Consider the following 163,971-nt stretch of genomic DNA (forward strand, 5'->3'; position numbering starts at 1 on the left):
ACCCCGACACCCTCCACCAGACCCCCATCGGCGTCTTCCGGAGCGTGGAACGACCCGTCTACGACACCCTCATGGCCGACCAGCTCGACACAGCCGTCGACCAGCGCGGCAAGGGCGACCTGGCGACCCTGCTCGCCGGCTCCGACACCTGGACCGTGATCGGCTGAGGCACCCGGCCGACGACCGCGAGCCCGGACCCCGCTAGGGGGTCCGGGCTTCGTCGTACGCCGCCCGGGCCCGCTGCACCTCGCCGGTGCGGCGTTCCGTCCAGCGGGCCAGGCCCCACACCTGCTCGGCGGCCTCCCGGCCCAGCTCCGTCAGGGAGTAGTCCACGTGCGGCGGGATCACCGGGTGCGCGTGGCGCCGTACGAAGCCGTCGCGCTCCAGCGTCCGGAGGGTCTGGGCGAGCATCTTCTCGCTGACCCCGCCCACCTCCCGGCGCAGCTCGCTGAACCGGTACGAGCGCTCCACCAGGGCGGCGAGGACCAGTACGCCCCAGCGGCTGGTGACGTGCTCCAGGATCCCGCGCGACGGGCACATCGGGGCCTTCACACTTACGTCCATGCCAGTACCTTACTTTGAAGTGGGTACTTACGAATAGTTAGCGCTCTCCATACGCTGGTGTCATCACCCCGCAGGACCCCGAAAACCCACGCACCAGGAGCGCATCATGAGCATCGTCGTCACCGGAGCCACCGGATCCCTCGGCCGCCTCGTCGTCGAGGAACTGCTGCACCGGGTCCCGGCCGCCGAGCTGGCCGTGGTCGTACGCAGCGCGGAGAAAGCGGCCGACCTGGCCGCGCGCGGCATCGACGTACGGATCGCCGACTACGGCGACCCGGCCGCCCTGGCCCGCGCCTTCCGGGCCGGCGACCGGGTCCTGCTGATCTCCGGCAGCGAGGTCGGGCGGCGGATCCCGCAGCACACCGCCGTGATCGAGGCCGCCGCGGCGGCCGGGGTCGCCCAGCTGGCCTACACCGGCATCCTCGGCGGGCCCGAGGCCGACTTCGAGCTGGCCGCCGAGCACAAGGCCACCGAGCGGGCCATCCTCGACTCGGGGCTGCCCCACACCTTCCTGCGCAACGGCTGGTACCACGAGAACTACACCGCCCAGCTCCCCGTCGTCCTGGAGCACGGTGCGGTCGTCGGCAGCGCGGGCGAGGGCCGGATCGCCTCGGCGGCGCGGGCCGACTACGCGGCGGCCGCCGCGGCGGTGCTGACCGGCGAGGGCCACCTGGGCCGGGTCTACGAGCTGTCCGGGGACACCGCCTGGAGCCTGGCAGAGTACGCCGACGAGGTGGCGCGGCAGTCCGGCCGGGAGGTCTCGTACGCCGCCGTCCCGGCCGACGCGCACCTGACGGTGCTGACCGGCGCCGGGGTGCCCGAACCCTTCGCGGCGATCCTCGTCGACGTGGACGCGGCGATCTCGCGCGGCCGGCTGGCGGGGACCAGCGGTGACCTGTCGCGCCTGATCGGGCGCCCGACGACGCCGGTGGCGGAGGCCATCGCCACCGCCCTGGCCTGATCCCGACCCTCCCGCCCCCGCGGTGTCATGAGTATCTCCCCGGAACGGGCATGACAGCAGCGCCGTACGGCGATACCGTCGTGAGGTTGTGAGATTGGCCGGAAGTCGCACTGGAGGGCCCGTGAAGGCGGAGAACGAGCAGCGCACGGGTTTGCTCTACGGATTCGGCGCATACGGGATGTGGGGGCTCGTCCCCCTCTTCTGGCCCCTGCTCAAGCCCTCCGGGGCGATCGAGATCCTCGCCCACCGCATGGTCTGGTCACTGGCCGTGGTCGGCATCGCGCTCCTCGCGCTGCGCCGCTGGGGCTGGATCGCCGAGATCGCCCGGCAGCCGCGCAAGCTCGGGCTGACGGCCCTTGCGGCGGCCGTGATCAGCGTGAACTGGGGCCTCTACATCTGGGCGGTCAACAACGGCCAGGTCGTCGAGGCCAGCCTCGGGTACTTCATCAACCCGCTGGTCACCATCGCCATCGGCGTCCTGGTGCTGGGCGAACGGCTGCGCCGGGCCCAGTGGGCGGCGGTGGGGATCGGCTTCGCCGCCGTGGCGGTGCTGTCCATCGGCTACGGGCGGCTGCCGTGGATCTCGCTCACGCTGGCCTTCTCCTTCGCCGCCTACGGGCTGATCAAGAAGAAGCTCGACATGGGCGGACTGGAGTCGCTGGCCGCCGAGACGGCACTGCAGTTCCTGCCCGCCCTGGGCTACCTGGTCTGGCTGGGCGTACAGGGGCGGTCCACCTTCGCCGCAGAAGGGCTCGGGCACTCGGCGCTGCTGGCCGCGACCGGACTGGTCACCGCGATCCCGCTGGTCTGCTTCGGGGCGGCCGCGATCCGGGTGCCGCTGTCCACGCTGGGGCTGCTCCAGTACCTGGCGCCGGTGTTCCAGTTCGCGCTCGGGGTCGTCTACTTCCACGAGGCGATGCCGCCGGAGCGATGGGCCGGCTTCTCGCTGGTCTGGACCGCGCTGGTGCTGCTGACCTGGGACGCGCTGCGGACCGCCCGGCGCTCGCGGGCCCTGCTCGCCGAGGCGTCCGCCACGGCGGCGGCCGGGGCCGTGCCCGCGTCCGCATCCGGGGCCGGCCCCGGAGGGGCTCCGGCCGCGTCCGGCACGGATCCGGCTCCGAGCCGCGAACCCGCGTAACCGCACAGCGATACACCACACGATCCCCGGTACGGAACATCCGTACCGGGGATCGTCCGTTTTCCGAACTACCCTGACCGGATTGTGGTCTTGACGGATAGTCATACTCTCGCTGAACATCAGGCTCGCACTGACGCACCAACGCTCACCTGCACGATTCCCGCACGTTCCGTCTCATCCCCAACGGATCATCCCAACGGAATCCCGGAGCCCCCACATGAGCCTGTCCGTCTCCCGGCGTCTTGCCGCCGCGTCCGCCCTCGCGGTCGCGGGGCTGCTGGCCGCCACCTCTCCCGCCGCGCTCGCGGCACCCACGGCCGTCACCGCGGCGCCGACCCCGCCGGACATCCCGCTGGCCAACGTCAAGGCGCACCTGACGCAGCTCCAGACCATCGCCACCAACAACGGCGGCAACCGCGCCCACGGCCGGGCCGGCTACAAGGCCTCGATCGACTACGTGAAGGCCAAGCTGGACGCGGCGGGCTTCACCACCAGCCTGCAGACCTTCACCTCCAGCGGCGCGACCGGCTACAACCTGATAGCCGACTGGCCGGGCGGCGACCCGAACTCGGTCCTGATGTCCGGCTCCCACCTGGACTCGGTGACCTCGGGCCCCGGCATCAACGACAACGGCTCCGGCTCGGCGGCCGTCCTGGAGGCGGCGCTCGCGGTGTCCCGCGCGAACCTCCAGCCGACGAAGCACCTGCGCTTCGGCTGGTGGGGCGCGGAGGAGCTGGGCCTGGTCGGCTCGAAGTACTACGTCAACAGCCTGCCGGCGGCGGAGAAGGCGAAGATCTCCGGCTACCTGAACTTCGACATGATCGGCTCGCCGAACCCGGGCTACTTCGTCTACGACGACGACCCGACGATCGAGCAGACCTTCAAGAACTACTACGCGGGCCTCGGCATCCCCACCGAGATCGAGACCGAGGGCGACGGCCGCTCCGACCACGCGCCGTTCAAGAACGCCGGGATCCCGGTCGGCGGCCTGTTCTCCGGCGCCGACTACACCAAGACGGCCGCCCAGGCCCAGAAGTGGGGCGGCACCTCCGGCCAGGCCTTCGACCGCTGCTACCACTCGTCCTGCGACACCACGGCGAACATCAACGACACCGCCCTGGACCGCAACGCCGACGCCATCGCCTACGCGATCTGGAACCTCGGGGCGGCCACCCCGGTCCCGCCGGGCCCGTCCTTCGAGAACACGGCGGACGTGAACATCCCGGACTCCCCCGCCGCCGCGGTGACCTCGCCGATCACGGTCTCGGGCGTCACGGGCAACGCTCCGGCCACCACCAAGGTCGACGTGAACATCGTCCACACCTACCGCGGCGACCTGGTGATCGACCTGATCGCCCCGGACGGGACGGCGTACCGGCTGAAGAACTCCAGCTCGGACTCCGCCGACAACCTGGTCACCAGCTACACGGTGAACGCCTCCAGCGAGGTCGCCAACGGCGTCTGGAAGCTCCAGGTCAAGGACGTGGCCGCGCAGGACGTGGGCTACATCAACAGCTGGAAGATCACCTTCTGACCGAGAACCGGCAGACTGGTCTAGACCTCTAGGGCTCCGGCGTGATCTGATCGGATCATGCCGGAGCTGATCGCCGCCCTGTTCACACTGCTCGCGCAGGCCGCCGCCGCCGTCAACCCCGCACTCCTGGTGCGCAGACGGCGGCGGCTCCGCCGGCTCGCGGACCACGCCCGGGGCCTCGCCGTCCGCGTCCCCTGCGACCTGCGGGACGGCGCACTCACCGACGGCCGGTGGCGCGAGGGGCACCTGGAGCTGCCGCCGGGCGGCGCGGCCGGCCCCGTCCACTGGTACGCCGAGGGCGCCCCGGCCGCCCTGCCGGCCGGCTTCCCGCCCCTGGAGCCGGTCTCCGCGGACGAGCTCGGCGTCGCCTTCCGCTCGGAGGACGGCGCCACGGAACTGCGGCTGCACCCCGACGAGGCCCCGATGGTGCTACGCGTCCTCCGCGCCGGGGCGTAGCGAGGCGGACAGCGGCTCCTGGATGCGGGCGCGCAGCTCCTGGGCGACCGCGGCCACGTCCGCGCGGCCCAGCTTCGCGGCCTCCACGAGGTCGCCGAGCTCCTCGGGCGAGGGCAGCTGCTTCGCGCCGGCCACCCGCAGGTACGAGCGGGTCGCGGCGGCTGCGTAGAACTCGTTCATCGGGGATTCCAGCGCGGGGCAGACGGCGAGCGTGTGCAGGAAGGCCGCGGCCCGCCAGGCGGTGTCGGGGGCGGGCTGCTCCGGGACCATGACCAGGTCGTTCTGGTGCCGGGCGACGGCTGCGGCCACCCCGGAGGGGTCCCAGACGGCGGGATCCGACGGCAGATGGTGGGCCAGCGCGGTCCAGGCCCACTCCATGGTGATCTTCAATTGCCGAACCGCTCCTGGAAGTAGCCCCAGTGGTCGGCGAACTCCTCGATGCCGGTGAGGAACGTCTCGCGGTCCTCGTCGAGTTCGCGTTCCGTGACCTCGGTGATGAGCGCGGTGACCGTCGTCCCCAACGCCGCCGCGCGCGCCTTGAGGCGTTCGTGGAACTCTTCGTCCAGGCGGATGGTGACGTGTCTCGACATGTCCATCACCGTACAGCGGGACCGCTGTACGCAGGAGGGGAACGGCAGAAGGGTGGCCCGGGACACAGGTCCCGGGCCACCCCCGTGCCGTGGCGGCTACTTGGCGGAGTCGGCCGTCTTCACCAGCTGGTCCTTGGTGACCGCGCCGACGTAGACCTTGCCGTCGTCCGTGATCAGCGCGTTGACCAGGCGGGTCGAGAAGACCCGGCCCTCGCCGAACTTCCCGGTGACCTTGTCGCCGAGGGAGTTCAGGAACTGCTTGGCCTCCTTGGGCGCGTTCTTGTCGTTCTCGAGTTCCTTGAGGGACTTGCCGGACTTCCCGGCCTGGCCCGCGCCCGAGTCGATGCGCGCGACCGTGGACCAGCCCTCGCCGAGGACCTTCACGTCACCCTTTCCGTTCGCCCCGCCCGTCAGGTCACCGAGGCCGGGGAAGGACTCCAGCGCCTTGAACGGCTTGTCCTCCTTCTGCCCCTTGCCGTGCTCGGTGCCCTCGGTCACCTTGGCGCCCTTCGGCGGGGTGAACGTGAAGGCGTCGGCGGCCGGCTTGGCGAAGTCCACCTGGGTGAAGCCCGCGTCGACGATCGGCTTGCCGCCCTGGCTGGACAGCAGCTGGATGCGCAGCGGCACGCCGTTCTTGGCGTCGACCGCGATCTGCACCGAGCCGACGGTGGAACCGCTCTGCTTCGGCTTGAGGACCAGCTGGTAGGCGTCGCGCCCGGCGACCTGCGCGGTGTCGCCCACGCTGATGTCGGTGGTGGGGCCGGCGGCCTTGAGGACCTCCTGCGCCAGCTCCTGCGGCGAGGCCGGGAGGCGCTCGGCGGTCTTCTTGTGGTCCTGGCCGGCGCCCCGGGCGTCCTTGTCGTGGAAGACCTCGTTGGACTTGGAGTCGTAGCCCCAGACGTCCTGGCCGTTGTGGACGAGGGTGTACTCGTCCTTGCCGTCGAGGAAGGTCAGCTTCTGGCGGTCGGGGCCGTCGGCCGCGACGCGGAAGGTGTGCGTCCCGTTCGCCAGCTGCGCGATCTTGTCCTCGGGGTTGGCCGAGCCGCCCGCGACCCCGCCGCCGCCCAGCAGCCCGGAGGCGAGCTTCGGCAGTCCGAGGTCGGTGGTGATCTTGGCGGTGCCGGAGAGCTGCTGCACCTCGGAGGCCGCGACCTTCTCGATCAGCTGCTGCGCCGTCACCTTGGGCAGGTCCGGGCCTCCGGCGTTGGCGAAGGCCGGGACCATCGCGACGGTTGCCGCCGCGACACCCGCCACGGCTACCGGTACGGCGTACCGGGCGGCCTTGCGCGAGGTCTTCGTGTTCGCTGCCATTGAATGCCCTGCCCTCTGTGTCTTCGGCGGCGGCCCCCGTGGCGCCGCACTCACCCGATCCGGTGGGGTTCGATGACTCCATCTGACCAAATCGGGGCGCCGGGGGCGTCAGTCCCCGGAATCAACTCCGCGTACGACCGTGGGATGACACGGGAAGGGCCCCTCCACCCGGACCCGTAGGGGTCGCGAGGCGGAGGGGCCCGTTCCGCAACAAATGGCGGCAGGGTCAGCCCGCGCGGTGGACCACCGCGTCGCACAGCTCTTCCAGCGCCGACTTCGCGAAGCACTCCGGCAGCGGGGCGAGCGTGGCGCGCGCGTCCTCCGCGTACTGGACGGTGTCGCGGCGGGCCCGCTCCAGCGCGGGGTGCACCCGCAGCCGGGCCAGGACCTCGGCGTGCCGGGCGTCGTCCGTCAGGTCGCCGTCCAGCAGGGCGACGAGCTCCAGGTCCTCCGGGCGCCGGTCCCGCTCGGCCATCTCGCGCAGCCGCAGCACGGGCAGGGTCGGGATGCCCTCGCGCAGGTCGGTGCCCGGGGTCTTGCCGGACTCGTGCGAGTCGGAGGCGATGTCGAGGACGTCGTCCGCGAGCTGGAAGGCGGTGCCGAGGCGCTCGCCGTACTGGGTCAGGATGTCGACGACGGACTCGTCGGCACCGGACATCAGCGCGCCGAAGCGGCCGGAGACGGCGATCAGCGAGCCGGTCTTGCCGGCGATGACGTCCAGGTAGTGCGCGACCGGGTCGCGGCCGTCGCGCGGACCGGCCGTCTCCAGGATCTGGCCCGTCACGAGCCGCTCGAAGGCCTCCGCCTGGATGCGCACGGCCTCCGGCCCGAGGTCCGCGAGGATGTGCGACGCACGGGCGAACAGGAAGTCACCCGTCAGGACGGCCACGGAGTTGCCCCAGCGGGCGTTCGCGCTCTCCACCCCCCGGCGCACGTCCGCCTCGTCCATGACGTCGTCGTGGTAGAGCGTCGCCAGGTGGGTGAGCTCCACGACCACCGCGGACGGGACGATCCCGGGCGCGTAGGGGTCGCCGAAGCGGGAGGCCAGCATCACCAGCAGCGGCCTGAACCGCTTGCCTCCGGCGCGCACCAGATGCTGCGCGGCCTCGGTGATGAAGGGGACTTCGCTCTTGGTGGCCTCCAGCAGACCCGCCTCGACGGCGGCCAGTCCGGCCTGGACATCGGTCTCAAGAGCCTGGTCCCGCACGCTCAGTCCGAACGGCCCGACGACGGTCACGAGGGGTACTCCTGTCTGCTGACGATCACGCTGACGATCACATGGATTGTCGATGTGTCGCTGCCATCACTCAAGCCAGCGTATCCGGTCTGTTTTCGATCACCGAGAGCGCCTGTCCGGTTGCCGCACACGCGCAGTCCGATCCACCCCGGTATGTTCGGTGAAAGCCGAAACAACCGGAGAATGCGTTTTGTCCAGAACTGCCACCGAAACAGACGAGCCCGGAGACCCCGGGGCGGACCAGCCGCCGCCCTCGGACGACCACGCCTTCCTCGGGCACCCCAGGGGCCTGGCCACGCTCTCCGGGCTGGAGGTCTGGGAGCGGTTCTCCTTCCTGGGCATGCAGGCCATCCTCGTCCTCTACTTCGCGGACACGGTGGCACACGGCGGCCTCGGCATGGACCCGGCCACCGCCGCCTCCGTCTCGGCGGCCTACGGCACCATGGTCTACCTCGTGTCCGTGGCCGGCGGCTGGCTCGCCGACCGGATCCTCGGCTCCTACCGCGCCGTCCTGGCCGGCGGCATCCTGATCGCCTGCGGCCACTACGCCATGGCCGTGCCCACGGCCGCCATGACCTGGACCGGCCTCGGCCTGATCAGCGCCGGTACCGGCCTGCTCAAGCCCAACGTGGCCAGCATGGTCGGCAGGCTCTACCGCACGGACGACGAGCGGCGCGACGCCGGGTTCGCCCTCTACTACACGGGCATCAACATCGGCGCCTTCGCCGGACCGCTGGTCACCGGCTGGCTCGGCGAACACCAGGGCTGGCACTGGGGCTTCTCCGCCGCCGCCGTCGGCATGACCGCGGGCCTCGTCCAGTACGTCCTCGGCCGCCGCCACCTCGCCGGGCGCAAGCACTCCGCCGAGTACGCGCTCGCCCCCGACGCGATGCGGACCGCCGTCCGGCGGATCGCCGGCGGGTGCGTCGCCTTCGCCGCACTCGCCACCCTCCTGGCGGGTATCGGCTGGTTGACGATGGGCCGTTTCGTCGACCTGCTGACCCTCGTCTCGGTGATCGCCCCGGTCGTCTACTTCGCGCTCATGTTCCGCAGCCCACGGGTGACGCCCGAGGAGCGCGGACGCCTGCGCCCGTACGTGGTGCTCTTCCTCGCCTCCGTCGCCTTCAACTTCATCCTCTTCCAGGCCTACTCGACGATGATGCTGCTGGCCTCGACGAACGCCCGGACCGAGATCCTCGGCTTCCACTTCCCCGCCGGCTGGTACGCCTCCGCGCTCGGCGCCTTCGAGGTGGCCCTCGCCCCGCTGGTGGCGGCGCTGTGGGTGCGGATGGGCCGCCGCCAGCCGCACGCCTCCAACAAGATCGCCATCGGCGTCGTCCTGGGCGGCCTGTCCTTCCTGCTGATGGTCTGGCCGACCTCCGGCCACGACGGCGGCGCCTACCGGATGGCCGCCTGGTGGATCGTCGGCTCCTACCTGCTGCTCGCGCTCGGAGACGTCCTCCTGGAGACCTCCGGGATGTCCGCCACCACGAAGCTCGCCCCCAGCGCGTACGCGAGCCAGACGATGGCCCTGTGGTTCCTGTCGCTGGCGCTCGCCAACGGCATCCAGGCCCAGGTGGTCAAGGTGTACGGCCAGGTCTCCAACCCCGTGTACTTCGGCGTCAACGGCGCCGTCGCGGTCGCCGCGGGCCTGGCCGTGGTGGCCGCGGCGCCCTGGCTGCGCCGCACGATGCATCCCGTCCACTGAGGGGCCGGTGAAGGAACCCGATGATCATCCGTACCGACTTCCCGTACGCCACCGTCCACGAGGATGTCCGGATCCCGATGGCGGAGGGCATCGAGCTGTACGCCCGGATCTGGCGCCCGGTCACGGACGAGCCCGTCCCGGCCCTGCTGGAGTACCTCCCGTACCGGCTGACCGACTGGACCGCGCCCCGCGACCGCCAGCGCCACCCCTGGTACGCCGGGCACGGCTACGCCTCCGTACGGGTCGACGTGCGCGGCCACGGGTGCAGCGGGGGCCGGCCCGGCGACGAGTACGACGCACGGGAACTGGCCGACGGGGTCGCGGTGGTGGAGTGGCTGGCGGCGCAGCCCTGGTGCACGGGGGCGGTGGGGATGTTCGGGATCTCCTGGGGCGGCTTCAACAGCCTCCAGATCGCCGCGCTCGCGCCCGAGGCGCTGAAGGCCGTCGTCACCGTCTGCTCCTCGGACGACCGCTACGACAACGACGTGCACTACATGGGCGGATCGGTACTGGCCGTGGACATGCACGCCTGGGCCGCCACCATGCTGGCCTTCTCCTCCCGCCCGCCGGACCCGCGCTACGCGGGCGACGGCTGGCGCCGGATGTGGCTGGACCGGCTGGAGGGCGTGGAGCCGCTGATCCACACCTGGCTCTCGCACCAGACCCGCGACGCGTACTGGCGCCACGGCAGCGTCTGCGAGGACTACGGGGCGATCGGCGCGGCCGTGCTCGCGGTCGGCGGCTGGCACGACCCGTACCGGGACACGGTGCTGCGGCTGGTCTCCCGCCTGCCCGCCTCCCGGGTGCGCGGCCTGATCGGCCCCTGGTCGCACCAGTACCCGGACCGGGGGCTGCCGCCGGGGCCGGCGATCGGCTTCCTCCAGGAAACCCTGCGCTGGTGGGACCACTGGCTGAAGGGCGCCGACAACGGGGTGATGGACGAGCCCCTGCTGCGCGCGTGGATCAGCGGCCCGCACCGCCCCGCCACCGTGTACGACCGGCTGCCGGGCCGCTGGGTCGGGGAGAAGGCGTGGCCGTCGCCCTCGGTCGTACCCGTCTCGTACGGGCTCCAGGGCGCGCCGGTGGCCGTGGCCTCGCCGCAGCACACCGGGCTGGACGCCGGGCGCTTCTTCCCCTTCGGCAACGACGCCGACCTGCCGCCGGACCAGCGGGAGGAGGACGCGAAGTCGGCGTGCTTCGAGTTCCCGGTGGCCGACGGCGAGCCCGTGGAGATCCTGGGCCGGCCCTCGGTCACCCTGCGGCTGCGGATGGACGTCCCGTACGGGCAGGTCGTGGCCCGGCTCTGCGACGTCGCCCCCGACGGGGCGTCCACGCTGGTCACGCGCGGGGCGCTGAACCTGTCGGCGCGGCAGGGCCGGGACCGGGCGGTGCCGTGGCGGGCGGGCTCGTACGAGGACGTCACCTTCGAGCTGAACGGCATCGGGCACTCCTTCCCGCCGGGGCACCGGATCCGGCTGGCGGTGTCCTCCGCGTACTGGCCGTGGATCTGGCCGCGGGCCGGCTCGGAGGCCGGCTGGACCCTGGACCCCGCGGGCAGCACCCTGGAACTCCCCATCCGCGGCTCGGCCTCCCCCCTCGACGCGGGGATCGCCTTCGAGCCGCCGGAACAGGCGGAGCCGCTGGGGGTGGTGCACCCCGAGACGCTGGACGCGCCGCGTCCGGAGCGGGTCGTCGTACGGGACGTCGCGCGCGGGGTGTGGCGGCTGGAGGTGGACCCCCGGTACGGGGGGACGCGGGTGTACCCGGACGGGCTGGAGTACGAGGAGGACGCGGCCGAGGTGTACGAGATCCAGCAGTCGGACCCCCTCTCCGCCCGCACCCGCTCCGAGTGGCGGATCCGGCTGCACCGGCCGGAGGAGGGCTGGGACGCGCGGGTGGAGACCCGGTCGGAGATCTCCTGCGACGAGGGCGGCTTCCTGACGGAGAACGAGGTCGTCTGCCGCGAGGGCGACGAGGTCGTCTTCCACCGCACCTGGCAACGCCGCATCCCGCGCGCCGCGGGCTGAGCCGCCCCCTTCGTGACGCGCCGCCGCCTTCTCCACGCGCCGCTCGCGCGGCCCGGCCCCGGGGCGGGTGGCCGGTGCCGGTGGGCGGGTGCGGGTGGTGGGCCGCTGCGCGGGGCGGGGTCCCCTACCCGCCCTTCGCCCGTTCCCCGGGCTGCGCCCGGACCCCTCCTTGGGGGCTCCGCCCCCAGGCCCCCGCACGCCTCAGCACCGACGGACGGAGTCCGGCGCAGCGGCGCGAAGCCGGTGAGGCCGCCCGCGGCCGAGCCGCGGGCGGTGCGTGAAGAACGGGGTGCGGCGCGTCAGGAATAGAGGCGTTCCAGGACGACCGCGATGCCGTCCGCCTCGTTCGACAGGGTGACCTCGTCGGCGACGGCGACCAGCTCGCGGTGCGCGTCGGCCATCGCCACCCCGTGGGCGGCCCAGGCGAACATCGGGATGTCGTTCGGCATGTCGCCGAAGGCGATCGTCGACTCCGCCGCGACCTCCAGGACGGACGCCGCCCGCGCGAGCCCGGTGGCCTTGTCGACGCCCGGCGGCTGGAGTTCCACCGTGTGCTCCCCCGCCATGGTGACGTTCACCAGGTCGCCGACCACCGACCGTGCCACCCGCGTCAGTTCGTCGTCGTCCAGCCGCGGATGCTGGAGCAGCACCTTGTTGATCGGCGACGACCACAGCTCGCCGCGCCCGCGGACCCGCACCATCGGCAGGTGCGGGTGCGGCATCCGGTAGCCGGGGCCCACCAGCATCTCCGCGTCCAGCCCCTCCTGGTTGACGGCCACGTACACCTCGCCGATCTCCGCCTCGATCTTCCCGAGCGCCACCTCGGCCAGGCCCCGGTCCATCGCGACGGAGTGCAGCAGGATCCCGCGCGCCGCGTCGTACACCTGCGCGCCCTGCCCGCACACCGCGAGCCCCGAGTAACCAAGGTCATCCAGGACGTGCCGGATCTGTGGGACCGGGCGGCCGGTGACGACGATGTGCCGGGCGCCGGCCGCGCGCGCCGTCGCGAGCGCCGCGCACGAGCGGGCGGAGACGGTGTCACCGGCGCGCAGCAGAGTCCCGTCCAGGTCGGTGGCGATCAAGGCATAGGGGAGGGCGGAAGTCACCCGGCCAAGGATACGGACCCCCTCGGACAAGTCCTATGAATAGTGCCCTAATCCGGCCTCCCACAGACCCCAACAGCCACGTAACGTGTCAGCCAGCCCCCGGGACACCCCCGGCCCCCCTCGAAAGCGAGGCAGCACCCCATGCCCCAGCAGAGCCCCCTCGATGTCCCCGAGGGCGACCCGTTCGGGCCGCACAACCTCCCCTACGGCGTCTTCTCCACCCCGGCGGAGCCGGAGCGCCGCCGGGTCGGCGTGCGCATCGGCGGGTACGTGCTCGACGCGGGGGCCGTGGCCGTCGCGCTCGGGTCCCCGTACGCCGGGCTGCTCGCCCAGGGTTCGCTGAACCCGCTGCTGGCCGCCGGCCGCACCGCCTGGCGGGACGTGCGCCGCGCGCTGACCGCCTGGGTCACCGACCCCGGTCACCGCGGGACGGTCGAGCCGCACCTGCTGCCGCTCGACGAAGTGGAGCTGCACCTGCCGTACGAGGTCGCCGACTACGTCGACTTCTACGCGAGCGAGCACCACGCCACCAACGTCGGACGGATCTTCCGCCCGGACGGCGACGCGCTCACCCCCAACTGGAAGCACCTGCCCATCGGTTACCACGGCCGGTCGGGGACCATCGTGGTCTCCGGCACCGACGTGGTGCGGCCCTCCGGGCAGCGCAAGGCACCCACCGACCCCGCGCCGGTGTTCGGGCCGTCCGTGAAGCTCGACATCGAGGCCGAGGTCGGCTTCGTCGTCGGCACCCCCTCCCAGATGGGCCGTCCGGTCGGGCTCGGCGACTTCGAGGACCACGTCTTCGGGCTGTTCCTCCTCAACGACTGGTCCGCGCGCGACATCCAGGCCTGGGAGTACGTGCCGCTCGGCCCCTTCCTCGGCAAGTCGTTCGCCACCTCCGTCTCCGCCTGGGTCACCCCCCTGGAGGCCCTGGACGCGGCCCGCGTCGCCCCGCCCGCCCGGGACTTCCCGCTGCTGCCCTACCTGGACGACTCCGACGTCGACCGCCCCGGCGGCTTCGACCTGCGCATCACGGTCTCCATCAACGGGCAGGAGGTGGCCCGGCCGCCGTTCGCCTCGATGTACTGGACCGCCGCCCAGCAGCTGGCCCACATGACCGTCAACGGCGCCTCGCTGCGCACCGGCGACGTGTACGGCTCCGGCACGGTCAGCGGCCCGGAGGTCGACGAGCGCGGCTCCCTGCTGGAGCTCACCTGGAACGGCCGTGACGCCGTCGAGCTCGCCGACGGCAAGCGCACGTTCCTGGAGGACGGGGACACCGTCACCCTCACCGCGTGGGCCCCCGGCGCCGACGGCACCCGCGTCGGCCTCGGCGAGGTCACCGGCCGCATCACCGCCGCCTGACAGGACGGAAGGGGGGAGGGGCGGCGGGGGTACGCCGCCCTTCTCCGCCCCTCCGCCGCCCCCTTACTCCGCCCGCGCCGCCCGGGTGGCGGGGGTCCCGGGCCGAGGTGAACCTGCTCGCATGGCCCCTCGTACCGCAAAGCTCGCCCCCCTGGCCCTCGCGGCCGCCGCCTCCCTCACGCTCGGCGCGGCCCCCGCCACCCCGACGGCCACGCCCACCGCGCAACTGGCCGCGACCTTCATGGCGACCGCCAAGTACCGCGACCACCGGCTGGCCGTCGCCGCCGGATACGTCCCCGACCAGTACTGCGTGGTCAACCCGGGTGAAGGCGGCGGGGCCCTCGGCTACCCGCACTTCAACCACGCCTACGACGGCTCCACCGACCCCAAGAAGCCCACGGCCCTGCTCTACGAGGGCGACGGCGCGGGGCACTGGAAGCTGGCCGGCCTCGAATGGATGGTCGTCGACCGCGACGGCCGCACCGACACCGACGACGACCGGCCCTCCCTGTTCGGGCAGCCGTTCCGCGGCCCGCTGCCCGCCCGGTACGCGGGCCAGAAGGTGCACTACTCCCTGCACCTGTGGCTGTGGAAGCGGAACCCCTCCGGGCGGTTCGAGCCCTTCAACCCGAAGGTCGTCTGCCTCCCCGGCACCACCCGGCCGCGCCCCGCCGTCCCGGCCGTACCCCCCGCACCCGCCGATCCCCCGGCCGCCGCGCCTTCCTGACCCCCCGTTTGGCATCCCGCCGCGTGCAGGGCCGCGGCCCCGCCGCGAAGGTGGACGAACGAAAGCCCCTCCGGGACAGGCCCCGAACCACCAGGAGCTCCCATGTCCGTACTCCGCAGCCCGAAGGCCCTGCTCGCCTGTGCCGTCGCCGGCGCGTCCCTGCTCCTGACCGCCCTGCCCCCGGCGCAGGCCGTCGACGGGCCGGCGCCCGACCCCCGCAACGCGCAGGCGATGCGCGACATGGCCACGGCGATGGCGGTGACCGCCAAGTACGTGGACGAGCGCGAGGCCCTGAAGGACGGGTACGTCCCGCACGGCGAGGAGTGCATGACCAACCCGTTCGGGGTCGGCACCATGGGCTACCACTACGTCAAGGAGTCCAACTGGGGTTCGAAGGACCCCGCCAGGCCGACCGCGCTCCTCTACAGCACCCACAAGGACGCCAAGGGCCGGCGCAAGCTCCAGACGGTGGAGTGGATGTCCGCCGACCGGGACCAGGACCTGAAGACCACGGACGACCGGCCCACCATGTTCGGGCTGCCGTTCGACGGACCGATGCCCGGCCACTGGGCGGGCATGCCCAAGCACTACGACCTCCACATGTGGGCGTACGCCGACAACCCGGCCGGCCGCTTCCACAACTGGAACCCGGCCCTGACCTGCCCCCCGAAGAAGACCCCGGCCGCGGGGACCGCCACCCCGGCGCACGCGCACGGCCACTAGCCGCCCCCGCCCGCACGGCGAAGGGCCCGGCCCCCCGAGGGGGCCGGGCCCTTCCGTCCGTACGGACCGGATCAGCGGACGAACGTGCTCGCCTGTCCCGCCAGGTCCAGGAAGTACTGCGGGGCCAGACCCAGGACCAGGGTGACCGCGACTCCGACCGCGATGGTGGTCATCGTCAGCGGCGAGGGGACGGCCACCGTCGGGCCGTCGGCCTTCGGCTCGCTGAAGAACATCAGCACGATCACCCGGATGTAGAAGAACGCGGCGATCGCCGACGAGATCACACCGACGACGACCAGTGCCCCGGCGCCGCCCTCCGCCGCCGCCTTGAACACCGCGAACTTGCCCGCGAAGCCGGAGGTCAGCGGGATGCCGGCGAAGGCCAGCAGGAACACCGCGAAGACGGCCGCGGTCAGCGGCGAGCGCCGCCCCAGGCCGGCCCACTTCGACAGGTGCGTCGCCTCGCCGCCCGCGTCGCGCACCAGCGTGACCACCGCGAAGGCGCCGATCGTCACGAAGGAGTAGGCGCCCAGGTAGAACAGGACGGACTTCACGCCCTCCTCGGACGTGGCGATCACGCCGGCCAGGATGAACCCGGCGTGGGCGATCGAGGAGTACGCCAGCAGCCGCTTCACGTCGGTCTGGGTGACCGCGATCACCGCGCCCGCGAGCATCGTGACGATCGCGACGCCCCACATCACCGGCCGCCAGTCCCACCGCAGGCCCGGCAGCACCACGTACAGCAGCCGTAGCAGCGCGCCGAACGCGGCCACCTTGGTCGCCGCGGCCATGAAGCCGGTGACGGGGGTCGGGGCGCCCTGGTAGACGTCCGGGGTCCACATGTGGAAGGGGACCGCGCCGACCTTGAACAGCAGGCCCATCAGGATCAGCGCGCCGCCGATGAGCAGCAGCGCGTCGTTGCCCATGGTGGAGGCGAGGGCCGGGTCGATCCGGGCGACGGTGCCGTCGACCACGTCGGCGATCACCGCGTAGGAGACCGAGCCGGCGTAGCCGTAGAGCAGCGCGATGCCGAAGAGGAGGAAGGCCGAGGAGAAGGCGCCGAGCAGGAAGTACTTGACCGCGGCCTCCTGCGACATCAGCCGCTGGCGGCGGGCGAGGGCGCAGAGCAGGTACAGCGGGAGGGAGAAGACCTCCAGCGCGATGAACAGCGTCAGCAGGTCGTCGGCGGCCGGGAAGATCAGCATGCCGGAGACCGCGAACAGGGCCAGCGGGAACACCTCGGTGGTGGTGAAGCCGGCCTTGACGGCGGCCTTCTCGCTGTCGCTGCCCGGTACGGACGCGGCCTGTGCGGCGAAGGAGTCCACCCGGTTGCCGTGCGCCTTCGGGTCGAGGCGGCGCTCGGCGAAGGTGAACACCGCGACGATGGAGGCCAGCAGGATCGTGCCCTGGAGGAAGAGCGCCGGGCCGTCGACGGCGATGGCGCCCATGGCCGCGATGTGCGCCTTGGTGCTGCCGTACCCGCCGGCGGCGAGGCCGACGACCGCCGCGAAGGCGGCGGCCAGCGCGGCGACCGCGAGGGACACCTGCACGGCGTAGCGGGACTTGCGGGGGACGAAGGCCTCGACGAGGACTCCGAGGACGGCCGCGCCCACCACGATCAGCGTGGGTGCCAGCTGTGCGTACTCGATGTGCGGGGCCGGGATCCGGTCGGCCGGTCCGTCGGCCGCCAGGGTCAGCAGGCTCTGGGCAGCGATCACTTGGCCGCCTCCACGTTCTGGACGGAGACCTCGGGCTTCGGGTCCGTCTGCTTCACGTCCGACATGGTGTGCTCCACCGCCGGGTTGACGATGTCCGTCAGCACCTTGGGGTAGACGCCCAGTCCGATCAGCAGCGCGATCAGCGGGGCGACCACCAGCAGTTCCCGCGCGCGCAGGTCCGGCATGGTGCGGACCTCCTCCTTCACGGGGCCGGTCATGGTGCGCTGGTAGAGCACCAGCGTGTACAGCGCGGCGAGCACGATGCCCACGGTGGCGATGATCCCGACGACCGGGTAGCGGGCGAAGGTGCCGACGAGGACGAGGAACTCGCTGACGAAGGGCGCGAGGCCGGGCAGGGACAGGGTGGCGAGGCCGCCGATCAGGAAGGTCCCGGCGAGTACCGGGGCCACCTTCTGCACGCCGCCGTAGTCGGCGATGAGCCGGGAGCCGCGCCGGGAGATCAGGAAGCCGGCGACGAGCATCAGCGCCGCAGTGGAGATCCCGTGGTTGACCATGTAGAGCGTGGCTCCGGACTGGCCCTGGGAGGTCATCGCGAAGATGCCCAGGATGATGAAGCCGAAGTGCGAGATCGAGGCGTAGGCGATCAGCCTCTTGATGTCGCGCTGTCCGACGGCGAGCAGCGCGCCGTAGACGATGCTGATGAGGGCCAGGACGAGGATCACCGGGGTGGCCCACTTGCTGGCCTCGGGGAAGAGCCCGAGGCAGAAGCGGAGCATCGCGAAGGTGCCGACCTTGTCGACGATCGCGGTGATGAGCACGGCGACCGGGGCGGTGGACTCGCCCATCGCGTTGGGCAGCCAGGTGTGCAGCGGCCACAGCGGTGCCTTCACGGCGAAGGCGAAGAAGAAGCCGAGGAAGAGCAGTCGCTCGGTGTTGGTCGCCATGTCGAGGGTGCCCGCGGCGCGGGCCTCGGCGATCTCCTGGAGGGAGAAGTTCCCGGCCACGACGTACAGCCCGATGACGGCGGCCAGCATGATCAGGCCGCCGGCGAGGTTGTAGAGGAGGAACTTGACCGCCGCGTACGAGCGCTGCGCGGCGGCGTTCTCGTCGGTGCCGGAGTGTGCCCGGTCTCCGAAGCCGCCGATGAGGAAGTACATCGGGATGAGCATGGCTTCGAAGAAGATGTAGAAGAGGAAGACGTCGGTGGCCTCGAAGGAGATCACCACCATCGCCTCGACCAGCAGGATCAGGGCGAAGAAGCCCTGGGTGGGACGCCAGCGGGAAGAGTGTGTCTCCAGCGGGTCGGCGTCGTGCCAGCCGGCGACGATCACGAAGGGGATCAGCAGGGCGGTGAGCGCGATGAGCGCCACGCCGATGCCGTCGACGCCCAGTTCGTAGCGGACGCCGAAGTCGGCGATCCAGGCGTGGGACTCGGTGAGCTGGTAGCGGTCGCCACCGGGCTCGAAGCGGACCGCGACCAGTACGGCCAGGGCCAGCGTCGCGAGCGAGAACAGCAGCGCGAGCCACTTGGCGACGGTCCGGCGGGCGGCCGGGACGGCCGCCGTGAGGATCGCGCCGACCGCGGGCACGGCCGCCGTGACGGTCAGAAGCGGGAAATTCATCTCACACCGCCCTCATCAGCAGGGTCGCGGCGATGAGGATCGCCGTGCCCCCGAACATCGACACCGCGTAGCTGCGGGCGTAGCCGTTCTGCAGCTTGCGCAGCCGGCCGGAGAGCCCGCCGACCGAGGCGGCCGTGCCGTTGACCACTCCGTCGACGACGCTGTGGTCGAGGTAGACGAGGGAGCGGGTCAGGTGCTCGCCGCCGCGGACGAGGACCACGTGGTTGAAGTCGTCCTGGAACAGGTCCCGTCGGGCCGCCCGGGTGAGGAACGAGCCGCGCGGGGCGACGACCGGGACGGGCCGGCGGCCGTACATCGACCAGGCGATGGCGACGCCGGCGATCAGGACGACCATGGTGGAGGCGGTCACCGCCATGGCGCTGACCGGCGGGTGGCCGTGCTCGTAGCCGGTGACGGGCTCCAGCCAGTTCAGGAAGCGCTCGCCGATCTCGAAGAAGCCGCCGGCGAAGACCGAGCCGAACGCCAGGATGATCATCGGGATGGTCATGGACTTCGGGGACTCGTGCGGGTGCGGCTCGTGGCCGGTCGCGTCCGGCTGCCAGCGCTTCTCGCCGAAGAAGGTGAGGAGCATGACCCGGGTCATGTAGAAGGCGGTGATGCCGGCGCCCAGCAGGGCGACCCCGCCGAGGATCCAGCCCTGGGTGCCGCCCTTGGCGAAGGCCGCCTCGATGATCATGTCCTTGGAGAAGAAGCCGGACAGGCCGGGGAAGCCGATGATCGCGAGGTAGCCGAGGCCGAAGGTGACGAAGGTGACCGGCATGTACTTCCGCAGGGCGCCGTACTTGCGCATGTCGACCTCGTCGTTCATGCCGTGCATGACCGAGCCGGCGCCGAGGAAGAGGCCGGCCTTGAAGAAGCCGTGCGTCACGAGGTGCATGATGGCGAAGACGTAGCCGATCGGGCCGAGGCCCGCGGCCAGGATCATGTAGCCGATCTGCGACATCGTCGACCCGGCGAGGGCCTTCTTGATGTCGTCCTTCGCGCAACCGACGATCGCACCGAAGAGGAGCGTGACCGCGCCGACGACCGTGGTGACCAGCTGGGCGTCGGGCGCCCCGTTGAAGATCGCCCCGGAGCGGACGATCAGGTAGACGCCGGCGGTGACCATGGTGGCCGCGTGGATGAGGGCCGAGACCGGGGTCGGGCCCTCCATCGCGTCTCCGAGCCAGGACTGCAGCGGCACCTGCGCCGACTTGCCGCAGGCGGCGAGCAGCAGCATCAGGCCGATCGCCGTCAGCGTGCCCTCGCTCGTCTCGCCGACGGACGCCAGCACCGGGCCGAAGGCGAAGGTCCCGAACGTCGTGAACATCAGCATGATCGCGATGGACAGGCCGATGTCGCCGACCCGGTTGACCAGGAAGGCCTTCTTCGCGGCGGTGGCCGCGCTGGGCTTGTGCTGCCAGAAGCCGATCAGGAGGTACGAGGCGAGGCCGACGCCCTCCCAGCCGAAGTACAGCAGCAGGTAGTTGTCGGCGAGGACGAGCAGCAGCATCGCCGCGACGAACAGGTTGAGGTAGCCGAAGAAGCGGCGGCGGCGCTCGTCGTGCTCCATGTACCCGATCGAGTACACGTGGATGAGCGTGCCCACCCCGGAGATCAGCAGGACGAAGGTCATCGACAGCTGGTCCAGCTGGAAGGCGACGTCCGCCTGGAAGCCCTCCACCGGCACCCAGCTGAACAGCCGCTGGTGCAGGGCCCGGTCCTCGGCCCCGCGCCCCAGCATGCCGGCGAAGAGGACGACGCCGATGCCGAAGGAGACGGCCGCGAGCAGGGTGCCGATCCAGTGGCCGGCCTTGTCGAGGCGACGGCCGCCGCACAGCAGCACCGCCGCTCCGAGCAGGGGCGCCGCCACCAGCAGCGCAATCAGATTCTCCACTGTGAACGCCCCTTACAGCTTCATCAGGCTGGCGTCGTCGACCGAGGCCGAGTGGCGGGTACGGAACAGCGACACGATGATCGCGAGGCCCACCACGACCTCCGCGGCGGCGACGACCATCGTGAAGAACGCGATGATCTGGCCGTCGAGGTTGCCGTGCATCCGGGAGAAGGTCACGAAGGCGAGGTTGCAGGCGTTGAGCATCAGCTCGACGCACATGAACAGCACGATCGCGTTCTTCCGGATGAGTACGCCGGCCGCGCCGATGGTGAACAGCAGGGCGGCCAGGTACAGGTAGTTGACCGGATTCACTTCGAGGCCTCCTCTCGGCCGAGGCGCTCCGCGGAGCGCTGCTCCAGCGCCTTGAGGTCCTCCATGGCCTGGCCGGACACGTCGCGGATCTGGCCGCGGGCGCGCAGCGTCTTGTTGACGGTCAGCTCGGACGGGGTGCCGTCCGGCAGCAGGCCGGCGATGTCCACGGCGTTGTGCCGGGCGTAGACGCCGGGGGCCGGCAGCGGCGGGAGCTGCACGCCCTCGCGTACGCGCTTCTCGGCGAGCTCGCGCTGCGTGGCGGCCCGCTCGGTGCGCTCGCGGTGGGTGAGCACCATCGCGCCGACGGCCGCCGTGATCAGCAGGGCGCCGGTGATCTCGAAGGCGAAGATGTAGCGGGTGAAGATCAGTTCGGCGAGGCCCTCGACGTGCCCGGCGGAGTTGACCTTGCCGAGCCCGTTGAAGTGGGTGAGGCCCGCGTTGCCGATGCCGGCGATCAGCAGGATGCCGAAGCCGAGCCCGCACAGGGCGGCCAGCCAGCGCTGCCCCTTGATGGTCTCCTTCAGCGAGTCCGCCGCCGTGACGCCGACGAGCATGACCACGAAGAGGAACAGCATCATAATGGCGCCGGTGTAGACGACGACCTGGACCACGCCCAGGAAGTACGCCCCGTTGGCGAGGTAGAAGACCGCCAGGATGATCATCGTCCCGGCGAGGCACAGGGCGCTGTGCACGGCCTTCTTCATCAGGATCGTGCACAGCGCGCCGATGACGGCGACCGTGCCGAGCACCCAGAACTGCACGGCCTCGCCGGTGGAGGTCGCGGTGGCGGCCGCGGCGATGGCGCTCATGCCCCGACCTCCTCGGCCTTGCCGGCCCCGGCCGTCCCGTCCTCGGCCGTCTCGCCCTTGGAGACCGCGACCTGCCGGACCGTGCCCGGAGCCGCGCCCGTCACCAGCCCGCGGTAGTAGTCCTGCTCGTCGGTGCCGGGGAAGACGGAGTGCGGGGCCTCGACCATGCCCTCGGTCAGCCCGGCGAGGAGCTGCTCCTTGGTGTAGATCAGGGACTCGCGGCTGGCGTCGGCCAGTTCGAACTCGTTCGTCATCGTCAGCGCGCGCGTCGGGCACGCCTCAATGCACAGCCCGCACAGGATGCAGCGGGCGTAGTTGATCTGGTAGACCCGCCCGTACCGCTCGCCCGGGGAGTAGCGCTCCTCCTCGGTGTTGTCCGCGCCCTCCACGTAGATCGCGTCGGCGGGACAGGCCCAGGCGCACAGTTCGCACCCGATGCACTTCTCCAGGCCGTCGGGGTGGCGGTTGAGCTGGTGCCGCCCGTGGAAGCGCGGAGCGGTGGTCTTCTGCTGCTCCGGGTACTGCTCGGTGAGCCGCTTCTTGAACATGGCCTTGAAGGTCACGCCGAAGCCGGCCACCGGGTTCTGCCACTTCTCGCTCTGGTCCGCGTCAGACATTGTCAGCACCCTCCTCTCGGTCACTGTCAGTATTCGCCCCGCCACTGACAATCAGCTCCCGCTCGCCGCGGGGACGTCGGCGCGGTACGGGTGCCAGGTGCTGGCCGGGCTTGGGCGGTACGGGGAAGCCGCCCGCCATCGGGTCGAAGGGCTCGGCCGCGGCGGCCTTCCCGGCCGCGGCCGCGGCCGTCTTCTCCCGCCGGTCCCTGAAGTGGTCCGCGACGGAGGAGACCAGCAGGATCGCGATGACCGCGCCCCCGACGTACAGGACGATCTCGCTGAAGTCGTAGCGCTCGTTGCGCAGCGCCCGCACGGTGGCGACCAGCATCAGCCAGACCACGGAGACCGGGATCAGGACCTTCCAGCCGAGCTTCATCAGCTGGTCGTAGCGCACGCGCGGGAGCGTGCCGCGCAGCCAGATGAAGAAGAACAGCAGCAGCTGCACCTTGATGACGAACCAGAGCATCGGCCACCAGCCGTGGTTCGCGCCCTCCCAGTACGTGGAGATCGGCGCCGGGGCCCGCCAGCCGCCCAGGAACAGGGTGACCGAGACCGCCGAGACCGTGACCATGTTGACGTACTCGGCCAGCATGAACAGCGCGAACTTGATGGAGGAGTACTCGGTGTTGAAGCCGCCGACGAGGTCGCCCTCGGACTCCGGCATGTCGAAGGGGGCGCGGTTCGTCTCGCCGACCATCGTGACGACGTAGATGATGAACGACACCGGCAGCAGCACGATGTACCAGCGGTCCGCCTGCGCCTCCACGATCGCCGAGGTCGACATCGACCCGGAGTAGAGGAACACCGAGGCGAAGGCGGCGCCCATCGCGATCTCGTACGAGATCATCTGCGCGCAGGAGCGCAGGCCGCCGAGCAGCGGGTACGTGGAGCCCGAGGACCAGCCGGCGAGGACGATGCCGTAGATCCCGACCGAGGCGACCGCGAGGACGTACAGCATCGCGATCGGCAGGTCGGTCAGCTGCATCGTGGTGCGCTGGCCGAAGATGGACACCTCGTTGCCCGAGGGGCCGAAGGGGATCACCGCGATGGCCATGAACGCCGGGATCGCCGCGATGATCGGCGCCAGCACGTAGACGACCTTGTCGGCGCGCTTGACGATGACGTCTTCCTTCAGCATCAGCTTCACGCCGTCGGCGAGCGACTGGAGCATGCCCCAGGGGCCGTGCCGGTTGGGGCCGATGCGCAGCTGCATCCAGGCGACGACCTTGCGCTCCCACACGATGGAGAAGAGCACCGTCACCATCAGGAAGGCGAAGCAGAACACCGCCTTGACGAGGACGAGCCACCAGACGTCCCTGCCGAACAGGGACAGGTCCTCGGCGGCCAGGAGGTGCTGCGGCTGCGCCGCGAGCTGGGCGAGGTGGGTCACGGTCGTACCTCCGCTTCGGCCGCGGGGCCGCTGCCGGCCGGGCCGATCCGTACGAGGGTTCCGGGGCGGGCGCCGGTGTCGGCGAGGACCCCGGAGCCGGTGGAGTTCAGCGGGAGCCACACCACCCGGTAGGGCATCTCGGTGATCCGCAGCGGGAGTTCCACCACGCCGGCCGGGCCGGTGACGGCGAGCAGGTCGCCGTCCTTGACGCCGGTCTCGGCGGCGGTGTCGGCCGAGAGCCGGGCGCAGGCCTCGTGCCGGGTCCCGGCGAGGGCGTCGTCGCCCTCCTGGAGCCGGCCGAGGTCCAGCAGCAGCCGGTGGCCGGCGAGGACCGCCTCGCCCGTGCCGGGGCGGGGCAGCGGCTCGGGGCCGGTGGACCGCTCGGGCGCGAGCTCCCCCTCCCAGGGGCCGAGCCGCTCCAGCTCCCGCCGTACGGCGTGTACGTCGGGCAGCGCGAGGGGCCGGTCGGCGGCGTCGGCGAGCATGTGCAGCACGCGGGCGTCGGCGGGGGCGAGGCGGCGGGTCATCTGGTCGGGCTTGAGGGCCGCCTCGAACGGGCGGACCCGGCCCTCCCAGTTGATGAACGCGCCGGCCTTCTCCGCGACGGCGGCGACCGGCAGCACCACGTCCGCACGGTCGGTGACCTCGCCGGGCCGCAGCTCCAGGGAGACCACGAAGGCCTCCTCCAGCGCGGTGCGGGCGCGGTCGGGGTCGGGCAGGTCGGTGACCTCGACGCCCGCGACCAGCAGGGCCGACAGCTCGCGGGTGGCGGCTGCCTCGACGATCTGCCCGGTGTCGCGGCCGTAGCGGTGCGGGAGTTCCTCCAGCCCCCAGGCGGCGGCGACCTCCTGGCGGGCCCGCGGGTCGCCGGCCGGACGGCCGCCCGGCAGCAGGGACGGCAGCGCACCGGCCTCCACGGCGGCCCGCTCCCCGGCCCGGCGCGGGATCCACACCAGCCGGGCCCCGGTGGCGGTGGCGGTGCGCACGGCGGCGGTCAGCGCGCCGGGTACGCCCGCGAGGCGCTCCCCGACGACGATGACCGCGCCGGGCTGCCGGACCGCCTCGGCGGCCTCGGAGCCGCCCGCCTCCAGGCCGGTGCGGGTGGCGAGCGCGTCCAGCCACTCGGGCTCGGTGCCGGGGGCGGCCGCCAGCAGGGTGCCGCCGGCCTTGGCGAGGCCGCGGGTGGCGAAGGGGGCGAGGGCGAAGGTCCGCTGCTTGTGCTTGCGGTGGGCCTTGCGCAGCCGCAGGAAGACCCCGGGGGCCTCCTCCTCGGCCTCGATGCCGACGAGGAGCACGGCGGGGGCCGCCTCCAGGGAGGCGTACGTGACGCCGGTGCCGTCGAGGTCCTTGCCGGTGCCGGCCACGGCGGCGGCCAGGAACTCGGTCTCCTCCGCGCTGTGCACCCGGGCCCGGAAGTCGATGTCGTTGGTGTCGAGCACGACCCGGGCGAACTTGGCGTAGGCGTAGGCGTCCTCGACGGTCAGCCGGCCGCCCGTCAGCACCCCGGCGCGGCCGCGCGCGGCGGTGAGCCCCCGCGCGGCGGCCTCCAGTGCCTCGGGCCAGCTCGCCGGGGCGAGCACCCCGTCGGCGCCGCGCACCAGCGGGGTGGTCAGCCGGTCGGGGCGCTGCGCGTACCGGAACGCGAAGCGGCCCTTGTCGCAGATCCACTCCTCGTTGACCTCGGGGTCCTCGGCGGCGAGGCGGCGCAGCACCTTGCCGCGCCGGTGGTCGGTCCGGGTCGCGCAGCCGCCCGCGCAGTGCTCGCACACGCTCGGGGAGGAGACGAGGTCGAAGGGGCGGGAGCGGAACCGGTAGGCGGCCGAGGTGAGGGCGCCGACGGGGCAGATCTGGATGGTGTTGCCGGAGAAGTACGACTGGAACGGGTCGCCCTCGCCGGTGCCGACCTGCTGGAGCGCGCCGCGCTCGACCAGTTCGATCATCGGGTCGCCTGCGACCTGGTTGGAGAAGCGGGTGCAGCGCGCGCACAGCACGCACCGCTCGCGGTCCAGCAGCACCTGCGTGGAGATCGGGACCGGCTTCTCGTAGGTCCGCTTGCGGCCCTCGAACCGGGATTCGGCGTTGCCGTGCGACATCGCCTGGTTCTGGAGGGGGCATTCGCCGCCCTTGTCGCAGACGGGGCAGTCCAGCGGGTGGTTGATGAGCAGCAGCTCCATCACCCCGCGCTGGGCCTTGTCGGCGGCCTGCGAGGTCAGCTGGGTCTTGACGACCATGCCGTCGGTGCAGGTGATGGTGCAGGAGGCCATCGGCTTGCGCTGGCCCTCGACCTCGACGATGCACTGCCGGCAGGCGCCGGCCGGGTCGAGGAGGGGGTGGTCGCAGAACCGGGGGATCTCGATGCCGAGCTGTTCGGCGGCCCGGATGACCAGCGTCCCCTTGGGGACGGACAGTTCGATGCCGTCGATGGTCAGCGACACCAGGTCCTGGGGCGGCTTCGCCGCCTCGCCGCCGCCCGCCGGGGCGTTCGTGACGACGGTCATGCGTGTACCTCCGTGTCGGCCCAGAGGGTCGACTTCTTGGGGTCGAAGGGGCAGCCCTTGCCGGTGATGTGCTGCTCGTACTCCTCGCGGAAGTACTTCAGCGAGGAGAAGATCGGGCTGGCCGCGCCGTCGCCGAGCGCGCAGAAGGACTTGCCGTTGATGTTGTCGGCGATGTCGTTCAGCTTGTCGAGGTCGGACATGACGCCCTTGCCCGCCTCGATGTCGCGCAGCAGCTGGACGAGCCAGTACGTGCCCTCGCGGCAGGGGGTGCACTTGCCGCAGGACTCGTGGGCGTAGAACTCGGTCCAGCGGGTGACGGCGCGCACGACGCAGGTGGTCTCGTCGAAGCACTGGAGCGCCTTGGTGCCGAGCATGGAGCCGGCGGCGCCGACGCCCTCGTAGTCGAGCGGGACGTCGAGGTGCTCGTCGGTGAACATGGGGGTGGAGGAGCCGCCGGGGGTCCAGAACTTCAGCCGGTGCCCGGGGCGCATCCCGCCGCTCATGTCGAGGAGCTGGCGCAGGGTGATGCCGAGGGGGGCCTCGTACTGGCCGGGGCCGGCGACGTGCCCGGAGAGCGAGTACAGGGTGAAGCCGGGGGACTTCTCCGTGCCCATCGCCTTGAACCAGTCCTTGCCCTTGTTCAGGATCGCGGGAACCGAGGCGATGGACTCGACGTTGTTGACGACAGTGGGGCAGGCGTAGAGCCCCTCGACGGCGGGGAAGGGGGGACGCAGCCGGGGCTGCCCTCGCCGGCCTTCGAGGGAGTCGAGCAGTGCCGTCTCCTCGCCGCAGATGTACGCGCCCGCGCCCGCGTGCACGGTGATGTCGAGGTTGCGGCCGGTGCCGTCGATGTCCTTGCCGAGGTACCCGGCGGCGTAGGCCTCGCGCACGGCCTCGTGCAGCCGCCGCAGCACGGGGACCGTCTCGCCGCGCAGGTAGATGAAGGCGTGCTCCGACCGGATCGCGTAGCAGGCGATGATCATTCCCTCGACGAGGGAGTGCGGATTGGCGAAGAGGAGGGGGATGTCCTTGCAGGTTCCCGGCTCCGACTCGTCCGCGTTCACGACGAGGTAGTGCGGCTTTCCGTCGCCCTGCGGGATGAACTGCCACTTCATTCCGGTGGGGAAGCCCGCGCCGCCGCGTCCGCGCAGACCGGAGTCCTTGACGTACGCGATCACCTCGTCCGGGGTCATCGCGAGGGCCTTGCGCAGTCCCTCGTAGCCCTCGTGGCGCCGGTAGGTCTCCAGCGTCCAGGACGCCGGGGCGTCCCAGAAGGCGGAGAGGACCGGCGAGAGCAGCTTCTCCGGGCTGGTCCCGTTCTTGCTCAGTTCGGTGGACACCGACATCACTCCCCTCCCTCGCTGCCGGGCTCGCCGCGGACCTCGCCGCGCGGATGCACGATCGGGGTGTGCGGGGACTCGCCTCGCGCGATGCGCAGGCCGATCAGGGAGGCGGGGCCGGCCCCGCCGCTCGCCTCGACCGCGCCTTCGCGCTCGTCGGGGAAGCCCGCCAGGATCCGGGCGGTCTCCTTGTACGTGCACAGCGGCGCGCCCCGGGTCGGCTGTACCGGGCGGCCCGCGAGCAGGTCGTCGACGAGCGTCTTGGCGGACGCGGGGGTCTGGTTGTCGAAGAACTCCCAGTTGACCATCACCACGGGCGCGTAGTCGCAGGCCGCGTTGCACTCGATGTGCTCCAGCGTCACCTTGCCGTCGGCGGTGGTCTCGTTGTTGCCGACGCCCAGGTGCTGCTTGAGCTCGTCGAAGATGGCGTCGCCGCCCATCACCGCGCACAGGGTGTTGGTGCAGACGCCGACCTGGTAGTCCCCGGAGGGCTTCCTGCGGTACATCGTGTAGAAGGTGGCGACCGCGGTGACCTCGGCCGTGGTCAGGCCCAGCGTCTCGGCGCAGAAGCGGATGCCGGTGCGCGAGACGTAGCCGTCCTCGGACTGCGTCAGGTGCAGCAGGGGCAGCAGCGCGGAGCGGCTGTCGGGGTAGCGGGCGATGACGTCGGCGGCGTCGGCCGCCAGCCGCTCGCGCACCTCCGCCGGATAGTCGGGGGCGGGCAGCTGGGGCATGCCCAGCGAGAGGGGGGTCTGGGGGGTGTCCCCTCCAGAAGACACGGTCGTCATCGGTCGACGCCTCCCATCACGGGGTCGATGGAGGCGACGGCCACGATGACGTCGGCGACCTGGCCGCCCTCGCACATCGCGGCCATGGCCTGAAGGTTGGTGAAGGACGGGTCGCGGAAGTGGACCCGGTAGGGGCGGGTGCCGCCGTCGGAGACGACGTGCACGCCGAGTTCGCCCTTGGGGGACTCGACGGCCGCGTACGCCTGTCCGGCCGGGACCCGGAAGCCCTCGGTCACCAGCTTGAAGTGGTGGATGAGGGCCTCCATGGAGGTGCCCATGATGTTCTTGATGTGGTCGAGGGAGTTGCCGAGGCCGTCGGGGCCCATGGCGAGCTGCGCCGGCCAGGCGATCTTCTTGTCGGCGACCATCACCGGGCCGGGCTCCAGCCGGTCCAGGCACTGCTCGACGATCCGCAGCGACTGGCGCATCTCCTCCAGGCGGATCAGGAAGCGCCCGTAGGAGTCGCAGCTCTCGGTGGTGGGGACGTCGAACTCGTAGTCCTCGTAGCCGCAGTACGGGTCGGACTTGCGCAGGTCGTGCGGCAGGCCGGCGGAGCGCAGGATCGGGCCGGTGGCGCCGAGGGCCATGCAGCCGGTGAGGTCGAGGTAGCCGACGTCCTGCATGCGGGCCTTGAAGATCGGGTTGCCGGTGGCGAGCTTGTCGTACTCCGGCAGGTTCTTCTTCATCGTCTTCACGAACTCGCGCAGCTGGTCGACCGCGCCGGGGGGCAGGTCCTGGGCGAGGCCGCCGGGACGGACGAAGGCGTGGTTCATGCGCAGGCCGGTGATCAGCTCGAAGACGTCGAGGATCAGCTCGCGGTCCCGGAACCCGTAGATCATGATCGTGGTCGCGCCGAGCTCCATGCCGCCGGTGGCGATGCACACCAGGTGCGAGGAGAGCCGGTTGAGCTCCATCAGCAGGACGCGGATGACGGTGGCGCGGTCCGGGACCTGGTCGGTGATGCCGAGGAGCTTCTCGACGCCGAGGCAGTACGCCGTCTCGTTGAAGAACGGCGTCAGGTAGTCCATGCGCGTCACGAAGGTGGTGCCCTGCGTCCAGTTCCGGAATTCGAGGTTCTTCTCGATGCCGGTGTGCAGGTAGCCGATGCCGCAGCGGGCCTCGGTGACCGTCTCGCCGTCGATCTCCAGGATCAGGCGGAGCACTCCGTGGGTGGAGGGGTGCTGCGGGCCCATGTTGACGACGATGCGCTCGTCGTCCGCCTTGGCCGCCGACCGGACGATCTCGTCCCAGTCGCCGCCGGTGACGGTGTAGACGGTGCCTTCGGTCGTCTCGCGGGAGGACGCGTGGCTTTCCGCGTGGTTCGGGGTGGGGGACATCAGCTGTACGACCTCCGCTGGTCGGGAGCCGGGATCTGGGCGCCCTTGTACTCGACGGCGATGCCGCCGAGCGGGTAGTCCTTGCGCTGGGGGAAGCCCTGCCAGTCGTCCGGCATCATGATCCGGGTGAGGGCCGGGTGGCCGTCGAAGACCAGGCCGAAGAAGTCGTAGGCCTCGCGCTCGTGCCAGTCGTTCGTCGGGTAGACGGCGACGAGCGAGGGCAGGTGCGGGTCCTCGTCCGGGACGGACACCTCCAGCCGCAGGATCCGGCCGTGGGTGAGCGAGCGCAGGTGGTAGACGGCGTGCAGCTCGCGGCCCTTGTCGCCGGGGAAGTGCACCCCCGACACCCCGGTGCACAGCTCGAAGCGCAGTGCCGGGTCGTCGCGCAGGGTGGAGGCGACGCGCACCAGGTGCTCGCGGGCGATGTGGAGGGTCAGCTCCCCGCGGTCGACGACGGTCTTCTCGATCGCGTTCTGCGGGAGCAGGTCCTGCTCCTCCAGGGCGCCCTCCAGCTCGTCGACGACCTCGTCGAAGTACGAACCGTAGGGGCGGCTGCTCGCGCCGGGCAGGGCCACGGTGCGCACGAGGCCGCCGTACCCGCTGGTGTCGCCGCCGTTCCTGGTGCCGAACATGCCCTTGCGGACGCCGATCACCTCGGGCCCGGAGGCCGAGGCGGCCCTGGGAGCAGGGACGTTGTTGCCGTTCTCGACGGCCGGGTCGTCGCTCACCGGAGGAGCCCCTTCATCTCGATGGTGGGGAGGGCCTTGAGGGCTGCCTCCTCCGCCTCGCGCGCCGCCTCTTCCCGGTTCACGCCGAGCTTCGAGCCCTGGATCTTCTGGTGGAGCTTGAGGATCGCGTCCATCAGCATCTCGGGGCGGGGCGGGCAGCCGGGCAGGTAGATGTCCACCGGGACGATGTGGTCGACGCCCTGGACGATCGCGTAGTTGTTGAACATCCCGCCCGAAGAGGCGCACACGCCCATGGAGATGACCCACTTGGGGGCGGGCATCTGGTCGTAGACCTGGCGCAGTACCGGCGCCATCTTCTGGCTGACGCGTCCCGCCACGATCATCAGGTCGGCCTGGCGCGGTGAGCCGCGGAAGACCTCCATGCCGAAGCGGGCCAGGTCGTAGCGGCCGGCGCCGGTGGTCATCATCTCGATGGCGCAGCAGGCGAGGCCGAAGGTGGCCGGGAAGACGGATGACTTGCGCACCCAGCCCGCGGCCTGTTCGACGGTGGTGAGCAGAAAGCCGCTCGGCAGCTTCTCTTCCAGTCCCATGGGAAATTCAGCCCCTCAGTCCCATTCCAGGCCGCCGCGGCGCCACACGTATGCGTAGGCGACGAAGACGGTGAGCACGAAGAGCAGCATCTCGACGAGCCCGAAGATCCCCAGGGAGTCGAAGGTGACCGCCCAGGGGTAGAGGAAGACGATCTCGATGTCGAAGACGATGAAGAGCATCGCCGTCAGGTAGTACTTGATGGGGAAGCGACCGCCGCCGGCGGGCATCGGGGTGGGCTCGATGCCGCACTCGTAGGCTTCGAGCTTCGCCCGGTTGTACCGTTTTGGGCCGATCAGCGTGGCCATGACCACGGAGAAGATCGCAAACCCTGCGCCGATGGCGCCGAGCACGAGGATGGGTGCGTACGCATTCACGCTCCTCGCTCCTTCCAGTCGTCCTTGACCGTTGGACCGCTGCGCCGGCGCCGAGTGCCCCGCCCCCTCGAAGGGCGCCCCTTCGAACAGGGACCGATCGCATGTGAGGCAGTTCACAAGCCGGACTGGTGCGCATCTTATGCCTGCCGGTCTGTGATCTGCGACACGGGTAACAACACCGAGTTTGTGATCTCCACCACCTGACGAACGATCATGAAGGCCGATGAGTGGTGATCTTCGTACTCAAGGCATCCACATGATCACCAAAGGTGACATCCGGGCCCGTTGGTGCAGGTGGAAGGCCTGTCGCCCTATCAAACGATGGGCAGTGCAGGCAAATTGGCGGCTCCGCCGCCCAAGTGATAAGGGAACGCGGGTCCCTCGCCCGGGGGACTCCACGAGTACGGGAGTGGACACGGTGGCCGGAAGTCGCCTCCGGCGGGATCCGGGGAGAGATCCTGTGCATCCGTTCACGAACCGCACGATGAGTTCACGGTCGGATCACGGACCGGCCACAGCCCCCTCACGGCGGCAGGTAACTGTGACCTGCGTCACGTGGGGCGGAGCCCGCGAAAAGGGGGCTTGGCCAACTGTGCGGGTCGATGGTAGGCCGTGGATCAATTCGGACTTATTACTGAAACCCCATGATCACAGGCTTGTGAAAGCGTGTCCGTTACGTCCGTTACGGCGTCAATAAGAGGCGCGACGCGCCCGGTTAGCGGCCTCCGCGCGCAACTGTGGCGCAGACCACGTTTCTTGAAGGGGACCCGGCACCCCTGATAGCGGTTGTCCCATGTCCCACACCGCTCACATACCCAGCCACCGGAAGCCCCGCCGCAGCGCCTCGAAGCTCGCGGTCCGCGCCGGAGTTGCCGGTGGCGTCCTCAGCACCCTGGCCATGGCCGGAACCGCGAGCGCGTCCCCGTCCGAGCCCGTGGCCGAGACGACGCTCGAGATGCCGGTCCTCGACCTGGACCTCGGCACCCAGGTCTCCAACGCCGTCAACACGGCCGCGGAGAACACCCGCGTCGCCGCCGTCGAAGCCGCCGTCACCGGCGAGCTGAACGCCCAGGAGGAGAGCGCCCGCACCGGCGCCGCCGCCGAGGCGAAGCAGGCGAAGGAAGACGCCACCAAGGCCGCCGAGCTCAAGGCGAAGCAGGAGGCCGACCGCAAGGCCGAGGCCGAGCGCGCGGGCCGCGACAGCAGCCGCACCGACCTCACCAACGCCTCCGCCGCCGACAACGGCGGTTCCTCCGCCGTCACCGGCTCCGGCAGCGGCTCCACCGCCTCGAAGCCGGCCACCGGCTCGGCGGCCGCCATCATCGCCTTCGCCCGCGCCCAGATCGGCAAGCCGTACGTCCTCGGCTCCACCGGCCCCACCGCGTACGACTGCTCGGGCCTCGTCCAGGCCGCCTACCGCCAGGCCGGCATCAAGCTGGACCGCGTCTCCCAGGACCAGTCCATGGCCGGCCGCTCGGTCTCGCTGAGCAACCTCCAGCCCGGCGACATCGTGTACTGGGGTGCCAAGGGCAGCGCGTACCACGTCGCCATCTACTCGGGCAACGGCAAGTTCATCGGTGCGCAGAACCCCAGCACCGGCATCGTCGAGCGCAGCCTGAGCTACGACATGCCGACGGGTGCCGTCCGCGTCCTCTGACCGCACGGTCGCACGATCGTCCGCAAGGTCCGGTACTCCCCCGCTCGGGGGCGGAGTACCGGACCTTCGGCATGCTGAGAAGATGGCCGGGGCGTATCGCCCGGCCGTTCGAGCAGACCCTGGAGGTGGTGGTCCCGTGAGCAGACCGTCCTACGAGGACCACGGCTACGAGGACCCCCGCGCCGGTGACCCCGCCGCCGTCCCGGCCGCCCTCGGGCTGGGCCTCCTGTCGGTCGGCGGCTGGCTGCTGACCACCACCCGCCCGTGGCACAGACCGGGCAGCCCCCTGACCCTGGGCCTCGGCTGGACCGTCTCCGGCGCGCTGCTGCTGTCCGGGCTCGTCCTGCTGGCCCGCTGCGTCCGCACCGTCCACGGCGCCCCCGGGGCCGCCGAGGGGGTCGACGCGGCCCTGCGGGGGCCCGGGAACGGCTGAGCCGCCCCCGGACACCGGGAGCGGCTCACAGGGCCCGCCAGGCCCTCGCTCAGGCCTTCGCTCAGGCCTTCGGGGCCACCTTCGAGAGGCCGTTGATGATGCGGTCCATCGCGTCGCCGCCCGTCGGGTCGGTCAGGTTCGCCAGCATCTTCAGCGTGAAGCGCATCAGCACCGGGTGCGTCAGCCCGCGCTGCGTGGCGATCTTCATGACCTTCGGGTTGCCGATCAGCTTCACGAAGGCGCGGCCCAGCGAGTAGTAGCCGCCGTAGGTCTCCTTGAGCACCTTCGGGTAGCTGTGCAGGGTCAGTTCGCGCAGGGCCGGGGTGGCGCGGGAGTGCGCCTGCACGATGACGTCCGCCGCGATCTGGCCCGACTCCATCGCGTAGGCGATGCCCTCGCCGTTGAACGGGTTGACGAGGCCGCCCGCGTCACCGACCAGCAGCAGCCCCTTGGTGTAGTGCGGCTGCCGGTTGAAGGCCATCGGCAGCGCCGCGCCGCGGATCGGCTGCGTCATGTTCTCCGGGGTGTAGCCCCAGTCCTCCGGCATGGACGCGCACCAGGCCTTCAGGACCTCGCGCCAGTCCAGCTCCTTGAACGCGGAGGAGGAGTTGAGGATGCCCAGGCCCACGTTGGACGTGCCGTCGCCCATGCCGAAGATCCAGCCGTAGCCCGGCAGCAGCCGGTCCTGCGGACCGCGCCGGTCCCACAGCTCCAGCCAGGACTCCAGGTAGTCGTCGTCGTGCCGGGGCGAGGTGAAGTACGTACGGACGGCCACGCCCATCGGACGGTCCTCGCGCCGGTGCAGGCCCATCGCGAGGGACAGGCGGGAGGAGTTGCCGTCGGCGGCGACCACGAGCGGGGCGTGGAAGGTGACCGGGGTCTTGTCCTCGCCGAGCTTGGCCTGCACGCCGGTGATGTGCCCGGTGCGGGGGTCGCGGATCGGCTCGCCGACGTTGCAGCGCTCGTACAGGCGGGCGCCGGCCTTCTGCGCCTGGCGGGCCAGGGTCTCGTCGAAGTCGTCGCGCTTGCGGACGAGTCCGTAGTCCGGGTAGGAGGCGAGTTCCGGCCAGTCCAGCTGGAGCCGCTGCCCGCCGCCGATGATGCGCAGGCCCTTGTTGCGGAGCCAGCCGGCCTCTTCGGAGATGTCGATGCCCATGGAGACCAGCTGCTTGGTGGCACGCGGGGTCAGACCGTCACCGCAGACCTTCTCGCGCGGGAACGCCGTCTTCTCCAGGAGCAGGACGTCCAGCCCGGCCTTGGCGAGGTAGTAGGCGGTCGTGGAACCGGCGGGCCCGGCCCCGACGACGATCACGTCCGCGGAGTGTTCGGTGAGGGGCTCGGTCACTGCGGGGTCTCCTGAAGGCTCGGTGGAAAGTGCCCAGCGGCACAGGACATGAGGCAGTCTATGCAGCCGTTGCGCTCCCGCTGGGGTGCGGGTGTGGGGCCTGCCCCCGGCCGGGGTCCGCGCGTACGCCGCTGTCCGGAGCCGGGGCGGGGCCGCGGCTTCCGCTGCGCGGGGCGAGTTCCCCTGCCCGCCTGCGAGCGGCGCGTCAGAAAATGCTCAGGCCCGTCAGGGTCGTGAAGCGGTCCAGGGCGGCCACGCCCGCTACCGAGTTGCCCCGGGCGTCGAGGCCCGGGCTCCAGACCGCGAGGGTGCAGCGGCCCGGGACGACCGCGACGATGCCGCCGCCCACGCCGCTCTTGCCCGGCAGGCCCACGCGGTACGCGAACTCCCCCGCGGCGTCGTACGTACCGCACGTCAGCATCACCGCGTTGACCTGCTTCGCCTCGCTGCGCGTCAACAGCCGCGTGCCGTCCGCGCGCAGCCCGTGGCGGGCCAGGAAGCGTCCGGCCAGGGCCAGGTCCGCGCAGCTCATCTCGATCGAGCACTGCCAGAAGTAGTGCTCCAGCAGCGCCGGCACCGGGTTGTCGATGTTGCCGTACGAGGCCATGAAGTGGGCCACCGCCGCGTTGCGGTCGCCGTGTTCCTGCTCGGACGCCGCCACGTCCGGGTCGAAGCCGAGGTCCGGATTGCCGCTCTCCTGCCGGAGGAAGTCCAGGAGTTCGCTGCTCGCGTCGCCCGTCAGGGTCTGGAGCCGGTCGGTGACGACGAGCGCGCCCGCGTTGATGAAGGGATTCCGCGGGATGCCGTTCTCGTACTCCAGCTGCACCAGGGAGTTGAACGGGTTGCCCGACGGCTCCCGGCCCACCCGCTCCCACAGGCTGTCCCCGCCCTCCGCGAGGGCCAGGGCCAGCGCGAAGACCTTCGTGACGGACTGGGCCGAGAACGGGACGCGCCAGTCGCCGACCCCGAAGACGTTGCCGTCGAGGTCGGCGACCGCCATGCCGAACCGCCGCGGATCGACCTTCGCCAGCGCCGGGATGTACTCGGCGGGCGTGCCGCTGCCCACCAGCGGCGAGACGTCGGCCGCGATCCGCTCCAGCAGCCCCTGGTAGTCCATGGACATGGAGGGTTACGCCTTGACCCCGCGGTGCAGCGCCACGATGCCGCCGCTCAGGTTCCGCCAGGCCACCTTCGACCAGCCGGCCTTCTGGAGCAGGCCCGCCAGCGCCGGCTGGTCGGGCCACTCGCGGATGGACTCGGCGAGGTACACGTACGCGTCCGGGTTGGAGGAGACCGCGCGGGCGACCGGCGGCAGGGCGCGCATCAGGTACTCGGTGTAGACGGTCCGGAAGGGGGCCCAGGTGGGCTGCGAGAACTCGCTGATCACGACCTGGCCGCCGGGCTTGGTCACGCGGTACATCTCGCGCAGCGCGCCGTCCGTGTCCTGGACGTTGCGCAGCCCGAAGGAGATCGTCACCGTGTCGAAGACGTCGTCCTTGAAGGGGAGCTTCGTCGCGTCGCCCGCCGTCAGCGGCAGCCACGGGTTGCGCTTCTTGCCCTCGCGGAGCATGCCGAGGGAGAAGTCGCAGGGGACGACGTACGCGCCGGTCGCCGCGTACGGGAGGGACGAGGTCGCGGTGCCCGCGGCCAGGTCGAGCACCTTGTGCCCCGGGCGGGCGGCGACCGCCTTGGCGGCCTCCTTGCGCCACAGGCGCGCCTGGCCGAGGGACAGGACGTCGTTGGTGAGGTCGTAGTTCGCGGCCACCCCGTCGAACATGGAGGCGACTTCGTGCGGCTGCTTGTCCAGGGAAGCCCTTGTCACTGGCGTTGGCCCCTCGGTGCTCGGTGTGTCTGCGGCGGACGGGTGGTGCACGGGTAGTACGCCGTCATCCTCTCAGGCCGACGGACCGCCGACCTCCCCGCCCCGGCCCGGCCGTGATTCCGGCGGAACCGGACCGGAACCGGACCGGAAGCGGGCAGACTGGTCGGACATTCCGAACAAAGGGATTACGGATGCCGGCAGGGCGATCAGCGGGCGCGCGGCGGCCCGGGCGGTTACGGCGCACGGTCGTGTGGTCGGCGGCGCTGGCCGCCCTCGCGGTGGCCGCCTACCGGACGGGCCCGCAGGACGGCGGGGCCGCCGCCGCCCCGGCCGTCCCGCCCCCGCCGGCCGCGCGGACGGCCCCGGTGCCCGTGGGGTTCACCGCCTCCTCCACCGCCGGCCGGGCGCAGGGCCTCGGGCACCCGCTGCGCTGGCGGGTGGAGGCGGAGAACGGCAGCGGGATCGACCCGGACGCCGCCGCCCGGGCCGTCGAGGCGATACTCGGGGACCGGCGCGGATGGATACGCGACCCCGCGTACGGCTTCCGGCTGGCCGGGCTCGGGGAGCCGGTGGACTTCACCGTGAAGATCGCCACGCCCGCCACCACCGACCGGCTGTGCGAGGTGGTCACCCCCGAGCTGATCGGGGAGGCCAACTGCCGGGCCGGCCACGCGGTCGTGGTGAACCTCAAGCGCTGGCAGGAGGGCTCGCCCCAGTTCCGCGGCCCGCTCGCCGAGTACCGGGCGCTGATCGTCAACCACGAGGTGGGCCACGAGCTCGGCCACGAGCACGAGGGCTGCCCGCACCCCGGCGCCCCCGCCCCGGCGATGATGCAGCAGATCAAGGGCCTCCAGGGGTGCGCGTCCAACGCCTGGCCGTACGCCGCCGACGGAACCTACCTCGCAGGACCCCCGGCCCCGTGAGCGGTCTAGCGGCGCCGGTGCAGCAGCCGTCCGGCGATGACCGTGGCCACGCAGGTCGTCGCGCCGCGCTCCAGCAGCTCGGCCTCGTCCGCCACCGCGAAGACCGCGAACCGGGCCGCGGCGCCCGCCTCCAGCACCCCGTGGAAGGCCTGCCCGGCCGACTCCCGCCCGGCGAGAGGGTCCAGGGCGGGGGCGCCCTCGTACGGGGCGGGCGGCACCACGGCCAGGCCGGAGCGGGTCACCGCCGTGCGGACGGTGGCGGTGGTGAAGCGCCCCGCCACCGCCACCACCCCGCGCGCGAGCAGCTTCTGCGTGCCCCGCCGGGCGCTGTTGCCCCAGCGGGACTCGGTCATCTTCAGCGCGTCGAGCGCCTCCGCCCCGGTGATCGGGTCGGCGCCGAGCTCGGTGACCTCGTACGGGTCGTCCGGGTAGTACGTGCGCTCCAGCAGCTCGTCCGCCCCCCGCGCCAGCAGCCCCGGGGTCAGCACCCCGGGCCAGCGGCGGACCCGGGCGTGCGGCGCACCCGCGGCGAGCTCCTCGTACGGGCCCGTGCGGACGATCCGGTCGCCCTCGACCAGGACCGCGCCGCCCTCCAGCGGCGCGGCACCCGGACCGGTGACGAGGAGGTCGGCGGTGTGCAGCGTCAGCATCGGGCGTCAGTTCGTGGAGATGAGCTTCAGCTCGGGGTGCGCGGTGCCGCCCTCGATGGCGGTCGAGGAGATGTGCGAGACCACGCGGTCGTCGACCGGGTCGTTCGCCGGGTCCTCGTGCACCACGAGGTGCTCGTACGTGGTCGCGCGCTGCGCGGGGACGCGGCCCGCGCTGCGGATCAGGTCGATGATCTCCTGGCGGTTCGAGCGGTGCCTGGCACCGGCCGAGGAGACCACGTTCTCCTCCAGCATGATCGAGCCGAGGTCGTCGGCGCCGTAGTGCAGGGCGAGCTGGCCCGCCTCCTTGCCTACGGTGAGCCAGGAGCCCTGGATGTGGGCGATGTTGTCGAGGAAGAGCCGCGCGATCGCGATCATGCGCAGGTACTCGAAGACGGTCGCCTGGGTGCGGCCCTTGAGGTGGTTGTTCTCGGGCTGGTACGTGTACGGGATGAACGCGCGGAAGCCGCCGGTGCGGTCCTGTGTGTCCCGGATCATCGCGATGTGCTCGATGCGCTCGGCGTTGGTCTCGCCGGTGCCCATCAGCATGGTGGAGGTGGACTCCACGCCCAGCTTGTGGGCGAGCTCCATGATCTCCAGCCAGCGCTCGCCGGACTCCTTCAGCGGGGCGATCGCCTTGCGCGGGCGCTCCGGGAGCAGTTCGGCGCCGGCGCCGGCGAAGGAGTCGAGGCCGGCGGCGTGGATCCGCTTGATGGCCTCCTCGGCGGAGACGCCGGAGATGCGGGCCATGTGGTCGACCTCGGACGCGCCGAGGGAGTGGATGACGAGCTGCGGGAAGTCCTTCTTGATCGCCGAGAAGTGGTGCTCGTAGTACTCGACGCCGTAGTCCGGGTGGTGCCCGCCCTGGAACATGATCTGGGTGCCGCCCAGCTCGACGGTCTCCGCGCAGCGGCGCAGGATGTCGTCGAGGTCCCGCGACCAGCCCTTCTTCGTGTCCTTGGGGGCCGCGTAGAAGGCGCAGAACTTGCAGGCCGTGACGCACACGTTGGTGTAGTTGATGTTGCGCTCGATGATGTACGTCGCGATGTGCTCCGTACCGGCGTAGCGGCGGCGGCGCACCGCGTCGGCGGCCTGGCCGAGCGCGTGCAGCGGGGCGTGCCGGTAGAGGTCGAGGGCCTCTTCCTTGGTGATCCGGCCCCCTGCGGCGGCGCGGTCGAGGACGGACTGGAGTGCGGCCAGGTCGGTCACCGGGGGATCACCTTTCGGCGGTGTGTCAAGGGTCCGGACCGATCCAGCCTACGCCAGGGTTCGTGCGCCCCCGTCAGGGCGGGGGTCACGGACTGCGGGTGAGGTCTCCTTCGGGGTTCCCGGCGGGCACGTCGCCCGACTTGTAGTGCAGGGTTCCGTTCTCGTTGAGGGTGAAGCGCTCGTCGGCGGAGCCGTTGGAGCAGACGCCCGGGGCGGGGTTGGGGCCGCCGGCCGTGTCCAGGACCAGGGAGCGGTCGGTGGCGGAGGCGAGCTTCCAGTCGCCGCTGCAGTCGGTGCCGAGCAGGTCGATGACCGACTTGTCGCGGGCGACGACCTCGCCGACCTTGCCGGCCTTGATGGTGATCTCGAACGTGGCGGGGACGCCGAGGCGGGCGGTGGTGACCGTGCCCTTCCAGGTGCCGACGAGCGCCTTGGGCACGTCGTTACGGGTCCCCTTGGGCGGGGCCGAGGACGACGGCGACGGCTGCGCGGAGTCCGGCGCGGAGCCCGCCGGGGCCTGGGTCTTCGGGTCACTGGCCGAGGCCGAGTCCCGGGTCTGGCCCTGGCCCGGCAGCAGGTCCAGCGCGTACAGCCCGCCGGACAGCACTGCGAGCACCCCGGCGGCCGCGCCGAGCACCAGGGTGCAGCTGAAGCGGCGTCCGGCCGCGGTGACGCTGACCCCGCGGCCGCCGCCGTCGGGGGCGGTCCGCGGCTGCGGCACCCCGGTACCGCCGCCGGACTGGCCGGCCGTCTCGGTGGGGGCGCCGTACACGCCGCCGGAGGCGTACCCGCCCGTGCCGGAGGGGCCGTACGGGCCCGCCGTCGCGGGGTGGGCGGAGCCGGCCGGCCGTGCGGCGGAGCCGTAGGAGGGGTCGGGCGTACCGAAGCCGACGCCGGCCGGCCCCCCGAAGGAACCCTGTGCGAACGGCACCGGCCCGGACTCCGCCTCCGCCACCGGGGCCGCGTCCAGGTCCAGGAGGGCCACCGCCGCCCGGCTCGCCTCCTCCACCAGCGGCGCCGGGAGCCAGCCCGGCGCGCCCAGGGCGCCGCCCAGGGCCGCCGCGAGGGCCTCGGGCGCCGGACGGTCGGCGGCGGCCTTGGCCAGGCAGGAGCCGATCAGCTCGCGCAGCTCCCCGTCGGGGACGCCGTCGAGCTCCGGCGGCTCGTGGACCACCTTGTAGAGGAGGGTCGCGGAGTTGTCCCCGCTGAAGGGCGGCCGGCCGGTCGCCGCGAAGGCCATGACCGCGCCCAGGGAGAACACGTCCGAGGCTCCCGTGACGCCCTTGCCGAGGATCTGCTCGGGGGACATGTAGCCGGGCGAGCCGATGGAGACGCCGGTGGAGGTCAGCGAGGCGGTGCCGTCCGTGGCCCGGGCGATCCCGAAGTCGATCAGCCGCGGACCGTCGAGGGTCAGCATCACGTTGGAGGGCTTCACGTCCCGGTGCACGAGGCCCAGCCCGTGCACCGCCACCAGCGCGCGGGCCAGCCCCGCGCCGACGGCCCGTACCGAGGCCTCGGGCAGCGGCCCGTGCCCGGCCACGGCCCGGTCCAGGGAGGGGCCCGCCACGTACCCGGTCGCCACCCACGGCACGGCCGCCTCCGGGTCGGCGTCCAGCACGGGCGCGGTCCACTCACCGCCGACCCGACGGGCGGCCTCCACCTCGCGGCGGAAGCGGGCTCGGAACTCCGCGTCGGAGGCGAAGTGCGGGTGCACGATCTTGACGGCGACGGTCCGGCCGCCGGCGCTGCGCCCCAGATAGACCCGGCCCATACCGCCCGCGCCCAGCCGGCCGAGCAGCCGGTAGGCGCCGACGGTGCGCGGTTCGCCGGCTTCGAGCGGCTGCATCGCGTCCCCCGTCCCCCGAGATCCGTGTTCGTTCACGTTCGTGTGAACAGACAGAACCTTAGGGGGTGGCGGGTGCGCGTTCCCGCCGAATAGCCGCTGCTCCGCCCTCTCCCGTTCGCATTCACCTTCGAGTGACGTGAATGCGAAAGGGGAACGAATTCCCGGCAAACGGAACATTCCCGAGGGGAGGGCGGGAGAGAAGCGGAAGTATCGGCGCCGATATCGCGATCAGTGATCCGGCGCGGCGGCCTTCAACAGCTCCACGGAGACGTCCGCGTCGTAGCCGGTGTCCGCTCCGGTCCGGCGGGCGAATTCACGCACGCCGGCCAGTTGGTCGGGGCCGAAGCGGAAGTCGAGGGTGGTGAAGTAGCGCTGGAGCAGCTCGGCGTCGAAGGCCTCCCAGCGGGCGGCCTGCTCGGCGACCTTGACGACCTCTTCCAGGGAGACGTCCCGGGAGGCGAGGAAGGCCTCGTGGACCTCCCGGACGAGCACGGGCTCGCGCTCCAGGTAGTCCTTGCGGGCGGCCCAGACGGCGAAGACGAACGGCAGCCCCGTCCACTCCTTCCACATCCGTCCCAGGTCGTGCACGGTCAGCCCGAGCCGGGGCGCGTCGTGCAGCGAGGCGCGCAGCGCGGCGTCGCCGATCAGCACCGCCGCGTCGGCCTCCTGCATCATCAGCCCCAGGTCAGGGGGGCAGGTGAAGTAGTCGGGCCGGACTCCGTACTGCTCGGCGAGCAGCAGCTGGGCGAGCCGTACGGACGTGCGGGAGGTCGAGCCGAGGGCCACGCGGGCGCCGTCCAGCTGCTCCAGCGGGACCTGCGAGACGATCACGCAGGACATGACGGGACCGTCGCAGCCGACGGCAAGGTCGGGGAAGGCGACGAGGTCGTCGGCGTTGCGGAGGAACTCCACCAGGGTGACGGGGGCGATGTCGAGGTCCCCCTGGACGAGCCGCTCGCTCAGCTTCTCGGGGGTGTCCTTGGTCAGCTCCATGTCCAGCAGCGTGCCGGTTCGGGCCAGCCCCCAGTAGAGGGGCAGGCAGTTCAGGAACTGGATGTGGCCGACGCGGGGCCGGCTGCGATAGACGTCCACATCGCGAGACTAGCCGCGGTTCTCCGTCAGCGTTCGAGCGGGTCTCAAACGTCCGGGTGACGTGATCTTTCCCTCTGGTCTCGGCCCGAGGGTGCGTGCTAGGCTCGACGCAAGTTGCAGTTTGGTTTCCCTTGCAGTACGAGGCCTGCGGAGCATGTAACCCGCAGGCTTTTGTAGTTTTCAGACTTCTTAGCAGGTTCTGGAGCAGGGCGACCCTTTGGCCCATAGGAGGGCTCATGGCTACCGGAACCGTGAAGTGGTTCAACGCTGAAAAGGGCTTCGGCTTCATCGCCCAGGACGGCGGCGGCCCGGATGTCTTCGTCCACTACTCCGCGATCAACGCCTCTGGCTTCCGCTCCCTCGAGGAGAACCAGCAGGTCAACTTCGACGTCACGCAGGGCCCGAAGGGTCCGCAGGCGGAGAACGTCACCCCGGCCTAGTCGCCAGGCCGACCGGATCGCGGTCGCATAAGCAGTACCCAAGGAGCCCTGCCTCCTCCGTGCGAGCGGAGGAGGCGGGGCTCCTGCCTTTTCCGCCGCCGGAGCTCCGGCCGGCAGCGCCGTTCGGGGCCCGCCACTGGTTCCCCTGAGTGACCGTACGTCACGTTATGTGTGCGTTTCTCGCGGTCCGGGGATGGTCGGTCCTGGTACGAGGCCGCCACGGGAAAGGACGCACAGCACATGAGGAAGCTCGCTTGGGCCGCACGAGGTATCTCCGCCGCTACGGGGGCGCTGCTCCTCGGAGCCATGATGGTCCCCTCCGCGGCGGCCGCCGATCCGGAGCCGCACGCCAAGAAGAAGTGCGGTCCGGTGGCGCGTCACATCTCCTCCGACTACGACTACGTGATCGGGGCGGTGTTCCGCCTGACGAACGACCGGGAAGGGCACGCCTTCCTCAACGACAGCCGGAACCAGGGCGTGTGGATCGACCTCAAGGCCATCCCCAACGCGCCCAAGTGCATCGTGGACGTGGCCGTCACCGTCGGGGGAGTGGTGGTGCGCAGTCCGGACCTCATCCTCAGCGTCCTCGGCAAGGACGGGGTGATCCACGAGGCCCGCTGCGCCGTCAGCACGACGACCTACTTCACCCCGACGAACCTGCCGGGCACCTGCGGCGTCGGCTTCCAGCCCGTCCAGGCCACCCCCGTGTAGCGGACCCGCTGCGCACGGCACGGCCGGCCGCCCAGGGCGGCCGGCCGTGCCGTGTCGTGTGGGCGCTCCCCGGTCAGGCCTTCGGGGAGGCGGCGGTGATCTCGATGGTGAGGATCAGCTCGGTCTTGTCCGCCGTGAGCAGCCGCAGGTGGTACGTGCCCGCGGGGACGCCCTCGGTGAGCAGCTCGGGCAGGACGGTCTTGCCGTCGGCGCCGGTCTTGGGCAGCGCCACCGTGAACAGCTTCTCGTCGGCCGTGGCGCCCTTGAACCACGGGCCCTTGGCCGTCTTGGCGTCCACCGGGGTCCAGGCGCCGCCCGTCTTCTCGACGAGCGTGGCGGTGAGCCGGGCGTCGGCCACCGGCGCGCCGCCGCGGGCGACCAGGTACTCCAGGCCCTTGACCGGGGTGCCCGCCGCGGCCTGCACCGTCTTGGTGCCGGTGAGCTCGGTCGGCTTCTCGGCCGGCTTCTCGGCGACCTTGCCGTCCAGGGCCACGGTGAACTGGCCCTTGGCGTCGTAGGCGGTGGCCCGCAGGGTGAAGGTGCCCGCCTTCGGGCCGGCCTTGAGCCGCGGGGTGGTGGCGATGCCCTGGGCGTCGGTACGGACGACCACGCTCGACTCGCTGCCGAAGACGAAGCCCGTGCCGCCGGTGGTGTCCTGCTCGACGGCGACCACGACGGCCTGGCCGACGGCCGGCTTGCCGTCGCTGAGGACCGCCTTGAAGCGGGTGCCGTCCGCGAAGAGGCTGCCGGCCTCGGCCTCCAGCTTCGCCTCGCCGACCCGCTCCAGCTTGGCCAGGGTCGCGGGCGCCGGGGTCGGCTTGGAGGGCTCCGGCGTGGGCGTCGGCTTCGACGGCTCCGGGGTGGGCTTCGGGTTCGGGGTCTGGTTGCCCGGGTTGGAGGGGTTCGACGGGTTCGTCGGGTTGTTCGGCCGCGTGGCCGGCGGCTGCGGGGTGGGGACGCGGGGGGTGGGGATGGTCGGCGTGGGCGGGGTCGGGTAGTTGCCGACGGGCGGGTTCGGGATCCCGGCCGTGCCGTCCTGCTGGTACTGGCGCATGTAGCCGAGCACGGAGTTCACGTACTCGCGCGACTGGTTGTAGCCGAGGATCGCCTTGTCGAGGTCGGCCGGGAGCGAGAGGTCCTTGCCGCCCGAGCAGAGGTAGAGCCCCGCGCCGAGCGACGCGTCGTAGATGTTGTTCGCGTCGCGCTTGCCGTCCCCGTTGCCGTCGGCCTTCCAGGTGGCCCAGGTGGAGGGGATGAACTGGAGCGGGCCGAAGGCGCGGTCGAACTCGGTGTCGCCGTCGAACTCGCCCTTGTCCGTGTCGAGGATCTTCGCGTAGCCGTTGCCGTCCAGGCGCGGGCCGCGGATCGGCTTCTCCGTGGTGCCGTCGGTCTTCAGCCCGTAGCCGGAGGCGTGCACCGACTCGACCCGGCCTATCGCGGCGACCAGCGCCCAGGGCAGCTTGCACTTGGGCAGGGCGGCGGCCACGGCCACCTCGGAGCGCTTGTAGGCGTCGAGGGCGGTCGCGGGTATGGCGGAGGAGCCCTCGGTCGCGTTGCCGCCCGTGCCGGCGGCGGGCGGGACCACCGGGTCCGCGAGCTGGCCGGGCAGGTCGAGGCGGGCGTCGCCGCGGTCGGTGGCCTGCGGGCTGTCGGGCGTGGGTTCGGCCTCTCCGGCGCCGGCGACCGGGGTGTTGGTCACGACGGCGGCCGTGGTCAGGCTGGCCGCGAGCGCGGCCGTGCACAAGACCTTGCGCGAGGTGTTGACTACATGGCGGTGAAGCGGCTTCACGGTGCGGCGATCCCCCCAAGGCGGCCGTCAAAGGCAGGCGGCCGGTCGGGCCGCGATTGTTCTGTCTATCAGGTATTCCGACACGACTCACCGTCGCCCCCGTAGATATGACGCACCATTCGTCTCGGCTTCACCCGGCTGTGACCCAGGACGTCCAGCCCGGCTCCGGCGGCCCTCCGGCCCGGCCCCGGGGGGACCTTCGACCCTGTCCGAAACACCCCAAAGACCCGTACTAGCATGGCTCGTTGGCCTTTACCCTGGTTTTCATGGCGAGCAGCAGCAAGAAGGACCACCGCCGCGAGGCCCGTGAGCGGCTCCGCACGGAGCGGGAGGCGGAGGCCCGGCGGGCGCGGCTGCGCGGCCGGCTGCTCGTCGGCGGGGCGCTGGCGGCCGTACTGGCGGTCGCGGCCGGGGTGGGCGCGTACGCGTCGGGGCGGGCCGGCCCGGGGAAGAGCGAGGCCGGCGGCAAGCCCTTCCTGCGGCCGGCGAACACCGCCGGCGAGGACGGGGTGGTGGTCCCGTACGGCAGGGCCGACGCGAAGGACGTCGTGTCCGTCTGGCTGGATCCGCGCTGCCCCTTCTGCGCGAACGTGGAGACGGGTCTCGGCCCGGCCCTCAAGGAACAGGCGGACGCCGGGACCTACCGGGTCGAGTACCACTTCGCGACCTTCCTGGACGGGGGTCTGGGCGGCAAGGGCTCCAAGCGCGCGCTGAACGCGCTGGGCGCGGCGGTGAACGAGAGCCCGCAGAAGTTCGTGGAGTACCTCCGGGTGCTCTACGGGAACCACCCGCGGAAGGAGACGGACGACAAGTTCGGCTCGACGGCCACCCTGCTGGACCTCGCCGGGCAGGTGCCGGGGCTGCGGACGCCGGACTTCGACCGCGCGGTCGAGGAGCTCTCGTACATGCCGTGGGTCGACGAGGTCTCGCGCGCCTTCGGCCGGAGCGGCAAGCAGGGCACCCCGGTGGTGGAGGTCAACGGCAAGGAGGTGGGGGCGCTCTCGGGCCGGGGGGAGGCGGTCTCCCCCGAGGCCTTCGCCCAACTGGTCGCGGCGAACCGGAAGTCCTGAAACGTAACAAGGGCTGTGACAGGAGCCTGATACGTTTCAGGCCAATCGAGCGCACTGGTGTTCGGCACCCCCTCTTCCGTGGGCCCTTCCGTGAGAACGCCCGGAAGCCGAACCGGAACCGGAATCGGAACCGGTCGGGGGTCCCGCCCGGTCGCCGCTGCCTGCCGCCGCCGATCCGAAGGCCCCCCATGAGCACTCCGCCGCCGAACCCCTACTCCGGAGCCCCCGTTCCGCCCGGCCCGCACCCCGGCGCCCCGGCCGGGCAGAACCCGTACGGGCAGCCCCCGGCGGGAGCGAACCCGTACGGGCAGCCCCCGGCGCAAGCGAACCCGTACGGGCAGCAGCCGGGCCCGGGCCAGAACCCGTACGGACAGCCGGGCCCCGGCGGCCACCCCGCCCCCGGCCAGGGCCACCCCGCGCCCGGGCACCCCGCGCCGGGGCACCCCGCGCCGGGCTACCCGCAGCAGCCGCAGCACCCGCAGTACGCGGCCCCGTACCCGTACCCGCACGCCCAGGCGCCGGGCTGCCGCCAGTGCGGGGCGCCGGAGACGGCGAACTTCGCGGTGCGCGCGCACGTCGGCGTACTGATCCTGATGCGCTTCCACACCCTCAACGGGCCGTTCTGCCGCCAGTGCGCCCGGTCGCTGATCCGCACCATGACCACCAAGACCCTGTGCCAGGGCTGGTGGAGCCCGTTCTCCCTGGCGATCTTCACGCCGTTCACGCTGCTGTGGAACCTGTTCGCGGCGATGAAGTACGCCAAGCTCCCGAACCCCACCCCCGCACCGGGCCGGCAGCCGCTGGAGGAGGGCCCGCCGGTGCACGCGCGGCCGCTCGCCTACGTGGCGATCATCCCGCTGCTCTGGGCCACCTGGGTCGCCGTGAACATCTTCCTGGACGTGAGCGGCCGCCGCTGAGCCCCGCCGCCGGGCCCCCTGCCCCGCACCCCTTCACACCGGCACCCCGCACCCCTACTCTGACGGCCCGTCAGATCTGTTGATCCGAGCCGCCAGGGGGCGCGTGATGCTGCTGCGAGGGAAGACCGTCGTCGTCTCCGGTGTGGGGGCCGGGCTCGGCCACCAGGTGGCCGCCGCCGTGGTCCGCGACGGCGGCAACGCCGTCCTCGGCGCGCGCACCGAGGCCAACCTGGCCAAATCCGCCGCCGAGATCGACCCCGACGGCGCCCACACCGCCCACCTGCCCACCGACATCTCCGACGAGCGGCAGTGCGAGGCCCTCGCCGCCCTCGCCCGGGAGCGCTTCGGCGGCATCGACGCCGTCGTGCACGTCGCCGCCTGGGACTCCTACTTCGGCGGCCTGGAGGACGCCGACTTCGGAACCTGGCAGCAGATCATCGACGTCAACCTCCTCGGCAGCCTGCGCATGACCCGGGCCTGCCTGCCCGCCCTCAAGGCCGGCGGCGGCTCCGTGGTCTTCATCGGCACCCAGTCCGCGGTGGCCGCGCCCAACGAGGTCCGCCAGGCCGCCTACGCCGCCTCCAAGGGCGCCCTGACCTCCGCCATGTACTCCCTGGCCCGCGAGCTCGGCCCGCACCGGATCCGCGTCAACACCGTCCTGCCCGGCTGGATGTGGGGCCCGCCCGTGCAGGCCTTCGTCACCTTCACCGCCCACACCGAGGGCGTGCCCGAGGCCGAGGTCCACCAGCGCCTGGCCGACCGGATGGCCCTGCCCGACCTCGCCACGGACGGGGACGTCGCCGACGCCGCCGTCTTCCTCGCCTCCGACCGGGCCCGGGCGATAACCGGACAATCCCTGCTGGTCAACGCCGGTGAGCTGATGCGATGACGCCCTCCACCGGCATCCGGACGGATCGTATGCTCGCCACATGACCACTCCGAGTGACGCTCCGACCGACAACGCGATGCGCCGTGCGCTGCGGCGAGCCCGCGACGGCGTCGCGCTCGACGCTGCCGAGGCGGCCGTCCTCCTCCAGGCCCGCGGCGCGGCCCTGGAGGACCTGACCGCCTCCGCCGCCCGGGTCCGCGACGCGGGCCTGGAGGCCGCCGGCCGGCCGGGCGTGATCACGTACTCGAAGAGCGTGTTCATCCCCCTCACCCGCCTCTGCCGCGACAAGTGCCACTACTGCACCTTCGCCACCGTCCCCGGCAAGCTGCGCCGCGCCGGCCACGGGATGTACATGTCCCCGGACGAGGTCCTCGACATCGCCCGCCGCGGGGCCGCGCTCGGCTGCAAGGAAGCCCTCATCACCCTCGGGGACAAGCCCGAGGACCGCTGGCCCGAGGCCCGCGAATGGCTGGAGGCCCACGGCTACGACGACACGATCTCCTACGTGCGGGCCATCTCCATCCGCATCCTGGAGGAGACCGGGCTGCTGCCCCACCTCAACCCCGGGGTGATGTCCTGGTCGGACTTCCAGCGGCTCAAGCCCGTCGCGCCCTCCATGGGGATGATGCTGGAGACCACCGCCACCCGCCTGTGGTCGGAGCCGGGCGGCCCGCACCACGGTTCCCCCGACAAGGAGCCGGCGGTCCGGCTGCGCGTGCTGGAGGACGCCGGGCGCTCCTCGGTCCCCTTCACCTCCGGGCTGCTGATCGGCATCGGGGAGACGTACGAGGAGCGCGCCGAGTCGCTCTTCGCGCTGCGCCGGATCTCCCGGGCCTACCACGGGATCCAGGAGCTGATCATCCAGAACTTCCGCGCGAAGCCGGACACGGCCATGCGCGGGATGCCGGACGCCGAGCTGGACGACCTCGTCGCCACGATCGCCGTCGCCCGCCACATCATGGGCCCCTCGGCCTGCCTCCAGGCCCCGCCCAACCTGGTCGACGGGGAGTACGCCCGGCTGATCGGCGCCGGCATCGACGACTGGGGCGGCGTCTCCCCGCTCACCCCGGACCACGTCAACCCCGAGCGGCCCTGGCCCCAGATCGACCTGCTGGCCGAGCGGTCCGCCGCGGCCGGTTTCGAGCTCCGCGAACGGCTCTGCGTGTACCCCGAGTTCGTGCAGCGCGGCGAGCCGTGGCTGGACCCCCGCCTGCTGCCCCACGTACGGGCCCTCGCGGACCCGGGGACCGGGCTCGCCGATCCGGCCGCCGTGGTCGAGGGGCACCCGTGGCAGGAGCCGGACGACTCCTTCGCCTCCTACGGGCGCACCGACCTGCACACCGCGATCGACTCCGAGGGGCGCACCGGCGACCGCCGCGAGGACTTCGACGAGGTCTACGGCGACTGGGAGGCCCTGCGCGAGGCCGCGGCGCCCGGCATGGTGCCCGAGCGCATCGACACCGACGTACGGGCGGCGCTCGCGCAGGCCGCCGACGACCCGGAGGGGCTCACCGACGAACAGGCGCTGGCCCTGCTGCACGCGGACGGCCCGGCGCTGGACGCGCTGTGCCGGATCGCGGACGACCTGCGCAGGTCGGTGGTGGGCGACGACGTCACGTACATCGTCACGCGCAACATCAACTTCACCAACGTCTGCTACACCGGCTGCCGCTTCTGCGCCTTCGCGCAGCGCCGTACGGACGCCGACGCCTACACCCTGTCCCTGGAGCAGGTCGCCGACCGCGCGGCCCAGGCCTGGGACGTCGGCGCGGTCGAGGTGTGCATGCAGGGCGGCATCCACCCGGACCTGCCGGGGACGGCGTACTTCGACATCGCGCGGGCCGTGAAGGAACGGGTCCCGGGGATGCACGTGCACGCCTTCTCCCCGATGGAGGTCGTCAACGGCGCCACCCGCACCGGGATGTCGGTTCGGGACTGGCTGACGGCCGCCAAGGAGGCCGGGCTGGACTCGATCCCGGGCACGGCGGCGGAGATCCTGGACGACGAGGTCCGCTGGGTGCTGACCAAGGGCAAGCTGCCGACGGCCGACTGGACCGAGGTCATCACGACGGCGCACGAGCTGGGCATCCGCTCCTCCTCCACCATGATGTACGGGCACGTGGACCAGCCCCGGCACTGGCTGGGCCACTTCCGCACCCTCTCCCGCATCCAGCAGGAGGCCCTCGCCAAGGGCGTGGCGGGCTTCACGGAGTTCGTGACGCTCCCCTTCATCCACACCAACGCCCCCGTCTACCTGGCGGGCATCTCCCGGCCCGGCCCGACGGTCCGCGACAACCGGGCGGTCACGGCGATGGCGCGGCTGCTGCTGCACCCGCACATCCCCAACATCCAGACGAGCTGGGTGAAGCTGGGCGCGGAGGGCGCGGCGGAGATGCTCCGCTCGGGGGCCAACGACCTGGGCGGCACGCTGATGGAGGAGACCATCTCCCGGATGGCGGGGTCGGGTTACGGCTCGTACAAGTCCGTCCAGGACCTGGTCGCGGTGGCGGAGGCGGCGGGCCGGCCCGCGAAGCCGCGCACGACCCTGTACGGGGAGGTCCCGCGGGAGCGCCAGGACGCGGCGCGCGCCTCGGACGGCCACCTGCCGGAGCTGCTGCCCGTCCTGGACTGAACGCGCGGGAGCGGGGCCCGTCGTCCGCACGGGCCCCCGCTCCCCGCTCTGGCGGTCAGCCGACCAGGAGGTCCTTCTTCAGCTCGCGCAGCTCGCGGGCGTCGATGCCGAGGCCGTCCCCGAGGTAGCGGTCGAAGCGGTCCTGGTGGCTGCCGGACCACTCCCGGTCGGAGGCGGAGGCGGTGGGGACGGCGGCCAGGGAGGCGGCGCGTGCGGAGGCGACGGCGGTCGCGGCGAGGAGGGCCTTCTTCATGCCTCCGAGGCTGTGGGCGCGCGCGGAACGCCGGATGAACGAGGTGTGACCGAAAACGACCGGGCCGAAGGCGGGTGGCAAAACGTGCCACCTGGCTAGGCGGTGGCCGGAACCGTTCGCATTCCGGCCGTTCTCCGGTCAGTTACGGGCGACCCGGCAGAGTGCTTCCGAATACGACCGAAGCCGTCCACTACAGTGCGCGTCCTGAGCCTGGGGGGACGGCATGGACACGACGACGAGCACGGCGGGTGGCTCCGCGGACGGCTCCGCCGGGGACACGGTGGGCCGTACGGCAGCCCGGTCTCCGGTGAGCCGCGCGGATGGCTCCGCCGGGGACACGGCCGTGCTGAGGGTCGTCACGGCCAGGTCGGCCGACGCTGCCGGGGTGGCCGGGCCGGTCGCCGCCAGGGCGGCCCGGGCCGCGTCTGCCGGCACGGCCCGCGCGGCGGCCGGCATCGCGGCGGCCGCGGCAGCCGCAGGCCCCACCCCCGGTCCCGGAGGTGGGGGGCCCGGCTCTCCGGGAGCCACCGCCGGGGACGTCGGGCCCGGCCCGACCGGAGCCGCCGGCCCCGGGCACCCGGGAGCGATCGCCGCGGACGCGGGTGCCGGGCCTTCGGGCGCACTCGGAGCCACGGGCACGGGCCTCGCGGGGGCCGCAGTGGTCGCAGGCACCGGGCGCACCGGGGCCGTCGGGCCCGGGCGCACGGGGGCCGCCGCAGGACACCCCGGGCGTGTGGGGCCCGCCTCCGCAGGGGCCGCCGGAGGCGCAGGCGCTGACCTCACGGGAGCCGCCGCGGGGCCGGGCGCCGGGGGTGTGGGGTCCGCCTCCGCCGGAGTTGCCGCGGGCGCCCTGCCCAGCCACCCGGGAGCCACCGCCGGAGGCATCGGCGGTGCGTTGTGGGGGCGGGTCGAGCAGCAGGACTTCCGGAGCCGGGTGCGCGGGGCGCTGCTCGGGGCCGCCCTCGGGGACGCCCACGGCCGGCGCGGTGCCGTCACCGCCGCCACGCAGCTGACCCTGTTCACCGTCGACGGCCTGATACGGGCCCACGTACGCCGGGACACCGGCGCCTGGCACCCGCCGACCGACGTCCACCGCGCCTACCGCCGCTGGTACGCCACCCAGCACGACTGGGGCCCCGACGAACGCCGCGCGGACAACGGCCGGATCGGCAACGAGGAGTGGTTCTACGCCCGGCGCGACCCGGAGCGGGCCTGCCTGACCGGCTTCGGCGACGACACCCTCGCCACCCTCGACCGGCCGAAGAACCCCACCGCCCGGGACGCCGCCGCTGCCGTCCGCTCGGCGCCCTTCGGGCTGCTGGTCGGCTGGGAACCCGCGCTGGTCCTCCAACTGGCCGCCGAATGCGCCGTCCAGAGCCACGGCCACCCCGCCGCGTACCTGTCCGCGGGGGCCTTCGCCGTGATCGTGCACGGCCTGACCCGGGGCGGCTCCCTCGACACCGCCGTCCGGCGCGCCCTCACCCTGCTCGCCGCCCGCCCCGGCCACGAACCCGTCACGGAAGCCCTGCACCGCGCCCTCGCGGCCGTCACCCGGGGCGAACCCGGACCCGGCGCCGTCGAAGCCCTCTCCACCGGCGGGGGCCGGACCGCCGAGGACGCCCTCGCCGTCGCCGTCTACTGCGCCCTGGTCGCCGAGGACGTCCCGCACGGACTGCGCCTGGCCGCCGCCGGCCACGGCGGCCCCCTGTGCGGGGCCCTCCTCGGCGCCCTGCACGGCGAGACGGCCCTCCCGGCGGCCGGGCTGGCCGAACTGGAGGGCCGGGCGATCCTGCTGGAGCTGGCCGACGACTTCGCCCTGGAGCTGACCCAGGGCCCGTCCCTGCACGGCCCCGCGGTCACCACCTCGCCCTGGCTGGCCCGCTATCCCCGCGGCTGAGGCACGGGGTCGGGGGCGGAGCCCCTGGGAACGGAGGAAGGGCGGCGAGCAGCCCCGCAGGCACCGCACCCGCGGGCACGGTCACGCCCCCGGGGTAGCCGTGCAGAGCCTCCGGAACGGTGATCGCCTCCATCGAGTCCATGCCGCCACCCCATGACACACCAACGGTCCAACGCCCTGCCGCCCGCACGGGGAAGCCCGTACCTTGGCCCTCCCGACGTCTCGGAGGTGCCCTCGCCCATGCGGATCGCCACGACCATCTTCCTCACCGACCGCACCGTCTCCCCCACCCGTCTCGCCCGCTCCCTGGAGGAGCGCGGCTTCTCCGGCCTCTACCTCCCCGAGCACACGCACATCCCCGTCAGCCGGGACACCGACGCCCCCATGGGCGGCGAACTCCCCGCGCAGTACGGCCGCACCCTCGACCCGTTCGTCGCCCTCGGCCAGGCCGCCGCCGTCACCGAACGCCTCCACCTCGGCACCGGCATCACCCTCGTCGCCCAGCACGACCCGATCGGCCTCGCCAAGCAGGTCGCGACCGTCGACCACCTCAGCGGCGGCCGCCTCACCCTCGGCATCGGCTACGGCTGGAACGTCGAGGAGGCCGCCGACCACGGCGTCGACTGGCCCACCCGCCGCGATCGCGTCCGGGACCACATGGCCCTGATGCGCGCCCTGTGGTCGCCGGAGCCCACCGCGTACGAGGGCCCGTACGGCTCCGTCCGCGCGAGCTCGGCGCACCCGAAGCCGGTCCAGGCCCCGCGGGAACTCGCCCCCGGACGGCCGCTGTACGGACCGCGCACCATGATCGGCGGGGCGGCCGGCCCGAAGCTGTTCGCCGCGGTCGCCGACCACGCCGACGGCTGGCTCCCCATCGGCGGACGCGGACTCACCGAGTCCGTGCCGGCGCTCCGCCGGGTCTGGGAGGACGCCGGGCGCGACCCCAAGGACCTCCAGGTGGTCCCGTACGCCGTCCAGCCCACGCCGGGCAAGCTCGGCCACTACGCCGAACTGGGCGTCGAGGAGGTCGTCCTCCAGCTCCCCTCGGCGCGGGAGGCCGAAGTCCTGCGCACCCTGGACGACTTCGCCCAGTACCTCTGACACCCCCGGACTCCGGCCGCACGGAACCGGATCACCCCGCCCCGGCGTGTCTGCGGGTGGCCGCCGCCTGCCCGGACGGCTGCTGGTTCGACCCGACTTTCGACCGACCTTTCGACCGACTCGCCCCTGGGAGACTTCCCCGTGCACAGCAACCTGCGTATCTCCGTCGCCGCCGTGGCCGGAGTCGCGGCCGTCCTCACCCTGACCGCCTGCGGCAGCGGCAGCAAGCCCGCCGAGGACAAGAAGCCGAGCGCCGCCGCCTCCGCCCCGGCCGCGGCCACCCCGGCCGCCACCCCCGCCGCGGGCAGCCTGGACGGCGGCTGGATCTCCATGCAGACCCCGGGCAAGGGCGTGGTGCTCACCGTCAAGGGCCAGAAGGCGTTCGTGGTCGAGGCCGCCACCGGCCTGACCTGCGAGGGCACCGCCAGCGGCTCGACCCTGGACCTGAAGTGCCCGGCGGGCGCCACCCGTTCGAAGGGCAAGGTCGACTCGGTCGACGCCACCACCCTGAAGGTCACGTGGGAGGGCGCCGGCCAGGACACCTTCCAGAAGAGCGAGCCGGGCAAGCTGCCGTCGCTCCCGGCGCTGCCGAAGTCGTAACTCCGCTCGCCCCGCCCCGCCCCGCCACCGCCGCCCTGCGCGCCGGTGGCGGGGCGGCGGCGTTCAGGCCGTGCGTACCCGGGAACCGTCCGGCCGATCACGTGCGGAGGCAGATCGAGCGTCACGGGCAGGCGGCATGGCGGTGCAGCTCACGCCGGTTCGGCAGGTTCATCCGCGCGAGCCCGGCCGGGTCGACCACTGCCGTGATGCCGGTGATCCGGCCGCCGGTGACGGTGAACGCGAGGACCGAGAGCGGAGTGCCGTCCTCGCGCCAGGAGATGACTCCGGGACGGCCGTTGACGAGTGCCGGCCGGCCCAGGGAGGCCGCGCCGGCGGCCAGCTTGGCGCCGGCGGCGACCTTGGTGGCGCCGAGGGTCACGACCACGCCTCCAGGGGTGTCGACGGTGAGAATCACTTCGGGGTCGAGCACACGCAGCAAACCCTCGAAGTCGCCGCCGCGAGCAGCCGCCAGGAAGGCGGAGACCACCTCACGCTGTTCCCGGCCCGCGCCGGTCGGCCGCTCGGCCGCCCGGACCTTCCTGCGGGCGCGGCTGGCAAGCATCTTGGTGGCGTCGGTGGACTTGCCGAGGATCCGGCCGACCTCCTCGAACGGCACCGCGAACAGGTCGTGCAGCACGAACGCCAGCCGCTCGCCGGGCCGCAGCGAATCGAGGACGACGAGGAGCGCGAGCCCGACCGAGTCGGCGAGCACCACGTCGTCGTCGGGGGCGGGGGCGTCGTCGAGCGTCACCACGAGTTCGGGCAGACGCTCGTCCAGGGACGACTCGGGGCGGGCCTTGCGCGAGCGCAGGACATCGAGGCTGATCCGGCTGACCACGGTGGTGAGCCAGCCGGCGAGGTTCTCGATGGCCGCCGCGTCCTGCCGGGAGAGCCTCACCCAGGCTTCCTGGACCACGTCCTCGGCGTCGGCGTGCGACCCGAGCATCCGGTGGGCGACGGCGCTGAGCCGGTCGCGCTGGGACTCGAACGCCTGGGCCACTGGGTCCGTCGAGCCAGTCTCGAACATCTCGTTACCTTCCCCGAATCCGCTCCGTCATGAGTGATGACGGGCCGGGACCGGCCCGGGTAACCGCTGGTCCCGCAGGAACGCGGACCAGCAGACGGAAGGACGACACCATGCTGACGAACATCATGTACGTGACGCTCCATGTCACCGATCAGGAGCGTGCGCTGAGCTTCTACACGGACCGGCTCGGCCTGGAGAAGCGTGTCGACTACCCGGGTCCCGACGGACGCTTCCTCACCGTGGGCGTCCCCGGCAACCCGCTCGAAATCATCCTCTGGCCGCACGCCGCGGCCCCGGGGAAGCCTGCCGAGCCGCGGCCGGACGCCCTGCCGGGTCCGGTCTTCCTCGAATCGGACGACCTGCGCGCGGACTTCACGGTGCTGCGCGCACGCGGTGTGGCATTCGACCAGCCCGAACCGGAGGACTACGGGTTCGGGGTCCGCATCGAGGCAGTGGATCCGGACGGCAACCGCATCTCGCTGCGCCAGCGCGCAGCCTGGCAGGGCCGTGCCGACGGCTGACCCTGCGACCCTGACGAACGAGGTGCTCCGACACGCCGATGAAGATCGAGTCGGTGATCGCACGACAGCGCGTTGACGACCTGGAAGCGGCCGTCCCCTTCTACGAGCGGCTGACCGGCCAGGCGGCCGGCCGCTTCGAGTTCGCCGGCGTACGTCTGGCGAGCGTCGGGCCGGCCGTCGCCTGGTCGGCAGGCCGGAGAACTAGTCCTCGCCCCCGAGGTCCAGCAAGGCCGTCTGCACGGCCACCCGTACGACCTCGCCGGACGCCGACCGCCCCACCCACACCGGGTAGACCCCGTCGCCGCCCGTGCAGAACATCGCCAGGTTCGCGCCGAGGCTCCCGCCGTCCAGGTTCATGCCCGCGGCGGTGTTGGTGAGCCGGTCGTACTCGGGGGACCTCATCCACCCCGCCCGTGCCCGCGCCAGCAGGTCGCACAGGTCCGGCCAGGCGTCGGCGTCGCCGAAGGCACCGCCGGCCGCGTCCGTACCGAACCCGAAGGCCTCGCCCTCGCGGAGCCGCAACGTGTCGTCACCCGGCCCGAGCGCCATCTCCCAGACCGCCACGGGGCCGTCGCCGATCAGCAGCCGGACGACCGCCACCTCCTGGTACGACCCCCAGTACTCCTCCGCCACCTCGACCCAGGCCGCCTCGACCGGGTACGTGCCCGGCGGCACGTCCACCGTGATCCGGGACAGCCCCTCCCCCGTGTCCGGGCAGGCCACGGCCAGCACCCCGCTCGGCACGCGCACGCTCCCGCACGGCACCGGGTCGAGGACCTTCAGCCCGGGTATCTCCGTCCCCGGCCGGAACACCCGGTCGAAGTCGACCCTCCCGCGCAGCCGCGAGGGCTCCCGCCGCCAGTCGGCCGCTTCCGAGTCCAGCAGCGCGCCGGCCCAGTCCGGCAGCGAGTCCGCGACGGGCAGCCCCGGCCAGTCGTCGAAGCCCGGCCGCACCGTCCACAGGTCCCCGTCGACCACCTCCACCTCGGCCTCCAGGGACTCGCCCCGCATCCCCCCGGGCTGGTGCGAGACCCGGGCCGTACCGTCGGCGGACAGCTCCACCGCCGTCCGGGGCCAGTCCACCGCGTCCTGCGCCGTCCCCGCGTCCGGATACCGCCGCACGAACAGCCGCCGCACCAGCAGCCGCCCCGCGTCGTCCCGCAGCTGGAGTTCCGCCTCGGCGGTCCGGCGGCCCTGCTCGTCGTACGCCCAGGCATCCACGAATCCGGCCCGCCACGCCACCATCCGCACCCCGAGCGGCACTTCCCGGCCCGGGGCGCGGTAGACCACCGCGTACGGCAGCCCCGCGGCGTCCCGGGCCCGCGCCTCCTCGGCGGAGAGCTCGCGCCCGCCGGTACGGGACGCCGCGTGCCAGGACTCCTCGTAGGTCACGTACGTCGCCTCAGACACCGGCGGTGGCCCCGTCCCGCTCGGAGAGGATCTCGGGCATCCCCTCGATGAGCACCACGACGCTGACCAGCTCGCCGTCCTGGGAACGTCCCAGCCAGACGGGGTAGGTACCGTCCCCGGTCGTCGCGAAGGCCATCAGCTCGCCGCCGGTGACGGTGTCCCAGGTGCGCTGCACGAACATGGAACCGTCGGCGAGGTCCTCGTACCCGTCGAGGTCCCGCTCCCCCTTGATCAGCCCCCGCTCGTAGAGCGCCACGAGCGGCTCGAAGGCCCCGGCGTCGGCGAAGCAGCCCGTCGCCCCGTCGGTGGAGAAGCCGGCCACCTGGTCCTCGATGAACAGCCGGAGGTCGTCGTCCGCCCCGAGGGCCATCTCCCAGGAGTCGGCGGGGGTCTCGCCGACGAGCAGGCGGACGGCGGTGGGGTCCGTGGTCTCGACCTGGGCGTCGCGCCACTCGCAGTGGTAGGCGTAACGGACCCGTGCCTCGTCGAGTACGTACTCCCCGGGCGGGACAGGGACCGTGACGTGCGGCCCGTTGTCGTGGCTGGTGAACATGCCGGACACGGCCAGCAGCCCACTGGGCACCCGTACGGTGCCGACCCGACGCGGCTCCACGACCGTCTGCTCGGGGTGGTACCCGTCGGTGACCCGCACCCCCGGCCGGAACAGCTGTCCGACCGGGCCGGGCTGCGCGGGACGCGGCGGCTGCCAGCAGGTGGCGGGGGCGTCACCGTGGCCGCCGTCGAAGACCTCGGCCGCCTCGAAGACGGGCGGCTCCGCGAACCCGTGCATCTCAGCCGAGAGCAGCGGCCACTCGCCGAAGGCGGGGCGGACCATCCAGCGCTCGTCCTCGCGGAGCCTCGGGGTGGTGGAGTACGAGCCCCCGCCCGCGGTCTTCTCCGTCCGCCGACCCCTCCCGTCCGGGAAGAGGTCCACCGTGACGCGCGGGCACTCAGGGTCGAACTCCGCCATCTCCGGGCCGGTGTAGTTCCAGCCCACGCTGTACCGGCGCAGCAGCAGCGTCGGGTCGTCCAGCAGGCGCAGGTCCAGGTCGTGGGTGCGGCGGCCCCGGTCGTCGTACACCCACAGCCCGACGTGGTGGTCCCGCCAGGAGACGAGCCGGACCTCCAGCGGCGCCTCCCGGCCCGCCGTCCGGTACACCACCACGTACGGCAGCCCGGCCGCGTCCCGCTCCCGGGCCTCTCCGGCGGACAGGGGCCGCCAGGCCGCGCGGGCCTCCGGGTCCCACGCCCGCGCGTACCCCACCTCGACGACCATGACGGCTCCCTGTTCCTCGCGTTCGTGCCGAGCTGCAAGGTAGCCGCCACCGGCGACAACGGCCCTACCGGGCCGCCAGCTCCGCCCAGACGGTCTTGCCGATGATCCGGTCCATCACCCCCCAGTCGGCCGCGAGGGCGTCGACGATGCGCAGCCCGTACCCGGACTCCGCCTGGTACGCGTGGGGCCGCACGGCGGGCCGCCGGTCCCTGCGCGGGTCGGACACCTCCAGGCGGAGCACGCCCTCCAGCAGCGTCATGCGCAGCTCGAAGTCCCGCCCGATGACGCGGCCGTGGGTGACGGCGTTGGAGGCGAGCTCCGCGACGAGGAGCCCGGCGTCGGCGGAGAGCCGCGTCCCCTCGGGGACACCCCAGTCGTGCAGCGAGACGAGGGCCAGCTGCCGGGCGAGGCGGGCGCCGCGGGGGGTGCAGCTGAAACGCTGAGTGAACACGCGTACGAAGGCCTTGGGGTGGCCGGAGGGTGCGGTCATGGCTAGAACGTCCCGTGTGGGCAGGGGAGTTCCCAGCACGTCGACTACTACTGTTGAACTGTAGTAGTCCAGTGACTGGACAAGCGCAGTCACCGACCGTGAGCATGAGTAATCGGGAGGTGACCGTGATGACGGCTGGCGACGGCGGCGACGGTGACAAGCAGGTGGAACCCGATCCCGACCTGAAGAACTTCGGGGACATGCTGAAGGCGTCCCGCAAACGCGCCGCTCTGACCCAGGAGCAGTTCGGGCCACGGGTCGGCTACTCGGTGCAGTACGTGGCGTCCGTGGAGCAGGGCCGCCGACATCCGTCCGCCAAGTTCGTGAACAAGGCGGAGGAGGTACTGAACACCTTCGGGGTCATCCAGATCGCTGCGAAGCAGATGACACGGAGGCGGGGGCTGGCCTCGTGGTTCCGGCGGTGGGCGGAGCTGGAGGAGACGGCGGTCGCGCTCAATACGTACGAGTGCAGGTCGATTCCGGGGCTGTTGCAGACCGAGGCCTACGCGCGGACGCAGATCGAGAACGTCCCGCCCATGCTGACGTCGCAGGATGCGGAAGACCGCATCACCCTGCGTCTGGAACGGCAGAAGGTGCTGACACGCGTCCCGTATGCCAGTTTCAGCTTCATCATCGAGCAGACAGTCATCGAGCGCCAGACGGGCGGCTCCGAGGTGACGCGCAACCTCATCGACCACATGCTGCGATGTGCTCAGATGCCCAACGTAGACATCCAGCTCATGCCGACGGTCAGTCCGGAACACGCTGGCACCGACGGCCCCTTTCAGCTCCTCGAATCGCACGAGCACGAGTGGTTGGGCTACAGCGAAGGCCAGAAGTATGGCCAGGTCATCTCCGACCCGAAGGCCGTAAGCGACCTCCACCAGCAGTATGCGAAACTTCGCATCCAGGCCCTCAATCCCGCAGACACTGCGGGCCTGTTGATGCGATTGCGAGGCTCCCTGTGAACAGCCCTCAGCTCCACTGGTTCAAGAGCAGCTACAGCAGCAGCCAGGGCGACAGCTGCGTCGAGGTCGCCCTCTCCTGGCACAAGTCCACCTACAGCGGCAGCCAGGGCGACGACTGCGTCGAGGTCGCCGCCTGCGCCGACACCGTCCACGTCCGGGACTCGAAGCTCACCGCGAGCCCGGAAATGGCGGTCAGCCCCGCCACCTGGACCGCGTTCCTCGGCGGGGTCACCCGCTAGGGCGGCGGGATCGGTCCCGGTGCCGCCACGCCCGGGGCCGGACGCCAGAAGCGCCCGTCAGGCAGGGCCTGACGGGCGCCGAGGAAGTAGTCGGCATCGCGCTGGAACCGGACACCCGGCACGGCGCCGCGTACGTGCGCCCAGATGCTCGGCGCCACGCGGTACTCGCCGCTCACCATCCAGGGGTCGTCGCCCAGCACGAAGAGGTGCCGGATCTTGAGGAACTGGTCCCGGGTGAGGGACACGGACTCGACTATCTCTTCGTCCGCGTCACCGAATCCGGTCAGGTCCCAGACGAGGTTGTACCCGTCCGCGAATGGATAGTCGCTGCTCATCCGGATCAAGCTAGGCGGCCCCTGAGGGCCGCCGCACCTGCTTTTCCCGGCGCTCAGGCGCCGAACGCCGCGGCGAGCAGCGCCTTCTGGGTCGCCGCGAAGCCCTCGGCCGTCTTCGCGAAGTCGAGCCGCGCGTCGCCGGTGGTGAGCGAGGCGGTCAGCGTCGTCTTTCCGTCGGGCGAGCTGTACATCAGGGCGCCCCAGCCCCAGAAGCCGCCGTTGTGGGTGTAGAGCGTGCCGTACTCGGTGTCCTCGACGATCAGGCCGAGGCCGTAGGCGAACTTCGTGTGGGGGCTGCGCATCTCGTCGAGCAGCGGGGCGGGCAGGATCCTGCCGCTCATCAGGGCGGAGAAGAAGGTGTGCAGGTCCCGGGTGGTGGAGATCATGTCGCCGGCGGCGGAGATCCAGGAGGGGTTGGCGTGAGTGACGTCGACGGTCTTCCACTCCTCGCCGTCCTGGTACGTGTAGTAGCCGTGGGCGTGCGGCTCGGGGATGTCGGTCGAGGCGCCCGGGACGATGGTGCCGGTCAGGCCCAGCGGGGTCAGGAGACGATCCTGCATCTCCTCGGCGAAGGGGCGGCCGGCGACCTTCTCGACCAGGAGGCGCAGGACGACGTAGTTGGTGTTGGCGTAGCTCCAGTCCGTCCCCGGCTCGAAGCGGGCCGGCTTGGAGAGGGAGAAGCGGACGAGCTCCTCGGGCTCGTAGGTGTGGGAGAGCTTGTCCACCCACTCCTGGCCCTGCCAGTCGATGCCCGCGGCCGTGGTGCCGTCCTCGTAGTACTCGCCGGTGTGGTTGAAGAGGCCGCTGGTGTGCTGGAGCAGCATCCGGACGGTGATCCGGCGGTCGAGCCCGTACTCGGGGAGGTGGTCGTCGACCGGGCCGTCCAGGGCGAGCAGGCCGTCGGCGACCAGCTGGAGGACGAGGGTCGCGGTGAAGGTCTTGGTGTTGCTGCCGATCCGGAAGTGGCCGTCGGTCTGCGGTGCGGCGGTTTCGCCGAGCTTGCGTATGCCGGCGGCGGCGACCCGTTCGCCGCTCGGGCCGTTCACCCGCACCTGCACTCCGGCCCAGTTGCCGGATGCGGCGATCTCCTCCACGGCGTTCTGGAGCTGCGGGCGGTCGTTCGGCGTGTTGACGGACATGGTGGTGTGCTCCTCGGGGTGTTGGGCGTGGGGTTCGGTGCGGGGCGGGCGGGGGCTCAGACGGTGCGGGCGGTGATGTCGCCGTAGGCGGTGGTGGCGTGGATGGTGAGGGCGTTGCCCTCGCCGGTGTTCTGGAGGGCGTTGTTGATGCGGCCGTAGGAGGTGCCGGCGTCGAGGGCGGCGCAGACGCCTCGGGCGGCGCCGACGGTGATGTCGCCGTGCTCGGTGCGCAGGGTGAGGGTGCCGCCGGTGGCCTCGGCGATCGTCAGGTTCCCCTTCTGGGTGCGGATCTCGGCGGAGCCGGTCAGGCGGCCGACCGTGATGTCGCCGGCGGCGAGGGCGAGGCGGAGGCGGGCGGCCTCGTCGAGCTTGACGGTGCCGTGCGCGCTCTCCAGGGACACGTCGCCCAGGCGGCCGGTGGTGGTGAACTCGGCCGACGCCGTCTTCGCCTCGACGCTGGAGCCGGCGGGCAGCTGGACGGTGACCCGGACGGAGCCGGAGGCGCCGAACGCCTCGTTCTTCTGCGGGGTGTTGACGCGCAGGACGCCGGCCTGGAGCTCAACGGTGGTCTCCTCGGCGGCCTTCACGTCGCGGCTCTTGCCGGCGTCGGCGGGGAGGATCTCGACGGTGGTGTCGGCGCGGTCGGTGGCGATGAAGCGGATGTTCCCGGCGGGGACGTCGAGGATGGCGGCGATCGCGGCGGTGGTGGCGAAGTTCTGCATGGTTTCTTTTCCTTCGAGTTCGTTGCTCGCTGTTTCCAACGACCTGAACGCTACGTCGCGTTCACAGAGCGAGCAACGACTCCGTTGCGAAGAATTGCCATCGCCGCAGGTCACAGCCGCAAGATCGTTGCACCACGCCTAAATCTAACGCAACGACAGCTATGCTTTCGTTGCAACAGATTGGATTTGAACGCTACGCTGGCGCCAGAGACGCCATCAGGAAGCACGAAAAGCAGCGCGAAGGAGACCCCACATGCCGGGAGGCAGGCTCACCCCGCAGGAACGCCAGCAGATCGCACTGGGGGTGGCCGACGGCCTCGCCTACGCGGAGATCGCCAGGCGCCTCGACCGCCCCACCTCGACGGTCACCCGTGAGGTCATGCGCAACGGCGGCCCCGCCGGCTACCGCGCCGACCTCGCCCAGCGGGCGACCGAACACCGCACCCACCGCCGCAAGCAGGCCGCGCCCCGGGGCTCCCAGGCGCCCGCGCCGGCCCACGGCCGCGACCCGGAGGCGGTCCGCGAGTACGAGGAGATGTTCGCGACCGTCCTGATCCAGTCGGGGCTGCCCAAGATGACGGCCAACGTCCTGGTCGCCCTCTACATAGCCGACTCCGGCACCCTCACCGCGTCCGAACTCGTCCAGCGCCTCCAGGTCAGCCCGGGGTCCATCTCCAAGGCGGTCGCACTGCTCGAAGGCCAGGGCCTCATCCGCCGTGAACGCGACGAACGCCGCCGCGAGCGCTACATCGTCGACGACGACGTCTGGTACGAGTCGATGATGGCCAGCGCCCGCTCCACGGCCCTGCTCGCGGAGACCGCCCGCAAGGGCGTCAACGTCCTCGGCCGCAACACCCCCGCCGCCACCCGCCTGGAGAACATCGGCCGCTTCGTCGACTTCGTCTCCGAGAGCATCGTCCGCGCCGCCGACCAGGCCCGCGAGATCCTCCACACGAAGCCGGAACAGACCCCGTAGGGATCCGGGGTCCGGGAATCAGCGTGTCGGCGGGCGACGAGTTCCGCCGACGCGTGCAGTCTCAGTCCTCGTCCGTACAACGGAGGAGACAGACCCATGGCGCGGCAGCAACTGCTGAGAGTGCAGAACTTCAACGTCTCGCGGGACGGATTCGGCGCCGGCGAGAACCAGAGCCTGGAACGGCCCTTCGGTGACGCCGACCCCGGGACCATGTTCGCCTGGGCCGGCGCCACCGCCAGCTGGCCGAACCGCACCGACCCCGGCGGCAGCCGCGGCCTCGACGACTACCTCACCCGGGACTTCCGGAACAACATCGGCGCCGAGATCATGGGCCGCAACAAGTTCGGCCCCCAGCGCGGCCCCTGGCAGGACCACGAGTGGCAGGGCTGGTGGGGCGACGAACCCCCCTTCCACACTCCGGTGTTCGTGATGACCCACCACGAGCGGCCGTCCTTCGCCCTCTCCGACACCACCTGCCACTTCGTCGACGCCGACCCGGCCACCGTCCTCGCACGGGCGAAGGAGGCTGCGCGGGGCAAGGACGTACGCCTCGGCGGCGGGGCCACCACGGTCCGGGAGTTCCTCGACGCCGACCTGGTCGACACCCTCCACGTGGCGGTCTCCCCCGGGGTGGAGATCGGATCCGGGTCTCGGCTGTGGAAGTCGCCGGACGAACTGCTCGACCGCTTCCACCTGGACGTCGTCCCCAGCCCGGGCGGCGACGTGGTCCACCACCTGTTCTGGCGGAGGTGACGTCCGCGCGCATATGTGATGGACAGGGGCCGGAGCCTGATCGATAGTGCCGCCATGGCATCTCTCGTACGACACGTGACCTTCGACTGCTCCGACCCCTACACCCTGGCGCAGTTCTGGATCGCCGCCCTGGACGGCAAGCTCGGCGACGACGACCACCCCGGCGACCCCGAGGTGCTGGTCGAGACCGTGGGCGCCGGGCTGCTCTTCATCCGGGTGCCCGAGGGCAAGACGGTGAAGAACCGGCTCCACCTGGACCTCCAGCCGCAGGACCGCACCCGCGACGAGGAGGTGGAACGCCTGACCGCCCTCGGCGCCACCGTGGTCGGCGACCACCGCAACCCGGACGGCACGGGCTGGGTGACCATGGCGGACCCGGCGGGCAACGAGTTCTGCGTGGAACGCAGCGCCGCCGAGCGGGCCGCGGCCTAAACCCGCTCCCACCGGACCTCTCCGTCCTGCCGCCGGTCGGTGGGGGCGAGGCCGGCTGCGGCGGCGACGGCGGCCGACGCCCCGTGGTCGGGGTGGACGTGCGCGACGACCGTCCCCGCCCGCTGCTCCCGCAACCAGGCGACGAGCCCCCTGGCAGCCTCGGCGGCGATGCCCCGGCCCTGCCAGCGGGTCCCCACCACCCAGGACACCTCGGCGGTGCCGCCGCCGACCGTGGCCTGAACGGTGCCGACGAGGCACCCCTCCGCACGCAGCCGCACCACCCAGTTGCACCAGGAGACGGCCGGATCCGGCGACCCGGCGGCCCACCGCACGTAACGGGCGCGCAGCTCCTCGACGGTCTCGGGCTCACCGCCGATGAAGGAGTGCAGGGCGGGATCGCCCAGCACGACGGCCATCTCCTCGGCGTCCTCGACCCGCAGCGGAAGCAGGTCGAGCCGGTCGGTGCGCAGGGTCTCAGGCTTGATCACCCACCCGATTATGCGCGGGGCCCCGGGAGGCCGGGGGGCGGAGTCCCAGCGGGCCCTCCTCACGGGGTCGAGGGGGAGAGGGCGGGTCCGGGCCGCGAGGCCGCGTGCGCACCCCGCCGCCGGGTGTCCCGCGCAAGGGCCCTACGCTCCCCGCATGATCAACTCACAGACCCACGTCCGTGTCGCCCGTCCCTCCCGGGACTTGAGGGCCGCCGAGCGGTTCTACGTCGACGGGCTCGGGCTCGACGTCGTGTGGCGGAGCACCGAGCGCACGCCCGGGGAGCACGACCTGCTCATGGTCGGGCCCGCCGGGGGCGGGTGGCACTTCGAGCTGACGCTCGACCCCGACAACCCGATCGAGCCCTCCCCCACCGTGGACGACCTGTTCGTCGTCTACCTCGGGGAGACCCCCGACGAGGAGCTCGTGCGCCGGCTCGTCGACTGCGGCGGGACCCGGGTCGCCTCGCACAACCCGTACTGGGACGAGTACGGCGTCACGGTCGCCGACCCCGACGGCTACCGGCTCGTGCTGTGCTCCCGCACCTGGGGCTGAACGTCTGACGCCCGGGCCGTCAGCCCCGCTTCCCGGGCGTCGATGAGCTCGTCCCAGTGCTCCCGCGTCCACTCGCACGCCGCGTCCAGCGGCCCCAGCAGGCCGTGGCCGAGCACGGTGAGGGCGTAGCCGCCGGGTTCCTCGCGCACGACGAAGCCGTCGCGCTCCAGCCCGCGCAGGGACTGCGTCAGGGACTTGGCGGTGATCCCCCGCAGGGGGACCTTGAGCTCCGAGAAGCGGCGCGGGCCGCCTTCCAGGCAGCGCAGGATCAGCGGGGCCCACTTGTCACCGACGCGGAACGGCACCAGCGTCGAGGGGCAGACGGGGTCGAACATCTCGGGGTCCAGGGGCGGCTGCGTCATGATCGCCACGGTAGGCCGGTATCCGATCGGTAACCACCCCTTTCCCTACGCTCGCAGCCATGACGAACGCGAACGAGAACCAGACCGAGACCCGGACCGCCGGCGAGCGCGCCGCCGCCCCCACCCGCCTGATCGTCTTCGGCGCCACCGGCCGCGTCGGCCGGGCCGTGGTCGCGGCGGCGCGGGCGCGCGGGGTCGAGGTGACGGCGGTGGGGCGGGCCGACGGCGAGGTGACCTCGGCGGCGGACGTGGCGCGGCTCGCGGCGGGGCACGACGCGGCGGTGGTGTCGGTGTACGACGCCCAGGCGGCACCCGGGGAGTTCTTCCCGGCCGTGGCGCGGGCGATGGCGGCGGGGCTGCCGGGGGCGGGGGTGCGGCGGCTGGTTTCCGTCGGGCTGGCCTCCGTACTGCCCACGGCGGACGGGACCCCGCTGATGGACACCCCCGGGTACCCGCAGGAGTGGCGGGAGTTCTACGTCGCCCACGGCGCCGGCACCGAGGCGCTGCGGGCCGCCGCGCCGGAGGCCCTGGACTGGGCGGTGCTGTCGCCGGCCGGGGACTTCGACCACGACGGCACCGCGCACGGCGGATACGCGTACGCCCCGGCCGGCGCCGACGCCCGGATCACCCCGGCCGGCTTCGCCGAGGCCGTCCTCGACGAGGCCACGGCACCGACCCTGCACGCGGTCCACTCGGGCGTCGCCGAAGCGGTGGCCGCATGACCGCCGAGCCGGTCACCGACAGCCCCAACCCCTGGGTCGCCGACCACATCCGGCGTTTCGAGGAGACCGCGGGCCGCCCCCGCCCCGGGATCAGCGACCTGCTGCTGACCACGCGGGGGCGCCGCTCGGGCGTGCTGCGCCGGACGGCGCTGGCGTACGTACGCGACGGGGAGGCGTACGTCCTGACGGCGTCGAACGCGGGCGGTGACCGCCACCCCGCCTGGTACCTGAACCTGACCGCCGATCCGGCCGTGACGCTCCAGGTCGGCGCCGAGGCCTTCCCGGCGCTCGCCCGTCGCGCGAGCCCGGCGGAGGCGGAGCGGCTGTGGCCGACGGTGGTGGCCGCGATGCCCTCGTACGCGGCCTACCGCGACGCCACGTCCCGGGAGATCCCGCTGGTCCTGGTCACCCCGGCCGGCTGAGGGAGCCGCCGGGCTACCCCTTGATCTTCGGCGCGTCCGGGACCCCGGCGTCCAGGGCGCTGCCGGCGCCCCCGAGGGAGCTGTTGGTGGAGTTGGCCGCGCTGCCGACGGCCGCGCCGGTGATGGCGACGGCGGTCCGGGTGTCCTGCACGGCCTGGCCGGGGTGGTCGACGATGCCGACGACGCGCTTGACCGGCGGCTGTCCCGCGAGGGTGGCCCCCTCGCCCCCGTCGGCGGCGTGGGCGAGGGGGGTGAGTGCGAGTGCGGCTCCGCCGGTGAGGGCGAGGGCGGTGAGGGTGCGCTTCATTGCCTTCATGCCCCGCCCAACGACCCCCCGCACCCCCGGGTCACCGCCCGCCGCCGCCGTTCCGCGCATCGGATGACCCGGGTCCGCGTACACCGGCGGCCCCGGATCGGGGGATCGATCCGGGGCCGCGGGCCATGACACGGCGGGAAGACGGCGGGGGGGGGAGGGGGTCAGGCGGTCAGTCCTCCACCACCAGCGCCGGGGTGGACTTCGTCAGGACCTCGCCGCGGAAGAAGGCGGGGCTGCGGCGTTCGGTGACGAACATGACGACCAGGCCCAGGGCGAGCAGGCCGACCCCGATGACGAAGACGCTGCCGACGCCGAGGACGTCGGACCCGGACCCGTAGGAGGGGTCCCAGGCGTCCATCAGGGTCTTGAAGAAGACCGCGGCGAGCAGCAGGCCGCCCAGGACCGGGAAGACGCCCTTGAAGAACAGGTCGCGCGCGGAGCGGCGCAGGTCGCCGCGGAAGTACCAGGCGCAGGCGAAGGCGGTCAGCGAGTAGTAGAAGCAGATCATCAGGCCGAGCGCGAAGATCGTGTCGGTGAGGACGTTCTCGCTGACCAGGGTCATCACCGTGTAGAAGGCGCCGGTCGCGATGCCCGCCATGACGGTGGCGCGGCCGGGGGTCTTGAACTTCGGGTGGACCTTGGCGTAGGAGGGCGGCAGGGCCTCGTAGGTGGACATGGCCAGCACGGTGCGCGCCACCGGGATGAAGGTGGTTTGCAGGGAGGCGGCGGCGGAGGCGAGGACCGCGACGAAGAGCAGGATGCCGAGGGCGGGGCCCATGACGGGGCCGGCGAGGGCGGCGAAGACGTTGCCGGAGGTCTCTTCGTTGCCGAGGCCGAGGCCCTCGCCGCCGGAGCCCACGGCCATCTGGGCGGCGATGCCGGTGGCCAGGTAGGAGCCGACCAGGACGACCATGGCGATGAGGGAGGCGCGGCCGGGGGTCTTGGCGGAGCCGGTGGTCTCCTCGTTGCTGGCCAGACAGGCGTCCCAGCCCCAGTACATGAAGATCGAGAGGGAGAGTCCGGCGGTGAAGGCGCCCATGGACTCGACCGCGAAGGGGTTCATCCACTGCCAGGAGAAGTCCAGGCCGGTGTCGAAGGTTCCGGCGGAGGCCTTCTGGAGGGCCATGGCGACGAAGACGGCGAGGACGACGAGCTGGAGGCCGACCAGGGTGTACTGGACGCCCTTGGTGGCGGTCATGCCGCGGTAGCTGATGGCGGTCGCGACGGCGATCAGCGTCAGGCAGGTGGCGATGTGGACGAGCTTGTTGTCGTCGAGGGCGGCGATCGACGGCTTGCCCGTGATCTCGCCGGCCAGAAGCCAGAAGTAGGAGGTGGCGACGCCCGCGAGGTTGGAGAGCACGATGATCGTGGCGATCACCAGGCCCCAGCCGCACATCCAGCCGATCCGCGGGCCGAAGGCCTTGACGGTCCAGGTGAACGAGGTACCGCAGTCCGGCATGGCCTTGTTGAGCTCGCGGTAGGCGAAGGCCACCAGGAGCATCGGGAGGAAGCCGGCCAGGAAGACCGCCGGCATCCGGACGCCGACCTCGCCGGCGGTGGAGCCGAGGGTGGAGGTCAGGCAGTAGACGGGGGCGACGGTGGAGATGCCGATGACGGCGCTGCCCATCAGGCCGACGGAGCCCTTGCCGAGGCCCTTGCCCCGGACGTCGGCCCCGTTGCCGGCCCCGTTCCCGGCGCCGCCCTCGGCGACGCCGCTTACCGTGTCTCCGACCCGAGGCCGCGTGTCCAGCTGTGTCATGGGACAGGACGGTAGATGCTGCGGTTTCCTGATCCGGAAGACTTAAGTCCAGTAATCCACAAGGCTAAATTCCTTGGATTACGAAGATCGAATGCGTTCACGAACTCGCAATACAAGGTTCACTCGGGCACCTATCCACGGTTCACGAGGCATCGAGACGAACGTTCCGGAATGCGGAAACCGCAGGACTGCCCCATATGTCCGTTTCAAAACTTTCCCGCGCCAATTTTCGAAGCCCCCGGAACCCACCCCGGGCCCCCAAACGACTGCGCCCCGTGAAAACCCCTGGACGGCCCGTGACCACTCCTGGCAGGCTCCCGGCATGACCTACGGAATCGAGTCCCACCCCGCCCGGTGAGCGCCCGCGACGAGCGGACGCCGCTCACCCCCGGAGCCTCCCTGTACGACTACGCCCTGTTCCGCCGGGGCGTCGAACCCGCCGACGGCATCCCGCGCGGCGGCTACCCGGTCCCCGAAGGCCCGCCCGGCCCACCGCCCTCCCGGCCCCGCCCCGGCTGGAACCGGGCGCGGGAGGAAGTCACCGCCGCCCTCGCCGGCCCGCTGGCCGATCCGGACCCTGTCCGGGCCGCGGAGGCCGTCCACGACGCCGCCGGCCGGCTCCCGCTGCCGGACCGGACCGTCCTCGCGGTGGCCACCCGGATGCCGCTGGCCGACGAGGCCGCCGCCCGGGCCACCGCCCGCCGGCTGACCCGGACCGGCACCAGCCTCGCCGCCGTCGGCGTCGGCGTCGCACTCCTGATCCGCCTCGGAGAACCCGAGGACGTGCCCTGCCTCAAGGCCCTCGGACTGCTGCGCGGACTGGGCGGCCCCGCCGCGGCCGCGCTCGACCCCCTCGACCGGCAGGCGGCCGCCCTGCTGCACCTGGCCCATCTCGGCCGCGACCGGACACTGACCCCGCTGATCGACGCGGCCGCCGCCCCCGGGTCCGGCGACGACCGGGCCGTACGGGACGCACTCGTCGCCCTCGTCACCGCACCGGACTGGGCCGCCACCACCCGCTGGCTGTCCCGCCGGATCGCCGAGGCCGCCCGCCTCGACGGCCTCCTGCGCGCACACCCCGACGACCCCGCCCTGACCACGACCGCCGGGCTGCTGCTGCACGGCATGGCCGACCGCCACAACGCACGCGCCGACCTCCTCGACTACGGCCACCGGCCCGCCCCGGCCACCCCGCCGGCACCGGGAGAGGAACCGGCCCCGAGCCTGATGTTCGAATGGCAGCTCCCCGACGACGGCCGGCCGCCCGAGGTACAGGCCGAAGCGGCCGTGGCGCGCCTGGAGACCGCCGACCCGAAGACCTACGCCAGGGTGACCGGCGGGAGCCGGAAGCTGGCCGACTCCCTCGGCTACGCCTGGCCGCAGCAGAGGTAGAAGGAGGGGAGGGTCCCGGGGCGGACCGCCCCGGGACCCTCCCCTCCTTCACGTAGTCCAGACCACCGACTGCACCTCGCTGTACGCGTGCAGCGCGTACGAGCCGACGTCCCGCCCGACCCCCGAACGCTTGAACCCGCCGAACGGGGCCTCCATGTTCCGGCCGACCGTGTTGACCCCGACCCCGCCCGAGCGCAGCCGGCGCGCCACCCGGAAGGCGCGGGCGGCGTCCCCGGACCACACGTAGCTGATCAGCCCGAAGTCGCTGTCGTTCGCCAGCCGGACGGCCTCCTCCTCGTCCCCGTCGAACGGGACCACGACCACCACCGGGCCGAAGATCTCCTCCCGCACCACCCGCATGTCGTTCGTGCAGTCCACCAGCAGCGTCGGCGCCACGTAGAAGCCGCGGCCGTCGCCGACCACCGGGCGCTCGCCGCCGTACGCGATCCGCGCGCCCTCCTTGCGGCCCAGCTCCACGTACGACTCCACCCGGTCGCGGTGCGCGGCCGAGATCACCGGGCCGACCACCGTGCCCCGCTCCCCCGGGTCGCCGACCTTCATGAAGGCCAGGTAGCCCCGCAGCTTCTCCACCAGCGGTTCGTACACCGACCGGTGGACGATCACCCGGGTGGGCGCGGTGCAGATCTGACCGCTGTAGAAGGAGAAGGTGGTGCCGATCCCCATCACCGCCGCGTCCAGGTCGGCGTCCTCCAGGACGATCGCCGCGCCCTTGCCGCCCAGCTCCATCAGCTGCCGCTTCATGGTCCGCCCGCACACCTCGGCGATCCGCTGCCCGACGCCCGTCGAGCCGGTGAAGGAGACCATGTCCACGTACGGGGAGTCCACGGCCGCCTCGCCGACCTCCACCGAGGCACCCGAGACGACGTTCACCACGCCCGCCGGGACCCCCGCCTCGTGCAGCGCCTCGGCCATGCGGAACACCGACAGCGGGTCCTGCGGGGCCGGTTTCACCACCACCGTGTTGCCCATGGCCAGCGCCGGGGCGACCTTGCCGGCCGGGTTCGCCCACGGGTTGTTGTACGAGGTGACGCAGGCGACCACCCCGACCGGCTGGCGCACCTCCAGCGCGCCCAGCACGGACGCCTTCCCCATCGGGCCGGCCTCGGTGACCTGCGGCGGGAGCCCCTTCTCCACCGGCTCCAGGGCGCCCTTCGCGTACCGCCGGAACCGGGACACGCCGACGCCGACCTGCATGCCGCGCGCGATGCCCGTCGGCGCGCCCGTCTCCGCCTGCGCGAGGGCCGCCCACGGCTCGAACTCCCGCTGGATGACGTCCGCGGCCCGGTCGAGGATGGCCGCGCGCTCCTCGGGGGCCGTACGGGACCACGTACCGAAGGCCTCGGCGGCGGCGCGGGCCGCCTCCTCGACCTGGGCGCGGGAGGCCTCGGGGGCCAGGCCGACGACGGACTCGTCGGCCGGGTTGACCACCTCGTAGTGGCCGCCGTCGGGCTCGACCCACTCGCCGCCGATGTAGAGGCGTGTCATCGGGTGCTCACCGTCCTCGTGTCGCGGCCGGAGCGGAGCACGGTCCCCGGGACCGCGCCGGTCACCTCGTCGTCGCGGATGGTCTCCACGCCGTTGACGCGTACGGACACCACTCCGATCCCCCGCGCGTCCAGCCGGGGGCTGTCGCCGGGCAGGTCGTGGACGAGGGTCGCCGGGCCCGCGTCGATGCGCTCGGGGTCGAAGAGGACCAGGTCGGCGTGGAACCCCTCGGCGATCCGGCCGCGCTCGCGCAGCCCGAACAGCCGGGCCGGGTCGTCGGTGAGCATCCGTACCGCCTGCTCCAGCGGCACGAGCTTGCGGCCGCGCAGGCAGTCGCCCAGGAACCGGGTCGTGTACGGGGCCCCGCACATCCGGTCCAGGTGCGCGCCGGCGTCGGAGCCGCCGAGCATGACGTCCTCGTGCTGCCAGGTCTCGGCGCGCAGCGCCCAGGTGGCGGGGTCGTTGTCGGTGGGCATGGGCCACAGGACGGTGCGCAGCTCGTCGTTGGCGCAGATCTCCACGAGGCACTGGAAGGCGTCCTGGCCGCGCTCGGCGGCGATGTCGCCGACGACGCGTCCGCTGAGCCCCTCGTTCTCCTTGCTGTACGTGTCGCCGATGACGTACCGCCCGAAGTTCGCGAGCCGCCGGAAGACGCCGGCCTCCTTGCTGTCGGCGCGGCGCAGCATCTCGGCGCGTACATCGGGCTCGCGGAGCTTCGCGATGCGTTCGGGGACGGGCAGCGCGAGGACCTCGCCCCAGCCGGGGATGAGGTTGAGGGCGCAGAACGTGCCGAGGGACATGTTCATGGGGGTGAGGATCGGCATGGTCAGCGCGACGATCCGGCCGCCGGACTCGCGGGCGCGCTCGCTGGGGACGAGCTGGCGCGGAACGCGTTCGGGGACGGCGGCGTCGATGGTGAGGACGTTCCAGTTGAGGGGCCGGCCGGCGGCGGCGCTCATCTCGACGAAGAGGTCTATCTCGTCGTCGGAGAACTGGTCGAGGCAGCCGGCGACGATGGCTTCGAGCTGGGTGCCCTCGTGTTCGCCGACGGCGCGGGAGAGCGCGAGGAGTTCCGCGGGTTCCGCGTGCCGGGAGGCGACGGGGGCGCCGGCGCCGTCGGAGTGGGTGGAGGACTGGGTGGTGGACAGCCCCCAGGCGCCGGCGGCCATGGCGTCGTGGAGGAGCGCCACCATCTGCTCCAGCTGGCCGGGGGTGGGCCGCCCGCCGACGGCGTCCTCGCCCATGACGTGCCGGCGCAGGGCGCAGTGGCCGACCATGAAGCCGGCGTTGACCGCGATGCGGCCTTCGAGGGCGTCGAGGTACTCTCCGAAGGTGGACCAGGACCAGTCGACGCCCTCTTCGAGGGCGGCGAGGGCCATGCCCTCGACCTTGCTCATCATGCGGCGGGTGTAGTCGGCGTCCTCGGGGCGGGCGGGGTTGAGGGGCGCGAGGGTGAACCCGCAGTTGCCGCCGGCGACGGTGGTGACGCCGTGGTTCATGGAGGGGGTGGCGTAGGGGTCCCAGAAGAGCTGGGCGTCGTAGTGGGTGTGCGGGTCGATGAACCCGGGGGTGAGGACGAGGCCGGTGGCGTCCTCGGTGGTCACCGCCTCCGCCTTCGTGCCGGGCTCGGCGATGAGGGCGATGCGGCCGTCCTTGATGCCGATGTCCGCGGGGTACGCGGGGGCGCCGGTGCCGTCGACGACGGTCGCTCCGCGGATGAGGTGGTCGAGCATGACGGTCCCCTCCTGGGTGGTTCCGTGGTCTTTGCCGTTGCCGTTGCCCTGGCCGGGCGTGTTCCGTGTCCCGCGCCGTTGCCCTGGCCGGGCGGGTTGCGTGTCCCGCGCCGTTGCCCTGGCCGGGCGTGTTGCGTGTCCCGCGCCGGGTGTCCCCCTGCCCCTCCCTGGGCGGGGCGGTGCCGTGCCGTGCGGTGCGGGGCGTCGGCCCTGCGGGGCTGTCCCCCACCCGCCCTTCCACCGTTCCCCGGGGCTGCGCCCCGGACCCCCTGGGGGCTCCGCCCCCAGACCCTCCCCCAGCTACCGCTGGGAGGTGCCCCCAGCGCCTCAAACGCCGGCGGGGCTGGATGGAGCCGGCGGGGCTGATTTCAGCCTCGCCGGCGTTCGAGGCGCGGGCGCGGTAGCGCCGTGTCTTGAGCCGCGCCCGGCGACTGAGGGCGAGAACAGGTGAAGGGCGGGGAGGGGCGAGCCCCGCGCAGCGGCCCACCCACCCGCACGCACCCACCGGCCCCGGCCACGGGCACGGGCACCGCCCCCGCCCCACGTCCGACGGCCGGAGTCCGGCGCAGCGGCGCGAAGCCGGGGAGGCCCTCCGGGGCCGAGCCGTGCGAGCGGCGCCGGCGGCGGCCCGTCAGGAAACGGCCTGGCGGAAGCGGGTCGTGCGGTGGACCGGGTCGGTGTCGATGTGCGGGATGACGTGCTCGCCGATCAGCTTGACCGTCGTCATCGTGTCCTCGTACGAGACGCCGGTCGGCAGTCCGAAGGACAGCTGGTCCGCCCCCGCCTGCTCCCACCTCTTGCACTGGGCCCGGACCTCCGACGGGTCGCCGCAGATCAGCAGCTCCTCCGCGATGAGCAGCTCGATGATCTCCGCGTTGTACTCCGGCAGGGTCTCGGGCCACTGCGGGATCGCTTCCGGCCGCGGGAAGGTGTCGTGGTAGCGGAACACCAGCGACTGGAAGCGGTTCATGTTCGCGTTGACCGCGATCTCCACCGCCTTCTCGTGCGTCTCCGCGCAGATCGCCGTCGAGGTGACCATCACGTTGTCGTTCACGAAGGCGCCTATCGCCTTCGCCTCCTGGATGGCCGTCTTGTACTGCTCCAGGACCCACTCCATGTCGGAGACCTTCTGGACGCTGAAGCCCAGCACGCCCAGGCCCTTCTTCGCCGCCATGGCGTACGAGGAGGGCGAGCCGGCGGCGTACCACATGGCCGGGTGGGCCTTGCCGTACGGCTTGGGGAAGATCTTGCGCGGCGGGAGCGACCAGTGCTTGCCCTGGAAGCCCTCGTACTCCTCCTGGAGGAACATCTTGGGGAATTCCGCGATGGTCTCCTCCCAGATCTCCTTGGTGTGGTTCATGTCCGTGATGCCGGGCATGAAGCCGAGGATCTCGTGGCTGCCGGCGCCGCGGCCGGTGCCGAACTCGAATCGGCCCTTGGAGAGGTGGTCGAGCATGGTGACCTTCTCGGCCACCTTCACCGGGTGGTTGACCGGGGCGAGCGGGTTGAAGATGCCGGAGCCGAGGTGGATGCGCTCGGTGGCGGCGGCGAGGTAGCCGAGGAAGACCTCGTTGGCGGAGAGGTGGGAGTACTCCTCCAGGAAGTGGTGCTCGGAGGCCCAGGCGTACTTGAAGCCGGACTTGTCGGCCTGGATGACGTACTGGGTCTCCTCGAGCAGCGCCTTGTGCTCCGCCTCGGGGTCGACCTTGGACCGCGCCTCAGGCACGTATCCCTGCACGAAGAGCCCGAATTCCAAGGGGGTTCACCGTCCTTAGGTTTCTGACGTTGCGTCAGATTTGATGGGTCCGACTGTTCCACCGCCGGGGCGGGACCGTCAAGAGAGCCGAACGGCTCTGTCTGACGAGTCGTCAGTAAATCTCAGAGGATGCTCACGCCCGCCATCCAGCCGCCGTCCACCACGAACGGCTGGCCGGTGATGTAGGAGGAGTCGTCGCCGGTCAGGAAGAGGGCGAGCTTCGCGATCTCCTCCGGGCGCCCCACCCGGCCCAGCGGGACCACCCGCTTGTACAGCTCGGCCATCGCGCCCCTGGCCTCGTCGGTCATCCCCGCCGGGTCGAGCAGCCCGGGGTTCGCCATGGGGGTGTCCACCGCGCCCGGGCACATCGCGTTGACCCGGATGTTCTTCGCCGCCAGCTCCAGCGCCGCCACCCGCGTCAGCCCGAGGACCGCCGCCTTGGTCGCCGCGTACGCGCCCACGTAGGCCATGCCCGTCAGGCCGGTGTACGAGGAGGTGTTGACGATGGTCCCGCCGCCGGCCGCGCCGATCTCCGGGGCCAGCGCCCTGATGCCGAGGAAGGCGCCGATCTGGTTGACCTCGACGACCTGGCGGAACTCCTCCAGCGGGGTCGAGGCCAGCTCGTTGAAACGCAGGATGCCCGCGTTGTTGACCAGCCCGTCGACCCGGCCGAAGGCCTCCTTCGCCGCGGCCACGGCGGCCTCCCAGTCCTCCTCCCGGCTCACGTCCAGCCGTACGTACCGCACCCGGTCCGCGCCCGCCTCCGCGGCGATCTCCTCGGCGACGGCGGCGCCCTGCTCGTCCAGCACGTCGCCCAGCAGCACCCGCGCGCCCTCGGCGGCGAAGAGGCGGGCCTCCTGCTCCCCCTGGCCGCGCGCCGCACCGGTGATGACGACGACGCGTCCGTCCAGCTTGCCCATCCCGTACTCCTAGTCGTTGAGGAGCGGGGCCACTTCGGCCCCGAACGCGGTGATCTGGTCCACGAGTTCGGCGCGGTCGCGATTGCGGAAGCGGACCTGGACCTGGTCCACGCCCAGCGCCGCGTACTCCCGCAGGGACTCGGCGAGCACCTCCGCCTTGCCGGCCAGGGTCCGGCGGCCGGTGTCCCAGCCGGGCTCGCCGACGTACAGCGGCTCGGTGATCGCACCGACCTCGAAGGGGCCCTCGACCCCGGCCGCCTCCCGCAGCTCGCGGATCCGGGCGACCTGGCCCGGGATGCGCTCGCGCGGGTCGCCCTGCGGGAGCCAGCCGTCGCCGCGCACGGCGGCCCGGCGGACGGCCGCCGGGGAGGAGCCGCCGACCCAGACCGGGATCCGCTCCTGGGCGGGCCGGGGCAGCTGCCCGAGGTCCCGGAAGGAGAACCGCTCCCCCTCGAACTCCGGGTACTCGTCCGGGCCGAGGGCGGCGCGCAGCGCGTCCAGGCTCTCGTCCAGCACGGCCCCGCGGCGCCCGAAGTCGACGCCGAGCACCTCGAACTCCTCCTGGACGTGCCCGGCGCCGACCCCGAGGACCAGGCGGCCCCCGGAGAGGTGGTCGAGGGTCGCGTACTGCTTGGCGGTGAGCAGCGGGTGGCGCAGCCCGACGATCGCGACGTGGCTCAGCAGCCGCACCCGCTCGGTGATCCCGGCCAGGAAGGCCAGGGTGGCCACCGGGTCGTACCAGACGGTGCTCATGGGGCCGGCGAGGCGGCGCGGGACGGCCACGTGGTCGCAGGTGGCCACGTACCCGAAGCCGGCGCGGTCGGCGGCGCGGGCCACCTCGGCGAGGTCGGCAGCGCCGGCGGAGGCCTCCCAGGGCTCGGCGTAGATGGTGCTCTGCGACTGGACGGGGAGCTGCATCCCGTACTCCAGCCGGCCTTCCGGAAACACGCGTGCCATGCCGGGCCCGCCTCGCCTTCGTATGCCGATTCGTCGTGCGGTGCCGGGCCATCGTCGTAGCTGACGGTCCGTCAGGCAAGGGGGTGGGGGCGAGCACCCGATCGGGCGAACACCGGTGGGTACGGGTACGGGTACGGGTACGCACCCGTACCCTCCGGGTATGGGAAGGAGCACGACGATGCCCGACGCGAACATCCGGATCCCCGAGGAAGCCAAGGACAGACTCGCCGCCATAGCGGCCGCCGAAGGACTTTCGCTCCGCGCCTACCTGGCCCGCCTGGCCGAGACCCTGCTCACCCCGGCCGAGCGCGCCGAACGCGCCGAACGCGCCCGTGTCCTGCTGCGCGACTGGAACGGCTACGCGCCGACGGAAGCCGAACAGCAGGAGCTGGACGGCGAGCTGGACCGCCGCCTGCACCGGGCGGGGCCCCGGTGACCGAGCCCGTGCACATCGTGCTGGACAAGACGGCGATGACCGCCGCCGGGAGGGGAAACGTCCTCGTCTCGCGCCTCATCCACCGCGCCCACGCCGAGCCCGGCTGGTTCCTCTACGCCCCGTCCTGCGCGCTGGTCGAAGCCGACCGGACCCGCCCCGGCACGGCGGAGCACCTCGTGGCCCTGCCCGGCGTGATCGTCCTCGACCTGGACCTGCCCGCCGCGCTGGCCCTCGCCCGGCATGAGACCTGGGCCGCCGCCCACTGCCTCCACGCCGCCCAGCCCACCCCCGACCGGCCCGACGGCGCGATCGTCGCGACCACGGATCCGAAGTGGTGGGCCGGCGAGCCGGTCCGGATCCTCGACCTCAACCCATAGCCCGGGGGCTGTCCGGAGCGGCCGGGAGCGCCTAGGGTGCGCGCGTGCAACTGATGCTCACGCTCATCAGCGGGATCGCCTGGACCGTCGTGTACGTCGAGGCCGCCCGGGTCGGGCTGCGGGACCGGACGTACGCCATGCCCGTCGCCGCGCTCGCGCTGAACTTCGCCTGGGAGGTCGTCTACGCCTACGACGACGTCCGTACCGGGCTCTCCCCGCAGGGCGTTGTCAACCTGGTGTGGGCCGTCGCCGACACCGTGATCATCTACACCTACCTGCGCCACGGCCGGGCCGAGCTGCCCGGCTTCGTCACCCGGCCGCTGTTCGCCGCCTGGAGCACGCTCGTCCTCGGCACCGGCTTCGCCGTGCAGATCCTGTTCGTCGCGCACTTCGGGACGCACGACGCCAGCCGCTACTCGGCGTTCCTTCAGAACCTGCTGATGTCCGGCCTGTTCATCGGCATGTACGCCGCCCGGCGCGGACCGCGCGGGCAGTCGCCGCTCATCGCCGTCGCCAAATGGCTCGGCACCCTCGCGCCGACGGTGCTGTTCGGAGTGATGGAGGGGAACGGCTTCGTGCTCGGGCTGGGGGTGCTGTGCTCCGTCTTCGACCTCGTCTACATCGGGCTGCTGGTGCTGCGGCCCGGCGTCGGTCCCGGTGCCGGTCCGGGCGTCGGCGTCGGCCCGGCCACGGTCAGAAGCCTGCCGGACCCATCGCGATGACCGGCTTCGCCGCCGGGTCCAGGCTGCGCAGCAGTTGCTCCATCGCCTGCTTCGGGAGGCCGACGCAGCCCTGGGAGGGGCCGTCGTGGTCGACGTGGAGCCAGATGTTGCCGCCCTTGTCCTCGCCTTCCGGCATGCCCGGGTCGAGCGGTGAGACCCCCTTGCGGCGGTTGTAGTCGATCGCCACGACGTAGTCGAAGGAGCCGTCCAGCGACTCGCCGTTCACGCCCCGGCCCGACGGGACGAAGCCGCGGTCCTGGTCGTACGGGAACTTCGTGCCGGACGGCGGCGGCAGCAGCCCGCCCGCGTCGGTGAGGGAGAACACGCCCTGCGGGGAGGTCAGGTCCCCGTACTCGCGCTCGCGCTCGGCGGACCAGCCCTTCGCGCCGTTGCGGGCCGGCCAGTGCCCGGCGACGGTCCACTCCTTCCCCGCGGCGGTGCGGGTGAAGAAGGTGACGGTGGAGTCCGAGGAGTCCTTCGCCTTCCCGGTGACCAGCACCAGCTGACGCGCGCCCGCCGGGATCCGGGCGCGGGTCGCCGCGCTGAGGGTGTCCGGGAGGCCCTGGAGGGCGTCCGCACGGGGGGTGCCGCGCGTGGCGTGGCCCGGGGCGCCGCCCTGCGCCTGGGGCTGCTGCTTCGGGGCCGGGCTCTGCCCCTGGGCCTGCGGGCGGGCGTCCGACCGGGCCGCCGGCACGGGCGCACCGGGCTGCTCGTACAGGGCGTGCACCCAGCCGGCGCCGAAGGCCAGCAGACCGAGAGCGGCCACGACGATCAGCGCCGTCGGCGGTCGTCCCGGGGAAGCGGAACGCCGGCGGTCGGCCGTACGGGCGCGGGAGCCGGAGCGGGCTCGGGCGTGCTTGCTCATCCACCCGAAGGTACATCAGGTGATCATCGTTCCCCGCGAACGCCGGTCTCCCGCGCCTCGTGCGGCGCGGGAAAGCGGACGCGGACGGTCAGCCCGCCGTCGGGCTCCGGGTTGGCCTCGGCGAGCAGCCGTGCGCCGTGCGCCCGCGCGATGGAGGCGACGATGGAGAGGCCGAGCCCGGCACCCTCACCCGCGGTGTGACGCCGTTCCACGCGGCGGCGGAAGGGTTCCAGCAGGCGGGGCACGTCCTCGGGCTCGATCAGCGGGCCGGTGTTGGACACCGTCAGCACCCCGTCGGCGGAGGTCGTCACGCGCACCCGGCCGCCTGCACGGTTGTGGCGTACGGCGTTGGCGAGCAGGTTGCGCACGAGGTGCCCGAGCAGGGTGGCGTCGCCGGTCACCGTCAAAGGCGCGAGGTCCCGTACGACGGTCAGCGCGGGGGCGGCGGCGGAGGCGGGGGCCGGTGCCGCTCCGGCCCCCGGGCCCGCAAGCGGAACCCCGTCCGGGGCAGGGTCGGGGGCGGGGGCCGGAGGGGTCTCGGCGGGGGCGGTCGCGGTCAGTTCCGCCGCCGTCAGGGCCGCCAGGTCCACCGGCTGCGACGACTCCAGCCCCTCCTCCGACACGGCGAGCAGCAGCAGCGACTCCACCAGGTGCTCACTGGAGTCGGCCACCGCGATCAGCCGCTCCCGGATCCGCGCCACCTTCGCCGGCCCCGGCTCCCCCGCCAGCCCGATCTCGGCGGCGGCCCGCTGCACGGCGAGCGGTGTGCGCAGCTCGTGCGCGGCGTTGGCGGCGAACCGGCGCTGGGCCCCGACGAGGTCCTGGATCCGGTCGAGCATGCCGTCGAAGGTGTCGGCCAGCCGCTTGAGCTCGCCGGGCGGGGCCCGGAGCCCGATCCGCTCGTGCAGGTTCGCCCCCGACAGGCGCCGGGCCGTCTCGGTGATCACCCCGACGGGGCGCAGCACGCGGCCCGCCATCCACCAGGCGAGCCAGACCGACAGGACGGCGAAGAGGGCGAGGGCGACGAGGGAGACCAGGGTCAGCTCCTGGAGTGCGGCCCGGGCGGCGGCGTCGGAGAGGTTCTGGGTCACCCGCCACTGGGCGATCTGCTCCGGGGTGGGCGCGGTGCCGGGCGGCAGTCTGTGCGCGGGCTCGAAGCCGCGGTCGGAGGGTACGGGCGTGACCCCGTCGGAGGGGACGGGCAGGCCGGGCATGACGGTGGTGACGGCGCCGTTGACGCGGGAGTAGAGGCCGGTGCGCAGCAGTACGTTGACCAGCGCGACCAGGCCGCCGCCCGCGAGGAGCAGCAGCGCGCCGTAGAGCGCGGTGAGACGGGTGCGCTCGGAACGGAGCACCGCTCTCATCGCGGACCACCGCTCCGGCCGGGGTGCGCGGGCCCGGCCGCGGCCGCGATGCGGTAGCCCTCCCCCGGCACCGTTTCGATCAGCGGCGGCTCGCCCAGCTTGGCGCGCAGCTTGCTCAGCGTGACCCGGACGGCGTTGGTGCGGTAGCCGGTCTCCTCCTCCCACACCCGCTCGATCAGGTCGTCGCTGCTCAGCACCGCGCCCTCGGCCCGCAGCAGCGCCTCCAGCACCGCGAACTCCTTGCGCGACAGGGCGAGCCGGTGCCCGTCGCGGGAGGCGGAGCGGCGTGCGGTGTCCAGGGCGATCCCGGCCCGCTCCAGCACCGGCGGCAGCGCCGGGTGGGCGCGCCGGCCGAGCGCGAGGACGCGGGCGAGGAGCTCGTCGTACGCGAAGGGCTTGGTGAGGTAGTCGTCGGCGCCCAGGCCCAGGCCCTCCACCCGGTCCCGCACGGTCCCGGAGGCGGTCAGCATCAGCACCCGGGTCAGCAGCCGTTCCCGTACGACCTGCCGGCACACCTCGTCGCCGTGCAGGCCGGGCAGGTCCCGGTCGAGGACGAGGACGTCGTACTCGCCGAGGCGCAGCCGGCGCAGCGCCTCCGGCCCGTCGCCGGCCTCGTCGACGGCCAGCGCGTCGCGGCGCAGCCCCTCGGCGATCATCTCCCGCAGGAACTCCTCGTCCTCCACCACCAGAACTCGCATGCCGTCCTCTCTACAGGAGGGGCGCATTTCGCCGTTGTAAGCGCAGTGCGAGAGAGAAGCGAAACACCGCTTTCGCGCACGCTCGGCGCCATGAAGCGATCCCTGACCATGACCACGGCCGCGGCCCTCACCGGGCTGGCCCTCTTCGTCACCGCGTGCACGAACGGCGGCACCCCGGACGGCGGCAAGGAAAGCTCCGCGAGCGGGGGCGGCGGCGGCAACGGCGGCGGCAACGGCGGGGCCGACGCCGACAACGCCGTGAAGATGCGGCAGTGCCTGCGCGAGCACGGGATAGACGCCCCCGACCCCAAGCCGGGCCAGAACCCGAACGGCATGACGGTCGGCGGCGGCGCGGACCCGCAGAAGATGGAGGAGGCCATGAAGGCCTGCGGCATGCGCACCCCCGGCTCCGGGGAGGGCCCGACGCAGGAGCAGAAGGACAAGGAGCTGCGCTGGGTCCGCTGCATGCGCGAGAACGGCGTGGACCTCAAGGACCCCGAGTACAGCGGCGGCATGAAGAGCGGCATCGAGGTCCCCAAGGGGCAGGAGAAGGCCTTCGAGGAGGCCCAGAAGAAGTGCGAAGCGGCCTGATGGGCGCCCGGCGCCGCGGAACGTGGCTGGTGGGCGCCCTGGTGGCCGTACTCGCGGTCTCGGGCGGCGGCTACGCCGTCCTCGCCCGGTCCCCGCAGGACGGCGGCGGGCGGCAGGACGCGGCCGGCGCGCTGCCGCCGGCGACGGCCCCGGTGACGCGCGGCGACCTCGCCTCGGGCCTCCAGGTCGACGGCACCCTCGGCTACGCGCAGGAGCGCAGGCTGAGCGCGCCCGGGGCGGGGGTCCTCACCTGGATCGCGGGCGAGGGGTCGGCCGTCGAGCGGGACGGGCGGCTCTTCGAGGTCAACGGGAAGGCCGTGCGGCTGATGTACGGGGCGGTGCCGATGTACCGGGCGCTGAAGTCCGGGGACAAGGGCGAGGACGTCCGGCAGCTGAAGCGGAACCTGACCGCCCTCGGGTACGGGACGGGGCTGGACGCGCAGGACGGCACCTTCACGGCCGGTACGGCGGCGGCGGTGAAGCGCTGGCAGAAGGCGCACAAGGCGCCGGAGACGGGCGAGGTGGCGAGGGAGGACATCGCCTTCGCCTCCGGCCCGCAGCGGGTGAAGCGGACGGAGGCGGCGCTCGGCGACGAGCCCGGTCCGGGCAAGCCGGTGCTGACGGTGACCGGAACCGAGCGGATCGTCCGCTTCCCGCTGGACGCGGCGAAGGCGGGGGCCGCGAAGACCGGGGACGAGGTGACGGTACGGCTGCCGGGCGGCGGCAGCGCGGCCGGGAAGGTCGACGCGGTGGGCGGCACGGCGGGCACGGACGACCAGAACGGCGGACGGGGCGGCTCCGGCGGAGGGTCGGGAGGCAGCGGAGGCGGAGGCGGAGGCGGCGACAGGAAGGCCAAGGTGGACGTGAGCGTCGTCTTCGACGACCCCGGCGCGGTCAAGGGCCCGGAACAGTCCCCCGTGTCGGTGGAGCTGACCGGCGAGACCCGCACCGGCGTGCTCTCCGTACCGGTGAACGCGCTGCTGGCGCTCCCCGGCGGCGGCTTCGGCGTCCAGGTCGTCGAGAACGGCAGGGCCCGCGAGGTGAAGGTCGAGCTCGGCATGTTCGGCAAGGGCCGCGTCGAGGTCAGCGGCGGCGGGCTCGCGGAGGGCATGCGGGTGGGGGTGCCCAAGCTGTGAGGCGGCACGCGCACCCGGTGGTCGAACTGGCCGGGGTCACCAAGGAGTACCCGGGCGGGGTCACGGCCCTGCGCGGGGTCGGCCTGACCGTCCTGAGCGGGGAACTCCTCGCCATCGTCGGCCCGTCGGGGTCCGGCAAGTCCACCCTGCTGCACATCGTCGGCACCCTGGACCGGCCGAGCGCCGGCACCGTGCGGATCGCCGGCCACGACGTCGCGGCGCTGTCCGACCGTTCCCTGTCGGCGCTGCGCTCGCGGCACATCGGCTTCGTGTTCCAGTCCTTCCACCTGGTGCCGGGCCTCAGCGCCCGGGCGAACGTCGCCGAGGGACTGCTGTACTCCGGGCTCCCGCGGGCCGAGCGCGGCCGCCGGGCGGCGCGGGCGCTGGAGCGGGTCGGACTCGGCGACCGGATGGACCACCGCCCCCACGAGCTGTCGGGCGGGCAGAAGCAGCGGGTGGCCATCGCCCGGGCGGTGGCGGGGGAACCGGACCTGCTGCTGGCCGACGAGCCGACGGGGGCGCTGGACACGGCCTCGGGCCGGTCGGTGATGGAGCTGCTGCACGAGCTGAACGAGGACGGGGCCACCATCGCCGTGATCACCCACGACAACGAGATCGCGTCGAGCCTGCCCCGGCAGGTGCGCGTCCGCGACGGCGAGGTCGTCGAGGACACCGGCACGGCGGGGGCCGCGTGATGGGCGGCGGCCGTACGAAGACCCCTGCGCGGGAACGTACGGGGACGCGGGCGAGGACGCGTACGCGGCTCCGGCCGCCCGGGCTCACTCCGCGCGACGTCCTGCACGCCGGGTCGGCGGGGCTGCGCGCGCGCCCGGTGCGGGTGTTCCTGTCGGCACTCGGCATCGCGATCGGCATCGCGACGATGATCGCGGTGGTCGGCATCTCCTCCTCCAGCCAGGCCAAGCTCTTGCGGGAGCTCGACAAGCTGGGCACGAACATGCTGGTGGCCACCCCGGCCCCCGCCATGTTCTCGGGACAGGACACGAAGCTGCCGAAGGAGGCCCCGGGGATGGTCTCGCGCATCGCGGGGGTCGAGTCGGTCGGGACCACGGGCGACGTCGGGGAGTCCGTCCGCCGTTCGGAGAACATCCCGCAGGAGGAGACCGGCGGCATCGCGCTCAAGGCCGCCAAGGACGACCTGCTGGGCACCCTGCGGGCCTCCGTGGCCCGGGGCAGCTGGCTGAACGCCGCCACCGGCCGCTACCCGTCGGTGGTGCTCGGGCACGTCTCGGCGCGGCGGCTGGGCATCACGGAGCCGGGGCAGCAAGTGTTCATCGGGGGACGCCACTTCACGGTCGTCGGCGTCCTCGCGCCCGTCCCGCTGGCCCCGGAGGTCGAACGCTCGGCCCTGGTCGGCTGGGAGGCGGCCGAACGGCTGCTGGGCTTCGACGGCCACCCGACGGCGGTCTACGAGCGCTCGGCGGACGACCGGGTGGCCGCCGTCCGCTCCCTGATCGCGCAGACGGCCAACCCGCGTACCCCGAGCGCGGTTTCGGTGACCGACCCCTCGGCCGCGCTCCAGGCGAAGGCGGCCACGGAGGGCGCGTTCAGTACCCTCCTGCTCGGCCTGGGCGGCATCGCCCTCCTGGTGGGCGGGGTCGGCGTCGCCAACACCATGATCATCTCGGTGCTGGAGCGCCGCCACGAGATCGGCCTGCGCCGCTCGCTCGGCGCCACGAAGGGGCAGATCCGGATCCAGTTCGTCACCGAGTCCCTGCTGCTGTCCGGCCTCGGGGGCCTGGCGGGCATCGTCCTGGGCGGGGCCGCCACGGGCGTCTACGCCCGGGCCGGCGGGCTGCCCTGGGTGGTCCCGCCGTGGGCGGTCACCGGCGGCTTCGCGGCCACCCTGGCCATCGGCACCCTGGCGGGCCTCTACCCGGCGGTCCGCGCGGCCCGCCTGAGCCCGACCCTGGCGCTCCAGGCGGCGTGAGGAGGGGTCGGCGGCAGCCCACGGCGTGCCACCGACCCCTCCCGTCCCGGTACCGCCCGACTTACCCTGATCTGATGAGAACTCCGCGTCAGGCAGCCCGCATTGTCGTCCTCTCCCCCAGCGGATCGGTGTTCCTGTTCCGCGAGAACAACGTAGAAGTCGGGATCCACTGGCTGCCCCCGGGCGGCGGGATCGACCCGGGCGAGACCCCGGAGGAGTGCGTACGGCGCGAGCTGCGGGAGGAGACCGGGTGGACCGACCTGGAACCGCAACGCCTGCTGTGCACCTGGGAGCACGACTTCACCCACCAGGGCATCCCGGTCCGCCAGCACGAGCACATCTACGTCACCAACGGCCCCCGCCGCGAGCCGGTGCTCGAAGAACCCGGCATCCACTGGCAGTGGCTCTCCCCGGAGCGCCTGGCCGGCCTCGGCGAACCCCTCTGGCCCCCGCGCCTCCCGGAACTCCTCGCCCGCACCCCCGCCGAACCGGTCCACCTGGGACTGATCGCCTGACCCGGGCGCCGAGATGCGGGGCGGACGCGCGCGGCGCAGGATGAACGGGGACGTCCGAGCAGCAGCGACGGCCGATGCCGCGGGGGCGGGGAAGGGACCGGCCGGTCCGCTCTCGCACGCGTCCTCCTCCAGACCGCACCGCTGCGGCGCTCCCCCGACGGGGCCGCCCGCACGCGCCCCCGTGCCAGGAAAGGGGAGCACCCATGAGGAAATCCCTGGTGGCCGCACTCGCCACCGTCACGTCCGCGACGGCCGTCCTGCTGGCCGGACCGGTCACGCCCGCGAGTTCCGCGTCTGCGTACTGCAACCAGACGACGCCGAACAACTCGATCCTGTTCTACAAGGCCGGCACCGGCGAAGCCGGCACCGGCACGCTCACCGGCGGCCGCTGGCTGTACAAGGCGGCGTTCCGCCTCCCGGCCGGCTACACGCACGCGGCGGCAAGCCGCGATTCGCTGGTGCTCTACAACAAGGACACCGGCGCCGGCGAGACCGGCACCTTCACGGACGGCAAGTACACCCGCAGCGAGACCTACGACGACTTCTCGAAGGGCTGGACCTTCGTCGAGGCGTCCGGCGACTCCGTGATCTTCTACAAGAGCGACGGCCACGGCGTCACGGGCACCCTCAAGGGCGGCCTGTACCGGGAGTCCCGCGTCTACGACAACTTCAGCTCGGACTGGGGCACCATGGCCGCCTCCTGCGACACGCTGATCGCGGCGGCCCGGCACGGGTCGACCGAGTTCCCGTGGAGCAACGTGGGGTACGGAACCCTCTCCGGCGGCGTCTACACGGACAAGGGCAGCATCCCGAGGGACGACTTCCTCGGAGAGCTGACCGCGACGAAGGACTCCGTGCTGTCCTGGGCGAGGGCCGGCGCCGAGCTGGAGCACCGGGTGTCCAAGGCCACCGACGGCACCGGCATCTCCTTCCGGAAGATCGGCACCTCCGGCATCTGGGACAAGGTCGGCCGGACCTCGGACAGCCTGTTCTTCTACAAGAACGACGGCACCGCCTGGACCTCGACACTCGTGAACGGCACCTACACCAACGTCGGCACGCTGCCCCAGGTCTCCTCGGGCTGGACCCTCATCGAGGGCGGCGTCTGAGGACGCGGCGCCGGCGCCCGAAGGGCCCACGGCCCCGCCACGCCACTCAGCGCGCCCGCCCGCCCGTGCGCACCGCGCCCGCGCTCGCCGCCACGACGAGCGCGATCGCGGCGCACTGGACGGGCGAGAGGCCCTGGTCCAGCACCAGGTAGCCGGCCGCCGCCGCCACGGCCGGGGACAGGCTGGCCAGTACCGCGAAGGTGGCCGCGGGCAGCCTGCGCAGGGCGAGCAGCTCCAGGGTGTACGGCACCCCCGAGCTCATCACGGCGATCGCCAGGCCCAGGGCGAGCACGCCCGGCTCCAGCAGGGCCGTGCCCGCCGATCCGACGCCGAGCGGCAGGCTGACCAGGGCGGCGACGGCCATCGCGATCGCGAGACCGTCCAGGCGCGGGAACCGGGCGCCCGCCCGGGCGTTGAAGACGATGTACGCCGCCCACATCGCGCCGGCGCCCAGCGCGAACGCCACGCCCGCGGGGCTGAGTCCGGCGAAGCCGCCCCGGCCCAGCAGGAACACCCCGGCCAGGGCGAGCCCGGCCCACAGCAGGCTCGCCGCGCGCCGCGAGACCACCACCGACAGCAGCAGCGGCCCGAGCACCTCGATGGTGACCGCCGCGCCCAGCGGGATGCGGTCGACGGCCTGGTAGAAGAGCAGGTTCATCCCGCCGAGGGCCAGGCCGAAGCCGACGGCCACCGCCCAGTCGCGGCGCGAGTACCCGCGCAGCCGGGGCCGGGCGACGGCGAGCAGCAGCACCGCGGCGAAGGCCACCCGCAGCGCGACCGTGCCGAGGGCCCCGGCCCGGGGGAACAGCAGCGCGGCGAAGGCCGACCCGAACTGGACCGACAGCGTCCCGGCCAGCACCAGCCCGACACCGACGGGGGTGCCGCGGCCGGCGGCGTGGCGGAGGAGACGCGCCGAGGTGGTGGCGGAGCGCGTGGAGGTGGCGGAGCGCGTGGAGGTGGCGGAGCGCGTGGAGGTCATGCGTTCCACGCTAGGAAGCGGGTCGCGCCGTGTGAAATGCCGAGTGGGGCCCGGTTATGCTCCCCAGGCATGACCATCGAGCTGCGGCACCTGCGCGCCTTCCTCGCCATCGCCGACGAGGGCAACATCACCCGCGCCGCCGCCCGCCTCCACCTGAGCCAGCCCGCGCTGTCCCGCACCCTGCGCCGACTGGAGGACCACCTCGGCGCCCGCCTCGTCGACCGCTCCACGCACCACCTGGAACTCACCGCGCAGGGCCGTACGTTCCGCGACAAGGCCCGCACGGCCGTCGCCGCCGTGGACGCCGCCCTCGACGCCGGCGGGCTGCGGAGCTGGCCGCTGCGCCTCGGCCACACCTGGGCGGCGCTCGGCGACCACACGATCCCGCTGCTGCGCCGCTGGGACGAGTCCCGCCCGGACGTCCCGCTGGAGCTGCTCCGCGTCGACGACCCCACGGCCGGCCTCACCCAGGGCAAGGTCGACGCGGCCCTGCTGCGCGGCGCCGTCACCGCGCCCGGGGTGCGCACGGCACTGCTGCTGGAGGAGGAGCGGGTGGTGGTCATGCCGGCGGACAGCCCGCTGGCCGCACTCCCCCGCGTCACCCTGGCCGACCTCGCGGCCCACCCCATCGTCCTGAACACCGTCTCCGGGACCACCACCCTGGAGCTCTGGCCCGCGGCGGGCCGGCCGGCGCCGGTGATCGAGGTGGCCAACACCGACGAGTGGCTCATGGCCATCGCCGCCGGGCGCGCCCTGGGGGTCACCACCTCGGCGACCCCCAGCAACCACGCGCACCCGTCGCTGGTCTACCGCCCCCTGGCCGACGCCCCGCCGGTCCCCGTCGTCCTCGCCTGGCGCGAGGGCCCGGTCCACCCGGCCGTACCGGACCTCCTCGCGCTGGCGCGCGAGATCCTCGGCGGGCGGACGGGCCGCGACCTCAGGGGCTGACGTTGGCGCAGATGGCGTAGAAGTCACCCCTGACGTTGTTTTCGGTGGGGTTCTCGGCGGAGACGTGCCACGACGTGCCGTCCGCCGAGGGGCCGGACTCGCGCACCACCAGGTACATGGGGTCACCGCTGGTCACCGTCACCCCGCCGCCGAGCACCCGCTTGCCGGCGGGGCAGTCGATCACATCCCTCCTGAGCCAGGTCGGGCCGGAAGTGAATCCGCCGGTGACCACCTCGTAGCCGGGGATTCCGGAACCGCTCGTCGAAGTGGACGCGGACTGGCCGCAGTTGACGTTCTGAGTGCCGGTGAGGGTGTTGCCCGACCCGGCCTGGCCCACGGGGAAGCAGGCGAGGACGACCGACGGGTTGCCGAGGAGCGAGAGCAGACTCTCTCCGTCCGCATGGGCGCTGCCGCCTCCCAGCAGTACTGCCGCCAGGGCGGCGCTGCCGATCGTCGCGAGCTTCTGTGAGAGCTTCAAGGTGCTGCCTTTCGTCCGGGCGGGCCGGACGGGCCCGGGACCGCCGCAGACAGGATCCCGAGACCGGCGCGCCGGACGCGGGGGCGACGCGCCGACCGCCTCGCCCCTTCCCCTGATCGGGCCCCCCGGATCAGCGCTGGCCCGTGGCCCGCGCGTAGAGCTTGGCGGCGTAGTCGCCGAGGACCGTGCTCGTGGAGACGTCGTCCGTGTCCCCGCCGGTCAGGATGCCGACGATCTTCCCGTCGCGGCCGATCCAGGCGCTGCCGCTGGTACCGCCCGGGAAGTCGGAGCAGTCGAAGCGCTGCTGCCGCTCGCCGGTGCGTACGGCGACCGCCGTGCAGGTACGCGGAACCTTGCGGTCGGCGGGGTAGCCCGTCACCGTGACCTCCTCGCCCGCGCGGCCGGACGTGTCCAGGGGCGCGCCGCCGGTGACGGCCTCGACGGTGCGGCCCTTGTCGTCGGGGGCGAGGCGGGCGAAGGCGAGGTCGTAGTCGTCGTCGGTGCCCTCGGCCCAGCGCTCGTCCTCGAAGACCTCCTCGATCTTCCACACCCCGTACGGGGCCGTGCCGTTCACGTACCCGGGGGCGAAGACGGCGCCCTTGCCGCCGGTCTGCTTGCCCTCCATCAGGCAGTGGCCGGCGGTGACGATCATGTTCTTGCCGGGGCTGCGCACGACGGTGGCGGTGCAGAAGTGCTCGCCGTCGAGGCCGCCGGTGAAGAGGGCGCCGGCGAACGCGACGGGCCCGCCGGGCTGGGGGCTCGCGGCGGCCGGCGGAGGCGTGGCGAGCTGCGGCTTGGACACCTGCGCCCGCGACGGCCCGGTCGGCGACGCCGAGGGCAGCGCCGACTTGGCCCGCACCGGAGCGGCCCCCTCGGGAGGCGGCACCAACTCGGCCACCGCCGCAGATGCGCCCAGCGCCGCCAACGCGCACAGCACCGCCGTCACCACGGACCGCTTGTCCACCGCCATGATCCCTCCCGCTTTGCCCTGGCGAGCATGCCCCGCGGACATGCCAAGGTGCAAGGCCGGAGCACCGGGCGGGGCCGGGTTGGCGGGATTCAGCCTGGCCGAATCACAGCTGGTTTGGGGGTTTCCCGTCAGTCCCATCGTCCTTCCGTGTCGGGCCGGTCCCTCAAGGGCGCTCACTGCGTTCGCGTCGCTTCGCGATGGCCTTCGGCCACCCTTGACCGACCGTCCCGCCCCGGAAAGCCGAAAGACTGCCGGGAAGCCCCCAAAGGAACGGTCACGGGGCAGGAGGAGAGGAGCGGGTCCGTCAGCGATGAGGCGACGGGGCCGGGCCTTGGCCGACCGGGCATCCGGGCCCGTGGATGCCGGATTCGGGGCCGGGGGCGCGACTACCCGCACGAGAGGCCGACCAGAGCGACCTCCGGAGCACCCAAGCGCGCTAGATCGCTACGCGCTCCTCATATCTCGGCGTCCGGCGACCGTCTGGGGCTGATACCCCCACCAGAGGATGACCGGAGCGGCCCAGGGAGCGGACGGGCGCGGCAGATCGCTACGCGCTCCCCTTGTCTCAGCGTCCGGCGGCCGTCCGGGGCTGATACCCGCACCGGAGGGACAATGAGGACATGAGCGGGAAGTACGCGGATCTGGACGGCGTCCTGGGCATCGGCGAGGACGCCGAGGGGGTGGCGTTCTACCTGCGCATCACTGCGGGTGAGCTCACCTACGACCGGGGCGGGGAGAGTTTCGACCACATCCAGGTCATCCTCTTCCAGACGGCTGCTCCAGGCCGCCCGGAGGACGCGAACGACATGTTCGAGACCGACGAGCTGGACGGCCTGGCCGCCGAGCTCCGTCGAGGAATCCTCGACTGGTACGGCGACCGCATGGCATTCCGCCTGCCCACGCCCGAGGAGCGGGACCTGATCCACGCCGCCACGGGCTGGACCTGACCGTCAGGCCCGGAAGCCGAGACAGGTCCACGACACTCCGGGACGTCCGTGCGGATCCTCGCGCTCGGCGAGGTGCAGGACCTCGCGATGCACCTCGTCGAAGGTCACGCTCTCGTACGGCTCGGCCAACGCCTCGGCCGCCTCACCGTATCCGGCGGTACTGGCCAGCCCATCCGTTTCACTGTCCACGACAAGGCCCCCCTGCCGCCCCGGACGGCCGCCGGACGCTGAGACAAGGGGAGCGCGTAGCGATCTGGCGCGCCCATGTGCGTCCTGGGCCGCTCCGGTCATCCTCTGGTGGGGGTATCAGCCCCAGACGGTCGCCGGACGCCGAGATATGAGGAGCGCGTAGCGATCTGGTGCGCCTCGGGGCGCCGGAAGTCGCTCTGATCGACCTCTCGGCCGGTAGTCGCGCCCCGGGCTCGGAATCCGGCACCCACGGGCCCGGATGCCCGGCCGGCCGACGCCCGGTCCCGTCGCCTCATCGCTGAGAGACCCGTCCCTTCCCCTCTGGACCGTGCCGTTCTTTTGGGGGTTTCCCGGCAGTCTTTCGGCTTTCCGGGGCGGGTCGGTCGGTCAAGGGTGGCCGAAGGCCATCGCGAAGCGACGCGAACGCAGTGAGCGCCCTTGAGGGACCGGCACGACACGGAAGGACGATGGGACTGACGGGAAACCCCCAAACCTTCTCCGAGACCGTCCGGCCGGAACCCCGTCAGCCCGTGACGCCGCCGAGGAAGGCCAGCCAGGCCGCAGGTGCCAGGGCCAGCTCGGGGCCGGCCGCCACCTTGGAGTCCCGGACGTGGATGGCCTGCGGGCAGGTGGCCACCTCGACGCAGTTGTCGCCGTCACTGCCGCTGTACGTCGACTTGTGCCAGGAGAGGGCCACTTCGACGCAGTTGTCGCCGTCGTTGCTGCTGTAGCTGCTCTTGAACCAGTGCAGATCGGCATTGCTCATAGCGTCCCTCGCGTTCTCTCCAACAGGCCCAAGGAGTCAGCCGGATTGAGAGCCTGCGAACGCAGTTTGGCATACCGCTGCTGGAGGATGCTGACCTCTTTGGGGTCCGAAATGAGCACCCCGGCACGCTGCCCTTCGCTGTAGCCGAACCACTGGTGATCCGGGGTCTCCAGGAGGCAAATGGGACCGTCGTGACCGGCATGTTCGGCCTGCCGCCTCGGCATGATCTGAACCGTCACGTTGCGCAGCCGCACCACTTCCAAGAGGTGGTCGATCTGGTCACGCATGACCTCCGGCCCACCGAAGCACCGGTCGAAAACCGCTTCCTCGACGATGAAGCTGAAGGAGGAGTTCGGCAGATCCCGCAGTATGTACTGTCGGTCCATCCAGCCGACGACCTGGGCCTCGATCCTCTCGTCCTCCAGCGGCGGAACCCGCTCCGCGAACAGCCCCCGCGCATACCCCTCCGTCTGCAACAACCCCGGCACCATCCGGCACTCGTACGTGTACAGGCTCAGCGCCGTCGGCTCCAGCAGGGCCCACTTGCGGAACCACGACGCCACCCGCCTCGGCCGTGTCAGGTACTGGGCCGCGCCCTTCACCGCGCCGAAGCAGTCGAGCTGTTCCTCGACCAGCTCCACCAGCCGTTCACTCGGGTAGCGGCGGGCCTGTTCCACCGAGGCGATGTACTGCGCGGAGTAGCCGATCAGCTCGCCCAGGCCCTCCTGGGTCAGGCGGGCGCGTTTCCGGAAGGCCTTCAGGACGGCCGCGAAGCTGCGGAGGGCCCCGTTCGGGTCCTCGACGTCCTCTTCCTCTTCGGTCTCACAGTCGGCGTCGTTCACGCGCTCCACCTCTGACACCCCCAACTCACGCACCTCCGCGCCATGTTCAGGGCAGCCCCTCCCCCCGGACCAGTACCTCCACTCGTACAACACCCCCAGTAGCAGCAGCTCGGTCGAATCCGACCCGAACCCCACCACCTCCGATCACCAACGGCCTTTACAAGGCCCCGTTTTCACGTAAGCTCCCCCTCAACAGCCAAACAGTGTCCGGGGGAAACAGTAATGTCGATCGCCGCTCTCACCACCACCGCCACCACCACCGCCATCACCGCCGCCGCCCTCACCACCCCTCTCGCCGCCCTCCTCACCCACCGCGCCCTCCGCCGCGCCGCCAACGCCCGCCTGATGCGGATCGACACGCCGAACGGCATCGACGAGCAGGGGTTCGTCCGGATCGGCGGGATCGACCAGTGGATCTCCATCCGGGGCGAGGACCGGGCCAACCCGGTGCTGCTGGAGATCCACGGCGGTCCCGGTGCGGCCAACTCCCCCTACGGCGCCCGCACCCGGTCCTGGGAGCGGTACTTCACCCTCGTCCGGTGGGACATGCGCGGCGCCGGCCTCACCTTCGCCAACGGCGGCGCGACCGCCCAGGGCGGGGAGGCCACCTTCGAGCAGCTCTACGCGGACGCCCTGGAGGTCACCCACCACGTCCGCGAGCGCCTCGGCGTCGACCGGGTCGTGCTCCTCCCCAGCTCCTTCGGCACGGTCTTCGGGCTCCGCCTGGCCCGCAACCACCCCGAGCTCTACTCCGCGTACGTCGGCACCGACCAGAACGTCCTGGAGGCGGGCCGGGACACCTCCGCGTACGACGCCACCCTCGACCGGCTCCGGACGGCCGGCAAGACCAAGGACCTCGCGACGATCGAGGCCATGGGCCCGGACCCGCGCCGGTGGACCCCGAAGCAGCGGACCGTGTACGACAAGCTGTGCGCGGGCAGCGACCAGCTGACGCTGGACACCGTGAAGAAGGTGGTCCTGGGTTCGATGTGGCTGTCGCCGCTGTACTCCTTCAAGCGGATCGCGGCGTACTTCAAGGCGCAGGGCTTCTCGGAGTCCGTCACCCCCGGCTCCCACGACATCGACGTCTGGGCCGACGGGACCACCTTCCGCATCCCGTTCTTCGTCTTCCAGGGCGCCCACGACGTGATCACCCCGGCAGCCCGCGCGAAGGCTTACTTCGACGCGGTCGAGGCCCCCGTCAAGGCGTTCGAGCTGATCGAGGACGCGAGCCACTTCGCGGCGCTGCGCCACCCGGACCGCTTCCTGGACCTCCTCCTGACCCACGTCCGCCCGGCCGTGACGGGCGCTCCCGCCGGCGCCCGCACCACCGCCTGACCGCCGGGTGCGTCAGTCGGCCGTGCCGCGCGGGACGACCCACCGCATCGGCTGGCCCGTGACGGCGGCGATCAGGTCGTAGTCGCCGTCGTAGTGCAGGACGGTCGCGCCATTCATCTCCGCGGTCGCCGCGATGACCAGATCCGGTACGGATACCGCCTTCCAGGCGCCCGCTTCGATCAGCAGGGCCTGAACCTCCATGGCCCGGTCCCACGCCTCGTCGTAGGTGGCGAGCCAGTCGAATCCGCGCAGCTCCTCACGGATCTCCCGGGCCTCGGCCGCGCCCCGCGCGCTGTACAGCACCTCAAGCTCGATGGCGCCGCACAGGGCGAGGAGCCCCTGGACATGCAGGGGCTCGACCACCTTCCGGACAGCCGGCTCGGGGTAGCGGGCGAGCGCGGACTTGTCGATGAGGAAACGTGTGCTCATGTCGCCTTGTCCCGCACGTCTGGAACGGGGTGCTGGCCAGGTGCGGCATCGGGCACTCCCGGCTGGTCGACCGGGCCGGTGAGGTCGGGCAGCCGCCCCTCGGCCAGGCGGGCGAAGAACGCCTCTCGCTTGCGGCGCTTGACCACGTCCTCAAGGGCCGCGTTGACCGTGGCGACCTTCGTCTTCGTGCCGAAGATCTCTGCGGCCTCCGCCAGCAGGGCGTCGTCCACGTCGATGACGGTTCTGGCCATGATGACCTCCTCGGCGCGCGGCGACCTGCCTCCGCTCTACTTAAACGATATCAAGATCGGCATCAGGAGATATCGTTTCTGTAGCCGCAAGCAAGCAGGCGCCCCTTCCCACCTCCCTACGCCCCCGCCCAGAGCCCCTCCGCCGTGAGCCCCAGCAGGTCGATGGCGTTGCCCCGGACGATGCGGTCCACCACCTCCGGGTCCAGGTGGCCCATCTGCGCCTCGCCGACCTCCCTCGACTTCGGCCAGGTGGAGTCCGAGTGCGGGTAGTCCGTCTCGTAGAGGACGTTGCCCACCCCGATGGCGTCCAGGTTGCGCAGCCCGAAGGCGTCGTCGAAGAAGCAGCCGTAGACGTGCTCCGCGAAGAGCTCGGACGGCGGGCGGTGGACCTTGTCGGCGACGCCGCCCCAGCCGCGGTTCTCCTCCCAGACCACGTTCGCGCGCTCCAGGATGTAGGGGATCCATCCGATCTGGCCCTCGGCGTACATGATCTTCAGGTTCGGGAAGCGCTCGAACTTGCCGCTCATCAGCCAGTCCACCATGGAGAAGCAGCAGTTGGCGAAGGTGATGGTGGAGCCGACGGCCGGCGGGGCGTCCGCCGAGGTGGAGGGCATGCGCGACGAGGAGCCGATGTGCATGGCGATGACCGTGCCGGTCTCGTCGCAGGCCCGCAGGAACGGGTCCCACTCGTCGGTGTGGATCGACGGCAGCCCCAGGTGCGGCGGTATCTCGGAGAAGGCGACCGCGCGCACGCCGCGGGCGGCGTTCCTGCGCACTTCCTCCGCGGCGAGGAGTGCGTCCCACAGGGGGATGAGGGTCAGCGGGATGAGGCGGCCCCCGGCTTCGGGCCCGCACCACTCCTCCACCATCCAGTCGTTGTACGCGCGCACTCCGAGCAGCCCGAGCTCCCGGTCCTTGGCCTCGGTGAAGGTCTGGCCGCAGAAGCGCGGGAAGGTGGGGAAGCAGAGGGCGGACTGGACGTGGTTGACGTCCATGTCGGCGAGGCGCTCGGGAACCGAGAAGGAGCCCGGGCGCATCTGCTCGTAGGTGATGACTTCCAGTTTGATCTCGTCACGGTCGTACCCCACCGCGGTGTCGAGGCGGGTGAGCGGCCGGTGCAGGTCCTCGTACACCCACCAGTCGCCGACCGGGCCGTCGTCGCCCCTGGCGCCCATGACCGGCGCGAACTTGCCGCCGAGGAAGGTCATTTCCTTGAGGGGGGCGCGGACGATCCGGGGGCCGGTGTCGCGGTACCTGGACGGGAGCCGGTCCCGCCAGACGTTGGGGGGCTCAACCGTGTGGTCGTCCACCGAGATGATCTTCGGGAAGGTCTCCATGCGCTCTACCGTAGCGCTGAACTGACGACCCGTCAGCTATTCGGACCGCAGTCCCGCCACAGTCGCAGTTCGGCCAGGAGCGGTTGGCTCCGCTGCGGGCTGACTTGTACGTGCAACACAGGGCAGACTGACCCTTGAACCGACGGAAGGCAGGGGGGACGACAGATGGACGGCGTACCGCCCATCCCGCAGCAGCGGAACAACCCCGACGCGGCCCGGTCCCACAGCGGCACCGGCACCACGCCCGACGCTCCCGTGCCCGAACCCCCGGGCGCCCCCGCCCCCGCCGGCAACCGCTTCGCCGTGCTCGGCCCCGTCCGCGCCTGGCTCGGCGCCGAGGCACTGCCCTCCGGCAGCCCCCAGCAGCGCGCCCTGCTCGCCGTACTGCTGCTGCGCGACGGCCGCACCGCCACCGCGCCGGAGCTGATCGACGCCATCTGGGGCGAGCACCCCCCGCAGCAGGCCCTCGCCACCATCCGCACCTACGCCTCCCGGCTGCGCAAGGTCCTCGAACCCGGGCTGCTCGTCAGCGACGCCGGCGGCTACGCCATCCGGCTGCGCCACCAGGAGTCCCTGGACCTCGGCATCGCCCGCAGCCTGGCCGCCGACGCCGAGAAGGCCCGCGCCGCCGGGGAGCGCACCCTCGCCCGTACGCTGCTGGCCCGCGCCCTGGAGATGTGGGACGGCGAACCCCTCGCCGGGGTCCCCGGACCGCACGCCGAGACCGAGCGCACCCGCCTGTCCGAGTGGCGCCTCCAGCTGCTGGAGACCCGCCTCGACCTCGACCTGGAGGTCGGCCACCACGCCGAGGCCGTCTCCGAGCTCACCGCCCTCACCGCCGCCCACCCCCTCCAGGAACGGCTGCGCGAGCTGCTGATGCTCGCCCTCTACCGCAGCGGCCGGCAGGCCGAGGCCCTCGCCGTGTACGCGGACACCCGCCGGCTCCTCGCCGAGGAGCTCGGCGTCGACCCGCGCCCCGAGCTGTCCGCGCTCCAGCAGCGGATCCTGAACGCCGACGCCGAGCTCGCCCGCGCAGAGGACCCCGCCCCCACCGCCGCGCCCGTACCCGTGAGGCCCGCCCAGTTGCCCGCCACCGTCCCCGACTTCACCGGCCGCGCCCCCTTCGTCGCCGAGCTCGGGGAGATCCTCGCCGGCGCCGACGGGCAGGTCATGGCCGTCTCCGCACTGGCCGGCATCGGCGGCGTCGGCAAGACCACCCTCGCCGTGCACGTCGCCCACGCCGCCCGGCCGCACTTCCCCGACGGGCAGCTCTACGTCGACCTCCAGGGCACCGAACCCCGGCCCGCCCTCCCCGAAGCCGTCCTCGGCTCCTTCCTGCGGGCCCTCGGCACCCCCGACAGCTCCATCCCCGACTCCCCCGCCGACCGGGCCGCGCTCTACCGCTCGATCCTCGACGGCCGCCGCGTCCTGGTCCTGCTCGACAACGCCCGGGACGCCGCCCAGGTCAGGCCGCTGCTGCCGGGCACCGCCGGCTGCGCCGCCCTCGTCACCAGCCGGGTCCGGATGTCGGGCCTCGCCGGGGCCCATCTCGTCGACCTCGACGTGATGAGCCCCGAGGAGGCCCTGCAGCTGTTCACCCGCATAGTCGGCGCCGAACGGGTAGGCGCCGAACGGCAGGCCGCCCTCGACGTCGTAGGCGCCTGCGGCTTCCTGCCGCTCGCCATCCGCATCGCCGCGTCCCGGCTCGCCGCCCGCCGCACCTGGACCGTCTCCGTCCTCGCCGCCAAGCTCGGCGACGAGCGCCGCCGCCTCGACGAGCTCCAGGCCGGCGACCTCGCCGTCAAGGCCACCTTCGAGCTCGGCTACGGCCAGCTGGAGCCCGCCCAGCAGCGCGCCTTCCGCCTCCTCGGGCTCGCCGACGGACCCGACGTCTCCCTCGCCGCCGCGGCCGCCGTGCTCGACCTCCCCGAGCACGACACCGAGGACCTCCTGGAAGCTTTAGTCGACTGCTCCCTGCTGGAATCCGCCGCGCCCGGCCGCTACCGCTTCCACGACCTCGTACGGCTCTACGCGCGTGCGTGCGCCGAACGCGACGAGCGGCCCGACGGCCGCGGGGACGCCCTCGACCGGCTCCTCGACTTCTACCTCGCCACCGCCGCCCGCGTGTACTCCGTGGAGCGCCCCGGGGACCGGCTCCCCGCCCACCTCAGCGCCACCCGCCACCCCGGCCTGGTCCTCACCGACCCCCGCACCGCCCTGGACTGGCTGTTCGCCGAGGCCGACCCGCTGCTCGCCTGCGTACGGCAGTCCGCCGGCCGGCCGGGCGCCCTGCGCCGGGCCGTGGACCTGCTGTGGGCGGCCAAGGACCTCGCCGAGTCCGGCGCCAACTCCAAGCAGTACGAGGCCGCCGCGCTGACCCTGTGCGAGGCCGCCCGCGCCGCCCGGGACCCGCGCACCGAGGGCCGGGCGCGCACCACCCTCACCATGGTCCACCTCTTCGCCGGCCGCTTCGCCGAGGCCGACGAGCAGGCCCGCCAGGCGATGGAGCTGGCCCGCGAGGCCGGCGACCCGCTGCCCAGCTGCTGGGCGCCCAACGACCGGGGCATCATCGCCCTCTACCAGAACCGCTACGAGGACGGCGAGCGCTACCTGCTGGAGGCCATAGAGAGCTTCCGTGCCGACGACAACCACATCGGCGAGGCCAGCGCCCTGTGCAACCTCTCCCGCATCCACGTGGGCCTGGGCCGCCTCGGCAGCGCCATCGACCTCGCCCGGCAGGGCATCGCCGTCTACGACCGGATGGGCCTGACCCTGCGCCTGGCCAACGGCCGCTACGCGCTCGGCATCGCCCTCACCCAGGCCGGCCGGCTCGGCGAGGCGCTGGCGCAGCTCGGCGAGGCCCTGTCGCTGTTCCACGACAACCGGCAGCCGCTGTGGGAGGGCGTCACGCACTTCCGGCTCGCCGAGGCCCACCTGGCGGCGCAGCGGCCCACCCTGGCCGCCAAGCACGCCGAGCAGGCGATCGCGCTGCGCGGCATCGGCGGGGAGTGGCGCCGGGCCACCGTACTGACGGTCCTGGGCAAGGCGCTGCGACGCCTGGGCCAGCCGGACCGGGCGCGGGCGTGCTGGCGGGACGCGGAGTCGGTGTTCGCCCAGCTCGGGTCGGCCGAACTGGCCGAGGTGCGGGCCCTACTGGCGTCGGAACTGGCTGCCTGACCTGCTCGTTTCCGGGCGGCCGGCGGGCTGCCGCGCGATGGACGTGGACGTTCATCGTTCGTTTATCGCCTCGCGCCACCATGGGTACATCGACCCGGCGCTTCGGGGGACAGCCGGGCCGGTTGGAGGACTACCCGTTCGGCGGTCCACGGGGGAACCGCCGAACGGGCCCGACCCAGCACGGGCCCGACTCAGGATCAGGAGAGCCGAGATGACGACGAACGAGAACAGCCTGCCGCTCGACGCGGACATCAGACCGTTCGACAACCACGCCTCCGGTGCCGAGATCGACCCGCGGGAGCTTCCCGCGGAGCCGCCGGTGGTGAAGCCCGGGGAGTCTCCGGACGACAACCACGCCTCCGGCGAGGAGATCGTGTCGCTGGACAACCACGCGTCCGGCCCGCGCCCGTAACACCGGGAGCGGGGCACGGCGTACGGGGGAGACGTACGGGGGAATGCGTACGGGGGGCCCTTGAGCGGTCGTACGGGGGACGTACGGGGGGACCGCTCGGGGGGCGTACGGGGGAAAGAACGCAAGGACGGACGGCCCACGGGGGATTCGGGGGAATTCGGGGCCGTCCGCACGGGGGAATGAGCGCGGTGGCCGCGGTGGCCGGAGGGGGACCACCGCGGCCGCCGCCTTTCCGCGTCCGGTGCGCCGTAGGGTGTGACCGTGTTCACTTCTCAGGGACCCAGCCTGCGGGAACTGGCCGTCCAGGCCCTCTCGTCCGTCGAGCGCGGCTACGACCTGCTCGCGCCCAAGTTCGACCGGACCCCGTTCCGGACCCCGGACCGGATGCTCGACGCCGTCGAGGAGACCCTCGCCGCGCGCGAGGGGTCCTTCGGGTCCGGGCTGGACGTGTGCTGCGGTACGGGCGCGGGGCTGGGGATGCTGCGCCGGCTGTGCCGGGACCGGGTGACGGGGGTCGACCTCAGCGCGGGCATGCTGGCGGAGGCCGCGCGGGCGCATCCCGAGGGCGTGGACCTCGTACGGGCCGACGCGCTGGCGCTGCCGGCCGAGCTCGGGGACTCGTACGACCTCGCGGTGAGCTTCGGCGCCTTCGGCCACTTCCTGCCGTCCGAGCGGCCGGCCCTGTTCTCGGGGGTGCACCGGGCGCTGCGGCCGGGCGGTGTCTTCGCCTTCCCGGTCGGCGCCCCGATCCCGCCGTCCTCCCCGCTGTGGTGGGCGGTCGCGGGCTTCGACGCGGCGATGCGGGTCCGCAACGCGGTGTGGCGGCCGCCGTTCGTGATGTACTACCGCACCTTCCCGTTCGGCCCGGTCCGCGCCGACCTGGAGGCGGCGGGCTTCCGCGTGGAGACGGTCCCGCTGGAGCACTTCGGACACCGCGAGGACGGCACCCCGCGGTGGCGGCTGCTGCTGGCGCGGAAGCCGGTGTGATCACCAGACCCGGTCGAAGGGGAGGTGTACCCGCAGCTGGTCGGTGAGGTCGTTGCCGGCGCGGAGGCGGGCGGTGTCGTTGGCGGAGAGGGCGCGGCCGTAGACGCGTACGTCGTCCAGGGCGCCCGCGTAGAAGGCCTTGTAGTCGGGCTGCGTGCCGAGGTGGACGGTGAAGGCTCCGGCGGGGCGGAAGTCCATCTGGTCCGGGGTGAGTCCGGTGGTGGCGGGCGGGGCTCCGTCGACGGAGAGTTCGAGGCGGGTGCCCTTGCGCTGGAGGACGACGTGGTGCCAGGCGTCGTCGTCGGTGCGGGTGCGGGTGGTGACGGAGGCGGGGCCGGTGCCCGCGTTGACGGTGGCTTCGAGGCGGCCGGTGGCGGGGTCGGCCTCGATGCGGAGCTGTTTGGCGGCCGGGCCCTGGCCGTAGGCCCAGAGGAGGGGCTGGCGCAGGCCGCTGTCGCGGTCCTGGCCGCGGGTCTTGTACTTGACCCAGGTGGTGACGGCGAAGTCGGCTTCGCCGATGCGGAGTTCGCCGGGGCAGTTGATCAGGCGGAGGAAGTCGTCCTTGCCGTCGAAGCGCATGGCCTTGCCGCCGTCGGGGCGGTTGCCGAGCCTGGGGGCGCCGTGCACGACGGCGTGGTTGTGGAACGGGGTGGCGTCGGCGGTGTGGCGCGGAGTGAGGTCCTCGGTGGCGGCCTGGAGCTCGTGGGGGCCGAAGGCGGTGAACTTGATGTAGCCGTGCGGGGTGCCGTTGGCGGTCTCGTAGAGCATGCCGACCCGGCCGCCGGGCAGGGCCGTCATGTCGGAGTAGCCGGCGCGCTCGCGCAGGACGACGGCGCCGCCCTTGGACCAGGTGCGGCCCTCGTCCTTCGAGGTGCGCACGGCCAGGGTCCAGCGGTCGGAGAACTCGGCGCCGGGCCGGCTGGGCGCCGACAGCAGCAGGGGGCCGCCGGGCAGCTGGAGTACGGATCCGGAGGCGGGCGGGGCCGGGAGGTCGGCGACGGGGAGGAAGCCGGGGTCCGGGACGGCGGGTGCGGCGGCGTCCTCGACGATCGCGGCGACGCGGTGGTCGGGGGTGCCGCAGGTGGCGGTGGAGCGGGCGTTGACGTAGATCCGGCCGTCGGGCAGCTGGGTCAGGGCGGGTTCGTTGGGGGCGGGAGTGCCTTCGGGGGCGCCCCAGCGGGCTCCGGGCCGCCAGGTGAGGCCGCCGTCGTCGCTGTAGAGGAGCTGGGCGCCGGATTCGTTGGACTCGGTGCGGTAGTCGGCGCTGACGACGAGCCGGCCGGGGCGGTCGGGGCGGGTCGGGGTGAGCTGGATGCCGTGGCCTGGTCCGACGGAGACCCAGGCCCAGTCGGCGCCCTTGAGCTGGGGCTGCGGGGCGGGGTCGGTGGTCCAGCCGGCGCCGTCGTCGGTGCTGTGGGCCAGGCGCAGTTCGCGGGGGCCGCGTACGCGGTTGCCGTCGGCGTCGGGGGTCCAGGTGCTGTAGGCGTGGAGCAGGGTGATGCGTCCGGAGGCGGAGTCGACGACGGGGACGGGGTTGCCGTAGGCGCCGGGGTCGCCCGCGCCGCGGACGACCTGCATGGGTCCCCAGGTGCGGCCCTCGTCGGTGGAGCGCTTGAGGACGATGTCGATGTCGCCGATGTCGTCGCAGCCGGCGGTGCGGGCCTCGGCGATGGCCAGCAGGGTGCCGTCCTTGGTGGTGATGAGGGTGGGGATGCGGTAGCAGTCGTAGCCCTCGGTGAAGGCGCTGAAGGGCGCGGAGACGGCGGCGGTCAGGCCGGCCGCCTTCTTCGCCTTCGCGGGTCCGCCGCCGTCGGCGGGGTCGGAGGGTGCCGGGGCGAGGGTGAGCCAGCCCGCGGTGCACAGGCCCAGCACGCCGGTGACGGCCCACGCCACGCCCGCTCTCCGGGCCGGCCGACGGAACCGGAACGGCAAACGGAATCGGACACCTGACTGGTTTGGGCTCACCCGTGCAGGCTAACGCCCCGGCGGGGCGCGGCTGTGGCACGCCGTCCGGGTCGGCCGCGTCGCGGGCCTGCCGGGGCCGGCCTGATCCGAAAGACACGGCCTGGCGGTCAGCGTGTGCGCAGCTCCGTCTTGAGGACCTTTCCACTGGCGTTGCGCGGGAGGGCGGGGACGAACTCGACCTCTCGCGGGACCTTGTAGTTGGCCATCTCCCGCCGGGACCAGGCGATCAGGTCGTCGGCGGTGAGGGTGGAGCCGGGGCGGCGGACCGCGTACGCCTTGCCGACCTCGCCGAGGCGGGGGTCGGGGACGCCGACGACCGCGACGTCGGCGATGTCCGGGTGCAGGCCGAGGAGTTGCTCTATCTCGGCGGGGTAGGCGTTGAAGCCGCCGACGATGAACATGTCCTTGATCCGGTCGGTGATGCGCAGGTTGCCCGCGGCGTCGAGGACGCCGACGTCGCCGGTGCGCAGCCAGCCGTCGGGGGTGACGGCGGCTGCGGTGCCCTCGGGGTCCTCGAAGTAGCCGCGCATGACGTGGTGGCCGCGGACCAGGACCTCTCCGGCCTCGCCGGCCGGGAGGGCGGTGCCTTCGGGGCCGGCGACGCGTACCTCGGTGTCGGGGATGGCCCGGCCGGAGGTGGCGGCGACGGTCTCGGCGGGGTCGTCGCGCCGGCACATGGTGACGATGCCGCCGGCCTCGGAGAGCCCGTACGCGGTGAGGACGGTGGCGATGCGCAGTTCGGCGCGGAGCCGTTCGACGAGCTGGAGGGGGACGACGGCGGCGCCGGTGACGACCAGGCGCAGGGCGGACAGGTCGTGGTGGTCGCGCTGGGGGTGGTCGAGGAGGGACTGGTGGAGGGTGGGCGGTCCGGGGAGTACGGAGATCCGCTCGGCGGCGATGTTGGCGAGGACGGTGTCCACGTTGAAGACGGGCTGGGGGACCATCGTGGCGCCGCGCATCAGGCAGGCGATGATCCCGGCCTTGTAGCCGAAGGTGTGGAAGAAGGGGTTCACGATGAGGTAGCGGTCGCCCTCGCGCAGTCCGGCGAGTTCGCTCCACACGGCGTAGCAGCGCAGGGTCTGGGCGTGGGTGATGACGGCGCCCTTGGGGCTGCCGGTGGTGCCGGAGGTGAAGATGATGTCGGAGGGGGTGTCGGGGCGTATCGCGTCGGCGCGTTCGCGGACGGCGGCGGCGGTCACCGCGTCCCCGCCGGCGAGGAAGTCCTTCCAGGTGCGGAAGGCCTCGGGGGCGTCGTCGGCGAGGACGACGACCTGGTCGAGGTGGGGCAGGCCGGGGAGGGGTCCGGTGCCGGACCCTTCGGCGGTGGCGCGGCGCAGGGAGGCGACGTAGGAGGTGCCGAGGAAGGTGCCGGTGACGAAGAGCAGGCGGGCGCGGCTGCGGGCGAGGACGTAGGCGGCTTCGGCGCCCTTGAAGCGGGTGTTGAGGGGGACGAGGACGGCGCCCGCGGTGACGGCTCCGAGGGCGGAGACGATCCATTCGAGGGTGTTGGGAGCCCAGACGGCGACCCGGTCGCCCGGTTCGGTGCCGGCGGCGAGGCAGGCGGCGGCGGCCCGTTCGACGCGGGCGCCGAGTTCGGCGTAGCTGATGCGGGTCCGCCCGTCGACGACGGCCTCGCGGTCGCCGTAGCGCTCGGCGGCGTCCCGCACGAGGGCGGCGACGGTGCGCCAGCGCAGGTCGCCGCGGGGGTCGGGGGTGTCGGCCGGGGCCGGTCCCGTGCGGCCCGCGTCCGCTCCGGAGTCCTGTTCGATGCCGTCCGCGCCCGCGCCCTCGTACATCCGCCCGCCCCTCCCTGGAACCCAGTAGCTGACTATCCGTCAGATTAGCTGTAGCCTTCGCGGCTGTCAGTACTGGCGCACCCGGAGGTGGCGATGGCGGCAACGCTCAAGGACGCTACGGCAATCGTCGGCATCGGCCAGACCGCCTTTGCCAAACGGCTGCCGTCGACCGAGAAGGAACTGGCCTGCCGGGCGATCCTCGCGGCCCTCTCCGACGCGGGCATCGCACCCTCCGAGGTCGACGCCTTCGCCTCCTACACGATGGAGGAGACCGACGAGGTCGAGGTCGCCAAGGCCGTCGGCGCCGGCGACGTCACCTTCTTCTCCAAGGTCGGCTACGGCGGCGGCGGTTCCTGCGCCACCGTCGGCCACCTCGCCGCCGCCATAGCCACCGGCCAGGCCACCGTGGGCGTCGCCTGGCGCTCCCGCAAACGCGGCTCCGGACCCAGACCCTGGAAGAACACCTCCGTCCAGCTGCCCACCCCGGGACAGTGGACCCGGCCCTTCGGACTGCTGCGCCCGGCCGACGAGATCGGCATGCTGGCCCGCCGCTACATGCACGAGTACGGGGCCACCCGCGACCACCTCTTCAACGTCGCGATGGCCTGCCGCAACCGGGCCAACGAGAACCCGGCCGCGATGATGTACGAGCGGCCGCTGACCCGCGAGATGTACATGAGCTCCCGCATGATCAGCGACCCGCTCTGCCTCTTCGACAACTGCCTGGAGACGGACGGCGCGCTCGCCTGCGTGATCGTCTCCGCCGAACGGGCCCGGGACTGCCGGCAGAAGCCCGTCTACGTGCACTCCGCCGCCCAGGGGCTGCCCGCCCAGCACCACGGGATGGTCAACTACTGGAACGACGACCCCCTGTCCGGCCCCGCCTGGACCGCCGCCCGCCACCTGTGGAAGCAGGCCGACTTCGGCCCGGCCGACGTGGACGTCGCCCAGATCTACGACGCCTTCACCCCCCTGATCCCGCTCTCCCTGGAGGGCTACGGCTTCTGCGGGCGCGGCGAGGGCGCCGCCTTCACCGAGGGCGGGTCCCTGGAGCTCGGCGGCCGGCTGCCGATCAACACCGGCGGCGGCGGGCTGAGCGAGGCCTACGTCCACGGGTTCAACCTGATCAACGAGGGCGTCAAGCAGCTGCGCGGCACCTCCACCGCCCAGGTGCCGGACGCCGCCACCTGCCTGGTGACGGCGGGCGAGGGCGTCCCGACGTCCGCGATCCTGCTGCGCGCGTGAGGAGCCGACCGATGACCCCCGCCGAAGAGACCACCCCCGGCCAGAGCACCGTTGGCGGGCCCGCAGCCGCGGAGCCCGCAGCCGCGGAGTCCCTCCTGCTGCCCGTGCCCGACGAGGACGGCGCCCCCTTCTGGGAGTACGCCGCCCGGGGCGAACTCCGCGTCCAGGCCTGCACCGCCTGCGGCCGGCTGCGCTTCCCGCCCCGCCCCTGCTGCCCGCACTGCCAGTCCTTCGACAGCGAGTGGCGCCCGATGAGCGGCCGGGGCCGGATCTGGTCCTGGGTGCGGCCGCACCCGCCGCTGCTGCCCGCGTACGCCGCGCAGGCCCCGTACAACGTCATCCTCGTCGAGCTGGCCGACGCCCCGCAGATCCGGCTGGCCGGGAACCTCGTCGCCTCCGCCGACGCCCCGCTGAACTCCGTGGACCCGGCGCGGCTGCGCATCGGCGCCCGGGTCCAGGTGGTGTTCACCGAGACCGGCGGGATGAGCGTGCCGCGCTGGGTCCTGGAGAAGGCATGACCCTGCGCGTCGAGCGGGACAAGGCCGCCGGGGTCGCCGTCGTCACCCTGGACCGGGAGCGCCGGCACAACGCGATCGACCTGGAGACGGCCGCCGCGCTGGCAGCGGTGTGGCGGGAGCTGCGCTTCGACGGGGACGTGCGGGCGGTGGTGCTGACGGGCGCGGGCACCGCCGCGTTCTGCACGGGCATCGACCGCTCGGCGGACGTTCCGCAGCCGGAGTCACCGTACTCGGCGGACGACCCGCTGATCGCGATCGGGCCGAAGGCCAACGACCTGTGGAAACCCGTGGTCGCCGCCGTCAACGGCATGGCCTGCGGCGGGGCGTTCTACCTGCTCGGCGAGGCGGAGTTCATCGTCTCCTCCACCGGCGCGACCTACTTCGACCCGCACACCTCGTACGGGATGGTCAGCGCCTACGAGGCCGTGTACATGGCGCAGCGGATGCCCTTCGGGGAGGCGGCCCGGATGTCCCTGATGGGGACGGCGGAACGGCTTTCCGCGCGGCGGGCGTACGAGATCGGGCTGGTCTCGGAGCTGGCGGAGCCCGGGGAGCTGCTGGAGGCGGCGCTGCGCTCGGCGCGCACCCTGGCCGGTTTCCCGACGGAGGCGGTACAGGGCACCGTACGGGCCCTGTGGTCGGCGAAGCGGGCCGCGCTCCAGCAGGCCCTGGACCAGGCGCCGGCGCTGATCGCGCTGGGGAACCTGCCGCCGGAGCGGCAGGCGGACCTGTTCGCGTCCCGTCCGCCGGGGACGGACTTCCGGCTGCGCTGAGCCGCGGGGCGGGGTCGGTGTCCGGAGGGCGGCCCCGGGCGCCGCCCGACGTGTCGGCATTCACCACCCCACACCCGGAACGTGCTCCTCCATTCTCTGCGCCACCAGCGAAGACACCCTCCACAGCGTGCTCCGCCGCCGGAAACCGTGGTTGCATCCCGAGCACCGAACCCGGCGGCGAACCGCACCACTCCGCGTCCCTTCGGTGGCATCGAACCACCATGAGGAGCACGGCACAGTGCGCACCATCTCCACCGAGATCAGCATCGACGCGACCCCCGAAGAGGTCTGGGCGGTCCTCACCGACCTCCCCCGCTACTGCACCTGGAACCCGTTCATCCGCGAGGCCGCCGGGGAGGCGGTCCCCGGGGAGCGGCTCACCCTGAGGATGTACCCGGAAAAGGGGAAGCCCACGACCTTCCGGCCGACCGTCCGGGTCGCCTCCCCCGGCACCGAGCTGCGCTGGACCGGGCACTTCCTCGTGCGCGGCCTCTTCGACGGCGAGCACTACCTGCGCCTGGCCGAGGGCCCGAACCGCACCACCCGGCTGGAGCACGGCGAGCGCTTCCGCGGCCTGCTGGTGCCCTTCCTCGGCAAGATGCTGGACGGGACCGCGCGGAACTTCACCGCGATGAACGACGCCCTGCGCGCCCGCGTCGAATCGGCCCGCGCCACCTCCTGACGCACCCGGCGTGCGGCTCCGGCGCCGCGGACGTAGCGTCGGGATCATGACCGCTACCCCGGAGGGCCGGGCATGATCCGCAACGCGATCGGTTCGCTCATGGGTCTGATCGGCGCCACGGCCGCCGTCTGGAGCCCCTTCCGCGCCTGGTACGACGGCCGCCCCGGCCGCGACTACCGGATCGAGGAACTGTTCGCCGGCTCCGGCATCACCGACGACGGGGCCGCCCCGCTGGGCTCGCTGCTGCTGCCGTACCTGTTCGCGGCGCTGCTGACGCTGCTCGCGGTCGTGCGGCGCTCGCGGCTGCTGATGGCGCTCGCCGGGGTCGTCGTACTGGGCTTCGCGGTGCTGTGGACGGTCCGCCAGGGCCAGGCGGCCGGGGGCCTGTCGGTCGGGATCGAGGGCACCGGCATCGGCTCCGGCGTCGCCACCGCCTTCGGCGCGGGCGCCCTGCTGCTGCTCGCGGCGGCGGTCATGCGCGGCCGCCGGCGCCGCACCCGGCGCGAGCTCCCGCGCGACGGGCTCGACCCCGTGGACCCCGCGCCGTGGGCTCCGGCCCCGTCGAAGGACCACTGAAACGGCGGCGGCCCCGCACCCCGAGCGGGGAGCGGGGCCGACCGGCGCGTGCTGTGGATCAGGCCTCGACGGTGCCGGAGGCAGCGATCTCGATCTTGGCGCGGGTGGCGCCGGACGGGGTGCCCAGGGACTCGATCTTGTCGACGATGTCCTGGCCCTCGACGACCTCGCCGAAGACGACGTGCTTGCCGTCGAGCCACGAGGTGACGACGGTGGTGATGAAGAACTGCGAGCCGTTGGTGTTGCGGCCGGCGTTCGCCATCGACAGCAGGTACGGGCGGTCGTGCTTCAGGTCGAAGTTCTCGTCCTCGAACTTCGCGCCGTAGATGCTCTTGCCACCGGTGCCGTTGTGGTTGGTGAAGTCACCGCCCTGCAGCATGAACTGCGGGATGACGCGGTGGAAGCCGGAGCCGGCGTAGCCGAAGCCGTTCTGGCCGGTGGCCAGCTGGCGGAAGTTCTCGGCCGTCTTCGGGACGACCTTGTCGAAGAGGCTGAAGACGATGCGGCCGGCGGGCGCACCGTCGATGGTGATGTCGAAGAATACGTTGCTCATGGGTCCCATCCTGTCACTCCCGGTACCAACAGCACCCCGGCGGGGCCGCGGACGGGCCCCCTGGCGCGTCGCGCAGGCCCCCGCCGCAGGACGGCGGGGGCCTGCGGCGTGCCTGGTCAGGAGCCCGTACGGGTGCCCGTGCCCTTCGCGGCGTCCAGGGCGTACACACAGCGGTCCTTGCTGCACGCGTACACCACGCCGGCCTCCGCCACCGGGGCACCGGTGATCTCGCCGCCCGTCGCCAGCTTCCAGCGGAGCTGGCCGCCCCCCGCGTCCAGCGTGTACAGGCAGTGGTCGGCGGAACCGAAGTGGACCCGGCCGTCCGCGACCACCGGCGGGCCGGTGATCTCGCCGCCCGCCGCGAACCGCCACTTCGGGGTGCCGGTCACCGCGTCCAGCGTGTACAGGGCGCTGCCCGCGCCCAGGTGGACGCTGCCGTTCGCGACGAGCACCGGGTCCGACGCCGGGCGCGGCTCGGTGGCGATGCGCCAGCGGTCGTTGCCGGTGGCCGCGTCCAGGGCGTAGACGGTGCCCAGGTAGTCGGCGAGGTAGACCCCGCCGCCCGTGACGGCCGGGCCGGGGGCGAAGGCGGGCGGGGCCAGGAAGACCGCCGGGGCCTCGAAGTGCCAGCGGACCCGGCCCGAGGACCGGTCGACGGAGAGCACGCGGGTGCCGGCGGCGACGTAGACATTGCCGTCGGGGGCGGGCGTCACGCGGACCGGGACGTTGCCGCAGGAGGCCGCGTCGCCGACCGGGTACGACCAGGCCTCCTGGCCGGAGCGGGCGTCCAGCGCGCGCAGCCGGGCGTCCTGCCAGACGTACACCGTGCCCTCGTGCAGGACGGGCGCCGCCTCCGGGGTCTCGAAGTCCGACTGGGCGCCGCTCAGCTCCCACAGCTTCTGCCCGTTGGACGCCTCCCAGCCCTGGACCCCGCCGCCGCGCGTGGCGGTGATGACGGTGCCCCGCTCGGCGCGCAGCGCGTACACCCAGGCGTCGGCGTTCAGGCGCCACCGCTCGGAGCCGTCCTTCGCGTCGAGGGCGAAGAGGGAGGGGCCGTCCGAGGCGTGGATGCGCCCGTCGGCGACCGCCATCGACCAGGCCACGTCCCGCGTCTTGAACTGGCGCCGGCCGCTGCCGACGTCCAGGGCGTGCACCTCGAAGGACGTCACGTACAGCAGGTCCCCGGCGACGGTCGGAGTGCCCCACACCTCGTTGGACATGCGGAAGCGCCACGGCCGCCAGCGCCCGCTGTCCGGCGACGGCCCGGGGGCCGGTACGGACGGGGTCGCCACCGGGGCGGCCGCCGACGCCGGAGTACCGGCCGGCGGGCGCACCCAGCCGGTCGCCGAGTCCGCCGCGGCGTGCCCCGCCGGGGCGGAGGCCGTCGCGCGCGGCCCGGGCCCGATCGGCACCGGCGAACCGCCGAGCCGCACGGGCATGCCGGGCATCGACGACACCGGCACCGGGGCCGGGCCCCGCACCGGCGGCGGGGTCAGCGGCGGCCGGTCCGGGCGCGGCGGCACGGCCTGCCCGGTACGCGGGTCCACCCACGGGTCGGCGGCGCCGCGCGGGGGCCGGCGGTGCGTGGAGGGCCCGGCGGGCGGCGCGGGGGAGGCGACGGGGGACGGGGTGGTCCCCGTACGGTTGCCCGCGCGCCGGGTCTCGATCATCGCGACGGCCCGCTCCGGCAGCCACGCCGAGGCCGTCCCGCTGTCGTCGCCGCCGTCGAACAGGTGCGGGGCCAGCTGCGCCTGGAGGTCGGCGGGGGTCGGGCGCTGGGTGGCGTCCATCTGCATGCAGGAGTCGATCAGCGGCCGCAGCTCGTCCGGCAGCCCCTCCAGGTTGGGGCCCTCGCGCAGCAGCATGAACACCGTCTCGACCGGGTTCGCACCGTGGTACGGCGGGTGCCCGGTCGCGGCGAAGACGAGGGTCGAGCCGAGCGAGAACACGTCACTGGCGCCCTTGACGCTGCGCGAGTCCTTCGCCTGCTCCGGCGACATGTACGCCGGGGTGCCGACGGCGACGTTCGTCATCGTCAGCCGGGTGTTGGACACCCCGCTCGCGATGCCGAAGTCGATCACGCGGGGGCCGTCCTCGACGACCAGCACGTTGGACGGCTTCAGGTCGCGGTGGACCAGCCCGGCGCCGTGGATGGACTGGAGCGCCTCGGCGATGCCGGCCGCGAGCCACCGCACGGCCTGGGCGGGCATGGGCCCGCACTCGTTGACGATCTCCTCCAGGGAGGGCGCCGGAACGTACGCCGTCGCCAGCCACGGCACCGCCGCGCGCGGGTCGGCGTCGACGACGGCCGCCGTGTAGAAGCCGGACACGGCGCGCGCCGCCTCCACCTCACGGGTGAACCGCACCCGGAACAGCTGGTCCTCGGCGAGTTCCGTACGCACCGTCTTGATCGCGACCCTGCGGCCGGACGCCGACCGTGCGAGATAGACCAGCCCCATGCCGCCGGCGCCGAGCCGTCCCAGCACCTCGAAGGGGCCGATCCGTCTCGGGTCGTGCTGCGTCAGCTGCTCCACCACTCGCCTCCACTACCTCCCCGTACGGGCCCCTGCCGGACCCGCTTCCACCCGCGCGCGGCTGCCAAGGGCGCGCGCACCGGTACGACCCGATTCTGTCAGGCCCGCGCCTGGTCCGACCCCGGCTACGGGTGTGCGTTGGGCCGCGGCTCCGACAGCAGCGCGAACACCGCCCCCTGATTGTCCGCGACGACCGCGATCCGCCCGTACGGCGTGTCGAACGGATCGGCCGTCACGCGCCCCCCGAGCCGCTGCACCGTGGCGACGGCGCGGTCGCAGTCGGGGACCGCGAAGTAGACGAGGAAGTGCGCCGGCATGATCTCCGGGAAGGCGTCGGTGATCAGGCTGCGGCCGAGGACGGCCGTGTCGGGGCCGGGCGTGCTGCCGGGCGGGGACCAGACGCGGTACTCGACACCGGTCTCCGAGTCGTCCTGGTCCTGGGGGACGTAGCCGAAGACGTTGGCGTAGAAGACGTCGACGGCGTCGCGGGCGCGCGTGTAGACCTCCGCCCAGCAGTACGTGTCCGGCTCGTCCTGGGCGTCGAACCCGTGGTGGGTACCGGGCTGCCACAGGCCGAAGACGGCCCCGCCGGGGTCGGCGGCCATGGCGGCTGTGCCGTACGGGCCGACGGGCTGCGGGTCCATCACCATCTGGCCGCCCGCGGCGCGGATCCGGGCCGCGCAGGCGTAGGCGTCGGAGGTGTACAGGTAGACGCCCCAGACGGTGGGCATGCGGCCGTCGGGCTTGGGGGCGAGGGCGGCGACGTTGCGGCCCCGGCTGTAGGCCTGGGTGTAGCCGCCGTACTCGGCGCCGGCGGGGGCGGCGAAGGTCCACCCGAAGAGCTCGCCGTAGAAGCGCTTGCCCGCCTCGACGTCCGGGAGCGAGGCGTCGACCCAGCAGGGCGAGCCTTCCGCGAATGCGGCTGCGGCCATGGGGCGGGTTCCTTCCGTCGTGCGGGTGGTGCGGGTCGTGCGGGTCGTGCGGTGGTGCGGGTGGGCGGTGGTGCGGGTTCGTTCCGGTGCGGGCCGTTGGGTAGCTTGGTGGGCTTGTCCGGAGAGCGGGCGTTTCATGCCTATGAGCCATGGTCCGCCCGAAAACTTGTCCACAGCCTGTTGATAAGACTATTCGGGGGATAAGGGCCGGTACGTACCGGCCCTCCCCGGGCGCGACGGCGGCCGGAATCCGCCGCCGGGCACCGCCCGAAGGGCCTCCCGGGCAGGTCGACGGCCGGGTAACCCCATTTGCAGGCGGCCGAATAGCGCGCCGATCGCCCCTCGGTAAGCTGACGGCATGACAGGACAAGTACGCACCGTCGACGGGCGTGTCGCCGGCCGGCGCGGCCAGGCGACGCGGCAGAAGCTGCTCGACTGCCTCAGCGAGATGCTCAGCTCCTCGCCGTACCGCGACGTCAAGGTGATCGACGTCGCGCGCAAGGCCGGTACCTCCCCCGCGACCTTCTACCAGTACTTCCCGGACGTCGAGGGCGCCGTCCTGGAGATCGCCGAGCAAATGGCCACGGAGGGCGCGCAGTTGACGGCGCTCGTCGAGGGCCGGAACTGGGTCGGCAAGGCCGGCTGGGCCGCCGCCGAGGAACTCGTCGAGGGTTTCCTGGAGTTCTGGCGCAGCAACGACGCGATCCTGCGGGTCGTCGACCTCGGTGCCGCCGAGGGCGACAAGCGGTTCTACAAGATCCGCATGAAGATCCTGAACTCCGTCACCAACTCCCTTACGGAGTCGATGAAGGAGCTCCAGGCCAAGGGCAAGGTCGACAAGGACCTCAGCCCGGCCGCCATGGCGGGCTCGCTCGTCGCGATGCTGGCCGCGGTCGCCTCGCACCAGAAGGGCTTCCAGACCTGGGGCGTCAAGCAGGCCGAGCTCAAGCCGAACCTGGCGCTGCTCGTGCACCTGGGCATCACCGGCAAGAAGCCGACCAGGTGACGGCGGAGCCCCTGGAGGGCTCCGCCGTCGATCTCCCCCCACCTGCGGCCAGGTCCGCCATCGGGTCCGCGGCCGCGCCTGCGGTCAGCGCCGCTCCAGGCGGAACAGCCTGATCTCCCGCTCGATGCGCGCCTGGTACGTCGCGTACGGCGGCCAGAACCTCAGCACCGCCTGCCACGCCGCCGCCCGCTCGGCCCCCTCCAGCAGCCGGGCCCGTACCGCGATGTCCTGCCCTTGCCAGCTCACGTCCGCGTCCGGGTGCTTGAGCAGGTTCCCGGTCCAGGCCGGGTGGCCGGGGCGGCCGAAGTTGGAGCCGATCAGCAGCCAGCTCACGCCTCCGTCCTCCGGCATGCACGCGAGCGGAGTGGTGCGCGGCTCGCCCGTCTTCGCACCCCTGGCGGTGAGGATCACGCCCGGCAGCATCCGGGCGCTGAGCAGCACCTTTCCCCGGGTGAGGCGGTGCACCGCCTTGTCCATGGCGGGGATGAAGCGGGGTGCGATCCTGGCGAAGAGGAGGGTCGAGGAGACCTTCTGCATCAGCTTGACGCCGAGGCCGGCGGGACCGGTGGAAGCGCTGGGAGCCATCAGACGGCCGCCTTCTCTGGGGTCGCGGACGGGTCGAAGAGTCCTGCGTGGTGCGCGGCGTGCGCGCGCAGCCGGTGGACGGGGCCGAAGAGCAGTTCGTCGGCGGCAGCCCGTTTGAAGTAGAGGTGGGCGTCGTGCTCCCACGTGAAGCCGATGCCGCCGTGCAGCTGGATCGCCTCCCCGGCGGTGGCCCGCAGGGCATCCAGGGCCTGGGCGAGGGCCAGGCCGCCCTGGTCCGGGTCCCAGGCGGCGTAGTAGGCGGCCGAGCGGGCCGCCTGGACCTGTACGTAGAGGTCGGCGAGGCGGTGCTTGACCGCCTGGAAGGAGCCGACGGCCCGGCCGAACTGCTCGCGCCGGCGTACGTACTCCACGGTGCGGGCGAGCGCCCGGTCGGCGGCGCCCACCGCCTCGGCGGCGAGGACGGCGGCCGCGCCGCGGCCGGTGGCCGCGAGGGCGGGGAGGGGGCTGTGGTGCTCGTCTTCGCCGAGCAACTCCGCTTCGACGTCCCGCAGTTGGATCCTGCCCTGCGGGCGGGTCTCGTCGAGGGTGGCCTGCCGGGCGCGTGCGAGGCCGGTCGCGTCCTCCCGTACGAGGAACAGCAGGGTGCGGCTGCGGGCGAAGCCGCCGGTGTGCGCCGCGACGAGGAGCAGGCCGGCGCTGTGCCCGTCGAGCACCTGGGGAACCTCCCCGTACAGCCGCCACCCGTCGTCGGCGCGGCGCGCCTGGACCCCGCCGGCGCGGCCCCCGCCCGCCCAGTCGCCGGGGGCGTTGTCGCCGGTCAGGGCGAGTGCGGCGGCCAGGGCGGGGCCGGGGACGGCGAGGGCGGCGGTCAGCCCCCCGGCGGCGAGCGGCGGCAGCAGGGCGGAGCGCTGCCCGGCGGTGCCGAGGGCGGCGACCAGCGGGGCGGCGAGGACGGCGGTGGCGAGGAGGGGGGAGGGCAGCAGCGCGCGCCCGGTCTCCTCGCAGGCCAGCGCGAGGTCCCCGGGGGCGCAGCCGACGCCGCCGTACTCCTCGGCGACGGCGATGCCCGGCAGGCCGAGCTGCCGGGAGAGCTGCTGCCACAGCTCGCGGTCGTGTCCCGCGGCGGTCCGGACGGCGGCTTTGACCTCGTCCGGCCCGCTGCGTTTGGCCAGGACCTCGCGCAGGGTACGGCGCATCTCGTCCTGCTCCGCGGTGAAGGCGGCATCCATCGTCGGGCTCCTCCCCGTATCTGACGGGGCGTCATGTTAGGGCGGCGGGGGTGAGATGCACAGGGGGGAGGCCGCCCTTTGCCCGGCGCGGGCGGAGGGGGAGGGGGAGGGGCCTTTGCGGCATCGGCGGCATCGGCGGCATCGGCGGCATCGGCGGCATCGGCGGCATCGGCGGCATCGGCGGCATCGGCGGCATCGGCGGCATCGGCGGCGGTCTAGCATCTGACGGGACGTCAGTTGTACCGTCCGATCATGCCTGGACCCCTTTCTGCGCCCGTCTCCCCCTCCACGCCCCGACGCCGGGTCGCGGTGGTCGGCGTCGCCCTCTCGGACTGCGGCCGGGTCGACGGCCCGACCCCCTACGCCCTGCACGCACAGGCCGCCCGCCGGGCACTGGCCGACTCCGGCCTCGACCGCTCCGTCATCGACGGCTTCGCCTCGGCGGGGCTCGGCGTACTCGCCCCGGTGGAGGTGGCCGAGTACCTCGGACTGCGGCCCACCTGGGTCGACTCCACCTCCGTCGGCGGCTCCACCTGGGAGGTCATGGCGGCCCACGCCGCCGACGCCATAGCCGCCGGCCACGCCAACGCCGTCCTGCTCGTCTACGGCTCCACGGCCCGCGCCGACATCAAGGCCCGGCGGCGCACGTCGAACCTGTCGTTCGGGGCACGGGGGCCGCTGCAGTTCGAAGTCCCCTACGGCCACACGCTCGTGTCCAAGTACGCGATGGCCGCGCGGCGGCACATGCACGAGTACGGCACCACGCTGGAACAGCTCGCCTCGGTGGCCGTCCAGGCGAGGGCGAACGCCGCGACGAACGCCGACGCGATGTTCCGGGACCCCATCACGGTGGAGGACGTCCTCTCGTCGGAGCCGATCGCCGACCCGTTCACCAAGCTCCACTGCTGCATCCGCTCGGACGGCGGCTGCGCCGTCCTGCTGGCGGCCGAGGACTACGTACCGGACACGGCGAAGTCCCCGGTGTGGGTGCTGGGCACGGGCACGTCGGTGTCCCACACGACGATGTCGGAGTGGGAGGACTTCACCGTCTCCCCCGCGGCCGCCTCGGGCCGCCAGGCCTTCGCCCGCGCGGGCCTCACCCCGGCGGACGTGGACCTCGCGGAGATCTACGACGCCTTCACGTACATGACCCTGGTGACCCTGGAGGACCTCGGCTTCTGCGCCAAGGGCGAGGGCGGCGCCTTCGTGGAGAAGGGCCGCCTGTTGCGGGAGGGCGAACTCCCGGTCAACACCGACGGCGGCGGCCTCTCCGCCTGCCACCCGGGCATGCGCGGCCTCTTCCTCCTGGTCGAAGCCGTCCGCCAGCTACGCGGCGAAGCGGGCCCGGGCCAGGTCACGAAGCCCGGAGGCCGCCTCCCGCAGGTGGCCCTGGCCTCGGGCACGGGAGGCTGGTTCTGCTCCTCGGGCACGGTGCTGCTGGGGCGGGGGTAGGGGCGGTATGCCCTGAGACGGTCTCATGGCTGGTTTGGGGGTTTCCCGTCAGTCCCATCGTCCTTCCGGTTCGGGCCGGTCCCTCAAGGGCGCTCCTTCGTCGCGTCGCTTCGCGATGGCCTTCGGCCACCCTTGACCGACCGACCCGCCCCGGAAAGCCGAAAGACTGCCGGGAAACCCCCAAAAGAACGGTCACCGGGCAGGAGGAGGGGAGCGGCCGCGTCAGCGATGAGACGAGGGGCCGGGCGTCGGCCCGCCGGGCATCCGGGCCCTCAAGAGTCGCGATTCCGGGCGAGGGCGCGGCTACCCGCACGAGAGGCTGACCAGAGCCCCCAGCGGAGCACCCAAGCGCACCAGATCGCTACGCGCTCCTCCCGGCTTGGCGTCCGGCGACCGCCTGGGGCTGATACCCGCACCAGAGGATGACCAGGGCAGCGCGGGGAGGGCGCGGGCGCGGCAGATCGCTACGCGCTCCCCATCGCTCGGCGTCCGGCGACCGTCTGGGGTTGATGGCCGCACTGGGGGACGGCCAGTGGCGGCGCGGGGAGGTCAGCGGGGGGTGAGGAGGCAGAACTCGTTGCCTTCCGGGTCGGACAGGACCTTCCAGTGGATCGCGGACTGATCGATGCCGGGGTCGGTGGCGCCCAGGGCGCGGAGGCGGGCCGCTTCTGCTTCCAGGTCGCCGCCGGGGTAGGGGGCGACGTCGAGGTGGACGCGGTTCCACCCGCTCTTGGTGTCCGGGGTCCGGATGAACTCCAGGTAGGGGCCCACGCCTTGAGCGGATCGCAGGGTCGCCTGGTCGTCGGTGACCTCGTGCAGCGCCCAGTCCGTCGCCCGGCCCCAGAACCGGGCCATCTCCCGGGGATCGGTGCAGTCGACCACCACCGCGGCGATCGGCCCCGTGTCCCGGTAGACGGGGCGGGGCTCCAGGACGCAGAACTCGTTGCCCTCCGGGTCGGACATGACGGTCCAGGGGACGTCGCCCTGTCCCACGTCGGCGAGGGTGGCGCCGAGGTCCTTCAGGCGTGCGACCAGCTCCGCCTGGTGGGCGGCCGAGGTGGTGGCCAGATCGATGTGCACCCGGTTCTTCCCCGTCTTGGGTTCCGGGCGGGCGATGAGGTCGATGCAGACGGCCGCGGGGTCGGGGTAGGAGTAGTCCGGGGGTTCGAGGTTGGTGACGCCGGGTCCCTCGCTGTCGATGCCCCAGCCGAGTGCCTCCGCCCAGAACCGGCCGAGCGCGGAGTCGTCCCCGGCCTTCATGTTGATCTGCACGAGCCTCGTTGACATGCCTCAGATCCTCGCATTCCAGTCCTTGGCGAGGAGTCCGAGGAGCACCTCGTCCAGGAACTCGCCCAGCACCCACGCCGAGGAGCGGAGTACTCCCTCGCGGACGAAGCCGTTGCTCTCGGCGGCGCGCAGCATCGCCGCGTTGTCGGCCAGCGTTTCGATCTGCATGCGGTGGAAGCCGCGCACGACGAAGCCGTAGTGGCACAGGACCGCGACGACATCGGTCCCGTAACCCTTGCCGCGTGCGGCCGGCAGGAGACCCAGCCCGATGTGCGCGGACCGGTTGTGGGTGTCGATGCCCCAGAACGTGGCGGCGCCGACAAGCGTGCCGCCCTCCAGCTCCACCACGGAGAACTGGACGCTGCTCTCCTTCGTGTCGTCCACGACGAGCCGGGGGTCCTTCGAGCCGGGCGTGATCGGCTTCCACGGCCCGGCTTCGGATCGCGAGCCGTTGACGACGTCGTCGTAGAGCTCGGTCCGCAGGATCGGGATGTCGTCCTCGTGCCGGGCCCTGAGCCCGACCTTGCCGCCTCTAAGCATGCGTGCTTCCTATCGGGCCGGGCTGACCGGCGGCAAACGAATAAGCGATGCTGTACTCATGCAGTGGAAGATCCACGGAGAGCGTCCGATCTACGAGAACGAGTGGCTCGACCTCTGGTTCGCGGACGTGGAGACACCTGACGGAAGCCGCTTCGAGCACCACGTGGTGAAGCTGAGGAACCTGGCCGTGGCGGCCGTTCTCAACGACCGGCGCGAGGTCCTGATGATGTGGCGCCACCGTTTCATCACCGACACCTGGGCCTGGGAACTCCCGATGGGCCTCGTCGAGGCGGACGAGACCCCCGCCGAGGCAGCCGCCCGCGAGGTCCTCGAAGAGACGGGCTGGCGTCCGGGCCCGATGAAGCCGCTCGTCTACGCGGAGCCGGCGGCCGGCATCACGGACTCGCAGCACCACCTGTTCCGTGCGGACGGCGCCATCTACGTGGGACCGCCGACCGAGAAGAACGAGTCCGACCGCATCGAGTGGATCCCCCTGGCGGACGTCCGGGGCATGATCGACCGCCGGGAGATCGTCAGCAGCGGCTGCCTCGTCCCCCTGCTCTACGTCCTCATGGACGAGGGCATCCGCTGACCACTCGGCCGCCGGCCGCCGAGATCAGAGGAGCGCGTAGCGATCTGGTGCGCCCAACGGCTTCCCGGGCCGCTCTGTTCGCTCTCTGGTGCGGGTATCAGCCCCGGACGGTCGTCGGACGCCGAGACGACAGGAGCGCGTAGCGATCCGGTGCGCCCGGGTGCTCCGTAGGGGGCTCTGATCGACCTCTCGTGCGGGTAGTCGCGCCCCTGGTCCGGAATCGCGACTCTTGAGGGCCCGGATGCCCGGCGGGCCGACGCCCGGCCCCGTCGCCTCATCGCTGACGCGGCCGCTCCCCTCCCCCTGCCCCGTGACCGTTCTTTTGGGGGCTTCCCGGCAGTCTTTCGGCTTTCCGGGGCGGGTCGGTCGGTCAAGGGTGGCCGAAGGCCATCGCGAAGCGACGCGACGAAGGAGCGCCCTTGAGGGACCGGCCCGACACGGAAGGACGATGGGACTGACGGGAAACCCCCAAACCGGCTGTGACACGGCCCAGCCGCAACCCCGCCCCCACCCCGTCCCCCTCCAACCCCGCCCCCACCCCGTCCCCCTCCAGCCCGCACCCCCACGCGCCCCCGCCGCGCCGGGCGCCCCCTTCCGGGGCGCTCGCGCCGCCCGGGGTTCGCGCTCGGCGCGCCCCCGCGCGCGCCCGGCGCGCCTGTTGCGCGCCGGGTCCGAGGGTGTCTGGTTATAGATCCCGCGGTCGCCCCGCGTGCATCATTGACGCGGGTAGTTCTTCATCTAAGTTTTCATCTGCGACCGAAATCCTTCTGCTTCAACCCACATTCTGGCTGCGGAGGTTCGCGATGGCGGTACGGACACGCGTCCACCTCGTGCTGGTGCACGGCCTGTTCTCCTCCGCCAAGGTGTGGGCGGGCTTCCACGCCCTCCTCACCACCGATCCCGAGCTGGCCGACTGGGTCAGCGTCCACCGGTTCGAGTACAACTCCTCGCTCGTCCGTCTGCGGCCCGACCGGCGGGTAGCGGAGACCGACGACGTCGCCGACCAGCTCGGCACCTTCCTGGAGACCGAGCTCGCCGAGGCCGAGCGGATCGTGCTGGTCACCCACAGCCAGGGCGGGCTGGTCGTACAGCGGTTCCTCGCACGGAAGTTGTGGCACGGCGCGGGCCGGGAGCTGGCCCGCATCAAGCACTTCACGATGTTCGCCTGCCCCAACACCGGCTCCGGGTTCTTCCTCACCGTCCGCAGCTGGCTCAAGTTCTGGAACAACCCCCAGGAGAAGCAACTGCGCCCCTTCGACCGGGCCGTGACGGAGGCGCAGCGCACCGTCCTCGGCGCCGTCGTGCACGGGCGGGTGTACGGCGACCAGGAATGCCCCATACCGGTGCGGGCGTACGGGGGTTCCGGCGACGAGATCGTGCCGCCCGTCGTCGCGCACGGGGTGTTCCCCAAGGGCGGGGTGATCGACGCCGACCACTTCTCCATCGTGCAGCCCGCCGACCGCGGCGCCGCCCCCTACAAGGCGGTCCGCGCCGCGCTGCTGGAGGCGGCGCACGGGCCGGCGGAGGGGCCCGCGGACGGGGCCGGGCTGCTCGCGCCCCGCTCCCCCGCCGAGGCGGCCGGGCGGCCCTCGCTGCCGCCGCCCGCCGCCGGGGAGCTGGACCTGGCGCCGTTCCCGCCGCCGCCGTACGGGCCGCTGGAGGAGGGCAAGTTGAAGGGGCAGGAGCGGCTGAGCCTGGTCGCCTCGCTGCTGTCGGAGCAGGCCCGCCAGCAGGTGCACGTACTGTCCGGGCTGGGCGGGTCGGGCAAGAGCCGGCTGGCGCTGGAGGTCGCCGACCGGGCACAGCGGGCGGGGCACCGGGTGTGGTGGGTGTCGATGCCGGAACTGAGCCTGCGCATGCGGATGATCGCCCGGGACCTCGGGGCCCCGTCGATCACGGTGGAGCGGGCCTGGCTGCTGGGCACGGCCATGGACCTCGTGTGGACGCTGCTGAACGCGTGCCCGGACCCCTGGGTGCTGATCTTCGACAACGCGGACGACCCCGAGCGCCTCGGCCCTCCCGAGGGCCAGGTCGCGGACGGCGCCGGCTGGCTGCGCCGCCCGCAGAACGCGAAGGGAACGGTGCTGGTCACCAGCCGGGTGCGCCGCCAGCAGACCTGGGGCGAGACCAGCGCCGTCCACCACGTGGTCCCGCTCGGCGAGGAGGACGGGGCGTCCATGCTGCTGGAGCGGACGGGCGGCCTGGGCGGTACGAACGAGCAGGCGCGCCGGCTGTCGCGGCAGCTGGGCGGGCTGCCGCTGGCGCTGCGGCACGCCGCGGACGTGATCAAGGCGGTCAGCGAGAGCCGGATCTCCCTGGACAGCGACATCCGGGACTTCGAGACGTTCGGCCGGGCGGTCGCCGCACGGGTCGACGCCGCCCCGGGCCAGGCGGGCCCGGACCTGAGCGAGCTGCTGGGCCGGGAGATCGTGGAGAAGGTCTGCGGGATCGCCATGGACCTGCTGAGCAGCCAGGAGCGGGCGCAGGCGGCGACCCTGCTGAAGGTGTTCGCCTGCCTGAGCATCGCGCCGGTCCCCTACCGCTGTCTGCTCGGCGATCCGCCGCTCTCGCAGTCCCCGCTCTTCCCGGGGATCACCCCGGCGCGCACCTACGCGGCGCTCGCGGGCCTGGAGGAGTTCGGGCTGGTGGACTTCTACGAGCGCGAGGGCGTCGCCGAGCGCGACCTGGCCCACGTACTGACCCTGCACCCCGTGGTGCACGGGGTGCTGCGCGAGGACCGGGAGGTGCGGGACCGGCCCGCGGACTACTACGGGCTGGCGGTGCGGATGGTGCTCCAGGCCACCCACCAGCGCAATCCCGACCACCCGGCGAACTGGCCGCTGTGGGCGGCGCTGGCCCCGCACGCGCTGGAGGTGGCGCGGGCCTGCCTGCTCGGCGACCTGAAGCTGTCGGACCGCACCGTGCGCACGGACGCGCTGGAGCTGGCGCGGCTGACCGCCCGCTACCTGATAGCGACGGGGCTGCTGGGGCCGGCGCACGACCTGGTGATCCCGATGGTGGAGCGCTGCTCCTCCTTCGGCTTCGACGTCGACGACCGGGAGATCCTGGGGCTTCGGCACGAACAGGGCCGCATCCATCTGGACCGGGAGCAGCTGCCTGAGGCCGAGCGGCTGCTGGCGCGGGTGGTGCTGGCGCGTACCCGGATCCTGGGGGAGAACCACGCCGACACCCTGGCCAGCCGGCACAAGCTGGCCCGTGCGATCAACGAGCAGGGGCGGGCGGCGGAGGCCGAGGAGATGCTGCGCTCCATCGTGGAGGCGGAGAACGAGGTGCGCGGCCCGGAGCACTACGACACCTTGGTGGTGCGCCACACCCTGGCCCGGGCGATGGGGGCGCAGGGCCGGAATGCGGAGGCGGAGGCGGAGGCCTGGCAGATCCGGGACATCAGCCGGCGCAACCACTGGCCGCCGTCGACGCCGGAGATCCTGCGGGTGCGGGAGACGCTGGCGCACGCGCTGCTGGGGCAGGGCCGGGCGCAGGAGGCGGAGCAGGTGATCCGGGAGGCGCTGCGGGACGCCGCTCAGCCGCCGGACTCCTACATGGTGATGCGGCTGCGGCTCACCTTCGTGTGGGTGCTCCTGGGGATCGTGGGGCGTACGCCCGAAGCGGTGAACGAGCTGACGGCCCTGGTGCGCGACCTGAACCGGGTGGTGCCTTCGGAGCAGCTGCTGTCGGTGCAGGCCAGGGATCTGCTGGAGAAGACCCGGCGGGAGATGCCGGGCTGAAACCTCCCTCTTTTCATACGAGTTGGACGGAACTCCAACGGCCGGTGCGGGCTTGCGCGTAGCCTGACGTTGCCTCACCCTGTGTGACGCGTCCCACACCGAAATGCACGGAGGTCCGCCGATGACTGCTGTCCCGACCGATTCGAACGACGACCATTCCCTCAGATGGGGTGCTCCGGGGAGCGACCTGGAGCAGATGCAGGCGGAGGTCGGCCGGCGGATCGCGATGGAAGCGCTGGAGGCCGGACGCCAGGCACTGGAGCTCGACGCGAAGACCGCGTTCCGCGCGACCAGCGGGACGCATCCCGGATAGGTGCCATTGTTTTCTGTTGTCTTTCCGACGCCGGGGGGCGATCGAATGACGTCAGGGCAATCCTCAGGGCGAACCACTCAGAGTGCGTTACCGGCCCCACCGCACGATCCGTTCTTCCGCGCCGTGACCGCGCCGGCGTTCACCCACGAGCTGCTCGCCGGGCTGGCCGCCGGGCGGTACGCGGCGGTCCGGGTCCCCTCCTTCCTGCCGCGCGAGCGGTGTGACGAGGTGCTCGGCGCGCTGCGGGAGCAGGTGTTCGACTCGTACGGACAGGCCCGCGTCGATCCGCCGGTGATGCGGTTCGGAGTGGGCGTCAGCGACCACATGGCGGACGGAGGGGTCGCCGACACCTACTGGAAGGCGATGCAGGGGCACCACGAGGCCTGGCAGGGCCTGGGCCTGTCGTTCGATCCGTTCCGCACTTCCCGGGAGGCGCTCGCCGCGGCCTGGCCGGGCGGGGTGGCGGTGGGCCGCAGGGGCGGCGTGGAGATGGGCGACGGGGTGGCCCGGGAGCCGAACCAGGGGTTCCAGGTCCATTTCGACGACGCGCTGCGCGAGTACGACGGCGACCTGCTCGACGAGCCGCTGATCGGGCAGTTCGCGTTCAACCTGTACCTCAGCGTGCCGCCGGAGGGCGGTGAGACGGTGCTGTGGAGGCACCGCTGGCAGCCCGAGGACGAGGTGCACCGGCTGTCGGCCCGGTACGGGTTCGACGAGGCGGTGGTGGCCGGTGCCGAGTCGATCGAGCTGGCTCCGGAGGTCGGCGAGGCGCTGCTGATCGATCCGCGGTTCTTCCACGCGGTGCGGCCCAGTCGCGGGGACCGCAGGATCGCGCTGGGGTTCGCGGTGGGGCTCGGTACGTCCGGGCAGCTGCTCACCTGGGCGTGACGGGCGGCCGTCCGTCGTGCCGCGGGCCCGCCCCGCCGGTCGTCAACTTTCGGGCGCAGCAGGGTTTTTGACGACCGGGTGACGGGCCCGCTACGTTCGGGCGATGGACCTCTTGCGCTACGTGGCCTTCAGCACCGACCCGCTGGGCGGGAACCCGGCGGGTGTGGTGCTGGACGCCACCGGCATGGACGAGGCGACGATGGCCGCGGTCGCGGCGGACGTCGGCTACTCGGAAACGGCCTTCGCCGTGCCCCGCCAGGACGGGGCGTTGGACATCCGCTACTTCAGTCCGCAGACCGAGGTGCCGTTCTGCGGGCACGCCACCATCGCGACCGCCGTGGCCTACGCCCAGCGGCACGGTGTCGGGGACCTGCTGCTGCACACGCAGGCGGGCACGGTCCCGGTGACGACCTCGGCCGGTCCGGACGGCGGCGTGGTCGCGACGCTGGTGAGCGTGGAGCCGCGTACGGAGCCCATCGCGGACGCCGACCTGGCGGAGCTGCTGGCCGCGCTGCGCTGGTCGGCGGCGGACCTCGATCCGGCGCTGCCGCCGCGGGCCGCGTACGCGGGTGCCTGGCATCCGGTGATCGCGGCGGCGAGCCGGGAGCGGCTCGCCGACCTGGACTACGACATGCCCGCGCTCAGCGGGCTGATGGCGCGCTGCGGCTGGACCACGATCACGCTGGTCCAGAGGGAGTCGGCGGACGTCTTCCACGCCCGCAACCCGTTCCCGCCCGGCGGGGTGGTCGAGGACCCGGCGACCGGCGCGGCCGCGGCGGCCTTCGGCGGGTACCTGCGGAGCCTGGGCCTGGTCGAGCTGCCGGCCGTACTGACCGTCCACCAGGGCGTCGACATGGGCCGCCCGAGCCTGATCGAGGTGGGCATCCCGGCGGACCCGGCGGCGGGCATCGAGGTGACGGGCACGGCGGTCCCGATCGCCTGACGCCCCTGCCCTGGCCGGGCGGTTTCCGAATTCCGGCGGGCCGGAGCCCGATGGCCCGGCGGTCGGCCTGCACCCGGCGACCGATCTCCCTGAGGGCCCCGGCCTTTGCGCGGAGGGCGGATCCCGGCGGCCGGGATCCGGATCGAATCGGGGCGGGGCGGGGCGTGCCCTCAGGGCCGGTCGGTGACCTCCAGGACGATTTCGATCTCCACCGGGGCGTCCAGCGGGAGGATGTCCATCCCGACCGCGCTGCGGGCGTGGCGGCCCGCTTCGCCGAAGACCTCCACCAGGAGCTCGCTCGCACCGTCGACCACCCCCGCCTGGCGGGTGAAGCCGGGTGCGGAGGAGACGTACCCGACGACCTTGACCACCCGCACCACGGACTCCAGCGGGGCCACCGAGTCGGCGGCGGCCAGCGCCGCCAGCGCGCACTGGCGGCTCAGCTCCCTGGCCCGCTCCGGGGACACCTCGGCGCCGACCTTGCCGGTCAGGGTCAGTTCCCCGCCGGTCAGCGGGATCTGACCGGCGACGAACACGTGGATGCCGCTGCGGACGGCGGGCACGTAGGCCCCCTTGGGGGCGCTCACCTCCGGCAGCCGTAATCCGAGCTCGGCTAGCCTTTCGCGGACGTCAACGCTCATGGCACCCCCTGGTGACCTCGACCTGACCTGGTCCCGCCTCGACGGCTCGCACCATCGTCCCACCGCGGAAGGCCTCTTGGGGCGGGCTCCGCCCTTGTGGCACCGGCCCCGGCGGCGATCTGCTACCAGTCCAGCCGGTCCAGCGGGCGGCCGTCGGGGGCGATGCGCAGGTCGCGGTGGGTGTGGTCGAGGTCGATGATCCGGACGTGGTCCGGGTCGGGCCAGTTGGCTTCGAGTACGCCCTTGGTGAATTCGAACTCCGGGTCGAGCCGGTACTCGGCGACCGGCCAGCGGCGGGCCGTCGGGAAGGTCCCCGCGTCGACGTAGATCCGCCAGACCGGGTCGGTCAGCGCCGAGGTCTGCTCCACGACCAGCCGCCGGGCGGAGCCGTCCGGCGCGGGGACGTCCCACTCCGGCATCGGCATCGGATCGGTGACCACCCCGTACGCGGGGACGGCGAGCGCCCCGAGGACCGCCGCCAGGGCCAGCCCCGCCCCGGCCGCCCTGCGCACCTCCGGGCGGCGCGAACGCAGCAGGGCGGCCCCCGCGAGCGCGAGGACCGCCAGGCCGGCCAGCGGTACGGGGTGGTTCAGGTCGGCCAGCAGGGCCGGGCCGCCGGGGTGTTCGTACAGCGGGGCGGCGACCGCGGTCGCGGCGGCGGCCCCGGCGAGGGCGACGAGCCCCCGCCCGGCTGCTCTGAGCGTGTCCATGACCCCGCACCCTAACCGCGGGGTCCTCAGGCCGGCCGGTTGGCCCAGCTCCAGCCCCGCAGCCCCGGGTCGGCGAGCGCGGCGGCGAAGGCGGCGTGCGCCGCCTCCTCGGTGGTGCCGGGCGGCGGGGTCAGCCGCAGGGAGACCGTCCCGCCGGGGAACTCCGGGGCGTAGCCCCAGTCCGCCGGCAGTAACGAGAGCAGCCGTACGGCCGCCAGCTCCGGCGCCGCGCCCTCGGGGCCGCGGCCGTCCGGGACGACGACGAAGTGGTACGTGGTGGTGGTGCGCATCGGGGTCTCCTGGAAGGTCATCGGGGGCCCGGCGCGAGGAACGGCAGACCGGGGCCAGCATCGCCCAGCGCCGCCTCGACCGCGAGGAGGACACCGGCCGATCCCGTGGCCAGGTCGGCGGACAGGCGCAGGGTGTGGTCGCCGTAGAAGGCCAGGTGGCCGTCGCAGCGCACCGCGTGCCAGCCGAGGGCGTCGAGGTGGCGCGAAACGGCCCGGTCGGTGGCGGCGGAGCCGTCGTGCAGGTGGCGCAGGGCGAGCAGGGCGCCGGCCCGGCCGTGGAAGAGCCCGGCGTTGAGCATGAAGGACGGGCCGGCCTGCTCGCGCAGAGCGTCCCGGGCCAGGGTGAGCTCCGGGTCCGGCAGCAGGCGCGCCGCCTCGTGCAGCACCATGGCCAGGCCCGCCCCGCCGAAGGCCAGGAACGGCACCTTCCAGGCGGCGTCCTCGGAGCCGGCCGGGCCGCCGTCCCCGGACCAGCCCGCCTCCGCGAGGTCGTGGCGCAGCAGCTCGCCCGCCACGTGGAGGTATTTGGGCTCGCCGGTGGCTCCGTGCAGCCGGAGCATGAGCAGCGCACCGCCGGACGCGCCGCGCAGCAGCCCGGGCCGGGGGCGGCCGACGACCCTGCCCGGGGCCTGGTCGGCGATGAGGGCGGCGATCCGGGCGGCCTCGTCGGTCTCGCCGAAGTGCAGGTGGGTCAAGCCGATGCCGGCGAGTCCTCCGAAGAGGCTGTGGTCGAGGTCGTCCAGCGGGGCCTGCACGACCCGGTCCAGGACGGCGGCCGCTTCGTCGGGCCGGCCGAGCCGGTCCAGGGCGTAGGCGACGCCGCTGAGCCCGTCGTAGAAGCCGGGGCCCATGTCCGCGGCGCGGGCGGTGGCGTCCGTCAGCCAGGACACGTGCTCGTCGGCGGGGGTGTGCCCCAGCTCGGCGAGGGTCCACAGCACGCCGGCCGCGCCGTGGGCGAAGGAGGCTCCGCCGCCCGGCACCGTGAACTGCTCGACGTCGCCGGGGAAGAGCCGGTCCTCGCGCCGCGGGGTGGCGCTGGCCAGCAGGTCCTCGGCGAGGGTGGTCCGCAGCGCGGGCCAGCTGCCGGCGGTGGGCGCGGTCCACAGGGGCCCGGGGACGGGGTCGGGGAGCTGCCCGGGGTGCGGGTCGGGGCCGAGGTCGGCCAGGACCTGGCCGGCGAACCCGTCGGGGACCGGGAAGTGCTCGGTGACCAGGCCGATCAGCTGGTCCACCTTGGCGCGGGACCAGGTGGCCATGACCGTCAGCGGCAGGAAGACGCCGATCCGGATGCAGCCGAGGGCGTACCGGTCGACGGCGGTGCCCCGGTAGCCGGCGGGGGCGCGGAAGCCGGGGGCGCCGATGGCCTGCGCGGACTCGTCCTCGGCGGGGGTGGCGGTCTCCAGGTCGATGAAGGAGATCGTGTCGTCGGGCCGGACCAGGATGTTGTTGGGGTGCAGGTCGCCGAAGACGACGCCCTTGGCGTGCATGGCCGCGACGCCCCGCTCGACCTGGTCGACGATCTTCAGCGCCCAGTCGGCGTAGGCGGCGTACGCGCCCTCGGTGCGGTCGTCGCAGACGAGGGGGTTGCGGCTGAGGAGCTCGCGGGCGAGGGGCTTGCCGTCGACGTACTCGCGGGCGAGGAACCAGTGCTCGTTGCCCTTGCGGTAGTCGACGACCGGGGGGATGCAGTCGAGTCCGGCGAGCTCGTCGAGCGCCCAGTGCTCGCGCTGGAGGCGGGCCACCGCGTCGGCGCCCTCCTCGTCGAGGCCGGCCAGCGGGCGGGCTTCCTTCAGCAGTACGGTGCCGCCGTCGCGCGTGTCGGTGGCCTGGTAGACGCCGCCGCCGTTGGAGAAGTGCAGGGCCTTGGTGGCGCGGAACGGAAAGTCCTGGAGGGTGGCCGCGTTGCGGGCGGCGAGGGCCTCGCCGAGGAAGGCGGGCAGCTCCACCCAGGACGGCGGCCGGAAGGACGGGCCGCGGACGTCGGGCACCAGGCGGCCTTCGGGGTCCTCGATGCAGTGCACGAGCTCGCCGGTCTCGGAGCGGCCGAGCCGGGAGACGAAGCCGCCGTAGCGCACGTACAGCGGGCCGGAGCGCCAGCGCAGGTCGCTGAGGATGGTGGGCCCTGCCTCCCCGTCGAGGAGGTCTCCGAGGCCGCGCAGGATCCGCTCCAGCTGGGCCTCGCCGCCGGGGTAGACGGTGAGGAACTTGCCGCTGCTGCCGCGGTCGCCGTACTTGCTGTTGCGCGTCTTGAGGATGCCGGCGCTGCGGATGAACTTGAAGGTGACCCGCTCGGCGACGCAGAAGTCCCGGACGAGGCCGAGGACCCGGTCGGCGTTCTCCAGGGTGGCCGACACGTGGATCTTCCAGCCCTGGCCGGGGAGCACGGTGCCGGGCGGGGTCATCAGCACCCAGTGCGTGTTGTCGTTGCGCGTCCAGCCCTCGGGGAGGGGGCCGGTCGCCGCCGGGAAGACGCCGGCGTCGGCTTCGGCGGTGGCCGGTACGTCGTAGAACGGATTGCCGGGCTGGCAGTAGTTCATGTAGCGAAGGTCCATGGTGCACTCCGTTCTTGACAGCAGGGGCAGGGGGGCGGGCGGGGCGGTCGGGAGGGCGCTACCGGCGCCAGAGCGGGGCGACGTACTTCACGTACAGCCACTCGCCCAGCGGGAGTTCGCCGAGGTCGACCTGCGCCGCTCCGACGCGGTCGGCGGGGGCCTGTCCGACGGTCAGGGGGAGGCTGATGACGGGCATGCGGACCGGGGTGGCGGCCACGGGGAAGAAGGCCGACATGGGCGCGGTGCCCTCGGTGCGGGTGAGCGCGGCGACGCTCGCGGTGCCGGTCTGCTCGCGGGTCGTCAGGCCGGCGCGGTAGAGGCGGACCTCGGAGCCCGGGCGGACGGCGGACAGGTCGGCGGTGTCCGGCAGGACCAGTTCGACGCGGCCGCCGTCGTGGGCGACGTATCCGGCGGCGACGGTGTGCGGCGCCTTGACGAGGACCAGCGCGGCCCCCGCGGCCCCGGTGAGGAGCACGGCCGCGGCGATGACCCGCCACAGCGGGGCGCCGGCGGTGCGGCCCTCGGCGGTGAGGCGGGTGAAGCCGAGGACGAGGCGGTGGGCGAGGTAGCAGACGGCCGTCAGGACGGTGCCGGTGCCGACGGCGCCGAGCCGCTGGAGCAGGTCGGACCACAGGGTCAGGGCGCCGGCGATGACGTAGAGGGGGAAGGCCGTGCAGGCCAGTCCGAAGGCCACCGCCCAGCGCCGGCCGGCCAGTTCGCGTGCCTGGTCGCGGCCGCCGAAGAGGATCCCGGCGAGGAAGCGGCGGGCGTCGGTCATGGCCCGGTCGCGTAGGTGCGGGACGTCGAGGTGGCTCATCAGGGCGATGTAGCCGTCCAGCTTCACGAAGGGCAGCAGGTTGACGACGCCGCTGAAGTAGGTGGCGACGGCGAAGACGAGGACGGCGTCGCGGAGGTCCGAGGGGCCGAGGAACAGGGCGCTCAGGGCGGCCGTCCCGGCGATCACGGTCTGCGTGGCGATGCCGGCGAGGGCGACCCGGACGCGCTGCTCCTTGCGGGCGAGCCGCCAGCCGTCGGAGACGTCGCAGAAGAACGCGGGCGACATGTAGAAGAGCATGAAGCCCATCCGGCTGGGCCGGCCGCCGTAGTACGTGAGGACCGCGCCGTGGCCGACCTCGTGGACGGCGGTGGTGGCGAGGACGCCGGCCATCACGCCGAAGTAGGCGTGGAACGGGAGCGGCCGGCCGAGCGCGGCGTCGACCTCGGGGGCGAGCAGCGCGAGGGCGAGGACCCCGCCGAGGGCGAACAGGGCGGCGACGGCGGCCGAGGTGCGCCCGGCGAGGAGGCGGATCACCGGGGCGAGTCGGGCGAGGAGCCGCTCGGGGTGCAGCACCGTGAACTGGAGGGTCATCGGCGGGACGAAGCGGAACCAGGTGCTTCGGCGTTCGGCGGGCCTGCCGTCGTCGAGGACCTTGGTGTCGGCGAGCTTGTGCACGGCGGTGCCGACGTGCTGCGCGGTCCACGGCGGGCCGAGGACCTCGGCGAGGCCGGTGTGGTCGAGGGAGCCGTCCATGGCCCGGACCAGGCGCGCCATGTCGGGCTGGAGGCGGAAGTGCTGGTGGTCGCCGCGCTGGAGGACCCGGGGGGCGCCGCTCTCGACGGGCTCGTGGATCTCCACGTTCGCGGCGATGCGGGGGCGTTCCAGGAGCGCGGGGTCCCAGCCGTCCGCGGCGGTGGCGGCCGGCCCGGGGGCGGCCTTCCGGATGAGCGTCTTGGTGGACATGTCTGGATCAGCCTTGGATGACGTCGCGGGAGAGCAGCAGTCGGCGGGCGGCGGTCCCGGCGGCGGCGAGCCAGCCGGCGAGGACCAGGAGCGCGAGCGGTACGGAGAGCAGTTCGGGCTTGCCGTCGAGGTAGACGGAGCTCATCGCGATGGTCGGCAGGTAGGCGGCGGCCTCCGGGACGATCTCCTGGAGGCCCGGCTCGACGAGGAGGGTGAGCCCGATGACGGTGACGACGGTGGCGAGCTGGTTGCGGACGATCCAGCCGAGGAGCGCGCCCCAGGGGGCGGCGATCACGTTGACGGTGATGACGCCGAGGACGATCCGGGTGGTGTGGCCGGTCCAGTCGCCGTCGTAGCCGAAGCGGCCGGGGAGGGTGAACGCGCACAGCACGGCGAGGGCGGCGGCGAGGACGCCGTTGGCGAGTCCGGCGGCGGCGGCGACGAGGGCCTTGGCGGACAGCAGCCGCAGCCGGCCGCCGCTGAGCAGGACCGAGCGGGCGATGGCACCCGAGGTGTACTCGCGGGTGACGAGGATGCCGCCGAACACCGCGGACATCAGGAAGGTCATCATCCAGGCCTGGGCCATGTCGTCGGTGACGGCGGCGGCGGTGGACTTGCCGAGGGCGATGGCCTCGTCGCCCGTGGAGGCGTACCCGAAGCAGGTGAGGAGGGACATGAAGATCCCTGCGGTGGCGAGGATCAGCCAGGTGCGGCCGGTCCAGGCCTTCATCCACTCGCCGGCGAGGACGTTACGCATGGGTCAGCCTTTCGGTGCGCGCGGCGGTCCCCGCGTCCCCGTCCACCAGCGAGAAGAAGCGGTCTTCGAGGCGCTGGGCGCCGTCGGAGGTGAGCTCGGCGAGGGAGCCGGCGAAGCGCAGGGTGCGCTGGATGACGACGACGTCGTCGACGGTCTGCTCGACCTCGGCGAGGAGGTGGCTGGAGACCAGGACGGTGCGGCCTTCGGCGGCCAGGGCGCGCAGGGTGTCGCGCAGCCAGCGGATGCCGTCCGGGTCGAGGCCGTTGGCGGGCTCGTCCAGGACGAGGAGTTCGGGGTCGGCGAGCAGGGCGGTGGCGAGGGCCAGGCGCTGCTTCATGCCGGTGGAGTAGCCCTTGGCGGCGCGGTCGGCGCCGTCGGTGAGGCCGACGCGGTCGAGGACGTCGTCGACGCGGGCGTTGGAGACGCCGAGGGTGCGGGCCCAGATCCGCAGGTCGCGGCGGCCGGAGGCGCCGGGGGTGGGGCCGATGCCGTCCATGCAGACGCCGACGCGGCGGGCGGCGTGCGGGAGTTCGGTGTAGGGGTGGCCGAAGACGGTGGCGGTGCCGGAGGTGGGGCGGACCAGGCCGAGGAGCATGCGCAGGGAGGTGGACTTGCCGGCGCCGTTGCGGCCGAGCAGTCCGGTCACCCGGCCGGGGCGGACCTCGAAGGTCACGTCCTCGACGGCTGTGAAGGGGCCGAACTCCTTGGTGAGGCCCGAGGCGCGGACGACGCCGGCGGCGCTCATCGCTTGTCCGCGGCGACGTTGGCGCCGACCTTGGCGGCGCAGGCGACGAGACCGAGGCCGATGACCGTCATGGCGGCGACGAGCGCGGCTCCGGTCAGCTGCGCGTTGGCGACGGCCAGTGCCAGCGCGAGCAGCGCGGCGGTCGTCCCCAGCTGTCCGTTCGTCCCCTTGCGGGGGTTCTCCTTCGGCATGCCGGCTCCCTCTTCCTTCTGCTCTGTGCGTGTGGTGCGTGATCCGGTGCGGAGGCCGTGGCGGTGGCCTTCGCCACCGCCACGGGGCCAAGCCGCCCTGGTGGTCCGGGAGTCCGGTCCGGTCAGGTGGCGAGCGTGGCCTGCTGTGCCGGGGCGTGCCAGCCGGCGCTCACGCCCAGGCCTCCGCGGCCGGGGCGGCGATCCCCGCGAGGTGGAGGTCCAGTCCGGCGGTGATGCAGACGAAGAGTTCGGTGAGCTCGGCGTCGGTGTAGGTGAGGGCGGGGATGAGCTGGATCCCGTTCACCCCGGGGTGGACGATGGCGCCGGCGTCCCGGATGGCCTGGACGAGGGCGTGCACCTGGTCCTGCGGGAAGGGGGTGCCGTCCAGGTCGCACAGCCGGAGGGAGCGGAAGCAGCCGAGGCCGGTGGTGCCCGCCACCCGGGGGTGGGTGGCGATGAGCGCGGCGATTTCGGTGTCGAGGCGCTCCGACAGCCGCCGGCCGAGGGCGACCGCGTCGAGGCGGCGCATCTCGTCGAGGGTGGCGGTGATGGTGGCGCAGGTGACGGGGGTGCCGGCCTGGGTCTCGCCGTGGGTGAGCATGGCTCCGGCGTCGGTGAAGGCCTGCGCCACCTCCTGGGAGGCGATGACGACGGCGGCGGCGCTGGTGCCGTTGGTGAGTCCCTTGGAGGAGACCAGCAGGTCGGGCTGTTCGGCCCACTGCTGTGAGGCGAAGAGGCTGCCGGTGCGGCCGAAGCCGGTGGCGACCTCGTCGGCGACCAGCAGGAAGCCGTGCTCGCGGCGCAGCCGGAGCAGTTCGGCGAGGTACTCCTCGGTGAGGGGTATGGCGCCGCTGCCGAGGACCGGCTCGACGACGACGGCGGCGATCTGGGTGCCCTGGCGGGCCATGAGCGCGTTCAGCTCGGCGAGGTCGTTGGGGGCGACGTGGCGGACGTACCGCTGGTCGACGCCGTAGAGCTGCTGGCCGAGGTCGTCGCCGGTGAGGGCGAAGCTGCCGAAGGTGAGGCCGTGGTAGCCGCCGCGCAGGCCGACGACGACCTTGCGGCGCGGCTCGTCGCGCAGCGCGTGGTAGTGCCGGGCGACCTTCATGACGAGGTCGTTGGCGGCGCCGCCGGAGGTGGAGAACAGCACCCGGCCGTAGTGTTCGGGGCCGGCCGCTTCGACGAGGGCCTCGGCGGCCCGCCGCGCGTAGGAGTTCTCGTAGCGGAAGACGGAGAGGTACGAGGCCCTGCGCAGGGCGTCGGCGGCGGCGCGGGCGATCTTCTCGTTGCCGTAGCCGATGTTGGTGTTCCACAGGCCGCTGGAGCCGTCGAGGAGTTCGCGGCCGTCGGCGAAGCGGACCCATACGCCGTAGGCGGAGACCGCGCAGGTGTCGTCGCGGCCCTGGTCCTGCGGTGCGGTCAGGGACGGCCACAGCGGGTGGTGGGCGGGGGGTGTCGTGGTGTCGTTCACTGGGTCACCTCCGTTTCGAGCAGTACGTCGTGGTGCCGCTCGCCGACGGCGGGCAGCGGGTGCCGGGACAGGACGGAGAACCCGGCGGCGGCCAGTTCGGCCTCCAGGAGTTCGGCGGGCAGGACGCCGATGGTGGTGGTGCACACCTGCACGGGGCCTCCGTCGCCTCCGTCGCCTCCGTCGCCGAGGCCGGCGGGGAAGAGGGTGACGGTGCGGCTGCCGGAGTCCGGCGTCCAGTGTTCGAAGAGGCGGTACGCCCGGCCGCTGTCGGTCGTGATCTCCATGTCCACCTCGGCGGGGCCCTCACCGGTGGCGGCCATGTCGACCGTCGAGAGCAGGAACCGGCCGCCGGGCTCCAGGTGTTCGCGGACGGCCCGGTAGAGGCCGACGCGTCCTGCGGCGTCCAGCAGGGAGATCGTCGTGGTGCCCAGCACGATCGCGCCGAAGCGGCGGCCGAGGTCGAAGTCGCTCATGTCGGCCCGTACGGGCAGGCAGCGCTCGCGCAGTACGGCCGGGGCGAAGGCGAGCCGCTCGTCGAGCAACTCCAGCATGTACGGCGAGAGTTCGAGGGCTGTGACCTTGCGGCCCAGCGCCAGCAGGGGGAGCGTGAGGCGTCCGGAGCCGGCCGCCAGGTCGAGCACGTCGCCGGGGATGCGGCGGACCAGGGCGAGCAGCTCGCGCACCTCGTGGGTACCCGTGCCGGCGAGGTCGTGGTAGACGGAGGCGCCGACCGCGTCGTACAGGTCGCACAGCACGGCCCGCTCGCCGAGGGAGGCGAGGAGTTCGCCGGCGCGGCCGGGGACGTCGGCGGGGGTGGGGACGCGGTGGCCCGCTTCGGACATCGGATCGGCGGCCGTCGTCGTCATCGTCGTCGTCATCGTCGTCGTCATGGCGATCAGTACCCCGCCGCCACGAGTCCGTCGGCCCGCAGGGTGACGCCCGCGTCCTCGAAGTAGGCGGCGACCCGCTCCAGGCCCGCCCGGTCGGCGTAGCAGGCGCCCTCCTCCAGCGAACCGGTGACCAGCAGCACCTCGGCGAGGCCGGCGGCGACCGGATCGAGGCCGAAGACGCGCCCGCTGGCCGTGTCGTGGACGAAGGCCTCGTCACCCGACCACAGCAGCAGCGGCAGCAGCTCGTCCTCGTCGTCCGCGGCGTCGTCGGCCGGGACCGAGGCCGCGGCTGCGCTCAGCCGCCCGCCGAAACCGGAGACCCGTACGTCGGCCAGCCCGCGGGCCCGCAGGCCGCGCACGGCGCTGACCGCGGCGAGGTAGCGCCCCAGCCAGGGGCGGTCCGCGACCGGTCCGTCGTCGGCCACGGCGTCGGCGTCGAGGATCCAGCGGGTGTCGAGCTCCTCCAGGCTGACCTCGCCGAGGACGCCGAGCCGGGCGCCGCCCGGAGCGGTGGACAGCACGCCGTCCTGGTCCGCGTACAGGCGGCAGCGGGGGCCGTCGCCGGCCGGGCCGGCGCCGAGGGCGGGCAGGTCGGCGAGCTGGATGACGGGGTTGGTGAGGAAGTCGGGGAAGGTGCCCGTCTGCCGGGCCCGGTCGGCGTCGGCGAGGTAGGCGTCGAAGTCCATGTCGTCGGCGACGCGGATCAGCGTCGGGCCGACCACGGACATGTAGGCGCTGACGCCGTAGTTCTGGATCTGGAGGTAGAAGTCCGTGCCGAGGGAGCATTCCAGGCCGGGCTCGCTCAGCGAACCCTCGTAGCCGGCGACGACGGGACCGTCCGGAATTCCCGCGTCCGGGGTGTGGCCGGGGGCGAACACCACGGAGTTCGGGCCGACGAGGTCGGTGCCGAGCAGCGTGGAAAGGTGGTTCGGATTCTCCAGGACGACCGTCGCGGAGCCCGTCTCGGAGCCCGCCGCGAAAAGCTCCGCCCCCGGATTTCCGGTACCCCAGAGCATCAGATGCCGTTTGATTCTCGCCATGGCTCCCCCTTCAAGGAATGCGAAGCAATACGAAGCGATTCGAAGCGATTCGGTGGACTCGGTGGACGCGGCGGACGCGGTGGTGTATCGGACGCGTCGTACCGCTCCGGCCGGGGCCGGCTCGGGGCGTGCCGGACCGGGGCCCGGCCGCCCCGGCGCCGGACCCGAGCATTCCGGAATCAGGCCAGGGCGGAGAGAATCGTCCTGAGTTCTTCGGAGGCCGCCTGCGGGCCGCGGCAATTGGCCACACCGGTGACGTTCAGGACGACTTCGTCGACGCCCGTCTCCTCGTACTCCTTCAGCTGTGCGACGAGTTCCGCGATGTCGCCGCTGAGGAATCCGCGCCCTTCGACGAGGGCCCGCGCGTCCAGCTCCCGGTCCGTCCCGGTGATGCCGATCCCCGACTTGCGCAGCATGTCGACGTAGTGCGGGAGGCCCAGGTGCGCGGCGTTGCCGGCCAGCGCGATCTCGGCGGCCGTGCGGTCCTTCCCGGCGAGCGCCAGCGGCACCATCGCCGTCAGCCTGGGCACCGGCCGGCCGGCCCTCGCCGCGCCTTCGCGAAGCGCCGGCAGGACGGTGTCCCGCAGGTAGGCGGCCGGGGTCAGCCAGGTGATCGCCACGTCGGCGACCTCACCGGCGAGCCGGGCCATGGCGGGCCGCAGCACACCGAGCCCGATCTCCACCGGGGCGGAGGGGAACGGCGCGAGCTGCGCGTCGCAGGTGACGTAATCGCCCGCCATCCGTACGTGCTCGCCGGCCAGCAGGCCGCGCACGGCCGTCAGGTACTCGCGGGCCGCGGTCAGTGGACTGCGGTACGGGGCCCCGCGCAGGGCCTGCTGGAGGGAGGGCGCCCCGGGCCCGAAGCCGGCGGTCACCGGCTGCCCGGTGGCCAGGGCCAGCGAGCGGGCCTGGAGGGCGGCCTCGTAGGGGTGGCGCAGCGGCATCAGCGTCACGCCCAGCCCGGTCGGGACCCGGAAGCCGGCCCCCGCGGCGTGGACGAACCCGTGGTGGGGCTCGACCATCAGGGACTGTCCCTGCCAGAGCCGCCGGGCGTGGGTCCAGTGGACGAGGCCGGCGTAGGGGAGGATCTGTTCCGGCCTGGTCGGCAGGAACGGTATGAGTACCGAGTAGGCGGTCATGGTGCGGCTCCCCTTCTTCCTTCCTCGTTCTCCGGTCCGCGGCCGTGTGACCGTCCGGGCGTCCGGGCGTGCGGCTATGGGTTAAATCCAGTCGAACGTTTCACGCCGGTCGGCGCCGTGCTCCGCGGGGGCCTTTTCGGCCGCCCGGCCGGACGCGGTGAGCTGGTCCTGGGCCGACTGGTGAATGAAAGATCCGGAGAAGGTGAGTCCGGCTGCGATCGCGAATCCCGCGATGACCGAAGCGATTCGGGTGCGCCCGCCGAGCTGGTTCTTCTTCATCGTTTCCCCCTGTTTGGACCGCCGTTGTTCCGACATGGAGAAGACTGCCGTTCGCTGGACTGGTCTTCGAGCGTTTTTGGACGCAGCTTCCTGCGTCTCTCGGTGCAACAAGTTGCACCGATGAGGGAACCAAGGCCGGTGGGAGCGCTTCCGTTACCGATGGCCACTCGGTGCCCGCGTTCGTATGATCAGCCCACCGTGCTGACTACACGGGGCACCATCACAAGGGGGAAGCATGCGAGCCGGAAGCCTCATCCACCTGGGGATGTCAGCCGAGGACGAAGACCTGTACAGATGCCTGCTCCGCCTCACGGAGGGCACTCCCCCCGTGCTGGCCGAACACCTCGGGGTGCCGGTGCCCGAGGTGGAGGAGTGGCTCGTGCGGCTGGAGTCGATGGAGCTGACCTCCCTGGCCGACAACGGCAGTATCCGGCCAGCCCCGCCCGCGATCGCCGTGCAGCGGCTGATCGACCTGCGGCTCCGGGAACTCCGGGAGGAGCTGCGGCGGGTGGCGGCGGAGCAGCGGGTGGTGGAATCGCTTCTGGCGGAGCGGGACGCGGTACGCCCGGCCGCGCGCGGGGCGTCGGAGCGGCCGGCCATCGAGCGGGTGGAGGGGACGCCCAACGTCAGGGCGGTGATCGACGAACTGACCTTCTTCACCCGGGAGGAGGGGCTGACCACGCAGCCGCACGGAGCGCTGAGCCCGGCCAGCATCGAGGCGTCCCGGCCGCTGGACGCCCGGATCCTGCGGCGGGGCATCAAGATGCGCACGATCATGCGCCCGGCGGCGGTGGAGGACGCCCCGACGCTGGCCTACCTCCAGGAGATCTCCGTGATGGGGGCGGACATCCGGATCTCGGACAAGCCGCTGGAGCGGATGCTGGTGTTCGACCGGGCGGCGGCACTGACCCCGATCGACCCGCAGAACCCCCGCCTGGGGGCGCTGGTGATCCGCGAGACCGGGCTGGTGGCGAACCTGGTGTCGCTGTTCGAGCGGATGTGGTCGGACTCGGTGCCGCTGGCGGAGGCGGTCACGGCCCGGCAGGGCCCGGAGGGCGGGCTGAGCGAGATCGAGCGCAAGGTGCTGGCCACCATGTACCAGGCGGAGAAGGACGAGACCGGGGCCCGCGAGGTCGGCGTCTCGGTCCGCACGTACCGCAAGTACGTGGCGGACCTGATGCAGCGCCTGGGGGCGACGAACCGCTTCCAGGCGGCCCTGCTGGCCCGCGACCACGGCTGGATCTGAACACACCTATACCGGCGCGGGCCGGTCCCGTCCGCCGGCGGGGTCCCCGGCCGGCTCCTCGTCGCCGTCCTCGTCTCCGCCGTCGCAGTACGGGCACCACGGACGCAGGCGGTTGTGCGTCCGCGTCAGCCGGTTCACGGTCGCGGTGAAGGCGAGCCCGAGGCCGAGGAAGACGTTGGCCCGCTCCGCGGCGCCGTCCATCCCGAGCACGGCGTAGACGGGACCGGCGCCCAGGACCAGCAGCGCGAGGGACACGGCGGCGCCCAGGAAGAACCTCGGGCGCGTCTCGGTCCATGCGTGGAACGCCCGCAGCGCCCGGCGCGTCCCACCGGGTTCCCGGGCCGACTCCGCCGGGTTGAGCGGCATCACCCGCACGCACTCCGCACAGGGCGGCCCCCACCGGTGCCGGATCTGCATGACGGTCGGGACGAACATCAGGAACTGTCCGATCAGCGAGGCGGCCATGCCGGCCGGCGTCCCGGAGGTGACGAGGAGCGCGACGATCACGACGGCGGCGGCCACCCCTTCGACCACGCTCCCGTAGTGGCGGTGCCCCAGTCTCGAAGCGCGCCCGACCCAGTACGTCATGGAGCAACCACCTCACAGAACCCCCGCCGCCCCTGCGGCATACCCCTGATGGTATGTATACCTCCAGTGGGATACAAGGGTGTGTGGCGATCTTGATCCGTACCGACTCGGGACCTCTTAGCCTGGGCGCCATGACGGACGACGGCAGCAACAGCGGCGAGTTCCACGAGGTCCTGCACTCCCTGCGGGTGTGGGACGTCCCGCTCCCCGGCTTCGACCCGGCGGACGCGCCCGGCGAGCCGCTGGCGTTGTTCCGGGAGTGGTTCCTGCACGCCGCGCGGGCGGGGCAGCCGGAGCCGCACACGATGAGCCTGGCGACGGTGGACGCCGAGGGGCGGCCCGACGCGCGCGTGCTGATGCTGCACGACGCCGACGGGCGGGGCTGGCACTTCGCCTCGCACTCCACGAGCGCCAAGGGCCGCCAGCTGGCGGGCCGGGCGGACGCGGCGCTGGTCTTCTACTGGCCGGCGGTGGCTCGGCAGGTGCGGATCCGGGGCCGGGTCGTGGCGTGCGGGCCCGAGGAGAGCCGGGCGGACCTGGCGGTGCGCTCGCGCGGGGCGCTGGCGGCCGCCCTGACCGGCCGGCAGAGCGAGGTGCTGGGCTCCGCCGAGGAGCTGGCGCGGGCCTCGGCGGCGGCGTGGGAGCGGGCGGGGGCCGAGCCGGACGCGCCGGCACCGACCTGGACGAGGTACGTACTGGAGCCCGCCGAGGCGGAGTTCTTCCAGGGCGACGCCGCGCGCAGGCACGTCCGCCTGCGCTACCGCCTCGCGGACGGCGGCGCGGACGGCGGCGCGGACGGCTGGGTGCGGGAGCTGCTCTGGCCCTGAGCGGCGTACGCCGGGCCGCGGTCAGTCCGCGGCCGGGCGGAAGACCGCCACGCGGACGCCCTCCGCGGCCTCGCGGAAGGTGACGCGCAGGGGCATGCCGATGCGGAGGTCCCCGTACGGGCAGTCGACGACCTCGGTCATCATCCGGGGCTCCTCCGCGAGGTCGACGACGGCCGCCGCGTAGGGGACGCGGGTGCCGAAGGGCGGGAGGTCGTTGCGGTGGACGACGGACCAGGTGTAGAGGGTGGCGCGGCCGCTCGCCTCCTCCCAGGTGACGCGGTCCTCGCCGGCCCAGCAGGAGGGGCAGAACTCGCGCGGGTAGTGGTGGGCGCGCCCGCAGTCGGCACAGCGGCGCAGCAGGAGGCGGCCCTCTGCGGCGGCGTCCCAGTAGGGGCGGGTGAACTCGTCCGTCTCGGGCAGGTCGTACCGTGCGGCGCTCACAGGAACAGTCCGATCGTCGCGTCGAGGGACCAGGTCTGCCAGGTCATCGCGCCGAGCGCGACGAGGGAGACGAGGGCCATCATCGAGTTCTGGCCCTGCTCGGCCCAGTCGTGGATCATCAGGACCAGGTAGAGCAGGTTCAGCAGCAGGCCGCCGACCAGGGCGACCGGGGTGAGGAAGCCGAGTACGAGGCCCAGCCCGAGGGCGAGTTCGGCGTAGACGACGACGTACGCCATCAGCCGCGGCCGGGGCTGGACGACCTTCTCGAAGCCGCCCTTGACGAAGCCCCAGCGGTGTTTGCCGGCGACGTCGGCGGCCCAGGCGATGCCGGTGCCGCGTTCGAACCAGCCCTTCTTGTCCTTGTGCCGCCAACTCTCCAGCCACCACAGGCCGAGGCCTATCCGCAGCACGGCGAGCCATTCGGCGCCGGTGAGCCAGATGGTCTGCACGGTTCGCCCCTCCACCCTCGATCTGACGGTACGTCAGTTCAGCGGATCGGCGGCGATCCCGCAAGGGGCCGGGAGTCAGGGGATGGAGAACAGGCGCCCGTAGCCCGTGACCCCGTCCACCGGCTCGCCCGCCGCGCGCAGGGCGGCCCACAGCAGCACCTGGTTCGCGGTCAGCACCGGCCGCTCCAGCTCCGCCTCCAGGGCCTGGATCACCCCCGCCGCCCGGAAGCCGTTGCCGCCGACGACCACCGCCTGCGCCGCGTCGGGGACCTGCTCCAGCACCCAGCCGTACAGGGCCTCCGGCCGGATCAGCGCCTGCCCGCTGGGCAGCCCGCACGGGGCCGCGTACGGGACCTCGAACCCGGCCTCCTCGTAGTAGCCCCGCCCCAGGTCGCTCAGGGTCGCGTCGAACCACGGCGGATCCACCAGCGCGAGCCGCGAGATCCCCAGCGCGCGCAGCGCCTCGACGGCGGCGGCGCAGGTGGCGACCACGGGCAGGCCGCCGACGCGCCCGCCCAGCCGCTCCAGCATGTACGCCTCCCCGCGCGCGCCGATCACGTACGCGGAGCTGGTGAAGGCGTAGGCGATCGCCGCCACGGGGGCGGCGGCCAGCAGCTCGGCCGCGTCGTCCACGTGCGGCGGCTCGGCGAAGGCCCGGACGGGGGCGAGCGGCACGGTCAGCCCCATCGCACCGCCGGGGCCCATCGCGGCGAACGGCACCCGGGCGGCGTGCAGGCCCACGTCCGCCGGGGCCATGGCGCGCAGCTCCGACTCGGGGCCGACGTCGGCATGGGGGGTGAGGACTCCGAGGCGGACGCGCACGTCCCACCCGTCGGGCTGCCACATCGCGCACGCACTCCTCTCCAAGGCCGGACACCGAGGCCGGATGTCCCACTTTGACACCATCCGTGCCGCCCGGGCGGCGGGCCGCGCCGGGCCCGGGCACGCCCGTGATCGATCCGCAATCGATTCCCTCCTCGTCCGAGACCCATCAACGCCGGGTGTCGATACGCTCACTGGCCATGCCCGAGCCCGACCTGACCTCCACCGAGCCCCGCCCCGTGTACGTGATCGGCGCGGGCCCCGGGGGCCTCGCCGTGGCCGCCGCACTGCGCGCCCGCGGGGTGCGCGCGGTGGTCGTCGAGCGGACCGGCGCGGTCGGATCCTCGTGGCGCGGCCACTACGAGCGGCTGCGGCTGCACACCACCCGGCGGCTGTCGGGCCTGCCCGGGCTGGCGATCCCGCGCCGCTTCGGGCGCTGGGTCGCGCGGGCCGACGTGGTCCGGTACCTGGAGAAGTACGCCGAGTTCCACGAGCTGGAGCTGGTGACCGGGGTGGAGGTGACCCGGATCGAGCGCGCCGCCGACGGGGAGGGCTGGACCCTGCACGCCTCGGGCGGGCGGCTGCTCGCGGCCCGCGCGGTGGTCGTCGCGACGGGCTACAACCACACCCCGGCACTGCCCGACTGGCCGGGCCGCGAGGCGTACACCGGGCGGCTGCTGCACGCCCGCGACTACCGGAACCCGGCCCCGTACGCCGGGCAGGACGTGCTCGTCGTCGGCGTCGGCAACACCGGCGCGGAGATAGCGGCGGACCTCGCCGAGGGCGGCGCCGCGCGGGTGCGGCTCGCCGTGCGCACCGTCCCGCACATCGTGCGCCGCTCCACCCTGGGCTGGCCGGCGCAGCGCACGGGGATCCTGGTGCGCAGGCTGCCCGTGCGGTTCGTGGACCGGCTGGGGGCGCTCGCCGCCAGGGCCGTCCCGGACCTGTCGGCGCACGGCCTGCCGCGCCCGGCCTCGGGCCTGTACAGCAGGGTCCTGGAGGGGGCGGTGCCGGTGCAGGACGTCGGGCTGATCAGGGCCGTGCGCGGGGGCCGGGTGGAGCCGGTGGCCGCCGTGGCCGGCTTCGACGGCGACGAGGTGGTCCTGGCCGACGGTACGCGGATCACCCCGGACGCGGTGGTGGCGGCGACGGGCTACCGGCGCGGGCTGGAGGGGCTGGTGGGCCACTTGGACGTACTGGACGAGCGCGGCCGCCCCATCGCGCACGGCGCCCGCGCGCCCCGCAACGCCCCGGGGCTGTACTTCACCGGGTACACGAACCCGATCAGCGGCATGCTCCGCGAGCTGTCCATGGACGCCGTGCGCATAGCCAAGGCCCTGTCCTGAAGCGTCCCGCCTTCCGGAGGGCCGAAATCCCCTCTGTACCGGAGCGGACACCTCTGCCACCGTTCAAGCACACCACCTCCACCACCTTTCCTGCGCATCCCTGTTCCTGACGGCGCGTCAGTTCAGTAATCTGACTACGCGTCAGCTATGGACTCATCGAGCAGGGCGGGCGAAGCGATGCTTGGATCTACTCACGGCACCCTCACCACCGACTTCCGCGCACGCGTCGAGGCCTGCGGGGAGACCCCCAGGACGGCCGTCCACTCCACGGCGACACCCGAGGACGCGGACGCGCTGGACGTCAGCGGACGGCCCCTGCACTCCGACGTGCCAGACCTGGACCGGTTCTTCCGGCCCGAGTCCGTGGCGGTCATCGGCGCCTCCGACGCCGAGGGCAGGCCCAACACCGGCATCACCCGGCAGCTCATCGCCTGGGCCGAACGCGTCGGCGCCCGCGTCCACCCCGTGCACCCGACCCGCACCACCGTCTTCGGCCTGCCCTGCCACGCCTCCGTGGCCGAGCTGCCCGAACAGGTCGACCTCGCGGTGCTCCTCGTCGCCGACCCGATCCCGGTGATCGAGGAACTGGCCGACACCAAGGTCAAGTTCGCCGTCGCCTTCGCCTCCGGCTTCGCCGAGACCGGCGACGCGGGCGCCGCCGCCCAGGCCCGCCTGGCCGCCGCCGTACGCCGCTCCGGGCTGCGCCTGCTCGGCCCGAACACCAACCTCAACGCCTTCGAGGAGTTCCGCGACGACCTCGACGGCCCCGCCATCGCCCTCATCACCCAGTCCGGACACCAGGGCCGGCCCGTCTACACCCTCCAGGAGCTCGGCATCCGCCTCTCCCACTGGGCGCCGACCGGCAACGAGGCCGACCTGGAGACCTCCGACTTCATCTCCTACTTCGCCGAGCGGCCCGAGGTCGGTGCCATCGCCTGCTACGTCGAAGGCCTCAAGGACGGGCGCTCCTTCCTGCTCGCCGCCGACCGCGCCGCCCGCAACGGGGTCCCCGTCGTCGCCGTCAAGGTCGGCCGCACCGAGACCGGCGCCCGCATGGCCGCCTCCCACACCGGCAAGCTCACCGGGGCCGACACCGTCGTCGACGCCGCCATGCGGCAGTTCGGGGTCATCCGGGTCGACGGGCTGGACGAACTCCAGGACACCGCAGCCCTCCTGGCCCGGGCCCGGCCGCCGCGGGCCGACGGGGTCGTCGTGTACTCCATCTCCGGCGGCACCGGCGCCCACTTCTCCGACCTGGCCACCGAGGCGGGCCTCACCCTGCCGACCCTCTCGGACTCCAAACAGGCCGAGCTCCACCAGTGGATCCCCTCCTACCTCAACGTCGCCAACCCGGTCGACAACGGCGGCCACCCGGTGGGCGACTGGCGCGGCCGCAAGATCATCGACGCGATCCTCGCCGACCCCTCGGTCGGCGTCCTGATCTGCCCGATCACCGGCCCCTTCCCCCCGATGAGCGACAAGCTCGCGCAGGACCTCGCCGCCGCCGCCGAAGCCACCGACAAGCTGGTCTGCGTCATCTGGGGATCCCCCGTCGGCACCGAGGAGGCCTACCGCACCACCCTGCTCGGCTCCTCCCGCGTCGCCACCTTCCGCACCTTCGGCAACTGCATCACCGCCGTCCGCGCCTACCTCCAACACCACCGCTTCACGGCCTCCTACCGCTCCCCCTTCGCCGAAGCCCCCCGCACCCCGTCCCCCTCCCACCGCAAGGCCCAGGCCCTGATGCGGCCCGGGCAGCAGCTCAGCGAACACGCCGCCAAGCAGCTGCTGCGCGCCTACGGCATCCGGGTCCCGCGCGAACAGCTGGTGACCAGCGCGGCGGCCGCGGTCCGCGCGGCGGGCCTGGTCGGATACCCGGTGGTGATGAAGGCCTCGGGCCCGCAGCTGGCCCACAAGACGGAACTCGGCCTGGTCAAGGTCGGCCTCACCTCGGCCAGCCAGATCCGCGACGCGTACCGCGAGCTGACGGACATAGCCCGCTACGAGAACGTCCCGCTGGACGGGATCCTGGTCTGCCAGATGATCGAACGCGGCGTCGAGATGGTCGTCGGCGTCACCCAGGACCCCCTCTTCGGCCCCACCGTCACCGTCGGCCTCGGCGGCGTCCTCGTCGAGGTCCTGCACGACGCGGCCGTCCGCGTACCCCCCTTCGGGGAGGACCAGGCCCGCACGATGCTCCGCGAACTGCGCGGGCACGCACTGCTGGAAGGCGTACGGGGCGCACCCCCGGCGGACGTGGACGCCCTGGTGGAGGTCGTCCTGCGGGTCCAGCGGATGGCGCTGGAACTGGGCGACGACCTCTCCGAACTGGACATCAACCCCCTGATGGTCCTCCCCCGCGGCCAGGGCGCGGTGGCGCTGGACGCCCTCGCCGTATGTCTGTGACCTTCCTGACGGGCCGCTCGCGCGCCTCGGCCGCAGGCGGCCTCCGCGGCTTCGCGCCGCTGCGCGGACTCCGTCCGTCGGGCGTGGGGCGGGGGCCGGCGGGTCGTCCGCGGGTGTGCGGTGCCGCTGCGCGGGGCGAGGTCCCCTACCCGCCCTTCCACCGTTACCCGGGCCTCCGCCCCGGACCCCTGGGGGCCCCGCCCCCAGCTACCGCTGGGAGGTGCCCCCAGCGCCTCGATCGCCGGCGGGGCTGGAGATGGCCGGCCGGGGCCGGAGTGCGCGCAGCGCACTTCCAGCCCCGCCGGCGATTGAGGCGCGGGCGCGGTAGCGCCGTGCGGTGAGCCGCACCGGCACGGAGCGCCCGATCCCCCCAAGCCGCGCCGGCGGCTGAGGCCTGGGGCCCCCGGACGGAGCCTGGGGGGAGGTTGAAGGGCGGGGAGGGGCAGGCCCCGCGCAGCGGCGCACCCCCGCAGGCAGCGAACGACCGACGCCCGGCCAGGGCAAAGGCACCCACCCCCGAACAGGAGCACGCACCCGTGGACGAGATCCTGCACCGCACCGACGCCGGCGTCAGCTGGATCACCCTCAACCGGCCCGACGCCATGAACGCCCTCACGTGGGAGCAGCGCGAGCGCGTCATCGCGCTGCTCGACGCCGCCTCCGGCGACCCCGGCATCCGGGCCGTCGTCGTCACCGCCACCGGCAAGGGGTTCTGCGCCGGCGCCGACCTCCGCGGCGGCGGGCCCGCCGCCGGCGAACGCGTCGCCGGGGACGTGGCCCGCATGATCCGACTCGGCGCCCAGCGCCTGATCACCGCGGTCCTCGACTGCGAGAAGCCCGTCATCGCCGCCGTCAACGGCACCGCCGCCGGCATCGGCGCGCACCTCGCCCTCGCCTGCGACCTCGTCATCGCCGCCGACACCGCCCGCTTCATCGAGGTGTTCGTCCGCCGCGGCCTCGTCCCCGACGGCGCCGGCGCCTACCTCCTGCCCCGCCTGCTCGGCCCGCAGAAGGCCAAGGAGCTGATGTTCTTCGGCGACGCCGTCCCCGCCGCGGAGGCCGCCCGGCTCGGCCTGGTCAACAGGGTGGTCCCCGCCGACGGGCTGGAGGCCGCCGCCCGGGAGTGGGCGGAGCGGCTCGCGCAGGGCCCCACCCGTGCCCTCGCGCTCACGAAGCAGCTGGTCAACGCCTCCCTCGACAGCGACCGCGCCACCGCGCTGGCCGCCGAGGCCACCGCCCAGGAGCTCAACATGACCACCGCCGACGCGAACGAGGGCGTGGCGAGCTTCGTGGAGCGCCGCACCCCGAAGTACCTGGGCCGCTGACCCCTGCCCCGAGCTCTGCCCCGAACGGCTGAAATCGATCACCCATGAGGCAGCAGTGATCAACTGACCGGACCACCCGCACCACATTCGTGTGAATAGCTGACCGCATGGGCCCTACCTGGCGAGCGAAATCCCGGCTGCCGCGCGCACTGTCCGCGCTGTCCGCGCTGTGCGCGGCGACCGCTTCCGTGTTCCTGTCCGCGACGCCCGCCCAGGCAGCCGCACCCGCCCCGGAGGAACCCGCCGACCTGGCCGTGACCGCCGCCGTACGCCCGCGGCAGAGCACCCGCGCCGGCGAGACGTACGACTACCTCGTGTCGGTGACCAACCACGGCCCCTCCACCGCCCGGCGGGTCACCGTCACCGACCGCCTCCCCGCCGCCCTGGAGTTCCTCACCTCCCGCGACGGCTGCACGGCGGCCGGCCGCACCGTCACCTGCGGCCCCCTCCCCGCCCTCGCCGTCGGCGCCTCCCACACCTGGGTGATCACGGTGCGGCTCGCGCCCGGCTACCGCGGCGAGGGCGACGACATCGTCAACGAGGCCGTCGTCGAGGCCGGCACCACCGACCCCCACCCCGCGAACAACTCGACCTCGCTGACCGGCCTCGTCCTCCCTCCCAGCGCGCGCCTGGCGGACCTCTCCCTCACCAAGACGGCCGTACTCGCCGTGGGCCGCAGGGACGTACGGCCGGGCGAGAAGTTCACGTACCTGATCGCGGTGCACAACGCGGGCCCGGCCACCGCCCGCCAGGTCCTGGTCACCGACCGGCTCCCGGACTCCCTCACCCTGCTGTCCTCCCCGGACGACTGCGCGTCCGCCCCCGGCGAGGAGCCCCTCGTCCGGTGTCCCGCGGTCGACCGGCTCCCGGCCGGTGCCACGGCGGAGTTCCGCATCACCGTGCGCGCCACCACCCGGGAGGAGGACCGGGCCAACCCGCCCGCCGGCCGCTGCACCCCGCTCGAGAACATCGCCCGCGTCACCTCCGCCGTGCGCGATCCGGACCCGTCCGACAACGCCAACACCCCGGGCACGACCGGGCCCGGCGGCGGCCCCCTCTGCCTGGTGCGCGACACCCCGCCGGACCACCACGACGACCACGGCCCCGTCCACCACGACGACCACCACGACGAGGACCCCGGCAGGCCGGCGCCCGCACCCGCGCCCGACCACCGCCCCCACACGGAACGCCCCGCCCCCGGCGAGCTCGCCGACTGCGGCACGCGCCTGCCGCGCTGGCTCGCCTGGGCCCCCGCCGCCCTCCTCGCCTGCGGCGCCGCACTCCGCGTCACCGCACGCCGCCGGTGAGGGCCGCCCGGTGGCGGGCGGCCGCCGCCGCCCTGCTGTGCGCGGCCGCCCTCACGGCAGCCGCCCCCGCCGAAGCACCGCCGCGCCCCCGCGCGGCCCTGGCCTTCCCCGTGAACGAGCCCTTCGACAGCTCCACCAACCTGGGCACGACCAGCGGCAACGCGTCCTACCCCGCCGGCGGCGGCTGGCTGCGGCTGACGCCCGCGAGCAACAGCCAGGCCGGCACCTGGAAGATGAAGGACACCTTCTCCACCACCCTCGGCATCGTCGCCGAGTTCCGCTACGCCACCTACGGCGGCACCGCCTTCGAGGGCAAGCGCGGCGACGGCCTCTCCTTCTACCTCACCGACGGCTCCGCCGCCGACGGCACCGGCCCCTCCGGCGGCAGCCTCGGCTACGCCTGCTCGGGCGCGGCCAACCGCTGCGTGACCTCGGGCGTGCCGGGCGCCTACCTCGGCATCGGCCTGGACGAGTTCGGCAACTTCTCCTCCGGCTCCGTCGGCAACGGCGGTCCGGGCGCCCAGCCCAACAAGATCGTGGTGCGCGGCGGCGGCAGCGGTACGACCGGCTACCGCTACGCCACCGCCGCCGACGGGCCCGGCTCCACGGTCGAGACGGGCAGCCGGGCCAGGGAGCGCAGGGTCCGCGTGTCGCTGCTGCCCAGTGCTACCAAGATGCTGCTGTCGGTGTGGTCGGACAGCGGCCCGGACACCGCCCTCACCCAGCTGATCACCGACTACGACGTCACCGCCATCGCCAATCAGCCGGCCCTGCCCCCCACCCTCAAGGTGGGCTTCTCGGCGGGCACGGGCGGCGCGACGAACATCCACGAGATCGACGACCTGGCGATCAACGTGCCCGCCGACCTGAAGGTGGTGAAGTCGACCGCCCAGTCGACGGTGCCGGCCGGCGCCCCGGTGACGTACACGGTCACCGTCTCCAACAGCCAGGCCAACGACGTGACGGGCGCCGTCGTACGCGACACCGTGCCCGGCCTCACCGACGTGGCCTGGACCTGCGAGGCGGGCACCGGCGGCACCTGCGGCACGGCCTCCGGCAGCGGCAGCACCCTCGACACGAAGGCCGACCTCAAGCGCGGCGGCTCCGTCACCTACACGGTCACCGGCAACGCCCCCGCCCAGCCGACCGTCCTCGACAACACGGCGACGGTGACGGCCCCGGCCGACCGTACGGACACCAACCCGGCGGACAACACCTCCACCGCCTCCCGCGTCACCGTGACGGCCCACGCCGACCTGGCCGCCGAGAAGGAGGGGATCGGGGCCGGCCCGGTGGCCCCGGGCGAGGAGTTCGAGTACCGGATCACGGCACGGAACCTGGGGCCCTCGCACACGCAGACGGTGCTGATGTCCGACACCCTGCCCGACCCGCTGCGGTTCGTGTCCTCGGCCGGCGGCTGCACGGCCACCGGCCAGCGGCTGTCCTGCCCGCCCCGGGGGCCGGTCAACGCCGGTACGAGCGCCGGGTGGACGGTACGGGTCCGGCTTGACCCGGCGTACACGGGCGACGGCTCCGACCTCGGCAACGTGGCGTCCGTCCGCCAGGGCCTCCCCGACCTCCGGCCGGAGAACAACACCAGCGCGGCGGCCGGGCCCCCGGGCGGGCTCGCCCCGGCGCGGGCCGACCTGTCGCTCGCCAAGTCGGCGCAGGACCGTACGCCGGTAGCGCCCGGGGAGACCTTCACGTACACGGTGACCGTGCGCAACGCGGGCCCGTCGGTGGCCCGCCGGGTACGGGTCACCGACCCGCTGCCGACGGGCCTGCGGTTCGTCTCCGGAGGTGACGGCTGCACCGCCTCCGGCCAGGACGTGACCTGCGGGACGGAGGCGGCCGTGGAGCCGGGCGGCAGCCGCTCGTGGACGTTCACGGTGCGGGTCGACCCGGCCTTCGCGGGCGACGGCACGGCCCTGCGCAACACCGCGACCGCCGTCTCGGACACCGCCGACCCGAACCCCGGCGACAACAGCGGCTCGGCGGGCACCCCGGGCGGCCGGGTCGGCCCGCCGACCGCCGACATCGAGCTGTCCAAGGGCGTACGCGCGGGCTGACCCCGCCGCCCGCCCCGGTGCGCTCCCCCGATCTCCCGTACAGCGCTCTGTACGGTCTCTCACGCACGAAACGGAACGATGCGCGATGACGACGACCCCAGGCCGGCGGTCGGTGGCGCGGGCCCTGGCCCCGCTGCTCTGCGCGGCCGCACTGTGGGCCGCGCCGGCCCCCGCGACCGCACAGCCCGCGACGGCACGGGCCACGACGGCACGGCCCGCCCCGGTCGAGGTGACCTCCCGCCGGACTCCGGCCAAGGCCCCCGGTGACCTCATCACCTACACCCTCACCGCGAGGAACAAGGGCCCGTCGGCCGCCCGGAACGTGACGGCCACCGACCGGCTGCCCGACGGGATCACCTTCGTCGACTCCTCCGACGGCTGCACGGCCGTCGGCCAGACCGTCACCTGCGGGCCCGAACCGCAGCTGGCGGCCCTGCAGAGCCGCAGCTGGAGCTTCCACGCCCGGCTGAGCGCCTCGTACCAGGGCAACGGCTCCGACCTCGGCAACAGCGCCTCCGGGAAGTCGGACGCCACCGACCCGGACCCGGGCAACAACAAGCCCGACCCGGTGCTGCCGCCCGGGCCGTTCGACCCCGTCTCGGACCTGGCCACCGTCAAGACGCCGCTGGGGGCGGGGCCGACGGTGCCGGGCCAGGAGTTCGAGTACGAGATCCGCACGTCCAACAAGGGCCCCTCGGACGCGCGCAACGTGACGGTGACGGACGCCCTGCCCGACGGGCTGACGTTCGTCTCCTCCGCCGACCCGTGCTCGGCGTCCGGCCGGACGGTCACCTGCGGCCCACTGGCCCGGATGATCCCCGGCGGGGACGTGGTGTGGACGTTCAAGGTGAAGCTGGACCCGGCGTACTCCTCCGACGGCGAGGACCTGCGCAACACGGCCACCTCCACCTCGGCGTCGAAGGACCCCGAGCCCGCCGACAACACCTCGCAGCCGGTACTGCCGCCGGGCGGGGTGACCGAGCCGCAGGCCGACGTGTGGACGACGAAGCGCACCGCGAACGACACGGTGATCGCACCCGGCCAGACCTTCGAGTACGTGGTGACGGCGAACAACGACGGCCCGTCGCGCGCGGTGAACACCACGGTCACCGACAGGTTGCCGTCCCAGCTCGCCTTCGTGTCCTCGCCCGACGGCTGCCGCGCCGCGGACGGCACGGTCTCCTGCGGCCCGCTGGCCGTGCTGGAGCCCGGGGCGTCCCGGACGTGGCGGTTCACGGTCCGGCTGGACAGCAACTACACCGGTGACGGCTCCGACGTCCGCAACACGGCCACCGCCACCGCGCGGACCGAGGACCCCAAGCCGGAGAACAACACGAGCAGCCCCGCCGGCCTGCCCGGCAGCCGCGTCAACAAGCCGACCGCCGACCTCGGGGTGCGCAAGGAGGCCGTCGGCACCACGCCGCCGGCGCCGGGCGAGACCTTCGACTACCGGATCCGGGTCGGCAACTACGGGCCGTCGGCGGACGCGTTCAACGTGAAGCTCACCGACAACCTGCCCGAGGGCCTGTCGTACGTGGCCTCCACACCGTCCGGGTGCACCGCCGCCGGGCGCCTGGTGTCGTGCAGGCGGACCGCTCCGCTGAAGGTCGGCGAGACCGTCGAGTACCTGCTGACGGTGAAGATCGACCCCGCGTACAAGGGCACGGGCTCCGACCTGAAGAACACCGCCGAGGTGACGGCCGACAACATCGACCCGGCGTCGGAGAACGACAAGGGCACCGCGACCGTCCCCGGCGGTCACGTGGCGGAGGCCTCGGCCGACCTGGCCATCGTGAAGCGGGCGGTGCAGACCGCCGCCATCGCCCCCGGCGAGACCTTCGACTACGCCCTGACGGTCACCAACAACGGCCCCTCGCAGGCCGACCAGGTCACCGTCACCGACACCCTGCCGACGGCGCTGAGCTTCGTCTCGGGTGACGCGACCTGCACCTCCGGCCGGACCGTCACCTGCGGCCCGCTGGCCCACCTGGCCCCGGGCGCCTCGATGACCTGGGTCGTCAAGGTGAAGCTGGACCCGGAGTACACCGGCAACGGCTCGGACATCCGCAACACGGCGGCGGTGGACTCCCTGACCGCCGACCCGCGTCCGGCCAACAACACCAGCGCGGCGGCCGGCCCGCCCGCGGGCACCGTGAAGGAGCCGACGGCGGACCTGGAGGTGGGCAAGACGACTCCGTGACCCGGCCCGGCCGGCGGGGCGCGCGCCCCGCCGGCCGGACCCCCGGCCGTACTACGCGCGGGGGCTGGGCTTCAGCAGCGCGAACACCGCCCCGGCCGGGTCGGAGGCCCAGGCGATCCGGCCGACGTCGGGCACGTCCGCGGCCGGCATCAGCACCGCGCCGCCGTTCCCCTCGACCGCCGTGACGGTGGCGTCGACGTCCGCCACGTGGAAGTACGGCACCCAGCGCGGCACCATCGTCGAGGCGCCGCCCGCGCCCTCGCCCTGCGGGGCCACCCCGCCGAAGGACCCCTCCTCCTGGTCCCCTTCGCCGATGCTCAGCACCCGGTACGTCATCCCCGGCGCGTCCATCTCGATGTACCGCCAGCCGAACACCCCGGAGTAGAAGCGGATCGCGGCGACCGGGTCCGGTACGTGGAGCTCCGCCCACACCAGGGTGTTGACGTCGGAGGCGGCCTCCAGCCCGCCGGTCTTGCCGGGCTGCCAGGAGGCGAACTGCGCGCCCTGCGGGTCGGTGAAATGCGCGAGCCAGCCCTCGCCCATGACGTCCATGGGCTCCGTCCGCACGGTCCCGCCCCCGGCGCGGACGGCCTCGGCGGTGGCCCGCATGTCGGCGCTCTGGAAGTACACCATCCAGGCGGACTGCGCGCCCTTCTCGGTGAGCGGGCCGAGCGCGGCCACGGTCTTCCCGCCGATCTTGAAGAACCCGTAGCCGCCCGCCTCGGGTCCGGCGGAGGCGAACTCCCAGCCGAAGACCGACCCGTAGAAGGCGGCGGCCGCTTCGGTGTCGGGGCTGCCGAGGTCGAGCCAATTGGGCGATCCGGTACGGAAGGCGGTGCCGAGCATGGGGTCCTCCAGCGGGTGGGGCGACACGGTCGCTGGCCACCATGCCCACCCCTCGCGCACGGGACGGCGCACGGCCGCCCGGGCCCGGGCGGATTCACCCGCTCGGGGGAGGCGGGGCAGGCCCTCAGGCGCCGAGCACGAGCCCGGCCCCGAAGAGCAGCAGCACCGGCAGGAGGACCACGGTCACGGCGGCACCGTGCGCGAGCATCTGCGCCGGGCCCGTGTCCCGTGCCCGCGCGTACAGCGCCCCCGCCACCGGCAGCACCGCCAGCCCGGCCACCCACGCCCAGGTCGCCCCGAAGGGCAGCCCGCGCCGCCACCCCTCGGCCGCGTAGAGCGCCGCGAGGGCCGCGCCCAGCAGGACGGCCGGTCCGGCGGCGGGCAGGCCGGTGCGCCGGCCGAGGGCCCGGGCCGCAGCAGTCACGGGCAGCGCGAACAGCACGGTGTGGAGCAGCCCCAGCAGCGGGAACAGCAGGGGGGCCACACAGAACAGGACCATGATCCCGAAAGCTCCGCCGCTGGTGCCGTAGTCCCCCGCCCGGGCGGAGAAGAGCACGGAGACCACCAGCAGCAGCAGCGGCTGCCCGGCCGCCAGGGCCACGGCCCCGGGCAGCTCCCGGTTCCACACGCTCGCCGGCTCGCGGACCTGCGGCCCACGCCCCCGCATACGTACCGCGTACGCCATCGCGCCCCACCCACCCCACTTGAACGCGTTCAATACGCTCGCACCCTACACCCCGCCCCGGGCTCCGCCCCCGCACCCCTTCCAATCTGACGCACCGTCAGCTTCAATCGGGAAGGTGATGGGACACGCAGGGATGGCGGCCACCGTCGTCCGATACCTCAGGTCAGCCGGCTCCCCCACCTCCGCCGGACACGTCGACGCTCTGCCCCGCCCCGACCTCCGGGCCGTCGGCGAGGACGAGCGCGCGCCCGTCAGCCCCGCCGAATTCCGGGCCGTACTGGGCAACTTCGCGAGCGGGGTCACGGTCATCACCGCCCCGCCCGCCGAAGGCGAGGAGGACCCCGCCGGCTTCGCCTGCCAGTCCTTCGCCTCGCTCTCCCTGGACCCGCCCCTGGTCACCTTCATGGTGGCCCGCACGTCGACCACCTGGCCGCGGATCGCCCGCGCCGGGGTGTTCTGCGTCAACATCCTCGGCGCCGAACAGGGCGAGCTGTGCCGCGCCTTCGCGGTCAGCGGCGCCGACAAGTTCGCCGGGATCCCGCACCGGCCGGCCCCCGCCACCGGATCCCCGCAGCTGGACGACGTACCGGCCTGGATCGACTGCCGCATCCACGCCGTCCACACCGGCGGCGACCACCTCATCGTGGTCGGCCGGGTCGAGGCCATGGGCGCCGCCGGCGAGGGCGACCCGCTCCTCTTCCACAAGGGCCGCTTCGCCCGCCTGGCCGACTGACTCCCCCTCCCCGACCGGCGGTTGTCCTGCGGTCGACGTCAGGGCGGGGGCCATGGGGAACACGGACGGGCCGGGGCGCACCCGGTGGACCGGCACCACGGGGTGGCTGATGGTGGGGAGCGCCGCGGCAGCGGTCCTCTGCACCCTCGCCGGAGTGGGCCCATACCCGCCGCCCACGGTGGAGACCTGCCTCGCCGGCGCCTCCGCCCTCTTCGCCGCGCGCTGGGTGGCGGCCTCCCTCCACGCCCGCCGCGTCCCGCCGAAGGTCGACCTGCGCAAGCGCCCGCCGGGACGGCCGCGCGGGCGGCTGCTGCGCATCGTGCTCGCCTTCGGGATCCCCGTCGCCACCTTCGCCGCCCTCGTCGTGTGCTTCGTCGACCCCGGCGACACGGGCAGGGGCGCCGAGCGGCTGGAGCGGGCCGACCACGGCCGCCACGAGGCCCGGACCGTCCGGCTGACCGGCGAACCGGCTTGAGGTGCCGGTGGCGGGCGCCACCCGCCCCTGCGCCCTCCTCGCCCTGCCCGCGCCCGCGCTGGCGCTGACCTGGACGGCCCGGCGCGCCTAGTGCGGCCGGGCCACCCCCACCCGGATCAGAACGTGAGCACCCCGCGCGCGACCCGCCCGTGGTGGGCGTCGTCCACGGCCTTGGCGAAGTCCTCCACCGGGTAGACCTCGGTCACCAGCTCGTCCAGCAGCAGCTTCCCCTGCCGGTACAGCTCGGCGTACAGGGCGATGTCGCGCTGCGGGCGCGAGGACCCGTACCGGCAGCCCATGATCGTCTTGTCCAGGTACATGGAGGACACCAGGAAGGACGCCTCCTCCTTGAAGCCCGGCACCCCGAGCAGCACCGCCTGCCCGTGCCGGTCGAGGAGGTCGACCGCCTGCCGGACGAGCTTGACGTTGCCCACGCACTCGAAGGCGTGGTCCGCGCCCGTCGGCAGGACCTCCCGGACCGCCGCCGAGGTGTCGGGCACGGCCGAGGCGTCCACGAAGTGGGTGGCGCCGAACTGCCGGGCCACCGCCTCCTTCGCCGGGTTCGCGTCCACCGCGACGATGACCGCCGCGCCCGCGATCCGGGCGCCCTGGATGACGTTCAGCCCGATCCCGCCGGTGCCGATCACCACGACGGTCTCGCCGAGGCCCACCTTCGCCCGGTTCAGCACCGCGCCCACGCCGGTGAGCACCCCGCAGCCGATCAGCGCGGCCGAGGTCAGCGGGATGTCGTCGGGGATCTTCACCGCCTGTACGGCCTTGACGAGGGTCCGCTCCGCGAACGCCGAGTTGGAGGCGAACTGGAACAGCGGCTGCCCGGCCCGCGAGAAGGGCCGGTCCGGCATCCCGATCGCCTTGCGGCACATCGTCGGCCGGCCCCGGTCGCAGTCCGCGCACGCCCCGCAGTTGGCGAGGGTGGACAGCGACACGTGGTCACCGGGCGCCACGTGCGTCACCCCCGCCCCGACCGCCTCGACCACCCCGGCACCCTCGTGCCCGAGCACCACCGGCGGCGGGAACGGGATCGTCCCGTCGATCACCGACAGGTCGCTGTGGCACAGCCCGGCCGCCGCTATCGCGACCAGCACCTCCCCCGGCCCCGGATCCCGGATCTCCAGGTCCCCGACCACCTGGGCCTGCTTGCCGTCGAACACGACGCCTCTCACCTGGGCTCCTTAGGCAGGCCGAGCACCCGCTCGGCGATGATGTTCCGCTGGATCTCGTCCGAGCCGCCGTAGATCGTGTCGGCCCGGGTGAACAGGAACAGGCGCTGCTCCTCGTCGAGCCCGATTTCGTACGGGTCCCCCTGCGCCCAGAGCCCCGGCCCGGCTGCCGCGACCGCGCCCCGCACCTGGACGGCCAGCTCCCCGAGCCGCCGGTGCCACCCGCCCCACAGCAGCTTCGCCACGCTGGGCGCGCCGGGGTCGCCCGCCGCCCCGAGGGTGCGCAAGGCGTTCCAGCGCATGGTGCGCAGCTCCGCCCACTGCCGTACGAGGCGTTCGCGCAGGACCGGGTCCGGGGCGCCCGAAGCCGCGTACGCCTTGACCACGCGCTCCAGTTCGGCGGCGAAGCCGATCTGCTGGACGAGCGTGGAGACGCCCCGCTCCAGGGCGAGCAGGCCCATGGCGACGGCCCAGCCCCCGCCCTCGCCGCCGACGACCTCGGAGGCGACGGCCCCGTCGAAGAAGACCTCGTTGAACTCCGACGTCCCGGACATCTGCCGGATCGGGCGGATCTCGACGCGGCCCGGCTGGTCCATGCGCACGAGGAGGAAGGACAGCCCCCGGTGGCGGCGGGAGCCGGCTTCGGTGCGGGCCAGGACGAAGCACCAGTCGGCCTCGCGGGCCAGGGAGGTCCAGATCTTCTGCCCGGTGACGCGCAGCAGCCCGTCGGCGGTATCGCGTACGGCGGTCGTACGGACGCCCGCGAGGTCGGATCCGGCGTCCGGTTCGCTGTAGCCCTGGCACCACAGCTCCTCGCCGCGGGCGATCGGTGGCAGGTAGCGGTCCTTCTGCTCGCGGCTGCCGTAGGCGATCAGGGTGGGCGCGAGGAGGTTCTCCCCGATGTGCCCGACCCGGGCGGGGGCGCGCAGCGCCGCGTACTCCTCGGCCCACACGACCTGCCCGGTGAGGGAGAGCCGCCGGTTGCCGTAGCCCTCCTCCCGCCAGCCCTGGCCGATCCAGCCGCCGCGGCCCAGCTCCCGTTCCCAGTCGCGGCGGGCCTCGACGCCCTCGTGCTCGCTGCCCGGTCCGCCGAGGCCGGCCGCCTGCGCGTACGGGCCGACGAGGTGCCCGGTGAGCCATGCGCGGGCCCGGGCGCGCAGTTCCTCGTCCTCGGCCCCGAAGCTGAAGTCCACCACGTGCCCCCTCAGGCGTTGGGCCGGTCCTTGGCAGCGGCGGCCTTGGCCATGGCTTCGAGCTGGGCGAGCATCGGCATCGGGTCGGTGCCGACGGTCCCGGGAAGGAAGTCGGCGATCTTCTCGGGGGTCCAGGCGCCCTCGGCGTAGCCGGCGCGGAGCTCGCGCGGCTGGGCCCAGACGGCGATCTTGGGGCCGGCGATCGTATAGACCTGCCCGGTGATGTTCTCGGCCCTGGCGCGGTCGCTGAGGAGGTAGGTGACGAGCGCGGCGACGTCCTCGGGGTCGCCGATCTCCTTGAGCTCCATCGGCACGTTGGCGGACATCCGGGTCCGGGCGACGGGCGCGACGGCGTTGGCGGTGACGCCGTACTTGTTGAGGCCGAGGGCGGCGCTGCGGACGAGGGAGATGATCCCGCCCTTGGCGGCGCTGTAGTTGGCCTGGGCGACGGATCCGGTGTGGTTGCCGCTGGTGAAGCCGATGAGCGTGCCGGAGCCCTGGCGGCGCATGACGGCGGAGGCGGCGCGGAAGACGGTGAACGTGCCCTTGAGGTGGGTGGCGACGACGGGGTCCCACTCCTCCTCGGACATGTTGAACAGCATCCGCTCGCGCAGGATCCCCGCGACGCAGACGACGCCGTCGACGCGCCCGTACTCGGCGAGGGCGGTGTCCACGATGCGCTGGCCGCCGGCCATGGTGGAGATGTCATCGGCCACGGCGACGGCCTCGCCGCCGGCGGCCTGGATCTCCTTGACCACGTTCTCCGCGATCTCGCTGGTGGGCTCGCCGCCCTCGATGCCGACCCCGTAGTCGTTGACGACGACCTTGGCGCCCTCGGCGGCGGCGGCGAGCGCCACCGCCCGGCCGATGCCCCGGCCCGCGCCGGTGACGGCGACCACCTTCCCTGCCAAGAAGTTCCCCACGGCCGACCCCTTCCCGTGTTTTCTGACGGACCGTTAGATTCTATGACCAGTCAGATCCCTTCACACAAGCCCTGAGCCCTAGGAGCTGATGGCCGGTGACCCTCCCTCCCGAGTTCCACGAGATCGCCAAGCGCGTCAACAACTGGGGCCGCTGGGGCGCCGACGACGAGATCGGCACCCTGAACCTGATCACCGACGAGGTGGTGCGGGGCGCCGCCGCGGAGATCCGCACGGGCCGCCGGATCCCGCTGGCCCTCCCCCTCAGGGAGGACGGCGTCCAGGCGGGCCTGATCCCGGGACGGATCAACCCCCTGCACACGATGGTGCAGATCAACCAGGAGCTCTTCGGCCCGGGAACGGTGGCGTGCAGCGACGACGCCGTGACGATGGGCCTCCAGTCGGCCACCCACTGGGACGCCCTCACGCACGTCTCGCACTCGGGCCGCATCTACAACGGCCGCCCGGCCTCGACCATCACCGCGCACGGGCGCTCGGAGTTCAGCGGCATCGACAAGGCCCGGCACATCGTCTCCCGCGGGGTCCTGCTGGACGTGGCCCGCGCCAAGGGCCTGGACCGCCTCCCGGGGGACCACGCGGTCACCCCCGGGGACCTGGCGGAGGCGGAGGAGTTCGGCCGCGTCACGGTACGGGCGGGCGACGTGGTCCTCGTACGCACCGGCCAGATCCGGGCCTACCTGGCGGGCGACAAGCACGGCTACGGATTCCCGTCCCCCGGCCTCTCCGTCCACACCCCGGAGTGGTTCCACGCACGGGACGTCGCGGCCGTCGCGAACGACACCCTGACCTTCGAGATCTTCCCGCCGGAGATCGAGAACCTCTGGCTGCCGGTGCACGCGCTGGACCTGGTCGAGATGGGCATGCACCAGGGCCAGAACTGGAACCTGGAGGAACTGTCCACAGCCTGTGCGGAAACCGGCCGGTACTCCTTCCTCCTCTCGGCGATGCCGGAACCCTTCGTCGGCGGCACCGGCACCCCGGTGGCCCCGGTGGCGGTCCTCTGAGGGGTCAGGCGGGGCCAACGGGCCGGTGGCGGCGTCGCTCTGCCGCCGTGCGGCGCGACCCGGCTCGTCGGCCTCGACGCCGGGGCGACCACCGTGACGGTGACGGGCGGCGACGGCCCCACGACGTCCCGGATCGCCAGCTCGACCGGAAGCGTCGAGGACGACGGCAAGGAGTTGGATGCACGCCCCCCGCCACCCTCCACCGCAGGGCTTCGACAAAACCCCCCAACGGCCGGGCGCGCAGGCCCCGTCGGCCACCTCTCCCTTCACCCGGATCCGCCCAGCGCCGCACTGCCGGCGAACCGCTCCCGCCCCATCACGCCACGCCACCGAATCCGCAACGGACGGTGACGAAGCACCCCGCCCGGCCAGCGGGAACGATGCGTGAACCACGCATCAGTTCGGTAACTCCCGAGACCCCTGAGGCCCACACATAGCCGAGGTATCGCGACAAGAGCCGCAACCCGGCTGATTCATCCCTTTCACGCCCGGCCGTGACTTCGGAACGATGAGTCACGCGACTCAGCGGCCGCCGCCACGAGCAGCGACCGCCCGGCTGCCGTAGCAGAAGAGGGGAACACCCATGTCACCGCGCAAGATCCTCGCGACGATGACCGCCACCGCGGCCCTGTTGGCGGGCCCGGTACTGACCGCCGAAGCCTCCACCTCCGCCGCCTTCTCCCAGCAGACCACCGCCGCCGGACTCACGGCCGCGCAGACGACCGAGCTCCAGCAGCAGGTGGACGCGTTCCTCGCGTCGGAGCCGGGGGCCCGCCAGGTCTCCGCGAACAGGCTGTCCACCGCCGGCGGCAGCGTGGTCCTGCGGGCCCCGGGCCAGACCGATACCCGCGACCTCGCCTCTCCGGACACGGCGCTGGCCTGTAACAACGGCCACCTGTGCATCACGGACGGCAACGGCAACAACTACGACTACTACCGCTGCGGCTACTACGACTTCAACGGCGTCGGCAACGGCACGTTCAACAACAACCAGACCTCCGGCACCCGGGCCCGCTTCTACAACAGCGACAACAGCGAGCGCTGGTCCCACGTGGCGAAGGGCACGGGCACCGCGTCCTGGACCCCCGTCTACCACATCCGCCCCTGCTGACGCGCTCCACTGGCGAGGCCGCCCGACACCCGCCCCGCGGGGCCGGGCGGCCTCATTCCCTTGCCGCCGCGAAGCTGAACCACACCACCTTGACGCAGTCCCCCTGAGCCACGGCCGCCCAGTCGTCGGCGGTGGCGGCGACGAGCGCGAGCCCCCGCCCGTGGGTGGCCATCACCCCGGCCCCTTTTCCGTCCGGCCACCGCTCGGGCGCGCAGTCGTACACGTAGACGGTGACCCGCCCCCCGAGCAGGGCCACCTCGACGGCGATCTCGGGGGTGTCGGTATGCCGGTGCGCGTTGGTCACCACCTCGGACACGCAGAGCCGAGCCCGCTCCCCCACTTCGCCGCCACACCCGGCACTCCGCAGCACGGACACCACCCAGTCCCGGGCGACCTTGACGGCCTCGGCCCGGCTGGGCGCGACCATCCGGTAGGTGAGGCCCTCTGCCAGAGCGGGCCTGTCATGTCGCAATGCACTCGCGTTCATCGTGGTCGTCTCCCAACGCTGTACGAGTTCGCGCCGCCTGCGCCGTGCGTGGCAGTGGCCGCCCCCAGGTGACGCGCCCAAGGAGCGTGTCAGCGGCTGCACTTCGCTCTTACTGACGCGCAACGCGATGTCACGAGGAACGTAGGGGCAACCTTGCACCGGTGCAAGGTTGTTCGCGGAACTCCACCCGGCCGGTGGACCCGTGGCAGGCTTACCGGCAGACTCGTGCCAGAGAGGGGGAGGGGACACATGCCGCCGAGGGACAACCCGACCGCACGACAGGCCCGACTTGGCGCCGAGTTGCGAAAGCTGCGCGAGGCCGCGGGCACGACAGCCCGACAAGCCGCCGGTCTGCTGTCGGTCGACCAGGCGAAGATCAGCCACATCGAGGCGGGCCGTCTCGGCATCAGCGAGGAGCGGATCAGGCGACTCGCCACCTTCTACTCGTGCGACGACGAGTCACTCATCGACGCCCTGTGCACCATCTCCAGGGAGCATCGTGGGCAGTACTGGTTTGACGAATATCGGGGCATCCTTGCCCCCGGGTTCCTGGACATCGCCGAGCTTGAGTACCACGCGATAGCCCTCCGCTCCACGCAGAGCATGACGCTGCCCGGCCTCTTCCAGACGGAGAACTACGCCCGCGCGCTCTTCTCCGGCGTCACACCCAAGCTTCCCGCCGACGAGGTCGAGGCACGCGTCGAACACCGCATGCGGCGCGTCGCACTCCTCGACCGGGCGGACCCGCCGCCGTTCGACGCGATCATCCACGAAGCCGCGCTGCGCATGCGGTTCGGCGGCCGCGCCGTCGCGCGCGAGCAGCTCGAACACCTCCTGGCGATGTCCACCCGCGCTGCGGTGACCGTTCGCGTCATCCCGTTCACCAGCGAGGACTTCATCGAGGTGACACAGCCGGTGCTCTACGCCTGCGGCGTCGTCCCCCAACTGGACACCGTCCAGATCGACAGCGCCTTCGGCGGCCGGTTCCTGGACGCCGACGCCGAACTGCGCAAGTACCGCGCGCTGTTCGAGATCGCGGAGAAAGCCGCCCTCGACCCGGAAGGGTCCCGACAGATCATCCACCACATCGCACGAGAACTGTGAGAGACAGCGGCATGAGCGCATCCACCAGGTGGCAGAAGTCCTCCTTCTCCGGAGGTAACGGCGAGAACTGCATCGAGGTCGGCCAGCAGGCCGGCAGCATCGTGATGCGCGAGAGCGACGACCCGGGTCACGTCATCACGACCAGCCGGGCCAAGCTCGCCGCCTTCATCCAGGGCGTCAAGGCAGGCGAGTTCGACCACCTCGTGAGCTGACCGCCTCCCGGGACACCCACGCCCCCGCCGACTAGGCGGGGGCGTTCGCACGCCCACTGCCTGACATACATGCACCGGTGCACACTTGCTACCCACCCCTGGGTAGCGATATGGTCACGCTCCGCTTCAATCGGTGGCTGCGGCCATCCCAACGGGCCGCAGCAACACGGAAGTTCAGGACGGAGGGCTCATGCCCCAGCCGGATCCATGCCCGCCCCCGCAGGGGGCAAGGTTGCAATCCCCCCTGGACCACACGGTGGCAATCCGCACCGGATATTGGTTCGAGGCCCTCTGCTACCGCGACGCCCGCGACCGGCCCCCCGAACTCCTCCACCGCGCCATGCTGGACACCCCCGAAGAGGCCGTCCGCCTGATCCTCCTCCAGATCCGCACCGCGCACCCCTTCGCCCTCTCCCCCACGGAAGTGCACCGCGCCCTGAACTGGGCCGAAGGCAACGGCCGCATCAACGCCCTCGCCGCCCTCCACCGCGGCGAAACCGCCGGATTCAGCATCGTCCTGCGCGGCGGCCTACGCCCCGAATGGCGCGTCCGACCCGTCGACTACCTCTCCCTCACCGCAACCCCCACGGGAACCATTCGCATTTGCGTTCGCGTCACTTGACGAGTAGACAGGGATGCTCGCGAACACAGCTCGATTTCGGGGGACGGGGCAGAAGTGACCGACCACGTACCGATCAATCCGTGCACGATTCCGCAGTTCACGGGTGACCTGGACGCGTTGGAGCAGGACCACGCGGCGATC

Annotated in this window: 162 protein-coding genes and 2 pseudogenes; 75 read left to right on the forward strand and 89 right to left on the reverse strand. The window is 72.8% G+C overall.

Annotation, left to right across the window (positions count from 1 at the left end):
* Positions 1 to 167 (forward strand): annotated as a pseudogene (locus ACZ597_RS28935) (2-oxoacid:ferredoxin oxidoreductase subunit beta); the annotation flags it as partial.
* 34 nt (positions 168 to 201) lie between these two features.
* Here ACZ597_RS28935 and ACZ597_RS28940 read toward each other — a convergent pair.
* Complete coding sequence (locus ACZ597_RS28940) at positions 202 to 564, reverse strand: winged helix-turn-helix transcriptional regulator (protein WP_471336031.1); 363 nt, start codon at positions 562 to 564, stop codon at positions 202 to 204.
* Positions 565 to 670: 106 nt separating this feature from the next.
* On the opposite strand from ACZ597_RS28940, the gene ACZ597_RS28945 reads away from it, so the two are divergent.
* From ACZ597_RS28945 to ACZ597_RS28960, 4 genes are all read left to right on the forward strand, one after another.
* Complete coding sequence (locus tag ACZ597_RS28945) at positions 671 to 1,525, forward strand: NAD(P)H-binding protein (protein ID WP_471336034.1); 855 nt, start codon at positions 671 to 673, stop codon at positions 1,523 to 1,525.
* Between the two features lie 121 nt (positions 1,526 to 1,646).
* Positions 1,647 to 2,663, forward strand: coding sequence for an EamA family transporter RarD (rarD, locus tag ACZ597_RS28950; RefSeq protein WP_471336037.1), 1,017 nt, complete (start codon positions 1,647 to 1,649; stop codon positions 2,661 to 2,663).
* A gap of 217 nt (positions 2,664 to 2,880) precedes the next feature.
* Positions 2,881 to 4,197, forward strand: coding sequence for a M28 family metallopeptidase (locus tag ACZ597_RS28955; RefSeq protein ID WP_471336040.1), 1,317 nt, complete (start codon positions 2,881 to 2,883; stop codon positions 4,195 to 4,197).
* A 57-nt stretch (positions 4,198 to 4,254) separates the two neighbouring features.
* A complete protein-coding gene (locus tag ACZ597_RS28960; RefSeq protein ID WP_471336042.1) occupies positions 4,255 to 4,653 on the forward strand; it encodes a hypothetical protein in 399 nt (132 codons plus the stop codon).
* On the opposite strand, the gene ACZ597_RS28965 is transcribed toward ACZ597_RS28960, so the two are convergent.
* The 4 genes from ACZ597_RS28965 to ACZ597_RS28980 form a co-directional block, all read right to left on the reverse strand.
* The gene (locus ACZ597_RS28965; protein WP_241253341.1) at positions 4,627 to 5,043 is read right to left on the reverse strand and encodes a hypothetical protein; all 417 of its coding nucleotides are present in this window, start codon (positions 5,041 to 5,043) and stop codon (positions 4,627 to 4,629) included. The genes ACZ597_RS28960 and ACZ597_RS28965 overlap by 27 nt on opposite strands.
* Entirely contained in the window at positions 5,040 to 5,243 is a 204-nt protein-coding gene (locus ACZ597_RS28970; RefSeq protein WP_471336044.1) for a hypothetical protein, read from the reverse strand. Before ACZ597_RS28970 ends, ACZ597_RS28965 begins: the two co-directional genes overlap by 4 nt.
* Before the next feature lie 96 nt (positions 5,244 to 5,339).
* Positions 5,340 to 6,554, reverse strand: coding sequence for a LolA family protein (locus tag ACZ597_RS28975; protein WP_471336047.1), 1,215 nt, complete (start codon positions 6,552 to 6,554; stop codon positions 5,340 to 5,342).
* Between the two features lie 226 nt (positions 6,555 to 6,780).
* Positions 6,781 to 7,791 (reverse strand): polyprenyl synthetase family protein, encoded by a 1,011-nt coding sequence (locus tag ACZ597_RS28980; RefSeq protein WP_471336050.1) that lies wholly within the window; start codon positions 7,789 to 7,791, stop codon positions 6,781 to 6,783.
* 190 nt (positions 7,792 to 7,981) lie between these two features.
* Here ACZ597_RS28980 and ACZ597_RS28985 point away from each other — a divergent pair, with 190 nt between their 5' ends.
* Both ACZ597_RS28985 and ACZ597_RS28990 read left to right on the forward strand, forming a co-directional pair.
* Positions 7,982 to 9,499, forward strand: coding sequence for a peptide MFS transporter (locus ACZ597_RS28985; protein WP_471336053.1), 1,518 nt, complete (start codon positions 7,982 to 7,984; stop codon positions 9,497 to 9,499).
* A 20-nt stretch (positions 9,500 to 9,519) separates the two neighbouring features.
* The gene (locus ACZ597_RS28990; RefSeq protein WP_471336056.1) at positions 9,520 to 11,526 is read left to right on the forward strand and encodes a CocE/NonD family hydrolase; all 2,007 of its coding nucleotides are present in this window, start codon (positions 9,520 to 9,522) and stop codon (positions 11,524 to 11,526) included.
* 299 nt (positions 11,527 to 11,825) lie between these two features.
* Here ACZ597_RS28990 and ACZ597_RS28995 read toward each other — a convergent pair whose 3' ends face one another.
* Complete coding sequence (locus ACZ597_RS28995; RefSeq protein ID WP_471336059.1) at positions 11,826 to 12,632, reverse strand: HAD family hydrolase; 807 nt, start codon at positions 12,630 to 12,632, stop codon at positions 11,826 to 11,828.
* Between the two features lie 141 nt (positions 12,633 to 12,773).
* Here ACZ597_RS28995 and fahA point away from each other — a divergent pair, with 141 nt between their 5' ends.
* The 3 genes from fahA (at position 12,774) to ACZ597_RS29010 (ending at position 15,447) form a co-directional block, all read left to right on the forward strand.
* Positions 12,774 to 13,997 (forward strand): fumarylacetoacetase, encoded by a 1,224-nt coding sequence (gene fahA, locus ACZ597_RS29000; protein WP_471336063.1) that lies wholly within the window; start codon positions 12,774 to 12,776, stop codon positions 13,995 to 13,997.
* A 121-nt stretch (positions 13,998 to 14,118) separates the two neighbouring features.
* Entirely contained in the window at positions 14,119 to 14,724 is a 606-nt protein-coding gene (locus tag ACZ597_RS29005) for a hypothetical protein (RefSeq protein ID WP_471336066.1), read from the forward strand.
* A 102-nt stretch (positions 14,725 to 14,826) separates the two neighbouring features.
* Positions 14,827 to 15,447, forward strand: a complete 621-nt coding sequence (locus ACZ597_RS29010; RefSeq protein WP_471336069.1) for a hypothetical protein — start codon at positions 14,827 to 14,829, stop codon at positions 15,445 to 15,447.
* 71 nt (positions 15,448 to 15,518) lie between these two features.
* Here ACZ597_RS29010 and nuoN read toward each other — a convergent pair whose 3' ends face one another.
* From nuoN to ACZ597_RS29080, 14 genes are read right to left on the reverse strand one after another with little or no spacing between them, the layout of a single operon-like run.
* Positions 15,519 to 17,165 carry an NADH-quinone oxidoreductase subunit NuoN gene (gene nuoN, locus ACZ597_RS29015; protein WP_471336072.1) on the reverse strand — a complete coding sequence of 549 codons (1,647 nt, stop codon included), beginning with the start codon at positions 17,163 to 17,165 and terminating at the stop codon, positions 15,519 to 15,521.
* The gene (locus tag ACZ597_RS29020) at positions 17,162 to 18,748 is read right to left on the reverse strand and encodes an NADH-quinone oxidoreductase subunit M (RefSeq protein WP_471336075.1); all 1,587 of its coding nucleotides are present in this window, start codon (positions 18,746 to 18,748) and stop codon (positions 17,162 to 17,164) included. The genes nuoN and ACZ597_RS29020 overlap by 4 nt, the downstream gene beginning before the upstream one ends.
* Position 18,749: 1 nt before the next feature.
* The gene (gene nuoL / locus ACZ597_RS29025; RefSeq protein ID WP_471336078.1) at positions 18,750 to 20,645 is read right to left on the reverse strand and encodes an NADH-quinone oxidoreductase subunit L; all 1,896 of its coding nucleotides are present in this window, start codon (positions 20,643 to 20,645) and stop codon (positions 18,750 to 18,752) included.
* Positions 20,646 to 20,657: 12 nt separating this feature from the next.
* On the reverse strand, positions 20,658 to 20,957 hold the full coding sequence (gene nuoK, locus ACZ597_RS29030; RefSeq protein WP_007265827.1) for an NADH-quinone oxidoreductase subunit NuoK: 300 nt from the start codon (positions 20,955 to 20,957) through the stop codon (positions 20,658 to 20,660).
* Positions 20,954 to 21,766: an NADH-quinone oxidoreductase subunit J gene (locus tag ACZ597_RS29035; RefSeq protein ID WP_471336080.1), complete on the reverse strand. Its 813-nt coding sequence runs from the start codon at positions 21,764 to 21,766 to the stop codon at positions 20,954 to 20,956. Before ACZ597_RS29035 ends, nuoK begins: the two co-directional genes overlap by 4 nt.
* Positions 21,763 to 22,383 (reverse strand): NADH-quinone oxidoreductase subunit NuoI, encoded by a 621-nt coding sequence (gene nuoI / locus ACZ597_RS29040; protein WP_471336083.1) that lies wholly within the window; start codon positions 22,381 to 22,383, stop codon positions 21,763 to 21,765. The genes ACZ597_RS29035 and nuoI overlap by 4 nt, the downstream gene beginning before the upstream one ends.
* Positions 22,376 to 23,773: an NADH-quinone oxidoreductase subunit NuoH gene (gene nuoH, locus ACZ597_RS29045; protein WP_471336086.1), complete on the reverse strand. Its 1,398-nt coding sequence runs from the start codon at positions 23,771 to 23,773 to the stop codon at positions 22,376 to 22,378. The genes nuoI and nuoH overlap by 8 nt, the downstream gene beginning before the upstream one ends.
* On the reverse strand, positions 23,770 to 26,271 hold the full coding sequence (locus tag ACZ597_RS29050) for an NADH-quinone oxidoreductase subunit G (RefSeq protein WP_471336089.1): 2,502 nt from the start codon (positions 26,269 to 26,271) through the stop codon (positions 23,770 to 23,772). The genes nuoH and ACZ597_RS29050 overlap by 4 nt, the downstream gene beginning before the upstream one ends.
* Positions 26,268 to 27,617 carry an NADH-quinone oxidoreductase subunit NuoF gene (nuoF, locus tag ACZ597_RS29055; RefSeq protein ID WP_471336092.1) on the reverse strand — a complete coding sequence of 450 codons (1,350 nt, stop codon included), beginning with the start codon at positions 27,615 to 27,617 and terminating at the stop codon, positions 26,268 to 26,270. Before nuoF ends, ACZ597_RS29050 begins: the two co-directional genes overlap by 4 nt.
* A complete protein-coding gene (gene nuoE / locus ACZ597_RS29060) occupies positions 27,617 to 28,399 on the reverse strand; it encodes an NADH-quinone oxidoreductase subunit NuoE (RefSeq protein ID WP_471336095.1) in 783 nt (260 codons plus the stop codon). The genes nuoF and nuoE overlap by 1 nt, the downstream gene beginning before the upstream one ends.
* Positions 28,396 to 29,736 carry an NADH-quinone oxidoreductase subunit D gene (locus ACZ597_RS29065; protein WP_471336098.1) on the reverse strand — a complete coding sequence of 447 codons (1,341 nt, stop codon included), beginning with the start codon at positions 29,734 to 29,736 and terminating at the stop codon, positions 28,396 to 28,398. Before ACZ597_RS29065 ends, nuoE begins: the two co-directional genes overlap by 4 nt.
* Complete coding sequence (locus tag ACZ597_RS29070) at positions 29,736 to 30,464, reverse strand: NADH-quinone oxidoreductase subunit C (protein ID WP_471336101.1); 729 nt, start codon at positions 30,462 to 30,464, stop codon at positions 29,736 to 29,738. Before ACZ597_RS29070 ends, ACZ597_RS29065 begins: the two co-directional genes overlap by 1 nt.
* Positions 30,461 to 31,015, reverse strand: a complete 555-nt coding sequence (locus tag ACZ597_RS29075) for a NuoB/complex I 20 kDa subunit family protein (protein WP_007265818.1) — start codon at positions 31,013 to 31,015, stop codon at positions 30,461 to 30,463. The genes ACZ597_RS29070 and ACZ597_RS29075 overlap by 4 nt, the downstream gene beginning before the upstream one ends.
* Positions 31,016 to 31,030: 15 nt before the next feature.
* A complete protein-coding gene (locus ACZ597_RS29080) occupies positions 31,031 to 31,390 on the reverse strand; it encodes an NADH-quinone oxidoreductase subunit A (protein WP_045946775.1) in 360 nt (119 codons plus the stop codon).
* Between the two features lie 793 nt (positions 31,391 to 32,183).
* On the opposite strand from ACZ597_RS29080, the gene ACZ597_RS29085 reads away from it, so the two are divergent.
* Positions 32,184 to 33,047 carry a C40 family peptidase gene (locus tag ACZ597_RS29085; RefSeq protein ID WP_471336104.1) on the forward strand — a complete coding sequence of 288 codons (864 nt, stop codon included), beginning with the start codon at positions 32,184 to 32,186 and terminating at the stop codon, positions 33,045 to 33,047.
* Between the two features lie 136 nt (positions 33,048 to 33,183).
* On the forward strand, positions 33,184 to 33,480 hold the full coding sequence (locus ACZ597_RS29090) for a hypothetical protein (RefSeq protein ID WP_471336107.1): 297 nt from the start codon (positions 33,184 to 33,186) through the stop codon (positions 33,478 to 33,480).
* 61 nt (positions 33,481 to 33,541) lie between these two features.
* Here ACZ597_RS29090 and ACZ597_RS29095 read toward each other — a convergent pair whose 3' ends face one another.
* The 3 genes from ACZ597_RS29095 to ACZ597_RS29105 form a co-directional block, all read right to left on the reverse strand.
* Positions 33,542 to 34,825, reverse strand: a complete 1,284-nt coding sequence (locus tag ACZ597_RS29095) for a geranylgeranyl reductase family protein (protein ID WP_471336110.1) — start codon at positions 34,823 to 34,825, stop codon at positions 33,542 to 33,544.
* 205 nt (positions 34,826 to 35,030) lie between these two features.
* Positions 35,031 to 35,942, reverse strand: coding sequence for a glutaminase (locus ACZ597_RS29100; protein ID WP_471336469.1), 912 nt, complete (start codon positions 35,940 to 35,942; stop codon positions 35,031 to 35,033).
* A gap of 12 nt (positions 35,943 to 35,954) precedes the next feature.
* Complete coding sequence (locus tag ACZ597_RS29105; RefSeq protein WP_471336113.1) at positions 35,955 to 36,647, reverse strand: demethylmenaquinone methyltransferase; 693 nt, start codon at positions 36,645 to 36,647, stop codon at positions 35,955 to 35,957.
* 191 nt (positions 36,648 to 36,838) lie between these two features.
* Here ACZ597_RS29105 and ACZ597_RS29110 point away from each other — a divergent pair, with 191 nt between their 5' ends.
* Entirely contained in the window at positions 36,839 to 37,570 is a 732-nt protein-coding gene (locus ACZ597_RS29110; protein WP_471336116.1) for a DUF3152 domain-containing protein, read from the forward strand.
* Positions 37,571 to 37,575: 5 nt separating this feature from the next.
* Here ACZ597_RS29110 and ACZ597_RS29115 read toward each other — a convergent pair whose 3' ends face one another.
* The 4 genes from ACZ597_RS29115 to ACZ597_RS29130 all read right to left on the reverse strand — a co-directional run bounded on the left by ACZ597_RS29115 (position 37,576) and on the right by ACZ597_RS29130 (position 42,364).
* The gene (locus ACZ597_RS29115; RefSeq protein ID WP_471336118.1) at positions 37,576 to 38,220 is read right to left on the reverse strand and encodes an imidazolonepropionase-like domain-containing protein; all 645 of its coding nucleotides are present in this window, start codon (positions 38,218 to 38,220) and stop codon (positions 37,576 to 37,578) included.
* A 6-nt stretch (positions 38,221 to 38,226) separates the two neighbouring features.
* Entirely contained in the window at positions 38,227 to 39,426 is a 1,200-nt protein-coding gene (mqnC, locus tag ACZ597_RS29120; protein WP_471336121.1) for a cyclic dehypoxanthinyl futalosine synthase, read from the reverse strand.
* Between the two features lie 85 nt (positions 39,427 to 39,511).
* Positions 39,512 to 41,272, reverse strand: a complete 1,761-nt coding sequence (locus ACZ597_RS29125) for a serine/threonine-protein kinase (protein ID WP_471336124.1) — start codon at positions 41,270 to 41,272, stop codon at positions 39,512 to 39,514.
* A 228-nt stretch (positions 41,273 to 41,500) separates the two neighbouring features.
* On the reverse strand, positions 41,501 to 42,364 hold the full coding sequence (locus ACZ597_RS29130) for a menaquinone biosynthetic enzyme MqnA/MqnD family protein (RefSeq protein WP_471336127.1): 864 nt from the start codon (positions 42,362 to 42,364) through the stop codon (positions 41,501 to 41,503).
* A gap of 236 nt (positions 42,365 to 42,600) precedes the next feature.
* Between ACZ597_RS29130 and ACZ597_RS29135 the strand changes: the two genes are divergently transcribed.
* Positions 42,601 to 42,804 (forward strand): cold-shock protein, encoded by a 204-nt coding sequence (locus tag ACZ597_RS29135; protein WP_007265804.1) that lies wholly within the window; start codon positions 42,601 to 42,603, stop codon positions 42,802 to 42,804.
* A gap of 240 nt (positions 42,805 to 43,044) precedes the next feature.
* Positions 43,045 to 43,515, forward strand: a complete 471-nt coding sequence (locus ACZ597_RS29140; protein ID WP_471336129.1) for a hypothetical protein — start codon at positions 43,045 to 43,047, stop codon at positions 43,513 to 43,515.
* Between the two features lie 73 nt (positions 43,516 to 43,588).
* Here ACZ597_RS29140 and ACZ597_RS29145 read toward each other — a convergent pair whose 3' ends face one another.
* Positions 43,589 to 45,304: a lytic transglycosylase domain-containing protein gene (locus ACZ597_RS29145; RefSeq protein WP_471336132.1), complete on the reverse strand. Its 1,716-nt coding sequence runs from the start codon at positions 45,302 to 45,304 to the stop codon at positions 43,589 to 43,591.
* A gap of 266 nt (positions 45,305 to 45,570) precedes the next feature.
* Between ACZ597_RS29145 and ACZ597_RS29150 the strand changes: the two genes are divergently transcribed.
* From ACZ597_RS29150 to ACZ597_RS29165, 4 genes are all read left to right on the forward strand, one after another.
* Positions 45,571 to 46,374, forward strand: coding sequence for a thioredoxin domain-containing protein (locus ACZ597_RS29150; protein ID WP_471336135.1), 804 nt, complete (start codon positions 45,571 to 45,573; stop codon positions 46,372 to 46,374).
* A gap of 188 nt (positions 46,375 to 46,562) precedes the next feature.
* Positions 46,563 to 47,291, forward strand: coding sequence for a hypothetical protein (locus ACZ597_RS29155; RefSeq protein WP_471336137.1), 729 nt, complete (start codon positions 46,563 to 46,565; stop codon positions 47,289 to 47,291).
* A 106-nt stretch (positions 47,292 to 47,397) separates the two neighbouring features.
* The gene (locus ACZ597_RS29160) at positions 47,398 to 48,180 is read left to right on the forward strand and encodes an SDR family oxidoreductase (RefSeq protein ID WP_471336140.1); all 783 of its coding nucleotides are present in this window, start codon (positions 47,398 to 47,400) and stop codon (positions 48,178 to 48,180) included.
* 40 nt (positions 48,181 to 48,220) lie between these two features.
* Positions 48,221 to 50,812: a bifunctional FO biosynthesis protein CofGH gene (locus tag ACZ597_RS29165; RefSeq protein WP_471336143.1), complete on the forward strand. Its 2,592-nt coding sequence runs from the start codon at positions 48,221 to 48,223 to the stop codon at positions 50,810 to 50,812.
* A gap of 55 nt (positions 50,813 to 50,867) precedes the next feature.
* Here ACZ597_RS29165 and ACZ597_RS29170 read toward each other — a convergent pair whose 3' ends face one another.
* Positions 50,868 to 51,065 carry a hypothetical protein gene (locus tag ACZ597_RS29170; RefSeq protein WP_471336146.1) on the reverse strand — a complete coding sequence of 66 codons (198 nt, stop codon included), beginning with the start codon at positions 51,063 to 51,065 and terminating at the stop codon, positions 50,868 to 50,870.
* A gap of 883 nt (positions 51,066 to 51,948) precedes the next feature.
* On the opposite strand from ACZ597_RS29170, the gene ACZ597_RS29175 reads away from it, so the two are divergent.
* The 3 genes from ACZ597_RS29175 to ACZ597_RS29185 all read left to right on the forward strand — a co-directional run bounded on the left by ACZ597_RS29175 (position 51,949) and on the right by ACZ597_RS29185 (position 54,663).
* On the forward strand, positions 51,949 to 52,962 hold the full coding sequence (locus ACZ597_RS29175) for an ADP-ribosylglycohydrolase family protein (RefSeq protein WP_471336472.1): 1,014 nt from the start codon (positions 51,949 to 51,951) through the stop codon (positions 52,960 to 52,962).
* A 240-nt stretch (positions 52,963 to 53,202) separates the two neighbouring features.
* Positions 53,203 to 54,063, forward strand: a complete 861-nt coding sequence (locus ACZ597_RS29180; RefSeq protein ID WP_471336149.1) for a TIGR03619 family F420-dependent LLM class oxidoreductase — start codon at positions 53,203 to 53,205, stop codon at positions 54,061 to 54,063.
* Between the two features lie 141 nt (positions 54,064 to 54,204).
* Positions 54,205 to 54,663 carry a hypothetical protein gene (locus ACZ597_RS29185; protein WP_471336152.1) on the forward strand — a complete coding sequence of 153 codons (459 nt, stop codon included), beginning with the start codon at positions 54,205 to 54,207 and terminating at the stop codon, positions 54,661 to 54,663.
* A gap of 121 nt (positions 54,664 to 54,784) precedes the next feature.
* Here the strand turns inward: ACZ597_RS29185 and ACZ597_RS29190 are convergent, their stop codons facing one another.
* On the reverse strand, positions 54,785 to 55,690 hold the full coding sequence (locus ACZ597_RS29190; RefSeq protein WP_471336155.1) for a sigma-70 family RNA polymerase sigma factor: 906 nt from the start codon (positions 55,688 to 55,690) through the stop codon (positions 54,785 to 54,787).
* Positions 55,691 to 55,800: 110 nt separating this feature from the next.
* On the opposite strand from ACZ597_RS29190, the gene ACZ597_RS29195 reads away from it, so the two are divergent.
* Both ACZ597_RS29195 and ACZ597_RS29200 read left to right on the forward strand, forming a co-directional pair.
* The gene (locus tag ACZ597_RS29195) at positions 55,801 to 56,211 is read left to right on the forward strand and encodes a VOC family protein (RefSeq protein WP_471336158.1); all 411 of its coding nucleotides are present in this window, start codon (positions 55,801 to 55,803) and stop codon (positions 56,209 to 56,211) included.
* 38 nt (positions 56,212 to 56,249) lie between these two features.
* Positions 56,250 to 56,381, forward strand: a pseudogene (locus tag ACZ597_RS29200) (VOC family protein); the annotation flags it as partial.
* A 31-nt stretch (positions 56,382 to 56,412) separates the two neighbouring features.
* Here ACZ597_RS29200 and ACZ597_RS29205 read toward each other — a convergent pair.
* From ACZ597_RS29205 to ACZ597_RS29215, 3 genes are all read right to left on the reverse strand, one after another.
* Positions 56,413 to 57,621: a DUF4241 domain-containing protein gene (locus ACZ597_RS29205; protein ID WP_471336161.1), complete on the reverse strand. Its 1,209-nt coding sequence runs from the start codon at positions 57,619 to 57,621 to the stop codon at positions 56,413 to 56,415.
* Complete coding sequence (locus tag ACZ597_RS29210; protein ID WP_471336164.1) at positions 57,614 to 58,897, reverse strand: DUF4241 domain-containing protein; 1,284 nt, start codon at positions 58,895 to 58,897, stop codon at positions 57,614 to 57,616. Before ACZ597_RS29210 ends, ACZ597_RS29205 begins: the two co-directional genes overlap by 8 nt.
* Positions 58,898 to 58,961: 64 nt before the next feature.
* On the reverse strand, positions 58,962 to 59,387 hold the full coding sequence (locus tag ACZ597_RS29215) for an ATP-binding protein (RefSeq protein ID WP_471336167.1): 426 nt from the start codon (positions 59,385 to 59,387) through the stop codon (positions 58,962 to 58,964).
* A gap of 128 nt (positions 59,388 to 59,515) precedes the next feature.
* On the opposite strand from ACZ597_RS29215, the gene ACZ597_RS29220 reads away from it, so the two are divergent.
* Positions 59,516 to 60,355 (forward strand): helix-turn-helix domain-containing protein, encoded by an 840-nt coding sequence (locus ACZ597_RS29220; protein ID WP_471336170.1) that lies wholly within the window; start codon positions 59,516 to 59,518, stop codon positions 60,353 to 60,355.
* Entirely contained in the window at positions 60,352 to 60,594 is a 243-nt protein-coding gene (locus ACZ597_RS29225; RefSeq protein ID WP_471336173.1) for a DUF397 domain-containing protein, read from the forward strand. The genes ACZ597_RS29220 and ACZ597_RS29225 overlap by 4 nt, the downstream gene beginning before the upstream one ends.
* On the opposite strand, the gene ACZ597_RS29230 is transcribed toward ACZ597_RS29225, so the two are convergent.
* Genes ACZ597_RS29230 through ACZ597_RS29240 form a run of 3 tightly spaced genes read right to left on the reverse strand, consistent with a single transcriptional unit; the run spans position 60,591 to position 62,790 of the window.
* On the reverse strand, positions 60,591 to 60,929 hold the full coding sequence (locus ACZ597_RS29230) for a hypothetical protein (protein ID WP_427708631.1): 339 nt from the start codon (positions 60,927 to 60,929) through the stop codon (positions 60,591 to 60,593). The genes ACZ597_RS29225 and ACZ597_RS29230 overlap by 4 nt on opposite strands.
* 53 nt (positions 60,930 to 60,982) lie before the next feature.
* Complete coding sequence (locus tag ACZ597_RS29235) at positions 60,983 to 62,068, reverse strand: serine hydrolase domain-containing protein (protein WP_471336177.1); 1,086 nt, start codon at positions 62,066 to 62,068, stop codon at positions 60,983 to 60,985.
* A 56-nt stretch (positions 62,069 to 62,124) separates the two neighbouring features.
* Positions 62,125 to 62,790, reverse strand: a complete 666-nt coding sequence (locus ACZ597_RS29240) for a DUF4097 family beta strand repeat-containing protein (protein WP_471336180.1) — start codon at positions 62,788 to 62,790, stop codon at positions 62,125 to 62,127.
* Between the two features lie 253 nt (positions 62,791 to 63,043).
* On the opposite strand from ACZ597_RS29240, the gene ACZ597_RS29245 reads away from it, so the two are divergent.
* From ACZ597_RS29245 to ACZ597_RS29255, 3 genes are all read left to right on the forward strand, one after another.
* Entirely contained in the window at positions 63,044 to 63,766 is a 723-nt protein-coding gene (locus tag ACZ597_RS29245; RefSeq protein ID WP_471336183.1) for a GbsR/MarR family transcriptional regulator, read from the forward strand.
* 96 nt (positions 63,767 to 63,862) lie between these two features.
* Positions 63,863 to 64,519 carry a dihydrofolate reductase family protein gene (locus tag ACZ597_RS29250; protein ID WP_471336186.1) on the forward strand — a complete coding sequence of 219 codons (657 nt, stop codon included), beginning with the start codon at positions 63,863 to 63,865 and terminating at the stop codon, positions 64,517 to 64,519.
* Positions 64,520 to 64,573: 54 nt separating this feature from the next.
* Positions 64,574 to 64,951, forward strand: coding sequence for a VOC family protein (locus tag ACZ597_RS29255; protein WP_471336189.1), 378 nt, complete (start codon positions 64,574 to 64,576; stop codon positions 64,949 to 64,951).
* On the opposite strand, the gene ACZ597_RS29260 is transcribed toward ACZ597_RS29255, so the two are convergent.
* Entirely contained in the window at positions 64,948 to 65,439 is a 492-nt protein-coding gene (locus ACZ597_RS29260; RefSeq protein ID WP_471336191.1) for a GNAT family N-acetyltransferase, read from the reverse strand. The genes ACZ597_RS29255 and ACZ597_RS29260 overlap by 4 nt on opposite strands.
* A 154-nt stretch (positions 65,440 to 65,593) precedes the next feature.
* On the opposite strand from ACZ597_RS29260, the gene ACZ597_RS29265 reads away from it, so the two are divergent.
* The gene (locus tag ACZ597_RS29265; RefSeq protein ID WP_471336194.1) at positions 65,594 to 65,992 is read left to right on the forward strand and encodes a VOC family protein; all 399 of its coding nucleotides are present in this window, start codon (positions 65,594 to 65,596) and stop codon (positions 65,990 to 65,992) included.
* On the opposite strand, the gene ACZ597_RS29270 is transcribed toward ACZ597_RS29265, so the two are convergent.
* On the reverse strand, positions 65,956 to 66,354 hold the full coding sequence (locus ACZ597_RS29270) for a winged helix-turn-helix transcriptional regulator (protein ID WP_471336196.1): 399 nt from the start codon (positions 66,352 to 66,354) through the stop codon (positions 65,956 to 65,958). The two genes, ACZ597_RS29265 and ACZ597_RS29270, sit on opposite strands and share 37 nt — an antisense overlap.
* A gap of 59 nt (positions 66,355 to 66,413) precedes the next feature.
* Here ACZ597_RS29270 and ACZ597_RS29275 point away from each other — a divergent pair, with 59 nt between their 5' ends.
* On the forward strand, positions 66,414 to 67,076 hold the full coding sequence (locus ACZ597_RS29275; RefSeq protein ID WP_471336199.1) for an NAD(P)-dependent oxidoreductase: 663 nt from the start codon (positions 66,414 to 66,416) through the stop codon (positions 67,074 to 67,076).
* Complete coding sequence (locus ACZ597_RS29280) at positions 67,073 to 67,498, forward strand: nitroreductase family deazaflavin-dependent oxidoreductase (protein ID WP_471336202.1); 426 nt, start codon at positions 67,073 to 67,075, stop codon at positions 67,496 to 67,498. The genes ACZ597_RS29275 and ACZ597_RS29280 overlap by 4 nt, the downstream gene beginning before the upstream one ends.
* 13 nt (positions 67,499 to 67,511) lie before the next feature.
* Here the strand turns inward: ACZ597_RS29280 and ACZ597_RS29285 are convergent, their stop codons facing one another.
* Positions 67,512 to 67,814 carry a hypothetical protein gene (locus ACZ597_RS29285; protein WP_471336205.1) on the reverse strand — a complete coding sequence of 101 codons (303 nt, stop codon included), beginning with the start codon at positions 67,812 to 67,814 and terminating at the stop codon, positions 67,512 to 67,514.
* 169 nt (positions 67,815 to 67,983) lie between these two features.
* On the reverse strand, positions 67,984 to 69,573 hold the full coding sequence (locus tag ACZ597_RS29290; RefSeq protein WP_471336208.1) for an APC family permease: 1,590 nt from the start codon (positions 69,571 to 69,573) through the stop codon (positions 67,984 to 67,986).
* 354 nt (positions 69,574 to 69,927) lie between these two features.
* Between ACZ597_RS29290 and ACZ597_RS29295 the strand changes: the two genes are divergently transcribed.
* The gene (locus ACZ597_RS29295; protein WP_471336211.1) at positions 69,928 to 70,965 is read left to right on the forward strand and encodes a hypothetical protein; all 1,038 of its coding nucleotides are present in this window, start codon (positions 69,928 to 69,930) and stop codon (positions 70,963 to 70,965) included.
* Positions 70,966 to 71,013: 48 nt separating this feature from the next.
* On the opposite strand, the gene ACZ597_RS29300 is transcribed toward ACZ597_RS29295, so the two are convergent.
* From ACZ597_RS29300 to ACZ597_RS29320, 5 genes are all read right to left on the reverse strand, one after another.
* A complete protein-coding gene (locus tag ACZ597_RS29300; protein ID WP_471336213.1) occupies positions 71,014 to 72,471 on the reverse strand; it encodes an aldehyde dehydrogenase family protein in 1,458 nt (485 codons plus the stop codon).
* On the reverse strand, positions 72,468 to 74,204 hold the full coding sequence (locus ACZ597_RS29305) for an N-acyl-D-amino-acid deacylase family protein (protein WP_471336216.1): 1,737 nt from the start codon (positions 74,202 to 74,204) through the stop codon (positions 72,468 to 72,470). Before ACZ597_RS29305 ends, ACZ597_RS29300 begins: the two co-directional genes overlap by 4 nt.
* Before the next feature lie 631 nt (positions 74,205 to 74,835).
* Entirely contained in the window at positions 74,836 to 75,960 is a 1,125-nt protein-coding gene (locus ACZ597_RS29310; protein ID WP_471336219.1) for an LLM class flavin-dependent oxidoreductase, read from the reverse strand.
* 122 nt (positions 75,961 to 76,082) lie between these two features.
* The gene (locus tag ACZ597_RS29315; RefSeq protein ID WP_471336222.1) at positions 76,083 to 76,880 is read right to left on the reverse strand and encodes an SDR family NAD(P)-dependent oxidoreductase; all 798 of its coding nucleotides are present in this window, start codon (positions 76,878 to 76,880) and stop codon (positions 76,083 to 76,085) included.
* Positions 76,881 to 76,889: 9 nt separating this feature from the next.
* Positions 76,890 to 77,837, reverse strand: a complete 948-nt coding sequence (locus ACZ597_RS29320) for an LLM class F420-dependent oxidoreductase (RefSeq protein WP_471336225.1) — start codon at positions 77,835 to 77,837, stop codon at positions 76,890 to 76,892.
* A 178-nt stretch (positions 77,838 to 78,015) separates the two neighbouring features.
* Between ACZ597_RS29320 and ACZ597_RS29325 the strand changes: the two genes are divergently transcribed.
* From ACZ597_RS29325 to ACZ597_RS29335, 3 genes are read left to right on the forward strand one after another with little or no spacing between them, the layout of a single operon-like run.
* On the forward strand, positions 78,016 to 78,273 hold the full coding sequence (locus tag ACZ597_RS29325) for a hypothetical protein (RefSeq protein ID WP_471336228.1): 258 nt from the start codon (positions 78,016 to 78,018) through the stop codon (positions 78,271 to 78,273).
* 35 nt (positions 78,274 to 78,308) lie between these two features.
* Positions 78,309 to 78,650 carry a PIN domain-containing protein gene (locus ACZ597_RS29330; protein WP_471336474.1) on the forward strand — a complete coding sequence of 114 codons (342 nt, stop codon included), beginning with the start codon at positions 78,309 to 78,311 and terminating at the stop codon, positions 78,648 to 78,650.
* Positions 78,651 to 78,703: 53 nt separating this feature from the next.
* On the forward strand, positions 78,704 to 79,372 hold the full coding sequence (locus ACZ597_RS29335; protein WP_471336477.1) for a transmembrane-type terpene cyclase: 669 nt from the start codon (positions 78,704 to 78,706) through the stop codon (positions 79,370 to 79,372).
* On the opposite strand, the gene ACZ597_RS29340 is transcribed toward ACZ597_RS29335, so the two are convergent.
* Genes ACZ597_RS29340 through ACZ597_RS29350 form a run of 3 tightly spaced genes read right to left on the reverse strand, consistent with a single transcriptional unit; the run spans position 79,344 to position 82,299 of the window.
* Positions 79,344 to 80,237, reverse strand: a complete 894-nt coding sequence (locus tag ACZ597_RS29340) for a L,D-transpeptidase family protein (protein ID WP_471336230.1) — start codon at positions 80,235 to 80,237, stop codon at positions 79,344 to 79,346. The genes ACZ597_RS29335 and ACZ597_RS29340 overlap by 29 nt on opposite strands.
* Before the next feature lie 23 nt (positions 80,238 to 80,260).
* Positions 80,261 to 81,601, reverse strand: coding sequence for a sensor histidine kinase (locus tag ACZ597_RS29345; RefSeq protein WP_471336233.1), 1,341 nt, complete (start codon positions 81,599 to 81,601; stop codon positions 80,261 to 80,263).
* On the reverse strand, positions 81,598 to 82,299 hold the full coding sequence (locus ACZ597_RS29350; RefSeq protein ID WP_471336238.1) for a response regulator transcription factor: 702 nt from the start codon (positions 82,297 to 82,299) through the stop codon (positions 81,598 to 81,600). The genes ACZ597_RS29345 and ACZ597_RS29350 overlap by 4 nt, the downstream gene beginning before the upstream one ends.
* A gap of 90 nt (positions 82,300 to 82,389) precedes the next feature.
* On the opposite strand from ACZ597_RS29350, the gene ACZ597_RS29355 reads away from it, so the two are divergent.
* The 6 genes from ACZ597_RS29355 (at position 82,390) to ACZ597_RS29380 (ending at position 87,598) form a co-directional block, all read left to right on the forward strand.
* Entirely contained in the window at positions 82,390 to 82,890 is a 501-nt protein-coding gene (locus ACZ597_RS29355) for a hypothetical protein (RefSeq protein ID WP_471336241.1), read from the forward strand.
* A complete protein-coding gene (locus tag ACZ597_RS29360) occupies positions 82,875 to 84,026 on the forward strand; it encodes a peptidoglycan-binding protein (protein WP_471336244.1) in 1,152 nt (383 codons plus the stop codon). The genes ACZ597_RS29355 and ACZ597_RS29360 overlap by 16 nt, the downstream gene beginning before the upstream one ends.
* On the forward strand, positions 84,023 to 84,721 hold the full coding sequence (locus tag ACZ597_RS29365) for an ABC transporter ATP-binding protein (protein ID WP_471336247.1): 699 nt from the start codon (positions 84,023 to 84,025) through the stop codon (positions 84,719 to 84,721). Before ACZ597_RS29360 ends, ACZ597_RS29365 begins: the two co-directional genes overlap by 4 nt.
* Complete coding sequence (locus tag ACZ597_RS29370) at positions 84,721 to 85,974, forward strand: ABC transporter permease (RefSeq protein ID WP_471336250.1); 1,254 nt, start codon at positions 84,721 to 84,723, stop codon at positions 85,972 to 85,974. The genes ACZ597_RS29365 and ACZ597_RS29370 overlap by 1 nt, the downstream gene beginning before the upstream one ends.
* Before the next feature lie 74 nt (positions 85,975 to 86,048).
* A complete protein-coding gene (locus ACZ597_RS29375; protein WP_471336253.1) occupies positions 86,049 to 86,489 on the forward strand; it encodes an NUDIX hydrolase in 441 nt (146 codons plus the stop codon).
* 203 nt (positions 86,490 to 86,692) lie between these two features.
* Positions 86,693 to 87,598 carry a hypothetical protein gene (locus ACZ597_RS29380; RefSeq protein ID WP_471336256.1) on the forward strand — a complete coding sequence of 302 codons (906 nt, stop codon included), beginning with the start codon at positions 86,693 to 86,695 and terminating at the stop codon, positions 87,596 to 87,598.
* 46 nt (positions 87,599 to 87,644) lie between these two features.
* On the opposite strand, the gene ACZ597_RS29385 is transcribed toward ACZ597_RS29380, so the two are convergent.
* Positions 87,645 to 88,577, reverse strand: coding sequence for an EamA family transporter (locus ACZ597_RS29385; RefSeq protein WP_471336259.1), 933 nt, complete (start codon positions 88,575 to 88,577; stop codon positions 87,645 to 87,647).
* A 69-nt stretch (positions 88,578 to 88,646) separates the two neighbouring features.
* Between ACZ597_RS29385 and ACZ597_RS29390 the strand changes: the two genes are divergently transcribed.
* The gene (locus ACZ597_RS29390) at positions 88,647 to 89,525 is read left to right on the forward strand and encodes a LysR family transcriptional regulator (protein ID WP_471336262.1); all 879 of its coding nucleotides are present in this window, start codon (positions 88,647 to 88,649) and stop codon (positions 89,523 to 89,525) included.
* Here ACZ597_RS29390 and ACZ597_RS29395 read toward each other — a convergent pair.
* Both ACZ597_RS29395 and ACZ597_RS29400 read right to left on the reverse strand, forming a co-directional pair.
* Complete coding sequence (locus ACZ597_RS29395) at positions 89,515 to 90,003, reverse strand: hypothetical protein (protein WP_471336265.1); 489 nt, start codon at positions 90,001 to 90,003, stop codon at positions 89,515 to 89,517. The genes ACZ597_RS29390 and ACZ597_RS29395 overlap by 11 nt on opposite strands.
* Before the next feature lie 130 nt (positions 90,004 to 90,133).
* Positions 90,134 to 90,973: a trypsin-like serine peptidase gene (locus ACZ597_RS29400; protein WP_471336268.1), complete on the reverse strand. Its 840-nt coding sequence runs from the start codon at positions 90,971 to 90,973 to the stop codon at positions 90,134 to 90,136.
* Between the two features lie 620 nt (positions 90,974 to 91,593).
* Between ACZ597_RS29400 and ACZ597_RS29405 the strand changes: the two genes are divergently transcribed.
* Entirely contained in the window at positions 91,594 to 91,920 is a 327-nt protein-coding gene (locus tag ACZ597_RS29405) for a hypothetical protein (RefSeq protein ID WP_471336271.1), read from the forward strand.
* Between the two features lie 3 nt (positions 91,921 to 91,923).
* Here ACZ597_RS29405 and ACZ597_RS29410 read toward each other — a convergent pair whose 3' ends face one another.
* The 3 genes from ACZ597_RS29410 to ACZ597_RS29420 all read right to left on the reverse strand — a co-directional run bounded on the left by ACZ597_RS29410 (position 91,924) and on the right by ACZ597_RS29420 (position 93,717).
* Positions 91,924 to 92,109 carry a hypothetical protein gene (locus ACZ597_RS29410; protein ID WP_471336273.1) on the reverse strand — a complete coding sequence of 62 codons (186 nt, stop codon included), beginning with the start codon at positions 92,107 to 92,109 and terminating at the stop codon, positions 91,924 to 91,926.
* A 523-nt stretch (positions 92,110 to 92,632) separates the two neighbouring features.
* A complete protein-coding gene (locus tag ACZ597_RS29415; RefSeq protein ID WP_471336276.1) occupies positions 92,633 to 92,875 on the reverse strand; it encodes a DUF397 domain-containing protein in 243 nt (80 codons plus the stop codon).
* Positions 92,872 to 93,717 carry a helix-turn-helix domain-containing protein gene (locus ACZ597_RS29420; protein WP_471336279.1) on the reverse strand — a complete coding sequence of 282 codons (846 nt, stop codon included), beginning with the start codon at positions 93,715 to 93,717 and terminating at the stop codon, positions 92,872 to 92,874. The genes ACZ597_RS29415 and ACZ597_RS29420 overlap by 4 nt, the downstream gene beginning before the upstream one ends.
* A 222-nt stretch (positions 93,718 to 93,939) precedes the next feature.
* Between ACZ597_RS29420 and ACZ597_RS29425 the strand changes: the two genes are divergently transcribed.
* On the forward strand, positions 93,940 to 95,055 hold the full coding sequence (locus ACZ597_RS29425; RefSeq protein ID WP_471336282.1) for an alpha/beta fold hydrolase: 1,116 nt from the start codon (positions 93,940 to 93,942) through the stop codon (positions 95,053 to 95,055).
* Positions 95,056 to 95,067: 12 nt separating this feature from the next.
* Here the strand turns inward: ACZ597_RS29425 and ACZ597_RS29430 are convergent, their stop codons facing one another.
* From ACZ597_RS29430 to ACZ597_RS29440, 3 genes are all read right to left on the reverse strand, one after another.
* Positions 95,068 to 95,484 (reverse strand): PIN domain-containing protein, encoded by a 417-nt coding sequence (locus ACZ597_RS29430; protein ID WP_471336285.1) that lies wholly within the window; start codon positions 95,482 to 95,484, stop codon positions 95,068 to 95,070.
* On the reverse strand, positions 95,481 to 95,735 hold the full coding sequence (locus ACZ597_RS29435; RefSeq protein WP_471336288.1) for a type II toxin-antitoxin system VapB family antitoxin: 255 nt from the start codon (positions 95,733 to 95,735) through the stop codon (positions 95,481 to 95,483). The genes ACZ597_RS29430 and ACZ597_RS29435 overlap by 4 nt, the downstream gene beginning before the upstream one ends.
* 116 nt (positions 95,736 to 95,851) lie before the next feature.
* Positions 95,852 to 97,072 (reverse strand): amidohydrolase family protein, encoded by a 1,221-nt coding sequence (locus ACZ597_RS29440; RefSeq protein WP_471336291.1) that lies wholly within the window; start codon positions 97,070 to 97,072, stop codon positions 95,852 to 95,854.
* A gap of 165 nt (positions 97,073 to 97,237) precedes the next feature.
* On the opposite strand from ACZ597_RS29440, the gene afsR reads away from it, so the two are divergent.
* From afsR to ACZ597_RS29455, 3 genes are all read left to right on the forward strand, one after another.
* The gene (afsR, locus tag ACZ597_RS29445; RefSeq protein ID WP_471336294.1) at positions 97,238 to 100,249 is read left to right on the forward strand and encodes an SARP-family global regulator AfsR; all 3,012 of its coding nucleotides are present in this window, start codon (positions 97,238 to 97,240) and stop codon (positions 100,247 to 100,249) included.
* A gap of 211 nt (positions 100,250 to 100,460) precedes the next feature.
* Positions 100,461 to 100,661, forward strand: coding sequence for a hypothetical protein (locus ACZ597_RS29450; RefSeq protein ID WP_471336297.1), 201 nt, complete (start codon positions 100,461 to 100,463; stop codon positions 100,659 to 100,661).
* Between the two features lie 261 nt (positions 100,662 to 100,922).
* Complete coding sequence (locus ACZ597_RS29455) at positions 100,923 to 101,648, forward strand: class I SAM-dependent methyltransferase (protein ID WP_471336300.1); 726 nt, start codon at positions 100,923 to 100,925, stop codon at positions 101,646 to 101,648.
* Here ACZ597_RS29455 and ACZ597_RS29460 read toward each other — a convergent pair whose 3' ends face one another.
* Both ACZ597_RS29460 and ACZ597_RS29465 read right to left on the reverse strand, forming a co-directional pair.
* Entirely contained in the window at positions 101,649 to 103,541 is a 1,893-nt protein-coding gene (locus ACZ597_RS29460) for an exo-alpha-sialidase (protein ID WP_471336304.1), read from the reverse strand.
* Positions 103,542 to 103,720: 179 nt separating this feature from the next.
* The gene (locus tag ACZ597_RS29465; RefSeq protein WP_471336307.1) at positions 103,721 to 105,409 is read right to left on the reverse strand and encodes a FadD3 family acyl-CoA ligase; all 1,689 of its coding nucleotides are present in this window, start codon (positions 105,407 to 105,409) and stop codon (positions 103,721 to 103,723) included.
* A gap of 93 nt (positions 105,410 to 105,502) precedes the next feature.
* On the opposite strand from ACZ597_RS29465, the gene ACZ597_RS29470 reads away from it, so the two are divergent.
* The 5 genes from ACZ597_RS29470 (at position 105,503) to ACZ597_RS29490 (ending at position 109,203) form a co-directional block, all read left to right on the forward strand.
* On the forward strand, positions 105,503 to 106,654 hold the full coding sequence (locus ACZ597_RS29470; RefSeq protein ID WP_471336310.1) for a lipid-transfer protein: 1,152 nt from the start codon (positions 105,503 to 105,505) through the stop codon (positions 106,652 to 106,654).
* 11 nt (positions 106,655 to 106,665) lie between these two features.
* Entirely contained in the window at positions 106,666 to 107,172 is a 507-nt protein-coding gene (locus tag ACZ597_RS29475; RefSeq protein WP_471336313.1) for a Zn-ribbon domain-containing OB-fold protein, read from the forward strand.
* Positions 107,169 to 107,945 carry an enoyl-CoA hydratase/isomerase family protein gene (locus tag ACZ597_RS29480; RefSeq protein WP_471336316.1) on the forward strand — a complete coding sequence of 259 codons (777 nt, stop codon included), beginning with the start codon at positions 107,169 to 107,171 and terminating at the stop codon, positions 107,943 to 107,945. The genes ACZ597_RS29475 and ACZ597_RS29480 overlap by 4 nt, the downstream gene beginning before the upstream one ends.
* A 238-nt stretch (positions 107,946 to 108,183) precedes the next feature.
* Complete coding sequence (locus ACZ597_RS29485) at positions 108,184 to 108,627, forward strand: SRPBCC family protein (protein WP_471336319.1); 444 nt, start codon at positions 108,184 to 108,186, stop codon at positions 108,625 to 108,627.
* 72 nt (positions 108,628 to 108,699) lie between these two features.
* Positions 108,700 to 109,203 (forward strand): hypothetical protein, encoded by a 504-nt coding sequence (locus tag ACZ597_RS29490; protein WP_471336322.1) that lies wholly within the window; start codon positions 108,700 to 108,702, stop codon positions 109,201 to 109,203.
* Between the two features lie 58 nt (positions 109,204 to 109,261).
* On the opposite strand, the gene ACZ597_RS29495 is transcribed toward ACZ597_RS29490, so the two are convergent.
* The 3 genes from ACZ597_RS29495 to ACZ597_RS29505 all read right to left on the reverse strand — a co-directional run bounded on the left by ACZ597_RS29495 (position 109,262) and on the right by ACZ597_RS29505 (position 113,222).
* The gene (locus ACZ597_RS29495; protein ID WP_471336325.1) at positions 109,262 to 109,756 is read right to left on the reverse strand and encodes a peptidylprolyl isomerase; all 495 of its coding nucleotides are present in this window, start codon (positions 109,754 to 109,756) and stop codon (positions 109,262 to 109,264) included.
* Between the two features lie 116 nt (positions 109,757 to 109,872).
* The gene (gene afsK / locus ACZ597_RS29500) at positions 109,873 to 112,290 is read right to left on the reverse strand and encodes a protein serine/threonine kinase AfsK (RefSeq protein WP_471336328.1); all 2,418 of its coding nucleotides are present in this window, start codon (positions 112,288 to 112,290) and stop codon (positions 109,873 to 109,875) included.
* Between the two features lie 125 nt (positions 112,291 to 112,415).
* The gene (locus ACZ597_RS29505; protein WP_471336331.1) at positions 112,416 to 113,222 is read right to left on the reverse strand and encodes a VOC family protein; all 807 of its coding nucleotides are present in this window, start codon (positions 113,220 to 113,222) and stop codon (positions 112,416 to 112,418) included.
* Positions 113,223 to 113,580: 358 nt separating this feature from the next.
* Here ACZ597_RS29505 and ACZ597_RS29510 point away from each other — a divergent pair, with 358 nt between their 5' ends.
* Positions 113,581 to 114,228, forward strand: a complete 648-nt coding sequence (locus ACZ597_RS29510) for a TetR family transcriptional regulator (protein WP_007265731.1) — start codon at positions 113,581 to 113,583, stop codon at positions 114,226 to 114,228.
* Between the two features lie 84 nt (positions 114,229 to 114,312).
* Here the strand turns inward: ACZ597_RS29510 and ACZ597_RS29515 are convergent, their stop codons facing one another.
* Together ACZ597_RS29515 and ACZ597_RS29520 are read right to left on the reverse strand one after the other, a co-directional pair.
* Entirely contained in the window at positions 114,313 to 114,813 is a 501-nt protein-coding gene (locus ACZ597_RS29515; RefSeq protein ID WP_471336334.1) for a nitroreductase family deazaflavin-dependent oxidoreductase, read from the reverse strand.
* Positions 114,813 to 116,003 (reverse strand): acyl-CoA dehydrogenase family protein, encoded by a 1,191-nt coding sequence (locus ACZ597_RS29520; protein WP_471336337.1) that lies wholly within the window; start codon positions 116,001 to 116,003, stop codon positions 114,813 to 114,815. Before ACZ597_RS29520 ends, ACZ597_RS29515 begins: the two co-directional genes overlap by 1 nt.
* Positions 116,004 to 116,255: 252 nt before the next feature.
* On the opposite strand from ACZ597_RS29520, the gene ACZ597_RS29525 reads away from it, so the two are divergent.
* Positions 116,256 to 117,455: a thiolase C-terminal domain-containing protein gene (locus ACZ597_RS29525; protein WP_471336340.1), complete on the forward strand. Its 1,200-nt coding sequence runs from the start codon at positions 116,256 to 116,258 to the stop codon at positions 117,453 to 117,455.
* Positions 117,456 to 118,004: 549 nt separating this feature from the next.
* On the opposite strand, the gene ACZ597_RS29530 is transcribed toward ACZ597_RS29525, so the two are convergent.
* Positions 118,005 to 118,742, reverse strand: a complete 738-nt coding sequence (locus ACZ597_RS29530; protein WP_471336343.1) for a VOC family protein — start codon at positions 118,740 to 118,742, stop codon at positions 118,005 to 118,007.
* Between the two features lie 3 nt (positions 118,743 to 118,745).
* Positions 118,746 to 119,282, reverse strand: coding sequence for a GNAT family N-acetyltransferase (locus ACZ597_RS29535; RefSeq protein WP_471336346.1), 537 nt, complete (start codon positions 119,280 to 119,282; stop codon positions 118,746 to 118,748).
* A 58-nt stretch (positions 119,283 to 119,340) separates the two neighbouring features.
* Between ACZ597_RS29535 and ACZ597_RS29540 the strand changes: the two genes are divergently transcribed.
* The 5 genes from ACZ597_RS29540 to ACZ597_RS29560 all read left to right on the forward strand — a co-directional run bounded on the left by ACZ597_RS29540 (position 119,341) and on the right by ACZ597_RS29560 (position 125,764).
* Positions 119,341 to 119,874 carry an NUDIX hydrolase gene (locus ACZ597_RS29540; protein ID WP_471336349.1) on the forward strand — a complete coding sequence of 178 codons (534 nt, stop codon included), beginning with the start codon at positions 119,341 to 119,343 and terminating at the stop codon, positions 119,872 to 119,874.
* Positions 119,875 to 120,677: 803 nt separating this feature from the next.
* Positions 120,678 to 123,620: an alpha/beta hydrolase gene (locus ACZ597_RS29545; protein ID WP_471336352.1), complete on the forward strand. Its 2,943-nt coding sequence runs from the start codon at positions 120,678 to 120,680 to the stop codon at positions 123,618 to 123,620.
* A 121-nt stretch (positions 123,621 to 123,741) separates the two neighbouring features.
* Positions 123,742 to 123,933: a hypothetical protein gene (locus ACZ597_RS29550; protein WP_470972717.1), complete on the forward strand. Its 192-nt coding sequence runs from the start codon at positions 123,742 to 123,744 to the stop codon at positions 123,931 to 123,933.
* A gap of 123 nt (positions 123,934 to 124,056) precedes the next feature.
* Positions 124,057 to 124,821: a 2OG-Fe(II)-dependent halogenase WelO5 family protein gene (locus tag ACZ597_RS29555; protein WP_471336356.1), complete on the forward strand. Its 765-nt coding sequence runs from the start codon at positions 124,057 to 124,059 to the stop codon at positions 124,819 to 124,821.
* Between the two features lie 103 nt (positions 124,822 to 124,924).
* Complete coding sequence (locus ACZ597_RS29560) at positions 124,925 to 125,764, forward strand: PhzF family phenazine biosynthesis protein (RefSeq protein ID WP_471336359.1); 840 nt, start codon at positions 124,925 to 124,927, stop codon at positions 125,762 to 125,764.
* Positions 125,765 to 125,934: 170 nt separating this feature from the next.
* Here the strand turns inward: ACZ597_RS29560 and ACZ597_RS29565 are convergent, their stop codons facing one another.
* The 13 genes from ACZ597_RS29565 to ACZ597_RS29625 form a co-directional block, all read right to left on the reverse strand.
* Positions 125,935 to 126,405, reverse strand: a complete 471-nt coding sequence (locus ACZ597_RS29565; protein ID WP_471336362.1) for a RidA family protein — start codon at positions 126,403 to 126,405, stop codon at positions 125,935 to 125,937.
* Positions 126,406 to 126,527: 122 nt separating this feature from the next.
* Positions 126,528 to 127,115 carry a hypothetical protein gene (locus ACZ597_RS29570; RefSeq protein WP_471336365.1) on the reverse strand — a complete coding sequence of 196 codons (588 nt, stop codon included), beginning with the start codon at positions 127,113 to 127,115 and terminating at the stop codon, positions 126,528 to 126,530.
* A 26-nt stretch (positions 127,116 to 127,141) separates the two neighbouring features.
* Entirely contained in the window at positions 127,142 to 127,405 is a 264-nt protein-coding gene (locus tag ACZ597_RS29575; RefSeq protein WP_471336368.1) for a hypothetical protein, read from the reverse strand.
* 17 nt (positions 127,406 to 127,422) lie between these two features.
* Positions 127,423 to 129,957 (reverse strand): class III lanthionine synthetase LanKC, encoded by a 2,535-nt coding sequence (gene lanKC, locus ACZ597_RS29580; RefSeq protein ID WP_471336371.1) that lies wholly within the window; start codon positions 129,955 to 129,957, stop codon positions 127,423 to 127,425.
* A 58-nt stretch (positions 129,958 to 130,015) separates the two neighbouring features.
* Entirely contained in the window at positions 130,016 to 131,698 is a 1,683-nt protein-coding gene (gene mpaP, locus ACZ597_RS29585; RefSeq protein ID WP_471336374.1) for a daptide biosynthesis intramembrane metalloprotease, read from the reverse strand.
* A gap of 7 nt (positions 131,699 to 131,705) precedes the next feature.
* A complete protein-coding gene (locus tag ACZ597_RS29590) occupies positions 131,706 to 132,455 on the reverse strand; it encodes an ABC transporter permease (protein ID WP_471336377.1) in 750 nt (249 codons plus the stop codon).
* Positions 132,448 to 133,200, reverse strand: coding sequence for an ABC transporter ATP-binding protein (locus ACZ597_RS29595; protein ID WP_471336380.1), 753 nt, complete (start codon positions 133,198 to 133,200; stop codon positions 132,448 to 132,450). Before ACZ597_RS29595 ends, ACZ597_RS29590 begins: the two co-directional genes overlap by 8 nt.
* On the reverse strand, positions 133,197 to 133,391 hold the full coding sequence (locus ACZ597_RS29600; protein WP_471336383.1) for a hypothetical protein: 195 nt from the start codon (positions 133,389 to 133,391) through the stop codon (positions 133,197 to 133,199). Before ACZ597_RS29600 ends, ACZ597_RS29595 begins: the two co-directional genes overlap by 4 nt.
* Before the next feature lie 169 nt (positions 133,392 to 133,560).
* On the reverse strand, positions 133,561 to 134,862 hold the full coding sequence (gene mpaD / locus ACZ597_RS29605; RefSeq protein WP_471336386.1) for a daptide-type RiPP biosynthesis aminotransferase: 1,302 nt from the start codon (positions 134,860 to 134,862) through the stop codon (positions 133,561 to 133,563).
* Positions 134,859 to 135,752 (reverse strand): daptide-type RiPP biosynthesis methyltransferase, encoded by an 894-nt coding sequence (gene mpaM, locus ACZ597_RS29610; RefSeq protein WP_471336389.1) that lies wholly within the window; start codon positions 135,750 to 135,752, stop codon positions 134,859 to 134,861. Before mpaM ends, mpaD begins: the two co-directional genes overlap by 4 nt.
* 5 nt (positions 135,753 to 135,757) lie before the next feature.
* Entirely contained in the window at positions 135,758 to 136,792 is a 1,035-nt protein-coding gene (gene mpaB / locus ACZ597_RS29615; RefSeq protein ID WP_471336392.1) for a daptide biosynthesis RiPP recognition protein, read from the reverse strand.
* Between the two features lie 179 nt (positions 136,793 to 136,971).
* On the reverse strand, positions 136,972 to 137,931 hold the full coding sequence (locus tag ACZ597_RS29620; protein ID WP_471336395.1) for an LLM class flavin-dependent oxidoreductase: 960 nt from the start codon (positions 137,929 to 137,931) through the stop codon (positions 136,972 to 136,974).
* A gap of 81 nt (positions 137,932 to 138,012) precedes the next feature.
* A complete protein-coding gene (locus tag ACZ597_RS29625; protein WP_471336398.1) occupies positions 138,013 to 138,210 on the reverse strand; it encodes a hypothetical protein in 198 nt (65 codons plus the stop codon).
* A gap of 235 nt (positions 138,211 to 138,445) precedes the next feature.
* Here ACZ597_RS29625 and ACZ597_RS29630 point away from each other — a divergent pair, with 235 nt between their 5' ends.
* The gene (locus ACZ597_RS29630; protein ID WP_471336401.1) at positions 138,446 to 139,456 is read left to right on the forward strand and encodes a LuxR C-terminal-related transcriptional regulator; all 1,011 of its coding nucleotides are present in this window, start codon (positions 138,446 to 138,448) and stop codon (positions 139,454 to 139,456) included.
* Positions 139,457 to 139,462: 6 nt separating this feature from the next.
* Here the strand turns inward: ACZ597_RS29630 and ACZ597_RS29635 are convergent, their stop codons facing one another.
* Positions 139,463 to 140,044 carry a hypothetical protein gene (locus tag ACZ597_RS29635; protein WP_471336404.1) on the reverse strand — a complete coding sequence of 194 codons (582 nt, stop codon included), beginning with the start codon at positions 140,042 to 140,044 and terminating at the stop codon, positions 139,463 to 139,465.
* A gap of 131 nt (positions 140,045 to 140,175) precedes the next feature.
* On the opposite strand from ACZ597_RS29635, the gene ACZ597_RS29640 reads away from it, so the two are divergent.
* Complete coding sequence (locus tag ACZ597_RS29640; RefSeq protein ID WP_471336407.1) at positions 140,176 to 140,871, forward strand: pyridoxine/pyridoxamine 5'-phosphate oxidase; 696 nt, start codon at positions 140,176 to 140,178, stop codon at positions 140,869 to 140,871.
* A 21-nt stretch (positions 140,872 to 140,892) separates the two neighbouring features.
* Here the strand turns inward: ACZ597_RS29640 and ACZ597_RS29645 are convergent, their stop codons facing one another.
* The 3 genes from ACZ597_RS29645 to ACZ597_RS29655 all read right to left on the reverse strand — a co-directional run bounded on the left by ACZ597_RS29645 (position 140,893) and on the right by ACZ597_RS29655 (position 142,607).
* Complete coding sequence (locus ACZ597_RS29645; RefSeq protein WP_471336410.1) at positions 140,893 to 141,312, reverse strand: Zn-ribbon domain-containing OB-fold protein; 420 nt, start codon at positions 141,310 to 141,312, stop codon at positions 140,893 to 140,895.
* Complete coding sequence (locus ACZ597_RS29650) at positions 141,309 to 141,761, reverse strand: DoxX family membrane protein (RefSeq protein ID WP_471336413.1); 453 nt, start codon at positions 141,759 to 141,761, stop codon at positions 141,309 to 141,311. Before ACZ597_RS29650 ends, ACZ597_RS29645 begins: the two co-directional genes overlap by 4 nt.
* Positions 141,762 to 141,836: 75 nt before the next feature.
* Positions 141,837 to 142,607, reverse strand: coding sequence for a maleate cis-trans isomerase family protein (locus ACZ597_RS29655; protein ID WP_471336416.1), 771 nt, complete (start codon positions 142,605 to 142,607; stop codon positions 141,837 to 141,839).
* A gap of 176 nt (positions 142,608 to 142,783) precedes the next feature.
* Between ACZ597_RS29655 and ACZ597_RS29660 the strand changes: the two genes are divergently transcribed.
* From ACZ597_RS29660 to ACZ597_RS29685, 6 genes are all read left to right on the forward strand, one after another.
* On the forward strand, positions 142,784 to 143,929 hold the full coding sequence (locus ACZ597_RS29660; RefSeq protein ID WP_471336419.1) for a flavin-containing monooxygenase: 1,146 nt from the start codon (positions 142,784 to 142,786) through the stop codon (positions 143,927 to 143,929).
* A gap of 177 nt (positions 143,930 to 144,106) precedes the next feature.
* Positions 144,107 to 146,335, forward strand: a complete 2,229-nt coding sequence (locus tag ACZ597_RS29665) for an acetate--CoA ligase family protein (protein WP_471336424.1) — start codon at positions 144,107 to 144,109, stop codon at positions 146,333 to 146,335.
* A 602-nt stretch (positions 146,336 to 146,937) separates the two neighbouring features.
* Entirely contained in the window at positions 146,938 to 147,660 is a 723-nt protein-coding gene (locus ACZ597_RS29670; protein ID WP_471336480.1) for an enoyl-CoA hydratase/isomerase family protein, read from the forward strand.
* A gap of 107 nt (positions 147,661 to 147,767) precedes the next feature.
* Positions 147,768 to 148,967, forward strand: coding sequence for a DUF11 domain-containing protein (locus ACZ597_RS29675; protein ID WP_471336427.1), 1,200 nt, complete (start codon positions 147,768 to 147,770; stop codon positions 148,965 to 148,967).
* Positions 148,964 to 151,036 carry a hypothetical protein gene (locus ACZ597_RS29680; protein ID WP_471336430.1) on the forward strand — a complete coding sequence of 691 codons (2,073 nt, stop codon included), beginning with the start codon at positions 148,964 to 148,966 and terminating at the stop codon, positions 151,034 to 151,036. Before ACZ597_RS29675 ends, ACZ597_RS29680 begins: the two co-directional genes overlap by 4 nt.
* A gap of 85 nt (positions 151,037 to 151,121) precedes the next feature.
* On the forward strand, positions 151,122 to 153,236 hold the full coding sequence (locus ACZ597_RS29685; RefSeq protein ID WP_471336433.1) for a DUF7507 domain-containing protein: 2,115 nt from the start codon (positions 151,122 to 151,124) through the stop codon (positions 153,234 to 153,236).
* A gap of 51 nt (positions 153,237 to 153,287) precedes the next feature.
* On the opposite strand, the gene ACZ597_RS29690 is transcribed toward ACZ597_RS29685, so the two are convergent.
* Positions 153,288 to 154,082, reverse strand: coding sequence for a VOC family protein (locus ACZ597_RS29690; RefSeq protein WP_471336482.1), 795 nt, complete (start codon positions 154,080 to 154,082; stop codon positions 153,288 to 153,290).
* 124 nt (positions 154,083 to 154,206) lie between these two features.
* Positions 154,207 to 154,749 (reverse strand): hypothetical protein, encoded by a 543-nt coding sequence (locus ACZ597_RS29695; RefSeq protein WP_471336436.1) that lies wholly within the window; start codon positions 154,747 to 154,749, stop codon positions 154,207 to 154,209.
* A gap of 151 nt (positions 154,750 to 154,900) precedes the next feature.
* Between ACZ597_RS29695 and ACZ597_RS29700 the strand changes: the two genes are divergently transcribed.
* Positions 154,901 to 155,500 carry a flavin reductase family protein gene (locus ACZ597_RS29700; RefSeq protein WP_471336485.1) on the forward strand — a complete coding sequence of 200 codons (600 nt, stop codon included), beginning with the start codon at positions 154,901 to 154,903 and terminating at the stop codon, positions 155,498 to 155,500.
* A gap of 52 nt (positions 155,501 to 155,552) precedes the next feature.
* On the forward strand, positions 155,553 to 155,975 hold the full coding sequence (locus ACZ597_RS29705; protein WP_471336439.1) for a hypothetical protein: 423 nt from the start codon (positions 155,553 to 155,555) through the stop codon (positions 155,973 to 155,975).
* Between the two features lie 116 nt (positions 155,976 to 156,091).
* On the opposite strand, the gene ACZ597_RS29710 is transcribed toward ACZ597_RS29705, so the two are convergent.
* The 3 genes from ACZ597_RS29710 to ACZ597_RS29720 are packed head-to-tail and all read right to left on the reverse strand — an operon-like array spanning position 156,092 to position 159,272.
* Positions 156,092 to 157,159, reverse strand: a complete 1,068-nt coding sequence (locus ACZ597_RS29710) for a Zn-dependent alcohol dehydrogenase (RefSeq protein WP_471336442.1) — start codon at positions 157,157 to 157,159, stop codon at positions 156,092 to 156,094.
* Complete coding sequence (locus ACZ597_RS29715; protein WP_471336445.1) at positions 157,156 to 158,349, reverse strand: acyl-CoA dehydrogenase family protein; 1,194 nt, start codon at positions 158,347 to 158,349, stop codon at positions 157,156 to 157,158. Before ACZ597_RS29715 ends, ACZ597_RS29710 begins: the two co-directional genes overlap by 4 nt.
* An 11-nt stretch (positions 158,350 to 158,360) precedes the next feature.
* The gene (locus ACZ597_RS29720; protein WP_471336448.1) at positions 158,361 to 159,272 is read right to left on the reverse strand and encodes an SDR family NAD(P)-dependent oxidoreductase; all 912 of its coding nucleotides are present in this window, start codon (positions 159,270 to 159,272) and stop codon (positions 158,361 to 158,363) included.
* A 95-nt stretch (positions 159,273 to 159,367) separates the two neighbouring features.
* Between ACZ597_RS29720 and ACZ597_RS29725 the strand changes: the two genes are divergently transcribed.
* Positions 159,368 to 160,294, forward strand: coding sequence for a cyclase family protein (locus tag ACZ597_RS29725; RefSeq protein WP_471336451.1), 927 nt, complete (start codon positions 159,368 to 159,370; stop codon positions 160,292 to 160,294).
* Positions 160,295 to 160,877: 583 nt separating this feature from the next.
* Positions 160,878 to 161,405 carry a hypothetical protein gene (locus ACZ597_RS29730; protein WP_471336454.1) on the forward strand — a complete coding sequence of 176 codons (528 nt, stop codon included), beginning with the start codon at positions 160,878 to 160,880 and terminating at the stop codon, positions 161,403 to 161,405.
* A gap of 52 nt (positions 161,406 to 161,457) precedes the next feature.
* Here the strand turns inward: ACZ597_RS29730 and ACZ597_RS29735 are convergent, their stop codons facing one another.
* A complete protein-coding gene (locus ACZ597_RS29735; protein WP_471336457.1) occupies positions 161,458 to 161,892 on the reverse strand; it encodes an ATP-binding protein in 435 nt (144 codons plus the stop codon).
* 249 nt (positions 161,893 to 162,141) lie between these two features.
* Between ACZ597_RS29735 and ACZ597_RS29740 the strand changes: the two genes are divergently transcribed.
* The 3 genes from ACZ597_RS29740 to ACZ597_RS29750 all read left to right on the forward strand — a co-directional run bounded on the left by ACZ597_RS29740 (position 162,142) and on the right by ACZ597_RS29750 (position 163,830).
* A complete protein-coding gene (locus ACZ597_RS29740) occupies positions 162,142 to 162,996 on the forward strand; it encodes a helix-turn-helix domain-containing protein (RefSeq protein ID WP_471336460.1) in 855 nt (284 codons plus the stop codon).
* An 11-nt stretch (positions 162,997 to 163,007) separates the two neighbouring features.
* The gene (locus ACZ597_RS29745) at positions 163,008 to 163,208 is read left to right on the forward strand and encodes a DUF397 domain-containing protein (protein ID WP_471336463.1); all 201 of its coding nucleotides are present in this window, start codon (positions 163,008 to 163,010) and stop codon (positions 163,206 to 163,208) included.
* Between the two features lie 256 nt (positions 163,209 to 163,464).
* Positions 163,465 to 163,830 carry a hypothetical protein gene (locus ACZ597_RS29750; RefSeq protein ID WP_471336466.1) on the forward strand — a complete coding sequence of 122 codons (366 nt, stop codon included), beginning with the start codon at positions 163,465 to 163,467 and terminating at the stop codon, positions 163,828 to 163,830.
* Positions 163,831 to 163,971 lie beyond the last annotated feature (141 nt).

The organism is Streptomyces sp. NPDC040718, from assembly GCF_055593565.1.

Bases quoted from the DNA above. Each gene is read 5' to 3' on its own strand.
- ACZ597_RS29435 (WP_471336288.1), bottom strand. From the start codon at position 95,735: ATGGCCAGAACCGTCATCGACGTGGACGACGCCCTGCTGGCGGAGGCC.
- ACZ597_RS29155 (WP_471336137.1), top strand. From the start codon at position 46,563: ATGAGCACTCCGCCGCCGAACCCCTACTCCGGAGCCCCCGTTCCGCCC.
- ACZ597_RS29340 (WP_471336230.1), bottom strand. From the start codon at position 80,237: ATGAGCAAGCACGCCCGAGCCCGCTCCGGCTCCCGCGCCCGTACGGCC.
- ACZ597_RS29375 (WP_471336253.1), top strand. From the start codon at position 86,049: ATGAGAACTCCGCGTCAGGCAGCCCGCATTGTCGTCCTCTCCCCCAGC.
- ACZ597_RS28970 (WP_471336044.1), bottom strand. From the start codon at position 5,243: ATGTCGAGACACGTCACCATCCGCCTGGACGAAGAGTTCCACGAACGC.
- ACZ597_RS29305 (WP_471336216.1), bottom strand. From the start codon at position 74,204: ATGCTCGACCACCTCATCCGCGGAGCGACCGTCGTCGACGGCACCGGC.
- ACZ597_RS28990 (WP_471336056.1), top strand. From the start codon at position 9,520: ATGATCATCCGTACCGACTTCCCGTACGCCACCGTCCACGAGGATGTC.
- ACZ597_RS29265 (WP_471336194.1), top strand. From the start codon at position 65,594: ATGATCAACTCACAGACCCACGTCCGTGTCGCCCGTCCCTCCCGGGAC.
- ACZ597_RS29135 (WP_007265804.1), top strand. From the start codon at position 42,601: ATGGCTACCGGAACCGTGAAGTGGTTCAACGCTGAAAAGGGCTTCGGC.
- ACZ597_RS29335 (WP_471336477.1), top strand. From the start codon at position 78,704: ATGCTCACGCTCATCAGCGGGATCGCCTGGACCGTCGTGTACGTCGAG.
- ACZ597_RS29035 (WP_471336080.1), bottom strand. From the start codon at position 21,766: ATGAGCGCCATCGCCGCGGCCGCCACCGCGACCTCCACCGGCGAGGCC.
- ACZ597_RS29385 (WP_471336259.1), bottom strand. From the start codon at position 88,577: ATGACCTCCACGCGCTCCGCCACCTCCACGCGCTCCGCCACCTCCACG.
- ACZ597_RS29655 (WP_471336416.1), bottom strand. From the start codon at position 142,607: ATGTGGCAGCCCGACGGGTGGGACGTGCGCGTCCGCCTCGGAGTCCTC.
- ACZ597_RS29545 (WP_471336352.1), top strand. From the start codon at position 120,678: ATGGCGGTACGGACACGCGTCCACCTCGTGCTGGTGCACGGCCTGTTC.
- ACZ597_RS29430 (WP_471336285.1), bottom strand. From the start codon at position 95,484: ATGAGCACACGTTTCCTCATCGACAAGTCCGCGCTCGCCCGCTACCCC.
- ACZ597_RS29475 (WP_471336313.1), top strand. From the start codon at position 106,666: ATGACCCCCGCCGAAGAGACCACCCCCGGCCAGAGCACCGTTGGCGGG.
- lanKC (WP_471336371.1), bottom strand. From the start codon at position 129,957: ATGGACCTTCGCTACATGAACTACTGCCAGCCCGGCAATCCGTTCTAC.
- ACZ597_RS29490 (WP_471336322.1), top strand. From the start codon at position 108,700: ATGATCCGCAACGCGATCGGTTCGCTCATGGGTCTGATCGGCGCCACG.
- ACZ597_RS29565 (WP_471336362.1), bottom strand. From the start codon at position 126,405: ATGAGCGTTGACGTCCGCGAAAGGCTAGCCGAGCTCGGATTACGGCTG.
- ACZ597_RS29005 (WP_471336066.1), top strand. From the start codon at position 14,119: ATGGCCCCTCGTACCGCAAAGCTCGCCCCCCTGGCCCTCGCGGCCGCC.
- ACZ597_RS29220 (WP_471336170.1), top strand. From the start codon at position 59,516: ATGACGGCTGGCGACGGCGGCGACGGTGACAAGCAGGTGGAACCCGAT.
- fahA (WP_471336063.1), top strand. From the start codon at position 12,774: ATGCCCCAGCAGAGCCCCCTCGATGTCCCCGAGGGCGACCCGTTCGGG.
- ACZ597_RS29640 (WP_471336407.1), top strand. From the start codon at position 140,176: ATGACGGACGACGGCAGCAACAGCGGCGAGTTCCACGAGGTCCTGCAC.
- ACZ597_RS29210 (WP_471336164.1), bottom strand. From the start codon at position 58,897: ATGGTCGTCGAGGTGGGGTACGCGCGGGCGTGGGACCCGGAGGCCCGC.
- ACZ597_RS29230 (WP_427708631.1), bottom strand. From the start codon at position 60,929: ATGAGCAGCGACTATCCATTCGCGGACGGGTACAACCTCGTCTGGGAC.
- ACZ597_RS29125 (WP_471336124.1), bottom strand. From the start codon at position 41,272: ATGCAGCCGCTCGAAGCCGGCGAACCGCGCACCGTCGGCGCCTACCGG.
- ACZ597_RS29705 (WP_471336439.1), top strand. From the start codon at position 155,553: ATGGGGAACACGGACGGGCCGGGGCGCACCCGGTGGACCGGCACCACG.
- ACZ597_RS29470 (WP_471336310.1), top strand. From the start codon at position 105,503: ATGGCGGCAACGCTCAAGGACGCTACGGCAATCGTCGGCATCGGCCAG.
- ACZ597_RS29415 (WP_471336276.1), bottom strand. From the start codon at position 92,875: ATGAGCAATGCCGATCTGCACTGGTTCAAGAGCAGCTACAGCAGCAAC.
- ACZ597_RS29740 (WP_471336460.1), top strand. From the start codon at position 162,142: ATGCCGCCGAGGGACAACCCGACCGCACGACAGGCCCGACTTGGCGCC.
- ACZ597_RS29170 (WP_471336146.1), bottom strand. From the start codon at position 51,065: ATGAAGAAGGCCCTCCTCGCCGCGACCGCCGTCGCCTCCGCACGCGCC.
- ACZ597_RS29685 (WP_471336433.1), top strand. From the start codon at position 151,122: ATGACGACGACCCCAGGCCGGCGGTCGGTGGCGCGGGCCCTGGCCCCG.
- ACZ597_RS29670 (WP_471336480.1), top strand. From the start codon at position 146,938: ATGAACGCCCTCACGTGGGAGCAGCGCGAGCGCGTCATCGCGCTGCTC.
- ACZ597_RS29700 (WP_471336485.1), top strand. From the start codon at position 154,901: ATGGCGGCCACCGTCGTCCGATACCTCAGGTCAGCCGGCTCCCCCACC.
- ACZ597_RS29600 (WP_471336383.1), bottom strand. From the start codon at position 133,391: ATGCCGAAGGAGAACCCCCGCAAGGGGACGAACGGACAGCTGGGGACG.
- ACZ597_RS29520 (WP_471336337.1), bottom strand. From the start codon at position 116,003: ATGGATGCCGCCTTCACCGCGGAGCAGGACGAGATGCGCCGTACCCTG.
- ACZ597_RS29275 (WP_471336199.1), top strand. From the start codon at position 66,414: ATGACGAACGCGAACGAGAACCAGACCGAGACCCGGACCGCCGGCGAG.
- ACZ597_RS29505 (WP_471336331.1), bottom strand. From the start codon at position 113,222: ATGGCCGCAGCCGCATTCGCGGAAGGCTCGCCCTGCTGGGTCGACGCC.
- nuoF (WP_471336092.1), bottom strand. From the start codon at position 27,617: ATGTCGGTGTCCACCGAACTGAGCAAGAACGGGACCAGCCCGGAGAAG.
- ACZ597_RS29540 (WP_471336349.1), top strand. From the start codon at position 119,341: ATGCAGTGGAAGATCCACGGAGAGCGTCCGATCTACGAGAACGAGTGG.
- ACZ597_RS28955 (WP_471336040.1), top strand. From the start codon at position 2,881: ATGAGCCTGTCCGTCTCCCGGCGTCTTGCCGCCGCGTCCGCCCTCGCG.
- ACZ597_RS28940 (WP_471336031.1), bottom strand. From the start codon at position 564: ATGGACGTAAGTGTGAAGGCCCCGATGTGCCCGTCGCGCGGGATCCTG.
- ACZ597_RS29150 (WP_471336135.1), top strand. From the start codon at position 45,571: ATGGCGAGCAGCAGCAAGAAGGACCACCGCCGCGAGGCCCGTGAGCGG.
- ACZ597_RS29535 (WP_471336346.1), bottom strand. From the start codon at position 119,282: ATGCTTAGAGGCGGCAAGGTCGGGCTCAGGGCCCGGCACGAGGACGAC.
- ACZ597_RS29140 (WP_471336129.1), top strand. From the start codon at position 43,045: ATGAGGAAGCTCGCTTGGGCCGCACGAGGTATCTCCGCCGCTACGGGG.
- nuoE (WP_471336095.1), bottom strand. From the start codon at position 28,399: ATGACGACCGTGTCTTCTGGAGGGGACACCCCCCAGACCCCCCTCTCG.
- afsR (WP_471336294.1), top strand. From the start codon at position 97,238: ATGGACGGCGTACCGCCCATCCCGCAGCAGCGGAACAACCCCGACGCG.
- ACZ597_RS29380 (WP_471336256.1), top strand. From the start codon at position 86,693: ATGAGGAAATCCCTGGTGGCCGCACTCGCCACCGTCACGTCCGCGACG.
- ACZ597_RS29215 (WP_471336167.1), bottom strand. From the start codon at position 59,387: ATGACCGCACCCTCCGGCCACCCCAAGGCCTTCGTACGCGTGTTCACT.
- ACZ597_RS29735 (WP_471336457.1), bottom strand. From the start codon at position 161,892: ATGAACGCGAGTGCATTGCGACATGACAGGCCCGCTCTGGCAGAGGGC.
- ACZ597_RS29675 (WP_471336427.1), top strand. From the start codon at position 147,768: ATGGGCCCTACCTGGCGAGCGAAATCCCGGCTGCCGCGCGCACTGTCC.
- ACZ597_RS29745 (WP_471336463.1), top strand. From the start codon at position 163,008: ATGAGCGCATCCACCAGGTGGCAGAAGTCCTCCTTCTCCGGAGGTAAC.
- ACZ597_RS29010 (WP_471336069.1), top strand. From the start codon at position 14,827: ATGTCCGTACTCCGCAGCCCGAAGGCCCTGCTCGCCTGTGCCGTCGCC.
- ACZ597_RS29350 (WP_471336238.1), bottom strand. From the start codon at position 82,299: ATGCGAGTTCTGGTGGTGGAGGACGAGGAGTTCCTGCGGGAGATGATC.
- ACZ597_RS28975 (WP_471336047.1), bottom strand. From the start codon at position 6,554: ATGGCAGCGAACACGAAGACCTCGCGCAAGGCCGCCCGGTACGCCGTA.
- ACZ597_RS29245 (WP_471336183.1), top strand. From the start codon at position 63,044: ATGCCGGGAGGCAGGCTCACCCCGCAGGAACGCCAGCAGATCGCACTG.
- ACZ597_RS29635 (WP_471336404.1), bottom strand. From the start codon at position 140,044: ATGACGTACTGGGTCGGGCGCGCTTCGAGACTGGGGCACCGCCACTAC.
- ACZ597_RS29595 (WP_471336380.1), bottom strand. From the start codon at position 133,200: ATGAGCGCCGCCGGCGTCGTCCGCGCCTCGGGCCTCACCAAGGAGTTC.
- ACZ597_RS29515 (WP_471336334.1), bottom strand. From the start codon at position 114,813: ATGGCTCCCAGCGCTTCCACCGGTCCCGCCGGCCTCGGCGTCAAGCTG.
- ACZ597_RS29285 (WP_471336205.1), bottom strand. From the start codon at position 67,814: ATGAAGGCAATGAAGCGCACCCTCACCGCCCTCGCCCTCACCGGCGGA.
- mpaP (WP_471336374.1), bottom strand. From the start codon at position 131,698: ATGTCCACCAAGACGCTCATCCGGAAGGCCGCCCCCGGGCCGGCCGCC.
- ACZ597_RS29100 (WP_471336469.1), bottom strand. From the start codon at position 35,942: ATGGACTACCAGGGGCTGCTGGAGCGGATCGCGGCCGACGTCTCGCCG.
- ACZ597_RS29250 (WP_471336186.1), top strand. From the start codon at position 63,863: ATGGCGCGGCAGCAACTGCTGAGAGTGCAGAACTTCAACGTCTCGCGG.
- ACZ597_RS29570 (WP_471336365.1), bottom strand. From the start codon at position 127,115: ATGGACACGCTCAGAGCAGCCGGGCGGGGGCTCGTCGCCCTCGCCGGG.
- ACZ597_RS29465 (WP_471336307.1), bottom strand. From the start codon at position 105,409: ATGTACGAGGGCGCGGGCGCGGACGGCATCGAACAGGACTCCGGAGCG.
- ACZ597_RS29115 (WP_471336118.1), bottom strand. From the start codon at position 38,220: ATGCTGACGCTGCACACCGCCGACCTCCTCGTCACCGGTCCGGGTGCC.
- ACZ597_RS29450 (WP_471336297.1), top strand. From the start codon at position 100,461: ATGACGACGAACGAGAACAGCCTGCCGCTCGACGCGGACATCAGACCG.
- ACZ597_RS29315 (WP_471336222.1), bottom strand. From the start codon at position 76,880: ATGGGCAAGCTGGACGGACGCGTCGTCGTCATCACCGGTGCGGCGCGC.
- ACZ597_RS29390 (WP_471336262.1), top strand. From the start codon at position 88,647: ATGACCATCGAGCTGCGGCACCTGCGCGCCTTCCTCGCCATCGCCGAC.
- ACZ597_RS29235 (WP_471336177.1), bottom strand. From the start codon at position 62,068: ATGTCCGTCAACACGCCGAACGACCGCCCGCAGCTCCAGAACGCCGTG.
- ACZ597_RS29510 (WP_007265731.1), top strand. From the start codon at position 113,581: ATGACAGGACAAGTACGCACCGTCGACGGGCGTGTCGCCGGCCGGCGC.
- ACZ597_RS29320 (WP_471336225.1), bottom strand. From the start codon at position 77,837: ATGGCACGCGTGTTTCCGGAAGGCCGGCTGGAGTACGGGATGCAGCTC.
- ACZ597_RS29695 (WP_471336436.1), bottom strand. From the start codon at position 154,749: ATGCGGGGGCGTGGGCCGCAGGTCCGCGAGCCGGCGAGCGTGTGGAAC.
- ACZ597_RS29330 (WP_471336474.1), top strand. From the start codon at position 78,309: ATGACCGCCGCCGGGAGGGGAAACGTCCTCGTCTCGCGCCTCATCCAC.
- ACZ597_RS29440 (WP_471336291.1), bottom strand. From the start codon at position 97,072: ATGGAGACCTTCCCGAAGATCATCTCGGTGGACGACCACACGGTTGAG.
- ACZ597_RS29730 (WP_471336454.1), top strand. From the start codon at position 160,878: ATGTCACCGCGCAAGATCCTCGCGACGATGACCGCCACCGCGGCCCTG.
- ACZ597_RS29405 (WP_471336271.1), top strand. From the start codon at position 91,594: ATGAGCGGGAAGTACGCGGATCTGGACGGCGTCCTGGGCATCGGCGAG.
- ACZ597_RS29660 (WP_471336419.1), top strand. From the start codon at position 142,784: ATGCCCGAGCCCGACCTGACCTCCACCGAGCCCCGCCCCGTGTACGTG.
- ACZ597_RS29085 (WP_471336104.1), top strand. From the start codon at position 32,184: ATGTCCCACACCGCTCACATACCCAGCCACCGGAAGCCCCGCCGCAGC.
- ACZ597_RS29050 (WP_471336089.1), bottom strand. From the start codon at position 26,271: ATGACCGTCGTCACGAACGCCCCGGCGGGCGGCGGCGAGGCGGCGAAG.
- ACZ597_RS29690 (WP_471336482.1), bottom strand. From the start codon at position 154,082: ATGCTCGGCACCGCCTTCCGTACCGGATCGCCCAATTGGCTCGACCTC.
- ACZ597_RS29190 (WP_471336155.1), bottom strand. From the start codon at position 55,690: ATGTTCGAGACTGGCTCGACGGACCCAGTGGCCCAGGCGTTCGAGTCC.
- mpaB (WP_471336392.1), bottom strand. From the start codon at position 136,792: ATGGCGAGAATCAAACGGCATCTGATGCTCTGGGGTACCGGAAATCCG.
- ACZ597_RS29160 (WP_471336140.1), top strand. From the start codon at position 47,398: ATGCTGCTGCGAGGGAAGACCGTCGTCGTCTCCGGTGTGGGGGCCGGG.
- ACZ597_RS29575 (WP_471336368.1), bottom strand. From the start codon at position 127,405: ATGCGCACCACCACCACGTACCACTTCGTCGTCGTCCCGGACGGCCGC.
- ACZ597_RS29630 (WP_471336401.1), top strand. From the start codon at position 138,446: ATGCGAGCCGGAAGCCTCATCCACCTGGGGATGTCAGCCGAGGACGAA.
- ACZ597_RS28960 (WP_471336042.1), top strand. From the start codon at position 4,255: ATGCCGGAGCTGATCGCCGCCCTGTTCACACTGCTCGCGCAGGCCGCC.
- ACZ597_RS29165 (WP_471336143.1), top strand. From the start codon at position 48,221: ATGACCACTCCGAGTGACGCTCCGACCGACAACGCGATGCGCCGTGCG.
- ACZ597_RS29530 (WP_471336343.1), bottom strand. From the start codon at position 118,742: ATGTCAACGAGGCTCGTGCAGATCAACATGAAGGCCGGGGACGACTCC.
- ACZ597_RS29255 (WP_471336189.1), top strand. From the start codon at position 64,574: ATGGCATCTCTCGTACGACACGTGACCTTCGACTGCTCCGACCCCTAC.
- ACZ597_RS29370 (WP_471336250.1), top strand. From the start codon at position 84,721: ATGGGCGGCGGCCGTACGAAGACCCCTGCGCGGGAACGTACGGGGACG.
- ACZ597_RS29280 (WP_471336202.1), top strand. From the start codon at position 67,073: ATGACCGCCGAGCCGGTCACCGACAGCCCCAACCCCTGGGTCGCCGAC.
- ACZ597_RS29270 (WP_471336196.1), bottom strand. From the start codon at position 66,354: ATGACGCAGCCGCCCCTGGACCCCGAGATGTTCGACCCCGTCTGCCCC.
- ACZ597_RS29020 (WP_471336075.1), bottom strand. From the start codon at position 18,748: ATGAATTTCCCGCTTCTGACCGTCACGGCGGCCGTGCCCGCGGTCGGC.
- mpaM (WP_471336389.1), bottom strand. From the start codon at position 135,752: ATGACGACGACGATGACGACGACGATGACGACGACGGCCGCCGATCCG.
- ACZ597_RS29525 (WP_471336340.1), top strand. From the start codon at position 116,256: ATGCCTGGACCCCTTTCTGCGCCCGTCTCCCCCTCCACGCCCCGACGC.
- ACZ597_RS29180 (WP_471336149.1), top strand. From the start codon at position 53,203: ATGCGGATCGCCACGACCATCTTCCTCACCGACCGCACCGTCTCCCCC.
- ACZ597_RS29620 (WP_471336395.1), bottom strand. From the start codon at position 137,931: ATGACCGCCTACTCGGTACTCATACCGTTCCTGCCGACCAGGCCGGAA.
- ACZ597_RS29480 (WP_471336316.1), top strand. From the start codon at position 107,169: ATGACCCTGCGCGTCGAGCGGGACAAGGCCGCCGGGGTCGCCGTCGTC.
- ACZ597_RS29425 (WP_471336282.1), top strand. From the start codon at position 93,940: ATGTCGATCGCCGCTCTCACCACCACCGCCACCACCACCGCCATCACC.
- ACZ597_RS29495 (WP_471336325.1), bottom strand. From the start codon at position 109,756: ATGAGCAACGTATTCTTCGACATCACCATCGACGGTGCGCCCGCCGGC.
- ACZ597_RS29065 (WP_471336098.1), bottom strand. From the start codon at position 29,736: ATGTCCCCCACCCCGAACCACGCGGAAAGCCACGCGTCCTCCCGCGAG.
- ACZ597_RS29290 (WP_471336208.1), bottom strand. From the start codon at position 69,573: ATGACACAGCTGGACACGCGGCCTCGGGTCGGAGACACGGTAAGCGGC.
- ACZ597_RS29665 (WP_471336424.1), top strand. From the start codon at position 144,107: ATGCTTGGATCTACTCACGGCACCCTCACCACCGACTTCCGCGCACGC.
- ACZ597_RS29325 (WP_471336228.1), top strand. From the start codon at position 78,016: ATGCCCGACGCGAACATCCGGATCCCCGAGGAAGCCAAGGACAGACTC.
- ACZ597_RS29240 (WP_471336180.1), bottom strand. From the start codon at position 62,790: ATGCAGAACTTCGCCACCACCGCCGCGATCGCCGCCATCCTCGACGTC.
- ACZ597_RS29355 (WP_471336241.1), top strand. From the start codon at position 82,390: ATGAAGCGATCCCTGACCATGACCACGGCCGCGGCCCTCACCGGGCTG.
- ACZ597_RS29625 (WP_471336398.1), bottom strand. From the start codon at position 138,210: ATGAAGAAGAACCAGCTCGGCGGGCGCACCCGAATCGCTTCGGTCATC.
- nuoI (WP_471336083.1), bottom strand. From the start codon at position 22,383: ATGTCTGACGCGGACCAGAGCGAGAAGTGGCAGAACCCGGTGGCCGGC.
- ACZ597_RS29345 (WP_471336233.1), bottom strand. From the start codon at position 81,601: ATGAGAGCGGTGCTCCGTTCCGAGCGCACCCGTCTCACCGCGCTCTAC.
- ACZ597_RS29550 (WP_470972717.1), top strand. From the start codon at position 123,742: ATGACTGCTGTCCCGACCGATTCGAACGACGACCATTCCCTCAGATGG.
- ACZ597_RS29400 (WP_471336268.1), bottom strand. From the start codon at position 90,973: ATGGCGGTGGACAAGCGGTCCGTGGTGACGGCGGTGCTGTGCGCGTTG.
- ACZ597_RS28945 (WP_471336034.1), top strand. From the start codon at position 671: ATGAGCATCGTCGTCACCGGAGCCACCGGATCCCTCGGCCGCCTCGTC.
- ACZ597_RS29560 (WP_471336359.1), top strand. From the start codon at position 124,925: ATGGACCTCTTGCGCTACGTGGCCTTCAGCACCGACCCGCTGGGCGGG.
- ACZ597_RS29300 (WP_471336213.1), bottom strand. From the start codon at position 72,471: ATGACACGCCTCTACATCGGCGGCGAGTGGGTCGAGCCCGACGGCGGC.
- ACZ597_RS29110 (WP_471336116.1), top strand. From the start codon at position 36,839: ATGCCGGCAGGGCGATCAGCGGGCGCGCGGCGGCCCGGGCGGTTACGG.
- ACZ597_RS29195 (WP_471336158.1), top strand. From the start codon at position 55,801: ATGCTGACGAACATCATGTACGTGACGCTCCATGTCACCGATCAGGAG.
- ACZ597_RS29075 (WP_007265818.1), bottom strand. From the start codon at position 31,015: ATGGGACTGGAAGAGAAGCTGCCGAGCGGCTTTCTGCTCACCACCGTC.
- ACZ597_RS29590 (WP_471336377.1), bottom strand. From the start codon at position 132,455: ATGCGTAACGTCCTCGCCGGCGAGTGGATGAAGGCCTGGACCGGCCGC.